The following is a 228220-nucleotide window of genomic DNA, read 5'->3' on the forward strand; positions in this document are numbered from 1 at the left end:
GCATGCTTAACTCGTCGAGACCGATGCGTTCACCGCTCAATGCTCGCCGGTCGATCACACCATCACGCACCAGCACGATGGGCCGGCCCAAGGTGAATTTTCCGACCTTTGGCCAGCGCATATTCGCGTAGGACAAGATGACGGCCAGGACAATCATGGTGAGCACGGCCAACAGGCTTCCGGTCAGCGACCGGTCCTCCATGGTAATGCCCTGCTGCGCCAGGTCACCGAGGACGACGAACAGAATCAACTCGAACGAGCTCAACTCGCCCAGGGTTGAACGGCCCGCGGCACGGGTCACCAGCCAGAGAACCACGAAAGCGATGGCGGCGCGAATGACAATTTCCATTAGGGAACCCTCCAAGTGGTGAACGGAACGGTGACGGCGGAAGCACCGACCTCGACCTCGAGGTTCCCGTCGGTGCGCAAGTCCCACTGGTCCGAGGCCCGGCCGGTGATGCGAACGAGCATCTGCGTGGCCCCGGGTTGGGTGGCAACCTCGAATTCCACTGCGCCCGTCCCATCGGAGCTTTGCGACTCCGTGTCCGGAAAGACCGCAAGATCTTCGAAAAACAGCAGGTAGTCTTCCGTGAGGCGCAGCTTGAAAGTCTCGGGTAACGGCTGCTCCGAGCCGACAAGTACTTCCAGCTCGACCTCGTTGCCGGCTCGGGCCACCAAAGAATGATGCACTTGCACCCTCAAACCCTCGTGGGACCGCACGGTACTGGATTCCCTGTCGAATATTCCGAAGGTGGCGGCCAAGACGATTGCCGCAGCGGCAATGATGGTGATTCGTCCCAAGATCCGGCGTTTGCGGTGAGCAGCCTCGTTAATGACATCGTCCAAGGTGGAATCAGAGACCTTGGCGTTGTGAATATCAATCATCAGAACTCCTCGTGCCCATATCGGCTGACATTAGTCACGACCACAGCAGGTCTCCATGGATCCAGGATGTTCACAGGCCTTTTCCAGTACACGGCTTTGGCCCAGAATGGGCAGTCTGGCGTTTTTGCTGTCAGTCTGCGCATTGCCATTGAACTTCGCCTCGACGAATGGGAAGGTTGCCGGAGAAAGGAGAACCGCATGTCTGCAAATGATGTGATCGCCCAGGAAGAACTCAACGAGTACCTCAATGGAATGCCGCATTGGCGTAAAATTCCCGGTGCCATTGCCGCTGTATTCGAAACCAAGACCTCGGCCGCCGCGATTGAGCTCTTCAGCGATATTGCGGGGGCAGCAGAAATGGACAACCACCACCCCAACGTGGACTGGCGCTACAACCGCGTGTTCGTCACGTCGACCTCCCATGACGCCGGCGGGCAGGTCACCACACGCGACATCGCGCTGGCCAGCAAGATCTCCGAACGGGCCGAGGCCCTTGGCGCCAAGCCCCGCGTCGACTTGATCGGCGCCGTGGAGATTGCCATCGACACCGACAACCCGGAAGCTATCGCGGCGCAGTGGGCTGCGGGACTTGGCTATAAAACACTGGAGGACGGCAGCCTTGCCGATCCGCATGGACGCGGTCCGGCGATCTGGTTCCAGAAAACCGACACTCCCAACACGAACCGCCTGCATCTAGACATCTGGGTTCCGCATTCGGAAAGCGAACCGGTACTCAAGAAATTGGAAGCGTCGGGGACGCACGTCGACGCGGCGGAAGCGCCGTCCTTCACGGTGATCACCGACGCCCAGGGGAACCGATTCTGCATCTGCACCGAGGCCGACCGATAACCCGGAGCCGACCATGGGATAAGAGGGGATTTCTCCACTAGAATCGGCTGCGATCCGGTGCCCGTACTTGCAAAGGCATGGGCGCCGGATCGGCCGTGTTTGGAACCCGGCTCCATAATGTCGGTGGCCTCGGGATATGCTTTATTCCAAGTTCAAGAGCTGCGACGGGAAGTACCTGGCTGGTCGCACGGCAACCCTCCTCATCGAGCGGGGTGCCCCAGGGGAAGAACTGACTCGGACAAAAGTTTCGGGTAAGTCGGTGGATTCTTCCGGCGCTGCGCGCGTTGGGAATCCTCCACAAAAGGGGGAGAAGCAATGACCCAGAACAGCAAGTATTCGGTGGATCGTCTCGAAGGCACCGTGTTGGAGCGAATGTGGCGCAGCGTCATCATGAGCTACCCCAATTTTGGCGGCCAGAAGCAATTCCAATCGGCCGGGTACCAGGCATATGAGGCTTCTAAATTTGCCGCCGGTTTGCTGGGCAACAATTTCGATCACGTGGATGAGTACATTGCCCGGTGGATCGCCGCCGGTTTCACTCCGGAACTGTACTGGGCGCTCAACGAGTCGCTTGGCGAAGCGGTGAAAAGTGCCCGCCGGCGCTGTGTGGGAACAGCTGGCGAGCATGTGCTGGAGCAGCGGTTGCGGCGGCTGGGCGTTCTTGCGCCCAACCCGCGACGGGGGCAAAGCTATATCGAGCTGCAGAAAGCCGAAAGCGTGGGCGGCGTCTTCAAGCGCATTGAGCGGCGGTATCCGGAGCATATCGTCCAGTTGGTGCCCGAAGAATGGGAAGCATTTCCGCCGCTCATGCTTTTTGCCCGTCCCAGCGTAGCCCTGGCGCAGTTCATCAGCGCAGCCCCGGTGCCGCAAATGAGCTGAGAATGCTGGCGGGGCCATGGGCCCGGTGCATAGCGTTGGTCCTATGTCTTCTCGGTTTCGCTGGAATCGGCGTCGGTGTCCATCTCGAAGCCGCTGGGTACACCCTCGTGGTCGGCAAAGCCCGACACCCAGCCGAAGGAGGAGACGCTACCGTTATCCTCGATGCAATCAACTTCGGGATCGTTGGTCCCGTCCAAGAAATTTCGGGTGAGCGTGGCAGTATCGCTTATGAGTTCTTCAGCGAGGTTTGCCAGCTGGTTGAAAGATGCCATGTAGGCACTTAACTCTGCATCGATAAGCCGATCCTTGAAGTGAAAATCCCCTAGTGGATATGAAAATCGCAGGGTTTTATCCTGACTGTTCGGTGCACTCAACCAAGGCGGGAGCTTGTGTCTAATGCACCGAGTCTCGACGAATCGTCGTAGCGTAGTCATCCAGAATCCGCAGGATCTGGTCGTGTTGCCAGACACGGTTTCTTCGCAAACCCGATTTCTCTTTCAGGACCCCGCGATTGCCCAAGGTAGCGATGGCACGATGCGCGACAGCGTCTGTAATGTCCAGGGCGGCCTTCAAATAGCCGGCGTTGATGACTGGCTGAGCTATGAGCAGCGGTAGCACCTTGAACGCAGTCGAATTCGACCGGAGACCATCCAGCAGTTTGCGTGAATCTTCCAGCGCGTCCGCCAAAGCCTGCAACAGCACTTGCCCCGTCGTCGCTGCGTAGATCGAAGCATCGATGAAGATCTTGATGATTGGATACGCGTTGCCCCGTCGATAGGCGGTCAACGCATCGAAATAGCCAGCGGTGTCCCTCAGGATGCCTGCTGAAATTGGCGCAGTCGAATGGGTGGTCACCTTGCGGTGGCGAAGCATGGCGTGGGCCAAGGCGCGTCCGGTTCTGCCGTTCCCGTCGACAAACGGATGGATGCTCTCAAAATGGGCGTGCGCGACGGCAACCTGGACGAGGGAGGGTAGATCTTGACGGTGAATGAACGTTTCAAGATCAGCCAACGCCCCTGAAATCAGTTCATGCTGGGGCGCAATGTAACTGGCGCCGCGGGGCCCGGCAGAATCCTTGCCTCCAATCCATACAAGTTCTTGTCGGAACCTTCCCGCTTCGTCCGCAAGATCGTCTTGATGCCGCAACAATTCGTGATGCATGGACAAAATGCTGCTGACGTTGAGTTCTTCAGAGAGCAGCAACGCGGCTTCCATAGCCCGCACATTGCCGATGACTGTGCGGGCATTGGATTTCTCACTTTCGTCGATCTCCCAGAGCGCTAGCTGCCGGGCGGAGGTGGAAAGCTGTTCGATTTGGCTGCTTGAGGCACTTTCTGTACGCAGGAGAATGCTCGACATAGGGCCGAGTGCCGGGTTCTCTTGCCCTAGCAAAAGGAACGCATAGGCATCAAATAGGCGCAAGGCATCGTTTGCTTCTTCGAGTTCGGACATTAGCGATGCTGAAAAATCGGGTGACCAGTTGGCGATCGACGGAATAATCGCTGATTGGTATTCGCCGGTCTGCCTGGAAACTTGTGCATTGGAGAAAATCTGGGGGTGTTGCGGGCGCCAGCGGTGCGTTTCCGAGGCATGGGCAGGAATCTCCACGAAGCTGTTGATCTGCTCGAACTCCATGGCTTTTGCACTTCCTCAAGTGATAGTTACCAACCCATCTTACTATCACTTGAGCGCTAAGTGATAGTAAGGAAAATTCTTACTATCACTTAGCGCCATACGTTGGTGAATGCTGGCTACTTCTTCAGCGAGACCTGGTCGATGGTCCAGAACGCCGAATTGGTGCCGGTGTAGCGGAAGGAGACCTGGGCTTTCTTGGCCTTCTTCGGAACATCGATCTGGATGCTCTCGACGCCGTTGTAGTTCTCGTCGTAGGACTTCACCAAGACCGGCTCGCCGCCGTCGAAGCTGACGAAGACCTCGCCGGACTGCGGGCCGTCAATCTTGTAGTTCGAGGCGAAGCCCAGGGTGGCGCGCTGCCCGCCCTTGACCTTGTATTCCGGGCTGATCAGAGTGGAGTCGAACTGGCCTGGGTCATGGGCCTTGTCGTCCCATTCGTCCGAATCGGCGACGGCGAAGACGTTGCGGTTGTGGACGCTGGTTTCGCGGCCCTGGTTCAAATCCGTGTTGGTCCAGAACTCATCGGTGGTGAAGGACCAGCCGCGCCATTCGCGCACTCCGCCCTTCGGCATGGCCGAATTGTCGATGGTCCAGCCGCTGGGGGCGGTGGTGGTCCAGCCCTTGGTCTTGGCGCTGAGCTTGGACTCGTCCTTGGCCTTCTTCAGGTGCGGACGCAGGGTGTCGAAATCATCGGCCTTCAGGGTATTGATGTTCTGGCCGTCCAGGTTCCACTCGTCCTCGATGCGCACGCCCTGGTGCTTCAGCACGGTGGGAGCGATGTCGGAGATCTTGACGTCGTGGCGTTCGGTGCCGGCCTTGAACTGCTTGCCGTTGGCAATCACGAAGGTCGCGCGCTCGCGGATGCTGCTGCCTCCGTGGCCGCCGCCCGAGGTGTGGCCATGGTCGGAAGTGGCCATGACGACCCAGTCTTCCTTGTGGTAGGTCTTGCGCTGCTCGATGGCCTGCAGCATTTGGCCGATCTGCTGGTCGGCGGTCTTGTGGCCGCGGGTGTAGGCGATCGAGTCGCTGCCGTTGCTGTGCCCGGCGCCGTCGATCTCGTCCAGGTGCACGAAGGTGCTGTCCGGGTTGCCGTGCAACAGGTAGTCCACGACCTTGGCGGTGGTGCCGGCGTCGTTGCCGCCGCGCAGTTTCAGGTCGGCTCCCTGGGCGAAGACCATGTCGGGGATCGGGGACCAGGTGCCGACCACCAGGGTGGAGCTCTGCGCGCGGGCGGTCTCCAAACGGGTCAGGTAGTCCGGGTACTGGTCGTAGTTCGGATTGGAGAAGGAATTGTCCGGTACCCCGTGCTTGTCCGGCCAGACACCGGTGGCGATGCTGGACCAGCCGGCACCGGAGACGGTTGGGGCCATCGGGTTGGCGTACAGGTTCGATTCGGACACCAGGCCGCCGCTGATCAGCTTCGCCATGTTCGGGGTGTTCTTCTTGTTGATCTGCGCCAGTGCGGCGCCGTCCAGGCCGATGACCAGGGTCTTCTTCTTGTTGACGCCCGAAGGCAGGCCTTCGTACACGGGGGTCGACTTCTTGGCGGACACGGGTGCAGGTTCGGGAGCGGGGGCCGGTGATGCGGTGGCCGCGGTCGGCGCGACAACGGCCAAAGCGAGAACGGAGGCTGCAATTGAAGCGCGGAGGCGCGAGGATGACTTCACTGTATGGTCTCCAGATTTTGTGAAAATGGGGGATGCGGCCGTCGGAATCCCGGCGAGCCAAAACCATAGTGAAGCCACTTCAGGCCCGGTGACAACGTGAAAATGGGCTTGTTCGAACAAGTTCCATTGAAGTTAAGTTCTTGTCCATTCAAGCGCTGGTGAATCTACCTCTCGTTTCCCGAAAGGCCTTGTGAACCGGCGGTGGCCTTGTGTGAACAGGCGGGCTACCAGCAGCCTTGGAGCAGCGCACGGAGGTAGGGGGTGGAGATCGCCAGCCATGCGGCGCCGAGCAACGCGAAGCTGAGCGTCAGTGCAAGCGCAGGCCTGAAATTCACCTTCCCGCCGTGCGCGCCGACTAGCTGCTGGATGCGTCCGGATCCTGCGGCGTTGAGCACTGCCACGCCTTGCCGTTCAGCGGACATGGAGGGAGCGGAACCGCCACCCATTTTCAACAGTGCCGAAGCCAAGGCGACGGTGCCGACCTCACGCTGTGCGGCGTTGTCAGCAGCGATCTCCTGCAGTTCCGCAATACTTTGAAGCGTGGCTGAAACCAGCGGGATGCGACGTATCAGCGGCGGCAATGCCTCGAGGATCTGGCTGGTGAGATGGTGCCGCTGGGACAGGTGCGCTTTTTCATGGGCAAGCACCCCGGCTAGTTCGTTGTCGTCGAGCCGCTGCAAAGTCTGCGTGGAGAGGACAATTCCACCCTTGCGTGCAGGAAAGGTGAAGGCCAGCGGTCGGGAATCCGAGACGACGAGTACCTTGGCTCCGGCAATGGTTCGGGACTCTCCCTGGGCGTGAAGATCCCGGGACAGCTGTTCGGTGCTGCGCTCGGTGCGGACCAAACGCACTAGACCGATGGCGAGCAATCCGGCCAAGGCCAGTAGCGAGAACGAAATGGTCAGCAACGCCGGAGGGGCCCAGGGCAGCTGGGCGGATGCGAACGGGTTGGTCGCCTGCAGGCAGCTGACGCAGATCTGTGAAGCGCGGTCCGGGAGGATCTGCGGGCCGGTGCCTGCCCAGACCAGCAGCGGGGCCAGCGACAAGGCAGCGGCAATCCAGAGGAATATGCCGGTTCCCAGCAGCCCGACGGCCATCCGGGGTCGGCGCCTGAACGACGGTCCAGCGGCATGAATGAGCTTCGGTCCCCATGCGCCCAGCGCCATCAGGCCGGCGGCCAAGACCAGCGCGATGACCAGCGCCGTCATGCGTCGGTCCCGGGCTGGGGCGAGTCGAGGAATCCCCGGAGCAGCTCGATTTCCTCGGCGGACATCGACTGAACGAAAAAGCGCATGGAGGCTGCACGATCCCCGCTGGTCTCCAGCGCATGGGACATCACGCTCGCCGCATGCTCTTCACGGCCGACAACGGCCCGGAAGCTGACGGATTTGCCCTGGCCGCGCAGCGGTACGACCAGTTCCTTGCGTTCAAGGTTTCCCAGCACGGTGGCGATGGTGGTGTACGCCAAGTCGCGTTCAAGGTGATTGATGATCTGCCGAATGGTGCACGAGCCGGCCTGCCACAGCACGTCGAGAACTTGGGATTCAAGTGGTCCCAGCCGCTGGGGCTCGCTAGTCATTGCGCTCCGATCCAAGAGAATTTCACGTTGTCCTGTGGGTTGGCGATAGCACCCATTGATCGGTGCGACCGGACGCCGTTTATTTACTATGACACATAGTCGACTATGCTTCATAGTAAATTATGGCAGGCGCGGGATCCGCGGAGCCTGGATATCAAGGAGGGCTCATGAAAAATCAGACTGAGGCTAAGCCGAAACGCCGGTGGGTCGGCCTGGTCCTGGCCTTGGTGGCCATCGCCGCACTGGTCTTCGTGGCCCTGAATCTGGGAAATATCAAGCCCGATGGACAAGCCGCACCGAATGACCAGCCGGCCATCCAACAGCCGGGGGAGCAGACCGGCGCAACGGAGGAAATGCCGGATCTGACCCAGTTCGAGCTGCGCGCATCTGACGATTTGCTGGCTGCCGGGCCGGTCGACGCTCCAGTGGGGATCGTGGTCTTCTCCGATTACCAGTGCAAGTTCTGCGCAAAGTGGTCGACTGAAACCCTCCCGCAGGTCCTGGATTACGCCAAGGACGGCAAGGTTCGCGTCGAATGGCGCGACGTCAACATCTTCGGCGAGGATTCAGAGCGGGCATCGCTGGCTTCCTATGCGGCTGCCAAACAGGGCAAGTTCTGGGAATACCACGACGAACTGTTTGCCGGAAGCGCCATTCGCCAGGGCGCGGAGCTGAGCGAAAAGTCGCTGACCGAGCTCGCGGTCGAGCTCGGACTGGACGCCGAACAATTCGCCAAGGACCTGAAATCGGAACAAGCCGCAACCGTGATCGAAAGCAATGCGCAGCTCGGACTTCAGCTGGGCGTCTACTCGACCCCTGCATTCCTGATTGACGGCGAGCCGGTCATGGGAGCGCAGCCCAAGGACGTGTTCATCGACAAGATCGAGTCCGCGCTGGCTGCCCAGGACGCCAACTAATGGATATCGGCCTGCTTTCGGCGTTCCTCGGGGGAATGCTGGCGCTGCTCAGCCCATGCAGTGCGCTGCTGCTGCCGGCATTCTTCGCCTCCACCGTTGGCAGCGGGCCGCGCCTGTATATCCACGGGCTGGTTTTCTACTTCGGCCTCGCGTTGGTGCTGGTTCCCGCAGGCCTGGGCATGGGCGCGGTGGGCTTGTTCCTCGCGACCCAACGGGATCTGATTGTCCTCATTGCCGCGTTGATGCTCATCATCATGGGTGTCCTGTACTTTCTCGGCGTCGGCTTCGACCTGGCCCGCTGGATTCCGGGAATGGCCAAGCTCCAGCATCGGGCCAGCGGGGGCAAGGGCTTGCTGAAGACACTGGCCTTGGGTGCCGTCGGCGGCGTCTCCGGCTTCTGTGCGGGTCCGATCCTCGGGGCAATGCTCACCCTCGCCGCGGTCCAGGGCGATGCGGTTTCCGGTGGAGTGCTTCTGGCCGTCTATGCCGCGGGCATGGTGGTGCCGATGTTCATCCTGGCGCGGATCTGGAACCGCCTTGGCGCGAGCGGCCGAAGCAAGTTGCGCGGGCGCACCGTGAAGCTCTTCGGGCGTGAACTGCACATGATCTCCATGGCCACCGGCATCCTGCTGATTGTGGTCGGGGTGGTCTTCTGGCTGACCAATGGCCTGGTTTCTGCTCCCCAGCTGGTGCCGCTCGAGGTGCAGGACTGGTTGCAGCAAAACAGCGCCGCGCTGTCGAACCCGCTGGTGGATGTCGCGGCATTGGCGGTACTGGCCGCCGTCGTGTTTTGGCTGTGGTTTCGACGTGGCAGGAACCCTGACGGGGTCACTGTCGAGCAGGCGGATTCCGCGCTCGACGAAGCCGAACGGGAAGGTCGCCAGGGGTAATTCCCATTGCCCACGTCACAGTAAATTCAGGCGTTATTCTCCCCGGAATTCCGGGGGATTTAACTAATTGGTGAAAATCAATCGCAGGGATGACTTCACATGTCGATAGGTGAGGTTAGACTAGCAATCGCTCTTATTTCGTCGTGCCCTTATCCCGGAGGGACATGGCGGCTGGGAGCCCGATGCTAGCGAGGACAAACCCGATGCTTCTAAAGCTCATCCTGAAACACTCAAAACCCTATGCGGGATGGATTACCGCGGTCGTAATCCTGCAGCTGGCCACCACGATGGCCACGCTGTATCTGCCAAGCCTGAACGCCAAGATCATCGATGTCGGCGTGGTCAACGCGGACATCGACTACATCTGGCGCACCGGTGGCCTGATGCTGATCGTGGCCCTGGTCCAGGTGGCCACCGCGGTCGCCGCCGTGTACTTCGGCGCCAAGACGTCAATGAGTGTCGGACGCGATATTCGCCAGGCAGTGTTCGAGAAGGTGTCCACCTTCTCCGCCCAGGACGTCAACAAGTTCGGCGCCGCAACCCTGATCACCCGCGGCACCAACGATGTCCAGCAGATCCAGATGCTGACCTTGATGGCATTGAATTTCATGATCAATGCCCCGATCATGTCGGTGGGCGGCGTGATCATGGCTATTCGCGAGGATCCGGGGTTGTCCTGGCTCGTCTGGGTCTCGGTGCCGATCGTGCTGATCGTCGTCGGCCTGCTCGTCATCAAGCTCATGCCGCTGTTCCGCGAGATGCAGGTGCGCATCGACGGGATCAACGGCGTGCTGCGCGAGCAGATCACCGGCATCCGCGTGGTGCGCGCCTTCGTCCGCGAGAAGCACGAAACCGAACGCTACGCGGACGCCAACCAGAAGCTGACTGACCTCGGCGTCAAGGTCGGCAACCTCTTCGTGCTGATGTTCCCTGCGATCACCATGATCCTGCACCTGTCCACCGCCGCGGTGCTGTGGTTCGGCGGACACCGCGTCAACAACGGCGACGTGGAAATCGGCGCACTGACCGCATTCCTGCAGTACCTGCTGCAGATCCTGATGGCCGTCATGATGGGCACCTTCATGGCCATGATGGTGCCGCGCGCCATGGTCTCCGCGGACCGCATCAGCGAAGTCTTGGACACCGATCCGAGCATGCGCGACGCCCGGGAGCACGACACCCCGCTCCCCGAGCCTGGCACCGTCGAATTCCGGAACGTGACCTTCGGCTATCCGGGCGCGGAAGCGCCGGTGCTGTCGAACATCTCCTTCACCGCGAAGCCGGGGCAGACCACCGCGATCATCGGGTCCACCGGCTCTGGCAAAACCACCTTGCTGAATTTGATCCCGCGGCTGTACGACACCACCGAGGGGGAGATCCTGGTGGGCGGCATGCCGCTAAAGCAGCTGGGCCGCGAGACCATTTCCAGGAACATTTCCGCGGTGCCGCAGCGTCCGTACCTGTTCTCCGGAACCATCGCCAGCAACCTGCGCTTCGGGGCCCAGGACGCCAGCGAGGAGGAATTGTGGGAGGCGCTGCGTGTCGCCCAGGCCGAGGACTTCGTGCTCGACCGCGACGGCCAGCTGGAATCCGGCGTGTCCCAGGGCGGCACGAACGTGTCCGGCGGCCAGCGCCAGCGGCTGTGCATCGCCCGCGCCTTGGCGGCCAAGCCGAAGACCTACCTCTTCGACGACTCGTTCTCCGCGCTGGACGTCAACACCGATGCCAAGCTGCGTGCTGCACTGGTTGAACCGACCCGGGACGCGGCGGTCATCATCGTTGCCCAGCGCGTCTCCACCATTACCAATGCCGACCAGATCCTGGTGCTCGACCACGGCGAGATCGTGGCCAGGGGAACCCACGAGGAACTGCTCGAATCCTCGGAAACCTACCAGGAAATCGTGACGTCCCAGCTCAGCGTGGAGGAGGTGGCCTAATTGGCGAAAAAGCACTCGAAGAACAATGCGCCGGCACCGAACACCGGCGTGGAAGCCGAACTGGATGCCGAGCTGGCGGCCGTGGATGAGTTCGACGCGGCGGCCGGTGCGGATGACTGGAGCGGCGGCGCCCCGGTCCGCAAGGCGCAGCATTTCTGGCCTTCGGCCAAACGCCTGATCGGGCTGATGTCTCCGTACAAGCTCGGCATGGTGATCGTGTTCGCGCTGATCGCCGTGTATGTCGTGCTGTCAGTGATTGCGCCGAGAATCCTCGGCAAGGCCATGGACGTGATCTTCGCCGGCATGATCGGCAAGAACATTCCAGCGGGCACGCCAGCCGACGTGATCATCCAGCAGCTGCGCGATTCCGGCCAGGGAACGCAGGCGGACATGTTGTCGAAGGTGGACTTCGTGCCCGGCCAGGGCATCGACTTCACGCAGCTGTCGCAGTACATCCTGATCGTGCTGTCCATGTACTTCATCGCCTCGGTCTTCTCCTGGGCTTCGGGCTGGCTGCTGAACCGACTGGTGATGCGTGTGGTCTACAAGCTGCGCAAGGATGTCGAGGACAAGCTCAACCGCCTGCCGTTGAACTACTTCGATACCCGCCAGCGCGGCGACCTGCTCTCCCGCGTCACCAACGACGTGGACAACATCCAGAACGCCTTGCAGCAGGCGCTGAGCCAGTTGGTGCAGTCGGTCATGACGGTGATCGGCATCGTGGTCATGATGTTCGTGGTCTCCTGGCAGATGGCGCTGATCGCACTGGTGGCGCTGCCGTTGTCCGCGGCGGCCGCCGGCATCATCGGCACCCGGGCGCAGAAGCTGTTCACCGCGCAGTGGAAGAACACCGGTGCGCTGAACGGCCAGATCGAGGAGTCCTTCTCCGGCCACGAGCTGATGAAGGTCTTCGGCCGCGAAGACGACATGGTGGAGCGCTTCACCGCGCGCAACGAGGAACTGTACAAGGCAAGCTTCGGCGCCCAGTTCGTCTCCGGAATGATCATGCCGGTCATGAACTTCGTGTCCTACCTGGCCTACGTCGGCATTGCCGTGGTGGGCGGCTTGCGGGTGGCATCGGGCACCATGAGCCTGGGTGACGCCACCGCGTTCATCCAGTACTCGCGCGAGTTCACCCAGCCGCTGGGCCAGATCGCCGGCGTAGCGAACATGCTGCAGTCCGGCGTCGCCTCGGCCGAGCGCACCTTCGAACTGCTCGATGCAGAGGAGCAGGATCCCGACGAAGCCACAACCGCCCTGCCCGAGCGCACCGACGGCCATGTGGCGTTCGAGAACGTGACCTTCTCCTACAGCCCGGAGAAGCCGCTGATCGAGAACCTGTCCTTCGAGGCCGACCCGGGGCATACGGTGGCCATCGTGGGGCCGACCGGCGCGGGCAAGACCACGCTGGTGAACCTGGTGATGCGCTTCTACGAGCTGAACTCCGGGCGCATCCTGCTGGACGACATCGACGTGACCGACCTGTCCCGGGCGGACCTGCGCTCAAAGGTCGGCATGGTGCTCCAAGACGCGTGGCTGTTCGGTGGGTCCATCATGGAGAACATCCGCTACGGCCGGCTGGACGCCACGGACGAGGAAGTCGTCGAAGCCGCCAAGGCGACCTTCGTCGACCGCTTTGTGCGGGCGCTGCCCGAGGGGTATGACACCGTCATCGACGAGGAAGGCACCAATGTCTCGGCCGGCGAGAAGCAGTTGATCACGATCGCCCGCGCGTTCGTGGCCAACCCGTCGCTGCTGATCCTGGACGAGGCGACCTCGTCGGTGGATACGCGTACCGAGCTGCTGGTGCAGCAGGCCATGGCCGCGCTGCGCAGCGACCGCACCAGCTTCGTGATCGCGCACCGCCTGTCCACGATTCGCGATGCCGACACCATCCTGGTGATGGAAGCCGGCCGCATCGTGGAGCAGGGCAACCACGAGCAGCTGCTGGCCGCCAAGGGCGCGTACTACAACCTGTACCAGTCGCAGTTCTCCGGTCCGGCCGAGGACGTCGACGCCACTGAGGATACCTCGATGATTCCCGCCACCGGTGGGGTCCCGGTGGTCGGCGCACCTGAGCCGGAGACAGGACGGGCGCTCGACTCGTAGAGTTCCGGGTGTGAACCACGGCCGCGGCTGCGGAGGATTTTCCTTCCGCGACCGCGGCCGTTGTTTTGTTTGAACCAGTGGTTGGAACGCAGCAGATTGCAAGGAGGCCAGATGGGCGGAAAAACAGGTATTGATACTCGAAATATACGTAGCAATATTTCTGATTCCTGACGCTGTGCTAGCAAATCGCCACATAAACTAAAAAACGCTTGCACAGACGCTGACATCACTGGGACCGACAGGTCTTTTGAATAGTGTCGATGTATCTCACAAGCTTCACTCATTGCACCGATACACAATTAAAGAGGGTAATTTGCGCAGCCTTCCTGCAGTTTCCCGGCGTTCGCGCGCCTTGGCTCTGGTCTTACTTATTCCGCTTGGGCTTTCTGCTTGTTCAACGCCGCAGGCAGCTGCGGCCCAGTCATTTGCTGCATGCATAGACACGGAAACGTTGAAATTCACCGAAATCCAGCTGGTGGACGGCTCTAGTGACTTGCAGTGTGGCAATAACCAACTTGCCGTTTCGTGGGCGGCCGAAGGCGTTCCCAGCAGTGGACTGACGGCAGTTGAAGATGCAGGCTCGGCTGGTCAAGGACTAGCTGCCGAACAGGGGGAACCAGGCGAGAAGGGCGACAAAGGCGAAACCGGGGCGACTGGTGATACCGGGACTGCCGGTGAGAAGGGCGAGGCTGGCGCTACCGGGGCAACCGGTGAGAAGGGCTCTACCGGCGCTACCGGTGAGAAGGGTGAAACCGGCGCTACCGGTGCTACCGGTGAGAAGGGTGAAACCGGCGCTACCGGGGCAATCGGTGAGAAGGGCGAGAAGGGCTCTACCGGCGCTGCCGGTGAGAAGGGTGAAACCGGTGCTACCGGTGCTACCGGTGCTACCGGTGCTACCGGTGAGAAGGGTGAAACCGGCGCTACCGGGGCAATCGGTGAGAAGGGCGAGAAGGGCTCTACCGGCGCTGCCGGTGAGAAGGGTGAAACCGGCGCTACCGGTGCTACCGGTGAGAAGGGTGAAACCGGCGCTACCGGGGCAATCGGTGAGAAGGGCGAGAAGGGCTCTACCGGCGCTGCCGGTGAGAAGGGTGAAACCGGCGCTACCGGTGAGAAGGGCGAAACTGGGGCTACTGGTGCTGCCGGTGAGAAGGGCGAGAAGGGTGAAACCGGCGCTACCGGCGCTACCGGCGCTACCGGGGCAACCGGTGAGAAGGGCGAAACCGGAGCCACCGGGTTGCCTGGCGCTGATGGAAACAGCATTCTGAATTCCACGGGAATGCCGACAGGGGGCGTTGGCAGGGATGGCGACTTCTATATGGATACTCAGACTTTTCAGATCTACGGTCCGAAAGCCGAAGGCCAGTGGCCAACTGCATCTCAGAGCTTGATCGGACCGCAGGGCCCCATCGGTCCGGAAGGCCCCCGAGGCCAGCAGGGAATCCAGGGTGAAACTGGCCAACGCGGGGAAACCGGGCAGACCGGAGCCGCTGGACAAGGCGGTGCTGCAGGCGAACGAGGCATGCAGGGCGCGCAAGGCCAACAAGGAGCGCAAGGTGATCGCGGCGTTGCGGGCGCGCCACCGATTCAGTTCGGATTCGTCGACTTTATTGATGCGCAAGACTCCAAGGGCTACCTGGGCCTATCGGGAACCAAGGTTGTTGCCCGTGAGCTGAGCGCACAGATCAGCGTTCCCAGGGACACCACGTTGAGCGGCCTAAGCGTCACCGCGGACCTGGGATCAGCTTCATCTGCTGAGTTGAGCTTGCTGGTGGATGGAGAGCCCACATCGCTGACATGCAAGATCACCAGTGCGGATCCGGAATGCGAACTTGGCGGGGAAGCTGTCGAAGTGCAGAGCGGCCAGCCGATCGTTTTCGCCTATGAGGCCAGCGGGGGCCAGGCAGTGAAGAATCTGCGCTTCGCCTTGGGATTCGAGAACACGCCATGAACCTGAAGTCACCGCGGATATCCCGCCGGGCCATGCTCGGACTTGGCGGGGCTGTCGGGGCAACCATCGCATTCGGAATGCCGACGCAGGCGACCTCGCACGCCGATGCCTATTCCATCACCACCTGGCGCTCCCTGACAGGCGAATACCTACAGATTGACGGTACGCCTCGCCTCGTGCGTTCGGTAGACGCTGGCTATGGGAGCGCGTTCCACGTCATGGTCGAGGCTTCCGGACTTTCGGAACGGCTGAGGCAGGTTTCCCATCAAAAGATCGGCACAGTGAATCTTTTTGGAACTGTCCACGGAAATACGGCAATCTTCACTTTCAATTCATCCACCGAAGGAAAATAATGGACCCGATACTAGGTCAGATCATGCTCGTTGGCTTCACATTTGTTCCTCGGGGATGGGCTGCCTGCGACGGGCAGCTGCTCCCCATCGCGCAAAATCAGGCACTCTTCGCCTTGCTCGGTACGACGTATGGCGGCGACGGAAGGACTACCTTCGCCTTGCCGGATCTGCGTGGCCGGGCACCGATCCATGTTGGGTACGGCCCTGGGCTCAGTAGCTATACTCTTGGCGAATCTGGCGGTTCAGAGAGCGTGGCACTTACTTCGGGTAATCTGCCACAGCATGTGCATGGAACCAAATACGCTAAAGAGCAAACTACCGACCGGCCGGGCCCTGATGTATATCCTGCACCCGGAGGCTCCTATGGGCCTGCTTCTGGCGAGGGGTCTCCGACCTCGGCTATCGGAGGAGGGCAGCCTGCCGAGAACAGGTCGCCATTTCTTGCGATGAGGTACGTCATTGCGCTCGAAGGGATCTTCCCGAGTAGGGATTAGTTGTTGACGCTGTTTCGGGGAAGGGCAGCGAAACCGCTGGAAATCAGTTCCAGGGTTTCGCTGCCCTTTGCCGTATCCACCCCCGGTGCTGGGAATCCCCTCGGGAGGGAGAACTCCGATAACCAGGGATCCACTGGCCCGGGGGTGTTCGGGCCCTGCTAACTCCGCCACTTGCAGCGTCTCGCTGCGCACCGCGGGAACCCGTATAGGCAGCGAATTCGCCAAGCTCCGGTTCGACGATTGTTCCGAAAATCGCTGGCATATGCAGGCCGTGCTAGCGTACCGTCGCGGCGAATGAACTAGTGAAGACGGCCCTGCCAGGTCCCCGCGATTCCGCTCAATTGTCAAGCAATTTTTTATTCGAAAAGGTGTTGCCTAGGTAACAAACGTAAACTAGAGTCTAGTTTCAGTTATTAGCATTAGGTAATCCCGATCACACCGACTCAGGGGTTGCGTAGTTCCCTGATTGGAGCACCGGACATGGCCTTATCGTTGACCGAGGAACAGATTGATCTCGCGTCGGCAGTGGTTGAATTTACCCGCCGCAGCGTAGACACGATGAGCACTCGGGATGAGCATGCGAAGCTGGCCACCGGTGCACTTCCAAGTTTCTGGACCGATATGCTGGAGACCGGCCTGCACGCCCTGCACATCCCGGAGGAGCTCGGCGGCCAGGGCGGAACGCTGGTGGAAACCGCCATCGTCATCGAGGAATTCGGCCACCGCTACGTCTCCGGCCCCTTCCTGCCCACCGTGCTGGCCAGTGCGGCCGTCACCTTGGCCGAGCCGAACTCCTGCAACCAGCCGATCCTGGAAGACTTCGCCGAGGGTTCCACCGGCACCCTGGTACTGGCCTCCGAACAGCTCAAGGTCGTCCAGATCGCCGAAGGCTGGGCCGTCGCCGGCCAGATCCAGGTCATCGGCGCACTCGCCGCCAAGTACCTGGTACTTGGATTCACCGCTGCGGACACCGTGCGCTATGCGGTCATCGAAGCGCAGGCCGCCGGGGTCTCCCTGGTGCCGGCCGAAGGCACCGACTTGGGCCGCGACGCCGCCACCCTGATCCTGGACAAAGTCGTCATTCCCGCCGACGCGGTGCTGGGCAACGTCACCGAGAGCCAGATCGCCGCGCTGCATGCAGGATTCACCGGTTCGGAAGCCGCCGGCATCATGCGCTGGGCCAGCGAGGAAAGCACCGGCTACGCCAAGATCCGCGAACAGTTCTCCGTGCCGATCGGCTCCTTCCAGGCCATCAAGCACAAGTGCGCCAATCTGGCGATTGCCGCCGAAATGGCCACCTCCGCGGCCTGGTCCGCGGTCGTATCGGTCGGGCAGGACGAAGCCCAGCAGCACCTGGCCGCCGCCGGCGCGCTGGAAGCAGCGATTGCCCCATCCATTGAAGCAGTCACCGAGGCCATCACGATCCTCGGCGGCATCGGCTTCACCTGGGAGCACGACGCCCACCTCTACTGGCGCCGCGCCATCAGCCTGAACGCGCTGAACGCCCCGCTGTCTGGCGAGCTGGCCGCAGCCGGCGAAGCCGCGCTGCACACCGAACGCAAGATCGAGGTGGAGCTGGACGAGCAGGACCCTGAATTCCGCACCCGCATCGCCGCCCTGCTGGACACCGCGGCAGGGCTGCGCAACGAGCACGAAGCCGGACGCTGGTACTCCCGCGGCTCGCGGCGCAGCTTCCTGGCAGAGAACGGCCTGGCCGCGCCGCACTGGCCGGCCCCCTACGGGCTGGGCGCCAGCCCGGCCGAACAGGTCATCATCTCCCAGGAATACGCCCGCCGCGACATGCTGCAGCCCTCCTCGGTCATCGGCGAGTGGGCCATGCCCACGATCCTGGCGTTCGGCTCCGAAGAGATCAAGGAGAAGTTCGCGCTGCCCACGCTGAAGGGCGAACTGATCTGGTGCCAGCTGTTCTCCGAACCCGGAGCCGGCAGCGACCTGGCAGGCCTGTCCACCCGGGCCGTCAAGGTCGACGGCGGCTGGAAGCTGACCGGCCAGAAGGTCTGGACCTCCGGGGCCCACGAAGCCCACTGGGGCATCTGTCTGGCCCGCACCGACTCCGAGGTCGCCAAGCACAAGGGCCTGAGCTACTTCCTGGTGGACATGTCCGCTCCCGGCCTGGACGTGCGCCCGCTGCGCCAGTCCAACGGCGAAGCCGAATTCAATGAGGTCTTCCTGGATGACGTGTTCGTCGCTGACGACTACCTGCTGGGGGAGCCGGGCCAGGGCTGGCGCATCACCGCCACCACCTTGCAGAACGAGCGCACCCAGATTTCCTCCGGGGTCTCGGTCGGCACCGAGGACGGGCTGCGCGAACTGATCACCGGCGAGAACTTCGTCGGAACGCGCGAGCACGCGCTGGAAGTGCTCGGCCGCGCCGCCGCCATCAGCACCGCCATCGGGGCGATGAACCTGCGCGAAACGCTGCGCCAGGTCAACGGGCTGCAGCCGGGCTCCGGCTCCTCGCTGGCCAAGGTGGCCCACGGCCGCCTGGCCCGGCAAACCGCCGGCGACCTGCTGAAGCTCGCCGGCCCCGCCGCGCTCTTCGCCCACGCACCGGCCGCCGCCGTCAACTCCCAGCTCTCCGTTCCGGCGGCGCTGATCGGCGGAGGCACCATTGAAATCCAGCTCAACGTGATTGCCGAGCGGATCCTGGGGCTGCCGCGCAGCTAGGCGCGGCCCGCCCACGTACCACTTCCAGAGCTCGACCCTCCAGTATTCCTCCGGGCCCAGGGCCCGGACCGCGCCCGCCAATGGCGGCGGGCGCGCCGTGAAAGGACAACTTAGGCATGACCGCTGTGACCAATGAATTCCGCACCGAAAGCTCCGTCGGCACCGAGCGCCTGCGCGAACTGCTCGAACCCCGCTCCATCGTGATCATCGGGGCGAACAGCAAGTCCACCTGGTCCCACTTCGCCCACTCGAATCTCCTGGCTGCCGGCTTCACCGGCGAGCTGTACCTGGTCAACCGCCGGGCCGAGGAATGCCACGGACAGGCATCCTACTCGAGCATCGCCGAGCTTCCCGAAGCCCCTGAGCTGGCCATCGTGCTCACCGGCACCAACTCGCTGCCGCAGATCCAGGAGCAGTGCATCGCCAAGGGCATCCGCAACCTGATCGTGCTGGCCTCCGGGCTGGGCGAGGCAGGGGAGGAAGGCCAGGCCCTGCAGCAGCAGCTGGTGGACCGCGCCCGCGAGGCCGACCAGCTGATCCTGGGCCCGAACAACCTGGGCTTCATCAACTTCCACTCAAAGGTCGCCGCCTTCGCCCACATGACGCAGCTGCCGCTGGTGGCCGGCGGGGTGGGCATCGCCAGCCAGTCCGGCGCCCTGACCATCTACCTGCTGCCGTACATGGCCAGCCGCGGGGTGGGCGCCTCGCTCTGCGTGACCGTGGGCAACGAGGCCATGATCTCCGCCATCGACGTCATGTCGCTGCTGGTGGAGGATGAGGACACCAAGGTCATCGCCGCCTACCTGGAACAGGTCACCGACACCGCGCAGTTCCTGGACGTGGCCCGCCGGGCCCGCGAAGCAGGCAAGCCGATCGTCGTATTCAAGGCCGGCGCCTCCGAGGCCTCGGCCAAGGCCGCCGCCGCGCACACCGGCTCGCTGGCCGGCGACGACAAGATCTTCGACGCGGTCTGCAAGCAGTTCGGCGTGATCCGCGTGGCGAACATCGAGGACCTGGTCGCCACCGCCGGCATCCTGGAATCCTACGGAGCGCTGCCCGGCCCGCGCTTCGGCGTGGTCACCGCTTCCGGCGCCATGTGCGCGCTGGTCGCAGACAAGGCCGAGGCTTCCGGCCTGCAGCTGCCGAGCCCCGCCGAGGCCACCGTGCGCCAGCTGCGCGAGGACGGCCTGCCGGAATTCGCGGCGGTGAACAACCCTATGGACACCACCGGCTACATCTCCGTGGATCCCTCGATCCTCACCAAGGCCGGGGACGCGTTCATCAATGACGAGAACTTCGACTTCGTGGTGCTGAACACCTCCTGGCCGACCAACCAGTTCATGGTGGATCTGGGCAAGCCGACCCAGGAGGGGCTGCACCGCCAGCTGAGGGATTCGGCCAAACCCGTGGTGGCCATGAGCTTCCTGCCCACCGAAGTCAATGAATTCGCCCGCAACTTCGCCGCCGAGCATTCCCTGCCGCACGCCTCGGATTCCTTCGACCGCGGCATCGCGGCCGCCGGGCACAGCGTCTGGTGGGGGCAGCGCAGCGCGCAGCTGGCCGCCGAGCCGCAGCTTGGCGCGCCGGCCCGGATTGCCAAGCCCGAAGGCGCCGAAGGCTGGACCGAGATCGAAACCGGCGACTTCCTGCGCGAGCACGGGATTCCCTACGTGCCGGGACGGGTGGTCGCTTCCGCCGCCCAAGCCGTCGCCACCGCACAGGAAATCGGCTACCCGGTGGTGCTGAAGGTCGCCAGCGAGGACATCGCCCACAAGACCGAGGTCGGCGGCGTGCGCCTGATGCTCAAGGACGCCGTCGAGGTGTCCGAAGCCCATGAATTCATCGTCGATTCCGTGGCCAAGCTGGCTCCTGAAGCGCGCGTCCAGGGCGTGGCGGTCTCGCCGATGCGCCCGGCCGGCAACGAGCTGCTGGTCGGCATCATCACCGACCCGCAGTGGGGCAAGGTGCTGGCCGTCGGCTTCGGCGGGGTGCTGGTGGAGATCCTGAAGGACTCCGCGCTGCGCCTGCTGCCGGTCAGCCCGCAGGAGATTCGCCGCATGCTGGACTCGCTGCGCGGCATCGACCTGCTGACAGGTTTCCGCGGCAGCGAAGCCACGGACCTGGACGAGCTGGCCCAGGTGATCTTCCAGATCACGCAGGTGGCCCTGGGACTGGGGGAGGACCTTGAAGAACTTGAAATCAATCCGCTGCGGGTTGCCGGAAACCAGATCGAGGCGCTGGACGCCCTGATCCGCTGGAAGGACCGGTAAATGCATACCGGTGATAGGCAACTCGCCCAAAACTTGGTGATACCGTGGGAATTCACGGAACACACCACTTACGAGGCAGATCATGGCAGGAACCATTTCCACGGAGCAGGTAGAGCTTCCGGCCTACCAGGTCGTCAGGCGCCAGCGCATCATCGACGCGGGCAAGGACCTGTTGCGGACGCAGGACTACGACTCGATCCAGATCCGCGACGTGGCCTCGGAAGCGAACGTCGCGCTGGGCACGCTGTACCGGTACTTCAACTCCAAGGAACACCTGTACGCGAACGTCGTCTACGACTGGGCGCTGCCCTTCGCCCAGCGGACCATGGCACCGGAGGCCGGGCTGAGCACCACGGAAGTGATTTCCCGCAGGCTGCGCAACGCCTTGAGCAGCTTCGAGAAGCACCCGTACTTCTACAAGGCGATCCTGCAGCTGCGCAGCAGCACCGCGGAGGACGTCGCCCCGGTCATGGCGAGGCTCGGCGAGGTGCTGGAAGCCCCGATCCGCGAGGAAATGAGCGTGCTGGACGACGCGGAAGCCGCGGACATCACCGTGATGGTGTGGGCGCTGCTGCTGGATGTCGTCTCGCGGGTGATCCTGCAGAACATGACCATGGAACAGGCCTACGGGGTGCTGGACCGCTTCGTGGCGTTGATCCAGCACCGTCTGGAGCAGGCCGAAGCCTAGGCCTCAGCCCTTACCCTTCCCTTACCGCCTCCGGCTTCGGGGGTGCCCCATGAGCGCCCACGAACTGGACCATGTGGCCTTCGCCGTGCCTTCCTGGCGTTCCGCCGGGGACAGCGTGCACCGCACGCTCGGCGCCCGCTGGGTCTCGGGATTCCACCAGGGCTCCTTCAGCCCCTGCCAGCTGGAGCTGGCCGAGGGCATGCGCCTGGAACTGCTGGCGCCTCCGGCCCAGGGCGTCGGATTCATCGCCGAGCATCTGGAGCGCAGCAATGACGGGGCCAACCCGCACCACATCACCTTCAAGGTGGCGGACATCCATGCCTCGATGACCCTTGCCCGCGCCGCCGGGGTGCGCACCATCCTGGAAAACCTCGACAACCAGTGGTGGAAGGAGCTGTTCCTGCACCCCAAGGACACCGGACTGGGTTTCCTGGTGCAGCTGGTGCAGACCGAGCTGACACTGGACGGGCAGGACGAGATCACTGCGCCTGGCGCGGTCGACTGTCCCTGGCACGAACAGCCGCAGGCGGAGAATCCGCCGCAGCGGCTGGACTTCATCGCCGGCCGCATCCGATCCGCGGCCCAGGCCCGGCTGGTGCTGGGCACGGTGCTCGGCGGGCAGTCCATGAGCCTGGAAGACGACCCGCGGACCCTCGTGTTCTCCTGGCCGCTGGGTTCCAGCCTGGTGCTGCAAACCGACGAGCACGCCGAGCCCGGCCTGCAGGCGCTGTCCTTCACCGACCCGTCCCTGCCCGCGCCGATCATGGACGGCGGGTATCTGAAGGCGCTGCGCGGCTCCGGGCGCAGATTCGAGGCACTGGGCCTGGACATCCTCACCGGACACCCGGCTCACGTCGGCTGATACACGAACTTCAACTACGCAAGAATTAGCACTAAGGAGTCACCCCATGGGACTGAGAGGCGAAGCAGCCATCCTCGGCTACTGCGAACTTCCACCGCAGCGAAAGCTCACCCGCGAACCGTCGTTCAACCTTGAGCAGTGGGCCCGGCTGTCCAAGGCCGCGCTGGACGACGCCGGACTGTCCGCCACCGACGTCAACGGCGTCATCACCCCGCTGATCGGCGAGGCGGACATGTTCGTTCCGTCCACCGTCACCGAATACCTGGGCATCGACGCGAACTTCGCGGAGATCGTTGACCTGGGCGGCGCGGGATCCGCCGCCGGCATCTGGCGCGCCGCGGCCGCCGTGGAGCTGGGCCTGTGCGACGCGGTGCTGGTGACCTTCCCGGGCACCCACCACTTCCCGATGGACGACCGCAAGCCGTTCGTCATGGACGACAAGATGCACTTCGGCGCCTCCTCCAACGCCTTCGGCTCCCCGCAGGCCGAGTTCGAGATCCCCTACGGCAACCTGGGTCAGAACGGCCCCTACGGGCAGATCGCCAAACGCTACGGCTACGAGTTCGGCTACGACGAACGCGCCATGGCCAAGATCGCGGTGGACCAGCGCACCAACGCCTGCGCCACCCCGGAGGCGGTGTTCCACGGCCAGCCGATCACCGTGGCCGACGTGCTGAACTCGCCGATGATCGCCGATCCGCTGCACATGCTGGAAATCGTCATGCCCTGCCAGGGCGGCGCCGCGGTGGTCGTGGGCAATGCGGATCTGGCCCGCAAGTCCAAGAACCGCCCGGTGTGGATCACCGGCTTCGGCGAACGCGTGCCGTACAAGACCCCGACCTATGCCCGCGACCTGATGACCTCTCCGATGGTGCACGCCGCCGAGCAGGCGTTCTCCATGGCAGGGATCACCCGCTCAGAGGTGGACATGGTCTCCATCTACGACTGCTACTCCATCACCGTGCTGATGAGTCTGGAAGACGCGGGCTTTGCGGAAAAGGGCAAGGGCATGGACTTCGTGGCCAACCACGATCTGACCTTCCGCGGGGACTTCCCGATGAACACCGCCGGCGGCCAGCTGTCCTTCGGGCAGGCGGGAGTTGCCGGAGGCATGCACCACGTCATCGACGGGGCCCGGCAGATCATGGGCCGCGCCGACGCCGCCCAGGTGGCCGACTGCCACCGCGCGTTCGTCAGCGGCAACGGCGGCATCATGAGCGAGCAGACCGCGCTGATCCTGCAGGGCGACTAGAAAGGGAAGAAGAGAAAATGACTACCTACACCCCCGAAACGCTGACCCGGCCGCTGCCGGTTCCGACCCCGCTGACCCGCCCCTTCTGGGACGCGCTCGCCGAACGCAAGATCCGCATCCAGTACTCGCCCTCGCTGGGGGAGTACGTCTTCTACCCGCGGCCGCTGGCCCCCCGCACCCTGGCCGACGACCTGGAATGGCGGGAGATCTCCGGTGCCGGCACGCTCTACACCTACACCGTTGCCACCCGCCCGCCGGCGGCGCACTTCGCCTCGGCCGGGGAAATGATTCTGGCCATCGTCCAGTGGGACGAAGGACCGAAGTTCTCCACCGAAATCATCAACGCCGACCCGGAACAGCTGAAGATCGGCATGCGGGTCCGCCCGGTCTTCTGCGACCACCCCGAGGGAGACATCACCATGCTGCGCTACGAACCGGAGACCAACTCATGAGCATCGAAACTGGAATTCAGCTGCCTGCCCCGTCCCTGCGCATCGGTGCGCAGGAACTCCTGGACGGCGAAAGCACCCACGAGCACATCGATCCCGCCACCGGGAAGGTCAACGGCCTGGTGCCGATGGCCTCAACCGCGCAGGTCGACCAGGCCGTGCAGGCGGCCCACGAGGCCTTCCTGGCCTGGCGCGCGCTGCCCGCCGGGCAGCGCGCCCGCAAGCTGATGAAGCTGGCCGAGCTCATGGAAGAGAACACCGAGCTGCTGGCCGCCGCCGGCATGGCGGACAACGGCGCCCCGCGCATCACCGCCGGCAACATGGTCGGCGCCGCGGTGGAATGGACCCGCTACTACGCCGGCTGGGCGGACAAGCTGCCGCTGGGCCGCATCACCAGCAACGGCGGAGCCGGCGGTTCCTTCGGCCACACGCTGCGCCAGCCCTACGGCGTCATCGGCGCGATCATCACCTGGAACGCGCCGCTGATGTCCCTGGCCATGAAGGTCCCGGCCGCGCTGGCCGCGGGCAACACCGTGGTCATCAAGCCCAGCGAGCTGACCCCCTTCACCCCGACCGTCTTCGCGGACCTGGCCCGCGAGGCCGGGATCCCGGACGGCGTGATCAACATCGTGCCCGGCGGCCCGGCCGCGGGCGCGGCGCTGGTGGAGCACCGCCTGGTCAAGAAGGTCACCTTCACCGGCGGGCCTGCCACCGCGCAGGCGATCGCCGCCTCCTGCGCCAAGACCTTCAAGCCGATGATCCTGGAACTAGGCGGCAAGTCCGCCAACTTGGTCTTCGAGGACGCCGACCTGGACAAGGCCGCAGGCCACGCAGCATTCTTCTCCTTCGGCATGATGAGCGGCCAGGCCTGCGCGCTGCCGACCCGCCTGCTGGTGCAGGAATCGGTGTACGAGCAGTTCATTGAGAAGGTCGCTGCGGCCGCGGCGCAGTTCCCCATCGGCGACCCGGCCGGCGAATACACCATGTGCGGACCGGTCATCAACCAGGCCGCCATCGACCGCATCGACTCGATGCTCGGTGCCGCGCTGGAAGAAGGCGGACGACTGGTCACCGGCGGCCAGCGCCTTGGCGGGGAACTCGCCGAGGGCTTCTACTATCCGCCGACCATCGTGGCGGATGTGGATCCGAACGGGTCGCTGGCGCAGAACGAGGTATTCGGCCCGGTGCTGGCGGTGATCCCGTTCCGCGACGAAGCGCATGCGCTTCAGATCGCCAACGGCACGGACTACGGACTTTCGGGGTACATCTGGACCTCGGATCTGGGAAGGGGGCTGCGCCTGGCCGAGTCAATGGAGACCGGCGAGATCGCAGTCAACGGCGCCTTCAATGCCACGGCCGAACGCCCCTTCGGCGGCATCGGCCACTCCGGCATCGGCAACGAAGGAGGACTTGAAGGTCTGGAAGAGTTCTTCTGGACCAAGTCGGTGGGTATCGCAACCCGCTAAACAGCTGCCCGCTCGGGCAAGAACATCACCGCATGGCCTTGCCCGGGCGTCCTGTCCGGAGGGTGCCTAGGTGACCCCTCAAAGCGCCCATCCGGCGCGGATAAGGCAGGACAAAGATGTCTCAGGCTAGACCCCCAAAGCTGAGTGCGATGCGTGCATCGGCTCCGGGATTCGTGGCGGTAGTCGCGGTCTTGGTGCTCACAGAGATTGTTGCAGCGTTCGAGCTTTCAATGATGTACGTAACCCTCCCAACGCTCATGGCCGACTTCCAGGTGGATGCGAACGCCGTGGCCTGGGTCGTCACCATTTACCTGCTTGTCTCCGCCTCGGCGGCGCTGCTGGGCGGCCGCTTCGGCGACCTGTACGGACGACGCCGGGTCATGGTGGTCGTGCTGACGCTGGCGGCCGCCGGCTCGCTGATCTCGCTGGTCGGCAACAGCCTTGAAATGATCATCCTGGGTCGCGGCATCCAGGGGGCCGCCGGCGCGGTCATGGGCCTGGCCTTCGGCCTGGCTCGGGAACACCTCGAGGAAAAGCGCCTGCCCGTGGGCGTCTCGATGATCGGCGCCTCCGCGCTGATCGCAGGCGCCGGCGGCGCACTGATCGCCGGGCTGATGATCGACTCCTTCTCCTGGCACGGAATCTTCCTGTTCGCCGGCGTGCTGGCGGTACTGGCGGTGATTGCGGTGCTCGTGGTGCTTCCGAAGGACAAGCCGCACGGGACCTCGATGGGCCGCATGGATATCGCCGGCGCACTGCTGCTGCCGTTGGGAGCCTCCGGCATCCTGTTGGGCCTGTCCAACAGCGCGAAGGCCGGTTGGGGTTCGCTTGCCGGTGGCGGGCTGCTCCTCGCAGGCCTGGTGATCGTTGCGGTGTGGGTCTGGTGGGAGCTGCATTCCCAGCGCCCGATCGTGAACCTGAAGATGTTCAAGAACCGCCAGATCGCCCTGGTCATGACCGCGACCTTCCTTGCGGCCGTGGGACCCATCGGCGGCATGTCGGTGCCAAGCCAGTACGTGCTGCAGTACCCGGTGGAAATGGGCTTCGGGCTCGGTTTCTCCGCGTCGGCCGCAGGCCTGTTCAGCGGCGGAACCGCGCTGCTGGGCTACTTCTTCTCCCCGCTGGGCGGCAGGCTGGCCCAGAAATTCAACGCACGCTTCGTCTTCATCATCGGCCTGCTGCTGATGGTCCTCGCGGTCGCCACGATCATGTTCACCCTGGGCAACATGATGGTCTTCCTGGTGGCCATGTCGGTCAATGCGGTGGGTATTGCACTGACTTTCGGCGCCTTGCCGAACGTGCTGATCGAGGCGGTCCCCGAATCGCATACCTCGGAAAGCGCCGGCACCAACACCATGGTGCGCAATATCGGCCAGTCCGTGGCCACCGCAATCGGAGCTTACCTGCTGGCCCGCCACCAGGATCCGGTCACCACCGCCGTGGGGGAGCAGGGCGTCTTCGAGGCCTTCGCCTTCGTGGCGGTCTTCGGTGCGGCCGCGCTGATCACCGCGTTCCTGCTCAGCCGCACCCCGAAGGTCTGGGTGCCGCAGGACGCCGCGATGAAGCTGCCAGTGCAGGCGGAACCAGCAGGCGACCTGGTTTAGGTGTAGCTCGACAGTGCACATTGCACCCAGTCCAATTCCGCGGGGGCTAAAGGGGATTCCGGCAAATTCAGGATCCGTAGTCCCAGCCTCCAATAGGTGAAGAGCACTACCAACAAGGAAGCATCCCCGTAGGCGGGGATGCTTCCTTATATAAGAGGTTCGGCAGCCATATGACTACACGATGGCCAGAGATGACGGTGTCCTACGGCTGGGTATCGCGGTTGCTGAGACCTCAAAAACCTGTCGTATTAAGATTTCCGCCGCACGAAGCGCTGAGGATCCCATAGAGCCAATCAGTTCACCACGGTGTCCCCGGTGGGGTGACAGCGGAGATGAGCCGCCATGTTTTGGGCATCGCAGTCCCGATTTTTGCTTGGCCTGGCGTCACTGGCGGGTTGATCTTGGCTTTGCAGGAGCTCGAGGGGCCACGTTAATGCGTGCTGAACAGACGCGCCCCTCGTGCAGTACCAACGCGTCCAGAAAATTTCCGCGAACCGGCTGCGGCACCCGGAAACCGGGACACCCTCTTGGCTGAGCTCAGCGGAGATGAGAGCATTCCGGCATTTTTCCGTTTTATCCTCGATCGACACTCTCATAGCCGGCAAATGCCGGCAGGGTTCTGGGAGTGGTTGCCGGAATGTGCCTGGCAAGGCGGCCAGACCCGAGCTAGGGTACTCAAGGAAGGTTTGAAATCGCAGGGTTTTTTGAAGATCTAACTGAACGAAGGCCAAATCGCCGAGCTGACTGCTGCGCTCGGCGCCTCTCACGATCACTGTATTGAATTGACTGAGTCAAATGACAGGCAGATGGCATTCTGGACTCGTGAAAACAAGCATACCGACGCCTGAAAACAGCAAAGCTTCAAGATCTCATTGGCCAGATGAATCGCGCATCATATGGAATCCAGTCTCGTGCTCAGAGTGCATCAGCTCGGCCATGCCAGTTTCGCCTATGACGCCGGCGCCTCGGTTGGAACTCTTCCCCGCAACAGGTCAGGGCCGGCAGCCCGAGGGATGCCGGCCCTGACGCAAACCAGATCTAGCTACGCTTGATCCTTATAATCCTGCACGCTGTTCTTGGCTTCCTGCTGTAGATGCTCGGACTCGCTCACGGCCTCCGATTTCACCCGATCCACGGACTGTTGCGCAGTGTCCCGCAAATCATCGACCACGGCCGAAACCGGCTCTTTCAAATCCTCGGCAACCTGTTTCGCCGCATCTGTCAGCTCAGTGGTCAAAGGCTCGGCCTTGTCCTTCAAACGCTGAACCATCTCTTCCTCCTGGCGGCTTCCCGGAATCAACGACGAGGCCAGCAACCCCGCGCCGAAGGCGATGAGCCCTGCGGCCAGGGGATTGCCGCGGGTCTGCTGCGCTACCTTCTGGGGTGCCTCATGCACCGCTTCGTTGGCATCATGCGCTAGATGCTGGGTGCGTTCGCTCATGTCTTCGCTCCTTCCCATGACAGATTCCTTGACCTTGGTGACAGAGTCCTTGATTCTGGCGGTTTGCCGGTGTGCGATGTGGCTGGGGCTGACCTTGTCCACGATCGCATCGACATCGCTGCGCAGCTCATCGCGGGTCTGCGCGATGTCTGCTCGAAGTTCATGTGAATCCTTGCTCATCGGGTTTCCTCTTTCGGATTGAAAGCTGACGGGATCTTCTTCACTGTTTGCGCGGTGTTCGGCATGCCCTTAACCGATTGAAGCTTCTTGCGCGCCACCACCGCGAGAATCGCGGCGACAACCGCCCAAAGCGCCGCGACAATCACCGCGGACCAGCCGTAGCCGGTCCACTGGCTCAGACCTGCCCACGCGGCCAGGGACAGGAAAAGCAGGACGAAGTGCGCTGCGATTCCTGCGCCGGCGTACATTCCTGCGCCCTTGCCAGCGTTGGTTGCGGACTCCTTCAGCTCGGTCTTAGCCAGCTCCACTTCCTGCCTCACCAGAACCGACACATTTTGTGTCAAGTCACTGAAGAGGGTGCCCAGGGTGTTGGATTCTTCTGCCTTGGGATCGTGGCCGCGGGCCTCGGGGTGCTCTGGATGGGGTTCGAAGCCTGGAGCAGAATGACTCATCGGTGCCTCCTACCTGTAGTCTTCGGGCCGAGGATTTAGCCCGGGGTATTTCTGGAGTGGATTATCGTCGAGTACGTCCCTGGCCGCCCCGGTGCGAAGCGTTGAAGGATCGGCTTGTCCCACCGGTGGCGCGGTGACCCGCGGTGCAGTCTTCAAGGGCTCAGCGTGCGGCCGATCGGAGAGATCGCTGGGACTGCCCGGAGTGCTGGCTGTTGCTCCCGGCGATTGCTGCTGATCCGGGTGCTTCGAGGCGCTGGCGTTGCGCGTGATTCGACCGGCCAGCAGGCCAGCGCCCAGGGCGATGCCCAGGAACGCTCCGGGACGTTTGCGGGCGAAATCCTTGACTTCGTCCACCAGATCTCCGGGTTCGCGTTGGTCCAACCAGTCTGCGACACGGCCACTGTGGTGGGATGCCTGATCCACCAGCGTTGCCGCGGTGCCAGAAGCCTGCGATTGGTCGAGCATGGTGCGGAACTCGTTGCTGATGTCTCTGAGGTTTTCGGCCACCTTGCGCTGCTGCAGTGAAGTTTGTTCGCGCAGGTCTGCACTGAGCTCTTCGAAGAGATGGGAAGCTTGCTCCTTGGCTTGGTCGGCTACCAGGGTGGCTTCATGCTTCGCGGTGTCCATGATTTCCGACGCTGAATGCCGGCCCTCGGCAGCAAGGTCCCTGGCCATCTCGCCGGGCTTGTCCTGAGCGGAGTCCTGTCCAGTGCCTACAGTGTCGAAGTCATGGAGTGTTGCCGTATCCACTTCTTCCGGCAAGAACTGGTCGTTGGCCGGAGGCACTGGTAGCCGTGGTGGAAGTCCAGTCTCCTTTGCCGATTCGGGCAGATTGGGAGACGGGCTGGAGCTGGGAAAATTCTCGTTGTTCATGTCGTGCCTTTCTCTAGGTCCGTACGTGAAGTCGGATGCGCATCCCGACGATCGGTTGCCATGGATCTGTACACAGCGGCCCGCATGTTCATGAGCTTAGGAGCCGCACCTTGGATAAGAAGTCGTGCTCCGGAATCAAGAGGTTTCTTTCAGGTTCGGTAAATACTGAGCACCAACTATTCCAATGGCGGTTCCATAGCCGGTTGCGGCTGGCGACGTCGGGTCCTGCGCCGAGAGATCTCTTGCACAAGACGTTTCAGCACCTCTTGCGCCGCGGCACCGTGGACGAAAACTAGAATCTAGTTATATTCTTGGTGGGAATAGGTGATGCTCGTCATATGTCAATCGCCGGGAGGGCAAGAACATGGCAATTTTTACGGAGAACATCGGCAAAGTCATTGTGGGCCAGGCGGTCTCTTGGGATCGTGATGCGGCGCTGCTCTACGCGCTGAGCATCGGCGCCGGACGCACCGACCCGACAGAGGGCATCGAATACACCACCGAGAACTCCTTTGGGATCCGCCAGAAGGTCTTCCCGACCTTCCCCGTGGTTCTCGGCGGCAGCGGTGGATCCATGGACCATCTGGGCGACTTCGCGCTGCACCAGATCCTGCATGGCGGCCAGTCGCTCACTTTGCACCGGGAGCTGAACCCGCAGGGGACCGTGACCCCGCGCAGTTACATGAGCGCGGTCTACGACCAGGGCAAGAATGCGATCATCGAGCTGACCACCGAGCTGGTGGATCCCGAGGGCGAACTTGTCGCCACGACCTTGATCTCCATGATCATCCGCGGCGAAACCGGTTATGGCCCGCGCCCGGACGGCGCCGGCGGCTGGAGCGACCCGGCCAGCGAGCCCGACGTCGTCTTCGAGCAAGCGACCAGCGTCGACCAGGCGCTGCTGTACCGCCTGAACGGCGACCGCAACCCGCTGCATTCGGACCCGGTGATGGCCAGCAAGGTCGGTTTCCCGCGCCCGGTGCTGCACGGCCTGTGCACCTACGGCATGGCGGCCCTCGCGCTGGTGCGCAATTCCCAGCTGCTGGCCGAACGCGGCCTGGGCTCGATCAACGCCCGTTTCGCCGCTCCCGTCTTCCCGGGGCAGGTGCTGGAAACCCGCATCTGGAACACCGCAGACGGCGCGCTGTTCCAGGTGCTCGCCGACGGGAAGATCGTGCTGGACCGCGGAGTCGCCACGGCCGCCGCCGTTGCGGAAGACGCCGCCGAGCTCCAGGACGCTGCCGCGAAGTAGCCGGCAGCCGATCGCACCATGCGCCGCACCCGGCCGCCTTTGAGGGCAAGCCGGGTGCGGCGAATTATTTTGCAAGCAAATGATGAATCAGTGACATTCCCCTGCACCGGTTATGATCGGGTTCAGAGTCCACAGCATAGGAATCATGAACGTGAAGACTGAGCAACGCACCATCAGGCAGGCCGGCGACAAGCAGAGCAGCCGCGAAAAAATCCTCGATGTCGCCACCGACCTGTTCGTCGAGCACGGCTATACGGGAACCCCGCTCAGTGCGATTGCCGCCCAGCTGGATTTCACCAAGGCCGCGCTGTACTACCACTTCAAGAGCAAGGCCGATATCCTCTCCGGGATCCTCTCGCCCCTGCTGGACACCATTGACGAGCTGCTGGAGCAGGCTCCCGAGCGTTTCCCGGACGCGCAGCAGCGCTGGGAATTCCTCTACAACTACTCCCAGGTCCTGCTCTCGCATTCACGGGCCGTCGAGGTGCTGGCGATCAACAGCAGCAATTCGTGGCTGCCGGACGAGATCAAGGAACGGATCGAGTACCACCGCCGCCGCACCATGGAACTGGCCATGCTGCCGGACATGAGCGATGAGGACCAGGTGAAAGCCATCGTGATCATGGACATGCTGCACCGCGAGATCGTCTTCACCGATGACCGCATGGTGGTCCCCGGGATGAAGCCCGAGCGCCGCCGTGAAATCGTCTATGACTTCATCCGCGAGGCCCTGGAGGCCACCGCTGCCGGTCGCTGAGCAATGGACCACGGCGCTTGGCCGAGCGCAAACGAAACTGCCGAACCGCTGGCCGGTGCGCGCGAACGAGTAGTCCAGGGCACCGCGCTTGACGGCCAGCGGGAGCCGCCGGAATGCGTACGCCCGAGGAGCAACACGGACCACCTTCCGAAAGCTCGAATCGACGGGTTTGTTACGAGGAGAACGCCGTCGATTGTTTTGGTTTCGGCAGTTTTCTGCCACCGATCTTCCCCCGGAAAAATTTCCGGGGGATTTTTCGTCCCGGTGGTCGGGACTGCGGCGCTCCGGCCCGTGCTCCCCGCAGGGCTGCGCGGGATATTTGCGCCGTGGGGCCGCTGAAAGATCGTCAATTCTTTGTTCCCGCGGCACCCCGGCGGCCATGGTTCGGGCCTGTCGGGAGAGCGGCACTTGCGGGCGCGGGATTCGTTCGGCGCTCGGGGGCGTATCCACGGCGCAGGGGCCGTATTTTCGCGTCTGAACTGCAATGGGAATCTAGTTTTTGTTTCATTGACGCCATTGCGCGGACCCTCCGGAAGCGCCGGATCGGAGGCCGCGCGGGATTCCGCGCCCATGGCCCAGTCGGGGGGCGCATGGAAAGAACTGCAATTCTTCTTCGCCAATCAGTGATTATCTGTGCGCGTGTTCCGTTCCGGGAAGAAATTTTTCCGCCGCTGCGGCGGGTCCGGGTAGCCGAAGAAGAGTCGCAAAACAAGGCGTTGACTACTTGCCGGCCGGTAAGTAATCTGAATCACACTCCACCGTTTCCAACGGTAAACGCCTAGTCAAAGACGAAAGGCAACGTAATGCATTTACGTTCTTCCTCGGAGATCCAGTCTCTCCGCGAGGAGCTTCGCTCCTATTTCGCAGCGCTTCTCACCGATGAGGTGCGCGCGGGTTTGAAGCAAGAAGGTGAGGCCGGCGGTCCGGTCCACTCCGCAGTGCAACGACAGATGGGCCAGGACGGATGGCTCGGCATCGGATGGCCCGTCGAGTACGGCGGCCAGGGCCGCGGCCCGGCCGCGCAGTTCGTCTTCTACGACGAGGCCTACCGCGCCGACGCACCCATCCCGATGATCACCATGACCACCGTGGGTCCGACCCTGATGAGCCACGGCAGCCAGGAACAGAAGGACTACTTCCTTCCCAAGATCCTCGCCGGCGAACTAGTCGTGTCCATCGGCTACACCGAAGCCGAGGCCGGCACCGACCTGGCCTCGCTGACCACCCGCGCGGTGCGCGACGGCGACGAGTACGTCATCAACGGCTCCAAGGTCTTCACCTCCGGCGGCGACGGCGCCGACTGGATCTGGCTGGCCGCCCGCACCGATCCGGATGCCCCGAAGCACAAGGGCATCTCGCTGATCCTGGTGCCGACCACCGACCCGGGCTTCTCCGCCACCCCGATCCACACCGTGGGCGGCTTCAGCACCACCGCCACCTACTACGACAACATCCGCGTGCCGGTCACCAATGTCGTGGGCAAGGAAAACGAGGGCTGGAAGCTGATCACCACCCAGCTGAACCATGAGCGTGTGGGCCTGGCGGCCTTCAGCGGCATCTGCGAAGGCCAGCTGGACGACGTGCGCGAATGGCTCAAGGACCAGGTCACCGCCGACGGCACCCCGCTGGCCGACGAGGCCTGGGTCCGCTCGCTGCTGGCCACCTCCACCGCCCGGCTGCGCGCCATGCGGTTGATGAACTGGAAGCTCGTGGAGACCACCGCCCAGGGATCGCTGGATCCGGGGTCGGCCTCAGCGGCCAAGGTCTTCGCCACCGAAACCGTGATCGACGTGTACCGCTCGCTGCTGGAGATCGTGGGCGGCAACGCCACCCGGATCTCGGACGCCCCGTGGAACTTCGACACCGGCCGCCTGGCGCTGATGAACCTGGGCGCCCAGATCAATACCTTCGGCGGGGGAGTCGCCGAAATCCAGCGCGAAATCGTCGCCTGGACCACCCTCGGCATGGCAAGGAGCGCACGTTGAGCACCGTGAGCATTAATAACACCATCGAGGCTCCAAGCATGGAGTTCTCCCTCGACGAGGAGCAGGCGGGCCTGACCGACCTGGCCGCGCAGATCTTCTCCTCGCTGAGCACCGACGAGCTGTACGCCGCCGGGGAAAAGGCCGGCGCCGCCTACGACGAAGCCCTCTGGGGCCAGGTCGTGGAATCGGGGCTGATCGACGCGCTGCTGCCGATGGACGAGGACGCGCCGGGGCTGGGCATGGCCGGGCTGGCGCTCGTAGCCCGCGAACAGGGCCGGACACTGGGCCGCATCCCGTTCATCACCACCGCCGTCGCCGCCCTGGCCATCGCCGAATTCGGCGGCCACGAGCAGCTGCTCGAAGGCATCTCCGCCGGCTCGGTGCGCATCGCCGCGCTGCAGCCGGAGGTCCGCCGCCGCGTCAACGGCACCGCCAACGGCTCCGGCTGGGCGCTGGACGGCGCCATCGAGCTGGGCTACCTGGTCCCTTCGGCCACCCACCTGATGGTGCAGTTCCACACCGAATCCGGCCAGCTGACCGCGCTCATCGAGGCGGACCGCGCAGGCATCGCGCTGGAGGAATACCGCGGCCTGTCGCGCCAGCAGCACGCCGAGCTGGGATTCAGCGGCGTCCAGGTCGCCGCGGCTGACCTGATCGGCGCGGACCAGCCGGCCGGCGCGGTCTCCGCCTGGATCCGTCCCCGCCTGCTCACCGCGGCCGCCGCGCTGATGTCCGGCGTGGGCGCCGAGGCGCTGCGCCGCACCGCCGCCTACACCAACGAGCGCAAGCAGTTCGGACGCGCCATCGCCACCAACCAGGGTGTGGCCCTGCGTGCGGCGGACGCGTTCATCGACACCGAGACCACCTGGCTGTCCACCATCGACGCCGCCTGGCAGCTGGACCACGACGGCGACGGGGCGGAAGCCGCGTTCGGCGCCTCCTGGCTGGCCCGCGAGGCCGGCTTCCGCGTGGTGCACACGACCCAGCATCTGCACGGCGGCATGGGCGCCGACCTGGACAACCACATCCACCGCTTCTTCGTGTGGATGCGCGAACTTGACGTACTCTGGGGCACCGCGGGCCAGGTCTCCGAAGAACTCGCAGCAGTCATCCTGGACGGAGACAAGGCATGAGCGCACCAGCCGTTGCGGGCAAGGCCCGCACCCACGCCGGACAGAGCGTGGCCGCCGTGCTGGCGATCCTGGTGGTCGCGGAGGTCGTCGCGGCCTTCGAAACCTCCATGGCGGTGCAGCTGCTGTACACGCCGGGCGAGTTCTTCACCTCCGACCTCTCCCAGCTGGTCTGGGTAGTCACCTCCTACTCGCTGGTCGCGGCACTGGCCACCAGCTTCGTCGGACGCCTGGGCGACCAGTTCGGCCGGCGCAAGATCCTGGTCTGGGTGCTGCTGCTCTCCGCCCTGGGCTCGGTCATCAGCGCCGTGGCCCCGAGCTTCGGCATCCTGGTTGCCGGCCGCGCCTTGCAGGGCGTGTCCGGCGCGGTGCTGCCGCTGGCCATCGGCATCGTCCGTTCCACCTTCCCCGAGCGCAAGATCGGCACCGGCATCGCGGTGGTCTCCACCTCCGCGCTGATCGCCGGCGCGGGCGGCATGCTCGGCGGCGGGCTTTTCCTCGACTACGCCACCTGGCACTGGATCTTCTGGACCGCCGCGATCTTCGCCTGCGTGGCCGCGCTGCTGGTGCACTTCGGCATTGCCCGCGAGCCGAAGGCCTCGCTGGCCTCCGCGGTGCACGTGGACTGGGTCGGCGGCCTGATGTTCGGCATCGGCATCGCCGGCGCCCTGTACGGCCTGACCCTGAGCAAGGGCCTGGGCTTCACCAGCCCGAAGGTGCTGCTCTTCCTGATCGGCGGACTGGTGCTGCTGGCGCTGTGGGTCCGCTGGGAGCTGCGCACCCGCGAGCCGATGATCGACGTGCGTATGTTCACCCAGCGCAAGTTCGCCCTGGGCATGCTGGCCACCGCGCTGATCGCTATCGGCCCGATCGGCACCACGAATATCCTCACCGTGACCCTGTACCGCAATCCGAACAGCATCCCGCTGGCGGACGGCAGCATCATGGAGCTGCCGGTGGGCCTGGGGCTGAGCGCCACCATGACCGGCCTGCTGGGATTCATCACCGCCGCCGCGGCCTTCGCGATCTCCCCGCTGATCGGCCGGATCTCCAGCCGCTTCGGGGCCCGCATGGGCCTGATGATCGGCTCGCTGCTGACCATCATCGGCCTGCTGGTCATCTGCATCGACCCGACCAGCATCGCGGTGGTCATCACCGGCATGGTCGTGGTGATCTTCGGAACCGGCTTCCTCTACTCGGGAATGCCGACCGTGATCGTCGAATGCGTGCTGCCCGAGCAGACCAGCACCGCCACGGGCGTCAATGCAGTGACCCGTACGGCCTTCCAGGCGGTTGCCGCCTCGGTCGTGGGCCTGTTGCTCGTGTTCTCGCCCGTTGCAGCAGGCGAGAACACGTTCGTCTCGATGACCGGCTTCCTGCTGGTCGTGGGCGTACTCATCGCCACCTGCCTGCTGACCATCGTCGTGGTCCTTTTCATTCCAGCGACGAAGCAGCCAGGCGCAGTCGGCGGCAAGCCACAGGTCTCCAACCTCACCCTTAAGGATTAGCAATGAACACCGTTCTCGAAACGAAACTTCAAACTACCAGAGATCTACTTGACCTGCGAGCCGAGGACCACCACCCCGGCCTGCTCTTCGAAGGGCGCATCTGGACCTGGGCGGAAGTCGTGGCAGAATGCAAGGTCCGCGCCCACCTGATGCTCTCGCTGCACGAAGAAGGCAAGCCCTTCCACGTGGGCGTGATGCTGGAAAACGACCCGGAGTACATCTTCGCCATCGGCGGCGCGGCCTACGCCGGCGCCACCGTGGTGGGCATCAACCTCACCCGCCGCGGCGAGGAGCTGGCCCGCGACATCGCGTACACCGACGTGGAGATCCTGCTGACCACCCGCGAGCTGGAAGGCTACTTCAACTCGGTGGACTCGGGGGTGCCGGCCGCGCAGACCCGCTACATCGAGACCGCGGAATACGCCCGCGAGCTGGACTCGCTGCGCCACCTGCCGCGCCCGGACGCCGAGGCCGCCGGGGACCCGAACACCACGCTGCTGCTGCTGTTCACCTCCGGCTCCACCGGGGATCCCAAAGCGGTCATCTGCACCACCGGTCGGCTGTACCGCACCGCGGAATTCCAGCACATGGGCCTGGGCCGCCAGGACGTCAGCTACAACTCCATGCCGCTGTTCCACGGCAACGGCATCTTCGCCTGCTGGGCCAACCCGCTGTACACCGGCGGCACCTTCGCCCTGGCCCGCAAGTTCTCCGCCTCCGGGTTCCTGCCGGATTTGATGCGCTACAAGGCCACCTACTTCAACTACGTGGGCCGTTCGCTGTCCTATGTGCTGGCCCAGCCGGAGAAGGCCGTCGAGGCCGACACCTACCTGCGCTCCTGCTTCGGCACCGAGGCCAGCGAGTTCGACCTGGCCGAGTTCCACCGCCGCTTCGGCGTGTGGCCGACCGAAAGCTACGGCGCCTCCGAGGGCGGGCTGACCCTGAAGCGCACCGACGACAGCCCGGCCGGCGCGCTGGGCACGGCCCCCGCCGGCATGGACGCCGCGGTGGTCAACCCGGACACCATGGAGCAGTGCCCGCCGGCGGTCTTCTCCGAGAACGGGCGCATCCTGAACGCGGACGAGGCCATCGGCGAGCTGGTGAACCTCACCGGCGCGGCCCTGTTCGAGGGCTACTACAAGAACCCCGAAGCAGTGGCCGAGCGCGTGCGCGGCACCGCGTTCCTCACCGGGGACCTGGCCTACCGCGACGAGGCGGGATACTTCTACTTCGCCGGGCGCACCTCGGACAGGCTGCGCGTGGACAGCGAGAACTTCTCCGCCGCCCCGGTGGAGCGCGTGCTCTCCCGCTACCCGGGCGTCACCCTGGCCGCCGTCTACCCGGTGCCGGACGCCCGCACCGGCGACCAGGTGATGGCCACGCTGCAGTTCGAGGACCCGGATTCCTTCGACCCGCAGGACTTCGCCGCCTTCCTGGAATCCCAGCCGGATTTGGGCACCAAGTGGGCCCCGCGCTTCCTGGCGGTGGTTTCCGATGTGCCGGTGACCGCCACCCAGAAGATCAACAAGCCCAGCCTGCGCCGCGAGGCCTGGCTGCTGAACGAGAACGTGTTCCACCGCCCCGGACGGGAGATCGCCTTCGAGGTGCTGGACGACAACGCCTTGGCGCACCTGGAGGCCCTGTTCGAGCAGAACGGGCGCGCCCACCTGCTGCCGCTGAAGCCAGCCGAAACCCCCATTAAGGAGACAGTATGAGCCAGGATCCCAATGTCCTGATCGGCGAGATGATCGCCGCCGGCAACGAGAGGATCAGCGTCGCCCGCGACGAGGTCAACCGGCCCATGATCCACCACCTGTGCGATGCGATGGAGGAAACCAACCCGATCTACCTGGATCCGGAAGCCGCCCGCGCCGCCGGGCACCCGGATGTCGTGGCCCCGCCCTCGGCGCTGCAGGTCTGGAACATGATCAACCCCTCCGACCCGGTGATCGAGTCCGACGTGGACCGCGCCTACGCCCACCTGGCCGACTGCGGCTACCCGAAGGTGGTGGCAGTGAACTGCGACCAGGAATACGACCGCTACCTGGTCCCCGGCGACCTGCTGACCGCCAGCGAGAAGGTCGAGTCCTTCGTCGGCCCGAAGCAGACGGGCCTGGGCGAGGGCTACTTCATCACCACCCTGACCACCTACACCGACCAGCAGGGCGAACGCGTGGGCACCATGCGCTTCCGCACCCTGTGGTACAACCCTGAAAAGAGGAACTCGTAATGAGCGAAACGCTGACCGAGACCCAGGCCACGGCCAAGAGCCAGGCCCTGCGTCCCCGCCCGGCCATCAACCTGGACAACGCCTTCTTCTTCGAGTCCCTGAACGAACGCGGCGAACTGAGCATCCAGAACTGCGACGACTGCAACGAACTGCGCCACCCGCCGGTGCCGATGTGCCCGGAATGCCACTCGCTGCACTGGTCCCCGAAGACCATGTCCGGCCGCGGCATCCTGCACAGCTACGTGGTCATGTACCACCCGATCGTCCCGCCGTTCGAGCCGGGCTATATCGTGGCAGTGGTGGAATTGGAGGAGGGTGCCCGCGTGGTCATGAACCTGGAGGGCGTCGCCCGCGAGGACGTGCAGATCGGCATGCCGCTGCACGTCACCGCCGAGCGCATGGACGCCGACCTGGTCCTCCCGGTGGCCCGTCCGGCAGGGGGCGCGGCATGAGCACCGTCGACACCGCCGCCCGCACCGGCATCGCCGCCGGGACCCAGCTGCCCGAGCTGCGCATCCCGATCACCGCGACGCTGATCGTCACCGGGGCCATCGCCACCCGCGACTTCCAGAAGGTCCACCACGACAAGGACGTCGCCCAGGCCGCCGGCACCCCGAACGTCTTCATGAACATCCTGACCACCAACGCGCTGGTCAACCGCTACGTGGGCGAATGGGCAGGCCCGGCCGCCCGCGTGGGCCGCATCAACATCCGCCTGGGCGCCACCAACTTCCCGGGCGACGAAATGGTCTTCACCGGCACCGTCGATTCCGTGGACGGCCAGAACGTCGTGGTGAAGGTCGTCGGCACCAACTCCCTGGGCCCGCACGTGACGGGCACCGTAGACCTCGTGATCCCATCGAAAGGGGAATCGGCATGAGCAACCTGCTGAACAAGGCAGTCATCGTAGGCATCGGCGCCACCGAGTTCTCCAAGAACTCCGGCCGCTCCGAGCTGCAGCTGGCCCAGGAGGCCTCGCTGGCCGCCTGCCGCGACGCCGGGGTGAACCCGCATGACGTGGACGGCATGGTCACCTACTCCATGGACACCAACCCGGCCATCGAGGTGGCCCGCGGCTTGGGCTGCAAGGAGCTGAACTTCTTCAGCCACGTGGACTACGGGGGAGGCGCCGCCGCCGGCACCATCCTGCACGCGGCGATGGCCGTGGCCACCGGCGTGGCCAAGACCGTGGTCTGCTACCGCGCCTTCAACGAGCGCTCCGGCGCCCGCTTCGGGCAGGCGATGAGCACCGCGGGCATGGCCCCGGACGCCCGCGCCGCCGCCTACGCCTGGACCCTGCCCTTCGGACTGATGACCCCTGCCTCCTGGGTCGGCATGTTCGCCCAGCGCTACATGCACCTGACCGGCGCCACGTCCGAGGACTTCGGCCGCGTGGCAGTGGCCGACCGCAAGCACGCTGCCACCAACCCGAAGGCCTGGTTCTACGAGAAGCCGATCACCCTGGAAGACCACCAGAACTCGCGCTGGATCGCCGATCCGCTGCACCTGCTGGACTGCTGCCAGGAGTCGGACGGCGGCCAGGCGTTCGTCATCACCACCCCGGAGCGCGCCAAGGACCTGCCGGGCAAGGCAGTGACCATCCGCGCCGCCGCCCAGGGCGCTGCCTACGACCAGCACACCATGGTCAGCTACTACCGCAAGGACGGCGACCGCGCGCTGCCGGAGATGGGCAACGTGGCCCGCCAGCTGTGGAACGACACCGGGCTGCGCCCGGAGGACATCGACACCGCGGTGCTCTACGACCACTTCACCCCGTTCGTGCTGGCCCAGCTGGAGGAATTCGGCTTCTGCGGCCGCGGCGAGGCGAAGGACTTCATCAAGAACGGCGCCATCGAGCTGGGCGGCCGCCTGCCGATCAACACCAACGGCGGCCAGCTGGGCGAGGCCTACATCCACGGCATGAACGGCATCGCCGAGGGTGTGCGCCAGCTGCGCGGCACCGCGGTGAACCAGGTGGCGAACGCGCGCAACGTGCTGGTCACCGCCGGCACCGGCGTCCCGACCAGCGCATTGATCCTGGGCAATGACTAGGCAGGTGGCCCTGCCGGACGGCGGGGCGAAGGTCCGCGAGGCCGGCGGGGAGCAGCTGCTGCAGGCCGCCGGCCAGGTGCGCGAGCTGCTGGACGCCATGGTCCGGCTGCCGGTGCGCACCGAGGCGGCCGCCGAGCTGACCCAGCGCCTGGACGGGGTGCTGGAACTGCTGCGCGGGGAGATCGTCGACGAGCGCGCGATGGTCGCGGATCCGTTCGGAGACCGTTCCGGCGACTACCTCGACCGCTCGCCGGTCTCCGGGGTGCTGAACCCGATGGCCCCTCCGGTGGTGCTGCGCATGGACGGGCAGAACGGCGTGCGCACCACCACCCGGCTGGGCCTGCCGTACCAGGGCCCTCCGGGCCGGGTGCACGGCGGGTGGGTGGCCACGCTGCTGGACCACCTGATGGGTTTCGCCGCCGGAACCGTGGACCAGTGGATCTTCACCCGGTCACTGACCGTGGACTACGACCACGCGGTTCCGCTGTTCGAAGAGCTGGAGCTGAGCGCCTGGGTCGAGGAAATCGACGGACGCAAGATCTGGGTCAGGGGCCGGATCGAGGCCGGCGGCCAGGTGGTCGCCCAGGCCCGCGGGCTGTGGCTGCCGCCGCGCCAGCGCCCGGCCCCGCAGGACTGACGCAAGGGACGGGGCGGGGCGCGGAAGCAGGGCACCCTCCTTCCGCGCCCCGCCCCTAGACAAAAACTAGAATCTAGTTATAGTATTTCAGAAACGTGACCCGCGCCACGCACAAGGGCATTGGCGCACGGGCAGAGCCCGCGGCCACACCGTGAACGCACCCCACCCGGCAGAGGAGCCGGACGGTGCGGAACCGAACCGAGAAAAGAGCAAACCATGAAGATTGCAGTGCTGATCAAGCAGGTGCCGGACACCGAAGAAGGCCGCCACCTCACCTCCGACGGACGCGCGGACCGCGACGCCAGCGACCGGGTGATCGACGAGATCACCGAGCGCGCGCTGGAAGCCGCGTTGAAGCAGAAGGACGCGGACAAGTCGGTGGAGATCACCGTGGTGACCATGGGCCCGGCCGCCGCCAACGAAGCGCTGCGCAAGGCACTGAGCATGGGCGCCGACAAGGCCGTGCACGTGCAGGACGACGCGCTGGCCGGATCCGACGCCCTGGCCACCGCCCGGGCGCTGGCCCAGGCGCTGTCCGGTCTCCAGGCCGATCTGATCGTGGCCGGCAACGAGTCCACGGACGGCCGCGGCGGCGTGGTCCCGGCGATGATCGCCGAACTGCTGAATCTTCCGTTCCTCGGCCCGCTGGGCACGCTGGAGGTCTCCGGCGGCATCGTGCGCGGCTCGCGCGCCGACGCCTCGGGCACCACCGCGCTGCGCGCGTCCACCCCGGCCGTCATCTCCGTGGCCGAGGCCATGGGCGAGGCCCGCTTCCCGAAGTTCAAGGGCATCCTGGCCGCCAAGCGCAAGCCGGTCGCCGTGCAGGGCGCCGCCGAGCTGGGCCTGGGCGCAGCTGACCACGCCGCGGGCAACCTGGTGCTGGCCTCCGCCGCCCGACCTGCCCGCACCGCGGGCGTGAAAATCATCGACGAGGGACAGGCCGCACAGGAACTTGCCGCCTACCTGGCCGCCGAGAAGCTGATCTAAGGAACGAACGACATGACGAACATCCTGGTACACATCGAACTGACCGAGCACGGCATCCCGACCGCCGGCGGCGCGCACCTGCTGGCCCTGGCCGCGCAGCTGGGCACCCCGGTGGCCGTCGCGGCCGCCGCAGACCCTGACCAGGCCGCCGCCGCCATCGGCGCGCAGGGCGCCGAACGGGTCTTCATCGGCGAAACCGCCCAGGCCGCCGCCCACCCGGCAGCCAGCGCCGTCGCGGCCCTGCAGGCGGCTATCGAGGCCCATGCCCCGGCCGCCGTGCTCGCTTCCAACAGCGCCGTGGGCCGCGAGGTCATCGGCCGGCTGTCGGCGCGCACCGGCAACCCGGTCGTGCTCGAAGCCGTGGAGCTGGAACAGCGCGAGGGCCGGATCATCGCCTCGCACTCGGTCTTCGGCGGCACCTACGTCACCGAATCCACCGCGGGCTCCGGCATCCCGCTGGTCACCGTGGCCTCCAGCGGCGCCGAGCCGCTGCCGGCCGCCGCCGCACAGCTGCAGTCAGCTGCCATCGAGGTGGCCGCCGCCGCCTCCGCCGAAATCGAATCCGTGACTCCGCTGGCCGCCGCATCCTCCCGCCCGGAGCTGCGCGCCGCCAAGATCGTGGTCTCCGGCGGCCGCGGCCTGGCCTCCAAGGAGAACTTCGCCCTGGTCGAGGCGCTGGCCGACTCGCTGGGTGCTGGCCTAGGCGCCTCGCGCGCCGCGGTGGACTCCGGCTACATCCCGCAGAGCCACCAGGTCGGGCAGACCGGCGTGAGCGTCTCACCGGACCTGTACCTGGCCGTGGGCATCTCCGGCGCCATCCAGCACCTGGCCGGCATGCAGACCGCCAAGCGCATCGTGGCCATCAACAAGGACGAGGACGCGCCGATCTTCGACATCGCCGACTTCGGCATCGTCGGGGACCTGTTCGAGATCCTCCCGCAGCTCACCGAGCTGCTGGGGGCCAAGCAGCCGGTCAACGCCGGCTAGATCAGGGGGTCGTTTCCATGTCGCTGACAACCAAGGACGGCGCCCGCGGCGCCGCCAAGACCGCGGCCAACCCGGCGCTGAAGAAGATCTGGATCACCGCCGGCGTGGTGGTTGTCCTGGCCCTGCTGGTGCTGGCCGCCCGCTGGTGGCGTGGAACCGCGGCGGGGGAGCAGTTCATCACCGCCTACCCGGGGCATTCGGACCTGCCGGAGCACGCGCCCACCGGCATCCCGGCCTGGCTGGGCTGGCAGCACTTCCTGAACGCGTTTTTCATGGTGCTGATCATCCGCTCCGGCTGGCTGATCCGCACCACCGCGCGGCCGAAGGCCTACTGGACCCGGAACAACACCGGGCTGTTCAAGACCAAAACCAAGCCGAAGAAGATCAGCCTGGAAATCTGGCTGCACCTGAGCCTGGACGTGCTGTGGATCGTGAACGGCGTGGTGTTCATGGTGCTGCTGTTCGCCACCGGGGCGTGGATGCGCATCGTGCCGACCAGCTGGGACATCGTTCCGAACGCGTTCAGCGCCGGCGTGCAGTACCTGTCGCTGGACTGGCCGAGCGAGAACGGCTGGCTGAACTACAACGCGCTGCAGGTCCTGGCCTACTTCGCGATCGTGTTCCTGGCCGCGCCGGTCTCCGCCATCACCGGGCTGCGCATGTCCCCGGCCTGGCCGGCCAAGCTGGACAAGGCGCTGCCCATGGAAGCGGCCCGCAAGGTGCACTTCCCGGCCATGCTGTTCTTCGTCGGGTTCTTGGTGATGCACGTGATGCTGGTGCTGCTCACCGGTGCACGGGCGAACCTGAACCACATGTTCGCCGCCCGCAGCGACGACGGCTGGATGGGTGTCATCCTGTTCGCCGTGGCCGTGGCCGCCACCGCCGGAGCCTGGTTCGCCTGCAAGCCGGTGGTCATCCGGGCGCTGGCCGGAATGTCGGGCAAGATCTCGAAATAGGACTTCGCTCAGGACGGAGAACTCGATAGCCGAAGCCGGCGCACCGCAGGATTACGCACCTGCGGTGCGCCGGCTTCGGCATGCCCGGCTCCGGTTCAGGGGCGCTGGGCGGGTGCCCGTGGTGCAATGGACTGGTGATGATAAGGCAGTTGGAATACTTCGTGGCGCTGGCCAGGGAACGGCATTTCGCGCGGGCCGCCCAGGAATGCCGCATTTCCCAGCCGGCGCTGTCCGAATCCATCCGGAAGCTGGAGGCCGGGCTCGGGGTGTCGCTGGTGCGCCGCGGCCACGCGTTCCAGGGGCTGACCCCGGAAGGCGAAGCGGTGCTGCGCTGGGCGCAGCGCCTGCTGGCGGACCGCGATGCGCTGGCCCAGGAAGTGGCGGCGCTGCAGGCCGGTCTGACCGGGACGCTGCGCCTGGGTGTGGTACCCGCCGCCTCCTCCACGGTGGCGCGACTGTCCGATGCCTTCGCCCGCGCCAACCCGAAGGCCGGCGTCCAGATCCAGGGCAGCCTGCGCTCCACGGACATCATTGCCCGGGTGCGCTCCTTCGAGCTCGATGCCGGGCTGGTCTACGCGGACCCTGCGGAGCTGGGCGGGCTGCTCGCGGTGCCGCTATATCGCGAGGAACATGTGCTCGTCACCAAGGAGGGCATGTTCGAGGGCGCCGGGCAGCCGACCGCGGTGGACGAGGTGCTCTCGCTGCCGCTGTGCCTGCTGGATTCGTCCATGCGCGGCCGCCAGCTGCTGGACGATGTCCTGGCCTCCCACGGGCGCACCGCCGAGCCGCGCATCGAATGCGACTCCATGACCACGCTGCTGGCCCAGGTCGCCACCGGCCGGTGGGCGAGCGTGGTTCCGGCGCAGTGGCTCGCGCCCTTGGGCGAGCTGGCCGGACTGGTCCAAACACCATTGGTCAACCCGGTGATCACCAGCCAGATCAGCCTGGTGATCACCGAGCACCAGCCGCTGCCGCTGATGTTACGCGCATTACTCTCTGCGACAGGGGACGTCTATCCCTCCGTCACAAAGGACTTTGACTTGGTTTGATAGGTTTCTTCGATTGAACCATCAGAAATAATTCTTGGACATGATCAAGGCATTGATGCAACTCTGAACAGGCAGACCCGTTCCTTGCCGCAGGAAGCTGCGCGATGCCACAGGAGCGATCATGAGCAACCATCCACAGATGCCAACCGAGCAGGCGGGCACCCCGAAGGCCGATCTTCCCGCCCTGCCGCCGGCCGTCGCCGTCTGGCGGCGCCTCGTGCTGTCCCACAGTCCCGAGATCCGGCCCGCCCTGCGCGTCGGCTTCGGCCTGGCGATCCCCGGTGCCGCGTTGATCCTCCTGGGGCACGTGGATCTCATGGTGTACGCAGTTTTCGGGTCGGTGGTCGGGATGTACGGCCGCAGCCCGCACCGAATGCAGCGGCTCAAGGACCAGGTGCTCGCCGGCGCCATGATGCTGTGCGCCGGGGTCAGCGGCATCGTCATCGCCCCCTGGGGCCCTGAAGGGTGGGCGCTGCTCGCCGGTGGCATCTTCTGGGCCTGCGCCAGCTCGCTGACCGCAGACCGCTACGGGCTGAAACCGGGTGGCTCGTTCTTCCCGGTATTCGCCTTCGGCGCGCTGGCCTGCCTGCCCGTCGGGCAGTCGCCGTCCACGGCGGGACTGGCGGCCTTCGTGCTGACCGCGCTGTTCTGCATCGTTTTGGGGCAGACCGCACGCTTCGGCACCGCAACCCGGGGGTTTCCCGGGCACGACCCGGTCAGCTGGCCCGACGCGCTGCGCCGCGCCGCCTGCTACGCCAGCGTGGTGCTGCTGGCCGGGGCGCTGGCCATCGGGTTGCAGCTGGAGCACCTGCAATGGGTCATGGCCGGCTCCGTCGTTCCGCTTGCGGCGGGCAACGCCCGCGGCAGGCTGAGCAGGGGAGCGCACCGCGTGGCCGGCACCGTCGCGGGGCTGGTCGTGCTGTTGGGCATCTACTACCTGCAGCTGCCTGAACTGGCGTTGGGCCTGGTGATCATCGCGCTGATGTTCCCCACCGAGGGCTACATGACGCGCAACTACGGGCTGGCACTGAGCTTCTTCACCCCGCTGATCATGCTGATGCTGGAGCTCGCCGACCCGAGCGTGAACGCGGACGTGCTCTGGGAACGGGCCGCGGGAAACCTCCTGGGGGTGCTGGCCGGCATCCTCGGCGCGCTGCTCTTCGACCGAAGACCTCGCTGACGATACCCGGAATTCGGCGTGGACGTAGCATCATTAACTACGTCAGGCGTTGAATCGGAAATCTCGCTCGCACCGGGAACGGCTTTGCGCAGGACAACAGTCAAGCCCCGCGCCTCTTGGAAGAATCCACTGCCGTGAAAACACCTTTAAGTTCAACTCGACGTTTCGCCGTTTCAACCGCCGGCGTGCTGCTGGCCGGTTCGCTGGCCATCGGAAGCCTGGCCCCTGCCGTCGCTGCGCAGGCGCTTCCGTCCGCTGCGTTGGCCGCGTCCGCCGCGGTACCGGGAACCCTGGCGCCGGCCGCCGCCAAGCGGGTCACGCAGGTCAAGACCACCAGCAACCTGAACATGCGTTCCGGTTCCAGCACCAAGTCCCGCGTCATCCTGACCATCCCGAAAAACAAGACCGTACCGGTCAAATCCCAGGCTTCCAACGGCTGGTACCAGGTCACGTACAACAAGAAGACCGGGTGGATTTCCAACAAATACACCAAGGTCGCCAAGACCGCCACCACAGGGGGCGCCTCGAACAGCGCGAAAAGCGTGAAACTGTGGGTCACCCCGAAGTCGACGATGAACATCCGCAAGGGTGCCGGAACCGGGCACGCAGTTGTTGGGAAGATCAACAAGGGACAGCCTGCCTACGCCACGTCCAAGGCCGCCAACGGCTGGTACAAGATCTCCACGCAAGGCAAGACCGGGTGGGTCTCCGGTGCCTACGTCACCACCTGCTCCAAGGGCTGCGCCATCGACGCGGGCCCGTACACGACCAACCGCGCCGGCCTGTCCGACCGCTACTTCACCAAGTCCGCCAGCGCCGACCTGCATGCTTCGGTCAACGGCAAGAAGCGTATCGGCGACATTCCGCGGAACTCGATCGTCTATCGGGACGCCGCGTGGGAAAAGAAGGCCGGCCCGGTTGCCGGCTGGTACTACGTCCGCACCCAGGGGGCGGACGGCTGGATGAAGGCTTCGGCATTGAAGCGCAGCACCAGCGCCAAGACCAGCAACACGTCCAAGACCACCCGCAGCAAGGTGCAGAAGCAGGCCAACGGGAAGCTGCCCGAGTCGATGCTGGTGGCCCTGAGCTGGGACAAGGAAAAGACGCTCATCGCCGCGCCGGCCGCGGCGGACCTGGGCCGGTTGAACGCGGCCTTCAGGAAGAAGTTCGGGAAGAACCTGGAGATCGATCTGGCCTACCGGACCCTGGACACGCAGAAATTCCTCTACCAGGAGCTCGGCTCCTATATCGCGGCCAAGCCGGGGACCTCGAACCACGGCTGGGGCCTGGCGATCGACGTGCCCGAGAGCTACAACTACTCGTTCAAGGGCAAGTACTACAAATGGCTGAAGGCGAACTCGAAAAAATACAACTGGATCCATCGGAAAAACCTGGAAGAATTCCGCGCTGACGGAAGCCGAAACCCCTACGCCGAAGCATGGCACTTCGAATATGTCGGCAAATAATTCCCATGTCATGAACCGCAATGAAACATTCGTCCAAATGAATGTCAGATATCTTTTCATTCGAGAGTTCTCCCAGTAGCCTTGGGGCACGGCTCATACTGTCGTGCAACTCGCTTCATCTTTTGAGAAACGGAACAAGACATGTCAGATACGTCTGCGCCGAGTACCGGCGCCAAGATTACCGCCGAATTCCTGGGGACTTTCGTTCTCGTCTTCGGCGGCTGTGGCTCGGCGATTTTCGCGGCCAAGGTGATTTCCGATGGAACGGTCAACATGGGCATCGGCTTCCTGGGCGTAGCCCTCGCCTTCGGCCTGACCGTGCTGGTGATGGCGTACGCCGTGGGCCACATCTCCGGCGGACACTTCAACCCGGCCGTCACCGTGGGCACCGCGGTTGCGGGCCGCACGGCTTGGAAAGACGTTCCGACCTACATCATCACCCAGATTGTCGCGGCTTCGGCCGCCGGTGCGGTGCTGTATTGGATCGCCAGCGGCAAGGACGGATTCAACGCCGTTGAATCCGGCTTTGCCAGCAACGGCTACGGCGAGCGTTCCCCGGACGGATACTCGATGGCCGCCGCGCTGGTCGCCGAGATCGTGCTGACCGCCATCTTCCTGTACGTGATCCTGGGGTCCACCGACCGCCGCGCTCCGAAGGGCTTCGCACCGCTGGCCATCGGCCTCTCGCTGACCCTGATCCACCTGGTGGCCATCCCGATCACCAACACCTCGGTCAACCCGGCCCGCTCGCTGGGCGTGGCATGGTTCGCCGGAGGCGAGGCGCTGGGCCAGGTCTGGCTGTTCCTCGTGGCTCCGGTCATCGGCGCCATCATCGCCGGCGCCACCTACAAGCTGCTTGAGCCTTCGGTGAAGGCCGCAACCCGCGAGGGCTACGACCCGAAGTAGGCCGGCAGACCCGCAGGCGGTTCGACAGGGCCTTGGAATGTTCCACGATAGTGGAACATTCCAAGGCCCTTTGCCTTGTCCGCTTCAGGGCGCAAACACTGCGGATCCCCAGCGCCGCCAGATAGGCTAAGCAGTATGCACCAGCTGCCTGAGTACCCGAGCTATCCTGTTGTTCCACGACGCAGACAGCGTGTTTTCGACGCCGGACGGTTCACCCGCGGCGATCTGTTCACCGTTTTGGCCTACATCGTGTTCTTCGTGCTCGGCGGAGCCGGGCTCATCGGGTTGATCCCGGGCTACGTCGGTGCCTTCGAGACCGAGCAGCAAGCGCTCTTCGGCATCAACCTGATCCTCTACGTTTCATTCTTCGTGCTGGCGATGATCCAGTGCGGGCCGCAGTTCTTCGACTCGTTCAAAACCATGAGGTACTACCCCTGGGCCAAATGGCTGATGCTGCCCGGCGGGTGGCTCGTCACCATCATCTCCACCGCAGTGATCTCGATGCTTGTCGGGCAGGTGGCCACGAGCGAAAACCAGGCCATGCTCGAAGAGATGTCCAACGCGGTGCCGCTGCCGGTCATGCTGGCGGTGACGGCCCTCTTCGGGCCCTTCGTGGAGGAATATCTCTTCAGGCACCTGCTGATCGGCAAGCTCTCGCGCAAGCTCAACGTCTGGGTGTGCGCGGCCATCTCCGTGCTGGCCTTCGCCAGCATCCACTTCATCGGCTCCGGCATCGGGAACTGGACCGAAATCCTTCCCTATCTCATGCTGGGCGTGATGATGTCCGTGGCCTACATCCTCTCCGGAAAATCGATGGCCTACGCCTACATGCTCCACGTCATCAACAACGCCATCGCGCTGCTGATGGTTTACCTGGTCTACCCCCTGCTGCCACAGGGGATCTAGCTTTTGGTTTTCAGCGGCCACGAACCGGGCACCCCGGCCGATCGGGGGATGCTGCTGGCGCTCTTCGCCGGCGGCGTCGCCACCTTCTCCCAGCTGTACGCGGTGCAGGGGCTGCTTCCGGCCATCGCCGGATACTTCGAGGTGTCCTCCTCGGATGCGGCGCTGACCGTTTCGGCCGCGACCCTGGGCCTCGCGCTGGCCGTCACGCCCTGGGCGATCATTTCCGACGGGATCGGCCGGCGCAAGGTCATTGCCATCGCGCTGGTCGTCTCGGTGGTCCTGGGACTGCTCAGCTCCGCGGCGCCGAGCTTCGAATGGCTGGTCGCCATCCGCTTCCTCGAAGGCCTCGCGCTGGCCGGGGTGCCCGGCAGCGCCTTGGCCTACCTTGTCGACGAGGTGAGTGCGACCACGGTGGCGATGGCCAGCGGCACCTATATCTCCGGCACCACGCTCGGCGGGCTGGCCGGGCGCCTGTTGGCCGGCTTCGTGGGCGAACACGCCGGCTGGCGGTGGGGCGTCGCGGCGGTCAGCCTCATGGCGGCACTGGCAACCCTGTTTTTCCTCGCCAAGGCCCCCGCGGCGCAGGGCTTCACGCCGATCCGCAACCAGAACCTGCGTTCCATCGGTGCCAAGTTCGGACAAGCGCTGCGCGGGAGGATGCTGCTGGTCTACGCGCAGGGTTTCCTGCTCATGGGCGGCTTCGTCGCCGTGTACAACTACCTGGCCTTCCGGTTGGAAGCACCGCCGTTCCTGATCCCGACCTCGTTGGCCGCACTGGTTTTCCTGGCCTATCTCTCAGGCACCTACACCTCGGTCGCCAGCGGGAAGCTCGTTCTCAGATTCGGCCGGAAAAACACCTTGCTGGGCAGCACGCTTACCAGCACGCTCGGGCTGGCCATCACGCTGAGCGAAAACCTGCTCCTGATCATCGCCGGGCTTCTGATCTTCACAGCGGGCTTCTTCGCCGCCCACGCGGTAGCCAGCGGATGGGTTCCGGTCTTGGCCTCGCAGGCCCGCGCGCAAGCCGCCAGCTTGTACAACCTCTTCTACTACATCGGCTCCTCGCTGCTGGGGTGGCTGATCGGCATCCCGTTCATGGGCTACGGCTGGCCGGTGGTGGTGCTGTGCGTCGGCGGCCTGCAGGTGGCAGCAATGCTCTTGGCGTGGTTCCTGAGACCAGCGAAAATCAGCTGACCAGCAGTAAAGCATTATATTCCGAACAGGGAATATTGAATTTCCGTCCTCGGTTCAGGTCAGGTGGTCCAAGTCCCCGGAGACCCAGCGGGCATAGCGTTCGGCTGAAAACTGGACGATCCGGTGGGCATCGCCGGGCACCACGCTGGCGAAATTGTTGTAGAGCCGGTCGAATTCCAGTGCGCCGACCCGGGCGGCCATGCGACGCACCACCGCGGCGGAGAGCGGGATTCGATTGGGATAGCTGCGCAGGAACGTCACGTTGCCGTCGGCTACGGGGAAGATTGCATCTCCAGCCAGCAGCACGCCTCGGCCTTCGGCTCCGGCCGTCCACAGGGCCACGGTGCTTCCGGGGAAGTGTCCGCCGACCTGGTGCAGCCAGACGCCCGGAAGCACCTCGAAAGACTCGTCCCATTCGATCACCGCAGCCGAGGAATACTGGACCCACGAGGCGTCCTTGCGGGCCACGTAGATCGGCGGGCCGCCCAGGGCCCGGCTGTACTGCTGCTGCACCCCGTACATGTGCGGGTGGCTGGCAACAATGGCGCGCAGCGGGCCGTGCTCCCGGATCCGCCGGACCGCCTCGTCCGTGATGATGCCCGGGATATCGAACAGCAGCGATCCGGCGTCGGTCTCAAGCAGCAGGCCGCTCTGCCCGATGCCCACACCCGGCGCGGTCAACGCGGTCAGGCCCGGTTCCAGGGTGGCGAATTCCAGTTCGCGGCCCGCCGCGACGAGCTGCTCGGTGCTCACCCAGCGCTGGGTTCCGCCGGGGACGTACTGGCGTTCGTCCATGCAGATGGGGCAATCCCCGCACGGGGCGGGGCCGGGCGGGTACTCGACGGCGCATCCGGCGCATTGCCAATGCGCCGCGGAACCCATCGAAGCAGCGGGAGCTGGACTGTCGCCGATCACCGTGGAGCCTTTCGCAAGGGAGCAGTGTGTTTCCTGCTCCCCAGTATGCCCAGCGGTGCGCGGCGGCGGAAGAGCATCGCCGCAGCCTTCCCGCAGGCCGCAGGCCCGCCGTCCGCGGCCGGAACCGCGGAGGCGTGGTGCCAAATGGCGATTGGGGGTGGGGCTTCGTAGAGTTGAGACCGTGAGCTCACCTATGCCCGTTGAATCCAACCGCAGCATTTCCCGCCAGATCCTGGCGCTGGCGGTGCCTGCCCTTGGCGCGCTGATTGCCGAACCGCTGTTCCTGATTGCCGACTCGGCCATCGTCGGGCACCTCGGCGTGGCAGAGCTGGCTGGCGCCGCATTGGGAACCACGGTGCTGCAAACGGCGGTGGGCCTGATGATCTTCCTGGCCTATGCCACCACCCCCGCGGTGGCGCGGGCGCTCGGGGCCGGGCAGCCGGCCCGCGCCATGGCCGCCGGGCGCGACGGCTTGTGGTTTGCGATAGCGCTGGGTGTGCTGCTCACAGCCGCCGGGTATTTCGGCGCCGATGCGGTGGTGCGGGGCATGGGCGCCGAGGGGGCGGTCGCGCAGTTCGCCGTCGACTACATCCTCTTTTCGCTGCCGGGGCTGACCGCCATGCTGCTGGTCTTCGCGGCCACCGGCATCCTGCGCGGCATGCAGGACACCAAAACACCGCTCGTGGTGGCCACTGCTGGCTTCGGCCTGAATATCCTGCTGAATTTCGCGCTGGTCTACGGCGCGGGGATGTCGGTGGCCGGGGCCGCGCTGGGCACCTCCATCGCGCAGTGGATCATGGCGCTGGTATACCTGTGGATGATCCTGCCGCGCATCCGCCGGGAAAAGGTGTCGCTGGCCCCGAGCTGGTCCGGGTTCATCTCCACCGGGCAGGTCGGCTCCTGGCTGATGCTGCGCAACCTGACCATGCGCGCGGCCCTGTTGCTCACCGTGGTGGTGGCGACCAGCTCCGGGGAGCAGACCCTGGCAGCCCACCAGCTGGTGTTCACGGTCTTCTCCTTCCTGGCCTTCGCGCTGGACGCGCTGGCCATTGCCGCCCAGGCGATGATCGGCAAGGAACTGGGCCGCGGCGATGCGCAGCAGGTGCGCCAGCTGACCGGGATCATGAGCCGGTGGGGGATCTACTTCGGCCTCGCCACCGGGGCTTTCCTGATGGCCACCTCGTGGGTGTTCCCGATGGTCTTCACCACCGATGAGCAGATCCGCTCGCTGACCACCATCGGGCTGTGGGTCCTGGCGCTGGCGCAGCCGTTGTGCGGGCTGGTCTTCGTGCTGGACGGCGTGCTGATCGGCGCGGGGGACGCCCGCTACCTGGGGCTGGTGGGCGCGCTGAACCTTGCGGTCTACGCCCCGATGCTCTGGGCGGTGCACCGCTTCGCGCAGGATCCGCAGAGCGCCCTGGTCTGGATCTGGGTCGCCTTCTCGCTGGGCTACATGGCCTCGCGCGGCGTCACGCTGTTCGTGCGTTCGCGCGGCACGGCGTGGATGCGCCTGGGCGCCTGATCCTGCGGGACTAGAGCTGGGCCGGCCCCAGCATGGCGGAGCGGATCGAGGCCAGATGGGAGCGCATGGCCTGCGCGGCCCCGTCGGCATCGGCCCGGGCCAGCGCGTCGAGGATCGCGCGGTGCTCGGCGAGTTCATCCGACTGCGACATGTAGGGCTGCATGGCCGGGAGCACGTAGTGGGCGCGGGCGGTCTGCGCGAAGCAGCTGTCCAGCGCCGCCACGATCCGCGAGTTGCGCGCCGCGTGGCTCAGTTCGGTGTGGAAGAGCCGGGCTGCATGCATCGAGGCGATCGGATCGCTGGCCGCGAGCCGTTCCTGGTCCTCCAGATGGCCTTGCAGGGTCTGGATCAGCTGCGCGCTGTGCATCCGGGCCACCTGGCTGCACACGTATGGTTCCAGCAACAGGCGCATTTCCAGCACCTCGTAGACGTCGTTCATGGAGATGGCACGCACCAGATAGCCCTTCTTGGGCAGGATCTGCAGCAGTCCCTCGCTGGTCAGCTGGCGCAGCGACTCGCGCACCGGGGTCTTGGAGACATTGAATTCCTGGGCCAGCGCCGGTTCGACGAGCATGGATCCGGGGGCCAGCACGCCGCTGTTGATGCGGTCGCGCAAGGCGACGGTCAGTCGCTCGGAGATAGAACCGGCCATGAGTCCCCGTTTTCTCGGTGCTCTTCGCGACCGGAACTTTTTGTAATGTTCGGGATCCAGTTCACTTCTGCTCCCGAGAACACCTTAGTCTGGATTGAAATATATTTCAGGAATCTCACATCTGAAATCCGGACGAAGGAGACCACTTCCGTGACCACACTTCAGCAAGCTGGCAGCGCCCAAGCGCAGCGCAACCGCCGCAGGGCGCTTGTCGCGTCGGTCTTCGGAACCGCCATCGAGTGGTACGACTATGCGCTGTACGGCGCCGCCGCCTCCGTGGTGATCGGCCCCCTCTTCTTCTCCGGCGCGGGGGACTCCGCCGCGTCCATCGCGGCCTTCGCCACCTTCGCCGTGGGCTTCGTCGCCAGGCCGCTGGGCGGCGTCGTGATCGGGCACCTGGGCGACCGCTACGGGCGACGCCCGGCGATGCTGCTGTCGATCATCCTGATGGGGATTGCGACCGTGGGCATCGGGCTGCTGCCCACCGCGCAGTCCTGGGGCGCCTGGTCGGTGGGGCTTCTGGTGCTCTTCCGCCTGGTCCAGGGCTTCGGTGCCGGTGCCGAGCTGACCGGCGCCATGACGCTGGTCGCCGAGTACTCCGAACCCAAGAAGCGCGGCTTCTACACTTCGCTGGTGCTCTCGACCCCGCCGCTGGGCATCGCGCTGGCCACCATCTGCTTCTTCCTGGTCTCGCTTCCCGGTGAAGAGGTGCTGCTGGGCTGGGCCTGGCGCATCCCGTTCCTGATCTCCGCCCTGCTGTTCGTCGTGGCCATCTACATCCGCAACAAGCTGGAGGAAACCCCGGAATACGCCAAGACCATGGCAGCGGCCAAGGCCAACGCCGACAGCGCCAAGCTGCCGGTGCGCGAGGTCTTCGAATCCCACACCCCGCGGGTCATCCTCGGATTCTTCGCCATCACCGGGCACAACGCGGTCAACTACATCATCGCCGTCTTCTCCATCGGCCTGATGGTCTCCTCCGGAATGGACCGCTCCGCGGCGCTGCTGGCGGTCACCCTCGGCTCACTGGTCTCGGTGCTGCTGACCCCGCTGGGCGGCTGGCTGGCCGACCGCTACGGGGCGTCCAGGGTGCTGGCCGCAGGCAATGTCTCCGGCGTGCTGCTGGCCTTTCCGATCTTCTGGATGCTCGCCACGGACCAATTCCTGTTCGGCCTGCTGGCCGTGGCCGCCGGCTACGCCTTGATCATCCCGTGCACCTCCGGGGCGCAGGGCGCGTTCTTGACCGAGCTATTCCCGGTCAAGGTGCGATTCTCCGGTATCGCCATCGCCCGGGAGCTCAACGGCGCACTGGTCGCCGGGCTTTCCCCGCTGATCGCCGCCGCGCTGCTGGAACTGGGCAACGGGTCGATCACCCTGCCCGCCACCTACCTGGCCGCCTGCTGCCTGTCCTCGGTGATCGCCATCTACCTGGGAACCCGCGCAACCAAGCGCCAGCTGTACTAGGCTTGCCGCGCCCGCCGCACCGGCCGCGTCATCACCAACAACCACGAATACCTAAGGAACAACGACATGGGAAACCTCAAGCGTCAACTGCCGGATCTGGGTGAACTGGTGAGCCTGATGAGGTTCAAGGTTCCATCCACCGACCGCCGCGCGGTCCGCCTGGCCGCGGCTGCCGACCTCTGGGACCTGCGCAAGATCGCCAAGCGCCGGACGCCCACCGCCGCCTTCGACTACGTGGACGGCGCCGCCGGCCGCGAGATCACCGCGGACCGGGCCCGCCGGGTCTTCGACTCGGTGGAGCTGCTGCCGCGCATCCTGCACGGCACCGCCCACTCGGACCTGTCCACCACCATCGCCGGCGGGCACTCGGCCCTGCCCTTCGGCATTGCCCCGACCGGCTTCACCCGCTTCATGCACTCGGAAGGCGAAATCGGCGGCTCGCGCGCGGCGATGAAGGCCGGCATCCCCTTCAGCCTCTCCACCATGGGCACCCGCTCCATCGAGGAGGTCGCGCAGGCGGCTCCCGAGGGGCGCAAATGGTTCCAGCTCTACCTGTGGAAGGACCGCGAGAAGTCCAAGGCGCTGGTTGAGCGTGCCGCGGCCGAAGGATTCGACACCCTGCTGGTCACCGTGGACACCCCGGTGGCGGGACAGCGATTCCGCGACACCCGCAACGGCATGAAGATCCCGCCCGAGCTGACGCTGAAGACCGTGCTGGACGCCTCCTACCGGCCGGAGTGGTGGTTCAACTTCCTGACCACCGATTCGCTGAAATTCGCGTCGCTGTCCGATACCTCGGCGGACCTGCCGACCATCATCAACTCGATGTTCGACTCCTCCCTGGACTTCGAGGACCTGAAATGGATCCGCGAGCTGTGGAAGGGCAAGCTCTTCGTCAAGGGGGTACTCACCGCCGAAGACGCGGCCAAGGCGAAGGCCGCCGGCACGGACGGCCTGGTCGTCTCGAACCACGGCGGACGCCAGCTGGACCGCGCGCCGATCGCCTTCGAGGCCGTGAGCGAGGTGCGTGCCGAAGTCGGCGAGGAGATGGAAATCATCATGGATTCCGGCATCATGTCCGGCGCCGACATCGTGGCCAGCCTGTGCGCCGGGGCGGATTTTGTGCTCATCGGACGCGCCTACCTGTACGGCCTGATGGCCGGCGGCGAGCAGGGCGTCACCCGCGCCATCGAGTTGCTGGCCAAGGAAGTTGAGGTCAACATGCAGTTGATGGGGGCAGCCAGTATCAAGGAGTTGTCTCCCGAGCTGATTCGCCGGCGCAACGTCGTGCTCTAGCAGGCATCGCCGCCGCGGCACCGGCCCGCGGACCTCCCCCGCGGGATGGTCCGCGGGCCGGTGTGATTAAGCCCGGCCAAAGTGGCGGATAGTTCTATCGGCGGTAGAATGGAAAGCGTGCCAGCACCAAAAACCACCCCAGTTCAAGCCCAAGATGTCTTCCGCCCCGTATTGCTGCGTGGCCTGACCGCGGCGATCTACGCGTTGCTGTCCATCTTCTGGGTGGGCGCCGACGAGAAGGTCCTGTCCTACTCCACCGCGGCGTTCCTCGTGGTCACCGGCGTGTTCATGTGGCAATACGTGACCGTGGACAGCGCTCCCGAGAAGTCGCGCGGCCCGTACGCGCTGGGCGCCGGACTGATGCTGATTGCCGGCATCGCCACCATCTTCGCCACCACCACCATGTGGATCGGCATCCTGGCGGCCTTCGCCTTCCTGGTCACCGGCCTGGTCGAGCTGTATGTCTTCTTCACCCTGCGCACGCAGTTCCCACCATTCCGCAACCAGCTGGTCACCGGCGTTGTCGGACTGATCCTGGCCGCTGCGACGCTCTTCGGATTTAATATGGACGCCCACGCAATGTTCGGCGTCATTGGCGGCGGCGCCATCGTGCTCGCCGTGTTCGTTCTGATTGCCGGTTTCGGCCATCGACATGAAATGAAGGCCACCGCGGCCGCTGACGGTCTCGAAGCCGGCGGCACCTCGAATCCCGGCACCGACGGGACCAATTAGCCTTGACGACCTCAGCAAAAGTAGAAACGGAGTTCCCGGTGGGAAACAACCCGAAGAAGAAGCAGCCGTGGAGCCAGTCCATCAAGGGCCCACTGAGCTTCTCCTTGATTTTGGCCCTCGTCGCAGGCGGCATCGGCATGATCACCTCGACCGGCGGATCGCAGAACGAGATCCGGCTGGATGTCGGATTTGCCTGCTTTGGCATCGCGTTCGTCGCCAGCTTGCTGGTGATTTCCGTCTTGACCATGGCGTCAAAGGAAAATGACCCGGAATTGGGCAAAGGCACCGGAGTGAACCGCTCTTCGGCCAACCCGGACAAGAAGTTCAAAAAAGACTGATAATAAAACTTGGCCAAGCGTCGCGACGCGCTGGGACTCTCCGTCTATGGAAGTCCCGGCGCTTTGTCGTTTGGTGGAGCCGAACGTGCCCCAGCGCACATTCCGTGCACTAACTAAGGATTCAAGTGAGCAGTACCAGCAAGAGTACGTCCGTAGACGGAACCCCGCTCGGTCGCCAGCTAATGCGGCGGAAGTCTATTGCCGCAATGGCCAGAGACTCGGCGGACAACGCCGGCATGGGCCAGCTCAAACGCACCTTCGGAGTCTTCCAGCTGGTCATGCTCTCCGTGGGCGCAACCCTCGGCACCGGCATCCTGGTGATCCTGGGCGATGCAGTGCCCAAGGCAGGCCCGGCCGTCTGGATTGCGTTCGTCATCGCCGGCATCACCGCGCTGCTCTCGGCGGTGTCCTACGCCGAAATGGCCGGCATGGTTCCCGTCGCGGGATCCAGCTACTCCTATTCCTACGTGACACTCGGCGAGGGCATCGCCTGGATCTGCGGTTGGTGCCTGGTGCTCGAATACGCGGTCTCGGCCGCGGCGGTCGCCGTCGGCGCCGGAGCCTACGTCAACCAGACATTGGAAATCTTCGGGCTGTCCCTGCCCGACTACCTTTCCAGCGGCGCGGCCGACGGCGGGCTGGTCAACCTGCCGGCCCTGCTGGTCGTCATTCTCGCCACCTTCCTGCTGGTGCGCGGCGCCCGTGAATCGGCAGTAGCCAACACCGTCATGGTGATTATCAAGATCGCCATCCTGGTCTTCTTCGTGATCGTCGCCTTCACCGCCTTCGACTCGGGCAACTTCGAGCCGCTGCTGCCCATGGGCATCGCCGGCGTCAGCGGCGCAGCTTCGATGGTGTTCTTCTCCTACATCGGCTTCGACGCCGCCTCCACCGCAGGCGAGGAAGCCAAGAACCCGCAGCGCGACCTGCCGCGCGCCATCCTGATCGCCATGGCCCTGGTGACCGCGATTTACGTGCTGGTGGCCGTGGCCGCCGTGGGCGCCCGCAACTGGGAATGGTTCGGCGAGTCCGAGGCCGCCCTGGTGCAGATCGTTTCCGAGATCACCGGCCAGCCATGGCTTGCGTTCTTCTTCGCGCTCGCCTCGGTGGTCGCGATCGTCTCGGTGGTGTTGACAGTGCTCTACGGCCAGACCCGCATCCTGCTGTCCATGGCCCGCGACGGGTTGATTCCCCGCTTCTTCGGCAAGGTTTCCAGCGAAACCCACACCCCGGTGGTCGGCACCCTGGTGACCGGTTCGGTGGTCGCGGTGACCGCGGCGCTGATCCCGCTGGGCCAGCTGGCCGAAGCCACCAGCATCGGCACCCTGTTCGCCTTCGCGCTGGTGGGCGTCTCGGTCATCTACCTGCGCCGCACCCAGCCCGACGCCCCGCGCACCTTCCGCGTGCCGCTGTATCCGGCCGTGCCGCTGCTGGGCATCGCCGCCTGCCTCTACCTCATGTTCAACCTGGCCGGCGTCACCTGGGTGGTCTTCGGCATCTGGATGCTGATCGGTGCGCTGGTTTACCTGGCCTACGGCCGCCGCCATTCACGGCTCGGCGGACTGGCCGAGGTCGACTACAAGGCCGAGCACAGCCTGAAGTAACACTCAGCGGATGCCTCAGGGGTTCTCCGCATCTCCAGCTAGGCTGTGTGGTGTCGGAAACCAACGATTCCTTGACCGGGAGGACCCCATGCACCAAGACCCAATCAGCACCGCCGACCTCTACGACGAGCACGGGGATGACCTGCAGTCGATCTCGGTCCAGTTCCAGGACTTCGGTGGCCGGCTGTCATTCCACGGCCCGGCCCGCACCATTAAATGCCATGAGGACAACGGGCTCATCAAGGAAACCTTGAGCTTCCCGGGCAACGGCGCGGTGCTCGTGGTGGACGGCGGAGGGTCGCTGCGCTTTGCGCTGCTGGGCGACATGATTGCCAAGAACGCCGAGACGAACGGCTGGGCGGGCATCATCATCCATGGGGCGGTGCGCGACCGTGCGGAACTGGCCAGCTTGCAGCTTGGCATCAAGGCGATCGGGAGCAACCCGCGCAAGACCGTGAAGCGCGGGCACGGCACCGTGGATGAAGTCATCAGCATCGGGGACGTGAAAATCCGTCCCGGAGCCATGGTCTACGCCGACATCGACGGAATCCTCGTCCAGCACTAAAACGAGGCGGGTGCGATCAGCGGTCGTCGTTGGCCGGGAGCCACTCGTTCTTGAATTCCTCGACGGTCATCGAGTCCAGGTCCTCGCGGATCTGGACAATCAGCCGTTCGGCCTCTTCGAGGCTTGAGGTGTGCAGGCTGAGCAGTACCGAATCATCCAGGCGGGAATGCACCACGACCTGTGGTTCGTTGGCTTCGAATTCGGCGTCGCCCAAGGTCGCGGATGCCAGGGCCACAACCCAGCGTCCGGCAGCACGCAAAGGGCCTGTCTTGACGGCTTCCAAACGTGCCTCGTAACCGGAGGATGCATGTGTTTCTTCGGTCATGACCTGTCCTTTCGAGATGGTACTCGGCGTGCCGGGTATGTCTTCATCTTAGGGTTCGGCATCGTCAAAGGCGAATAGGTGCGCCCCCAATATTTCAAAGTTACCTGCCGCCGGAGGCCTTGCGGGCGCGGTAGGCCCGCACGTGCTCCCGGTTGGCGCAGTTGCCCGCGTCGCAGTACAGCTTGGAACGGTTCCGCGAGAGATCCAGCAAGGCGTTGCTGCAGTCGGTGGAAGCGCAGATGCGCAGGCGATCCAGCCCTCCGGACAGCACGACCTCGGCCAGGGCCATGGCGGCGTTCACCGCGAACCGGTCGTAAAGCGGGCTGCTCGTGGTGGTCGCATGCAGCTTGTAGCCGTGCTTCGCGGACTTGATCAGCTGCGGCTGGGCGTTGGCGGTACGCAGGATCTGGTTGACGCGGAACACCGCGTCCTCCTCCGAAGCGGTCCAGATGCTCTTGAGCTGCGAGCGCAGCTGGCGGATGGATCGCAGCTCGGCCTGGTTGTGGGCCCGGTCTGCGGTGAAGTGCTGGGAATCTAGGAATTCGTCCAGATCCGCCACGGTGGAGAGCATATCGACGATCTGCACCTCGGTGTTCAAAAGGTTCACGATGACCTTCAACGAGGCTTCGATATCTGGCGCAAAAGTCATAATTCAGTCCTGAACGAGCTAGCGGATTGACTGTGCTTCAAGCCTAACCGTATCGTCTGGATCAGATGTTCCATCTCCGCCGGGTCGCCGTTGACCCGGCGGAAGCTCTTTGAAGGTATCGCATACTTTATGACGCACACCCCGGATCCGCTGGATTCACCTGCCCAGACCGCCGCTGCGCCGCGCATGTCCAACTCCGCCCGAGGAGTATGGATCGCGCTGGCGTCCTCGGCGGCCTTCGGTATTTCCGGCACCTTCGCCCGAGGGCTCTTCGAGGCCGGGTGGTCCCCAGTCGCCGCAGTGACCGCGCGGATGGCGGGCGCGGCCCTGGTGCTGGCAATCCCGGCCATGCTCGCCATGCGCGGGCGCTGGACGCTGCTGCGCACCAACTGGGTGTCGATCCTACTGTTCGGCCTTTTCGGGGTCGGCGCCTGCCAGCTGTGCTACTTCCTGGCGGTGCAGCGGTTGGATGTGGGTGTGGCGCTGCTGCTGGAGTACCTGGCACCGGTGCTGATCGTGCTGGTGCTATGGGTGCGGCACAAGAAACGCCCGTCGGTGGCCACGATCGCCGGCACGCTGCTGGCCCTGGGCGGCCTCGTGGCGGTGCTGGACTTGACCGGCGCCTCGGACATCGACCCGATCGGCGTCCTGTGGGGGCTGGGAGCCGCCATCGGCCTGACCGTGTACTTCTTCATCAGCGCCCGCGTGGACGGTGCGCTGCCGCCGATCATGCTCTCCGCCGGTGGCATGGCGATCGGCGCCCTGTCGATGGTGGCGGTGGCCGCCTTCGGCATCCTGCCCATGGAGTTCTCCACCGGTTCCGGTTCCTTCGCAGGTTATGAAACCCCGTGGTGGCTCGCGCTCATCGGGCTGATCCTGATCTCCACGGTCTTCTCCTACACCACCGGCGTGATGGCCGCACGGGCCCTGGGCTCGAAGGTCGCCAGCTTCATCTCGCTGACCGAGGTGCTCTTCGCGGTGCTGTGGGCCTGGCTGCTGCTCTCCGAGCTTCCCGGCCCGGTGCAGCTGCTCGGCGGTTTGCTGATTGTCGGCGGAGTGGTGCTGGTCCGCATCGACGAACTGCGCAGCACCCGCCTGTAAGCCAGAGCCTCAGCGCGGGTCACCCTCTACTGCCAGCCCTTCGAGCTTCGCAGCTTCCTCCGAAATCCGCGCGGCCAATTCGAAGTCCCGCGCCGCGATCCCGTGGACGCTGCGCAGCGAGATCCCCACGTGGACCGACTCGTAGCGCCAGTCAACGGTCGGATGGTGGTTGAGCTGTTCGGCGGCCAGCCCGATCACCGCGATGAATTCAAGCGCAGTGGCCGTCGTATCGAACCGATAACTGGCGCTCAGCAAGCGCTCGCCCAATTCCCAATCCTGCAACTCGTCCATCAGCTGCCACACCTGCACGCGCGGCAACGGCCCGGTTTCCGTCATAGTTCCCCTCCGGAAAACAATGCCGCTGCTCACCACGAGCGGCGGCGCCCCCTTTTCGTGGCCATCGTTGCATGGGGCGGCGACGTCTGCCAACGGGTGTCAGAGATTGCACAGGACGACGCGAACCCGCGGCGCGGCGGTCCTGGGGAATGGACTCGGCCTGCCATGGTTCAGGCTCCCGCACGGCATCCCAAGCAGGTTGAGTACAAATGAGTGACGAATATTCTCTCATGAGATCGGCGACGGGCAAATTCCGGTGTCGTTCCGTGGCCGATAACTTCGCCCGTTCACCGATTCATGGCTACCGCTCGACGCATGGCCGTCAATTATCCGTGACTTTGGCCGATTGGGTTGTGCCAGTCACGGGATGATTCTTGGCGGTGTTCCAACGCCACAACATGCTTAAGTGAAAGGGCCGATGTTGTCCACAACACGTACTAATAAGGATCCAGGGCAGGTATCCCTGGCCAAGACCCTGGGCAACTGGGATGCCCTGGCCCTTGGCTTCGGTGCCATGATCGGGTTCGGCTGGGTCGTCCTCACCGGCGGCTGGCTGTCGAGTGCCGGAACCATGGGAACCATCGTCGCGGTTCTGGTCGGCGGCGGCATCATGGCCGTGGTCGGCCTGACCTATGCCGAGTTGACCGCTTCCATGCCCAAGGCCGGCGGCGAGCACAACTTCATTCTGCGCGCACTCGGCCCGCGTCCTTCGTTCATCGGATCCTGGGCGATCACCGGCGGCTATGTCACGATCGTGGCCTTCGAAGCCGTGGCCTTCCCGCGTACCGTTGAGTACATCTTCCCCGGCATGAGCAAGATCCCGCTGTGGACCATCGCCGGCTTCGAGGTCCACCTGACCTGGGCGCTGGTCGGCGTCCTGGCCGGCATCCTGATCACCTGGATCAACATCCGCGGCGTGAAGCAGGCCGGCGTGGTGCAGACCTTCACCGTGATCTTCCTGCTGGCCATCGGCCTGCTCATGATCTTCGGTTCGGTCACCGGCGGCGAGGCTTCGAACATGGAGCCGTGGTTCACCCCGGGCATGAAGGGCTTCTTCACGGTGCTGATGGCCGTGCCGTTCCTGTTCATCGGCTTCGACGTGATCCCGCAGTCCGCCGAAGAGGTCAAGATCCCTTCGCGCCAGATCGGCAAGCTCGTGGTCATCGCCGTCATCATGGCGACCCTGTGGTACGTCATGGTGGTGCTGACCACCGCCTCGGCCATGCCGGCCTCGGAGCTGGCGAATGCCAACATCGCTACCGCCGACGCCTTCGGCGCGCTGTTCAACTCCGACCTGATGGCCAAGATCCTGATTGCCGGCGGCATCGCGGGCATCCTGACTTCCTGGAACTCCCTGCTGCTGGGCGCGTCCCGCTTGGTGTTCTCGCTGGCCCGTTCCGGCATGCTTCCGGAGTGGTTCGCCCGCCTGCACCCGAAGTACAAGACCCCGCACAACGCGCTGCTCTTCATCGGCGGCATCTCGCTGATCGCTCCGTTCTTCGGCGAACGCATGCTGGGCTGGCTCGTGGACTCGGGTGCCCCGAGCATCATCATCGCCTACTTCCTGGTTTCCGTGACCTTCCTGCTGCTGCGCCGCCGCGAGCCGCAGATGGACCGCCCGCTGCGCATCGGCGGCGAAGGACGCTTCGGCGAAGTCATCGGCTGGGCCTCGGTCGTGCTGACCTTCGGCCTGTTCAGCCTCTACATGCCTGGCATGCCAGCGCAGCTGACCTGGCAGCCGTGGCTGATCTTCGCGATCTGGTGGGCCATGGGCGCGCTGTTCTTCTTCAAGGTGCCCCGCGGCATCCCCGCCGGCGTCGACGCCGAGGAAAAGGTGCTTGAAGTCGTCAGGGCACGACGCAAGAAGTAGCCTCATGCGGTAGTAACGCAGGCAGGGTGCGTCCGTTCGCGGACGCACCCTGACCGCATTTAAGCGACAGGTCTCCAGCGTGGGGTTTCCGGTGTGCTAGCGCTTGACCCCGTAGCACAGGCGCATGACCCCGCCGCTGAACTCGTGCGCGGAGCGCAGCTCCAGATTCGTGCGGGCGATGCCGGGGGCAAAGTAGGGGGTCCCGCCGCCCACCACCACGGGGAACAGGTTGATCCGGTACTCGTCGATCAGCCCCAGCCGCGCGGCCTGCGCGGCCAGGTCTGCGCCGCCGACGGCGATCTCCCCGTCGCCGTCCTGCGCCCGCAGGGCCTCGATCTCTTCGGCCAGCGGTCGGGTGGCCAGCCGGGCGTTGCCCTGCACTGCGCTGAGCGTGCGCGAGAAGACGATTTTGGGCAGCGGGTTCCACAGCGCAATCCAGTCCAGGTCCAGCGCAGTGCTTTCCGGGTTGTCCGCGGCGGTCTCCCAATAGAGCATGATGTCGTAGAGCTTGCGCCCCATGAGATGGACGCTCAGGTCCTTGGCCTCGTCGATGGACGCCTGGTAGATGTCGTCGCCCGGCACGCTCCAGTCGATTCCCCCATCCGGGCCGGTGATGAATCCGTCCATGGTCATGGACATGGAATAGATAACCTTGCGCATTGCCGCCGCCTCTCGGAAGTTGTTTCCACGGTACGCATCAATCGGCCTGCTGGAAAGGGCTGGCGGCGCACTGCCAGCCGGGTTCCCTCTGCGCTGGAAGCCAACCTGCGTGCGCTGCAGGCCAATCCATACATCGCGAATCCGTAGCAGACTGGGTTCGATATGTGTGACACGGCCTACACCTGGAGTCGACGTCGACCCTGGCCTGCACCGGAGAAAAGGGAGCCCATGGAGAACAAGACCGTTATTGTCGTCGGTGCAGGATCGGCGGGATCGGTGGTCGCGCGCCGGCTGGTCGACGCCGGAGCCAGCGTCACCCTGTTCGAGGCCGGCAACGAGGACACCAACCCGGCCATCCACGACCTCTCGCGCATGGGGGAGCTGTGGCACAGCCCGGACGACTGGGACTACTACACAACGCCCATGCAGGGCACCGCGAACAAGCCGATGCACCTGCCCCGAGGCAAGGTCATGGGCGGCTCCCATGCGCTGAACGCCACCATCTGGGTGCGCTGCGCGCCGCAGGACTTCGACCACTGGGCCAGCGTCAGCAGCCCGGACTGGGCTTGGGAGAACGTCCTGCCGGTCTACAAGGCCATCGAGAACTTCTCCGGCGGGGCCAGCGCGCTGCGCGGCGGCGCGGGCCTGCTTTCCGTGGTCGACCAGTACCCCCTGGATGAGATCCACCGCTCGATCATCGACGCCGCGGTGCAGTCCGGCGTCGAGCACAATCCGGATTACAACGGCGAATCCCTGGAAGGCGTCTCCCAGGAGCAGGTGAACATCGTTGACGGCGAACGCATCAACACCTGGAAGGCCTACCTGAAGCCGGTGCGCGAGTCGCTGGACATCGTCACCGGCGCCGAGGTGCACTCGCTGCTGATCGAGGATGGCGCGGTGGCGGGTGTGCGCTACCGCAGCGGCGGGCAGATGCACGAGCTGCGCGCGGACGAGGTGGTGCTCAGCGCCGGGGCGCTGGGGTCCCCGCAGATCCTGCTGCGTTCGGGCATCGGCCCCTCCGCCGAGCTGGAAGCCGCCGGCGTCGCTCCGCTGCTGGACGCCCCGCAGGTCGGCAAGAACCTGCACGACCACCTGCTGGCCCCGGTGATCGGGCAGACCACCGCCAAGGACATCCCGGCGCCGCGCCCCGGCGTCTCGGTGTCGCAGACCCACCTGTTCGCCAAGTCCCGGGAGGACTTGGCGGTGCCCGACACCCAGCCGATCTTCTTCTCCGTGCCGATGTACTCCCCGGGCATGGAGCCGGTGGACGGCACGGCATTCACCCTGCACTCGGGCATCGTGGCCCCGCACAGCCGCGGAGAGCTGACGCTGTCCGGGCCGTCGCTGGACGACCCGGTGCGCATCGACCTCAACGCGCTGGACGACCGCCGGGACATGGACGCATTCCTGTTTTCCATCAAGCAGTGCCGCGGCATCATGGCGCAGCCGGCGCTGGCAGGGGACTGGGGAGCGGTGGAGGTCTATCCGGGCGCCGCGGTGCAGGACGACGCGGCGCTGGAGGACTACATCCGCAACAACGTGGTGACCTACCACCACCAGGTGGGCACCTGCCGCATGGGCGTCGACGCACAGGCCGTGGTGGATCCGCGGCTGAAGCTCAACGGGCTGGAGGGCCTGCGGGTCATTGACGCGTCCATCATGCCGCGCATCACCACCGGCAACACCAACGCCCCGGCGGTGCTGATCGGCGAGCTCGGAGCGAAGTTCCTGCTGGAGGACCTGGCCGCGGGCCGGTAGCCGCGGGCTACCGGGCGGGAATGCGCCAGGGGCCTCGCACCGTCATCCCGTGACGGTGCGAGGCCCCTGGCGCAGGTCCGGAAGCGGCGGGGTCAGCTGTCGATGCTCTCCTTGGCCTTCTGGGCCGGGAGGCCGGCGGCGTTGACGGTGTTGCGGTACGCGGCGGCTGCGCGGCGCTCGTGGGCGACCTTGCCGGCGTGGGCCAGCCGCAGCGCCTCGTGCTTCGGATCGCGGCGGACCACCAGGTAGCCGATGCCCAGCCCGATGAACCAGAGCGGGGTGGCGATCAGCGCGGCCAGGGTGTCGGCCTGGGTGGTCAGCGCCCACAGGATGAAAACGAAGAACGCCAGTACGACGTACGGCATGAACCGTCCGCCGGGCATCTTGAAGGCGCTGGCGTCATGCAGCTGCGGGCGGCGGGCCCGGAAAGCCAGGTAGCTGAGCAGGATGATCGACCACACGAACATGAAGCACAGCGCGGAAATGGTGGTCACCAGCGTGAATACTGCCATGACCGAATCGCCGCTGTAGAGCAGCGCGACGCCGGCCAGCAGGAACATGCAGGAGAACATCAGTGCGTTGCGCGGCACCTTGCGGGAGGATAGCCGCTCGAACCGCTTCGGGGCGTCGCCTTCCAGCGCCAGGCCGCGCAGCATGCGCGAGGTCGAATAGATGCCCGAGTTGGCGCTGGAGGTGGCGGAGGTGAGCACCACGAAGTTAATGACGCCCGCGGCGCCGGCCAGCCCTGCCAGCGTGAACATGCCGACGAACGGGGACTGCTCGGCGGAGAACAGCGTCCAGGGCTCGACCATCATCAGGACGAGCAGGGCGCCGACGTAGAAGAACAGGATGCGCAGCGGGATCGAGTTGATCGCCTTGGGCAGGGTCTTCTCCGGGTCCTTGGTTTCGGCCGCCGTGGTGCCGACCAGTTCGATGCCCACGAAGGCGAACACGGCGATCTGGAAGCCCGCCACGAAGCCCATGGCGCCGTGGGGGAACATGCCGCCATGCGCCCAGAGGTTGGAGAAGGAGGAGCTGATGCCGTTGTGCTGGAAGCCGGTGATGACCATGGCCAGGCCCACCACGATCAGCGCGCCGATGGCGACGATCTTGATCAGGGCGAACCAGAATTCGGTTTCGCCGAAGGCCTTTACCGTGGTCAGGTTCAGTACCAGCAGCAGGGCGATGCTCGCCAGGCCCGGGATCCACAAGGGCATCTCGCCCCACCAGAAGGCGACGTAGTGGGCGATGGCCACGACATCGGCGATGCCGGTGACCACCCAGCAAAACCAGTAGGTCCAGCCGGTGAAGAAGGCGGCCCAAGGGCCCAGCAGGTCGCCGGCGAAGTCAGCGAAGGTCTTGTAGTTGAGGTTGCTCAGCAGCAGCTCGCCCATGGCGCGCATGACGAAGAAGAGCATGAAGCCGATGATCATGTACACAAAGATGACCGAGGGGCCGGCGACGGCGATGGTTTTGCCGGAGCCCATGAACAGGCCGGTGCCGATGGCGCCGCCGATGGCGATGAGCTGGATATGGCGATTGGAGAGTCCGCGTTCGAGCTTGGGGGCAGAGCTGGGTGAGCTCATTCTTGCGCCTTCCGGGAGTGGGGGATCCCGCACCCGAAGCGATCCGGGACAAGCCGGTAGGCCTGCCCGCGGACAACGCTTTCTTCGAACACGCTCAACGTGGTGTTCTCCTGTTTTCGGCCGCATCAGGCTCAAGCGCTCAAAGCAAGTGCCTGCCGCGACCACGGGGGAGCATCATGGGGCGTGCTCGCGAGTGCGGCACTGTTCTGATGTTCCTCCCCAATCTGTTTGCGTACCTGAGAGTTTTCACTTCACGCCGAATACTGGGTGAAGCCTGCTCCTTCGGTGAGCACGGCCTTCGCCGCGCTACTTTCCAGATGTGCCTGTTCGTGGCGGTACGGGGGCCTGAGAGTTTCCCGGGGAGGAATTGCTCCTACGGCGCCCGCCCTTGGTTCAGGACGGGACTCTCCCGCCACGTATCAATGGCTGTGTGGTGACTGCCATCACAGTATGCCCTGAAAACGTGAAGCGGTGCAAATCGAATCCGTCGGAAAGTGGGCGAGTGGCACTTGTTGGGTCGCAGGTGAACCCGGCGCGACAAGGCCTTTTCATGTTCTGACCATAGGCTAAATCTTGAAATGCCGCGACGCCCGATCCGGGCCGGCGCGCCGGCCCGTTCGGCACCGTCGCGCTCAGTCATTAGTTCCGCAGCGAAATCATTTCGAGATGAAATGATATTCTCGTTCGGTGACTGATCAGAAACTGCCCCGCTTCCAGTGGAATTCCCTGAGCTACCTGGCAACCCGTGTCGGACGGGTGGGAACCATGGCCCTGGGTGCGCTGATGGAGGCCGAAGGGTTGACACGCCACCACTTCACGATCATCAGCGCGCTGCAGGAGTCCGGGGCGATGTATCAGAACGACCTGGCCGACCGGGCCAACATCAACCGAGGCCACATGGTTGCCTACCTCGACCAGCTCGAAGCGCACGGCACGGTGCAGCGCACCGTGGACCCGGTGGACCGCCGCCGAAGGCTCATCGAACTAACCTCCGACGGGCTGCGCTTTGCGGCCCGAGCGGTCGAGGCGGCGCGCGAAGGCGAGGAGAAGATCTACGGGGTGCTGGATCCGGCGCAGCGCGAGCAGCTGCGCGCACTGCTGCAGCTGGTCATTGCGGGCCAAGGGGAAACCCGCGCATGATCGCCCATGCGAAACAGGTCTGGAAGCACAGTGTCGCCGTGGCCCCGCCCATGCCGGCGCTGCGGCCCGCGGCCCGGGCCACCTTCTGCCTGGCGGTGCCGCTGCTCGTCCTCGCCGGACTGGGGCGGATGGACTGGGCGATGTACGCCGGGTTCGGTGCTTTCTGCGCGGTCTTCGGCCGATACGACAATTACACGGTGCGATTCTGGCAGCAGCTGAGTTGCGGCGCGGTGCAGGTGGCCTCGATGCTGCTGGGCACGCTGGTTTCCTTCCTCCAGGCGCCGTTCATCGTTGATGTGCTCGTTCTGGCAGTGATCGCCGTCGGCTCCAATCTGGTGTCCCGCGGGGTGCATTGGCTTCCGCCCGGGCCGATCTTCGCGGTGTTCGCCGGCGGCGCCTGCCTCTCGGTGCCGGCGACCGCCGAAAGCTTCATCGGGGTGCTGCTGGTCGGCGCGGGGACCGTGCTCTTCAGCCTGCTGGTCATGCTCGGGCTGGCGGCCCGCCGGGGCCGGCTCGCCTCCGCGCTGAAGGCGGACTTCACCTGGGCACCGACCCCAAAGTCGGTCCATGAATCCCTGCGCATGGGTGCCGCCGTGCTGCTGGCCGGAATCGTGGCCTATCTCCTTGGGGGAGACCACTGGTACTGGGCGAGCCTGGGCGCGATTGCCGGGGTGATGGGGGCGACCGTGCACAGCCGGGTTGCCCGGGCCCTGCAACGCTGCGTCGGAACCTGCATCGGCGTGCTGCTGACCTGGGCTGTGTTCGTCCTCGAACCCAATCTCTGGGTGCTGCTGGCCGTGGCGCTAGCCAGCCAGTTCTGCATCGAGGTGGTCATCCTGCGCAACTACGCGGTGGGCATGGTCTTCATGACCATGGTTGCGCTGCTCATGGTGCATCTGGCCAGCCCCGAGGACCCCATGGTGCTGCTGGTCGACCGGGTCACCATGACGGTGCTCGGGGCGGCGGTCGGCGCCGTGCTGAGCGTGGTGAGCAGTAGTGTTGTAGGACAGTGGAAACACGTTGAGTCCTAGCAGCGCAGGTACTGGGCTCGGAGCCCTATCCGCGTTGGCACCCTAAAAAACTAGTCTTAGGGTGCCAAACTCAGCCGCCAAACATGATCTACTGCGACCGTCCGCTGGCAGTGGTAAGGAGCTCATTCGCTGGAACGAACTGGCCCTGTACAACGCGATGAAGTACCTCGGCAAGAAGGTCCAGTCCAGCTAGCATGTCCTTGTCATGTGTCAGCTCGCGTTCGTTGTGGCTGATACCTTCCACACTGGGAACGAACAACATGATGGTCGGGACAATATCTTTCATATTCGTTGAATCGTGTCCGGCCAATGTTCGGACTACGCCATGACGAAGACCTAGAGATTGGGCTGCGTCGGCAGCCAGTTTCAGCCCCGCTTGATCGTAAGCTTTCGCATCCCAGATATGCTCGGCACCACGTTCGATGCTGACATTTGCTAGCTTTTCAATTAGCTTCACTCGAGAACGCAGATCCACATCTGCTGCAGCAAGTACCTCGGCATCGGTTGATCGAAGATCTACCAGAAGATTCACGCGGCTTGCTACAACCACGGGCGAGTTAGGAAACACCGTGAATTCACCGCACGAAGTGATTACCATGTGCTCTTCGGTGGAATGTTCTAAGGCGACTTCTCGCGCAGCGACGACTAGCGCGCTGGCACCAAGCAATGCATCTTGTCGGTCTGCAATGATGGTGGCGCCGGTATGCGCTTGTTCTCCATGAACTATGAATTCGTACTTGTTTGCGCCCCAAGTAGATTCGACAAGCCCGATTTCCAGTCCCTGATCTTCCATCGACCGACCCTGCTCAATGTGGATCTCTACATATGCGGCCACCTCGATCTTAAAGTCACCTATAGTTCCAATGGATTCGAGAGCTTCGCGAACGCTTACCCCGTGAGAATCAGTTGTTTCCAGAACTTGTGATGCTGGAAGCTTGCCCGTATAAACAGCGCTACCCATCATGGAAGGCTTAAAACGACAGCCTTCTTCGTTGAACCAATTGACGACAACAATATTGAATTTCGCCGGATCGTTGTCCTGCATGGTTTCGCGTACGCGCAAGGCTGCGTGAGCTCCTGCCAAGACGCCATATGCTCCGTCGAAACGCCCTGCCAATGGTTGGGAATCAAGGTGTGATCCCACTGCGATCCATGGTGCGCCGGGCGATAGTTCTAAGAGGGAAAACTGGTTGCCGACGTTATCATAGTGGACGGAGAACCCGTAGCCCTCAGCGAGCCCACGAAACCAGTTTCGATTTTGTCCGTCTGCCGCTGTGGCTGCCTGACGGTCAACGCCACCACCAGGCGTAGCACCGTTGCGGCTCATCGAAGCGAAGTCTGTCAAGAATGATTCGTGATGAATTTTCATCTTCTCTCCTGAGTTTTTAGTGTATTGATCTGCACACTGTGGAGTTACACGTGGGCGGGAATTTCTGATTTTGTAAAGGTAGATCGACCACCGACGTAAGTCCCGAGCACCTCAATGTCTACGATTTCGTCAGCCTCCAACGGTGATTCCGAGAGCACCACGAAGTCGGCGAGTTTGCCCCGGGAAAGTGATCCTCGATCTTCGAACTGTCCAGTGCCTTTCGCAGCGTTGACGGTATACAAGCGCAAAGCTTCCAGAGGTGATAGACATTCGCCGGAACCACCGAGGACCATCCCCTTGTCGGTTCGCCGAGTTACTGCGGAGCCCATTGCTCGAAGGACATTGTTATCTGCGACTGGGAGATCTGAACTGCCCGCAACCAGCACGCCAGCGTCCAACAACGATTGACCCCGGTATAGCCAATTCTCTCGATCCGGTCCGACTAATGCTGCGAATTGATCGCCCAACGGACCAATGAATGAAGCTTGTGGTGTCACCACGATTCCGTGGCGGGCTACAGCAGAGACTTGATCGGGCCTAGCAATGCCGAAGTGTTCGATCCGATTCGGTAATGAGTTAAGTCCGTAGCGTTCCTGTAGTTCCGCAATGATTTCTATGCCTAGATCGATGGCTGCATCACCAATTGCATGAAGTGCAACAGGCCAGCCGGCCCGATATGCCGCGGAGACGCTTTCACGGTATTCTTCGGGAGTATTCAACAGGTAACCCATGTTGTGCGAATGTCCGCAGTAGTCCTCCGTCACCGCGGCCGTAGCGCCAAGTAACGAACCATCCATGAACACTTTAACTGGCCCGAAGGAAATGGACTCGTTGCCGAATCCAGCTAATACGCCCAAGTCCAGACCTCGCCCTCGGCCGGTGCCACGAGCATCCGAGTCATGCGAAACTTGCTCACGCAGAGCATCCAGTGCGGGCATCAGCTGGGCCCGGGCATGAAGACGCTTTTCTGCGAGTGCTCGCTGATATGCGGCGACTTCAATAGGGGAATGACCAATCCATCCTCCTCCAACACCTGCTTCAGTGAATGAAGTAATACCGCAGGCAGCGTAGCGGGAGGTTGCTTCGTCAATAGCCGCCGTCAGCTGCTCGATCGAATAGGGCAGGACTAATCGCTGCACCAACGATTGTGCTGATTCCTCCACTAATCCAGTGAACTGTCCGGAATCATCCCGGACGATGGCACCACCGACAGGATTCCGAAAATCCGAAGCAAAAGCACCTGCGAGTGCCAAAGTGGCACTATTGGTAATGGACGCATGTCCGGAAACATGTCGCAGGTACATTGGCCGATCGCCCGTGATCTCGTCTAAGCGGCGGAGGTCGGGGAACTGACCGTCATGGTCTTTCTGATTGAAACCAGTACCGTTGAGCCAGACGCCAGGCTGATCTTCTAACTCGTGCATCTGCGCTTCTAATAGGGCATAAAGTTCCTCCAAACCACGGGTGCCGGATAGATCCACGGCAGATAGTCCCAACCCCCACCATGCGGTGTGGCAATGTGCATCAATAAATCCGGGAGTAATGACGGAAGAACCAAAATCAATAGTTTGTTCGGCTGAGAGGCCCTGAAGCTCCTCGTCGAATCCTAAAATGCGCCCAGCGAAAATGCCCATGCATTGTGCCCTGGGACGGCCTTCATCCATCGTTAGTATTGTCTCGGCCCGCACTAGAAGATCGAGCATCATGCCGAGATCTCCTGGCTGTGCGCAGCGGTTCCTGGCCCCATAGTTTCGGGATCAGTTTTCAAGTGCAACAGTGCAGGACCACCATGGGCCAAGGCACGGCGCAAAGCTGGAGCGAAATCCTCTGTTTGATCCACATACTCACCATGTCCGGAAAATGCCTCGATCCACCGTGCGAAGTTCGGGTTCACCATGCCTGTTCCAGACGGCCGGCCTGGGTAGTTCAGTTCTTGATGTTGCACAATCGTTCCGTAGACCCCATTGTCAACAACGATGACTATTGGCGAAGCGCCTTGGGCAAAAGCGACAGCAAGCTCCTGAGCATTCATGAAGAAATCGCCATCGCCGCATATAGCCACCACCTGGCGTCCTGGATTGCTGATGCTAGCGGCTACCGCCGCCGGTACTGCCAAGCCCATTGCCCCGTTGCGGGGTCCAACCAAAGTTCCTGGACCGTGGTGGCTGAGATACCGATGGCCCCAAAGAGTCGCGTTTCCTGCACCATAAGAGATGATCCGGTTGCTGTCTAAAACCTCTTCAAGGGTCTCGAATGCTGCAGCCAAATCAACACCAACTCCACCATCACGGCCAGGTCTGGCGAAGGCCACCTGTTCCGTACGAAGCCTTTGCATCCACGTAGCTTCGCGTTTTCCGCGGACGGAATCGGCAGAGGGCAGGGCCGAGATGAAAGACATAGGCGAAACTCCTACATGTATGTCTAGACGACCTGCATGCCCTTCCAACGAAGCATCCGGAGTCACGACAACTGTTGGGGTATTCATCGCAGAGGTGTAGCCCTCAGATAGAACATCGGTTCGGCTGCATCCCAAGAAAACTAACAGGTCGGCTTCGCCAAGTGCCACAGCTGCATGGTCAGACCTGCCGTACCCAAGCCATCCGGCGTAGGCGTCGCAGTCGTGATCGACTGCATCGTAGGCTCGCCAATCAGCAAACAACGGGATCCTGGCAGCCACAGCAAACTCACCGAGCGTCGCAGAGGAGTTCGCATCCCACCCGTCACCACCGACGACGATGGCAGGCCGGTCTGCGCCTGCAATCAAGCTCATGATGATAGATAGCGACTCAGAATCAGGCGCCGCAGTCGGTAGGGGTTGTGGTGTTGGCACCGGAGACGATGTGAGTCGAACCAGTACATCTTCTGGAAGACCCACGATCACCGGTCCCGGCCGTCCAGACGATGCCAGCCGCAGAGCTCTGGCCACGACTTGGCCAGCCTGATTCTCATCGTCCAACTGGTAGACGGCCTTGGAAGTAGTGGAAAACCAACCCTCCAAGCTGAATTCTTGGAATGCACCACGACCTCGGTCAGACAACGGAATTAGGCCTACGAACAAGACAAGGGCCGTGGCATCTTGCCAAGCCGTGTGAATTGCGATCATCGCATTCGCGGCTCCGGGGCCACGGGTCACCATGGCGATTCCTGGTGTACTGCTTAGCCTTCCTTCGGTCAAAGCCATGAATCCGGCTCCGCCTTCGTGACGGGTGACTACTGTTTTGATAGGGGAGTCATGCAATCCGTCCAATACGTCTAGGTAGCTTTCGCCGGGAACTGCGAATACGCGTTCCACTCCATGTGCTTCGAGAGTTTTTACGATCAGATGTCCGGCAGACATAGTCATGGTTCGGTTGGTCCTTTGCGGTGAGAAATCGGATCAGCGATGAAACTAGTGCTTGAAGCCGGGGAGGCTGACGCTCATCCTAGGGGCCAGAATGCCAGCTACTGCGGTGAACAATGACAAGAAGACCAACATGGCTGCTGCTGGCCACCAGTGATTTGCTGCGGAAGCGACCAGTGCAGTGGCAACCAGCGGGATAAAACCGGAAATCATTCCGGCAGCGTTCTGAGCAAATCCGACTCCGGTGTAGCGAGTTGCCGCAGGGAATAATCCGGTAAGCACAGTGCCCGAGGCCGCGTAAGGCAAAGACAGGGTGCACACAGCCAAAGACATACCGAGAATTACGACTACAGGGTCTCCTGATTCAACGAGCAGGAATGCTGGCCATGCGACTGCTGCAGATAGCAGGCCACCGTAGGTAATCACCTTTGACGCTCCGAAGCGCTCGCCAAGACGGCCACCGAGAATCAAAGTTGGAATCTCCAGGACCGCTGCAACGATCCCACCAAGTAGCATCAGTGAGGGCTCGTAATTAAGAACGTTTACTCCGTACCAAACCATGAATGCGGTCACCAGGTAGAAGCCGCCTACACCGAGTAGACCTGCCGCCATGCCGATAATGATGTGTTTCCACGACTGGATCAGCGTAGTGCGGATCGGAGTTTTCTCGGTTTCTCCGTTTTCGACCAGCTCCTTGAACACCGGTGATTCATCCAAGCGGCTTCGAATGTAAAGAGCGATCAGAAGCATTGGAATTGCTGCAAGGAACGGGACGCGCCAGCCCCAGGCATCGAAGCTTTCCTGTGAAACGAACACGGTCATCAAGAAGAATCCACCTGATGAAAGGATAGTGCCGATAGGGGAGCCGATCTGCGGTAGCGCAGCGTAGCGAGCCCGTCGATGCAGTGGCGCATTTTCTACGACAATAGTCATTGCGCCGGACCATTCACCACCCACGAAGAGCCCCTGAGCTACACGGAGAAGTACCAGAAGAATTGGTGCCGCGATACCGATGGCTGCGTAAGTTGGCAGCATTCCGATGAGTCCTGTGATCAGACCGATGCCGACGATGGTGATCATCAATGTCTTGCGTCGGCCGATCTTGTCACCCATGACTCCGAAGATCATGCCACCGACAGGGCGGGCGACTAAGCCCACGCCAAATGTCGCGAAGGCAGCCATGGCGGCAGCTGTCGCATTCTGGCTATCAAAATACTGGACATTAAATACAAGCGCAGCGGCAGCACTGAAAAGGAAGAAATCGTACCATTCCATGGCGGTGCCGATTAGTGCGCCGATTGCTACCTTGTTTGCTTCCTTATCGGAAAGCTGATGGGTAGCACCGGCTTCTTGGGTTGCGGTGTGTGTCATGGGAAACATCATCCTGATCGGAAAGGGATGAGCCGGTTATGAGTAAGGCTCATTCGGTTGTCATGATGTAGTCCATCTTTTCAATAAAGCGGAGTTTGGTGACCAACGATTTGCAACGCGTTCCAGATCACAAACAGTGCAAAAGCACATAAAATGTACGAGTTGGCTGAAAAAACTGGATAGGAACCTAATGAATTCTCAGGATGTTGATTCACGCCGTTGGAATGAGTTGCTGGATCAACTAGATACGTTGGAACTGACTGAAAAGTTCTTGAAACGTCTCGAATCGATTCCTATCTATGCTGAGTCGCCACTTCCAAACAGTGAAATTAGGCGCACTGGTCAGGCGTCATTTGAAGCGTTGATTCTTGCTATGAGAACAGATGATGATGACCCGGGCTATCTTCGTGAACGAGACGCAATTGCTTTGGAAGTTGGGGTTTCGAGGGCGAGAGCGCAAGTTCCCGTCGAAGCCTTGATGACTGCGATACGTTTGGACTTCTCGATAATCTGGCAGGCGATTGCCGAAATTGCTAAACCTGAGGACGCTCAACTTATCGTGCAACGCACGGCTCGAGTCTGGGAAGTCGTGGATGGGTATGCCGGCGCGACGGAAAGTATCTACGTCGAAGAGCTAGCGCGCGTGCAAGCCGAAACTGCAGGTTTGCGCCAAAGCCACCTCGCGACCTTATTCAGCGGGCGCAATTTGACCCCGGCTGCTCTAGAGGGAATTTCTGTTGTTCTTGGGCATCGTCCAGACACTGAATTCGTAGTGGCAGTAGCACTTTGGGAACATATACCTTCCTTGAGGCTCATCTTGGCCAATTTTCACGAAGCTACCGGAGTGGTTACGTTTGCGACTGCTGATGCCTTAGTAGTTTTTTATCCACTGGACGCTTCGCCTGGTTCTAATTTTCAAAAGCTCACCGTTCGGCTCGGAAATCTCAACTGCGGCTTGCTCGCCGAAGGCTGCACATTGGAGCATGTTCCACATAGTGCTGATGTCGCAACTATTTTGGCGGAGCTTCTGGTTGACGGGGAACAAGGTGCCATGACATGGGCTCGAGGGTGGGCTCGCATGGCTAGGCGAGAAATGAGCAAGGTGGGTGCTCCTGGCATTGAAGAAGTTGATCGAGCCTTGAGTACCTGTGCGGCTGCGGAACAGCGTCGGTTACGAGAGGCTGTGCAGTCCTACATGCGGACCGGTAGCATAGCGCGATCTGCCGATGAACTTTATTGTCACCGAAATACCTTGATGAACAGATTAAAGCGATTCGCGCAATTGACTGGTGTGGATCCAACGATCCCGGTACAGGCCGCTAGATTGGTTGTCGGCTGGTCCTAAACGAGATCGCCTCGTTTTTGGAAAGAAATGAGGCCGCCGGGCGGGAATCCAGTTTATGGGTTCCCGCCCGGCGGCCGTTTGCCTTGTTATTGCTTGTTACTTCTTGCCGAAGCTTCGAAGACGCAGCGAGTTCAGCACCACCAGCACCGAGCTGGCGGCCATGGCGCCGCCGGCGATCATCGGGTTCAGCAGGCCCAGCGCCGCAATCGGGATGCCCGCGGTGTTGTAGGCGAAGGCCCAGAACAGGTTCATCTTGATCGTGGACAGGGTCTTCTCCGACAGCGCGATGGCCTGGGCGACCTGGTGCAGGTCGTTGCCCATCAGCGTGATGTCCGCGGCCTCGATGGCCACGTCGGTGCCCGAGCCCATGGCGATGCCCAGATCCGCCTGAGCCAGCGCCGGGGCGTCGTTCACGCCGTCGCCCACCATGGCCACGACCTTGCCTTCGGCCTGCAACGCGGAGATCGCCTTGGCCTTGTCCGCCGGGAAAACCCCGGCGAAGACGTCCTCGGGCTTGATGCCCACCTGCGCGGCGACCTTCGCGGCGACCGACTGGTTGTCGCCGGTCAGCAGCACCACGCGCAGCCCGCGCTGCTGCAGCTCGGAAATGGCCCGGGCGCTGGTTTCCTTGACCTTGTCGGCCACGGAGATCACTGCCTGGAACTCTCGGTCCACGGAAACCAGGATGGCGGTGGCTCCGGCGGCCTCGGCCTCGTCCAGCATGTCCAGTGCGGCCTTGTCCAGCACGGTGCCCTGGGCCTGCAGCCAGCTGTAGCGGCCCACGACCACGGTACGGCCGTCGATGACGCCCTTGACGCCGCCGCCGGGATCGGAGTCGAAGTTCGAGACCCGGGCCAGCGGGCCGAGCTCGGCGGCCGCCGCGGCGATCGCCTGGGCGATCGGGTGCTCGGAGTGGTGCTCCACTGCGCCGGCCAGGGCCAGCGCCTCGTCCGGGTGCACGTCGTCAATGGCCTTGGTGCCGAGGTGGGTCATCACGCCGGTGGTGACGGTGCCGGTTTTGTCCAGCACGATGGTGTCCAGCTTGCGGGTGTCTTCCAGGACCTGCGGCCCGCGGATCAGGATGCCCAGCTGGGCGCCGCGGCCGGTGCCGACCAGCAGGCCGATCGGGGTGGCCAGGCCCAGCGCGCACGGGCAGGCGATGACCAGCACGGCCACCGAGGCGGTGAAGGCCGCGTAGGTGTCGCCGGTGGCCAGCCACCAGGCCAGGAAGGTGAGTACCGCGATGCCCAGCACGATCGGCACGAAGACCGAGGAGATGCGGTCCGCCAGCCGGGCGATGGGAGCCTTGCCGGACTGCGCCTCGGAGACCAGCCGGCCCATCTGGGCCAGGGTGGTGTCCGCTCCCACACGGGTGGCGCGGATGACCAGCCGTCCGGAGGTGTTCAGCGTCGCGCCGGTGACCTCGTCGCCGGCGGCCGCCTTCTGCGGCACGGATTCCCCGGTGAGCAGCGAGGTGTCGACGGCGCTGGCGCCGTCGACGACCACGCCGTCGGTGGCGATCTTCTCGCCGGGGCGGACCACGAACTGGTCGCCCACCTGGACCTGCTCGGCGGGGATCTTCACCTCGGCGCCGCCGCGCAGCACCACGGCTTCCTTGGCGCCCAGGTTCAGCAGGGATTTGAGCGCATCACTGGCCGAGGACTTGGCCCGGTGCTCCAGGTAGCGCCCCAGCAGCAGCAGCGTGGCGACCACTCCGGCGGTCTCGAAGTACAGCGCGTGCTCGCTCATCGACATGCCCACGTGGGCTGTCATCATCGGGTCGAGGATCAGCTGGACGGCGGAGAACAGGTAGGCGGCCAGCACGCCCAGGGACACCAGGGTGTCCATGGTGGAGGCCAAGTGCCGGGCGTTGACGGCGGCGGCCTTGTGGAACGGCCAGGCGCCGTAGAACACCACGGGGGTGGCCAGCGCGAACGCTGCCCAGCCCCAGTGCGGGAATTGCGCGCCGGGGATCATGGAGATGACAAACAGCGGGATCGTGAAGATCGCGGAAATGACGAGCCGGCGCAGCAGATGGCTGGGGACCAGGTGCTCATGCCCGCCGCCGGATGCGGCCTCGTGGGCTGCATGCTCGTCGCCGTGCCCGGGGGAGCGGGGCGCGGGGTGCAGCGGGGCCTTGAGGTTCGCCGAGTAGCCCGCGGCCTTGACCGTGTCGATCAGCTGGTCGTCGGTGACGCCGGCCGGGACGCGGACCGTGGCGCTTTCCAGGGGGAGGTTGACCGCGGCGCTCACGCCGGGGAGTTTGCCGAGCTTGCGTTCTACGCGGTTCACGCAGGAGGCGCACGTCATGCCCTGGATCTCAAGGTCGACGGTGCGCAGGTCGAGGGACTCGGTGGGGTCTGTTTCGGAAGTCATGGGGATTGCCCTGCACTTTCCTGCCCGGGGGCGGGCAGTTAGGCGTTGATCGCCTCGACGGTGTATCCGGCTTCGTCGATGGCGTTCTTGATGGTTTCTTCGTTCAGCGCCGCGGAGGAGCTGACCGTGGCGGTGGAGATGCCCGAGGCGTTCAGGATGACCTCGACGTCGTTCACGCCGTCGATTTCCTTGAGTTCTTCGGTTACCGAGGCCACGCAGTGGCCGCAGGTCATGCCGGAAATCTGGATTTCGGTGCGGGAGACGGACGGCGCGGCATCGGGGCGGGGCACGATCTGCAGCAGGTTGTTGCCGTTCTCGGCATTGTTCGAGGAGCATCCGCAGTTGCAGTTGTGGCTCATGATCTTGCTCTCTTTCGGGTATCCGGGGAACGCGCCCCGGGAGTGGGAAATTCTGTTGAACTAGCGCACCAACCGCGCAATGGCCGCAGAGGCTTCTGCGACCTTGCCGTTGACGTGGCTTTCATCCCCGGTCTGCAGGGAGGTCTTGGCCGCGTCCACTACGCAGTGGCCGATATGGTCTTCGACCAATTGCACACTGACCTTGTGCAATGCCGCGTTGATCGCGGAAACCTGGGTGAGGATGTCGATGCAGTACTTGTCCTCGTCGATCATCTTTGCCACGCCGCGCACCTGTCCCTCGATGCGCTTCATGCGCCGGGCCAGGGCGGCTTTGTCCGCGTGGTAACCGTGATGCTGTGCGTCCGCAGCAGGAGCTGGTGTCGTGTCCATAAGTCGATAATACCCCCGAGGGGTATAAAGTCAAATACCCTCCGGGGGTATGGTTGGTCACGTAATTCCCAGCTTGGTCGCGATAGGATTTCAACCGTGAGCCACAACGAACTTCACGTGCGTCCTATTTCCAGCACCGAGCATTCCTCTTTCCTTGCGACCGCCCGCGACGTCAGCTTCCTGCAACGTCCCGAATGGGCCCGGGTCAAGGGCGGCTGGCGCGGCGAATCGCTGGGCTGGTTCGACAACGACGTGCTGGTCGGCGCCGCCCTGGTGTTGCACCGCAGCGCCCCGGTGATCAAGAAGACCCTGGCGTATGTTCCGGACGGGCCGGTGATCGACTTCGCGGCCTACCGGGCTGACGCCGTGCTGAAACCGCTGGCCTCGTACCTGAAGGATCGCGGCTCCTTCCAGCTGAAAATGGGACCCGGCCTGGCCGTGCGCACCTGGGGCGCCGCCGCGGTGCGCAAGAACCTGGGCAAGGACGGCTTCGCACAGCTCTCAGACCTCGAGGTGCAGTCGCAGTCCGACAGCGCGCTGGCGCTGAACGACGCGCTGGCCTCCCTGGGCTTCACCAAGGAAGACGTCGGCCTGGACTTCGCCGCCGGCCAGCCAGAGTACGTGGCCCGCGTGGCACTGCAGGATGCCGAAGGCAACCAGCTGGATACCGAGCAGGTCATGGCGTCCTATTCCTCCACGACCCGCAACGAAACCCGCAAGGCGCTGAAAAGCACGCTGGAGGTCGAAGTGGGCGAGTGCAAGGACATGGCGCGCTTCCATGCCCTGTACAACCACACCGCAGACCGCCAGGAGTTCACCGGCCGCCCGCTGAGCTACTTCGAGAAGATGCACACCGTGCTCAACGAAGCCGTGCCCGGATCCTGCACCCTGTACATCGCCAGCAACGAGGGAGTCGATCTGGCCGCGTCCATCGTGATCCGCTCCTCCAACCTCGCCTGGTACCTCTACGGCGCCTCGTCCTCCGAACAGCGCAAGCTGTTCGCGCCGAAGGCCATCATGCACCGCATGATCAGCGACTCCACCGAGGCGGGATGCCGCTACCTGGACCAGGGCGGCGTGAGCGCGACCCTGGACAAGGACCACCACCTTTCGGGCCTGACCAAGTTCAAGACCAACACCGGCTGCGACATCGTGCAGACCAATGGCGAATGGGACCTTGCGTTGAACAAGCCGTTGGCGTGGGCCTTTGAAAAATACATGAACTGGCGCAAGAAGTAGGGACCAGCAATACCCATGGCAATCGAAGCAACCCAGCGATTCGTCCCGGTCATCTTGGGCGGAGACATCGGCACCTACACGCTCGCGCGCGAATTCTACGAGGCCTATCAGGTCCGTTCCGTGGTGCTGCCGGCCGCGGGCAACGGAGTCATCGAGCATTCGGTGGCCATCGACCTGCGGCCCATCGGCTCCATGGCCGACGAGGAGCGCGTCGTCGAGTCGCTGCTGGCGCTCGCCGACGAGCTGAAGACCGCCGGGGACCGCCCGCTGATGCTCTTCGGCTCGCTCGATTTCCACATCATGCTCATCGCCAAGCACCGGGCACGGCTCGAAGAGCACTTCGTGATCCCGTACCCGGAGCTCGACATCATCGAGGCCGCGGCGTTGAAGGAGAACTTCTACGCGCTCGCCGACCGGCTGGGCATCGCCCACCCCCGCACCGCGGTTTACCGCCCGGGCGCGGACCTCGAAGCGTTGGCCGGCGGCCTGACCTTCCCGCTGATCGGCAAGCCGTCCAGTTCCGCAAACTGGATCGCCGCGAAATTCGAGGGAAAGCAAAAGATCCACACGCTGGAAACCTTCGCCCAGCTGCGCGAGCTCACCGCCAAGATCGATGCCAGCGGCTACGACTCGGGCTACATCCTGCAGGAATACGTTCCCGGCGGCGATGACGCGATGCGCCTGTGCACCTACTTCGCCACGAACGAATCCAAGGTCATCTTCGCCGGCTACGGCGAGGTGGTCATCGAGGAGCACGCGCCGCTGGTGCTGGGCAACTCGGCGGCCATCGTCACCGGCCGCAACGACCAAATGGCCGCGGACGGGGCCCGCATGCTCGAAGAGCTGGGCTGGCGCGGCATCGCCATGATCGACGCAAAGTACGACCACCGCGACGGGCAGATCAAGTTCTTCGAGATCAATCCGCGCCTGGGCCGCAACCACTTCTACCTGACCGCGGCGGGCGTTAACCCCGCCCGCTTCTACGTCACCGAGTTCCTGGGGGCCGAATTCGATACGGACAGCGTGGAGACGACCGCGGTGGTCCAGACCGCCGCCGGGGTCCTGCAGCTGAGCCGCGAGCAGCTTTTCACCGTGCTGCCGCACCACCTGCTGCGCCGCTTCCTGGACAGCGGCACCGGTCGCAAGGCCGCCGTGCTGCTGAAGGCCGGCAAGGTCTCCAACCCGCTGAAGTTCGCTCCGGAAAAGCACCCGCGCCGCCGGATCTACCTGGTGCTGAACGCGGTCAACCACTATGTGAAGTACAAGAAGTTCCCTCCGCGCAGCATCTAGGGCGCAAGGCTGCCGGGGCGGTCGCCCGCGCCGGTTGATTCCCCGGGTTTCGCCCTGCCCTCGGCAGCCTGCATCCACGGGCTGAGATCGACCCGTGCCCCGTCGAGGATATCCAGGGAGGCCGGGACTTGCTGGTGCATCGGTGTCAAGGCGACGGGTTCCAGGCCGGGCAGCACGGCCACTCCCAGCGCAGTGGTCTCATCGGGGTCCTGGCTGGTGGACATGGCCTTCCAGTCCAGGGTTGAGATGGCGTATTCCCCGACGGGAACCACGATCCTTTCGGCGCTCACATGGGTTGCGGGTCGGGTGTCCGCGTCGTCCTGGGGTTCGCCGTCGGCATTCAGGAAAGTGATCTGCGGGTAGCCCTGCAGGGAGCAGGCACGCCCGGAGACATTGCGCGCGTAGAGAGACAGGTAGCGTGAACCCGCCGCCGCGTCCGGTTCGCTCAATGAGAGCTGGATGCCGTCCCGGGTGCAGGCCGGGGCCTTCTCATCTGACGGCCAGGCGGTGACGCCGTCGGGCAGCACCGGCGGCTTGGCAATGAGGTACTCGGGCAGCTCGCCGCCGATCCAGCCTTCGAGGATCGTTGCGAAGCCCGGGGTGGACAGGGAATATGCGGTGGGCTCCGACAGGGGTTCGTGCTCGTCGAGCCATCGCTTGATTTCTCCGGTCTGCTCCGAGCCGTCCGGGGAGCTCGAATGCACGGACAGTGACCCCGAGCCGAAAATGGCGGTGTCAACGTTCGGCTGCGCCTTGGCCGCGACGGCAATGCTCAGCTGCTCCAGCTTGAAATCACCGTTGGGGGTATAGCGAATCCTCCCGTCGGGGAGCTCCAGCGTTGGCGTGTAGCCCCGGTCATGCGCGAACCGCGCCAATTCCAGCAGCGCTTCGGTGTTCGGGGCGGCGGCCCCGGCGTTGTCCACCCGGGACGCTCCGTGTTGCCAGAGGCTGAAAGCCTGGAGCACCTCGGTCCTCGGCTGGTCTCCCAGCAACAGGTGCAGCGGGTAGAGGTCCAGACCGGGAACCTGTGATGCCTGCGGTGCACCGGCGACAATGCCGACCGCATGCTCCAGCTCGACGCCGTCCACCACCACGGCCCTGGTGCGTGCGGAGACCTCGTCTGCGATATCTGCCGCTTGCTGCGGGCTGAGCGTATCGAGCAGGCGGATTTCCCATACGACCAGTACCGGAGCCGAACCGGTGGAAACCCCAGAAGCCGTGTCGTAGTCCGCCTCGGCGGCCACGACGTTCTCCAGCTCCCCGATCTCGCCCAACGCAGTGCATACCGGTTCCGGGGCATCGCAGCGATCCCATGGACTCCACAGCAGTACTGCCGCCACGATGCCGAGGAGTGCAAGCACGGCGATCAGCAATCTGCGTTTCATAAGGCTCAAGCTACCAAAAGCCGATCCCAGCTCGCGGCCGCCGTGCCGCAAGCGAGTAAAGTCGGGGGTGGATGAAAAGACGCACAACAAAGGAGAGTCCCATGAGTTTGAAAGAGCGCCTGCACGAGGACAGCATCACCCACCTGAAGGCGGGCAACGAGATGGAAAAGACCACGCTGCGCAATATCATCAGCACCATCGGGACCCGAGAGAAGTCCGGGAAGAATCCCACCGAACTGACCGACCAGGACGTGGAGAACCTGCTGCGCAAGGAGGTCGCCAACCGCGAGGAAACCGCCGCACTCGCCGCCAAGGACGGGCGCACCGATCTGGCCGAGCGGGAGCTGGCCGAAGCCGCGTTCATCTCCACCTACCTGCCGAAGATGCTCGACGAGGCCGAAGCCAAGGGCATCGTGGACCGGATCATGGAGGAGCTCGCGGCAGACCACGAGCTGAGCATGAAAGACATGGGCAACGCCATGAAGCTGGTGGGTGCGCAGATCGCCGGCCGTTTTGACGGCAAGGCCGTTTCGCAGATGGTGCGCGCGAAACTCGGCTAGCCACCGGGGTTGCCGGAAGGGCGGCGCGCGGGACGGGTCAAGGTCCGAGGGGCCGGGACTGCCCGGCCAGATAGTCTGTGCGTACTATGTCTGATTTTTCCCCGCTCCGCCCGGCACTGCCCAAGGGCTTCGGCGTCCTGCTGGTCCTTGCGATCATCCTCGCGTCGATCAATTTGCGTCCCGCCGTCACCTCGCTCGGGGCGCTGCTGGATCCGGCCATCGAGGACCTGCAGATGAACGGGTTCATCGCGGGGATGATCACCGGCGTCCCTCCATTGTGCTTTGCGCTGCTGGGCCCGCTCGCTCCGCGTTTGGCGGGCAAGCGCGGGCCGGAACTGGTAGTCATTGCGGCCATGGGCGCCATCCTCGCCGGAATCCTGCTTCGTTCGGCCGCGCCGGAAACCTGGACATTCCTGCTGTGCACGGCCCTGGCCCTGGCCGGCATCGCGGTGGGCAACATCCTGATGCCGGTGCTGGTCAAACGGTGGTTCCCGCACAAGATCGGCATCGTCACCGGGGCCTATACCACCGCGGTCGCCTTGGGCGCCTCAGCCGTCGCGGGGATCGCCGTACCGGTCAATGACATGCTCGGCGGCACCTGGCGCATCGGATTGGCCGTCTGGGCGGTGCCTGCGCTGCTGGCCCTGGCCGTCTGGATTGTGGTCTATTTCGGGCTGCGCCCCCAGATCGCGCAGCATCAAATCGAGTTCAGCCAGAACCACGCGCAGGCCGCACCGCTGGGCCCCATGTACAAGAACCCGATGGCCTGGTGGATTGCCCTGTTCTTCGCCGGGCAGTCGGCCGTGGCCTACATCTTCATGGGTTGGGCTCCCAAGATCTTCACTGACTTGGGGATGGACCCAGCCGAAGCCGGCGCGCTGCTGGCGATCCTGCTGGGTGTGGGCGTCCCGTTGTCCTTCGTGATGCCAGCGCTGGCCGCGCGGTTCACCCACCAGGGACCGCTGGTGGTCATCAACGGCGTGGCCGGGCTGATTGCGGTGGCCGGCATGCTCACCTTTCCGCTGGAAGGCGCCTATCTCTGGGTGCTCCTGCTGGGTATCTGCGGATCGAATTTTCCGCTGGCCCTGACCATGATCGGGCTGAAAGCGCATAGCGCCGCCGGCGTTGCCAAGCTTTCGTCCTTCGGCCAGTCGGTCGGCTACCTGATCGCATTCCCGGGCCCGTTCGCCGTGGGGGCGCTGTATGAGGTCACCGGGTCGTGGACCTCGCCCATCTGGCTCATCGCGGCGTTGATCGTGTTCCAGACCTACACCGGCATCATGGCCGGGCGTCCGCGCTACATCGAAGACCAGCAACGTACCCAGGTGCGCTAGCTACCCGGCAATCGCTTCCGGGGACTGCTCAGCCCCGTCGACATGTCTGCCCAGGCCCAGATCGGCCCGTCGCCCGGCGGCTTGCCCGGCGAGTACGGCTCCCATGCTGCCCCTGCTCGCACGGTTTCTGGAAGCGCGCAGGTACGGGTACTTGTCGCTGACAAACTCGTCGACCTGGTGTTTGCGGTCCACCAGAACCAGATCCGTTCCCGTTCCGGCCTGGGAGCTTTCCTCCTCGTAGAGCCCCTGGATCCTCATGGCGACCTGTACGTAGAAGCTACGTTGGAATTCCCGCCGCTCGATCTGCTTTTCCGAATCGGTCCACAGCGCTGACTGGACCTTCCCCTCGGCATCCCACCAATGGGTCATGGCAAGAGTCGCCTGGATGACTAGTGAAGAAAAAAGCGTCTTGACGGTGGCCACGTCGGATTCGTGCCCGATGATGTAGAGCCTGCATGAATTAGAGAAGTTGGTCTGGAGGATCGTGACGGTGCGGAACGCTCGACCAACATGCGACAGGCCGTCGCGCTGGCCCAGCCGGTACACGCCGTGCATCTCGAAGTGCTCCTCGACGATGGCTTCCTGCTTCTTGCCTTGGTGCGCGGATTGCGCATCAAGTTCAGCCCTGCCGATGCCGTAGCGCACCATCAATCGCTCGGCATGCTCCTGGAAGGCTTGGGCCTCGTGCGGATAGCTGGTGTTCTCCGCCTTGTTCAGCAGGAGCGTGATGCGCTCCTTCAGGCGCTGGAGCTTGTGTTCTGAATTCTTCATGATGCTTTCCTTGGCGGTGGCGAGCCGGCTTCGGGCGAAGCCTGCGGGGCGTGCTCAAGCCCAGTGTGGCACGACCGAGGAAAGTCGGCTGACGGGGATGTGGATAACTAATTTGTACCAGTTGAAACGGACATCATTCAGCCCCGGCATTCAGCCCTAGCCGGTTTGCGGAACCGCGCGTAGAGTGAAGGCACCCAACCGGTCCTGTGGTTTTGGTTCAGGGACCCCAATTGAATTCCGAGAGGTTGTCATGGGAGATTTTCGGACATACACCATGGAGGAACGCGCCACCTACCTCGCCCCATCCTGTGAACGTTGCGGACAGCACCGCCATGTGGTCTGGGAAAAGGTCGAAGGTATCGACGGCTACAAACCCCGCGATGCCGGTTGCTCGAACGAGGCCTGCACCGCATAACGAATGACTGCCATGGCAAGAGCTTGGAATAGTGCTTACACGGCTTTTCCGGCTCTTGCCATTGGCGTGGAAACGGCCTAGATCCGCAGACCCAGTGTGGAAGAGATGCGGCTGGACGCGTCGGCGAGCACCGAGGCGATATGCTGCTCGTCCAGATCGCTCGGGGGGTAAATGACCGCGATGGCCGCCGGCTTGCCCTGCGGCAACAGCAGCGGCACCGCGATCGAGGTCAGCCCCGGGATCACTTCATCGTGGCTGAACTCGTAGTCCTTGGCCGGGTACTGCTCGGGATGCAGCTGGGAGCGGATGACGCGTCCCGGAGCTCCATTGTCGATGGGATGGCGGGTGCCCGGGCGCTGGGCGACGGTGGCATCGGCCAGTCGTGGTTCGGCGGTGCTCAGCGTGACCGCGGCTTCGCCGTCGAAAACTACCAGCAGGGCGGTCATCTGCAGCTGGTCCGACACCGTGGCCAGGTGCGGGGCGGCCGCGGACTGCAGGGACTTGGCGACGTTGCGGGCCAACGCGCCGAGCCGTGCGCCAAGCTCCAGATCGCCGGAGGGCATGCGTTCGACGAACCCGTACTGCTCGAAGGTCTTCACCAGCCGGTAGGCCATCGAGCGGTGGATGCCCAGTGCCGAGGCGAGTTCCGGAACGCTGAGCGGCCGCGTGGATTCGCCGATCAGGGTCAGTGCTTCCAAACCGCGGCCCAGCGTCTGGGATCCGCCTTCAACGCTGCCCTTGGAGATTTTGGTCATTGAACAATCTTTTCATCGCGGGCGTGGAACACCGGGTTTTCACGTGTCGGAAGTGACGCAGGTCGACAACGCTTGTGACCTACGTCTTGAAGACAGCGTACTTGAAAGCTATTCTTGTATCTATAGTTACAACCGTGTCGCAAATATAGAGACAAAGATGTTTGTGCGACACCTCAAGGGAGCCAAATAATGCAGATTCACCACAGGGGCTACGTCTCCGGAGATCCACGCGTCAAGCCTGCCGAAGGCTATGGCATTGACCGTTCCACCGAAATCCCTGATGAGATGGATGTGCTGATTGTCGGCACCGGTCCGGCCGCCGCAGTGGTCACCGCACAGCTTTCCCGTTTCCCGAGCATCAACGCCCGCGCCATCGAGTTGCGTCCGGGCCGCCTGGACGTCGGCCAGGCCGACGGCATCCAGGCCCGTTCGGTGGAGACCTTCCAGGCCTTCGGATTCGCCAACGAGGTTGTCGAAGAGGCCTACCGCAACGTCGAGATGTGCTTCTGGACCCCGGATCCGGAGAACCCCGCCAATATCAAGCGCCACTCCCGCGCCGCCGATGACTCCACCGGCATGAGCGAGTTCCCGCACATCTACGTGAACCAGTCGCGCATCCTGGACTACTTCCTGCGCGACGCCGAGCGTGCCCCGGGCAAGATCGTCCCGGATTACGGCGTAGAATTCCTCGACTGCGAAATCGACCCGGACGCCGAATACCCGGTGTCCGCCCGCATCAAGTACTGCGCCGGCGAGCGTTCCGGCGAGGAGCGCACCGTCAAGGCCAAGTACCTGGTCGGCGGCGACGGCGCCCGCAGCTCGGTGCGCCGCTCCCTGGGCCACAAGCTGCACGGCGATGCCTCCATGCACGCCTGGGGCGTCATGGACGTTATGGTCAACACCGACTTCCCGGACATCCAGGTCAAGTGCTCCATCCAGTCCCACGACGCCGGCAACATCCTGCTCATTCCTCGCGAGGGCGGCTACCTGGTGCGCTTCTACGTGGATCTGGGCGAGCTGACCGCAGAGGACGCCGGCGCCATCCGCAAGACCCCGGTGGAAGAGATCGTCGCGACTGCGAACCGCATCATCCACCCGTACACCATGGACGTGAAGAACGTCGCCTGGTTCTCCGTGTATGAAGTAGCGCACCGCATCACCGACGGCTTCGACGATGTGTCCGAGGCCGAACGCGGCTCCCGCAGCCCGCATGCCTTCATCATGGGCGACGCCTGCCACACCCACTCGGCCAAGGCCGGCCAGGGCATGAACGTGTCCATCCAGGACGGTTTCAACCTCGGTTGGAAGCTGGCAGCGGTGCTCGAAGGCCGCGCCCCGGAATCGCTGCTGGACTCCTACGCCGAAGAGCGCAAGGTCATCGCCCAGAACCTGATCGACTTCGACAAGGAATGGTCCACCCTGATGGCCAAGTCCGTGGACGACTGGGAAGACCCGGACGAGCTGGAGAAGTACTACACCAAAACCATGGAGTTCCCTGCCGGCTTCATGACCCAGTACACGCAGTCCGCCATCACCACCGGCCTGGAGCACCAGGAACTGGCCCCGGGCTTCCCGGTGGGCAAGCGCTTCAAGTCCGCTGAGGTCATCCGCCGCTCGGACAACCGCTGGCGCCACCTGGGCCACCTGCACGAGGCCGACGGCCGCTGGCGCGTCTACGCCTTCGCCGATGCGGCCGCCCCGGCGCTGGAAGGTACCGCCATGGCGGACTTCGCCGCCTGGTGGAGCCAGGACAAGGCCTCGCCGCGCAACCTGTACACCCCGGCCGGCGGTGACGAGGACGCGGTCTTCGACCTCAAGGCCATCTACCAGCAGGACTACACCGAGGTGGAGCTGTATGACGTGCCCAAGGCCTTCCAGCCGGTGAAGGTTCCGTTCGACCTGCATGACATCAACCAGGTGTTCGCCGCGGGCCACGGCCGCGACATCTTCCGCGACCGCGGGATCAGCACCGAGGGCGCCATCGTGGTGGTCCGTCCGGACCAGTACGTGGCAGGCATCTTCCCGCTGTCCGCCCGCGAGGAAATCGCGGACTTCTTCGCCGGGAACATGGTTCCGGTCAAGAACAGCATCAAGGCCTAGCCCGACCGCGTGAACGCGGCCCGGCGGCGGCCGGCGGTCCTCCGGGGCCGCCGGCCGCCGCCGTGCTGCGTACGGGAGCGGAAGCCTGTCCGGGGGTCGGATTTGGTAGCGTCGGGACATGAACGGATTCCTTGACTTCCAACCGGTGCGACGCGTGGCCGAGCATTTCCTGGCCCCGATGCCGCGCAGTGAATGGCCGGCCACCATCCCGGCCGTGGCGCAGCTGCTCGACGACGGCCTGGAGCTGGCCGAGCTGACTGTGCTGGTGGGGGAGAACGGCTCGGGGAAATCCACCATCGTGGAAGCCATCGCCGCCGCCTACGGGCTGAACGCGGAGGGCGGCACCATCAACGCGCGCCACCAGACCCAGCCCACCGAATCGCGGCTTTCAGGGCACCTGCAGCTGGTGCGCAGCGCCGGGGCTTCGCGGGCAGGGGTGTTCCTGCGCGCCGAAACCATGCACGGGCACTTCGCCTACCTGGATTCCATCGGCTCCGCCGGGATGCATAACTTCCAGAGCCACGGCGAATCCTTCATCGAGTTCTTCACCGACCGCTCGCGGATCAACGGGCTGTGGATCTTCGACGAAGCGGAATCGGCCCTGTCCTTCAACGGCTGCCTGATGCTGCTCTCGCACATCAGCGACCTTCTCAGGGCCGGATCCCAGGTCATCATGTCCACCCACTCGCCGATCCTCGCCTCCCTGCCGCAGGCAAGGCTCTACGAGGTCGGCGAATGGGGACTGCGCGAAAGCACCTACGACGACCTGGAGATGGTGCGCAACTGGCGGCTGTTCCTCGATGCGCCGGGGCGCTACCTGCGGCACTTCGAGAACTGAGTCATTCCGACTCTGCCTCAACCGCCGCCCCGCCCAGGACCAGATCCTCCCAGGCCATGCCAGAGCTCTTGAAGACCACCGGCCCGTGCCCGCGCAGCAGCTGTGGATCCCGGACCGCGCGGGCCATCGGCACCAGGTCCTGCGCGGACAGCTCGCCCTCGGCGATGGCCATGACGACATCGCCGCATTCGCGCAGCGCGGTGGCGATGTCCTCGACCACCACGGTGGAGCGTCCCAACAGCGCGGCGGGCAGCTCGCGGGCATCCGGCTCGTGGGATCCCACCGCCACCACCACGGCGGCGGGACCGACCAGCTGCGCGTCGAACAACGGCTCGCGGGATGTGGTGGTGCAGAGCACCAGGCCGGCGGCCGCCGTCGCCTCATCGGCCCGGCTGCTGCCTGCGGCCACCACCTCGATGTCCTCCAAGTGCGCGTAGTTCTGGGCGGAACGCACCACGGCGGTCACCGATTCGATCTCGCGGCGGCCCTGGAGCACCGCCCGCAGGGTCAACAGGTGGGACATGCCCTGCTGCCCGGCGCCGTAGAGCACCACGCGCAGCGGGCCATCGCCAGCCAGCAGCGCATCCTCGATGGCGGCCAGCGACACCGCGGCGGTGCGCACATTGGTCAGCGCCACCCCGTCGATCAACTGGCGCGGGGTCAGCGTTTCGGAATCGAAGAGGATGTAGGTTCCCTGGATGCGCGGCAGGTTGCGCGCGGGATTGCCCGGGGCGACAGAAAGCACCTTGATGCCGGCGATCTTTCCGGCCTCCGAAGGCATGAGCAGGAACTCGCCGGAACTCAACCGGCTGCTGATCCGCTGGTGGTCCTCGGCGGGATCGAAGCCCGCGCGCAGGGTATCGCGCAGCGCGCGCACGGCGCGGACCGGGCTGACGCGGTCGTAGAATTCGCCGGCGGTCAGAAAGGGGATCGAGGTGCTCATCGCAGCACGAATCCCGGAGTCAGCTCATCGCGCGGATCCACGATGAAGGTATGCTCGCCGGTCTGGTAGGCGGTGCCGGTGACCTGCGGGATGACCGCGGAATACCCGTCGACCTGCCGGTGCTCCAGCACCACGGCCTGGAACCGCGATCCGACAATTGAACCATGCTGCAGCAGCTGGCCCGCGGCGAGGATGCCGCGGTCGGTGAGCGTGGCGACGCGGGCGCTGGTACCCGAGCCGCAGGGGGAGCGGTCCACTTCTCCGTCGGCGAAGACCGTGGCGTTGCGCTGGATCACCTCGCCCCCGGTTGAGAGATCCTCGAACACAATCGTCCCGTAGATGCCGCTGAGCCGTGCGTCGACCGGGTGCTGGGCATGGAGTGAATCGTTCAGGGCCCACTTGATTTCGCGGCCGATCGCGATGATCTCCCCGTAGTTCTCGGGCGTGACGCTCAGCCCGACCGAGGCTGCATCAAGCTGGGCGTAGATGGCGCCGCCGAAGCTGACGTCCACGGTCACTTCCCCGCGCGCGGTCTGCACTGCGACGTCCTTGGAGATGACGTAGCTGGCCACGTTGATGAAATCCACGTGGGTGACCGCACCGTGGGCATCGGTGTGGACGCGGGAGATGACCCGGCCGGATGGCACGTCGATGACCACATCGGTCACGCCGGATGGATCCGGTGTCACGATGCCGTGTTCCAGAGCCCAGATGCCCAGGGCGATGGTGCCGTGGCCGCAGGCGGTGGAGAACCCGTCCTTGTGCCAGAACAGCACACCGAAGTGCGCGCCGGCGTCGTTCGGCTCGGTGACGAAGCCGCCGTACATGTCTGCATGCCCGCGCGGCTCGAAGCACAGGATCTGGCGGATCCGCTCCACCTGTGGTGAATTCATGGCGAAGACGCGCTTGGAAGGAACGTCGGGACCTTCGAGGGCCACGGGCAAGTCGGTCACGATGCGGAACGGCTCGCCCGCGGTGTGGTAGTCGATGCTGGTGTACTTTTCGGGTGGCATTCAGGCTCTCCGTCGGGGTCTGGATGATGCGGGAAGGCGGGTGGTCAATGATTCGAACACAGAATCCTCAGTGCTATGTAATATATTACTTGCTTCTTGGCGCCTGGAGAGCTTCCGGGGCTATGCGCACGGCAGGCTCTAGGCATAGAATTATTCGCCAGATTCGGGAACCATCCATGCTTCCCCTAAGGTTAAAGATGCAGACGAAGGGATGGCACGTGGCCAAGAAACAATCAATTTGGGCTCGAATTTTCGGTATCGGCAAGGCGAACGCCAATGCGGCAATCGACGCGCTGGAAGACCCCAAGAAGATGCTGGACCAGACCGTCCGCGACTACACGAACAACATTGCCGAAGCCGAGCAGGCGGTGGCCCAGACCATCGGCAACCTGCGTATGGCCGAGGAGGACCTGGCCAAGGCGCAGAACGAAGCGAATGAATGGGGCTCCAAGGCGCTGGCCGCCTCGAACAAGGCCGAGGAATTCGCCGCTTCGGGCGATGCCGCCAACCAGCAGAAGTTCAACCAGCTGGCGACCGTCGCGATCCAGCGCCAGATGGCCGCGGAGAAGAAGGCCGGTGCGCTGGCATCCACCGTGGGAACCCAGCGCGAGGTCGTGGACAAGCTCAAGACCGGCCTGAACACCATGCAGACCAAACGCCAGGAACTGGTGTCCAAGCGTGACGAGCTGGTGGCCCGCGCCCGCAACGCCAAGACCCAGAACCAGATGATGGACACCATCAAGGCCCTGGACATCAACGATCCGAGCAGCGAGATCAGCCGCTTCGAGCAGAAGATCCGCCAGGACGAGGCGAAGGTCCGGGGAGCGGCCGAACTCGCGGCATCTTCCCTCGACTCGCAGTTCGCGCAGCTCGAAGACCTGGGCGCCGCCACCGAGGTCGAAGCGCGCCTGGCGGCGCTGAAGGCGGCCAACGCTCCAGCGGCAGAGATCCTGGAAGAGTCCGACGGCGCAGCGCAGCTGGAGGCCGCCGCCCCGGAAATGTCGGAAATCGAGGCGCGCCTGGCTGCCATGAAGAAGAACCAGGCCTAGGGCATCACCAGCGGCATGCACGCCCGGGCGGTGTGGGACTTGCAGTTCCACGCCGCCCGGTTTTCCGTTTTCGGTCGAGGAACCTCAACGTCGAGCGGTTCTCCCGAAGGCCGCAGCATCGCGCAAGACCAGCCAGCGGATCCGAGGGGAGCGCAACAGGGCGGGATTCCGCGGCGCATGCCAGCGGAAGCAGCGGCCGGCATGCTCCGGTGCAGATTCCGGCAAGTGCGCAGGTCAATGACGTGTCGCTGTTGCGGATGCGGCAAGTTCTGGCAGCGACAAGCTGGGCCCGGCTCGTTCGCGCAAGATTTCTTTTCACTTCCCATTGACATATGCAGGCAATAACCTGCATGATGTTTGCATGAAGGACATGGAAGCCGATCTGGGACTCGCCTTCAAGGCCTTGGCAGATCCCACCCGGCGACTATTGCTGGACCAGTTGCGCCGCCGCGACGGCCAGACGCTGGGCGAGTTGTGCGGCAATATCAGTATGGCTCGACAGTCCGTCACCCAGCACCTGGATGTGCTGGCCTCCGCCCATCTGGTCACCGTTATTCGTCGCGGACGGGAACGTCTGCATTTCCTTAATCCCGTGCCAATCCACGCGATTGGCGAGCGTTGGATCTCCGCCTATGAAGTTCCGCGCTTGGAAACACTTTCTGCGATCAAGCATCAAGCTGAGGACTCAGCCATGACAAACAGCTCATTGAACATCCCCTCCTACGTGTACGTGACCTATATCCAAGCCAGCGCGGAAGATGTGTGGAACGCGCTCACCGATGCGGACATCTCGGCCCGGTACTGGGGCCATGCGAACATTTCCGACTGGCAGCCCGGTTCTCCCTGGGAACATCGACGCGTCGACGGGTCCGGCGTCAGCGACGTCTACGGGCAGGTGCTTTCCGCAGACCCGCCCAATGAACTAGTGATCACCTTCGAAGATTCGGATGAACCTCGCGAGCACGGCTCGTCCGTGGTGCGCTTCCGGATTGAACCCCACGAGGGCATTGTGCGATTGACTGTCCGCCATGAGAATCTGCCGAACCTGGATATGCGCAACGGCATCGCCCAGGGGTGGCCTGCGGTGCTGGCCAACCTGAAATCGCTGTTGGAAACCGGGGCGGTGCTGCCGACCGAGCCGTGGAACATGCCGGTGGGGGAACACTCGTGAGCGAAGCCGAATTCTACGCAGCAGGCCGCTACCTGCAAAACCAGATGGCACGCCTGGGCCCGGAAAACCTCGGCCGGCAAAGCGGCTGCGAACACTGGGATGAACAGCAGCTGGTCAATCATGTGGCCCAGGTGGCCACCGCCATCGGCGATACCGCTGGCGGCCAGCGCTTCTCGGTTTCCGAGCACGCCGAGACGATCGCCAGTACACCCGCCGAAGCATCCGCCGCCGTGCAGCGCGCGCTGGAGCTGCTCGATAGCGGACCCCTGCGTGCAATGTCGTCGATCGAGTTCACCGCACATGCCTGGGACATCGGGATCGGACTGGACCCGGACCATCGGATCCCCGGCGAGCTGGCCGAGTCGATTCTGGTCCTGGATCGAAAGATGCTCACCGACGATTCGCGCGGTTCGCATTTCGCACCCCGGCAGCAGGCGCGCCACGGAGCCAACGCCTCGGAGCAGCTCATCGCCTTCCTGGGGCGTCTTCCGAAGACGACGGCCGCCAACCCGTGAGACGAGTTTGGCAGTATCCTGCCAACGGGATCAGCCTCGCCGTCCACAGCCGGGCGACGGGGCCGGCCCGTTTCAGGCCGGTTCTCCTGCTCCCCGGCACCGGGGTGACCGCACGCGACTGGGACTCCGTCGCCGGGGACCTGGCCCGCGACCGCGTGGTGCATGCAGTGAATCTGCGCGGGCATGGGCTCAGCAGCTGGCCCGGTGACTACAGCATCGAGGCCATGGGCAGGGATGTGCTGGGGCTGCTGCCGGTACTGGGCGGGTCCCTTGACCTCGTGGGGCATTCGCTGGGAGGACTGGTAGCCGCTCGCGTCGCCCGGGAGAGCCGGCAAGTATCCCGCTTGGTGCTCGAAGACGTGGGTTTGCCGCACCCCAGGGTTCCGTCCTTCCCCGCCCGGCCGGACGGTCCCCTGGATTTCGATTGGGCCGTGGTTGAACAGATTCGTCCGCAGATTGACCGGCCGGATCCGCAGTGGCCGCAAATCTTTGCGGGGGTTTCCATCCCCACCATGGTCATTGGGGGAGGGACCCAAAGCTTTGTTCGCGCCGACCACGTTGAGCAGCTCGGCCGCCTCGTGGCGGATTGCCGCGTGCACCATCTGCAGACCGGCCACCTGGTGCATGCCACCGACCCGGAAGGGTTTGTGCGGCTCGTTCGCGAGCACCTCGACTACCCCTGGCCTCGGGCCGAACGGCGCTAGGCGCCGCATCGGGGAAAACAGACAGGCAGTGCGCCGGTCGATGGCCGACCGGCGCACTGTCTGGTGCTGGCTGTTGAACTGCTGTTACTTGCTGTTGGCTTCAGCTCCCGGGAGCAGCACCGCCGAGCCGGCGGAGACATCCACGGTGACCTTGTTCGGGGAGCTGCTGGAAGTATCCAGCTTGTTTTCCACCGACCCGGCCGAAACATCCGAGGCCACGTTGTAGCTGGTGTCAGGCAGGGTCAGATTCAGCATGCCGGCGCTGACCTGGGCCGTGACCGTGCCTGGTGCGCTGCCGGTCAACTTGGCGTCCATGCGCCCGGCGGAGACATCCAGTTTCGCCGACTCCACCGCATCCAAGGTGAGGTCCGCCCGCCCGGCGCCCAGCGTCGCATCGAGGGTGCTGGCCGCGCCGTTGACCGTCAGGTCGCCGGCGCCGACATCCAGGCCGAGATCCTTGAAGTTGCCGTCGGCCCGGAATTCTCCGGCGCCGAGGTCGAATTTTGCATCCAGCTGCCCGTTGTTCAGCTCCCGGGGCAGGGCCAGCGTGACCTGATTGTCCCATTTGGTGCAGCTGAAGAAGCAGAAGTTGTTCCAGCCGGCCGGCGGCCGCACCACCAGCTCGTCGCCCGAGCGGCGCAGGGTCCATCCGCTGGCCGAGGAGGTCTGCACGTCTAGGACCGCTTCGGTGGTGTCGGAGAATTCCAAGGTGAACGTTCCGGAGCTCGCCTCGACGTCGAGCGACGCGAGGCCCCGGGCATCGGCGGTCTGCACCACGTGGCTGCTGCTCAGCGAGGCAGCGGCGTCCCGCGCCGCGCCGATCGCCATGGTCAACAACGCCAGTACGCCGATCACCGCCAGGATGATGTTCAGGGTCTTGGCCGAACCACGGGGTGCGGGGTCCTGCGGAGGCAGCGGATTCAGTGTCTGGGTACTCATGGCTTCGTCCTGTCTGTGCGGTTGGCGCCCAACGTTTCAATGTGGGCCAGGGTGGCCAGCACGCGCCGGTTGCCCATTCCATCGGCTTCCAGTCCGAGCTTCTGGAAGATGGAGGTGATGTATTTTTCGACGCTGGCCTCGGAGAGGAACAGCAATGCGGCGATGGCCTGGTTGGACTTGCCCTCGGCCAGGGCTGCGAGCACGGTGCGTTCGCGGTCGGTCAGTTGCTGCATCTTTGAATCATGGTTTCGCCGGGTCAATAGCTGTGCCACCACTTCTTGATCCAGTACGGTGCCGCCGGAGGCGATCTGCTCCAGCGAGGCGATGAAGTCCGCGACATCCGCCACCCGGTCCTTGAGCAGGTAGCCCAAGGCGCCGGACTGCGTGGCGATCAGGTCCGAGGCGTAGCGCTCCTCCACGTATTGGGAGAGCACCAGCAGCGGGAGGCTGGGATAGCGGCTGCGGACAGCCAGCGCCGCGCGGATGCCCTCGTCGGTGTAGGACGGCGGCAGCCGGACATCCAGGATGCAGATCTGCGGAAAGTCCTCCGGCGGGGCAGTCTCCAGGAAGCCCATGATTCCGGTGGTGTCCGGCAGGTCGGCCACGACTTCGTGGCCAGAGTGGGCCAGCAGGCGGACCAGTCCTTCGCGCAGCAGGACCGAATCTTCACAGATCAAGACGCGCATGGCACGTTCACCTCCAGTGCGGTGGGGCCGCCCTGCGGGCTGTCCAGGGTGATGGTTCCCCCGGCTGCGAGCACACGGTTTGAAATGCCGTCCAGCCCGCCGCCGGGGACGATGCGGGCGCCTCCGGTGCCGTTGTCCTCGATGCGCGCCCACAGCATCGGCTGCGCCTGGCCGTTGGCGCGCTCGCGCACCGTGACCCGGCAGTTCGAGGCCCGCGAGTGCTTGGCCGCGTTGGTCAGGGCCTCGGCGATCGCGAAATACACCGCCGCCTCAGCATGCCGGGCATAGCGTCCGGTGAGCTGCACGTCGAGCTGGACCGGGATGTGGGAGCGTCCGGCGATGGCCGACAGCGCCGCATCCAGCCCGCGGTCATCCAGTACTGAGGCATAGATGCCCCGGGTCAGCTGCCGCAGTTCGGTGATGGCCGACTTGGTGGAGGCATGCGCCTCGGCCACCAGGGCCTTGGCCTGCTCAGGGTCGCTGTCGATCTGCTGGTGCGCCAGGCCGAGGGTCATGGCCACGGATACCAACCGGGGCTGGACCCCGTCGTGCAGGTCGCGTTCGATACGGGTGCGTTCAAGCTCCGCGGCGCGCATGGCGCCTTCGCGCTGCACCGCGGTGGTGCGCACGCGTTCGGTCAGTTCGGTCTCGCGGGCGGTGGATCCGATGATGCCCACGGTGACCGCCCGATGCATGAAGATCATGGCCACGGCCAGCGCCGCGCCGAGCAACGCGAGCACCAGCATCCAGGGAGCCTGGCTGGCGGGGAGATCCATGCCGAAGGGGCCGATGACGGTTTCCGCCTGGGTGAGCGGGGCGAAAGCGGTAATGCACAGCCGGATCATCCATTCCAGTCCGCTGAGCATGGTGGCGCCGGCGAAGCAGGAAATGGCGAAGCTTCCGAAGGCCGCCCACATGCGGCCGTTGGCCAGATTGCGTCCCAGCGAGCGGACGTAGGCTCCGAACCCCGGCTGCTGGCTGGGGCGCCAGGACAACGGGGCGACACGGAGGCCGTAGAGATCCGAGACCCGCCGAATCTCGAAACGCGCCAGGCCGAAGATCGCGTAGAGCAATCCGGTCAGCATCAGAAGCCCGAAGCCCAGCAGGAAGGTCAGTCCGACGCCTGCAGCAAACCAGGCAATGACCAGCGGGAGGACGACCACCCCGAGGGTTCCAAGAGCTGCCAGATGCAACAGCGTTAAGCCGAGCCGCAACGGGGGACGGGCAGGAAGCGCGCCCGGTTGGGCCTGCAGTGTTGAAGTCATGCCTCAATACTATTTTGGAGCGTTTTTCGGCGACACCGAGGGAACCGGAGAACATAGGTAGGGAAAACCCGAATTCCGCATCGAGGGGAGATGGCAGACTGATGCCATGCACAATCTGGTAGCAGCGGTATTCGTCGAACCGGTGGCACGCGAGCAGTACTTCCTGCGCGAAGACTGGCCGCTGCACATCACCCTGCTGCGCTTTGACCTGCCCGAGACGCCCCGGATGCTGGAGCGCTGTGCCGAACAATTGGCCGAAGCCGCGCGTCCCGCGCTGGGGGCGCGGTTGGAAATCGCCGAGCACGCCTGGTTCGGACGGCAGGAAAACCTGCTGGTGTCGCTGGTGAAACCCGATCCGGCGTTGCAACTGCTGCATGAGCGGTTGTGCGGGGTCGTGCTGGAGAACCAGGGGCGCATCGCCTCCGTCCGGTTCACCGGGCCCGGCTACCGTCCGCACATCACCCACCACCACGGCCGCAGCCGCACGCAGGGAGACGCCGTTGCCCTGGACCAAGTCGCGCTGGTGGACATGGCCCCGGGCGGAGACCACGCGTGGCGCCGGGTACTTCATGTGGTGCGGCAACGAAGCAGCTGAGCGCCCCGCGGCCAGGGAATTAATCTGGAGTTGGCATTGCTTTCGCCGACCGGACAACAGACGGCCCTAGATTGGCCATTATGGGCAGGCTATTTGTTGCGGTGGGCGACTCCTTCACCGAAGGAGTCGGAGACTGGGATCGGAGGCTGCCCAATGGGGTGCGCGGCTGGGCGGACCGCGTGGCCAAGCAGCTCTCCAAGGCAGATCCCAGTTGGCGATACGCCAATCTCGCGATCCGAAGCCGACGGCTGGACCGGATCATGGACGAGCAGATCGACGCCGCCATCGCGCTGAACCCGGACATCATCAGCTTCTATGCCGGCGGCAACGACATCCTGGAAGTGCGGCAGGACATGGACCGCTTTCTCGACCGCTACGAAGCGGCGGTGGACCGCTTGGCCGCTTCCGGGGCGCAGATCCTGCTGTTCACCGGATTCGACATCCCGGTGCACCCTGCCCTGGTCCCGTTCAAACGCCGGAATTGGAAGTTCAATGACAGGGTCCGGGAGCTGGCCCGCAAACATCCGGACACCGTGACTTTGGTCGACTACTGGGCCTGGGACATCTACCATGACCAGCGCCTGTGGGACATCGACAAGCTGCACATGAACCGCGCAGGCCATCGCTACATGGCCATTAGGATCCTGGAGCTCCTCGGAGCCCAGCACCAGCTGGAGTTCCGACCGCTGGAAGACGCGCAGCGCTTGGGGCCGTTGCAGCTTGTCCAGCGGGATATCGAATGGATGCGCCAGTGGGTGCTGCCGATGTTCGGGAGACGGCTGCGCGGAATCACCTTGGGAGATAGCCTCAAACCACGTTGGGAAACGCCGATCTATCCGGCGAAAGGCATGAAAAAACAGTTCCGCAGACGCCTGCGGGCGGCTGCGGAACTGCAGAACGGCGATGTCGAAGGGTATCTGAGTTAGCTACGTGCCGGAATTCTCCATGGCTTCCTGGCTCATCCATGCGATTTCCCAGACATGGCCATCGGGATCCTGCACTGCGGCCTGGTACATTCCGGGGAAAGGCTCATCGGCCGGCCGGTAGATCGCTCCGCCTCCGGCTTGGGCACTGGCGACAAACTCGTCGACTTCTTCGCGGGTATCTGCCGACAACGCATTGAGGCATTCGCGGTGGCCCGGGCCCACGGCCGGCTTGTCCTCGCCCACGAGGAAGCTCGAATAGAACTTTTCCTGCAGCACCATCACCAGAATGTTCTCTGCGATGATCCATGAGGTCGCATTCTCATCCGAGAAGGTGTCGTTCTTGGTGAAGCCCAAGGCTGAATAGAACTTGTCGGCCCGCGCCAAGTCCGAGGTTGGAAGGTTGACGAATATCATCCGGCTCATGGGAGACTCTCTTCGATATTGGATGGGGTGAAGGCAATTCAGTCTCAGTACTCTTCCGCATGGCAGGCCCGTGCGCAATGGTTTTGTCGAATTTCGCGGACAAGCGAGAAAACCGTGAATGAGGCATGTCGGTGCCGGCTGCCGGCGGGGCCGCAACGGAAACTGGCCATATGTGGAAAACCAGCATTTCTCCTGTGGCGGCATTGACTGTTGCGGTGCTCTTCGCCGGCATCGGAATCTGGCGTGCCAGCGAGGCAGAGCCTTGGCAGGGCGGTGCAATGTTTGCACTGGCCGCGTTCTGGGTCGCGGTGGCTATGCGCCAAGCCCGAAAAGGCGAGCGCTAGCAGCTTGCCGATCGATAGCGCGGCGCAAAGTAAAACGCCGCAGTTCCCGCGCTGATCAAGCGCGGAAACTGCGGCGACGTCACTGACCGACAACCGGGGGTATGGCTGCGGGTATCGTGCTGAAACCTAGATGAGGGCCTTGGTGATTTCCAGCGGGATACGATCGCGGGTGTAGGTGATCTGGTCGTAGCCGTGAGGCTCCGGCTTGCCATCCGGGCCCATGTTGACGAACACCAGCTTTTCGATGGTCAGGATTGATTGCTGGGTGAAGATATTGCGGACCTCTGCACGCAAGGTGATCGAGGTGCGTCCGAAATCGATGGCGGTCAAGCCCATCTCGATCAGGTCGCCTTCCTTGGCGGAGGCGATGAAGTTGATCTCGGACATGAATTTGGTGACCACGTGCTTGTTGCCGAGCTGGATGATTGAGTAGATCGCGGCTTCCTCGTCGATCCAGCGCAGCAAGCTGCCGCCGAACAGCGTGCCGTTTGCGTTCAAATCTTCTGGGCGAACCCACTTGCGCGTATGAAAAGTAATACCCTTAGCCATACTCAAAATGCTAGGTCAGGTAAGGGGCAGTCCGCTGTAAGTTGCTGCACAATGTAGGTGAAAACACATGGCTTTGCGACATACGGCAATCTTGCGTCGGCTCTTGGCTTTGGCGGGAAGACCGCGGCGACATGGCCGGCATGCGACAGCGCCGTGCATTCTGTGGCTGGATGGCAGCAGGGCGCTGCGTGCCAATGACCTGTGCTATTGATAGTCTCGGAATCTGGCCAGATTTAGATTTCTCCGACGAAGAGCAAGGTGATCATGACCTATACCTCGGACGGGAATGAGAGCATTCCTACCGATTTTGATGATGTTGTCCAGCAGGTATCCACCGGTACCCTCGCCCATCAACGCATCGATGAGCTTCTGCTCGAAGCACATGAACGCTACTCGGATGTTGACGAGGGCCTGCTTGCCCACTACATACCTATCCTGGGGCAGGTCGAGCCGGAGACCTTCGCCATTTCCATGTCGCACGTCGGCGGCACCGTGCACGGGGCGGGCGACTGCCACCACCAGTTCTCCATCCAGTCCATCTCCAAGATGTTTGTCTACGCCCTGGTGCTCCAGGAGCACGGACACGAAGCCGTCCATGAAAAGATCGGCGTCAACAACACGGGCATGCCGTTCAATTCCGTGATGGCAGTCGAGCTGAACAACGGGCACCCGATGAATCCGATGGTCAATGCCGGAGCCATTGCGACGACCGAAATGATCGCAGGCAAGAGCGCCGCCAAGAAGTGGGAGAACGTCCGCGAAGGACTATCGGCTTTTGCCGGCCGTCCGCTGACGCTGGACGACGAAGTCTACGAATCCGAATCCGAAGCGAACGAACGCAACAAGGCACTTGGCCGACTGCTCAAGAGCTATGGGCGGCTGGACGGGGATCCGAACAATGCGGTGGACACTTACACCAAGCAGTGTTCGCTGAACGTCACCGCACACGATCTGGCAGTCATGGGAGCGACCCTGGCCGATGGTGGCATCAACCCGGTGACGGGCCAACAGGTGGTCAGCGCGGACGTCTGCCGTGACACCCTGGCCGCCGTCGCCACCAACGGACTATATGAACGTTCCGGGGACTGGCTGTTCGAGATCGGGATCCCAGCCAAGTCCGGGGTTTCCGGGGGCATCGTTGCGGTCGCCCCGGGTAAGGGCGCCATCGGCGCGTTTTCTCCGCGCTTGGACATGGCGGGGAACTCCGTGCGCGGGCAGCTGGCCATCGGCCACCTTTCGCGCGCGCTGGGCCTGAACCTGTTCGCCTCGGCTCCGGATTCCGGCAGATAGCCGGCAAAATTCCGCGTGGCCGACCGGCTATTTCACTGGACCGGTCAGCCAGTCTTTGTTGCCTGTCCGGAGTCCCCGGCTGGCCAGCTGGACGGCGGATCCGGCCAAGCCTGCGGAATTTTTCCTGCGGTTTTCATATGGTCTGGTCACGATATGATTTCCCGCTCCGGATGAAGGCCTGGAAATAACCGATCGGCGAGAGGTTGCGCCGGCGGGAGTATGGTGCGTTGAAAGTGTCTGAGCGCATGTTGTGCCCGGGTGGGAATCCGGATTCACTCGAAAGTAAGTGCGCGGGGAGCGCTCGGAACTCTTGAGGATTTGAATCATGAAGAAGATAACCAAGGCAACCATCGCTGCGGCCGCCGCCGGAGTCCTGCTGGTGACCGGCGCCGGAACCGTCGCGCTGTGGCAGCAACTGGAAACCGTTGAAGCGGGAACCGTGGACACCGGCCACCTGAAACTCACCGTGGACGACAACGGCGTTTGGACCGATGTCAGCAGCGGCGGCGACGGCGTGCCCTTCGACCCTGCCACCGAGCAAATCGTCCCGGGCGACGTGGTGGCCTACACGCAGACAGTGCGAATCGATGCCGAAGGCAAGAACATCCAGGGCGCCCTGTCGGTGGGAACCCTGAAGGCGCTGCCGGAAGCGCTCCAGGACGAGGTAGAGCTCGGCTTGGAAATCGACGGAACTGCTGCAGGCCTGAGCCAGTCCGGCAACGTGATTTCCTTTGCAGAAGAGGGTGTCTACCAGGTGCCGGTGAAAATCACGGTGACCTTCCCAGCCGGAACTGTCGCCTCCACGCCCAACGACACCATGAACCAGCCGATCGATCTGAACGCGTTGACGCTGACCCTGGACCAGGTCCGCAGCTAGCCCTTGGCGGATTCTCTGACCGTCATGCCAAAACCCTTGAAGTTCGCCTTCGCAGCGGCCGTGGTCCTGGTGCTGGGACTCAGCGCCCAGAACACGGTCGCCGCTTGGCGTGCCGAAGGACAGGTTGACGCCGGTTCGATCAAGACCGGCTCACTGAGCCTGTTGGCTGGCAACGGGACAGAGTCGGGGAAAGACTACGTATTCCGGGAGCTGCAAACCCAGAACTTGCTGCCGGGGTCGTTCGTACAGGCGCCGTTGACCATTTCCAACGCCGGGACGACGCCGCTGGCCTACGGGCTGACGGGAATCACCACCGGAACCGACTCCGCCAGCGCCAAGGACAAGGCGTTGGCGGCGGCTGCGAGGGTTGGCATCTATGCGGACGTGCCGCCTGGAAGCTGCACGGGAACACAGCAGATCACCGGGCAGCTGCTCTACTCGGGCTCCCTGGCTGCGGGGGCATCCTTCGCCAGCCCGCGTGGGCTTGCCCCTGCGGGGACCGCAGGGGCCTCAGACATCCTCTGCGTCAGGCTCAGCCTGCCGTCCGGCACCGCGCAGAGTGCCGCCGGTGGCCGGATGACGCCCACCCTCAGCTTCACGGGGCAGCAAAAATGACGGTGACGACGCGGGCGCAACGCCGCCGGGAAGAACAGAAAACCGGGCCGTTCTGGTGGGCTGGCCAGATCGTGTCCTGGCTGGCGCTGTTCACCGTGCTCTGCCTGCTCGCCGTCATGGTGGTCATACCCCATCTCGGCGGGGGCACGGCCTACACCGTGCTCACCGGATCCATGCGGCCGGACTACCCTCCGGGCCAACTGATCGTGGTCAAGCCGGTGCCGGTAGAGGACATCCAAGTAGGCGACGTGCTCACCTACCAGCTGGAATCCGGGAAACCCGGGGTGGTGACCCACCGCGTGGCCTCGGTAAACTCATCGCTTTCGGGCGAACAGCAGTTCGTGCTGCGCGGGGACGCCAACAATACCGACGATGCGCCGATCGTTGCAGAACAGGTTCGCGGCAAGCTCTGGTATTCGCTGCCTTGGCTCGGCTATCTCAATTCAGCGCTCAGCGCCTCGCAGCGGACCTGGCTGGCCTGGCTGGCCATCGGGGGACTGCTGGCCTATTCGCTGGTGATGTTCGCCGGGGCATGGCGGGATCACCGTGGAAAGAAGACGTCATGAAGATCGCGGCGTCAACGAAAACCGTGCTGTCAGTGCTGCTCGCCGTCGGCCTGCTGGGCGCCGGGATCCCCGGTGCGCACGGCACCGGGAAAGACCCCCGCGGCCTGAGCTACAGCGTGGACGGCGGCGAGTTCCGCGCGACGCCGGAAGAGCTGTTCGGCGGGGAAATCCAGCTTGTTCCGGGCGACCGGCTCAGCGCAGATCTCGCCATCCGCAACGACCGGCCGCACCCCATCGAAGTCACGGTGAAGCCGGTGGTGCCGGCCCCCGCTGACGGGCTGAAGTTCGGTGTGGCAGGGAACCCCACGGTGCGGCTGGAACCTCGGGAACATGCCAACTTTGCGTTGGAGGCGCGCCTGCCTACTTCTGCCGGAAATTCCTCGCAGGACCGGGCGCGAGCGCTGAGCCTGGCTATCAGCGCGATCGAGGTCACCAGCGGAATTTCGCAGGAACCTGAATTGCCGGACAGCCCGCAGTCTCCGGACCGCCCCGAGCCGCCGGACGCGAACGGGGAACATCCGCCCGATGAACTGGGCTCCACCGGTTTTAGCGGCTGGGCGGTCCCGCTCGCGCTGGGCATGGCCGCTGCCGGCGCGGCACTGTATTTGCGTTCGAAGCGACACCTCGCCCAAGCATCGACACCCCAAGGAGAATCTCAATGAGCAGGCGATCGGTACAGGTCAAAGCGATCCTGTCGATGGGAATCCTGGTGGGCTTGGGCGCGGTGTCCACCTTGGCGGCCTGGACCGGAACCGCCACGGCGACCACCAGCATCACCGCCGCAAAGGTATCGCTCGGGGTCGGCGCAACGGCCTCCAGCGCGACCTCCGAAAGCTACACCGTGCCGGTCTCCTCGGTGAACTGGTACCCGGGAGCCAGCGCCGCAGCGGTAGTTGTCGTGAAGAACACCAGCACGGTCGAGCTGCCGTATTCCATCAGGGGCAGCATCACCGACAGCGGCGGCGTCGAATTGGGCAAGGCCATGCAGGTACAGGTGAAGACCGGATCCACGGTCAGCGGCACCGCACCGAGCGCGACTTGTTCCGGCACAGCGGCCATCGTAGATAAGAAAGCTGGATCAGCTTTCGGCGGGTCAGTTGAAGTATCGACACTGGCCGCAGGCGCTTCGGAAACACTCTGCGTGCAGTACTCGCTGCCCGTGACCGCGGCCAACAACCTGCAAGGCGCCACCACGAAGCTGGACCTGGTCTTCACCGGAACGGTGGGGTCATAAGGTGGGATACCAGGAACGGATCAAATCCGATGCACGCAACGGCAACCCGCTCCAGCGCCTTGCGCTGAATGCCGGGGCGATCCTCGGATCCTTGTGCCTGCTCATGACGCTTGCGGCTGTGCTGTTTGGGGTGAAACCGCTGGTTTTTGCCAGCGGCTCGATGGGACCCGGCATCCCCACCGGATCGTTGGGACTGGCTGTTCCCACCCCGATTGAGGAAGTTGCCATAGGCGACGTGGTTTCGGTGGTCACCAGCAACGAAGTTCGGGTGACGCACCGGGTAGCCGACAAGACCGAAGCAGGCCTGATCCTCAAGGGGGATGCCAATCCCGTCGCGGACCTGCAACCGTATGCGGTGGACAGCGCCGACAAGCTTCTGGTCAGCTTTCCGGGCTTGGGGTACCTGGTGACGTGGCTGTCCCAGCCATGGGCGTATTTCCTAGGCGGGTTGTTGTGCGCCTACCTGCTCTATCTCGCATTCTCGCGTAGCCCGCAGCCAGCAGTTGGTGAATCCGTCCCGAGAAGTTCTACCCAGAAACGCAATTCGGAGACTGATGCCGATGCTTGTGCAGGATCCCCTGGGCGGGGGGACTTGCCTCGCGCTGGCATATCCCGCCTTTTGTGCATGGTGCTTGTTCTTTCGACGGCGGTCGCTTCGTTGCAACTTCGCCCTGCGGTCGAATCGACGCAGGCTGCTTTCACTTCCACGGCGAAAGCCGGGGGTACGTTGCACGGCGCCGTTATGCAACCGGCCAAGAATCTTTCATGCAAAGATAAATCCTCGCTATCCGGTAACAATGTCATCAACTTCGCATGGCAAGCTCCAGCAGCCCAGGGTGTGAAATTAACGGGATACAAGGTATCTGTCCAAGTCAACGACAGTGAAGAGAAATTCACCGACCCCCTGCCTGTGTCTACCACCACATACTCTGTCGATATTTCCCCTTCGGGCGGGTTGCTGTCGCTCCTGATAGACCTTCTGGGCAACCTCTTTGGATCGAAATTTGACGTGAACTTCCGCGTGTATGCGATGTATGACAACGGATGGACCGCCGCTCCCATCGTCCATTCGAAAGCGAAGGGCTCTATCGGATTACTTGGAGTGGTCAGATCGCTGCACTGCTCGTGAGTACTATCGAGCACGATGCAACGATCCGTGCCGGCAGGCTAACTGGAACGAATATTGCCTAAGCCGAGGAGAATCAGCTCAAGTCCCTTGTGAAAGGTCAGTCGCGCTCGCTGTTCCAGCTGGAGACCGGCGTCCAGCGCCTCCTTGAATTCATGCCCCGAAGAATCATTAGCTTCCCAGACAATTTCCGGCGCCGCCGCATCAAGCGCCGAGCCGAGCACGAATGAATCGATGATGGTGATCGCTTGCAATCGGTCTGCCGGCGGGAACCCCGCCTGCGCGAGAGTTTCCGCCAACGCATCGTAGACCCGCAAGGTGGTGCGGTCCCGCACGGTATGGCTGGTGAGCAGGGGGATCAGCCGCGGGTGCTTCGAATACGACTCCCAATAGGATGTGGCAATCTGCCGTACGGTCTGCTGCCAGTCGCCTGAAGCACCGCCCTCGAGGCTGATCGCGGACATGGCGCGGCCGCGCATCAGCTCGATGATTTCATCCTTGCCCGAGACGTGGTTGTAGATCGAGGACGCCGTCACGGACAGGGCCTTGGCCAATTGCGGGAGCGTAAACTCGCCGTGCTTGTCGACCAAAGCCAACGCCGCAGCGGCGATGGCATCCGGGCTGAGTTTGGGCTTCGAGGGTCGCGCCATGGGATCCGCTGCTTTCTGCTAGGGGTCTTCCACCTGAGCCTATCCGAATTAAACGAAAATCATTCGTTTAGCTCTTGCGTGTGACACAAGGCACTGCCTATCCTATAAACGAATCACATTCGTTTTAGCGATGGAGCATAGCCATGAAAGAAATACTCGCCCTCACACCGCCGGCATCTCCGGCCCGCGTGGATGCCGCCGAGCGCGGGGAACTGACGGTCGCGCTGGTTCAGCACCGCTGGCATGAAAACCCGCAGGCGCTGCGCGGCGAACTGGAAGACGGCATCCGCCGTGCCGCCGCCCAGGGGGCCAAGATCGTGTACCTGCCGGAGCTGACGCTGAGCAAGTACCCGGCCTTCGCGGTGCCGACCCCGGACGCCGCGGATGAGTCCGCCGAGGACCTGGACAACGGCCCCACCGTGGCCTTCGCCCGCGACATGGCCGCTCGCTATTTGATCCACGTGCACATCTCGCTGTTCCGCAAGGCTCCGGCCGCGGACGGGCTGGGGCTGAACACCGCCGTGGTCGTGTCCCCGGAAGGCGAGATCGTCGCGCTGACCAACAAGCTGCACATTCCGCGCACCGCCGGATACTACGAGGACAAGTATTTCCGTGAGGGACCGAATGACGATCCCTACCCGGTGCATCGCATCGAGGCGCTGAACGGGCTGGCCATGGGCCTGCCCACCTGCTGGGACGAGTGGTTCAGCGAACCACCGCGCATCTACTCGCTGGCCGGTGCGGACCTGGTGGCCTACCCGACGGCCATCGGCTCCGAACCGGACCACCCGGACTTCGACACCGAGCCGCTGTGGCGCCAGACCATCATCGGCAACGGCATCGCTAACGGGCTGTTCATGGTCGTCCCCAACCGCTGGGGCGACGAAGGCGCGCTGACCTTCTACGGATCCTCCTTCATCTCTGACCCGTACGGCCGCGTCCTGGCCCGGGCGCCGCGCGACGAATCCGCCGTCCTGGTGGCAACCCTGGACCTGGACGCCCGCCGCGACTGGCTGACGCTCTTCCCGTTCCTGCGCACCCGCCGCCCGGAAACCTACGGCGCGCTGACCGAAGCCCGCGCCGAGTCCGGCCTGGGAGAAATGGGGCGCTCCCATGTCTGAGTTCCTGATGCCCGCCGAAACCGACCCGCAGGAACGCATCTACATGGCCTTCCCCTCCGGCGGCTACACCCTGGGCGACACCGCCGAGGAAGCCGAGGCCGCACGCGGCACCTGGGCCGCGGTCGCCAAGGCGGTCGCCCGCTTCACCCCGGTGACCATGCTCGTCGACCCGCAGGCCGAATCCGACGCCCGCCGCCACCTGGGCCAGGACGTCAGCTACGAGCTGCGCGAGCTGGACGACGCCTGGATGCGGGACATCGGCCCGACCTTCGTGCGCGATGCCTCCGGCGGGCTATGCGCCATCGACTGGAACTTCAACGGCTGGGGCGCCCAGTCCTGGGCCTCCTGGGGCAAGGACTCGAAGATCGCCGCCCAGGTGGCGCAGCTGGAAAACGCCACCCGGGTCCGGTCCTCGATCACCAACGAGGGCGGCGGAATCCACGTGGACGGCGAGGGCACCATGCTGGCCACCCGCAGCGTCCAGCTGGACCCGGGGCGCAACCCCGGGGCCACCGAATCGCAGATCGAAGCCGAATTCGCCCGGCAATTGGGAGTCTCCAAGGTCATTTGGCTGGAGCGCGGGCTGACCCGCGACAATAAGGAATTCGGCACCCGCGGCCACGTGGACATCGTTGCCTGCTTCGCGGCGCCCGGCGTGGTGCTCTACCACGACCAGCAGGACCCGACCCATCCGGATCATGCAGTTTCCGCGGAGGTGCGCGGCATCCTGGAGCAGGCGGTCGATGCCAAGGGGCGCCGCCTGCGACTGGTCCCCGTCCCGGCGCCTACGACGCTGGAGGACGAGGAAGGCTGGGTGGACTACTCCTACATCAACCACCTGGTCACCAACGGGGGAGTCATCGCCTGCTCCTTCAACGACCCGAACGATGCGCAGGCAGCCCGGATCCTCGCCCGGGCCTACCCGGGGCGTGACGTCGTCCCGGTGGATGCCACCGAACTCTACGCCCGCGGCGGAGGAATCCACTGCATCACCCAGCAGGTTCCGAAGCGATAGAACCTCCCCTCCGAAGAAGGACCCAGTGCGATGAAAGACAATGCCAAACCCAGCCGGCTGAGCACCAGCCCGGTCACCGAAACCGGCAAGGGCCTGGCCGCAGGCCAGATCGGCTTGTTCACGGCCATCGTGATCGGCGTATCCACCATTGCGCCCAGCTACGTCGTGGCCAGCACGCTCGGCCCCACCGCCGAGGCGGTGGGCACGCACCTGCCGGCGATCTTCATCATCGGGTTCATCCCGATGTTCCTGGTGGCCCTGGGCTACCGCGAATTGAACCGGGCTATGCCGGACAACGGCACCACCTTCACCTGGGTGTGGAAGGCCTTCGGCCCGCGCGCCGGATGGATGGGCGGCTGGGGCATGCTCGCGGCGAATATCATCGTCCTCTCCAACCTGGCCGGCGTCGCGGTGGACTTCTTCTACCTCTTCCTGGCCCAGGCCACCGGGCAGGAGCAGTTGGCCGATCTGGCCTCCAACCCGTGGATCAACGTGGCCACCTGCCTGGTATTCATGCTGGGCGCCACCTGGATCTCGGTGCGCGGACTGCACGCCGCCTCGCTGGTGCAGTACCTGCTGGTCGGATTCCAGGTGCTGGTGCTGCTGTGGTTCACCATCGCGGCCCTGGACAAGGCGGCCCCGGCGGTGCAGTTCTCGCCCGAGTGGTTCAACCCGCTGGGCATTGATTCCTTCTCCGCCATGGCGGTGGGCCTGAGCCTGTCGATTTTCGCCTTCTGGGGCTGGGACGTCTGCCTGTCGATGAACGAGGAAACCAAGAACGGCGAGCGCACCTCGGGTCTGGCCGCCGGGTTCACCGCGGTGATCGTGCTGGCCGTGTACCTGCTGACCTCCGTGTCCGCCACGGTGTTCGCCGGGGTGGGGGATTCCGGCCTGGGCCTGGCGAATCCGGAGAACATCGGCAACGTGTTCGCCGCACTGGCCGGACCGGTGATGGGTCCTGCCGCGATCCTGCTCTCGCTGGCCACCCTAGCTTCCTGCGCGGCCTCGCTGCAGTCAACCATGATTTCCCCGGCACGCTCCATGCTGGCCATGGGACACCACGGGGCGTTGCCTCCGGTCTTCACCCGGATCCACCCGAAGTTCGGCACCCCGGCCTTTGCCACCATCGTGGCGGCGGTGGTCTCCACCGCCTTCTACGCGATGATGCGGTTTGTCTCCACCAACGTCCTGAACGACACCATCCTGGCGCTGGGCATGATGATCTGCTTCTACTACGGGATCACCGCGTTCGCCTGCGTCTGGTTCTTCCGCTACACGCTGCTCGCCTCGGCGCGCAACTTCTTCATCCGCGCGGTGGCCCCGCTGCTGGGTGGACTGGCGCTGGTTGCGGTCTTCCTGCAGACCACCGTCGACTCCCTGGACCCCGAGTACGGTTCGGGAACACACGTGGCGGGCCTGGGCCTGGTTTTCGTGGTCGGCGTAGGCATCCTGGTGCTCGGCGCCGTGTTCCTGGCCGGCGCCCGCAAGCGCCGTGCGGGGTTCTACGAATCCCGGCCGGAAACCCGGTACATCAAGCAGGAAAACTCCTAGCCGCGGGAAAGGCCGGCCCGCATCCGGCGTTCGAGGAATACCGGATTGCTGATGGCGCGGTCGGCCGCGAACCGTGGGATCACCCCGGCCTCCCCGGAGGCCAGCTGGGCCAGATGCTCGCCGATGGCGGGAACGAATTTGAAGCCGTGGCCGCTGAAGCCGGCGCCGATGGTCACCGGTCCCAGCCGGTCGAGGATGAAATGCTCGTCCTCCGTATTGGCGTAGGTGCAGGACACCGGCTCGAAGCTGTCCGGATCGGTGCCCGGAAGCCAGCGGCGGGCATAGGCCTGCAGCGCGCAGAGCTGGTCGGCGACCAGCTGGTGCGGGCGGTGCTCAGGGTCGACCACACGGCCCGAGCCGTGCCAGCCGACCTTGATGCCTTCGCCGGGGGTGCGCATGCCGTAGACCGGCGCGAAGATCCTCAGGCCGCCATGCTCTCCCGGCGGCAGGGTGTGGTTGAAGCCCGGCCACTGCGCGGAGGTCCCGCGCTGGGCGAAGTGCACCGGGTGCTCCTCGGTGACGTGGATGCGGGGCAGGGTCCAGCGCTCGCCGAGCAGCGTGCGGGTCCACGCGCCGGCGGCGAGGATGACCCGGCGTGCGGACACCGTGGCCGCGCGTTCGCCATCGTCCACCACGATTTTTGCCATGTCCTCGGAGACAACCTCCAGCTGGAGCACCCGGTGCCCGTGGCGAATCTCGGCTCCGGCGGCCGCGGCCAGCCGCTGCAGGGTTGCCACGGCGAGGTCGGCGTTCAGCTGCCCGCCGCTGGGGATATGCAATGCCTGCGTCTCGAATCTCATGCCGGCGAAGCGCGCGCCGGCTTCGTCGGCGTCCAGCAGCTCGCTGTCGATGCCGGCGGCCGTGAGCGCTGCATGGATGGCCTGCTGGCCGGCTTCATCGCCGTGGTTGACCAGGCCGGTCCGGTTCAGCAGCTGCACGCCGCCGGCTAGGGAGATGTCCTCCCACAGCTGGTCGGCGCGCCGCAGCAGCCCCACGTACGCAGGATCCGCATAGGCGGGGTTGAAATTGCGGGTGGCGCCGTGGGAGGCCCCCTCGTGGTGTCCGGGGGCGAAGCGCTCCAGCAGCAGTACCTGGTGTCCCCGGCTGGCGAGGGAGAAGGCGGCGGCCGAGCCCATGGCTCCGCCCCCGATGATCAGGAAGTCAACGTCGGTGCTCATGGTTTCAGCCTAGGCTCGGCGCCCCGGCTGGCTGGCTCCGGCGCCGTAATATTGCGGGCCGAATGGCGCCGCCGCCGGATCGGTGCGGCCGCCCGGAGAAGGGTTTCAAGGCGTGCCGCGTTGCCGTGTATGGTCGACTGCAGAGGCCGGGCATGACTGGCACGGCGGCTGGACTGCCTGCGCAGGCCCGGTCGTCTTGTGCCTCGGCGCCCCATGGCAAGCAAACAGGAATCGGAGTCCGCGTGGAGCAAACGGTGCAACTCGGTGCGTTGATCGGCCTGGCCGCGGCGGTGTTCGTCGGGGCGTCCACCCAGCGCATCTCCGGCATGGGCTTCGCGCTGGTGGCCTCCCCCTTCCTGGTGATGGTGCTCGGACCGTTCGAAGGCATCATGCTGGTGAACTTCCTCGGGGCATGCAGCAGCCTGCTGATCTTCGCGCAGGTCTTCCGGCAGGTCGAGTACAAGAAGATCGCGTTGCTGCTGGTTCCCGCGGTGATCATGACCTTTCCCGGGGCCTGGGTGGCCAAACTGCTCGGCGGCCCCTGGCTGTCCATCGGCATTTCGATCATGGTGATCCTCGCCCTGGGCGCCAGTTTCCTGGTCCGCAATCTGCCGGCGGGACAGAGCAAGGGGCTGGCCATCGGCGCCGGCGCCATTTCCGGCTTCATGTCGGTCACCGCCGGCGTCTCCGGCCCCGCCATCGCCGGGTATGCGGTGGCCAGCCGCTGGCCGCAGGCAAAGTTCGCGATTTCCGTGCAGCTGTACTTCCTGGTGCTCGCAGTGTCCTCGCTGCTCGCCAAGGGCGGCATGCCACAGCTGGACTGGATCCAGTGGATCACCTGCCTGGCAGCCATGGTGCTGGGCATCGTGCTGGGCAATGTCCTCGCGCCGAAGATCCCGGCGAAAGTCAGCCGCGCCTTCGTGGTGCTCGTCGCGCTCGCCGGCGCGGTCGGCCTGCTGGTCAACGGGATCACGGCGCTGGCCTAGCAGCCCGCCTGTCACGGCATTAATTGTTCATGGAACAATGGATCCCGTGCCTCTCCACTTCCCTGAGCCGTCGAACCCCAGGCGCGTGACCGAACTCGAAATCGAGCGGAACGCGCTGTGGTCGGGGCTGTTCTGCGCGCTGTTCGGGCTGGCCACCGCCCTGATCATTTTTGCCGGAGAACGCCCCGCGTTGTTCGGCGGACTCTCCGTGGGTTCCGTGGCCTCGGTGACCGGCGGCGTGTCGGCGGGACTGTCCAGCGCCTACGCGTTCCGGAGCCTGCTGCGCCAGCGGGAACCGTGGCTGCGCCGCATTCCTGCCTGGCGCCAGTACGTGGCCGCCATCGGCTTGGTGCTGGTCCACGTGGCCAGCACCGTGATGATGATCCTGGTGGCCACGCACCTGTTCCAGCAGGCGTTCATCGGTCTGCACTTGGATGTGCTGGCCGGTTCGCTGGCCGTCAGCGGCATCACCGGGCTGAGCGCCTATCTGGCGCTGGTGGCCACGGCGCGCACCAGCGCAGAGAACTTGTCCGTGGTCCTGGGCATCTACATGGCCGCCGGAGTGCTGATCAGCATGCTGCTGGCCGAGGACCAGGGCTGGTGGCAGGGAATGTTCTCCCGGCTGGGAACCGCGCAATCCGGCATGGGCTCCTTCTGGACTTTCAATACGACAATGATCATTTCGGGCCTGGTGCTGATCTCGTTCACCGAGTTCCTCACCCGCGACCTAGTGGTGCTGTCCCAGACCTACCGCTGCCGGCCCAACCTGGAACGCTATCCGGTGATCCGCCGGCTGAGGCCCCGTCCGCGCGTCGTGCGGTGGTGCCTGATCGCCGTGTCAGCGGGCATCATCGGCGTGGGAAGCGTTCCGATGAACCTGTCCCTTGACGTGCATTCGGCCTTCGTCCAGCTGGCCTCCGTCGCCATGATCATCCTGCTCATGGGAACGCTGGTTCTGCTGCCCGGCTACCCGGCGGTCTTCCACATGATGTCCCTGTCTGCAGTCGGCGCGATCTGGGTCGCATACCTTCTCTGGGATGCCTGGTCCTACTACAACCTCACTGGGTTCGAACTGTCGGCCGTGGCGATCCTGTTCACCTGGATCTCGGTCTTCATCCGCACCACCGCCGCGATGATCCGCGACCGGCAGGAACCGCGCAGTACGCATGGCCCGGGGGCACGCAGCATCCTCCGCGATCCGGCACCAAGCGCTGAAAAACCTTCCCGCTGAGAACCGAGCAGTCGAACGGCCGGCACCTGCGTGTGTGCGCTCCCCAGAGTGCTCGCCCCAGGTCGGTATTCCCGCCGTCCTTTGAAATGGAATCTTGACGTTTCCTTGGAGTTATCCAGCAGTGAAACCATTGGCCAAGGATTTCTGTAGCGTGAGGGGTGTCGTTTCAACCGAATAACTGAGGAGGGCAAGATGGGTCTCGGAGACAAGATTCAGAACAAGTCAGAAGAAGTTGTCGGCAAGGCTAAGGAAGCCACGGGCAAGGCGACGAACGACGGGTCGTTGCAGGCCGAAGGCGTCAAGGAGCAGGCTGCTGCAAATGCCAAGCAGGCTGGCGAAAAGGCCAAGGACGCGTTCAAGGACGCAACCGACGACAAATAGATATCGATCACGCCAGTGGCCCCGTCGCACCGACGGGGCCACTGGCCTGTTCAAGGGAGGTTTATTCGGTTTCCCGCTGGCACTCGTCCGATTCGGCTCGCTCTTTTTCCGAGAGGTTCATCCCGGTCAGATGCAAGCGAACTGGCCCACGGACGGTGTGCAGATCGACGTCTTGTCCGTGCTGGGTCACCCGAAGTGTGCCGTCTGCGGCCAATGAAGCGGCGATCTGCCGGACGCTTTCCATCAGGGTCCGCCAGCGTTCGCCCTCTCCGCCGACGACGCGTGCAACGTCGCTGGGGCAGATCGAGGAACCCTGCCTTTTGCGTAACAGGGTGAAGATCGTGGCGCGGATGCGCTCATCCAGCTTGTCCTCGCGGGGTTCCTCCCACCAGGGCTGTCCACGCTCGCCCAGAGCCAGTTTGGCATCATGGACCCTGCTCCGGGCTTCCTCGTTGCCCCGCCCTATCTCGCGGCGGGCGCTCATCAATTCATCAACGAGTTCCTGTCGCAGCTTCGGCGGGATCCCTGGATCACTCGCACGCCACTTCCTCCCGGAAATGACCAGATATCGACCGTCTTCCGTCAGCTCCGCTGCTTGGTCCTTGTCCATCGTTGCGATTCGGCCCCCTCCGCCATCTTCCGTTCCTGCTATGCCCATCGCATGTACACGACGGGATTCTAGGGTAGGGCATCTTCTGCGGTCGATGGGACGGGTGCCAGGCAGCTGCCAGCCGGCGCGGCAAGGTGCAGCGAAGGGTGGAAAGCGGCCGCAAGGTCCCGAAGCTACAGGGGCCGATCCCAGTTTCCTGGCAGTTGCGGGCGATGGTTTACACCGGTCATGCGAAGGTCCTAGGCTCGGGGCATGCCAGTGATGATCAGAACGATCCAGACCGCGGTACCTTCGACAGTGTTGAAGCAGGAGGAAGTCAGAGAGGTCTTCGCCACCCAGCCCGAGCTGAGTCGGCTGGGGCAGCGGCTGGTCGCCACCTCCTTCAATTCGGCGGACATCGATACCCGCTACAGCTGTGTTTCGGAATTCAACACCGAACTTCCCGAACCGGCGAAACCGATGTTCTGTGGTGGAGAAACGAAGACCCTTTCACTTACGTTCTCTTGCCCGGCGAATCGAAACTGCGTGGAGATTGAAGCTGGCACCGTTATAAGCACGACGGTGCCAGCTTCAATCTCACCACTCGCCTTAGCCTGAAGCTTTTATGAATGTACACCCGTCGCTCGTGCTAGCGACATGCGTGAATCTGGCTCAGACTAGAACTGAGGGTTGCTCGGTGCTCGGCAAATCGGTGAACGCGGTTGCGACGCCTGGGTAGACGATGTACCCGTCCTTCGTATTGATGCCTTGGGCCAACGCAGAGTTGGATTTCAGCGCCAGCTCAATGCCATTGTTCGCCAACTGCAATATATACGGCAGGGTGGCGTTGGTCAGGGCTTTGGTAGAGGTCTGGGGTACGCCGCCTGGCATATTGGCCACACAGTAGTGGCGGACACCATCGACTTCGAAGATCGGATCCTGGTAGGTCGTGGCATGCGATGTTTCGAAAGCTCCACCTTGGTCGATGGCCACATCGACTAGTAGCGATCCGGGCTTGAGCAGACCGAGTTGTTCGTGAGTGACGACCTTTGGGGCGGCGCGTCCAGGAATGAGCACGGCGCCGATAACCACATCTGACTGAGTCAATTCGTTTTCCAAGGTCAGTGGATCGTTCATCAGTACGCGGGCGCGGTTGCCCAACAGATCGTTGAGCTGGCGGATCCGCGTCGGCGACATTTCGAGGATGGTGACCTCAGCCTGCATGCCGAGAGCTAGCTGTGCTGCCTGAGTTCCTACCACTCCGCCACCGATGACCAGTACACGGCTCGGTGCGACTCCCGGTGAACCGCCCAGAAGCTTCCCTGGACCGCCTTCCGGGCCGGTGAGGTACGTGGCTGCTGCGTGGGCAGCTAGCCGCCCGGCAATTTCACTCATCGGGGTCAGGAGCGGTAATCCAGTGTGGTCCTGGACGGTTTCGTAGGCGATGGACAGGGTCCGAGACCGCAGCAGGGCTTCAGTCAGCGGACGGTCTGCCGCCAGATGCAGGTAGGTGAACAGTGCCAAGTCTTCGCGGAGGAACTGGTATTCGCTAGCGACGGGCTCCTTGACCTTGACCAGCAGCTCGGCGCTGGACCATGCTTCGGCCTGGTTTACGAGGATCGCTCCGGCTGTGGCGTACTGTTCGTCGCTAAAGCCTGCATTGGCTCCGGCTGCGAATTCGACGTGGACCTTGTGGCCTTCGGCTGTTAGTGCGGCAACCCCGGCTGGTGTGACGGCAACGCGCTGTTCTGCGGGCTTGATTTCCTTGACAACGGAGATGTGCATCGGCGGATTCTCTTCTCTGGAAGTGTTGAGGACGTGAATGTCCATGGATTAGCAGGTGGAACGGCGTGAAATGTTGTAGAAGCGGATGGATTGGTATTCTTCAAGGCCTTCACTTGCCCCTTCACGGCCCAGCCCGGACTGTTTGACTCCTCCGAAAGGCGCGGCGGCGTTGGAAGGCACGCCCTGATTGATGCCCACGATGCCGGTCTGTAATCGGTCGGCAACGTTCAAGGCGCGGTCCATGTCTTGGGTGAATACGTATCCGGCCAGGCCGAATTCGGTGTCATTGGCCCAGTCCAGCACCTGATGTTCGTTGTCGAAACGGCGGATAGCGGCAATCGGCCCGAAGATCTCCTCACTGGAGACTCGTGCCAAGGGATCGACATGGTCCAGAACTGTCGGAGCGAAGAAGTGCCCGGCCTCTGAATAACCGTGCCCGCCGGCGAGTAACTGTGCGCCGCTGCCGAGGGCATCCTGGACCAGCTCCTGCATCTGTCCGGCTGCCCGCTGATCGATCAACGGGCCGAGCTTTGCGCTGTCGCTAAGCCCCGCGCCGACCTCGATCTCGGCAAAGCGGCGGGCCAGTTCGGAAGCGAACTCGTCGGCGATGCCAGACTGCACATAAATCCGGTTGGCTCCGATGCAGGATTGGCCGCCATTGCGTAACTTGGCAGCAATGGTGCCCTCGATTGCCCGCTCGAAATCGGCATCGTCGAATACTAACAGTGGAGCATTACCACCCAATTCCATGGAGCTTCGCAGCACATTCTTCGAAGCGCGCTCCAGCAAAGTGCGGCCAACTGGCGTGGACCCGGTGAATGAAATTTTTCGCACACGTGGATCGGCGAGTACCGCTCGACTGAATGCAGCCGAGTCAGAGGTTGAGACCACCTGAATCAAGTCTTGGGGAACGCCCGCTTCGACGGCCAACTGCACAGCGTAATATGTGGTCAGCGGTGTTGCGGTCGCCGGCTTGATGACGACGGGGCAGCCTGCGGCCAGCGCGGGGGCGATCTTGCGGGTGGCCATGGCCAGCGGGAAATTCCATGGCGTGATCAGCACCGCGAGACCCACCGGAGCACGACGGGTGAGGATATCCGCTCCGCCGTCGGGAGCTGTCTGGAAATGACCGCCTGGTCGGACCGCTTCCTCTGCATACCAGCGCACGAAGTCAGTTCCGTACTTCACCTCGCCACGGGCTTCGGCCAGCGGCTTGCCCATCTCCCGGGAGATCAGTTTGGCGAGCTGCTCGCCGTGCTCGATGAGCAGTTCGTACCAATGATGCAAGATGCTGGCGCGGTGCCGGGGGCTTTGTTCGGCCCAGCTGGCCCCGAAAGCGTGGGCGCGGCCCACTGCGGCAATGGCTTCCTCCGGCGTCGAATCGGGCACGCAGGCGATCTTCTCGCCGGTGGACGGGTCGTAAACTGCGATGCCTGTGGCAGGACCGTGCAGGGCGGCGATGGTGGCATCGGACTCGGCGACATACTGCGGGTTCGCGGTCAGCAGCTTGGTATCGTGCTGTGCTGTCGTGTTCATTTGCCGCTCCTGGCATCGATGGCTTCGCCGATGGCGTTGATGAAGTCGGACAGTTCATCTTCGGACACGATGAACGGCGGGCTGATCTGGATGGTGTTGCCGCGCAGGGGCCGGCCTATGAAGCCCAGCTCAACCAGGTCGTCGCAGATCTGCTCAGCGGACAGCGATTCGTGCAGCGTCACGCCGCCGAGCAAACCAGCGCTGCGCACCTCGGTGATCGTCTCGCGGCCGGTGGCCAAGGCATCGAGCTCGCGGCGCAGCACTGGGGCGAGCCGCGCAACCCTTGCCACGAGCTGTTCGCGCTCCAAGAGCTCCAGGTGCTTCAGCGCCACCGCGCTGGCTGTAGCATGTCCGGCATAGGTGGCACCATGCCGGAAGATCGGGGTGTCGGGGGAATCAACGTAGAACGGCTTCCAAATTCGAGGTGCGACCATCACGCCGCCCAGCGGCGCGTAGCCACTGGTCACGCCCTTGGCGAAGGTGATCATGTCCGGTTGCAGGCCGTAGTATTCGGCCGCGAACATCGTGCCCATGCGGCCAAAGCCGGTGATGACCTCGTCGAGGATGAACAAGATGTCGTTCTCGCGACAGATTTGTTCGATGGCCTCCAAATAGCCAGGAGCCGGGGGATTCACACCGCCGGTGCCCTGTACGGCTTCGGTGACGAACGCAGCGATATTTTCGGCACCGATACGCTCGATGACCTGCTCGACCTCGGTCGCGTCGTTGAAGGATACGCGTGCGGTTTCCGGGACCAGCGAGTCGCTGCCGTAGCCTTCGCGATTGAATTCAAGACCAGCGATGGAAGTGCCGTAGGCGTGCAAGCCGTGGTATGCGAACTCGCGGGAGAGGATGATCTTCTTGGTGTCGCGGCCTTCGCGCTGCCAGTGCCTGCGAGCGAGTTTGCAGGCTACGTCGATGGCGTCAGAACCGCCGGAGTTCAAGATGATCTTGGCGCGTTCGATGGGGCTGAGCTCGGCCAGCTTCTCGCCCAGCGCTATGGCCTTGTCGTTCGAATAGCGAGCGAAGATGTGGTAAGTCTCCAGCTGCAGCATTTGCTCGTATGCGGCCTGTGCCAGCTCCGCGTTGCCATGCCCGATATTCGCGTGCCATAGCCCGGCGGTGCCGTCGAAGAGCTTGCGGCCATCTGAGGTGTAGAGCCAAGATCCCTCGCCGCGCTCGACGACCAGCTGGCGTCCGTTCACGGTAGGGGTGTGGGCCTGAGCCGGCCACAGGGAAGGCGCGTCCAGGATGTTGTTGGTGGGGGAGTCCGACAGTGCCAGGTCGTTGACGGTCATGTGGATCCGCTCCTTTCAGATACTCGATCAGTGGTGCTGAGTACCAATCTAGGAAGTAGAACCAGTTATGAAAAGCGATAGATCTATACAGTTATATGTCAGTTTTACTTACAGTTTGTCGACATGCCGAAGTTCGTCTTCCAGGGCCAGCCGCACTGCCGTTAACGCCAGGTTGTCCTCCGATCCCTTGCGGGCGATGAGCAGTAGGGTGCGACGCTGGTCGGCAGGCAACCAGTGGCTTGGCTGCAGCCGACTGCCCGTTTCGACAATGAGCATGTCCGGCAGGAAGGCCGCTGCCAGTCCGCGCTCGACCATGCGCAGGTGGAACAGTACGTCCGAGGAGACATGGAGAACCCGTGGCTCGAATCCACGTTCCCGGCACATCCGCAGTGCCCATTGCGCGGCGGCGGTTTCGGCCGGTTCCATGACCCAAGGGATGTTCGCCGCCGCCTGCGCATCTGAGATTTCCAGCCCAGCCGGCAGGTAACCACGGATCGGGTCCTGCCCGAGAATCGTGGTGTGCAGGCCGTTGGCACTACCCGAAGAAGTGCCGGGAAAAGAATCGGTGATGATCGCGTCGACCTGTCGAGAGGCCAAGCGCACGATGGCGTCTTCGGGTTCGTAGCGCTGAATTCGTACTTCGAGGTCGGGATGAGCTTGGGCGATGCGCACTAGCGCAGCGGGGAGGACCGCGCGGCTGATGCTTGCGAACGCCGCGACGGTGAACGCACCTTGCGCCCGTCCGTGCGAGGCGGCCAGATCTGATTCAGCCTTTTCCATGGCGGCGAGCACCGTTTCGGTATTGCGTACCAATTCGCGGCCGGCTGCTGTCAGCTGCACATTGCGTCCGGCGCGCTCCAACAGCTTGACGCCGGTTTCTCGTTCCAGCAGGGAAAGCTGCTGGGAGATAGCTGAATGGCTATAGGACAGGCTTCGTGCTGCAGCACTCATACTGCCGTGCAGGCTGACTTCGCGCAGCAGGCGAATGCGATTTAGATCGAGCATGGTTCTCCTTTGGGGCATGCACTTAGCGGGCAACGTCCTGCAAGACGTGCAGAAAGCTCCTAGCGGCCGGGCGGAGGTTGCTGCTGCGCCGGCCTACGGCGTGGATTTCGCGGAACATCGGTGGTGGATTCAGTCCTGCTGGTGGCTCAAAACGGGTGATGCCCGGGTGTGGGTCGAAGTTGTTAGTGACCATCTGCGGCAGGAAAGCCGCGGCCACTCCTGCTGCAACCAGTTCGCAGTGCAGCCGGGGATCGGGGGAATCAAAAAGAACCAGTGGCTCAAAGCCCAGAGCGCGGCAGTAGTTGCGCGAAAACACATAGGCATCGGTGCCACGCGGTTCGAAGGCCCAATTCAGTTTGGCCAATTCAGTCACCGAGGAAACCGGATGCGGTACGTAGATGCCTAATTGGTCGGTGGTGATCAACGTGCGGACTAGTCCGGAATCGGCGCGGCGCGGCACGTGGGTGAATTCGTCGACAATGGCGATGTCCGCCCGGCGGCTGGTTACCGCATCCAGTGCTTCGCTGGGTTCGAGTTGGGTGAATTCAACTGCCACATCAGGGTGGATCGCTGCCATGCTCCGCAGTGTCTTGGGTAGATATGTTCGCGCGAAAGTACTGAAGGCTGCGAAGCGGATGACACCCTGGATCCGGCTGCGCCGGTTTTCCAATTCGGCGCTGGCCATTTCTAGCAGCGACACGGCTTCATCCACGCGGGCAATCAGTTGCTGCGCTGCAGGAGTGAGTCGGATGCTGCGCCCCACCTGTTCCAGTAATGGCAGCCCGGCTTCCGCTTCCAATTTGGCCAGCTGCTGGGATACCGCAGAAGGGCTGACACCTAGCATCCGCGCCGTGCTGGCGATGCTTCCGCGCAAGTGCAATTCCCGCAGTAGCGTCAGTCTCTTGAAGTCGAGCATGCAGTTCTCCTTGCTGGGCAGGGCTTGCGGCATTAACCGTAAGTTCTGCTTAACGATACGAACAAGATTCACCTACTTTATCTGCTTGAACCTCGGTCATATGGTTTAGATCACACGAAAAAATCGATTGATCCGCAAGGAGCATGAAAACTGAAATGGTGCAGCCGTCAGCAGGTCCCGACAGCCTGGAAATCGCCGAGTTCGCAATCCGCCAGCAACGAGTCAAGGAACGCATGGCTGAGCAGGGCTTTGAGCTGTTACTAATCACCGATCCTGCGAATCTGCACTACCTGACTGGTTATAACGCTTGGTCGTTCTATACAGCGCAGATGCTGGTGCTGCCGCTCGAAGGACAGCCACTGCTTTATATGCGCCACATGGATGCTCGAGGCGCACACCGGACAGCGATCGGAATCGACCCGCAACGGATCTTCGGATATCCCGAGGGCCTGGTCCATCAACCCCAAGTTCATCCAGGTGACTGGGTGGCTAAACATCTGCGGGACTGCGGTTACGGGCGAAAACTTGCGGTTGGCTACGAAGGCGACTCACACTTTTTCTCCGTCCGCATGTACCAAGCCCTGTCGGCGACGTTGGGCGAATGGGATCTGCGCGAATCCAGCGAACTGGTCAATTGGGTGCGGCTGATCAAGTCTCCCTACGAGATCGAACTAATGCGCGTTGCCGGAAAGGTCGCTTCGAAGTCCATGCGTACCGCGCTCGGAGCGCTGGCTCCGGGCCGACCGCAGAACCACGTAGCCGCCGAGATCATGGCGGCGCAGGCCCGGGGTGTAACCGGCTACGCCGGGGACTACCCTGCGATCGTACCGATGCTACCAACCGGGGCAGGAGCCGACACACCGCATCTGACCTGGAATGAGGACCCGATGCCAGTCGATGCCCCGATCTCCATTGAGCTCGCCGGGGTTCATCGACGTTACCACGCGCCGATCGCCCGAACTGCGGTGCTGGGCAAGCCGAGCTCCACGCTGCAACGGGTGGCCGCGGCGACCATCGAGGGTATCGAGGAAGCCTTCGAGCTAGTTCGACCGGGAGTGACGCCCGACGAGGTTACTCGTGCTTTCACACGGGTGATCAACGCGCGCGGTTTTGAAAAGGAGTCTCGGCTAGGTTACTCGATCGGTGTCGGCTTCCCACCGGACTGGGGCGAGCGAACGATCAGCTTCCGCAGCGGCGAATACAACTTGCTGCAAGAGAACATGACCTTCCACCTGATCGCGGGCATGTGGCTCGACGGGTTTGGCTTCGAGGTATCCGAACCGATCCGAGTGGCGGCCAACGGAATTGAATTCCTGGCCGACCTTCCTCGCGAACTGACCATCATCAATCAAAGGAGCACTACCAGTGACCACGCAATCTTTTCAGACACCGATTTCCACGCGGCTTGCCGCCCGAGCCAGCCAGCTTAAAGGTTCTGTGATTGATTCCTCGACGTCTCTACTGGCCAGTCAGACCCACGACATCGTACGTTTCGCTATGGGTGCGCCGAACGCCGAACTGATTCCAGAAGCAGAGCTTGCGGAACTCTACGGGCAGCCGGCCGAGGGACGTTACGACTATGCAGCCACCGAAGGCAACCCGCAACTGATCGATCAGATCGTGGCCTACCAAGCCAGGCTCTCCAGGCATATCGACCCGGAAAGAGTTCTGGTCACCACCGGCGGAATGCAGGGACTGGATATCGCCTTCAAGCTCATGGTTGATCCCGGCGATTTGGTCATCGTCGAATCACCGACCTATACCAACGGCATCGCCACTGCCCTGAGCTACCAAGGACAGATCCTCGAAGCACCGGTAGATGACGATGGCCTGGTGGTCGAGGCATTGCCCGGACTCGTTGAAGCTGCCGGGAAGATCCCCAAGGTCATCTATGTGATCCCGAACTTCCAGAACCCCTCCGGAAGGACCATGAGCGAGGCTCGTCGGCTGAAGCTGATCGAGCTAGCCGAGCACTGGGACGCCTTCATCATTGACGACGACCCCTATGGGGCACTACGTTTCGCCGGCGAGAATGTACCTGGCTTTGATGAGCTGAGTCCGGAGAACCATCGCATCGTATCGGTGCGGACCTTCTCGAAGGTGCTTGCCCCGGGTCTGCGCGTGGGCTGGATTGAACTGGATCCAGCGCTACGCACCTTGGCGATTAGCGCCAAGCAGTCCATGGATACCTGCACCAACGCCCCGCTGCAGCAACTGGTGGCCGACTACCTAGCCCAGGGGCGCCTGGAGAGCCACCTCGAGACGCTGCGCAGCGTCTACGCTGAACGCAAACAGGCTATGGTGCAGGCGCTGCAACGAACCTTCGATGACCAGGTGGAAACCACGGACCCGGAAGGCGGGTTCTTCCTCTGGCTTACGCTGCGCGGCCGATACGCGAAGATCAATACCGAAGAACTCTTTCCACTTGCCCTTGAATTCGGGGTCGCCTACATTCCGGGCCCAGCTTTCGCCGATTCGGGCGCTTTCACCGATGCGCTCCGCTTGTGCTTCGCGACCTCTACTCCGGCCCGGATCGAGCTAGGCGTGCAACGCCTGCACGATGCCTTGGAAGCCATGCTCAAGCGTGGTGCCGCGGTATGAGCTCAGTGATAGCGCACGTGAACGAACTGGAGCGTTCGGTGCTGGCGAAGATCGACCAGGAGCAGCTTGCACGGCTATGCAGGCAATTAATTCAAGCACCCAGCGAGAATCCCGGAGGCAACGAAGAATCCACCGTATTGCTCTTGCAAAGCTTGCTGCAAGACTTGGGATCCACGGTGCACCTGCAGTATGCGGCCCCGGGTCGACCGAACCTCATCGCCCACCTAGGTGGGGGCAATGCCGGAGGCGGTCTGCTTTTTCTGGGACACAGCGATGTGGTGCCCGCCGGCAGCGGCTGGGACGCCGATCCTTTCACCGCCCGCCGCGAAGGGAACCGCCTGATCGGCCGCGGCGCCACGGACATGAAAGGCGGCCTGTCTGCAGTCATCGCAGCCATGGCCTCCGTCAACCAGCACGCGCCGCACATTCCGCTGACCCTCATCTGCACCGTGGATGAGGAAGCCAACGCACTCGGGATCGAGCATTACATCAGTACTGCCGAAGCCGCGCAGTATTTAGCGTGCATCGTTGCGGAGCCGACCGATCTGATTACGATTATCGGGTGTCGTGCGGCGGCGAATCTCCAAGTGCAGATCAGCGGTGCTAGCGCGCATGCGGGGCGCCCCTCGGACGGGGCCAGTGCCATCGAGGCCGCCGCGGAGCTGGTTGCTCTGATCGGAGAAAACAAACAGAAGCTGGCGGCCGCACCCCACCCAGTGCTGGGCCCGGCCACCTGGAATGTGGGGACCCTAAAGGCGGGGCATGGGACCTCCATCGTCCCTGATGAAGCATGGTTGGGCATTGACCGCAGGCTTCTGCCCGGCGAGGATCCACAGCAAGTCCTCGACGCCTTACTTGCAGCAGCCCGGAACCGAATAGAAGCCGCCGAAAACCTCGATGCTCTCAAGCTTCAGATTCGCGGATCAGTACAGATGTTCATGCCTGGTTTCTTGACCGATCCTGAGGCGCCCCTAGTGCGGCAGGTTTGCACGACGCTGCAGGACCTCGGCGCAGCAGGCAAGCACGGAATCTGGACGGCTTCCTGCGAAGGAGGCTTCATTGCCGAGCACCACAATGTGCCAACCGTGGTGCTGGGGCCCGGAGAAATCAACACGCAGGCGCATCAGCCTAATGAGAGTGTTTCCGTCAGTGATCTTCACACCGCGGCGTGCGCCTATGCGCTGATCGCCTTGCGCCAGTATGAAACGTCCCAAAACTAAGGACCAGACAATGACCACCCACGCACAGTTGCCCGAGATCCGCTATGAAGCGGACTTCACCGCCGCAGAGAAGAAACAGGCTCGCAAATCCGTGGCCGGCTCGGCTATCGGGAATGCCATCGAGTGGTTCGACTACGGAATCTACGGCTACTTGATCGTTTACATCTCCCAGCTGTTTTTCACCTTCGGTGAAAACGACGGGGCGATACCGAGGATTCTGGCCTTTTCCACCTTCGCAATCTCGTTCATCGTGCGTCCGTTGGGGGGCATGGTGCTTGGGCCTTTAGGCGACAGGATCGGGCGTCGCACGATCTTGATCTTCACCATCGTGATGATCAGCGTATCCACGGCATGCATAGCCGTGCTGCCGACCTTCGAATCGGCTGGTTACCTAGCTCCCGTCTTGTTGGTGCTGCTGCGCATGATTCAGGGATTCTCCGCCGGCGGCGAATATGCCGGGGCGGCAGTTTTCATGAGCGAGCATGCGCCGGACAACAAGCGCGGCAAGTATGGGTCCTTCCTGGAATTCGGTACATTGGCCGGATTCAGCGCGGCGGCGATATTGTGCACCGTGCTGACCATGGTGGTCGGCGAGGACGGGATGATGGCCGGATGGTGGCGTCTGCCCTTTGCCCTGACTCTTGTGCTGGGCGGTATCGCGTTGTGGATGCGGCGGCATCTTGAAGAACCCGAGACGTTCACCGACGACGCTGGGAAGAACAACGCAGTTCATTCGGCGCCACAGGCCCTGCGCTCACTGCTGTTAAAGCACCCAGGGCAGCTACTCAAGCTCTTCGGATTCATAGTGTTGGTGAATGTGGCCTTCTACCTCGTTCTCACCTACATGCCCAGCTACTTGACCGCTACGCTGGGCCATGACGCAACGCAGGCGAACTTAACCTTGGTGCTCATTCAGCTGATCATGATGGCGCTGATCGTCCCGCTCGGAGCCTTGAGCGATAGGATCGGCCGTAGGCCCTTGCTACTCACGGCAAGCATAGGGTTCGTGGTGCTGTCTATTCCTGCAGTGAAGGTGTTGCAAACAGGCGGGCTCTGGGGCCAGATCGTCGGTATCGGCACCCTGGGGTTGCTGCTGGTGGTCCTGCTCTCCACAATTTCCTCCACGTTGCCCGCATTGTTCCCCACGTCGGTGCGCTACTCGGGATTCGCGATCGGCTATAACCTTTCCACTGCGATTTTTGGCGGCACCGCTGCAGTGGCCAACGAAGCGATCATCGGGGCCACCGGCAATGAACTGGTTCCCGGCTGGTACCTGATGGGTGCAGGCATCATTGGGCTGGTCTCGGTATTGACCTTTCAGGAAACCGCCGGGCGGTCACTGCGCGGCAATGTGATCCCGGGCAGCGACGACCAGTTGCGACTTGACCGCGGGCAATCCCTAATCGGTCGGATCAATCGCTAACTCCGCTGGACCACGAACTACACCGCAGACTCAAAGGAGAGAAATCTATGGAATCCAAACCTGTTGCTTTGGTAACTGGATCGACCTCGGGAATCGGTGTCGCCATTGCCCAGCGCCTGATCAGGGAGGGATTCTTCGTCGTGATCAGTGGAAGAAACACTGAGCGCGGCGAGACGGTGGCCGCGGAACTCGGCGAACGTGGCTGCTTCATCCAAGCGGACCTCACACGGTCCGGAGCCCCCCAGCGACTCATTGATGAGGTTGTAGAGCGCACCGGGAAACTTGATGTGTTGATCAATAACGCGGCCATTGACCATGTCAATTGGATTCTGGAAACGCCCGAAAACGAAATCCGCGAGACCTTTGAAATCAACACGTTTGCCGCTATCTACTGCCTGCAGGCCGCGGCCCGGACTATGTCCGAAGCCGGCGGCGGGGCCATCATCAACATTACTTCTCGCCTAGCCAGCATCGGTGTTCCTACCATGAGCCTATACAGTGCGAGTAAAGGGGCGATTCTCGCACTGACCAAGGCTGCAGCAGTAGAACTGGCGGAGCACAATATCCGGGTAAATGCCGTCGCTCCGGGCATGACCAGGACTCAGATGTTCAAGGACTGGCTGGCCTCACAGGAGAACCCCGAGGCCACCGAACGCGATGTCTCAGCGGCCATTCCTCTGGGTAGAGTTGCTCTGCCCGAAGATGTGGCCGGAGCTGTAGCGTATTTCGCTGATCCGCGGAACAGCTATGTCACCGGAACTTCACTGCCTGTAGACGGAGGATATTTGGCCAAGTAAGTCAGCGGTGGCGTAGAACAACGGTGGCATGGCTGAATCTCCACTCCGAAAGTTGGATTGTTGAACTAACCTGTGAATTGCCCGGATACAGAATGCAAGGGTAGGCCCCCAAATTCCAGCGGTGCTATTCCCTTGCATTCGTACCTGACGGCTCGTCGCATCGTATTAACGGATAACAAGCACAGGGTAAATACCCCTGCCGATCGCATTTATCGATGAATATGTCGGCCAGATCTGCAACCGTTGCTCCTGCGGCCAAAGTAACTGGCAATTCACCGTAGCTATTCCCGTCGTGGGGAACACGCCGTAGGCTCGGGGCATGCCAGTGATGATCAGAACGATCCAGACCGCGGTACCTTCGACAGTGTTGAAGCAGGAGGAAGTCAGAGAGGTCTTTGCCACCCAGCCCGAGCTGAGTCGGCTGGGGCAGCGGCTGGTCGCCACCTCCTTCAACTCGGCGGACATCGATACCCGCTACAGCTGTGTTTCGGAATTCAACACCGAACTTCCCGAACCGGCCGAACCGATGTTCTATGACCGTTCCTCCGGCCTGCTCCGGTCGCCGAGCACCGCCGAACGCAACAGGGTCTACGTGGAGCACGCAGGGGACCTGTTCGTCGAGGCCGCCCGGCGCGCGCTGGATGCCTGCCCGGGGCTCGAACCGGCGGACGTCACCCACGTGATCACGGTGTCCTGCACCGGCTTCTACAACCCCGGCCCGGACTACCAGATCGTGCGGAGCCTCGGGCTGGACCCGTCCACCGTGCGCCACCATCTGGGGTTCATGGGCTGTTATGCCGCCTTCCCGGCGCTGCGCGCGGCCCGGGATTTCTGCCTGGCCGATGAGAACGCCACCGTGCTGGTGGTCTGCGTGGAACTGTGCACGCTGCATGTCCACAGCTCCAACGACCCCGATACCATCATGGGCTCGGCCATCTTCGCCGACGGCGCCGCCGCCGCGGTGGTGGCCCGGGGCGGCGAGGGGCTGCAGATCGATGATCTCAAAACCACCTTGACCCCGGTGGGCGAGGAATCGATGGCCTGGAACATCGGCGACCACGGATTCGAGATGGTGCTGGGAACCTACGTTCCGCACATCATCGACGACCACATCACCGACGCGCTTACGCCGCTGCTGGAGGCCGACGCGGAGGCCCCGCTGGAGATCGGGCAGATCGCGCACTGGGGAATCCACCCGGGCGGGCGTGCCATCCTCGACCGAATCCAGAAAAAACTGCAGCTCTCCGAGACGCAGTTGCTGCCGGCACGCCGGATCCTGCGCGACTTCGGGAACATGTCCAGCTCCACGGTGCTGTTTGTGCTCAAGGAAATCCTCGAAGCGGAGAACACCCGAGCCGGGGAACGGGTCTGCGCCATGGCCTTCGGCCCCGGACTCACGGTGGAAACGGGTTTGTTCACGGTGAAGCCGACCTCCGGAACCAGCTGATGCGGCGGCACCCCGAGGAACTGGAAGCCATGGACCGCCCGGACTGCGACCCGGTGCTGCTGAACCGGACCTACGCCCAGTTCCCGCTGGTGAACAGGGCGGTCGGCGGATGGAAGCGGATCTACGAGCGGCAGATCGCCCCGGTGCTGGCCCGCGGCGAACCGGCCCGGCTGCTGGACATCGGCTGCGGCGGGGGAGACATCGCCCTGCAGCTGGCGCGCTGGGCCCTGCGCGACGGCTACGAACTGGATGTCTGGGGCATCGACCCGGATGAGCGGGCCATCGCCTTCGCCCGGCGGGCCGCGATGAAAAGTCCCCTGCCGGCCGGGAAGATCGAGTTCGCCCGCTGCACCAGCGCGGATTTGGTGCGGCAGGGCGAAGTGTTCGACGTGGTCATTTCCAACCACCTGCTGCATCATCTGGGCGAGACCCAGCTGCGCGGGATCCTGGCCGACACCGAAGCCCTGGCCACCGGGCTGGGGCTGCATGCGGACATCCGGCGCTCCCGAAGAGCTTCGCTGCTGTTCGGGGCGGCGACGCTGCCGCTGGCGGGGACCTCGTTGATCCGCCGCGACGGGCTGGCCTCCATCCGCCGCAGCTACATCCCGATGGAACTCGTCCGGCGCGTGCCGGCCGGATGGCAGGTGCACACCGCCCGGCCGTTCAGGAACTTGCTGGTCTACCGGCCGGTCCGGGCATGAGAACCCGGAACCGGGGAGGCGCTGCCCATGGATGACGCGGCGATCATCGGCGGCGGGCCGGTGGGGTTGGGCCTCGCGGTGCTCCTGGCCCAGCAGGGATGGACGGTGCGGGTCTTCGAGCGCCGCCACGGGATTTCCGGGCATTCCAGGGCCATCGGCCTGCACCCGCCGGCCCAGCAGGTGCTGGCCCGAGCCGGGCTGGCGGCGCAGCTCGCCGAGCAGGGCACCGCAATCCGCCGGGGGCTGGGCATCAGCAACGGCCGCCAGATCGCCGCGCTGGACTTCGCCTCGCTGCCCGGCCCCTACCCCTACGTGCTGGCGCTGCCGGAGCACCAGACCGTGGCGCTGCTGCGGGAGAGGCTGCGCGCGCTGGATCCGCTGGCCCTCAGCGAGGGCCGTGAATTCCAGGGCATCGAAGGACAGTCGGCGGAAGCCATCCGCTTCACCGTGGCCGGGCCCGGTGGCCTGCAGGCCACGGAAGCCTCCTGGCTCATCGGCGCGGACGGGGTGCAGTCAGCGGTGCGCGCCGAGCTCGGGGTGGCGTTCCACGGACGAGGGCTGCCGGACCGCTACCTCATGGGCGACTTCCCGGAGACCACCGTCTGGCCGCACAGCGCCGCCTTGTTCATCGAGGCGCAGGGCATCGTCGAATCCTTCCCGCTGCCGCACGGTCTGCGCCGCTGGGTGGCTAGGCTCGGGCACGGGCAGCCCCCGGACGCGGATTTGCCGGAGCTGATCCGGGAACGCACCGGCTACCGGGTGGACGCGGAGGCCTGCACCATGCGCAGCTGCTTCTCCACCGCCAACCGCAGGGCGGCCAGCATGATGCAGGGCCGGGCCGTGCTGCTGGGTGATGCCGCCCACCAGATCAGCCCCATCGGCGGGCAGGGCATGTGCCTGGGCCTGATCGGGGCGGCGAGGCTCGCGGATCTGCTGGCTTCCGGCGCCGTGCCGGGTGGCGGGCAGCTGCTGCAATTCCAGGCGCGGCAGCTGAAGGCCGCCCGGCAGGCGGGCCTGAAGGCGCACCTGAACATGGCGTTGGGCAGGCCGGTGGCGCCATGGCTGCTGCCCGCGCGCAACCTGCTGTTCAGCGCGGCGGCGTCGAACCGCACGGTGCACGATGCGGTGGCCCGCAGCTTCACCATGACCTGAAGGCCGCGCGTGCCCAAACTCACCGCCTGCGCCCAGCCAATACGTGAAACAATGGATGGTGATGACTTCGAGCAACCCCACCACACTTTCCGCTGACGAGCGCAAGGCCCTGCGCCTGGAGCAGGCCGCCGCCCAGCGTGCCCAGCAGCTGCGTATTTCCACCTCCCGCGCCCAGGCCGAAGGCCGCGCGCAGGTCATTCCGACCGCCGAGGGCTGGAAGCAGGAGATGGGCGCCGACGGCCGCCCCGAACTGCAGTTCGCCACCAAGCGACGCGTCTCCCAGCCGCCGACCCACCTGGCGGACCTCACCCTGGCCGAGCGCCAGGAGAAGCTGAAAGAACTGGGGCTGCCGGGATTCCGCGCCAAGCAGCTCTCGGTGCACTACTTCCAGCACTACACCACCGACCCGGCCAAGATGAGCGACCTGCCCAAGGAGCGCCGCGGGGAACTGGTCGACGCCATGTTTCCGAAGCTGCTGACCGAGGTCAAGCGGCTGACCACCGATGACGGCAGGACCGTCAAGTTCCTGTGGCGCCTGTTCGACGGCTCGCTGGTCGAGTCCGTACTGATGCGCTACCCGAACCGCATCACCCTGTGCATCTCCTCGCAGTGCGGCTGCGGCATGAACTGCCCGTTTTGCGCCACCGGACAGGCGGGCCTGACCCGCAACATGTCCACCGCGGAGATCCTGGACCAGATCGTCCAGGCCAACCGCGTCATCGCCGAGGGCGGCCTGGGCGGCCAGAAGCACCCGGACGAGCGCGTAGGCAACATCGTGTTCATGGGCATGGGCGAACCGCTGGCCAACTACAAGCGCGTCATGAACGCCGTGCACCGCATGGTCGCCGAGGCCCCGGAGGGCCTGGGCATGAGCGCCCGCGGCATCACCGTCTCCACCGTGGGCCTGGTGCCGGCCATCCGCAAGCTCGCCAACGAGAACGTGCCGGTCACCTTCGCGCTGAGCCTGCACGCCCCGGATGACGAGCTGCGCGACGAGCTGATCCCGGTGAACTCGCGCTGGAAGGTCGACGAGGCGCTGGATGCGGCCTACGACTACTACGTTAGGACCGGACGCCGCGTCTCCATCGAGTACGCGCTGATCAAGGACATGAACGACCACGAGTGGCGCGCGGAAATGCTGGCGAAGAAGCTCAACGCCCGCGGCCGCGGCTGGGTTCACGTGAACCCGATCCCGTTGAACCCGGTGCCGGGCTCCATCTGGACCCGCAGCGAACCGGACATCACCAGCAAGTTCGTGCGCCGGCTGGACGAGCTGGGTGTGCCGACCACGCTGCGCGACACCCGCGGCAAGGAAATCGACGGCGCCTGCGGCCAGCTGGCCGCCGACGGCGACAAGTAGCCTCCGCCGCCCCGGGCAGGGAAGCCTATACTTTGGTAAGACCTAAGTACAGGGGGACTGCTCATGAGCACGATTCGACTTCCGAGGATCGCCGTCTCCCGGGACCTGGCCAAGGACCTGGTCTGGGCCGACGAGGTGAAGGCCGACGAACCGGTGGTGCTCGACGGCCGCTGGATGGTCGTGAACAACGAGGACTTCGCCAGCCAGCTCGCCACCGAGCTGCGCAAGCGGAACATCGTGCACTTCGAGGTGCTCGGCGGCAGCCCCGAATGGCAGGACGCCATTCGGGCCGCCGGGGCCACCTACGACGTGCAGATTAACGTGCAGTCGCTGGACTAGGCGTCGATCCAGCGGATGTTCTTCCCGGACCGTTCCAGCACGCCGTCCCACAGCTTCTGCTCCGCATAACCCTGCTGCCTGCCCGAGTTGTTGAAGAACAGCTCGGCGTACTTCTCCCAGCGGACATAGTCCTCGCGCAGCTCGTTGTTCTCGATGCGGCTGGCGGCGGTGCGGAACTGGCCCTGCAACGCGGCCTGGGCCAGCGCCGGAAAGGGGTCGGGCCCCGCGGAACCCGACTGCAGGTAGTCCAGATGCTCCGTCCACCGGCTGCGCAGTTTCAATGCCACATCCTGGACCGCGATCAGCGCGGCCAGCTGCGCGGTGTTGCGGCGTTCGGCGCGCTGCGCCCTGCGGTTTCCCAGCACCGTCACCCAGGTGATGGCCAGGCCCGTGAGCAGGCCGAGGAACGCGGTGGTCCACGGGGTCAGGCTCAGCGATGAAATGTCCTCCCGCACGAAATCGCACAGCTGGATCAGGTCCTTCGAATCCAGCTGCCCGCACGTTTGAATCTGCATCACGCCCCCTCGCCGCCGCCCATCCAGGCCATGCCGGTATTCTATGCGCGAATCCGGCGGGCCAATAGGGCCAGCGGGAACCAGCGCCGGCCCGGGCGTGGTTAGGCAGGAGCATGCTTGGCGGCCCGCACCGCGCGGATCATGGCCCAGGCCAGCGCAAGGGCGAACGCGGGGAGCTCGACCAGCAGGAAGACCGGCCCGAGCAGCAGCGTGCAGGCGGCGGCCGCGGCGGTGCAGGCAAACCCTGTCCATGAAGGCGCCAGCGCGGCGGCGTGGCCCGCGCGCCAGGCCTCATCGGAGGCGAAGAGCGCAGGCAACCGGTAGCCGGCCCAGTGGTTGCGGGTGATCCTGCCGGCAGCGCAGGCCCTGCAGGTCAGCGCAGAGGCGAGCATGAGCAGCGGCAGGATGAACGTCATGGGCAGATATCCCTGATGCATCGTCATGTGACCCACCTGTTTCCCGGTTCCTGATTCCGAGGATAAACCCGCCGCGAGCGCCTGGCGCCATGAATATGCCATGCGCTGGCTGAGCACCCGAAGCGAACTAGGAGCTTGCCTGCGGCGGACGGTATGGTTCAGATATGGCTGTCTCAGATCCTCTTTTCCTTGATAAATCCAATCCGGAGTTGTGGAACTCGATTGGGAAGTTCGCCAATCAGCTGGCCAAGTCCTACCAGGCGGCAGGCATCAGCGACCGGCTGGCCGAACTGGTGAACCTGCGCGTCTCGCAGATCAACGGCTGCGCCTACTGCCTGGATCTGCATGCCCGCAAGGCCATCGACGCCGGGGAGAGCCTGCAGCGCATCAACTTGCTGTCCACCTGGAATGAATGCGGCGGACTGTTCGACGAGGAAGAGTGCGCGGCGCTGGCCATCGCCGAGGCCGCAACCACCCTGCCCACCCCCGAGGAGCGCATCGCGGCGGTAGCTTCGGCACGGCTGGTGTTCACCGACGAGCAGGTGGCCGCCATCCAATGGATCGCCGTGGCGATGAACGCCTTCAACCGGATCTCGGTGCTCTCCCGGCATCCGGTCAAGGACCGCACCCTAACCGAAAGCGCACAGCAGTGAAGGTATCCAAGCGCGGAGAAGTCCCGCCGTTCGAGGTCATGCAGATCGTCGAGGAAGTCGCGCACCTGCGCGCCGCCGGCCGCGACGTGATTTCCTTGTGCGTCGGGGAACCCGGCGGGGGAGCACCCGTCGCGGTCAACGAGCTCGCCGCACAGCTGCATGCGCGGAACGCGGATTTCGGCTACACCCCGACCGCCGGCTTGGCCGAGACCCGCGAGGCCTTGGCCGCGCACTATCTGGCCCGCTACGGGGTCCAGATCCCGGCGCGGAACTTCATCATGACCACAGGATCCTCCGGCGCCTTCCAGCTGGCGTTCCTCGCCGCCTTCGACGCCGGGGACGTGGTGGCGTTGGCCCGTCCCGGGTACCCGGCCTACGCCAACATCCTCGGTGCCTTGGGCCTCACGGTGCTGGATCTTCCCACCGGTGAAGCCGAACGCTTCCAGCCGACCGTGCAGCTGCTGGAACAGGCCCTGGCCGAGCACGGGCGGCTCGACGGCCTGGTCATCGCCTCGCCGAACAACCCGACCGGCACCATGTTCAGCGCAGACGAGCTCGACGAGCTGTGCAGCTGGTGCGAAGACCACGGTGTGAGGCTTGTCAGCGACGAAATCTACCACGGCATCGAATTCGTTCCCGAACGCCAGGGGCGCACCTCCTGGGAGTTCTCCCGCTCCTCGATCGTGGTTTCGTCCTTCTCCAAATACTGGGGCATGACCGGCTGGCGCCTGGGCTGGATGATCGTCCCGGACGACATGCTGGCCGCGGTGGATGCACTGGCCTCGAACCTCGCCTTGTGCGCGCCGGCCCCGGCCCAGCGTGCGGTCATCGCCGCCTTCGACCCATCGAGCCTGGCGGAGGCTGAACAGCGGGTCGCGGAGTTCGCGAAAACCCGCGAGCTGGTGCTGGCCAACTACGGAAAACTGGGCATCGAGCAGGCCGCGCCGGCCGACGGCGCGTTCTACCTCTACGGGAGGCTCAGCGAGCGTGTGCTCGACCGCTTCGGCACCGCCGGAGAGTACTGCCGGCAGGTGCTGGAACATGCCCAGGTGGCGCTGACCCCGGGCGGCGACTTCGACCCGTTCGAGGGGCACCTGTTCATCAGGCTGTCGTTCGCCGCCGGTTACGAACGGGTGGCCGAGGCGCTGGAACGGGTGGAAGCGTTTTTGCGCCAGACGCTGTCCGGGGTATAGGACTCGTGGATCGGTGGTGAGAAACCTGGGTGACCTGCACCGCCAGTTCCGCACGAACCTTGTGGTCAATTTTGATGTTGAGCTTCTTGAAACCCACCATCCTGCGACAGTCGTGACGCCAAGCGGCCGATGACATATTAGGTGCTTTCAGGACCGCCGCGTCCTAATCCGCCTGCCTTTGGGCATCCACTATGGCGATGCGTGTGCACGACGTCGGAGTTCGGGCCGGGGAACGCCTGCTGTTCCACATAATGGCGGCCAGCAAAGGAATGGAGCGCCGTGGCGGCTTCGGTGAATCGGAAAGGCCAATAATCCGAACCCCTGATTCAAGCTTCTGAATCATTGCGCATGATCCCAAATTCGTTCTTGCAGGTTCGAACTGCTGAGGACTGGAACTCGCGGTATGCGAAGAAGCGGGCACGGAATGATCCGTGCCCGCTGTTCCGGCATAGCGATCCCTGCGGATCCTCGAAGCCTTATTCAGCCAGCGGACCGCCGACCTCGTCCACCATGGCGAAGAGCCTGCGCAGCACCGCTGGGTCGTTGATCCCGTCGTGCTCGTGCTCATTGGTGACCCATGCCTGCAATCCGCCGACCTGCTTCGCGGTGTCCAGCGACAGCCCGGCATCCACGTACATGTCGTCGTAGTAGACGGCGGCGGCCATCGGAACCCGGTTCGCCGCGATCTTCTCCAGGTCGTAGATCTTCCGGTGGGTGCCGCGCGCGGCCAGCACCTCGACGGCCGGGATGAACGGACGCAGCAGCCGGGTTTCCTCGAAGGTCCAGCGGAACATCATTTCGCCGGCGAACAGCAGGGTGGGCGCATCCGTGGCGAACTCCGGGTGCCGCTCCAGCTCCGCCTGGGCGGCGAAGGCGCTGGGGCCGTTGGCTCCGTTGCCCTAGATGTCCTCCTGCAGCACCGCGAACAGCGGGTTGCCGGCGAAGCTGGTGCGTGCCTGAACTTCCTGCAGCAGCGCATCGCTGATGCCGGTGCCGTCGCCGGAGAGCTCCAGCAGCCAGTGCAGGCGCTCGATGCCCGGGCCCATGCCGAAGTCGATGCCCAGCGACTGCAGCCGGCGGACCGTGAAGCGGTCGCCGTCGGGCAGCAGCACCTCGCGTTCGGACAGAGTGCGGGCCAGATTGGCGGCGCGGGCACGGTCCTGCGGGTACATCCGGTAGAACTGCTCGTTCTTGGCGCGCACCCGGTGGATGGTGCGGGCGTAGACCCCGGCGGCGCTGGGCTGAAGGCTGGGCAGCCCGCCGGTGATGAAGCAGGCGCTCAGCGCGTTATCGAAGCAGCTCAGGTAGCTCAGCGTCAGGAACCCTCCGTAGCTCTGGCCCAGCGTGGCCCACTTGCGGCCCTGGTAGCCGTGGCGGCGGATCGCCTCCGCGTCGGCCACGATGGAGTCCGCACGGAAGTTCTCCAGGTACGCCGCGCCGCTGCCGCCATCCGGGAACCCGGAGATCACCTGGGCGGTGACCGGGGTGGAGCGGCCGGTGCCGCGCTGGTCCATGAGGATCACGCGGTAGCGTTCCAGCGCCACGTCCAGCCGGTCCGAACCGCCCACCGGTCGCGGGCCCTGCCCTCCGGGGCCGCCCTGCAGGTAGACCATCAGCGGCAGCTGCTGCCCGTCCAGGTGCGCGAGCACCATTTCGCGGTAGAACAGCTCGATGGTGGCGCCGCCCGGATCGTTCCAGTCCAGCGGCACCTGAAGCACGTAGTCGCGGTAGCGGCGGCCTGCGGCCACGTAGGTTTCCAGCAGCCGCGGGGCTGCCTCCAAGTTCTGCACGGCCTGTGCCAGCGCGGTCATTTGGCGCCCTCCAGCAGTCCCAGCGAATCGAAGACCGGGGTTCCGGCCTGGATGACGGTGCGGCCCATGGCCTCGGACACCAGGAAGTCCAGATCCCGGCGGGGATCCCCGTCCAGGACCAGCAGGTCCGCGGCCTTGCCGGCGGCCAGCGAGCCGATCGACTCGTTGCCGATCAGTTCAGCGTTCACGCTGGTGGCCGAGCGCAGCAGGTCCTGAACGGAGGATGCCGCCGCCTGCAGCGCCAGGCCGTTGAGCTGCTCGTCGCCCAGCTCGCCCATCAGGTCGCTGCCGAAGCCGACCTTGACCCCGGCATCCAGCGCATGGCGCACCGCCTGCTGCCCGCGCTCGAGCACGATCCGGTTCTTCTCCTGGGAGACCTCGGCCAGGCCCAGCTCCTCGCCGCGCGCATCCATGGCCGCATAGGCGGCCAGGGTGGGGACCAGGAAGGCGTCGTGTTCAGCCATGAGCTTGGCGGTGTCGGCATCCAGCAGGTTGCCGTGCTCGATGCTGCGCACCCCGTTGTCCACCGAGTGCCGGATCGCCGGCACCGAGTAGGCATGCGCGCAGACATAGGAGCCGCGGCGGGCGGCCTCGGAGGTGATGGTGCGGATTTCCTCCGGGGAATACTGCGGGATTTCCAGCGGATCGGTCAGCGAGATGACCCCGCCGCTGGTCATGATCTTGATGGCGTGCGCCCCGGTGCGGAACGCGTCGCGCACCGCCACGCGCAGGTTCTCCGGCCCGTCCACGATCCGGCACATGTGCCCGTGGCTGAAGCAGGTATCCAGATGCGCCTCGCGCGGGTCGCCGTGCCCGCCGGTCTGGCTGAAGGCCGGGCCGGTGAAGTAGTAGCGAGGGGAGGGAAACAGCTTCTCCTCGATGGCGCGGGCCAGGCCCAGATCTCCGCCGGCCACGTCGCGCACGGTGGTGAAGCCGCGGCGCAGCGCGGCGGACAGGCGGTGGGAGCCGGCCAGCGCGGAGTAGGACAGCGGGCCCAGCTCGTTCTCCAGCCCCTGCAGTGCCACCGCGTAGGCGTGGAAGTGCGCGTCGATCAGCCCGGGCAGCACGGTGCGCCCGGCGGCGTCGATGCAGGTGCCTTCGCATTGGGAACCGACGGCGGTGATGGTCCCGCCGGCCAGCGTGATGTTGGCGGGCTCTTCCAGGAAGCGCTGGCCGTCGAAGACCGTGGCATTGCACAGGGTCAGGGTGCTCATGCGCGCACCGCCAGGTTCATCGCCCGGGTCATCCACTGCTCCAGCCCCGAGGCATCCAGCGGGAGCTCTCCGGAGAGGTTCTCATAGCCGGTGGCGGTGATCAGCAGATCGTCCTCGATGCGCACGCCCAGGCCGCGCAGCTCCGGCGGGACCATGGCGTCATGGGCGTGGAAGTAGAGGCCGGGCTCCACGGTGAGCACCATGTTCTCCTGAAGCAGCGCGCCCTGGTAGTCCTCGTAGTGCGAGTGCGAGCAGTCGTGCACGTCCAGGCCCAGATGGTGGCCCACGCCGCAGACCAGCCAGCGGCGGTGCTGCTGGCCGGCGGGGGACAGCGCCTCGTCCACGGAGACCGGCAGCAGGTCCCAGTCGTGCAGGCCCTTGGCGATTTCCTCCATGCAGGCGAAGTGGAAGTCGCTGAACGGCTTGCCCGGGGCCAGCGCGGCCAGGCCTGCGCGGTGGGACTTCTCCACCAGGTCGTGGACCTGGCGCTGGGCGTCGGTGAAGGAGCCGGCCACCGGGAAGGTACGGGTGACGTCAGCGGTGTAGCAGGAGCGTTCCTCCACACCCATGTCCAGCAGCAGCAGCTGGTCTTCGCGCACCGGCCCGTCGCAGCGGGTCCAGTGCAGGGTGGGCGCATGGATGCCGGCGCCGATGATGGTCGCGTAGCCCGGGCCGTTGCCGTAGGTGCGGGCCGCGCGGTCGAAGGTGCCCTGCAGCCAGCGTTCGCCGCCGGAGGCGATGGCCTGCGGGATCTCGGCCAGCACCTGACGGAAACCGTCGATGGTGTGGTCCACCGAGGCGCGCAGCTGCCCGATTTCCCAGTCGTCCTTGACCATGCGCAGACGGGAAAGGACCCGCTTCAGGGCGGGGGAGTCCTGGGCATTCAGCCGGGCCAGCTCGTTGGAGTCCACTGCGCCGGCGGCCTGGAATCGGCCGGCGCGCACGGCGGAGTCGAGTTCCTGGATCGAGCGCACCGGGATGCCCAGCGCACGCTGCCAATCGGCGGGCTTGTGGCTGGGGCCGACCCAGAGCTCGCCGTGGATGGCATTGGAGAAGAAGTCCGCGGTGCCCGGTGCGTAGGGGACCGGGAGGAACAGCTCGAAGTCGTGGCCGCCGCTTCGCGGGTGGCCCAGCAGCACGGCGGCCTCGACCTGGGCATTTACCAGATACATGAAATCGGAGTGGGCGCGGAACTCGTGGAAGTTGTCGTTGGCGCGTACCGGTGCGTGGCCGGCGAACACCATGATTCCCTGCCCGGCGAAGGCCGCCGAGAGGTTCTGGCGGTGCAGTGCGGCGGCTTGCGAGGCAGCGGCATCGACAGGGGCAGGCAATTCCGGGGATTCCCAGCCTTTGGCCATGAAGTCTATGAAGGGCTGGCTATTCGCCAGCCGGGGAATGGCGTTCTCCCCGTTCCGTGGGGTCGGCATTGACTTGGGGAGTTTATCACTCATCGACGTGGCGCTCCTGTGAAACGAGAACTATTGGGATGGCAGGGCCTCGGAACCCCGTCCTTCAAGCTTTTCACGGATCCAGCGTGCCCGCGGCATGAAACGGTGTCGTAAAACCGCCACGTCGTTAATCAGTCTCTGCTGATTCAGTCTCCGGCTTCGCGGCCCACGATCAGGTGCCTGGCGCTGATGGCGCCGAGCTGGAACCGGCTGGCCGCGCCGAAGCTGCGCTGCAGGGCTTGGATCTTGCGCTGTACCGTGCGCACGCTGACACCGAGTGCACGGGCCACCGATTCGTCTTTCTGCCCGGCGGCCAACAGCCGCAGGATCTGGGTCTCGTCGTCCTCCAGCAGCGTCCCGGACTCGAACTTCCGGTTGCTGACCTGCAGGGCGGTTTCCCAGACCTTGGTGAAGGAATCGTTGATGAAATCGGCCAGCACCGGCGAGGTGAGCTGTATGGCCAGATGCGATGCGGTGGAGTGCTCTGAAGCATGGATGATGAACTCCTCGCGGTCGCGGATCAGCAGCCGGGTCGAGACATTGGTGGATACCCGTGCTTCCTCGCCCTGGCGCACCGAGTCGAGCATGGCCAAGGTGAGGTCCCCGCGTTCAAAGACTGATGGATCGTAGACCACCCGGAAGCGCACCCCGCGGGCCAGCGCCGCAGGCTGGGACTTCGACTGGGATTCCGCATCGGCGGACCTGCCTCCGCGGTCCAGCGCATCGATCGAATGCACCGCCCGGTCCTGGAAGTCGTTGAAGGTGTCGACCAGATCCTGGCGCGTGTAGATCAAGCGCATCGACAGGCCATCTTGATGCACGTGGGTGCCGTCCGTCGGAACCCCAGTGCGGCGCATGTCATCAGCCAGCGAGGCCAGCTGCTGAGAAATCGACGTGAGAGTATCGGCATCCATGCGGGAACGACCTTAGAAACATGTGACGGGGCGGTGGTCCATGCACCGGGCAAGCGACACGGGTCCAGTTGAATCATGGCACATTTCAGCGGGCAGGCGCCCGGTTGCGATGGGCAGGATGCAGTTTCTCCACAGTTCGCCGAGAATCGGCGAAGCACTGCGGGCAAGGGTTGAAAGTGGGAGCAGGCCGTCGCAACCGGCCGCCGGAACTGCATCCCAGAGCTGAGGAGGAAACCATGCCGTCACTGCCGGATCCTGTCGACCGCGAATGTCTGCCGTGCTATCTCTATCGAGTCGCCGGCACCGAACCTTGCGCCGCGAACCTGCGCGCACTCATGCATTACCGCGATTATTCCGCCCCGCGGGCCACCGCTCTGGAACGGAAGATCAAGCTGCTGGGGGGCTTCTGCGATTGCGAGGTGCTGCTGAATGTCTTTCGTCCCATCACCGATGAAGCGGCGCGCGCCATGGACGAGGGGATGGACATGGTCTGTAAAGGAATACGCCGCGGCAGCATTCAACCCTGCGAACAGTGGATGATGCGCCGCGGCGTGCAGTGGGGCGGAGGCCAGTTCCGCTCCCGAAGTGCTTAGATTCTCTAGTCTTCCAAGCTCCCGTTGGAGTTGGTCCGGTTCTTCTTTCCGGACATGAAAGCCTTGAGCAGTTCCACGCCGATCGGGATCACGGAGATGAAAACGATCAGGATGAAGATGAGGTCGATGTTGTCCTCGATCCAGGCGAACTGCCCGAGCCAGTAGCCCAGCATGGTAACGCCGACGCCCCACAACATCGCGCCGATGAGGTTGAAGAGGATGAAGGTCTTGTGGTTCATCTTGGCAACGCCGGCAACCACGGGAACGAAGGTTCGGACTACCGGAACGAAACGGGCCAGGATGACTGCGCGGCCGCCGAAACGCTCGAAGAAGTTGTGGGCGTGCTCGACATTCTTCTGCGAGAAGAAGCGCGAATCCGGCTTCTTGAAAATCGCGGGTCCGGACTTTTGCCCGATGATGTAACCTGTCTGGTCACCGGCGAAGGCACAGACGAAAATGCACAGCGCGAACAACCACAGCGGCACATGGATGGTGCCGGTAGCGATGAGCATGCCCACGGTGAAGAGCATCGAGTCACCGGGAAGGAAGAACCCGACCAGCAAACCCGTTTCCGCGAAAACGATGCCGCAAACGATCAGGACGACCCACGGCGCCAAAGCGGGGTCGTTCAGGAAGACCGCGGGATTCAGCCAGTCTGGCAGGAAAGCCGCACCCAAGGTGGGCGATCCAAGTTCGGTCACTATCGAAAGAAATGAAGAATGATCTAGCACGAGAAAAGCCTACGGGATTTCGCTGTGAGTTTGCCCGTGCATAGACGCAGATCACTGCGGTAAAACGACTCGGGAAGGGCGTCTTGGCCAGGCTGACCGGTAAATTCTCCGCTGTCGGGAACACACTGGACTTTGAGCCCGCAGCGACGGACGAACCGGTCGAAGTAGCCAAGCTCACACCCGTTGGCCCTGAGTGCAAGAGCAAGTTGGGAAGGGGGAGCCAGATGGCGTTTGCCGACCCATGACAACGGTCATGCACAAGTCGTGACATTCCGCTCTTCGCGCGCGGCCCTTTACCGCGAAGACTTGGAGCATGGAAACGCTGAACCGTACCGAAGCAGTAACGCTGACGGGTCTGAGAAAGACCTTCACGACTCCACGCACCAAGGTCGAGGCCGTGTGCGGAGTCGACCTGAGCATCCATGCCGGCCAAATTGTTGCCCTGCTCGGACCTAACGGCGCGGGCAAGACCACTACCGTGGATATGATCCTGGGGTTGACCCAGCCAAGCGCCGGCACGGTGGAGGTCCTGGGCCTGAGCCCGCATCGGGCTGTCACCTCAGGCAGGGTCTCGGCAGTGCTCCAGACCGGAGGGCTGCTGCGCGACATGACCGTTCGCGAAACCGTCACGGTGATTGCCACCATGCACGGGCAGGCAGGCCGCGTCGCACAAGTCATGGACCGCACCGGGCTGACAGCCATTGCCAAGCGCAAAGTCGGCAAATGCTCGGGAGGCGAACAGCAGCGCATCAAATTCGCGCTGGCCCTGCTCCCGGACCCCGATGTGCTGATCCTCGACGAACCCACCGCCGGCATGGACGTGATGGCCCGCCGCGACTTCTGGGAGAACATGCGCTCCGAGGCATCTAACGGGCGCACCATCATTTTCGCCACCCACTATCTGGAAGAAGCACAGAATTTCGCGGAGCGCACCGTGCTGATGAGCCACGGGCGCATCGTGGCGGACGGGGCGACAGAAGAACTGCGCAAGCTGATTTCCGGACGGACGGTCAGCGCCACGCTGCCCACCGAGCAGGCAATCGCACGGGCACAGGCCTTCGACGCCTCGGTGAGCATTGCCGAACGCAGTGGACAGCGCATCTCCTTCAAATGTGCCGACTCCGACAGCTTCGCCCAAACCCTGTTGACCGACCTGGGCGCTTGGGACCTTGAAATCTCTGCGCCAAGCCTGGAAGACGCATTCATCCAACTGACCGAGGACGCACAATGATTGCCACCTACATCCGCGTTGAATTCGCCCGGCACTTCCGCGACGGCTACAACCTGGTCTTCGCGCTGCTGCTGCCAGCGGCCATGTACTTCCTATTCGGCAATATCCCCAGCTACACGGATGCCGAGGTGGGCAGCGGCAACGTCAAGTTCTACCTGATGGTCTCCATGGCAGCCTACGGAGCGGCCGTCAGCACCGTGGCCATTGCCGGCACGGTGGCCACCGAAACCATGCAGGGCTGGGGCCGGCAGATCGCACTGACCAGGATGACACCGGCGTCCTTCGTCGCCAGCAAGATGATTGTCGCTGCCACGGTGGCCGCGGCCTCGGCGGCGCTGGTCTTCTCGCTGGGCGCAGGCACCGGAGCGCGGGTCACCGACGGCTGGATGTGGGTGGTTAGCTACCTGATCATCTTGAGCGGTGCCATGATCTTCGCCTGCTATGGCATCGGCGTGGGAATGCTGTTCAAATCGGAATCCGCGCTGGGTTTGGCCTCGGGCCTGATGGTGTTCTTCGCCTTCTTCGGCAACGTATTCATGCCTTTGGAAGGCGGAATGCTCGATGCAGCCCGGTTCACTCCGATGTTCGGCTACGTCGCACTGGCCCGCTATCCGATGCTCCATGAAATTCCGGCAGGAACCGACATGGCTCCGGATCCATTGTGGATTCCAGTGACTAGTGTGGTGGCATGGGCACTCATCTTCGCGCTCTTCGCGGTTTTCGCAACCCGAAAGGCCAAGGCACGCCAGTGAACACTGAGGGAACCGGTCCCACGGCAATGAACCAGGCCCGGTGCGAGGTCGACGATGGCATCGCCTTCTGGGACAAATGGGGCTGGCTGGTTGCCGGGGTCTGGATCATCTTCCTGATTTTCCCGATCATGGACCTGCTGTTCGAGGACTACTCGCTGTCCACCAGGATCATCGGGTTGGTCCTGGTGGTGGTCTTCGCGGCGGTCTATATCAGGGCCTACGCAGAGTTCAGCCGCGTGGTGGGCGAAGGCGGCACCAGGCATCCGCGAGCCCATATCTACTTCGCGATCCTGTGGGTGATCGTGCTGGCGGGGCTTCCGGTGATCGGGCTGACCGTCATGGGCATGTTCCCGTTCCTGACCTCGTATTCGGCTTTCTTGCTGACCAAGCGCTACACGATTGCCAGCTACACCGCGGTCGCCGTCTTGTGTTTCGCCCTGCCGATCATCTACGGCGAGTTCGTTGACCTGCTATTCCTGATCGGCCTGAACCTGGTGCTGATGGTGGTATATGCGATTACCGTCGCCGCGATCACGCGCTCGGTGGCATCGGAGCAGATCCGCGCCGACTACCTGGTGGTGGCCGAACAGGAACGCATGGCCCGCGACGTGCATGACGGCATCGGCCATTCGCTGACCGCATTGAACCTCAAAGCCCAGCTGGCGTTGCGCCTCATGGACGCCGGCAGCTACCAGGAGGCGCGCGGCGAGCTGGAACAGCTCAGCGAGCTGGCGGTCGCGGCGCTGGATTCGGTCCGCACCACGGTGCACGGACTGAATCGGCAGAACCTCGAAGCCGAACTGCAGGAACTCCACCAGGCCTGCACGGACAATGGCCTGGAATTCACGGTGCTGGGCACGGTGGAGGACATCCCCGTGGCCTGGCGGTCGCACATTGCGTGGATCCTGCGCGAGGCGGTCACCAATGTGCTGCGCCACGCCCACGCCGGATCCGTCGCGGTGCGGCTGGCAACCGCAGGGGTCAGCGTGGACGACGACGGAGACGGCATCCAGGGCGGCGAGAGCGGCCACGGCATCCGGGGCATGCAGGAACGCGCCCGGCTGTTCGGCGCCAGTTGTACAGTGGGATCATCCAGGCTGGGCGGAACCAGCGTGCAGGTCGCATTCGGTGCGGGAAACGGGGATACATGATCAAGGTGCTGATCGCCGACGACCAGCACCTGGTGCGCGGCGCACTGGCCGCCCTGCTCAATCTGGAGGACGACATCCAGGTGGTCGCCGAATGCGCCGACGGAGACGAGGTCGCGCAGGCGCTGGACGACAGCGGCGCGCAGGTCGCGCTGCTGGACGTGCAGATGCCCCGGATGGACGGGCTGCGCGCCGCGCAGCTGCTGCGCGACAGCCACCCCGAGGTCAAGATCCTGATCGTGACCACCTTCGACCGCCCAGGATACTTCCGCCAGGCCTTCGAAGCAGGAGCCAGCGGATTCCTGGTCAAGGATTCCCCTCCGGCGGAGCTGGTTGCCGCCATTCGCCGCGTGCATTCGGGTGGCAAGGTCGTGGACCCGCAGCGCGCCATGCTCAGCGTGGAAACCCGGGCCAACCCGTTGACCGAACGGGAACGGGAAATCCTCGCGCTGGCCGCCGGCGGGGGACCGGTGTCGCAGATCGCCGCCGCCTTGAACCTGTCGGCCGGAACGGTGCGCAACCACCTGTCCAACGCCATCGGCAAAACCAATACCTCGAACCGGATCGAGGCGGCCCGCACCGCGCGGGAAATGGGCTGGATCTAGCGGGTGGCGAAGTGGGTGATGACCCCGATCATCCATACCGAGGAGGCCAGCAGCACGCAGCCCAACTCGATGACGATCCCCAGCCCCATGGCCTTCAATGCCGCCCAGGATGAGGCCAAGGCTCCCGAGGTTTCGCCACGGCGGATCGCTTCGCCGACGAACAAACCCACCGCGAAGCCCAGGAACAGCCCGGCCACCGGGATCAGGAAGGCCCCGGCAATCGCGCCGATCAGGGCCGCGAGGATGGACCCCTTCGGAATGGCATGCTGCTTGAGCTTGCGGCCGGTGAGCACCGCGGACGCTGACCAACCGAGGAAGGCGATGGCGATGCCCAGCCCTGCGGCCCACCAGGAAGCGCCGCTGCCCAGCAGCCAGCACCAGGCCAGCAGCGTGCCCATGGCCAGCAACGATCCGGGAAGGATGGGGAAGATGGTTCCCAGCGCGGAAACCACCAGCAGCAGGCCGGCAAGAATCGTGTAAACAATTTGTAGATCCACATGCCCAGTGTGGCACGGTGAGCATGAAGGCAACGCACACCGGATAACGGGAGGTCCTCATGTCCGAGGAAAACAAGGCACGGGTCAGCGTGCAAATCCAGGGTTCCACGGCCGTGGTGCTGCTGGAGAACCAACGCCAGTTCAACGCCCTGACCAAGGACATGTGCCTGCAGCTGCTGGGCGCCCTTGCCGTGCTGTCCGCCGATCCGGCGGTGTCCGCGATCGTGATCCGCGGCGCCGGCGGCAACTTCTGCGCCGGGATCGCCATCGACCAAATGGACCAGGTGCTCTTCGATGAGGATGCCGACGGGCAGCTGCTGAACCACTTCGATCTGGTGGACCGGGCCATCGCCGGCTGCGCCAAGACCACCATCGCGGTGGTGGAAGGCAACTGCTTCGGCGGGGCCTGGCAGCTGGCCTCGGCCTGCGAGATCCAGCTGGCGGCCGATGACGTGAAAATCGCGATCACCCCGGCGAAGATCGGGCTGGTGTTCCCGCGTCCGGGCATCGAACGGCTGGTGCGCACGGTGGGCGAAAGCCGGGCCAAGTACCTGCTGTATTCGGGATCGCGCATCCCGGCGGCCGAAGCGCTGGACTGGGGCATGTTCACCCGGATGCACCCGGCCGCGCAGCTGGAGAAGGAACTGCACCGGCTGCTGGACGCGCTGCAGGGCAACTCCCCGTACTCCATCGCGCGGACCCGCGAGGCAATCGCCGCCTATGGGCAGGAGCCGGCGGCCGCCGACTACGAATCCTGGTGGTCGCGGCTCTGGGAGGAGAACGGGGAGAATCCCGAGCTCGCCGAGGGGCGCCGGGCGTTCCTCGAACGCCGGGCGCCGCGCTACGGGGAAGCCTAGGAGGGCTGTCCGGCCTGTTCGGCGTACTGCGCCACCAGCTCGCGCTTGAGGATCTTCCCGCTGGGGCCCAGCGGAAATTCCTTCACGATCTCGATGAGACGAGGGAACTTGTAGGCCGCCATCTGCTCGCTGGCCCAGACTCCGATGGCCTCCGCAGTCAGCGCCGATCCGGCCTCCAGGGTGATGGCGGCGGCGATCTCCTGGCCATGGGTTTCGTGCGGCACCCCGTACACCGCCGCATTGGAAATCTCCGGATGGCTGATGAGCACTTCCTCGACCTCGCGCGGGTAGACGTTGTAGCCGTTGCGCAGGATCATGTCCTTGGTCCGGTCCAGGATGCGCACATAGTCCTCCTCGTCCTTGGTGCCCAGATCCCCGGTGCGGAACCAGCCGTCGACCATCGCCTCGGCCGTGGCCTCGGGGCGGTTCAGGTAGCCGGCGAACAAGTTGTGCCCGCGGACCACCAGCTCGCCGATTTCCCCGCGCGGCAGCAGCCTGATCTGGTCCGGGTATGCCGGGTCAGCGATCTCCACCTCGACGCCCCACACCGGGGTGCCGATGGTGCCCGGACGCGGGGTGCGTCCCACATGGTTGAAGCAGGCCACCGGCGAGGTCTCGGTCAAGCCGTAACCCTCATGGATGGGCGCGCCGAAGCGCTCTTCAAAAGCAGTCAGCACCGACACCGGCAGGGAGGCGCCACCCGAGACTCCGAAACGCAGGCGGGAGGGCTTGCCCTCGCGCTGCTTGCCAGCCTCCAGCATGGCGACATACATCGTGGGCACCCCGAAGAACAGGTCGATGTCTTCATCCAGCACCAGGTCCAGCGCGCCGGCGGCGGTGAACTTGGGCAGCAGCATGATCTGGGCGCCAACGCGCAGCCCGGTGTTCAGCACCGTGGTCTGCCCGAAGGTATGGAACAGCGGCAGGCCGCCGAAGATCTTGTCGCCGCGGCGCATGTCGATGGTGTCCAGCAGCAGCGTGTTCGCTTGCTCCAGCAGCGCCACATGGGTGCCGAGCGCACCCTTGGGCTTGCCCGTGGTGCCGGAGGTGTAGAGGATCGTGGCGATGTCCTCGGGGCGGCGCGGGAGGTAGGTGTCTATGGGGGTGGCCTCCGCGGCAAGGTCCTCCAGCCTGGTACCGCCCAGGTCCCCAGGGGCCAGCACGCTGATCGTCTCGATGCCGCAGAGCTCTGCGCCTGCGGCGCCCTCGCCTAGCAGCGGTGCCGCGCATACCAGCAGGCGCGCCCCGGAATCTTCCAGCATATAGGCGATCTCGCGGCGCTTGAGCAGCGCGTGAATCGGCACCGCGACCGCGCCGAGGGACAGCACCGCGTAGTAGACGCGGGCGAAGTCCGTGACGTTCGGGATCAGCACAGCCACCCGGTCGCCTTCGCCGACGCCGCGAGCCCGCAGGGCCCCGGCATACGCGCGGGTCTCGTCCCAGAGCTGCCGGTAGCTGGTGCTCTGCCCGTTGACGGTGATGGCCTTCAGATCTCCATGGCGGGCGGCGCCTTCGGCGGGGATTGCGGCCACGGACATGGTGACGTTTGACGAGGAAGAAAGCATGGATTGGCTCCCGGGGATCAACGCGAAAAGCAGGTGTGTGCTGTGTCACAACCTAGCATAAGCGGGGCGAAAGCCGGAGGTGGGCACCCGGTGTCGGGCTCGATGGACCTGCAGGTCATATCGTTGCCGCGAGGCGGCCTGAAGTTTAGACTCAGCCCTAGCAACTGGATCATGTATGAAATGGGGAAATGATGCAGGAACTTGGGCAGCCCGGCGCGGAACCGTGCCGGGTGGATTTATTGACTGGTGACATGAAACGAAGCATCGACTTCTACGGCCAGCTTTTCGGATGGACAACGCGCGGCGGGGATTCCGGCGCAGAAGACTCGCTCGACATGTACTTGGGGGACGAACTCGTAGCGGGATTCCTGGACAATGATTCAGACTCCGGCTGCAGTGACGCATGGGTTACCTATCTGAATGTGGCTGACGCCCATGCGGCCAGCTACTCGGCAGGGATGTATGGTGGCTTCGTTTTCCTGCAGCCGCTGGAAATTCAGGGGCAGGGCACCATCGCCATGATCGGCGACCCTACCGGCATCGGTGTGGGACTCTGGCAGTCCGCCACTGTCAGGGAACTGACCAGGGCCTCGGGACGCCATGGAACCCGGGTCTGGAACGAACTGCACACCACGAAGTTCGAGAAGGTCACCCACTTCTACCGCGATGCGCTGGAATGGGAGCTGCTCAGCCTTTCGGATACCGACGAATTCCGCTACCAGAGCTACGGGCAGGGACCGGACGCCAAAGCCGGGATCTACGACATTTCCGGACAGCCGGATCCGAAACCCGGGTGGCGGACCTACTTCGCGGTGACGGACACGGACAAGGCGCTCGCGCTCGCGAAAAAGCTGGGGGCCAAGGTTCTCCAGCAGGCGAAGGATTCGCCCTTCGGGAGGATGGCGGTGCTCGCCGATCCCACCGGGGCGGAGTTCTCCATCATCCAAACCGTCCCGGCCTGATTCTCAGGAACGACTCCATCGGTAAGGGGTCGTGGTTGTCACCTTGACCATGCCCTGGCGCTCCAGGATGGGGCGGGAGTACTCGGTGGAATCGCTGTGCGCAAAACTGTGTCCGGAAGCCATTGCGGACCGGGCACGGGCGTCGGTCAGCGCCCGGTAGATTCCGCGGCCGCGGTAGGCGGGGAGCACTCCTCCGCCCCACAGCCCGGCCACTTCGGTGCCGGTCACGGGCTCCATCCTGCCCGCACCAACCATGCGGCTCCCGGCCCAGGCGGCCCACAGTTCGGTCCCGCCGTCGATTTCTACGCGCGCGGCCAGTTCCCGGGCCATGCCCGGGGAGTAGGGCTCGCCGAACGCCTCGGCGGACATGGCGCACATCTGCTCCACCTCGGAACGCGTGGTGATCCGGCGGACCTGCACACCCTGCGGAGGTGGCTGGTTGCTGACCAGGTTCTCAAGCCGGCCGAGCATCACGGACTCCGGCGCCCCGGCGGCGAATCCATGAAACAGCAACGCCTCGTGCAGCCCCGGGGCGTAGTCGTGGCCGCGGGTCTTGAATTCCACCTCGCTGATGCCGGTGCGCGCCGTGAAGTACTCCAGCGCCGGACCCACCAGCTCGGCCAGCGGCGTCGATTCGCCGCCGGAGCACCGCGCCGAGGTGATGAAGCCCTGGCCGCCGGGGAAAACCGCCAGGTACAGCGGGCCGAGCCGGTCCACCTGCAGGGCGCCCTGCATTTCCGCATCGGTGCGCAGCAGGGAATCGTAGACATCCAGGAGCCTGGCGGAGGATTCTGTCATGGGAAAATTCTAGGGCCGGCCAGCCCGACGCGCAGCGCTTTGCCCTGGGCCGCGGGTCGGTGGCACACTCAAACGAGGCAGCCAAAGAACAAAGCAGGGAGCACCATGGGACGCAAGATCATCCGGCGCCGCGTCATCCGGGCCATGTCGGATGGAACCACCCGGGTGCGCGAAGAGAAGCTGGCCGGCGAAGAGCCGCTGGAAATCCGTTTCGGGCACACTTCCTTCACCACCTCGATGCGCACTCCCGGGGATGATTTCGACCTCGTCGCCGGTTTCCTGCTGGCCGAAGGGATCGTCACCAAGGCCGAGCACCTGGCCGCGATGCGCTACTGCCTGGGCACCGACGAGGACGGAAACCAGACGTACAACGTCATAGAAGTGCAGCTGGGGTTCGGTGCCGTGCCGCCGGACCTGAGCGCCGCGCGCAACGTCGTGACCAGCTCCGCCTGCGGCATCTGCGGCACCAACTCGATCGACGAGGTGCGCAAGAAATCCACGTTCGAGCTGCGCGAGGACTGCGGCCGGGTGGACCTGGGGGTGCTGCTGTCCATGCCCGACACGCTGCGCGAGTCGCAGAAGCTGTTCTCCTCCACCGGCGGCGTGCACGCGGCCGGCCTGTTCTCCACCGGCGGGGAGCTGCTGATCCTGCGCGAGGACGTGGGCCGCCACAACGCGGTGGACAAGGTGATCGGCGCGGCCCTGCGCGAGGGGCGCATGCCGCTGTCCGACACCGTGCTGCAGGTCTCCGGCCGTGCGTCCTTCGAACTGGTGCAAAAGGCCGCCATGGCCGGAATTCCGGTGCTCACGGCGGTCAGTGCGCCGTCCTCCCTGGCCGTGGACCTGGCCCAGGATGCGGGGCTGACGCTCGCGGCCTTTTCGCGGGGCCACAGCGTAAATCTCTATACGCATGCGCATCGCGTCGTGAACGCGTAGCGTAGTAGGTGTGTGGCTGGCGCCACAGCGTTTTGGCAGGAATTCAGACGGAGGAATGACATGCATCGCCCGGCCCCCAAGAAAGACATCAACGAGGACGAGCTGAAGGTCAGCGAGCCCGAGCACGCGGCCGCGGGACTCAAGGCCGTCATGGTGTCCATGGAACGCGGCTTCTCCGAGGCCGGTCCGTCGCGGACCCTGCGTTCCATGCTGCGCATCAACCAGCGCGGCGGCTTCGACTGCCCGGGCTGCGCCTGGCCGGAATCGATCACCGGCGCGCGCAAGCCCGCCGAGTTCTGCGAGAACGGCGCCAAGGCCATTGCCGAGGAGGCCAGCGCCCGCACCGTGACCCCCGAGTGGTTCGCCGAGCACCCGATCTCCGTGCTGCAGGACAAAACCGAGTACTGGCTCGGGTCCCAGGGCCGCATCACCAACCCGATGATCATCCACGCGGGGGAGACCCACTACCGCCCGATCAGCTGGCCCGAAGCGTTCGCCACGATCGCCGAGCACGTCAACGCCACCACCCCGGACCGCTGCGTGTTCTACACCTCCGGGCGCACCGCGAACGAAACCGCGTTCATGTACCAGCTGCTGGCCCGTTCGCTGGGCACCAACAACCTGCCGGACTGCTCCAACATGTGCCACGAATCCTCGGGCACCGCGCTGAACCCGACCATCGGCATCGGCAAGGGCACCGTCTCGCTGGAGGACTTCGAGCACGCCGAGGCGATCTTCGTGGTCGGACAGAACCCCGGCACCAACCACCCGCGCATGCTCTCCGCGCTGGCCGACGCGCGCAAGCGCGGGGCGCGCATCGTGGCGGTCAACCCGCTGCCGGAAGCCGGATTCTTCGGGCTGAAGGACCCGCAGTCGGTCAAGGGCATGCTGGGCAAGGCGGACCCGATCTGCACCGACTTCCTGCAGATCAAGGTCGGCGGCGACCTAGCCCTGTTCCAGGCCTTCGGCCATCTGCTGCTGAAGTTCGAACAGGAGACCCCGGGCTCCGTGGTGGACCACGAGTTCATCGCCGCGGCGACCGACGGCTTCGAGGCCTACCGGCAGGCCCGGTCCACCATCGACTGGGACGCCACCGAGCAGGCCACCGGCCTGACCCGCGCCGAAATCACGGATGTCGCCCGGCTGCTGGCCAAGTCCAAGGCGACCATCATCTGCTGGGCGCTGGGCCTGACCCAGCAGCCGCATTCGGTGCCGACGCTGAAGGAAATCATCAACCTGCTGCTGTTGCAGGGCAACTTCGGCAAACCCGGCGCCGGGGCCTGCCCGGTGCGCGGCCACTCCAATGTGCAGGGCGACCGCACCATGGGCATCTGGGAGAAGCCCACCGAGAAGCTGCTGGCCGCGCTGGACGCCGAGTTCGGCATCGATTCCCCGCGCGAGCACGGCTACGACTCCACCGAGGCGCTGCACGCCTTCGAGAAGGACGAGATCGACGTGTTCGTCTCCATGGGAGGCAACTTCGCCCTGGCCAATTCGGAGACCGAAGCGCTGGAAGCGGGCATGCAGCGCGCCAAGCTGACCGTGCACATCTCCACCAAGCCCAACCGCTCGCACGTGGTGCACGGGCAGACTTCGCTGATCCTGCCGACCCTGGGCCGCACCGACAAGGACGACAAGCACCCCGGCGGCGCCCAGTTCCTGTCCGTGGAGGACTCCATGTCGGTGATCCACTCCACCCAGGGGCGGCTGACTCCGGTGTCCAACCACCTGCTGGCCGAACCGGTGATCGTGGCGCGCATGGCCCAGGCCATCCTGGGCGACGACCACGCGGTGGACTGGCGCGCCATGGCCGAGGACTACGACGTGGTGCGCGACCACATCTCCCGGGTGCTGCCCGGATTCGAGGACTTCAACCGCCGCGTGCGGGAGAAGAACGGCTTCGTGCTGCCCAACCCGCCGCGCGATACCCGTTCCTTCGCCACCGACATCGGCAAGGGCCGCTTCACGGTCTCCGAGTTCGAGGCGCTTCAAGCCCCCGAGGGCCACCTGATCCTGCAGACCATGCGTTCCCACGACCAGTACAACACCACGTTCTACGGACTGGATGACCGCTACCGCGGCATCAAGGACGGGCGCCGCGTGATCCTGATCCATCCGGAAGACCTGGAAGCAGCCGGCTTCAAGGACCGCGACCTGGTGGATGTCATCTCCACCTTCCGCGGCACCGAACGCCGGGCCAACCGCTTCCGGCTGGTGTCCTACCCGACCGCCAAGGGCTGCGTCGCCGCCTACTTCCCGGAGGCCAACGCGCTGGTGCACCGCGAGCTGGTAGCCCGCGAGTCCAACACCCCGGGGTTCAAGGCCATGATGGTGCGCTTCGTAGAGCACACCGAGGATCCGGGTCCGACGCTGGACAGCTAGGTTCTAAAACAACAGCCCACAGGTGGAATTCGAACAGAATCCGCCGGTGGGCCGTGCTCGTTCCTGCTGAAAAACCACCGTGAGGACAAAGCCTGGCTGGTGCAAAGTGCATCACGTCAAGCGCTTGCCACCTGAAGGGGCGGTATTGTTGCAGGAGAATGGTAAGGGTCCGGCTCCCGGGTCTGCAGGGAGCCTCAGCAGTCCATCAATGAGGATTCACCTATGAGCGCGGCGCGCAGCAAGGCATCTACCAGCACCAGGCCCGAAGACGAACGCCTGCCCGCAGGGCGCACCATCGCCTACGGTTTCCAGCACGTTTTGACCATGTACGGCGGAATTATCGCGCCGCCGCTGGTGATGGGCGGAGCCGCCGGCATGGACACCGCGGAAATGGGCGTCCTAGTGGCCAGCTGCCTGTTCATCGGCGGCCTGGCAACAATCCTGCAGACCCTGGGCATCCCGTTCTTCGGAGCCCAGCTGCCGCTGGTGCAGGGCACCTCCTTCTCCGGCGTGGCCACCATGATCGCCATCCTCAACGGCGGCGGGGGCATGCCAGCGGTGTTCGGCGCGGTGCTGGCCGCCGGCGCCATCGGCATCGTCATTGCCCCGTTCTTCGCCAAGCTGCTCAGGTTCTTCCCGCCGGTGGTCACCGGCGTGGTCATCACCATCATCGGCATGTCGCTGTTCCCGGTCACCGCCGACTGGGCGATGGGCGGCGCCGCCGCGGGCGAGGACCACGGGTCGCTGCAGAACATCGCGCTGGCCGCCATCACCTTGGTGATCCTGCTGGCCCTGTCGAAGTCCGGAGTTCCGGCACTGTCCCGCCTGTCGATCCTGCTGTCCATCGTGCTGGGCACCGTTGTGGCCGCGTTCATGGGCCTGGCAGACTTCTCCACCGTGCTGGACGGGGACATCTTCGCCTTCCCGACGCCGTTCGCCTTCGGGTTGCCGGTCTTCGAGCTCGGCGCGATCATCTCCATGATGATCGTGATCCTGGTGACCTACACCGAAACCACCGCGGACATGCTTGCGGTCGCCGAGGTCACCGGTTCCAAGGTCGATGCCAAGCGCATCGCCAACGGCCTGCGCGCCGACATGCTTTCCTCCACCGTCGCCCCGGTGTTCAACACCTTCACCCAGTCCGCCTTCGCGCAGAACGTGGGCCTGGTGGCGATTACCGGCGTGAAGAGCCGCTTCGTGGTGGCCGCCGGCGGCGGCATCCTGGTGGTCCTGGGCCTGCTGCCCGTCCTCGGGCGCGTGGTCGCCTCGATCCCGACCCCGGTGCTCGGCGGCGCCGGCATCGTGCTGTTCGGGTCCGTGGCCGCGGCGGGCATCCGCACCCTGGCCAAGGCCAAGGACGACAACATGAACATGCTGATCATCGCCACCTCCCTGGCCTTCGGCTGCATCCCGATGGTCAAGCCGGACTTCTACGGGCAGTTCCCGACCTGGGTTGGCACCATCTTCCAGTCCAGCATCTCCTCGGCCACCATCATGGCGGTGCTGCTGAACATCATCTTCAACGAGCTGACCTGGCGCAAGAAGGAAGATTCGGGCCGCACCGTCTACAAGCACCAGCTGGCGGGGCTGCAGGACGGCGACCGGTTGATCGACGGCAAGCTCTTCGACAACAAGGGCCTTGAAATCAAGGTGATCGCCGAGGAGCAGGGCGAAGCGGGCGACCGGCCCATGCCGCTCTGACTCGGGAAGAACTCCACAGATCGCGCGAACCGCATTCGGTTCGCGCGATTTTTCTTTTCAGCGCAGTTAAGCGGAAGCCCGCTCGGCCTGAGCCCGGTCCGTCCGGGCGCCGAAGAACTCGCCGCGAACTACGGTGAGGGACCATGCGATTCCGGCGAATGTGACCTGTAGCACACATAATGTGGTAGGTTCAATATTTGAATGAAGTCGGTGCGAAATCCACGGGAGGCGCGTCATGGGCGGGTCCTTGGCTTGGGGGAAGGGCCAGATCGCCCACGGGTATTAACCGCGGGCCGCGGTCGCGCTGTGCCCAGTTCTGCTCCGGGCGGGAATTGCTCCCGCCCCGCGGCTGGGCACGCCAGCTCCCGCTCCACCATGCACGAATCGTTCAAATTCTTTCACTATGCGCCCGCACAGGGCGTAGGAGGTGAGGCGCTGTGGCTTCGGAGGCTGCGGGAACGCCCGGGTGCACCGTCACCGTCAATCATCAAGCCCGAGAATTCACCGGGCCGCCGCATGCCAACGCACTGGACTTCCTGCGCGGCCTCGGGCTGACCTCGTGCAAGGAAGGCTGCGCCGAAGGCGAATGCGGCGCCTGCGCCATTCTGGTGGCGCGCCCCGACGGCGAGCGCTCGCGCTGGACCGCGGTCAACGCGTGCCTGCTGCCGGCCGCCGCGCTGGAGGGGCAGCACGTGCTGACCGCCGAAGGCCTGGGCACCGCAGACGAACCGCACCCGGTGCAACGTGAAATGGCCGAGCGCGGCGGATCCCAATGCGGCTACTGCACGCCCGGATTCATCTGCGCCATGGCCGCGGAATACTACCGTCCCGAACGCGCCGAGGAACAGGTCGCCGAGGCGCCCGTCCACCACGCCGACGGGCCCAACGGCTTCGACCTGCACGCGCTGTCGGGCAACCTCTGCCGCTGCACCGGCTACCGGCCGATCAGGGACGCCGCCTTCGCGCTCGGGGTGCCCGAGCCCGAGGACCAGCTGGCCCAGCCGCCGACGGCCGGTCCCGCGGCCACCGACTACCGCAGGGCGGATACCCCGGCCGGGCAGCCCGGCCGCTACCGCCGGCCCGCCACGCTGTCCGAAGCGCTGCGGATCCTGGCGGAGGAACCCGGAACCCGGGTGGTGGCCGGGGCGACCGACTGGGGAGTCGAGGTGAACATGAAGTTCGCCCGCGCGCAGTCGGTGCTGGCCGTCGACCGGCTGGAGGAGCTGCGCCGGGTGGTGCAGACCGATGACCATGTGGAGTTGGGCGCCGCCTGCACCCTGAGCGAGCTTGAACGCGCGCTGGCCGGGCGGATTCCGCTGCTCTCCCTGCTCTGGCCGAACTTCGCCTCCCGGCTGATCCGCAACTCGGCGACCCTCGGAGGGAACCTCGGCACCGGATCTCCCATCGGGGATTCGCCGCCGGTGCTGCTGGCCCTGGACACGCAGCTGGTGCTGGCCTGCAGTGCCGGGGAACGGGTGGTGCCGCTTCACGACTACTTCACCGGATACCGGCAGACGGTGCGCCGGCCCGATGAACTGATCACCGCGGTCCGCATCCCGCTGCCCCTGGCCCCGCTGGTGTCCTTCCAGAAGGTCGCCAAGCGCCGCTTCGACGATATATCCAGCACCGCCGTCGCCCTGGCCTTCGACGTCGAGGCCGGGCTGATCACCCGCGCGCGGATCGGGCTGGGCGGGGTCGCCGCGACCCCGCTGCGCGCCACCGCCACCGAACAGGTGCTGATCGGACAGGCCTGGAGCGGGGAAACCCTGAGGGGAGCCGGCGGGATCCTGGCCGCCGAGGGAACACCCATGGACGACCATCGCGCCAGCGCCGCCTATCGGCAGGCCATGCTGGGCTCCGCGCTGGAGCGGTTCTTCGCGGAGCAGGACAGCGGAACGGGGGCAGGGGCATGAGCATCACGCACAACCAGCGACCGGAGGGCGCGGCAGTGGGCCGGTCCATCCCGCATGAATCGGCCTATGCCCACGTCACCGGTGCGGCGAAGTACACCGAGGATTTGGCCGGAGCCCTGTCCGGGGTGCTGCACGCCTATCCAGTGCAGTCGGCGCACGCCCATGCCAGGCTGCTGCGGCTGGACGCCTCCGCCGCGCTGCAGGTTCCGGGGGTGCGGTTGGTGCTGACCGCCAAGGACATCCCCGGGGTCAACGACCAGGGCGCCAAGCACGATGAACCGATGCTCCCGGTGGACGAGGTCATGTTCCACGGCCAGCCGGTGGCCTGGGTGCTGGGCGAGGATCTGGAAGCGGCCAAGGCCGGGGCGGCCGCGGTGGCAGTGGACTACGAGCCGCTGGACGCGCTCGTCACGCTGGGCGAGGCCATCGCCGCGAACAGCTTCCACGGCATCCAGCCGGTCATCGACAAGGGCGAACCGGCCGCGGCCCTGGCCGCCGCGCCCCACGCGTTCTCCGGGGAATTCGAATTCGCCGGACAGGAGCACTTCTACCTGGAAACCCAGAGTTCGCTGGCGCACGTCGAATCCGACGGGCAGATCATGGTGCATGCATCCACCCAGCACCCCAGCGAAACCCAGGACATCGTGGCCCACGTGCTGGGGGTCGACGCCCACCGGGTCACGGTGCAGGCGCTGCGCATGGGCGGGGCTTTCGGCGGCAAGGAAATGCAGCCGCACGGGTATGCCGCGGTCGCCGCCCTCGGCGCGGTGCTCACCGGCCGGCCGGTGCGCGTGAGGCTTGAACGCGCCCGGGACCTGAGCATGACGGGCAAGCGGCACGGCTTCCACGCCTCCTGGAAGATCGGCTTCGACGAGCACGGGAAGATCATGGCCTTGGCCGCGCAGCTGACCAGCGACGGCGGGTGGAGCCTGGACCTGTCCGAGCCGGTGCTGACCCGCGCCATGTGCCATATCGACAACGCCTACTGGATCCCCAATATCCAGGTGCGCGGCCGGGTGGCCAAATGCCATAAGACCTCGCAGACCGCCTTCCGCGGCTTCGGCGGGCCGCAGGGCATGCTGGTGATCGAGAACATCCTCGGCGAGGTGGCCCCGAAGCTGGGGCTCAGCGCGCAGGAGCTGCGCCGCCGCAACTTCTACGTCCCCGGCCAGGACACCCCCTACTACCAGCCGGTGCGCCATGCCGAACGGCTGCACCGGGTCTGGGAGAAGGTACTGGAATCCTCGCAGTTCGCGACCCGCCGGGAACAGATCGAGGCCTTCAACGCCGCGCATCCGAACTCCAAGCGGGGCTTGGCCATCACCCCGGTGAAGTTCGGCATCTCATTCAACTTCACTGCCTTCAACCAGGCCGGCGCGCTGGTGCTGGTCTACAAGGACGGGTCGGTGCTGCTCACCCACGGCGGCACGGAAATGGGCCAGGGAGTGCACACCAAGGTGCTGCAGGTGGCGGCCACCGCGCTGGGCGTTCCGCTGTCCTACCTGCGTCTGGCCCCGACCCGCACGGACAAGGTGCCGAACACCTCCGCCACTGCGGCGAGCACCGGCAGCGACCTGAACGGCGCCGCCGTGAAGGACGCCTGCGAGCAGATCCTGGCCAGGCTGTCCGTGCTGGCCGCCGGGGAACTGGAGGCCGAAGCTTCGGAGGTGGTCTTCGCCGACGGGGCGGCCCATGCCTGCGGGCGGTCCGTGGACTGGAAAACACTGGTGTCCAAGGCCTACTTCAGCAGGATCCAGCTCTCGGCCGCGGGATACTACAGCACGCCGGGACTGCACTGGGACCTGTCAGCCATGCGCGGGGAGCCGTTCAAGTACTTCGCCTACGGGGCGGCCGTCTCGGAGGTGCAGGTCAGCCGTTTCGACGGGTCCTACCAGCTGCGCCGCGTGGACATCGTGCACGACGTGGGTGATTCGCTTTCGCCGCTGGTGGACCGCGGGCAGATCGAGGGCGGTTTCATCCAGGGCGCCGGCTGGCTCACCTTGGAGGACCTGCGCTGGGAAACCAAGGGCCCGCATCGCGGCCGGCTGGCCACCGCCAGCGCCAGCACCTACAAGCTGCCCAGTTTCTCCGAGATGCCGCCGGTGTTCAACGTCGAGTTCCTGCAGGACGCGCACGAGGACGGCGTGGTCTACGGCTCCAAAGCGGTCGGCGAGCCGCCGCTGATGCTGGCCTTCAGCGTGCGCGAGGCGCTGCGCCAAGCGGTGGCCGCCTTCGGCCCGGCTGGGCACAGCGTGAAGCTGGCGTCCCCGGCCACACCGGAAGCGGTGTTCTGGGCGGTGCAGGAAGCCCAGGAAGCCAGGGAAGGCACCGGCCATGTGGATTGAGGAGCTGGCCCGGTTGCGCGAGCAGCGCACCGCGGCGGTGCTGGTCACCGTGGTGTCGGTGCGCGGCCACGCCCCGCGGGAAGCCGGGGCCAAATTCGTGGTCACCGACCGCGAGCTGCTGGGCACCATCGGCGGCGGGAACATGGAGATGCTGGTGGCCGCCCGCGCCAGGCAGATGCTCGCCTCCTCAACCAGGTCCCCGGAGCAGCTGGTGCTGCGGCTGAACGACAAGGCGCCGGCGGCCTACGGTAAGCAATGCTGCGGGGGAGAAGCGGTGGTGCTGCTCGAACCGGTGCCGGTGCGGCCGGTGATCGCGGTCTTCGGCATCGGCCACGTGGGCCTGGAACTTGCGCACATCCTGTCCCGCCACGACGTGGAGCTGGTGCTGTGCGATTCCCGCCCCGAGCAGCTTGCACAGTTGGACGCGGTGGAAGCCGGCAAGCCGCCGGCCGTGATCCGCCGGCAGCACGCGGTGCTCGGCGAGCAGGTGATGGCCGAGCTGCCCGACGGGGCCATGGTGCTGATCATGACCCACGACCACGCGGAGGACTTCCACCTGTGCGACGCTGCGCTGCGCCGCCCGGGCCTGGGCTACGTGGGGCTGATTGGGTCGGCCGCCAAATACGCCCGCTTCACCATGAAACTGGCCGAATCCGGCCACGAGCGGCAGGATATCGCGCGGATCACCTGCCCCATCGGGCTGCCGGGGATTCCGGGCAAGCAGCCTGCGGCCATTGCGGTGTCCGTGGCCGCGGACCTGCTGGCCCGGCTCGCCCTAGATGCCGCGCCCCGAAGCGCGTGCCTGAATATCTGCAGGACCAGATCTTAGGCGTCAACAAGCTGCCGCCGTATGTGCGGTTGGCATTTTTGCCTGCCGCCAAGCGGATGAAGAGGGTAGACACCTACGGCCTCGTCCCGGCCAGCCGTGCACCGCAGTTCACCTCGTTGCCGGGGTATGCCTGGCATGAGGAGTGCTCGATCCTCGGCCATGCCGGGGTCCAGGAACCGCTGGCACATGTGGCGCGGTTCTGCGCCGGAATGTCGGATGACGAGCCAGTGGATCCCGCAAGCCCGGTCGAATAATCTTAGCCGAAAAACGCTTCCCATAGGTACTGTCCCATAGGTACACTACTAATATGGATACAGAAAACATGCCGCAGGCACAAGTCAACTCTCGTTCCCTGCTCCTGCCATATGCCATGGGACTCATTGCGGCGATGGCCGCAATTCAGCTCGTTGTGGCCATCACCGGGAGTGAGTCCGCTTTGATCGCAGGATTGCTCACCGCCGTTGTTGCCGTGGGCATCGCGGTGTGGGGGTGGCGCAACCACCGCAAACTGGCACAGGTGCGGTTCGGATTCGCTATCGCCCACACGATCGCCTACATGGCGGTGATGACCTCATTCAATCTGCACGCAATGATCCGTGCCCTATCCCAGTCGACCCAAGGGAATGATGCGGGGCAGATTTTGGCAGGCTGGTGGTTTGGAGCCACGCTGGTCATGGGGTCACTGTGGGGAATTGGACTGCTATTTCACCTTGTGGGCTCGGTGCTTGCGCGAGGATGGGAGGACTAGTTGTGGTCCGACCGACTGAAGAGCAGGAATGGGCGCTGGCCAAGATCGACTCATGGGTCGAAACCTACAAAAAGTCCATGCTCACTCCCGTCATCATGATGCTCGTCGCGACGAACCAGCCGACGACTGTGGCGGTGGTCGCCCAGCTCATTACCGAGAAAACCGGATGGCACATAACCGAGCGGGGTTTGTACAGGACCATCAAGCGGCTTCAGGACAGCGGGATCCTCCAAAGCCTGGATGTAGACGCGCCGAGAACCGGAGCCAAGAAGAAGGAGCTGTCGCTGACGGAGGCGGGCCGTCAGCTGCTTGAAGGCATGCGCGCGAATATGGTCGAGTCCAAATTCTCCGCTGGAGACATCGGGATACACGACGAAACGGCGGAGCGGGCATTCGGGGCAGCCGGTTCCTAGCGCCGTATCTTGAATGCGCATTGAACCGGCTCGGCTGTGAAATGGTCTGCAGGCTCGGTGCGTCATGCGGAGCGCCGAATGGACCGGGAACATGCAAGCCGATTGGTGCTCCCCGCGCGCTTGTCCCCCTCAGGGAGTCAGCCTGGTGGGGAAGTGGCCATCCCCGGCAGGTGAACCGCAACCAACTGGAGAAACTGCATTACCAGCGACTCCGCCGGCACCGCGAACGGTGCCGGCGACTGACCGAACGATTCGCGCCGTGGACACTTCGATATGCCTGAAAACCGAGTGACCGGCCGGGCGGCACGGTGCAGGTGGCCCACGGTGAGCAGGGCGTCGCGCGGATCCGTTGTCCCATCGGGTTGTCGGGCATCCCCGGCCAGCAGCCCGCGGCCATCGCGGTGTCCGTGGCAGCGGACCTGCTGGCCCGGCTCGCCCTAGATGCCGCGCCCCGGAGTCAGGATGTTCTTCCGATCTAGCGCGTACTTGATCATCTGCTGCGCGTGCAGGGTGGCCTCGTCCAGCTGCCACGGCAGCTCGGCCTGCTTGACCAGGCCGATGCCGTGCTCGCCGCTAATGGTTCCGCCCAGCTTGAGGGCCAGCCTGGTGATGTCGCCGATGACAACCTCGGCGGCCGCATGGCCCTGCGGGGTGTCTTCGGCCTCGACCGTCGGGTGCAGGTTGCCGTCGCCGGCGTGGGCCACCACGGAGATGGTGCGCCCGTGCTGCTCGGCAATCCGCTCGATGCCGCGGAACACCGCCGCCAGTTCCCCGACGGGCACAGCGACGTCGCAGGAGACCCGCAGCCCCTGGGCATTCAACGCGGGATTGGCCAGGCGGCGTGCTTCCAGCAGGCTCTCGCCCTCGGCGATCACCACCTCCCGGGCACCGTGCTCGCGGCACAGCTGCGCGGTGTCGCCGGCCGCTTGTTCGGCCTGCAGCCCGGTGAACTGTCCGATCAGCAGGGCGCAGCCGTCCGCCGGCAGGCCGGAGGGCTTGTAGGTCTCGATGATCTGCACGCTGCGCGCGTCCAGCAGCTCCAGCACCTCCGGGGTCTGCGCGCCGTTCACGATCGCGGTCACCGCGCGCCCGGCGTCCTCGACGGTGGGGAAGCTGGCGCGGAAGGTGCGCGGGATGCCCGGGGCGATCGGCTTGAGCCGCACCGTTGCGGAGGTGATGACCCCGAGCGTTCCCTCGGATCCGACAAACAGGCTGGTCAGATCCAGACCCACGACGTTCTTGCGGGTGCGCGCGCCGGTGCGCAGGATGCTGCCGTCGGCCAGCACCACCTCTAGGGCTGCCACGGAGTCGCGGGTGACCCCATGGCTGATGCAGCGCAGCCCGCCCGCATTCGTGGCGATGTTCCCGCCGATGGTGGAAATCTCGGCGCTCGCCGGGTCCGGGGCGAAGGACAGCCCGTGGTCCTCCGCCGCCCGGTCCAGCTCCGCGTTGATGACGCCGGCCTGGACCTCGGCCAGCCGGTTGACCGGATCAATCAGCATGATCCGGTTCATCCGCTCCAGCGACACCACCAGCCCGCCGGCGTAGGCCAGCGCCCCGCCGCTCACACCGGTTCCGGTACCGCGCACCGACACCTTCACCCCGTGGCGATTGGCCCAGCCCAGCGCCGCCGAGACTTCCTCGGTGCTTTCGGGAAACACTGCGGCCAGTGCCGCACCCTCGGGCATGGCGCGTGACTCGTCCCGGGAAACCCGGTCCAGTTCGGCGCCGCCGGTGACCATGCGGTCGCCGAAGAGGTCTTGCAATTCATTGGTCGGAGGGGCGGTCGGGGTGGTTGCGTGCATGGGACCCTTCGATCTGGGACTGGTGCGAGTGAGCTACGCAACATACTTTATATTATAAAATCTGAAGCGCAAGGAAGGATCCGGCGACTGCGGATGCGATATTCTCATGAAGCGGGAACGAGCGGCTTCCCGGTCGAGGAATTTCGGCGACCAGGAGCAGAAAGCGGGGGACGGTGCCTACATCGGAGCAGCGGCGCGGCGCACTCAGCAAGGCTGATATCGCGTACACCCATATCAAAAACCAGCTTGAACAGGGTGCGCTGGAACCCTACCAGCGGGTGCTGGCCGCTCCCATCGCGGCCGAGCTCGGGGTGAGCGGGGTGCCGGTGCGCGAAGCCATCCAGCGCCTGGCCGCCGAGGGGCTGCTGCAGATCGTGCACAACGTCGGGGCCCGCGTCGCGGTCATCGACGACCACGCCTACCGGGCCGGCATGGAAGCGCTCGCTGTCATGGATGGCACCGCCACCTCGCTGGCCGCCGGGCAACTGGGCGCAGCCGACCTCGAGCGGGCCGAAGCAATCAACCGCAGCATCCTGTCCATGCTCGAGAACTTCGATCCCGCGCTCTTCGAAGAGCTCAACACGCAATTCCACGAGGTGCTGTATTCGGCCTGCCCCAACGAGAGGATCCTGGAACTCGCCCGGTCCGAATGGAAGAAGTTCTCCAGCATCCGCGGGCCCGGCGCCGCCGTGGACCGGGACCGCGCGCGCGAATCCGTTGAAGAGCACGGGGAACTGCTGGATCTCATCCGGGGCTCGGCGCCCAGCGCGCAGATCGAGCAGGCCGCCCGCCGGCATGTGCTGAAATCCCTCGAAGCCAGGACCGGGCACCGCAGCCGGCTGCTGTAGCCGGTGCGCCGGATCGCCGGTGGGAGCGCGGGCTGGCCCCCGGGCCCGGAATAGACTCGGATCATGGAACATCGTGAACTAGGAAGAACACAGCGCAGCGTCTCCGTGATCGGGCTGGGCACCTGGCAGCTCGGCGCCGACTGGGGCTCGGTGGACGCGAACGACGCGCTGGCTGTGCTGGACGCCGCCCACGCAGGGGGCGTGGACTTCTTCGACACCGCCGACGTCTACGGGGACGGACGCAGCGAGCAGCTGATCGGCCGCTGGCTCAAGGCCAACCCGGAAGCGGGCGTCACCGTCGCCACCAAGATGGGCCGCCGGGTGGAGCAGGTACCCGAGGCCTACACGCTTGAAGCATTCCGCGCCTGGAGCGACCGCTCCCGCGCGAACCTCGGAATGGACACCCTGGACCTGGTGCAGCTGCACTGCCCGCCCACCGCCGTCTACTCCAGCGACGCCGTCTACGACGCGTTGGACACCCTGGTCGATCAGGGGCGTATCGCCAACTACGGCGTGTCCGTGGAAACCGTGGGCGAAGCGCTGACCGCCATCGCCCGGCCGAACGTGGCCACGGTGCAGATCATCGTCAACGCCTTCCGCCACAAGCCGATCGAGCAGGTGCTGCCCGCCGCGCGCGAGGCCGGCGTGGGCGTCATCGCCCGCGTCCCGCTGGCCAGCGGCCTGCTGTCCAACCGCTACACCGTGGACACCCGGTTCGCCGCCGACGACCACCGCAACTTCAACCGCGACGGGTCAGCCTTCGACGTGGGCGAGACCTTCTCCGGGGTCGACTACGCCACCGGGCTGCAGGCAGCACGCGAATTCGCGGAACTGGCCGCCGCCGAGGCGCCCGGCGCCTCCAGCGCCCAGGTCGCCCTGGCCTGGCTGGCCGCGCAGGACGGGATCAGCACCGTCATTCCCGGAGCCCGCTCCACGGCGCAGGCGCAGGCCAACGCCGCCGCGGGCTCTCTGCGGATTTCCGCGGAGTTCTCCGCTTCCGTGCGCAGTCTCTACGACCGGAAGCTGCGCGCCCAGATCCACCCGCGCTGGTGAATGTTCAGCCAATTGCCCGTTTCCGTGCAGTACGGAGACAGGTAATTAGCTGAACAATTTACGGAACCGGCAGGGACCGCGAAGACCACTCAGGCGATGCGGTAGCCGCGCTTGATGACCGTGGTGATCAGCTGCGGATCGGGCAGGCTCTTGCGTAGCCGGCTGAGCGTCATGTCCAGCGCATGGCGCGAAGGCAGCGTGCTGAGCGAGGTGGCCAGCTCGTCCCGGGAGACCACATTGCCGCCGGCCTGGAGCAGGCAGCGCAGGATCTCGGCGTGCAGCGGGGTGAGCGTGCAGTCCTCATCGTTCAGCGACAGCGTGCGCCCGCGCAGCTGGCACAGGCCGCGGGAGGTGTCCACGCTCAGCGTGCCCTGGTCTGCCAGGGCGGTCACCAACTGCAGCACCATGGCACCCATGCGGTGGCGCTGCGGAACCAGCGGGCTGCGCACCCCGGCCTGGATCAGCGGTTCGGCGGTCACCGGCCCCACGGTCGCGGCCAGCACCCGTTCGTTGAACGAGCGGATCAGCGTGGGCAGCATGCCGCGGGAGGCCGCGGCGGCCAGCAGGGTGTGCACGCTGGGGGCGCTGGTGAATGTCACCGCGTCGAATCGGCCGGCGCAGATCCCTTCCAGCAGGGTGAGGATGTGCGGGTCGCCGCTGTTCTCCATCCATCGGTAGGGTTCGATCTTCAGTACGTGCGCGGCGCCGAGCGCCCTGATGTCGCGGGCCAGCGGGCGGTCGTTGTCCGCGTGCATCTGCACCGCCACGGCGGCCCCCTGTACCTCGCCGTGCAGCAGCTGCAGCAGCGCTTGACTGGTCCCGGCCGCGGCGCTGCCGGCCACCGGCAGGCCCAGGGCCCGCACCGCGCCGAGCGCCTTGGCCCCGCGGGTGAAGATCCGGCAGTCCTCCAACGCCCGTCCCAGCTGGTCGCCCAGGCCGGCGGCCTCCGCGGTGTCGAACCAGCGGCGCAGCCCGTAGGCGGTGGTCACCACCAGCACCGAGGGGCGTTCGGCGATGACCCTGCGCGTTTGGCCGAGCAGGAACTGTTCGTCCTCCAGCGGAGCGAGCCTCAGCAACGGGGTGTGGGCGGTTTCGGCCCCGCGGCGTTCCAGGGCCTCGATGAGTTCGTTGGAGCGCCGGTCGCTGGTCACCGCGATGCGGAATCCTGCCAGCTGTTGCGCGCTGTTCATGCGGTGGCTCCCAGACTCAGCGGCTGCATCGTATCCAGGGCCAGCGGCAGCGCCGCGACCTGGCCGATGACGATCACTGCGGGGTTCGCGCAGCCGGCCGCCCGGGACGCCGCGGCCAGCGTGGACAAGGTGGCGTGGGTGGTGCGCTGGGTGCCGGTGGTTCCCGACTCGACCACTGCGCAGGGCGTGTTGGCCGCCAGCCCGCAGCGGCGCAGCCCCGCCGCGGTATGCTCTAGGGTAACCATGCCCATCAGCACCACGATGGTTCCGCCCAGACCTGCCAGTTGGCGCAGCTGGTGCTCTTCCAACGGGTCGTGACCCGAGATCACGGTGAAGGCGCGGGTGACCCCGCGGGCGGTGACCGGGATGCCGGCCGCGGCCGGCACCGTGATGCAGGAGGACAGCCCGGGAACCACCTCGACCGGGATCCCGGCGGCGGTGGCGGTGCGCAGTTCCTCGAATCCGCGGCCGAACACGTAGGGATCCCCGCCCTTGAGCCGCACCACGTGGTGGCCGCGCAGCGCCTCCTGCAGCATCAGCTCCTCGATGCGATCCTGGGTGACCTTGTGGTGCCCGGGCTGCTTGCCCACGTCGATGATGCGGGCCTGCGGCGCGAGCCGATCCAGGAATTCACCGGGTCCCAGCCGGTCGCAGAAGACCACGTCCGCGCTGGCCAGCGCGGCGGCCGCGCGCAGCGTCAGCAGGTCCAGGGCGCCGGGCCCTCCGCCCACCAGGGTGATGCGGCCGCCGGCTGCTCCGGGGTCCAGCTCGACCACCGGAATGCCCTGGGCCAGGGCCTGCCGGCGCAGCGCGGCGAATTTCAGCGACTGCCCGGAACACAGGGCCAGGACGTCGGCCTGCCCGAGCAGGGCCACGGCCCCCAACGGTGTGCTGGCCTGCAGCAGGGTGTCGACGAACTGCGCCTGCAGGTACCGGGCGGCGCGGGCGGAGGTTCCCGGATCCGCCGCCAGCAGGACCGTGCAGCCGGCCAGCTCGATGTGCGCCCCGATCATTTTTCACTCTCCCGGGCCAGCAGGGCGTTGCGGCCCTCGCCGTGGAGGCACACGGTGCCCAGGACTGCTGCAAGACTGTGTGGATGATGCTGTGACATGGGGATACGCTCCAGGGTGCTCGCTGTTTCGGGTTGTCTCACATGCTATCCAGGTCTTTTTGCCTGGAAATTTCGCAATTGTTTCACCGGCAATAACTTGTTCCGGGCCGGCGGAGCTCAGCTGCCCGCCGGGCGCACGGGGATGCTCGCGCCCAGGTCCACCGGGCGGCGCTGGCCGCGTTCGCTGGCGTATTCCAGCTCGGTGTCCGAGACCTGCGGCGCATTCACGAAGGAACGGAAGCGCTTGAGCTTCTGCGGATCAGCCAGCGTGGCCGCCCATTCGTCCTGGTAGCTGGAGATATGGCGTTCCATGGCCTGTTCGAGCTCCGCTCCCAGCCCGAGCGAGTCCTCGACCACCACGCTGCGCACGGTGTCCATGCCGCCGGGCAGCTCCTGGATCCAGTGGGCGGTGCGCTGCAGGCGTTCGGCGCTGCGGATGTAGTACATCAGGAAGCGGTCGATGTACCGCAGCAGCGTGCTGTCATCCACCCCGCCGGCCAGCAGCTGGGCGTGGGCCGGGTTGGCCCCGCCGTTGCCGCCCACGTACAGATTCCAGCCTTCCGCGGTGGCGATGACCCCCACGTCCTTGGCGCGGGCCTCCGCGCATTCGCGGGCGCAGCCGGAGACACCCATCTTGAACTTGTGCGGGGCGCGCAGCCCGCGGTAGCGCAGCTCGATGTCGATGCCCATGCCCACCGAATCCAGCATGCCGTAGCGGCACCAGGTGGAACCGACGCAGGTTTTCACGTTGCGCAGGGACTTGCCGTAGGCCTGGCCGGATTCGAACCCGGCGTCGACCAGTTCGCGCCAGATCTGGGGCAGCTGCTCCAGCCGGGCGCCGAACATGTCGATGCGCAGCCCACCGGTCAGCTTGGTGTACAGCCCGTATTTCTGCGCCACCCGGGCGATGACCCCCAGCTTTTCAGGGGTGATCTCCCCGCCGGGGATGCGCGGCACCACCGAGTAGGTGCCGTCCTTCTGCATGTTGGCCATGACGCGGTCGTTGGTGTCCTGCGCCCCGGCCAGCCCGGCGTCCATCGGGTGCACGTTGGTTTGGCTGGCAAGGATGGAGGCAATGGTCGGTTTGCAGATGTCGCAGCCGGTGCCGGTGCCGAAGCGTGCCATGATCTGCGGGTAGGTGCCCAGCCCTGCCAAGCGCACGGCCTCGAAGAGCTGCGGGCGGGAGAGGCTGAAGTGCTCGCACAGGGCAGTGGAGACTTCCATGCCGTTCTTCGCCATTTCAGTTTCCAGCAGCTTCTTGAGCATCGGCACGCAGGAACCGCACTGGGTGCCGGCCTTGGTGCAGGACTTCAGCCCGGACACCGTGGAAGCCGGGCCGCAGCCGGCGCAGGCTCCGCCCACCGCGCCGCGGATCGCCCCGGCATCCACGTTGTTGCAGGAGCACACCACCGCGTCATCGGGCAGCTCGGTGTCCGGGGCCTGTCCGCCGGCGGCGCTGAGGTAGGCGCCGGGCTCAGCCGGAAGCTCGCGGCCCAGCAGCGGACGCAGCGACTGGTAGGGGCTCGCGTCGCCCACAAAGATGCCGCCGAGCAGGGTGGCGGCATCCTCGGAGACCACCAGCTTCTGGTACAGCCCGCGGGCGGCATCCGCGTAGACCACCTCCAGGGCGCCCTCGGTGCGGCCGAAAGCGTCACCGAAGGAGGCGACGTCCACCCCGGAGAGCTTGAGCTTGGTGGCGGTGTCGAATCCGCTGAATTCCCCCTCGCCGCCGGTCAGCCGGTCGGCGGCGACCTCCGCCATCGTGTTGGCCGGGGCGACCAGCCCGACGCACAACCCGCCGTAGTTGGCGACCTCGCCGATGGCCCAGACATGTTCCACCTCGGTGGCGCAACCGCCGTCGATGACGATGCCGCCGCGCGGGCCCAGCCCGAAGAGCGCGCCGCCCTCGGACTGGGCTTCGTTGTGGGTGCGGGCCAGTTCGTCGCGCGGGCGCACGCCGATGGACACGATCACCATGTCCGCGTCGATGACCTTGCCGTCGGCCATGGGCACGCCGGTGACCTGCCCGTTCTCGGAGAGGATCTTTTCCGGGAACACCCCGCCGTGCACCGTGAAGTCCTTCTGGGCGATCAGCCGCCCCAGCGCCTGCCCGGCGCCCTGGTCCAGCTGGGTGCCCATGAGCCAGTGCCCGCCGTCGATGATCAGCGCTTGCGCACCCAGAGCCTGCACCCCGGCGGCGGCCTCCAGCCCGAGCAGGCCGCCGCCGATGGTGGCAACCACCGGGGTGCGTCCCAGCGTTGCGGCCAGGAGGCGTACCTGCTCGGCGATGCCCCGCACGTCCTCCAGGGTGCGGTAGACATGGGTCAGTTCGGCGCCGGGGATCGGCAGGGTTGCGGCGTTGGAGCCGGTGGCCAGCACCAGCTCGTCGTAGCCGAATTCGCGCCCGTCCTCGGTGCGCACCACGCGGGCGGCGCTGTCCAGAGCCACCGCGCGGGCCCCGGTTTCTAGGGTGAGGTGTTCCTGCTCCCACAGTTCCGCCTCGCCCAGGGTCAGGTCCACGCCGGGATCGGTCAGCGCCTTGGACAGCGCCACCCGGTCGTAGGGGAGGTGGGCCTCTTCGGTGAGCACGGTCAGGTGGGTGCCTGCCGGCCTGCGGGTGGCCATGGCTTCGGCAAAGCGGTGCGCGGCCGGACCGCCGCCGATCACGAGGATGTGTCGCTGTTCGCTGGAGGTATTCATGATGCCCTTTCGCTGGCGGACCCACGGGGTGTGGAGCGTCTGGCACCAGCCTAGGAACCTGTTTTTGCCCCGCAGTTACCCCGATGTTTCACCGGGCGCAAATTTCTCCAGCAGGCACGAACACCCGCGGTGAGGACATCGAAACATGTTCGTAGCACGGGTTCGCCCCGGGGCTGTGAATCGGGCTTTACCGACCGGCAACCGCGCGGGGCGGCGGCTGAAATATAACGCTTCTAGGCTCGAAGCATCGGAACACCATCGAAAGGACCCACCGATGAACACGCAACTGATTGATGCACCCGCCGCACTGGCCGAGCTCTGCTTCGCGGACGACCTGGAAACGGGCTGGGGCGAGGCAGCCTGGATGGAAGGACGGCAGATCGCGGTGTACCGCACGGAGCACTTCGGTTTCTACGCCAGCTCCCACCGCTGCCCGTCCACCGGCGCCAAGGTCATGGCCCGCGGCATCCTGGGTGATGCCACGGTGGACGGACGACGCGTGGCCACCATCGCCTGCCCGCTGCACAAGGAGATCTACCGACTGGACACCGGCGACTGCCTGAGCTCCGAAGGCGCCGCACTGCCGGTGTTCGGCGTGAAGGAACTCGGCGGCCGGTTGTGGATGGAGGCCTCGAAATGAGCAGGCACGCCGCCTTCCAGGGCGAGGACGGGGCCTACCTTGAACACTGCGCATGGTTCGGCTGGTACGAGGTCAGCACGGAACCAGCATCCTGCAACCGTTCATGAGCAGCCACGCTTCAACATTTCCAGTTTCACAAGAACACGCAAACCAGCACACACCGCCAGGATTTCCTGGCGGCGTGTGCTGGCTTAAGCAACCGGTCGGAACGGGGCGGGAGCAGGCTGGCTCCCGCCTCCGCGCTAGGCCTGGGCCGGGAGCCTGAGCAGTTCCTCAATACGTTCCTTGCAGCCGCCGCATCCGGTGCCGGCACGGCAGTTCGCGCCAACCTCTTCGACGGTGGAACATCCAGCTTGGACCGCATGGGCCACCTGTCCGTAGGTCGCGCCAGAGCAGCGGCACAGCTGGTCATCGGCCCCGGCTGCGGGTGCCTGCGCATCCTCGAAAGGCGCGTCCAGCCGCAACAACAGGGACGGGTCAACCGGCAATGCGGTGCCGCGCTCGAAACCCAGGGCAAGCTCCGCCCCGGTGCGCGGCAGGCCCAAGGCCATAAAGCCGGTGGGGAGCCCATCGCGCGCCATGATCTTCAGGTAGCGTCCGGAAGCTGGATCCGCATACACGGTGACCTGCTGCTTTGGGTCGTCGAAGAGTCCGGCCTGCACCGTGCCGGCAGCGGTGAGTTCCAGTCCCTGCCCCTTGAGCATCAGGATCTCGCCGCCCTGGGCTTGGGGACCCGGCAGGCACCCCAGATCCGGGGCGGGCGCGGAAGGATGCGGGGCCGGATGGCTGAGCAGGAAGTCGGCCAGCCAACCGGCCTGCGCCCAGCCCGGGGCGAGCAGCCCCGCAGGACGGCGCCCGGCCACCTCGGCGCAGTCTCCCACGGCGAAGAGTCGCCCGCTGGAATCCGCCATCAGCTGCTCATTGACCGGGATTCCGCTGCCTGCCGCCAATCCGCAGCCTTCAGCCAATTCGGTGCGCGGACGCACCCCGGTGGACACCAGCAAGGCGTCGGCGTGGATCAGTCCGTGGGTATCGGTGGCCAGCGCATGGAATCGGCCGTCCTTTTTCTGCACGCCGGTGGCGCGCACCCCGGAGAGCACCTGCACCCCGGCGGCTTCCAACTGGCGGATGAGCAGGGTGCCGCCGTCCGCATCCACCACACGCCCCAGCGGTGCCGGTCCGTGGTGCACCAGCACCGGCTCGAAGCCGGCGCTGGCCATGGCCAATGCGGCCTCCAGACCCAGGATGCCGCCACCGAGCACCAGCACCTTTCCGCCGCCGCGCAGCACCGAGTGCAGCTGCAGCGCATCATCGAGGGTGCGCAGCGCCAGCACACCGGCGGGCAGCGTGGAATCCGCGTGCGGATCGAAGTTCAGCCCTGCCAACGAGGGGATGACCGGGCGGGCTCCGGTGGCGAAAACCAGCCGGTCGTAGGGGACCGCCCCTCCGCTGGTGTGTACCACGCGCCGGGCCCGGTCCACCCCTGTCGCGGTGGTGCCCAGCCGCAGATCCACGCCCGCGGCGCGCAGCCGGGATTCGTCGGCCATGCCCAGGTGCTCGGGCTTGGCCGCGCCGATGGCGACCTCGGCCAGCAGCACCCGGTTGTAGGCGGCGCGCTCTTCCGCGCCCAACACCGTCAGGTGGAGGTCTTTTGAACGCACCGCGGGAAGCAGCCCCTCGACCAGGCTTGCGGCCACCGGCCCGAAGCCGATGATAACCAGTCGTTCACTCATGTCGCTCCAATCGGGACAGCAGCACCGGCGCATGCTTGAACTCGGGCATGGAACTGTCCGGGTCCACCGCATCGCCGGTGAGCAGGTTGGCGTTCTGGGTTTCGGGGAAGTGGAAGGGCAGGAACACGGTGTCCAGGCGGATGCCCGCATCCAGGCAGGCCGTCGCTTCGACGCGCCCGTGCGAATTTTCCAGCACCACTTCCTGCCCGTCGCTGATGCCGCGGGCCAGCGCGGTGTCCGGATGGATTTGTGCTAGCGCCGCAGGCGCGGCCTGTTGCAGCTCGGCTACCCGGCGGGTCTGCGTCCCGGACTGGTAGTGTTCCAGCAACCGCCCGGTGACCAGCGAGATGGTCCCGGGCCTCAGGTCGGCATCATCGACGGCCGCCGGCTGCGGGTAGACCGGTTCCAGCCGCGCCCTGCCGTCGGGGTGGGCGAATCGTTCCAGGAACAGGCGCGGGGTGCCCGAGCGCTCGCCGGGAGCCGTACTGATCGGCGTGCCGGCGGGGCAGGGCCAGTAGACCGCCGCCCCCGCATCGAGGCTGGTGTAGTCCACCCCCGAATAGTCCGCGATGCCTCCGGCCGAGGCCCTGCCGAGTTCGGCGAAAACCTCCCGCGGGTCGGCGTTGAAGACGGTCGGGGCCTGCAGGCGTGCGGCCAGTTCGGCCAGCAGCCACAGCTCGCTGCGCACCCCCGGCGGCGGGGCCAGCGCGGCGCGGCGGCGCAGCACCCTGCCTTCAAGGTTCGTCATGGTGCCTTCCTCCTCGGCCCACTGCAGCACCGGCAGCACCAGGTCTGCCTGCGCGGCGGTCTCCGAGAGGAAGAAATCGGACACGACCAAGTAGTCCAGCCGGCGCAGCGCGGCGGCGGTGCGGTTGGCGTTGGGGGAGGAGATGACCGGGTTGGAACCGTGCATCAGCAGCATCCGGGCTCCGCCTGGTTCGCCCAGGGTTGCCAGCAGCTGCGCCGCCGGGATGCCCGGCCCGGGAATGATGTCAGGGTCCACACCCCACACGCCCGCCACATGCCTGCGGGCTGCCGGGTCGGTGATCTTGCGGTAGCCGGGCAGCTGGTCGGCCTTCTGCCCGTGCTCGCGCCCGCCCTGCCCGTTGCCCTGTCCGGTGATGGTTCCGAAGCCTCCGGCCAGGGTTCCGGGCAATCCCAGCAGCAGGGCCAGGTTGATCGCGGCGGACACCGTGGCGGTGCCGTTTGCATGCTGTTCCACCCCGCGCCCGGTGAGGATGTACACGGGTTTGCCGCCGCTCCGAGCTGCCTGGGCCGCGGAAGCCAGGGTGCGCGCGGTCTGTCGGATCACGCTGGCCGGAACGCCGGTGAGCGACTGCACCCGTTCGGGCCACCAGGATGCCAGCGAAATGCGCAGCGATTCCAAGCCCCAGGTTCGGGCGTCCAGGTACTCCGTGTCGGCCAGGTCCTCGGCCAGCAGCACGTGGGCCAGGCCGAGCAGCAGCTGCAGGTCAGTGCCGGGTGCCGGCTGCACATGGGTGTCTGCCAATTCCGCGGTGGCCGAGCGGCGCGGGTCGGATACGATCAGCCCGCCGTTCTCCCGCGCGGATTCAAGGTGCCTGACGAAGGGCGGCATGGTGTCGGCGACATTGGAACCGAGCAGCAGGATGGTGCCTGCCCGATCCAGGTCCGCCAACGGAAATGGCAGCCCGCGGTCCAGCCCGAAAGCCTTGTTGCCGGCCGCCGCGGCCGAGGACATGCAGAACCGCCCGTTGTAGTCGATGCGCGAGGTGCCCAGTGCCAGCCTGGCGAACTTGCCCAGCTGGTAGGCCTTTTCATTGGTCAACGACCCGGAGCCGAATACCGCCACCGCGTCCTTCCCGTGGGCCTGCTGCACCGCGCGCACCTGGTGCACCACCAGGTCCAGCGCCCGCTCCCAGCTCACCGGGTGCAGCACGCCGTCGGCTCCGCGTTCCAGCGGGGAATGCAGCCGTTCGGGATGCTCCAGCAGCTGCGCGGCGCTGTAGCCCTTGCGGCACAGCGCCCCGCCGTTGGTTTCGAAGTTCCGTCCGCTCAAGCCCACCGGAGTGGTGCCTGCGTCAAGGGTGATCCCGCACTGCAGTGCGCAGTAGGGGCAGTGCGTCGCGACCGCCATCTCAGGCCTTCCCCGCGAAACCCGAACCGCGGCGCACGTAGCAGAACCAGGTCACTGCCAGCAGCAGCACGTAGAGTCCCACGAACACTCCGAAGGCTGGCACGTAGGAACCCAGCTTCGACAGGGACAGGCCCAGTACCTGCGGAATCAGGAATCCGCCGTATGCGCCGATGGCCGAAATCAGGCCCAGGGCCGCGGCGGCGCTGCGCGCCTGCTCGGCCGGGGTACGGCCGCTGCGCCGCCCCGAGAGGGCGAAGACTGCCGGGATCATGCGGTAGGTGGAGCCGTTGCCGAGGCCTGCCGCGGTGAACAAGGCGAGGAACAATCCCAGGAAGACCGGGAAGTCCACCTGTCCCAGGCTCAGCATCAGCGCGAGGGTCAGTACGGCCATTACCGAGAAGGCTGCCAGGGTGATGCGGGCCCCGCCGAAACGGTCGGCCAGCTGTCCTCCGTAGGGACGTGCCAGCGACCCGACCAGCGGTCCGAGGAATGCCAGGGAGATCACTGCGGTGCCCAACTCCAGCGAGGAGTACTCGGTGAAGGTATCGGCCAGCAGCTTGGGGAATACCGCGCAGAAACCGATGAACGAGCCGAAGGTGCCGATGTAGAGCCCGGCGATGATCCACAGGTGCTTCTCGCGCAGGCAGGCCAGCGCGCCGCGCACGTCGCTGCGCGCGTTGGACAGGTTGTGCATGTACTTCGCGGCTCCTGCCGCGGCCGCCAGGATCAACGGGATCCAGATCAGGCCGGCCATGGGAAGCTGCAGTGTCCCGGCGGCGAAGATGGTGATGGCGATCGGCACGAGCAGCTGGGCGATGGCTGCGCCCAGGTTGCCTCCGGCCGCGTTCAACCCGAGGGCCCAGCCTTTCTGGGCGGCCGGGTAGAAGTAGGTGATGTTGGCCATCGAGGAAGCGAAGTTGCCGCCGCCGAATCCGGAAAGCCCGGCCAGAACCAGCATGACCCAGAACGGCGTCTGCGGGTTCGCCGTGGCCAGGGCCAACCCGGTTACCGGGATCAGGAGCAACAGCGCGGAGATGATGGTCCAGTTCCGTCCACCGAACCTGGCGACCATGAAGGTATAGGGGATGCGCAGGGTGGCGCCGACCAAGCTGGGCATGGAGATCAGCCAGAACAGCTCGCTGGTGCTGTAGTCGAATCCGGCGGCCGGCAGGTACACCGCGAGGATCGCGCACAACTGCCAGACGGCGAACCCCAGGAACTCCGCGAAGATCGACCAGCGCAAGTTGGTCCAGGCGGTGCGCCGGCCCACGGCCTGCCAGAAATCCGGGTTCTCCGCGTCCCAGTTGTGGACCCACCGGCCGCGGGTAATCTCCAGCTGGTCAACGGCGGGGCTCAGCTGGCGGGATTGCGTGCTCATGCGAATCGATGCCTTTCACTCGTGGATGCTGTTGAGCATTCCAGAGCGACATTTCATCGGCGTGCGTTTGTTGTTGCCTCGGCGGCAATTCTGGGTAACGACTGCCGGGGTCCGCTGAGAGGAGCCGGTAATCTGCCGGAAATGAACAAATTTTTTGATCAGTTTTCGTGCAGCGAGTTCCGGATCGATGACTGCCAGCCCTGCGCCTGGTAGCTCGACGTCTCAGAGGCGCGGGCACAAAAACTGGTCCCGTCGCTTTTCGGCGACGGGACCAGTTGTTGTTCGATGCAGGCTACTTCTTCAGGTGGTCAACCAGCTGCGAAGCAATGCCGTTGTAGGTGCCCGGGGTCAGCGACTGCAGGCGCTGCTCGGCCTCGGCCGACAGGCCCAGCTCGCCGACGAATTCCTTCAGGCGGGCTGCGTCCACGCGGTGGCCGCGGGTCAGGTCCTTCAGGCGCTCGTATGGGTTGTCCATGCCCTCGACACCGGCGATGGCCTCGGCGCGCATGACCATCTGGATGGCCTCGGCGAGGACCTCCCAGTTGTGGTCCAGGTCGTCGGCCAGCACAGCCTCGGCAACGTCCAGGCGGTCAAGGCCCTTGGCGACGTTGGAGATGGCCAGCACCGAGTGGCCGATGGCCGAACCGATGTTGCGCTGCGAGGAGGAGTCAGTCAGGTCGCGCTGCCAGCGGCTGGTGACCAGGGTTGCGCCCAGGGTGTCCAGCAGGCCGTTGGAGATCTCCAGGTTCGCTTCGGCGTTCTCGAAGCGGATCGGGTTGACCTTGTGCGGCATGGTCGAGGAGCCGGTGGCGCCGGCCACCGGGATCTGCGCGAAGTAGCCGATGGAGATGTAGCTCCACACATCGGTGCACAGGTTGTGCAGGATGCGGTTGAAGCGGGCGATGTCCGCGTATACCTCGGCCTGCCAGTCGTGCGACTCGATCTGGGTGGTCAGCGGGTTCCATGTCAGGCCCAGGTGCTCGACGAAGCCCTGGGAGATCTGCTGCCAGTCGGCGTTTGGAACCGAAGCGTAGTGGGCGGCGTAGGTGCCGGTGGCGCCGTTGATCTTGCCCAGGTACTCGGTCTTCTCGACGCGGTCCAGCTGGCGGGTCAGGCGCCAGGCAAGCACGGCCAGTTCCTTGCCCAAGGTGGTCGGGGTGGCTGGCTGTCCGTGGGTGCGCGACAGCATCGGCACGTCGCGGGAGTCCTCGGCCATCTTGGTCAGCTGCGCCACCAGGTCGCGGGCCGCCGGCAGCCAGACCTGCTGCACGCCGCCCTGCACGCCCAGCGCGTAGGACAGGTTGTTGATGTCTTCGGAGGTGCAGCCGAAGTGCACCAGCGGCTTGAGCTGGGCAATGCCGATGCCTTCAAGGCGGTTGGCGATGTAGTACTCGACGGCCTTCACATCGTGGACGGTCACGGCCTCGATCTCGGCCAGTTCCTGCACGGAATCGGCGTTGAAATCGGTGACGATCTTTCGCAGCGCGGCCTTCTGCTCGGCGGTGAGCGGGGAGGTGCCCGGAAGGACGGAGTTGTCGGTCAGGTGGATCAGCCATTCAACTTCAACGTGAATGCGATCGCGGTTCAAGGCCGCCTCGGACAGGTAGTCCACCAGCGGGGCGACGGCCGCGCGGTAGCGTCCGTCGAGGGCGGTCAACGCCAGGGATTCATTAGCAAGGGAAGTGCGCGCAATCTCAACCATGCCCTTATTCTTTCATCCCTTGGCACCGGGTCATACTTTTACGCCCGGGCTCAATCCACAATCCGCCGGCCAGCGCCGGTCCGCGGCGGCGGTCCCCGGCATCCTGAAGGCTCACGGGCCTGCCGTGCAGAGGGCGGCCCATGACGCGGGAGTAGCGCAATGATGTTTCAGGCAACGCTTGATTCGGTGGCTTTCCAGCTTTCCGATGCCAAGGACACCACCCGGTTCGCCATCGGCCAATTGGCCCAGATCAGCGGGCTGACTTGGAGATCTGAAGCAGGAAGGGCTTTTGCCGCCCAGGTCGTCGAGTTGAGCGGCAGGCTGCAAGTGCTGGCCGGAGTGCTGGTGGATGCCGAAGCCTACCTGGCGGTGGCCACGAACGAAATCCATGCACTGGAAGCCCGGATCAACGAGCAGCGGATGGCATCCTGAGCATGGGATATGACGTCAATTACAACGCCGTGGATTACGCGGATTCCCGCGCCATCTGCGTCGAGGTCTATGCCCGGTTGCAGCAACTGGAATTGGAGCTGCTGCGAGCGGCACAGCAGGCCGCGCAGTGCCAGGACGACGTCGATCTGCAGTGCGGCATCGCCGGCGTGGCGGCCCGAGGCTACCAGCTCGCCCTGCTCGCGGAATACCTGCGCCTTGGCTACGCGCACGCAACCGAGGCCGTCATTGCCGGAAGGCGCCTGGCTGAACGGGTGAGTGCGGCGATGGAGAACTATGAATCGGCCGAAGCCGTCACCGAGAAGATGATGCTCTCCGCCAATTGGATCCAGCTGGCGCTCGACTTTTTCCGGGACACTGCGGAAAACGGCAACAGGCCGCCGACGCGGCAGATGGAAGGCATGCTGCGGCTGCTGATGCTCGCCAACCCGTGGAACCTCGTGCGGCCCGATGCCGGCGCTGAACAGCTGGTTACCGATACCACCACGCAGCTGGGCAACTTGATCGACGCGGTGGGCCCGGGCAGCCGGTTGGAACTCGCCGGCAGCCAGCCGCCCGAGCAACTGCGGGTGAGCGGAACACTGGACGACTACGCCAAACTGCACCGCCTGCTGTACGACGGCGGGGTCGAAGAACAAGGCAAGTTCGTGATCGCGCAGCTGGATCCGAAGACCTACGTTCTGGTCATGCCGGGAACGCAGGACGGCTTCGGGGGAACCAACCCCTTTGACTCGATGGGCATCGTCGACGGCTTCGGGCGGGAATCGGACAACTTTGCGGAGCCGATTGCGCAGGCTCTGGAGTTCTCCGGGGCCGGGCCCGGTGATGAAGTCATCCTGACCGGCTATTCGCAGGGCGGTATCCACGTCGCCAACCTGTTGAAGAACAAGTTGATGCGCAAGAAATTCAAGATGACCCGCGCACTGACCCTGGGCTCTCCGATCGGGGGCATCGAGGCGCCTGCCGATGCGAAAACCCTGTCGGTGGAAGACTCCAGGGACATGGTTCCCGGAACCGACGGCCGCCCCAATCGGACATCGCCCTGGCAGATGACGGTGACCTTCGACGGGCCGCGCCGGGAAATCGAGGACAGGCTTCCCCACGGCGGTGTTTTCGGCCCTCCGCACTCGCTGCAGAATTACGAAGACCACCTGCGGGAACTGCAGCGGAATCCGGCACCCGAAGTGCGCAAGCAGTTGGAGGCATTCATGCTGCCGCCCGGGCTGGTGCTGTTTCGCCGCTTCACGTTGGAACGGAACGCTGTGCCGAAAAAGAAACCGCGCGGCGAAGAGCCGCGCGGCAGTGGCAAGCAGCGCAAGCCGCTGGGCCACCAGATCGCCCCGCCGCACTAGGCGACGGGACGCGGGGAGTGGAGCGCTACCGGCGGTCGCTGCTGACGAACAGGCCGAGCACCGCGGAGACGATGGAGATGATGATGGTGCCGATGATCGCATCCCACCAGAAGTGGTCGATGATCAGCTCCGCCGGGATGAACCGGGTCAGCCAGCCGGTCAAGGCCAGCATCAGCGCATTCACCACGATGGTGAACAGCCCCAGGGTCAGGCAGGTGATGGGCAATGACAGCAGGCTGACGATCGGGCGGACCAGCGCATTGACCAAACCGAAGATCAGGCCGACCACCAGATAGGAGACCACCAGCCCCAGGGTGTCATCTCCAACGGCGTCGATATGGATTCCGGGCACAATCCAGACGGCAACGGCAAGTGCCAGCGCATTTACGATGACTCGAATCAGGAAACTCATGAGAAAACCTTCGCACACAAAGCTGGGTCGTAGATGAAAACTAAATCACCTTTCCGCACATCCGGGGGCTACGCTGGGATTCATGACTGAGAATTCTGTGCCCCAAGACCAGGTGCAGCCGCGATCGATCGTTGCCCGCCTGCCCAAGTACGCCGCCGGAAAACCGCCGGTACAGATTCAGGGGCTGAGCTCCTTCAAACTCTCTTCCAACGAGATTCCCTTCGGCCCGCTGCCGCAGGTGCGCCAGGCGGTCCTCGACCAGGATGCGCTGAACCGCTATCCGGATCCGCTGAGCACCACGTTGCGCGAGGCCCTGGCGGACTACCTGGATGTTCCGGCCGACGACATCGTCACCGGTGCGGGCTCGCTCGGCGCCCTGGTGCAGATCCTGAACACCTTCGCCGGACAGAACGAGGACGGCATCCAGGACGAGGTCATTTTCGCTTGGCGTTCCTTCGAGGCTTATCCGATCCTCGTGCAGACCGCTGGCGCGCTGCCCGTGCCGGTTCCGGTACTCGATGACGGACGACATGACCTGGAAGCCATGATCGATGCCATCAACGAGAACACCTCGGTGATCCTGCTGTGCACTCCGAACAATCCGACCGGCCCGATCCTCACCCAGGCCGAGGTGGACGACTTCATTTCCCGCGTGCCGCGCAACGTGCTGATCGTGCTGGACGAGGCCTATATCGAGTTCGTGCGCGACCCGCAGTCCGTGGATGGCGTGAAGACCTACAAGGCCAATCCGAACGTGGTCCTGCTGCGCACCTTCTCCAAGGCCCACGGCCTGGCGAACCTGCGGGTGGGCTATTCGGTAGCCCATCCCGAAATCACCAACAATCTGCGGGTCATCGCCACCCCGTTCGCCGTCTCCTCGGTGGCCCAGGATGCGGCGATCGCCTCGCTGAAGCACATCGATGCGGTCTACGAGCGCGTGGACTCGCTGGTTGCCGAGCGCGAACGCGTGGTGGCCGCGCTGGTGGAGCAGGGATGGAAGTTCCCGGCCACCCAGGCTAATTTCGTCTGGCTGCCGTTGGGCGAGAAGACCGCGCAGTTCGTAGAACGGGCCGAAGCCAAGGCGCTGTCGGTGCGCGGCTTCGCCGGCGAAGGCGTGCGCATCTCGATCGCGGAGTCGGAAGCCAACGACCGTTTCATCGAACTTTGTGCGCAGTCCCTCGATTTGGCGCAGAGCTGAGCGGCGCTGTTTTCTCGCGTTTTTACAGGCAAACGCTATAGGCTTGGAAATTAGACAAGCCGCTATATGTCCCATGCGGAATGTATTCCGTGTGGGGCATATTTATGACCGGAGGAAGATTTATGACGCCTGCTGCGACCGAGGTCGGGCCGAAGGATCCGGTGCAGATCCTGACCCCCGATGGCCAGCGCCTGCCCCACGAAATCTATGACGCCTATCTGGGCGATGTGGACGAGGACATGCTGCGCGGCTTCTACCGCGACATGGCGCTGACTCGCCGGTTCGACCAGGAAGCCACCGCCCTGCAGCGTCAGGGCCAGCTGTGCCTCTGGGTTCCGCTGCGCGGCCAGGAAGCGGCGCAGATCGGTTCGGGCCGGGCCACCCGCCCCAGCGACTACATCTTCCCGACCTACCGCGAGCACGGTGTCGCGCTGACCCGCGACGTCTCCTTCTCCGAAATGCTGCGCCTGTTCCGCGGCATCTCCGGCGGCGGATGGGACCCGCGGGAAAACAACTTCCACATGTACACCATGGTGCTCGCGGCCCAGCTGCCGCATGCGGCCGGCTACGGCATGGCGTTGGCCATGGAGCAGCGCGGCTGGGACGAGGAAAAGCTCGCCGCCGAGGGCAACGCCGTGGTCGCCTACTTCGGCGACGGCTCCTCCACCGAGGGCGAGACCCATGAGTCCATGGTCTTCGCCAACTCCTTCAACGCCCCGGTGGTCTACTTCTGCCAGAACAACCAGTGGGCCATCTCGGTGCCCTTCGAAGTTCAGTCCAAGGTGCCGCTGGTCGAGCGTGCCGCAGGCTACGGCATGCCGGGGATCCGCGTGGACGGCAACGACGTGCTGGCCGTCCTGGCCGTGACGCGCTGGGCCCTGGAGCATGCACGCAGCGGCAAGGGACCGGTGTTCATCGAGGCTGACACCTACCGCCTGGGCGCGCACACCACCGCCGACGACCCCACCAAGTACCGCATGACCGAGGAAGAAGCCGCCTGGGCTCCGCGCGATCCGCTGATCCGCCTGGAAACCTACCTGCGCGAGAACAACATCGTGGACGACGACTTCTTCGAGCAGCTGGCCAAGGACGCAGACCAGATGGCCGCCACCGTCCGGAAGGACGCCATGGCCTTCCCGGTGCCGCCGCTGGCCAAGTCCTTCGAGCAGGTGTATGCCGAGGCGCACCCGCTGATCCAAGAAGAACTGGCCTGGCACCTGCAGTACGAGGCGGGATTCGCAGATTCGGGAGACAACGCATGAGCACCATGACACTGGCCAAGGCCATCACCTCCGGACTGGACAAGGTGCTGGAGTCCAACGACAAGGCGCTGCTGATGGGCGAAGACATCGGCAAGCTCGGCGGCGTGTACCGCGTGACCGACGGGCTGCAGGAGAAGTACGGCGCGCACCGCGTGATCGACTCGCCGCTGGGCGAGGCCGGCATCGTGGGCAGCGCGGTGGGCATGGCCCTGCGCGGCTTCTCCCCGCTGGTGGAGATCCAGTTCGACGGCTTCGTGTTCCCCGCCTACAGCCAGATCACCACCCAGCTGGCCAAGATGCACGCCCGTTCCGAGGGCCGTTTGACCGTCCCGGTGGTCATCCGCATCCCCTACGGCGGCGGCATCGGCTCGATCGAGCACCATTCCGAATCGCCCGAAGCCCTGTTCGCGCACACCGCTGGCCTGCGCATCATCACCCCGTCCAACGCGAACGACGCCTACTGGATGATCCAGCAGGCCGCACAGTGCCAGGACCCGGTGATCTACTTCGAACCCAAGCGCCGCTACTGGCTCAAGGGCGAGGTGGATACCGAGACCCCGGCGCTGGACGCCTTCAAGGCCCAGGTGGTGCGCGGCGGCGAGGACGCCACCATCGTCGCCTACGGCCCGCTGGTTCCCGTGGCGCTGGCCGCCGCGGAGGCCGCCCGCGAGGAAGGCCGTTCCATCGAGGTGATCGACCTGCGTTCGCTTTCGCCGATCGATTTCGACACCATTACCGAATCGGTGCAGAAGACCGGTCGGCTGATCGTCACCCATGAGGCTCCGACCTTCGGCGGGCTGGGCGGGGAGATTGCCGCGCGCATCTCCGAGCGCGCCTTCCTGTCATTGGAAGCCCCGGTGCTGCGCGTGGGCGGATTCCACATGCCGTACCCGATCTCCAAGGTCGAATCGCAGTACCTGCCGGACATCGACAAGCTGCTCGAAGCCCTCGACCGTTCCTTCGCCTACTAGGAGCCGAAACATGACCGTCTTTAACCTGCCCGACGTGGGCGAAGGCCTGACCGAAGCCGACATCGCCTCGTGGAAGGTCGCCGTGGGCGACACCGTCGAGGTCAACCAGGTCTTCGTGGAGATCGAAACCGCCAAGTCCCTGGTGGAGCTGCCCAGCCCGTTCGCCGGGGTGGTCACCGCCCTGCACGCCGCCGAGGGCGAGACCGTGCTGGTGGACAACCCGCTGATCACCATCGACCAGGAGGGCAACAAGCCCGCCCCGACCGGAACCCCGGAACCGGCCGAGGCCCTGGCCACCGCGGCCCCGGTGGCCAGCGAGGAACCCGGTCCGCTGGTGGGCTCGGGCCCCACCGCCGACTCCTCGGTGCGCCGTGCGCGCACCAACCGTCCGGCGCCGTCCGCTGCGCCGACTGCCCGCCCGGCAGTGCGCGCCTCGGCCATTGCCGACACGATCTCCCGCCGCGCTGCCTCGCTGGGCAGCGCGGTGACCCGCGAAGTTGACCGCGCCAAGCCGGCCATGGCCAGCTTCATGGACCGCGTGCTGGCCAAGCCGCCGGTGCGCCGCCTGGCCAAGGACCTGGGCATCGACATCAACGACGTGGTGGGCACCGGCACCCAAGGTGAAATCACCCGCGAGGACGTCAACAGCTACCAGGCCCAGCGCGAGGCCGAGCACGCGGCGGCCCCGACCTACTGGGCCCACGGCCAGCTGGCCGACGCCCGCGTGGACCGCACCGCGGTGCGCGGTGTGCGCAAGGCCACTGCCAAGGCCATGGTGGACTCGGCCTTCAGCGCCCCGCACGTCTCGATCTTCGTTGACGTGGACGCCAGTCGCACCATGGAATACGTGGCCCGGCTGAAGAAGTCCCGCGACTTCGAGGGCATCAAGGTCTCTCCGCTGCTGGTGCTGGCCCGCGCCGTCATCTGGGCCGCGGCCCGCAACCCGAGCGTGAATGCCAGCTGGGTGGAAACCCCCGACGGTGCCGAGATCCACCAGAAGCGCTTCATGAACCTTGGCATCGCGGCCGCCACCCCGCGCGGCCTGCTGGTGCCGAACATCAAGGACGCCCAGAACCTGAACATGAAGGAGCTGGCGATCGCGCTGAACGAGCTGGCCAGCACCGCCCGCGCCGGCAAGACCTCCCCGGAGGACATGCGCGGCGGCACCCTGTCGATCACGAACATCGGCGTGTTGGGCATCGATACCGGCACCCCGATCATCAACCCGGGAGAAGTCGCGATCGTCGCCTTCGGCACGATCCGCCAGAAGCCGTGGGTGGTGGACGGCGAGGTCGTCCCACGCTGGATCACCACGCTGGGCGGTTCCTTCGACCACCGTGTGGTGGATGGAGACTTGTCGGCCCGCTTCATGGCCGACGTCGCCTCGATCCTGCAGGAACCTGCCATGCTGCTGGACTAGTTTCCAGACGTTGGCCAAAGCCCCTTTCGAATCCCCTGATTCTAAAGGGGCTTTGGTATTTAAGAAAGCAGCTGTTGATATAATCGTTGGATTATGAGTTATCTCCTTTCGACCGCACGGCGGACCGCGACGGCCCTGCTGGTGCTTCTTCCACTGGTGCTCGGGGGATTTCTTGCGGTGCCAGCGGTGGCGGACGAACAGATTTACGAGCCGATCTACCCGGTGGGTCCCAGCGACGCACCGTTGAATGGCCAGGACGAAGACAAGGAGAAAGGCACGATCCGCGTCCCCGGCTTGGTCGCCGAAGAAGGGGACTTCCACCTGGCGGTCATCGACTCGGTGCAGGCCCAGATCGACAACCAGGAAGTCCTGGACACGGTCCGCGAGACCATGGGGCAGACCAACGCCAAAATCGTGGTGGGTGTCGATACGGCCGACAATACGATGGAAGGCGGGGCGGCCCAATTCATCCGCGCCCTGACCTTGTTCGGTCCCACCTCGTACCTGCTCCTGCACGACGACTGGCCCGACAGCACCGATACCAAGGGCTATATCCAAGACGGCTGGATTGTCGTTGGCCTGATGCTTCCGGACAAGGACGGCCAAGGCGCGGAGATCGCGATCGACAAGGCTTGGAACGTGACCGGGGACCGTTCGGCGGCCCTGTCCAACAGCGTTGCCGCGCTACGGCCGATGATGGACAAGGAAGACTACACCCAGGCGGTTATCGAAGCGGTGCGCATCACCACCGAGGAATTGAAAGCGCCCAAGAACATCCTGGGCGTATTGCTGCCTGCCAGTTCAGACGGCAAGCGGACTCTGCTTTTTGTGTTCCTGGGCGTTCTGGGCACATTGCTCACCACCTACGTTGTTCTCCGCGGCGCCCGCAAGCGCCAGCGCCAGGCAACTACGGAGCGCAGCGCACGAGCGGCACAGCTCACCCGGCTGCTGCCGCAACAACTGCGCGAACTTGAATCCTGCAAGCTGCCAGCCATCAGCGTTGATGCCGGGGGTGTCATCCAGCAGCGTGCCGAACTGCTGGAACGGGCCATCTCACCGCTCGCGAAGGCCGGGCAGGAAGCGGTGCGCCGGGTTTCGGCGGCAACCCCGGTCAGCAGCGCGGAACTTGACCGGCTGGAACGGACCATCCGGTGCCAGGAAGAACTGGTTTCGGCATGCACCGCGTTCACCGGGCTGCTTGGCAACTCGAATCCCAGCCGCCAGCGGTGGGGATCGATCATCTCCGCACACCGCCGGCTGCTGGATGATTGCGCGCAGTTCCTCGACCGCGCGGACACCGCGTCCTTAGACGCAGCCGCGCGCGTGCGTGCGCATTTGGTAACCGATACGGATGCCTTGGATGAAGCCCAGCAGTGGCTGGACAAGCCGATGTCCAGAAACGTCGCACCGATTGCCATGCTGGGACGTCTTTGGGAACTGCGCCTCGCGCTGGCCTCGGATCTGGAGCGGCTGCTGGAGCAGGCGGGGAGAAAGCGGATCAAGGTCCCCCACGAGCTTGCTGCCCACCGCGCCGACCGCCCAGCGGACGGCAGGCGGAGGCTTGACGACCTGGCCACCCTGGATCAGGCTTCGCGAGAGGTACAGCGCTGGATGGATGGCGACCCGGGGGACAGGGCATGAGCCGGTTCGCGGCCTTCGACTCGAGCGGGCGCAAGCTGCGTCGTCCGCACTCGCTGGCGCTGATCCCGGCCGTGCTCATGGCCCTGGCCACAACCGTGATTGCCGGGATGGGGCTGTCCGCCTACATCGCGTACGGGCAGCAGGACGCTCTCCGGCACGAGGTGAAGATCGTGGTGGAGGGCAGACACGATTGGAACATCAGCCAGGAAACCGTGGATGCCGCGGCCGACGGCCCGATCCTCGCACACCGTCCGTTCACCTTGACCGTCACTGATCGCTACCTGACCGGCGATGAGCTGCTGGATGGCATCGTTCCCGACCATGACATCCTGCTCAGCACCCAGCTGGCGAATCTGGAATCCGACGACCACAAGATCCAGCAGCGCTTCCACGGCACCGCGGTGCGCTCCGACCTGGTGGACGGGCGGGACCGCAAGGCCTATGACGAAACGGATATCCGTTTCGAGATCGACAACGCGTTCCGCGACAACCTGGGTTTGGGCCACGGCCCGAAATCCGTTGTCGCCGCCGCCCAGCGCGCGGCCGTGGTGCTCTACGACCCGCCCAACACGAACCCGGTTTTCTGGATCTCGCTGATCGCCCTGGCCGCCACGGCGACCACGGTTTTCCTGCTGATGGCCCTGCGCTACAACCTGCGGTGGGAAGCAAAACACCGCCGCCTCGTCGCGGCGCAGCGCAAGCTGGCCCGCGTCGTGCTGGACCTCGAGGCGCTCGAAGCGACCTACCACGCGGCGCCGGAGGCCGAGCGCCCCGAGGGCTTCCGGAAATCCTGGCTCCAGCTGCAGAAGCTGTCCCTGGACTTGGCCCGAACCGAAAGCTCGCTGACCGAGCGGGTTTATTCGCGCAAAACCGCCTTCGGGGCGCAAACCGCCCAGCAGCTCACCGAATTCGAGGCCTCCGCCCGCAAGCTGACGAATTTGTCCGACGCGTTGATGGGCGCAGGCTCCGTGCACGCGCGCCTGACCGGGACCGGGACGACTCTCGACCGGCTCAGTGCCCCGATCAACGAAGCCATGACGAGGCTGCTGATCCGATTGGAGCAGGCGCCGGGGCGGATGATCGCCAACGGTGACATCGAGCAGCTGCGTGCTGCCCTTGGCCAGTTGCTGGATGCGGCCGCCGGGGACTCGAAGAACCTGCAGGCCGTGGAGCAGTGGGAGCAGGCCGAGCGGCAGCTGGTCGCGCTCCTGGTCAAGCAGAAAAAGAAGATCTCCAGATATCCTCACGGCAAGGTCGCCGCTCCTGCAGGAGCGCCCGAGCAATACCGGGAACTGAAAACCTCGCTGGGGATGGACGCATCAACCGCCAAGGACGGCTACGCGAACGCGGCCTATCTGGACGCGCTGGTGAAATCCATCGTGGGTGGAACGCTTGAGTCGGACAGGATGACGACGGCAAAGCAGCGCACGGAGTCCAGCTACCGGCCCAGCGGACCGCGGCTGGCCGTGATGCTCACGGCCCTGCTTCTGGTCGGCATGATTCCGGCCGGCATCACGGCCGCCAATCTGGTTGATGACCCGTTTTCCGAGCGTGAAGGCACGGGGCGCGGTGCGCAGCTGGAGATCGACGATCCCCGCGGCGAGCTGTCCGATACCGAAATCATCCGCTACTTGGACGCCGACTTCCCGGTGCCAACCAGCATGGTGATCGCCGTCCGCGACGCCGAAGCCTACCTGGACCTGAGGACCGACCCTCCGGGATCTGCATACCGTTCGGCGGAGCCCCTGAGCCTGCTGAAGTCCCTGCACCGCATCAAGCAGGAATTTCCGGAACTGCTTGACCCGGTGACGAAGGAATTGAAGAACGGCAAGGCCATTATTCCCGTGTTCTCAACGGACGAAGGGACAAGCATCGCGCCCGGCCTGATCAGCCCCGAAGTCAGCACGGGCCGATACACCCTCGGCGGGACGTCGAACTGGGAACACGGGAGCATCCACGAAAGCAAGTATCCGGATATCACCATCGCCGGAGTGGTGGACGACTATGCCGAGGGCATTCAACGCAACGGCTTCGAAGAAGATACCTCGATTAGCTTCGGGGGTCTGTTCTGGTTGCTGACTTTGTTGTTCTTCTTCACCGTTGTGAACATCGTGCTGACCATCAGATTCCTGCTCACCGCCACCGGGAGCCTGGGACGTTTCGGGCGCGGGACCGCCAAGCTGCGCGCGGCCAAGAAGAAATTGGAGCGCCTGCTCCTGGGCCTGGACGACTCCCAGATCAATGCCGTCGCGGTTCTTGGTGCCAGCGGCCGCGGCCGCGCCGACGACGCAGGCCAGAGGCTTTTTGAACGTGCCTTGGCCATGGCGCTGCGGGAAGAACGGGAACTGGATGCCACGCCGGTGAATGAGCGCCTGCGCCGCGAGTTCAGCGCCCGCGTCGCGCACCTGGAGCATTTGGCCGATGTGCTGTCCGAGCGCGACGCTGATGTCGCTCGCCGTGCCCAGACGCTGGTGTCCGCAACCCGCGGTGCGGGTGGAGACCCGACTGCCGAGGTGACGTTGCCGGGCCGGCGCTAGATGAAAGCCTATCCCTGGAGGCTCAGCCTGCTCGGAAGGACCGAAGGTTTTTTGAATGTCGCGGCCCTGTTTTCCGGCGGCAACGATTGCTACGGCTTGCGAGGCGAAAAATCCTGGACTCGGGACAACAAATAGCCTGATGCTGCCCATTGATCCTTCCGAAATCCGGGAGGAGAATGATCTACCGCCAAGTTCCGATGCGATCTGTCCAAAGGAGCGCGCATCATGAACCATCAAACAATCTCAAGGGCCGATCTCGGGTCGCTGGGTGCTTCCATTGCAGGAAACCTGGTCACGGAAGCGGACCATGGGTACGACGATGCCCGCTCGCTGTGGAACGCCATGATCGACCGCCGACCCGAGTTGATTATCAGGGCCGGGGAACTCACGGATATCCCGCGCGCGCTCGACTTCGCGCGCAGCCATCGCCTGCCGCTCGCAGTCCGCGGAGGCGGGCACAACGTGGCGGGGTACGGCACCGTCGACCGAGGCATCGTCCTGGACCTGCGTGCTTGCAACAAGATCCTGGTTGAGCCGTCGCTGCGACAGGTGAATACCGGACCGGGAACCCTGCTTGGAGAACTCGACCAAGCCACAAGCGCCCATGGACTGGCCGTTCCCGTCGGGTGATCTCGCGGACAGGAATTGCAGGACTGTGTTTGGTCGCAGGTTTCGGCTGGCTGACACGCGCCTACGGCCTGACCGTCGACAACCTCCTTGCCGCGCAGATGTACACGCCGAGTGGCGAAAAAGTCCGCGCCGATGCCCAGGAAAACCCCGAACTGCTGTGGGGATTGCGCGGCGGTGGCGGCAACTTCGGGATCGTGACCGACTTTACCTTCAACGCGCGTCCGCTTCCGGAGACGGTGCTCGCCGGAAACCTGATCTACCGGGCGCCGCATTGGCCCGGAGCATTGCATGCTCTGCGGGACTGGGCCGAGGACCTGCCGGAGGCGATGACGGTCATTGCAACAGTGCTGGTTCCACCCCAAGAGTGGGAACTAGGCACCGACACGATCCTCGCCGTGGGCTTCGTGTGGGCAGATCAGGATCACCAAGCCGGAACGGCGTGCATGGAGCGCTTCACGGAACTCGCACCGCCGGATGTCCAGGATGTCGCCGCGACCCCGTGGCCGGAATGGCAATCATCCTTGGAGGATGTCTTCCCGAAGGGGGTGCGCGCGTATTGGAAGAACACCGGGTTCGATGCCCTGAATGAGGACACCATCTCCATGCTGGTGCGCAAAGCCGAGGAACTTACGTGGCCGGGGACGGCATTCGATATCCATGTCATGGCAGGCGCCATGGCCAGGACTGCGCAAGACGCTACGGCATTTCCCGACCGCTCGTCGGAATTTTGGATCAATGTTTATGGGTTCTGGAAGGACCGGGCACAGGACGCACACCATGTCGAGTTCATCCGCGGTTTCTATCGGGATATGCGGACGGTGACCCACGGAGGCGAGTACCTCAACTTCTCCAGCATCGATGCCCCGTCCGCTGCTGGATTCGATGCCCTGGCCGTGTATGGACCGGAGAAATACGCGCGGCTAGCCGCACTGAAACGACGCTACGATCCACGCAATGAGCTTCGGCTGAACCACAACATCAACGTCTCGAGTTGAGCAGCGCAGGATGTTCGGCGGACCGGTCACCGGTTCTCCACGCACCACCGGGCGGCTGCCACCTCGGTGAGGCTTTAGCGCCTTGCCGCACCGCCGAAGCAGTGCGGCAAGGCAACGGCCGCCGGGTTCAGTACCTTCTTCGCTCGGCCTGCCATGGGCTGCAGGCAGCCAATCAGCCCAGCAGCTCGGGCAGGTCGCCGGGCTCCTGTCCCAGGACGTTCTCGGCCAGGAATCCGGTGACCACCTGGTACCAGATCTTCGCGTGCTGCGGGGCGAGCACCCAGTGGTTCTCGTCCGGGAAGTACAAGAAGCGGTGGGCGGTGGTGCCGTCCGCCTGCTGCGGCAGACCGGAGGAGGACAGCAGCTCGTACCAGAGGCGCAGTCCTTCGCCGATCGGCACCCGGTAGTCCTTGTCGCCGTGGATGACCAGCATCGGTGTGACGATCTTGTCCACCGAATGGTGCGGCGAATTCGCCTCGATCATCTCCGGGCTCATCTCGCGGGTCCAGTAGAACGAGGCGTCGGTGGTCTTTCCGAAGCCGTCCAGCGCCCAGAGGCTCGCGTGGGTGACGATCGCCTTGAAGCGGTCGGTATGCCCGGCCACCCAGTTGGCCATGTAGCCGCCGAAGGATCCGCCCATCGCGGCGGTGCGGGTTTCGTCGATGTCCTCGCGGGCCTCGGCCGCGTCGGTGATCGCCATCAGGTCCGTGTAGGGCGCCTGGCCCCAATTGCCCCAGCCGCGCTGGATGAAGTCCTGCCCGTAGCCGGTGGACAGGGCTGGATCAGGCAGCAGCACCGCATAGCCCTGCGCCACCAGCAGCCACGGGTTCCAGCGCCAGCTCCACGCATTCCAGGAATTCAGCGGTCCGCCGTGGATCCACAGCAGCAGCGGCGCCCGGTTCTGCGCGCCGGCTCCCTCAGGCAACGCCAGCCAGGCGCGGACGGTTGCCCCGTCGACCTCGGTGCTGATCTCTTCCAAGGTGCCGGGCAGCTGCGGGCGCGGTGCGGGGGAGAGCAGCTCGGTGACCTGGACGTAGTCGCCGGCTTCAAGATCTCCGATGTGTGTCAGGTCCAAGGCCACCGGCTCGGCGGGGTGCTCGTAGCTTGCACGCAGCGCGTAGGCGGCGCGGGAATCCGGGCTGACCAGGACGTTGGTGAAGGCGCCGGTGTCGGTAAGCCGGGTGATGCGGTCGTTTTCCAGACGCAGGTGGAAGACCGGGCCGTGCCCGTCTTCGTCGGCGACCAGCAGCAATGACATGCTGTTGGGCACCCAGACGATCTCGGTGGCCCAGCGGTCCCAGCCCACCGCGATCTGGTAGGACTCGCCGCTGGCCAGGTGCATGACGAACAGCTCGCAGACCGGGGCGGATTCCGGGGTGGAACGGCGCCAGCGCGCGTAGGCGAGCTTCGCCGAGTTCGGGCTGATCCTGCCCATGGCATATTCGTAGGTCTCGTCCGGGGCCAGCAGCATTTCCTGGGCGCCGGTGTGCATGTCGATGCGCATCAGGCCGACGGCTTGGTCTCCGCGGCCCTCGGGAACGATCCACTCGGTGATCAGGAAGTCGCCATTGGGTGCGACGTCGGAGGAAGCCTCCACCAAGTTTGCGCCGATCCCCGGGGTCAGGTCGGTCAGCTCGCTGTGCTCCTGGCCGGTAGGCAGGCTAATGGCATACAGGTGCGGGGTGGCCGGGCCCAGATCGTGGTCCCAATAGCGCACCGGGTAGCCGGTGTGCAGGATGGCGGAGACTTTCTTCTCCTTGCGGGCCGCGCGCAGCTTGGCCTCGTGTTCAAGGTCCGTGGCCCTGCTGAGCGCCGAGGAACGGACCAGCACGGTGTGCGGGGATTTGGCGCAGGTGGCCAGGGATTCGACCCCTGCCGGATGGGTGATGACCGAACGGGCCTCGCCGCCGGCGGCCGGCAGCAACCAGCCTTCGGTCACCGCATCGTCCTTGGTGGAGCGCTTGGCGCTGAATAGCAGGTCGCCGTCGGCGGTGAAGACGGGGCTTGACTCCCCGTGCTCCGAGTAGGTCAGCCGGCGGGCCGGGTTCTTGCCAGTCGGGTCGACCTCCCACAGGGCGTTGGTGTATTTGGTTGCGTCCTCGCTCAAGGTGCTCAGCGTGGTAACCAGTCGGCGCCCGTCGGGGGAGAGCGCCAGGCTGCCGATACGCGGCATGGCGACGTAGGAGTCCAATTCCTGAAATGAATGCTTAGAGTGTTTCACCTCACATATCATGCCACTATCGGTGCCCATTTCACTACAGGATGCCGAGTTCCTGTCGGAAACAGTCAACCGGGATCTGCCGCGGCCTGTGTCCAGGGACAACCGGTGGCCCGGGAAGATTCCCGGGCCACCGGCGGTGGAATAGCGGTGAAGCGGCTAGACCTTGTCGGACTGCGCCTCGGCGTTCAGCCGGGCGGTAGCCAGCTGGCTGATGCGGCCGCGGCACAGGTACCAGCCGCCGACCAGCATCGGAATGATGACGGCCAGCGACGCGATGGTCCAAGTGCCCACCGGGGTGTCGAAGGCCATCATGACCAGCACCGCGGCCAGGAACGCCAAGGTCACCCAGCCGGAGACCGGAGCGAATGGCATGCGGAAGCTCGGCCGCTGCATTTCGCCGGCGCGGACCTTTTTCACCAGCGCCATCTGGCACAGCACGATCATGCCCCACGAGGCGATGATGCCGACGGCCGCGAAGTTCAGCACGATCTCGAACGCCGAGGCCGGAACCACCGCGTTCAGCACCACCCCGAGCACCGCCACCGCGGCGGTGATCACGATGCCGCCGTACGGGACGCCGGAACGGTTCATGCGTCCGGCGAAGCGCGGAGCCGAGCCGTTCAGAGACATCGACCGCATGATGCGGCCGGTGGAATACAGGCCGGCGTTCAGCGAGGACAGCGCCGCGGTGAGCACCACCAGGTTCATCACCACGTCCATGCCCTGCACCCCGATGGAACCGAAGAACGTCACAAAGGGCGATTCCCCGGCCGAGTAGGCGGTGTACGGCAGCAGCAGCGAGAGCAGCACCAGCGAACCGACGTAGAACACGGCGATGCGGATGATCACGGTATTGATCGCCTTGGGCATGACCTTCTCCGGGTTGGCGGTTTCGCCCGCCGCGGTGCCGATCAGCTCAATGGACGCGTAGGAGAAAACCACACCCTGCATCAGCACCAGCACCGGCAGCAGCCCGTTGGGCAGCAGCCCTCCGTTGCCGGAGATGATCGAGAAGCCGACCTCGTGGCCGTCGACCGGGGTGCCGAAGAAAACGAAATAGCAGCCGATGACCAGGAAGGAGACCAGCGCGACCACCTTGATCAGGGCGAACCTGAACTCCATCTCGCCAAAGACCTTGACCGAGATCAGGTTCATGGCCAGTACCAGGGCCAAGGCCGCCTGCGCCCACAGCCACTGCGGGACCGAGCCGATCCATTCCACATACTTGCCGAAGAACGCCATGTACAGCGCGACCGCGGTGATGTCCACGATGGCGGTCATGACCCAGTTCAGCCAGTACAGCCAGCCGGTGGCGAAGGCCGCCTTCTCGCCGTAGAACTCGCGGGCGTAGGACACGAATGATCCGGTGGAGGGCCGGTGCATGACCAGCTCGCCCAGCGCACGCAGGATCAGGAAGGCGAAGAAGCCGCAGACCGCGTAGCTGATGACGATGCCGGGACCGGCCTGGGCCAGTCGCCCTCCGGCGCCCATGAACAGGCCGGTGCCGATGGCGCCGCCAATGGCGATCATCTGCATCTGCCGCGGGGACAAGCCCTTGTGGTAGTCGGCGTCGCCGGCGGTCAGCGCCGCCTCGGGGTGGTTTTCTCCATAGGGTTCCTTTTTAGTCGGAGAGGTTGGCCAAACGCTCTGGGGAGAGCAGCTCGTTCAGTTCTTCGGCGGACAGCAAGCCGCGTTCCAACACCAGCTCGGCGACGCCGCGGCCGGTGTGCAGCGCCTCCATGGCGATGGCGGTGGACGCGGAATAGCCCAGGCGCGGGTTCAGCGCGGTGACCAGGCCGATGGAATTCTCCACCGCGCGGCGCAGCGCGTCCTCGTCCACGGTGATGCCGTCGATGCAGCGGGTGGCCAGGGTCAGGCAGCCGTTGGTCAGGTGCTTGAGCGACAGGCCGATCGAATGCGCGATGACCGGTTCGAAGGCATTCAGCTGCAGCTGGCCGCCCTCGGCCGCCATGGTCACGGTTAGGTCGTGGCCCACCACCTGGTAGGCGATCTGGTTCACGACCTCCGGGATCACCGGGTTGACCTTGCCGGGCATGATTGAGGAGCCGGACTGCACGGCCGGCAGGTGCAGGTCGTTCAGACCCGCGCGCGGGCCGGAGGAGAGCAGGCGCAGGTCGTTGCAGATCTTGGAGATCTTCAGCGCCACGCGCTTGAGCACGCCGGACAGGTGCACGAACGCGCCCACATCGGAAGTGGCCTCAATCAAATCCGGGCTGGTGGTCAGCGGCAGCCCGGTCAGCTCGCGCAGGTGGCGGCAGGCTGAGGCGGCGTAACCGGCCGGGGCGTTCAGCCCGGTGCCGATCGCGGTGGCGCCCAGGTTGATCTCGGTGACCAGCGACAGCGATTCGGCCAGGCGTGCCCGGTCCTCGCCCAGGGTGACGGCCCAGCCGCCGAACTCCTGGCCCACGGTCATCGGCACGGCGTCCTGCAGCTGGGTGCGGCCCATCTTGACCACCGTGCGGAATTCCTCGGCCTTGGCCAGGCAGGAATCCTGCAGCACCTCCATGGCTTCCAACAGCGGCTGGGTGGCGAAGTGGGTGGCGATGTTCACCGCGGTCGGGTACGCGTCGTTGGTGGACTGCGACAGGTTCACGTGGTCGTTCGGATGCAGGTACTGGTACTCGCCCTTGGCATGGCCCATGATTTCCAGCGCCAGGTTGGCGATGACCTCGTTGGCGTTCATGTTGGTGCTGGTGCCGGCACCGCCCTGGATCGGGTCGATGATGAACTGCTCGTGCAGCTCTCCGGCCACGATGCGTTCGCAGGCGGCGTCGATGGCCGCGGCGCGCTCGGCGGAGAGCAGCCCCAGTTCGTAGTTGGCGCGGGCCGCGGCCTGCTTCACGCGCGCCAGTGCGCGGATCAGGTACGGGTTGCCGGAGAGCTGGGTCCCGGTGATATCGAAGTTGTGCTTGGCGCGCAGGGTGTGCACGCCCCAATAGGCCTCGGCTGGGATGTCGAGGTCGCCGATCAGATCATGCTCTACGCGGGTGGCGGCGAGCTGAGACTGGATCATGGGGATATTTCTCCTGTAATGGATGGGGTGTTTCTAAAGTGCGGCCAGGCGGCCGACGGGCTTTCCCCCGCCCAAGGCGGGGCTGGAAAGCAGATTTTCGGGCACGCGAACGTGCGTTGCGAGCAGGGCCGCGGTGATCGGCATGCGGGCGCGGTCCCCGCCATCGGCGATCTTCACGGCCAGCGCGGTGCCGTCGGACAGGGCGACGGTCTGGATGCCCTCGAAGCCGTCCTTGGCGATGGCGCCGGGAATCGAGCGCATCAGCGCCGTGACATCGCGGCCTTCGCCTGCCACCAGCTCCGGGTAGGCGCGCATGGCGGCGGCGACGCGCGCCTCTGCGGTGCCTTCCGGGGCGGAAGCCAGCTTGGCGAAGCCGCGGGCCAGCGCGGGCAGGGACAGCAGGTAGACCGGGGTGCCGCAGCCGTCGGTGCTCACGCCGCCGATCCGCTCGCCGGTCAGCTCCTCGACGGTTTCGCGCAGCAGCTGGAGCAGCGGGTGGCCCTCGCCGAGGTAGCCTGCCAGGTTCCAGCCCTTGAGCTTGCACAGCGCCAGCAGCGCCGCGTGTTTGCCGGAGCAGTTCTGCGCCAGCTGGGTGGAAGCGTGTCCGGCAGCCAGCCAGGCGGCTTGCTCTGCGGTGCCGTAGGGCAGGTCAGTGGAGTTGCCCAAGTCCTGGACGGCCAGCCCGGCCGCTTCGAGGGTGGAGAGGGCGACGTTCTGGTGGCGCTGCGAGCCCGAGTGGCTGGCGGCGGCCAGGGCGATCTGCTCGTCGCTCAGCTCCAGGCCGGCGCGCAGCAGGCCCACGGCGAACAGCGGCTTGAGCGCCGAGCGCGGATAGTACAGTGCCTGGGTGTCGCCGCGGCTTTCAAGCACCGAGCCGTCGGTGCCCAGCACCACGGCCGAGCCGTAGTGGATGGATTCGATGGCGTCCCCGCGGGTGGCAGCTACCAGGGGGACGTGCTGCGGCAGGCCGTGGGCGGCCAGCGCATGCAGGTCCGGCAGTTGGGTTTCGGTGCGGGTCACTTGCTGCTCCTGACGATGGTGGTGATGGCGTGGTGCACGGCGCTGAGGTGTCCGTTCATGGCTTGCGCGGCGGCGTCCGGATCCTGGTCGGCGATGGCCTGGACGATGAGGCGGTGCTCCTCGTTGGACGGGCCGGTACGGCCGGCGACCAGGTTGACGGTCTCGGACTGGCGCGACATGGCTTCGCGGATGTCGCTGACGATTTTGGTGAACACCGAGTTGTCGCTGGCCAGGGCGATGGCGGCGTGGAACGCCGCGTCCAGCTCGACCCAGGCTGTCGGATCGTCTTCGTGCTCCATCTGGTCCAGCAGCTTGCGCAGCCGTTCGAGATCTTCAGCGGTGCGTCGGGTGGCGGCCAGCGATGCGGCAGGGATCTCAATATGCGGGCGGGCCTCATGCAGGTCATCCGAGGAAAAGGTGCCCAGCTTCAGGTCGCGGGTGGGGCGGTGGGAGATGACGAAGGTGCCGCGCCCGGTTTCGGTGCGGGTCAGTCCCAGCGTGGCGCAGGAACGCAGCGCTTCGCGGATGACCGAGCGGCTGACGCCGTAGTCCGACGCGAGGTTCGCCTCCGAGCCCAGCTTGGCGCCGAGGGGAATTTCCTTTGCCTCGATGGCAGAGCGCAGGGAGAGGAATACGGCTTCCGCGGCGGAGCGGCGTTCGATGGGTTGCTGTCCGGGTGTCCAGCTGTCTGACAGGTTCACGAGTACGAGTCTTGCAGTGTGCAGGTCTTGAGTCAAGGAATGTCGCGCTTTATGTGCAGCTGAACCTCTTATGCGTCGCTGCTGAGCACCCAGGGGAGGATGTTGCGCTTGGGGAAGGCAGCATCGCCGGAGCGGAACGGTACTTGAGGGACACCGCTCCGCGGCTCCCGTCAATTTGGGACGCATGGGAATGTCCAGCTTGGTATGTTCGATCGATTTTTGGGCTTCCACAGGGGTGTTCTGGTCGGCAGTATCGAATCCGTCCCCGACCTGTAATTTGTCGCATAAGTGTAGATTACTGTCCTGCTATTCCGCCGTGGCCAGTACTGCTATGGCGTGAACATGTGTTGTCTAGGTTTCGCGGGCGATGTCGCAGTTACCTGCGGAGACAAAGACGCAAGCCAGCAATGCGGAAAATGCATAAGCCAAGTGGTTCGCGCCGGCTGCGGAGCAACCGCGAGTACGAACTACGAACTTTGGTTGATGGTTAAGGATAAAGCAAGCGAAGAACGCGATTGGGGCCGCGCCTGAAGACTTCCTGAGCGCTCCTTGTGCCGCCTGTTGCGGGGGCGCAGTGTTGGCATAGTCGACCAAACAGAAAGGAAAAGCCGATGGCTGATTTGTCCAATAAAAAAGTGCTCGTGCTGGCTTCCAATCGCGGGGTTGAGCAAGACGAGCTGGTAAGCCCTGTCGAGTCGCTCCGGTCTGCGGGAGCAAAGGTCGAGATCGCTGCTCCTCAGCAGGACAAGATTCAGACCCTTGTAGGGGATTGGGATTCGGGCAAGATTCTCGAAGCAGACCTCGCCTTCGAGACCGTGGACGACGAAAAATTCGATCTGTTGCTGGTCCCCGGGGGAACACTCAATGCGGATAATCTGCGTGTTGACGATGAAGCACAGCGCATTATCAAGTCCTTCGCTGCAACCGGACGACCGGTGGCTTCGATTTGCCATGGTCCGTGGTTGCTTGTGGAAACTGGGCTTGTGCGGGGCAAGACCCTGACCTCCTACCAGTCAATCAAGACGGATGTGGTGAACGCTGGCGGCCAGTGGGTAGACGAGGAGGTTTTCCGTTGCCCTGCAGGAAAATTTGTGCTGATCACTTCGCGCAACCCGGGGGATTTGGATGCCTTCAATGCCGCTATCATCGAGGAACTTGGCGCGTAAGCACTAGCTGACCAAAACAGCTAACTGCATGCAGGCCGTAAAAATCCCCCAAGGAGCTTTCCAATGACGAACATCAATTCCGACAAGCTAGACAAAAAAACAGCGAAAAACGCCGCCGGTGATGAAGCAAGCCAAGAACAGGCCGCATCCTCCAACCCTGACCCGCTAGATCAGAAAATCACTGGCTTGGAACCAGGCGGCGGAGTGCCGCCAGGGGAGACACCGCCAGCAGAAGGATCGATGAGCCGGGACCAGGGGCACGAAGAGTAGGCGCTACAGGGATCGTGGCGTACCGGGCGGACCGTGACGTTCCGGCAACACCCGATATCGTACGGTCCGGTCATCAAGGACGACTGTGATCCCGCTAGCAGGGCGGCGCGTCCCGCGGAAAACGGTCAAGCCTCTCGCGCAGGCATTAGACATCCACGCATTTGTGGATGCGTACTGCACCTCGGGCAAGCCATTTCTTGCCCGAGGTGCAGTCTGTCGAGCGTGCCGCATTCGAACCCTCCAAGCTCGCTGCGACTCCGCGGAGCGCCGCTTCAGAGGCTTTCGATGGCCTCCTTCGACTTGGCGATGGCAAACCCCCAAGCGTCTGACGCAGTCGTCTTCGGCGGCAAGGAGATCTCCTGTGGATTGGTACGGATATCAAGCAGATACGCTCCATCACTGGCGAGCGCTGCGTCAATGGCAGCAGCGAGGTCCTCGGGCTTAGTGACCAGCTGGGAATTGATGCCCATGGCACGCGCTACCTGGGAGAGATCGGGATTGTCCAGTTCCGTCCCGAATTCTTCAAGACCGCCTTGTTCCTGTTCCAGCTTGACCATGCCCAGACGCCCGTTGTTATAGACGATGAACTTCACCGGGAGTTTGTACGTCACGGCTGTCCGCAAATCCCCGAGCAGCATCATAAGTCCGCCGTCGCCGCAGTTGGCGATGACCTGTCGTGAGCGATCCAATGCCTGAGCTCCAAGGGCCTGAGGCATGGCATTGGCCATGGAACCCAAATTGAAGGATCCGAGCAGGCGACGTTCACCCCGCATCTCTATGAACCGCGACAGCCATACGGTGGACATGCCCGTGTCTACGGTGAAGATCGCATCTCGAGCTGCTTTCTGGTCAAGTTCCGCCGCGACTGCTTCCGGACGGATGAATACTTCCGGGTTGTTCACAAGGCTTCGGACTTTTCCCACCAGGCCGCGGTCATGATCCGGGTCGCTGACCTTGCTTTGGCGTTCCTGCCAGCGTTCGTATTGCTTGCGGATCGATGCCAGGTGCTTGTCCGTGCGGCCGGTACGTAGTTTCGGCAACAACTGTTCCAATGACGGCCCAGCATGCCCGACCATCGCGTGCGAAACCTGGGTGCGGCGGCCGATGTGCTCGGCGCGCGTATCCAACTGGATGACCGTCTTTCCGTTGGGGTACCAGTCCCTATAAGGGAAATCGGTACCGATCATGAAGACTACCTCTGCTTCATCCAATGCAGCGGCCGCTGCGGGGTTGCCGATCAGACCAGTCTGACCGACCTGGTACAGGTTGTCGGCTTCCAAGCTTTCCTTGGCCTTGAGCGTCAGCACCATGGGAGCTTGCAAGCGTTCGGCGAGTTCGAGGATCTCGGGTCGTGCCTCGCGGGCACCCATCCCGACCAGCAAGGTGACCTTCTGTGCATCATCCAATACCCTGGCGGCGGCATCGATCTGGCTCAGTGGCGCCGCAGCTGGCGCGGCCGGTGGAACAAACCCAGCCGGGCGGATGTTCTTTTCCAGCTTCATGCCGCCTACGTTCCCCGGCACAGTGAGCACCGCGACGCCGCGTCGCGAGATCGCCGCATTCACCGCTTGCTCCAGCAGCTGGGGCATCTGGTCGGCCGAGGTGACGGTGTGCGCGAAGACCGCGACGTCGCTGAATAGAAGATCATTGTCGACCTCCTGGAAGAAGCTGCTGCCAATTTCCGAGGTGGGCACCTGGCCGCAGATGGCCAGGACCGGAGCATGGGACTTTTTGGCATCATAGAGCCCGTTGAGCAGGTGGATGGATCCGGGTCCGACAGTTCCCATGCACAGGCCCAGGCCTCCGGTGAGTTGCGCCTGGGCGCCGGCGGCGAAAGCGGCCACCTCTTCATGGCGGACGCCGATCCATTCCATCCGTGGTTCCGCGCGGATGGCTTCGGTGAGCGGATTCAGTGCATCTCCCACTACGCCCCACGCATGGGTGACTCCGTAGTCTGCGAGCGACTCGATGATGACCTTGCTGACGGTATTCATGGCTTTTCCTTCCGTTGCGGTGAGCGACGATGGATGGAGTGGCGGGCTTGCCGGGGACAGGTTTTTGGAAAACCAGGTTCACCGGGCCGCTTGTGACCCTCATCGTGGCACAAGATTCCACTGGTTGCAGGCGCATCCAGCGTTCCCACATGCTGCGCCCTGTTCGCCCCGCACTGCCTAGCCGCGGTGAGGTCGCTGCCAGTCTGCGGGGACGGAACACGGGCTTCAGACGCACGAAAGCCTGCCGCCACGAGGGCGACAGGCTTTCGGGGAAATCAGGAGACTACGGAATGGTGATGACTTGGCCCGCGTAGGACAGGCCGCCGCCGAAGGCGAACAACAGTGCCTTGGAGCCCGACGGCAGCGGATCATCGGAGGCCATCAGCTTGGACAATGCCAGCGGCATCGACGCGGCGGAGGTGTTGCCGGAGTGGACGATATCGGTGGCAATGCGGGCGTTCGGCGCGCCGATCTTCTCCGCCAGCGGCTCGATGATGCGCAGGTTTGCCTGGTGCAGGATGATGCCATCAATTTCCTCTGGCTTCAGCCCGGCGCGCTCGATGATCTTCGAGGCGATCTTCGGCAGCTGGGTGACGGTCCAGCGGTAGACGCTCTGGCCGCTCTGGGCGAACTTCGAGTTGTTCTCGGCTTCGATGCGCACGGCATCGGACAGCGACGGCACCGAACCCCAGACCACAGGGGAGATTTCCGCGGTCTCGGAGTCCGTCACCACGAAGGCGCCGGCGCCGTCGGCGGTCAGCACGCAGGTAGTGCGGTCGGTGAAATCGGTGAAGTCGGTCAGCATTTCGGAACCGATGACCAGCGCCTTGGTAGCGCTGCCCGAGGCGATGGCACCCTGGACCAGTGCCAGCGAGTGGGCGAAGCCGGAGCAAGCGGTATTCACGTCGATGGTTGCCGGACCCTGGTCCATGCCCAGTGCGTTGGCCACGCGGGCGGCCATGTTCGGCGAACGGTCGGTGGCGGTGCACGTGGCTACGACGACCATGTCGATGTCGCCGGCGTCGATGCCTTCGGCGTTGTCAAGCGCCATCTTGGCCGCCTTGATGGCCATGGAATCTACGGTTTCGACCCCGGTGCCCCAACGGCGTTCTTCAATGCCAACGCGGCGCACAATCCATTCGTCGCTGGTCTCCACGAGCTTTTCCAGCTCGGTGTTTGGCACGATGCGCTCTGGCTGGAAGTGGCCAAAAGCGACGACTTTACTGCCGGTCATGGATGTTGCTCCTTGGTGGATTAAATACTGCCTCTATTAAGGTTAGTCGCTTTGCCCGCTACTTGCCGTTCACATACACCAGATGGCATATATTTCGCGGGAATCGCCGGAAAATCGGCCGTTCCCGTTCGCTATGCGAAACTCCAAGCATTCCCGGCGACTTCATACATGGTCGGCATGCTGTTCACCCGGATGTCAGTCGAGGCCGGTCCAATGGAGGGAAAGCAGTACGGAGGGAGGGGAGAAAATGGACCAACTGACAATTGTGCATCTGAGCGACACCCATCTCACGGGGGACACCCGGTTGCTGTACGGGAAAATCGACCCGTGGCGCCGACTGGCCCGCGCGCTGAGCGCAGCGGAGCAGTTGAAACCGGACGCGCTGGTGCTGACCGGGGACGTGGCAGACCGCGGGGCCGCGATCCACGCGGATGCGGCCGCCATTCTCGCGGAGGCGCAGTACCTGCTGGGCTGCCCGATTATCACGATTCCCGGGAACCACGATCCTGCCGGATCGATCGGTCCGGTTTTCAATACAACGAGGCTTTCCACAGGACCGCATCCGGCCAACACCGTGCACGATATCGATGGTCTGCGCATCATCGGGTTGGACAGCGGGGGATTCCAACTGGCCCGGGGTCGGATCGACACCGCCCAGCGGGCGTGGCTGGATCGGCTGTTATCAGTCTCTGCGCCCAAGGGAACGCTTCTGCTGCTCCATCATCCTCCGCTCGAATCTTTTTCGCTCGCGCTTTCTGGACGCGGACTGGAGAACCCGGAAGAACTGGCATCGCTGGTCGCCGGCAGCGACGTGAGGGCTATCCTGTGCGGGCACTATCACCAGACGGGAACGAGCCAACTGCTGAACACCCCCGTGTTCATGACACCGGCAACGTCCTACAACATGAGCCCGTTCGCCCCGACCGAGGTGGTCAAGGAAGACTGCGCCTGGTTCTCGGTGCTGCGTATCAGCACGGAACAAGTGGTGTCGGTCCCGGTGTCCACCGGCCGAATGCTTCCGCAACAGGAGCGGACTGAAAACTATCTCTCGCTGCGCCGCGGCTGAGCAACGAATATGAGACCACGCCCGGTGGGGCGTCTACGAAGGACGAGAATGACTGCAGCAAAAATTATCTTGATCCGCCATGGCCAGACCGAATGGAACCGGGCGGAGCGGCTGCATGGGCGCAGTGATCTGCCGTTGAACGCCACAGGGATCGCCCAAGCCCATCGCCTGGCCGCCGAGCTGTCTGCGGACGGACCGTGGGATGCCGTCTACTCATCGCCGCTGTTCAGGGCATGCCAGAGTGCGCAGATCCTGGCCGATGCGCTGGGAATTGCCAAGGTCCGGGAGAACCCGGAATTGATGGAACGTGACTTCGGGGAGTCCGAGGGCCGCTTGGTGAAAGGCCTGGACCAGGAACAGCGACGTCTGCTCATGGATCTGGGTGAAACCGAGGAACATCTGGTGCAGCGCGGCGTGAACGCGTTGTTCAAGATTTCTGCTCAGCATCCGCGGCAGAAGGTGCTGGTGGTCAGCCACGCCGCCTTGATCAGTTCGGTGCTGACTGCATTGAGCGGAGAAGAGCAATCGCAACTGGCCAACGCGCAGATGATCGCGTTGGAGCCGGCGCTGCTGAGCAATTTCGTGGCGCGCGAGCCGCTGTGGCATTAACCAAGCAGCGCCCCTATCGCCGATGAAGGAATAGGGGCGCTGCTTTCGAGCTAGTCACTGGCTAGTGAGCTTGTCTCACCACCAGGACGAGTCGGTGACCTGGACGGTGGGCTTGTCGCCCTCCCACGTGATTGAGCCGGACAGGTACTGCGACGTTTCTTGAGTGTCGGAGTCGCTGCCGGTGTGCTTGTACTTGAAGGTAGCTTTTGAGCTTTTGAATGAAGTCAGACCGTCAAGTTCGACGCTGTCAGCGTGCGACTTCACCGAGAACGATGCCAGATCCGTGCTCTGGAGCTCGGTGGGGCATGCTTCATTCAGGTTGGTTGATACCTTGACGCAGGCTGACGAGAAGTTTTGAACTTCCTTGAGCACCAAGTCATTGAGTGCCTGAGTGGTTGCAGTCTCGATCGAAGCGCTGGGCATTTCATCGCTGGTGCCGTTGACCCTGAGCTCCTGAACCTCGCTGGAGAGGTAGTCAGTTTTCGGAGCGCTCACCTGGTAGATGCCGGGGTATGCATAGAAACTTCCCGAGAACGAGCTTGGCTCGCCAAAGTAGGAGACTTCCGGCGACAGTTCCACCGATGTCTTGCCCACCATGAGCGTTGGTGACGTGTCGGAAGTCAGTTTTACCGGGACAATCAGCGGATCGTTGAACACCCAGGTATCCAGCAGGCCGTATTCCTTTTCTCCTCGGTCGACGGAGAAAGTGTGGTTGTGGCGCTCACCATTGATCGAGTACGAAGCGCTGACGATGGCGAAGTTGTCATCCTTTGACTGCAGCTGCACATTTTCTACAACCAGCCGCTGGCTGTCGTTGGCGAGTGCCTCGTCTGTGAGCAGTGCACGAGCATTGTTGTCGACACCCGGATTGACGAACTTGCTGGCTTCGGTCACCTGACCTTCTTCCAGGAGCGTCAAGTATTTTTTGACCTCCGCTTCAGGTTTTCGCTGCGAGTTGAGATAGGCCACTGCTCCGAAGCCCAAACCGACGATTACCGCAGCGCCAAGCAAGCTGAAGCCAAGCGCCTTAGCGCGCTTTTTTGAAGCCGCTGAGGCCGGGGCAAGCAAGGGTGCTGGCTCAGCCGGCGGCGTTGCAGCCGGGGCAACGGTGGTCGGTTCGCCCGATGATGCCGATGGGGCTGCCGGTGCCTGCATAACAATCGTGTCATCGGTCGAAGGAGCAGCGGGTTGTGTCGTCTCTGGCTGTGGATCCGCAGTGGCGTCCGTCCCGGAAATCCACCGCGTAGTAGCTTGCCTGCCACCGATGACGCTCAACAGCCCGGGAGCGAAACGATAGACCTGGAGCGGAAGTACTTCGGCAAGCACCGAAATCAGGGCCGCACCAAGAGCAAGGAAAATAACCGAATACCACGTGATGCCGAAGGACAAGCTTCCGCGCATTGCCCTGATGGACTCAACGGTGACTTCACCCTTGACGGAGTAGTTGCTCAACCAGGAAAGAACCATCCACAAAGCAAGCGAAATCAGGGGCAACTGCCAGACTCGTGAGCTATTGAAACTGGCCGCTGTTCGGGCGCGGCGCACTCCAAGGAACAGTGCCGAGAAGATGATCATGACTGCGGTGGCCGCAAAGATCCAAGCAGCGCGGCCATCGTTCATTTCAGTAATCCGCACAACTGAGTTCGGTACGAAATCGTCGAGATCTCCGGTGGCGAATGACGCCGCACCGCTCACGTTGGGTGCGAGCGAGCCGAAGAATCCCAGGGCTCCGAGGTAGAGGCCCAAGGTACCGAGCATGGGCTGGAGGATGAGGGCAACGCTGGCCGGGATGTCTTCGTCCATGCCGATGATTCCCAAAAGAAGTCCGATGGCGGCGAAGAGCACGACTACGAGCACAAGGACCGTGATGCTTTCACGCAGTCCGATTGCCCACGGAGATGATCCATTCATGCGCCTCGGAGTGAGAGCGAAGAACTGGGTGCAGAAGACGAGCAACAGAATCGTGAAGAAGACCCCGGAAGCACGAGGAGCAATAGTCAGCGACATGGAGTCGCCGGAAAGTACGTCAATCTTGCCGAATAGGGTGATCAGCAAGAAGACCAGCGCAAGGGCCAACGCGTTCAGGCCGGAGATGAGTGCTGCTCGCTTCCAAGTTTTCTCCCGCTTGCCATGTGAAAGCCTGCGGACGATGAAGTAGTTTACCGCCGCGATCGCAAGCATCGTCGTGATGGAAACTATCGAGAGGGACATGCTGATTTCGCCGTACTCACCGCCGTCCATGCCGGAACCGGCCACATGAAGCCCACAGCCCAGAGCAACGCCAACGAGCAAAATAAATGATTCGAAGGAGTGGAGCTGGGACGAGAAATCGAAGTATCCAAGCGATGATGAAGTGCTCTCGGAAAGTGCATTTAGGGGAAGCAAGTAGCAAAGGGCCATGATGACGCCGATGACTGCGATAGCAGCTCCCTGAAAGCCCAATACTTTGAGACTGGCTGGGTTTTTCATGTCCTTGACCGAGTCGATGATCTTATTGATCTGCTGGTTCGAACTGGCGCCAGAAGGCGCCGGTAAGGGCGGAACCTCAGGGCGTGGGGGATTAGGGGTATCCAACGATATTCCTTAGTGCGTTTTGAGATGATCGTGTCGGAAACACAACGGGAAGACGAATTCAACGATTCAAATCGATGAACGATTTCCTAGCGAATAATTTCCGTCTGTCCAAATCGTGTCCTTTGTCAGAGTATCAGCAATGAACTATGACATTCGACAGTCTTGACATGGGGAAAATTAGTCAGGATTTCGACATGTTATCGATTATTTTAATCCGCTGAACTTTCGTTGGGGCATATGGTGAATAGTTCTGCATGGAACAGGTAAATACCCTCGAATCGATGAAATGCAGATCAAGATGCGTAAATGAGCGGCTAAGGCAGAATTCAGGGTCGGCTGACCTGTACCCATTACCGTGCGGGCTGGCTTTGTTCCAAGAGTTCCACCAAGCGTTCGGTGTCCGCATCGGTCCACTGGCCAGAGGGCAGGATCTGCGCCCATGCCCGGACAGGAACCTGCCCGAATTCGTGTCCCTGGCCATCGGGAATTCCGGAGGCCACCTGGTCCAGCAATAGCTGGAGACCGGTCACCACGGGAATCCATGCCATTGCCGAAGGAATATTTCCTGGCCGCTGGCCAGCGCGCAGCCAGTCCGGCTTGGAAAGGAAGACTTCGGCGTCGCCCCAGCTGATGGGGTCGTTGGAATGCTGGAGATAGCCGATTCTGCTGTCGGCCCAGGTTCCAGACCCGGGCCAGTGAATCCCGTCGGCGGAGAACCTGACAATGTTTCCGTCTTCGTAGACCGGGAGGACAGCGGGGCTGCCTGGATCGCGTTCAGCGGTGAATCGCTGCCAGAGCCGGTTGCCGGCGGCCGGGCCGACAAAGAGCGCGCCATCAGTGCGCGTCGCGAAATCCTGGGCGCCGCTGAAAGCGGCCTCCGCACCGAAAGACCCCAGTGATTCCCCGCTGACCACCAGTTTTGGTCGTTCCTTGGGAGGCAGCTGCACCCAGTGCCGATACACGGCGTCAAACAGCAGGCGTCCGGCGTCTTGTGCGCGGGAGGAATCCACGAGGAACGACATCCAGCTGGGAAGGTAGGAATACTGCATGCTGACCGTCGCCGTATCGCCGCCCCACATGTATTCCAGCGCCTGGATCTGGTTCTCATTCACCCAGCCGCGCCCCGTGCCGGTAGCCACATTGAGCACCGATCGGTTGAATGCTCCGGTACGCTGCAGCTCCTCAATCGCCAGTTCAGCCTGGGTTGCGAGCTCCGTGTTGCCGTCTCTCCCGGCCCCGGCGTAGACGCGGATGGGCTGCTTGGCATCCCGTCCGGAGAACTCCGCTACCGACGTGCTGCTGGGAGTGTTGGAAATGAACAGGCGCCCCTGGCGGCCCAAATCAGCCCAGCTGGCCGAAGAGCCGGGCCCTGCGGACAGTTCGGGATGCTGCGGCGGTTGCAGGTCCGAGAGGAATTCATCATTGATCGACAGGAACAGGTTGTCCAATGATCCGGCGACGCGCTGCACCACTGCCCGATTGCCGATCATCGCCAACCCCAGCACCATAGCCGCCACGACGATGACGGCCGCAACGCGCCGGGGCAAAACCTTGTCCACGATTTCAATGAGCGCGAGCGAAATCCTGCGAATGAATCGGCAGATGACCAGCAGCAGGGCCAGGAGAGCCGTGCCCACCAGGACGACGTAGACCAGCGACCAGGCGGATTGGCGAGGCATCGCCAACATCTCTCGCTGGTCGTTTTGCCAGAGATGGTAGAACAACAGACCCGCGACCAGCAGCACCATGCCGAGCGCTGCGGCTACTTTTCCGGAGGTCCGCTGGGAAGGAATCGCCTTCGGTACTTCGGGCGGCTGCTCCTGCGCGGCTGCATCCCGCTCCTGCGCTGAGGCTCTGCGTTCCTGCGAAGCGCTCTTCGAAGAGACAAAGAGCCACCGGAGCAGCGATCCCGCCGCATATCCCAGCAGCGCGGCCAGCGCGCAGAGCACTCCCTGGAATACCGCGGTGCGCGGAAGCATGGACGGCGTCAGCGAGAGCAGCGCCAGCGCCAGCGCGCCCAGCGCCGGGACACAGTACATGCGCCAAGGTTTGAGAACCGGCAGCCGCCCAGCCATAGTGCCTCCATTGGTCCGGGCTGGCCTGCTAAATTGCCTTCCAGCTCCCCACTTCGAATTCTAGGTGGCAACTGCGCGATTCAGGCCTGCAAGTCCAATGAAGTACGAATGCCGGCGGACGGGTCTCATCTCCCTCCACCGGCATTCGTCGGATTGTGCTGTGCTACAGCGAGCGCAGCAGCACCGCAGTGCCCTGGCCGCCGCCGCCGCAGATGCCTACGGCACCCAGCGAACCGGCCGGCAATTCTTGCAGCTGGCGCGCCAGGGTGCCCACGATGCGGGCGCCCGAGGCGCCGATCGGGTGGCCCAGGGCGATCGCTCCGCCGTGCGGGTTCACGATCTCGGGATCGATGCCCAGCGCGGCGGTGGACTGCACGGCGACCGCGGCGAAGGCCTCGTTGATTTCCACGACCTTCAGGTCCTCGGCCTTGGCGCCGGCGCGCTGCAGAGCGGTGCGGATCGCGTTGGACGGCTGCTCGTGCAGGGTGCGGTCCGGTCCGGCCACAAACGCGTGGGACACGATCTCGGCGATCGGGGTCAGGCCCAGACGATCGATGGCGGCATCGCTGGCAAGCACCACGGCCGCCGCGCCGTCGGTGATCTGCGAGGAGTTGCCCGCGGTGATGGTGCCGTCCTTCGCGAAGGCCGGACGCAGTGCACCCAGGGACTCGACGGTGGTGGAGTCGCGCACGCCGTCATCTTCCGAATACACGGTGTCGCCCTTGCGGGTGGAGATGGTGAACGGGGCGATCTCCCCGGCCAGGAACTCGCGGGAGGCGGCGGCACGTTGATGCGATGCCGCGGCCACGGCGTCCTGGGACTCACGGGTCATGGACAGCTTGGCGTTGTGCTCCTCGGTGGAGGCGCCCATGGAGCGCTGCTCGGCGGCATCGGTCAGGCCGTCGTACTCCAGGGTGTCGATCATCTCGATCGCACCGTACTTGGCGCCGGCGCGGGCGCGCTGCACGTGCGGTGCCAGGGACATGGATTCCTGGCCGATGGCCAGCACCACGTCGACCTCGCCGCTGGCGATCAGGCGCTCGCCGGCCACCACGGCCTCGGCTCCGGAGAGGCACACCGCGTTGACGGCGATGGCCGGGACGTTCAGCGGGACGCCTGCGCCGACGGCCGACTGGCGGGCCGGGTTCTGGCCGGCGCCGCCCTGCAGCACCTGGCCGGCGACCACGCGCTGGATTTCCGAGGGATCAATGCCAGCGCGCTCCATCGCTGCCTTGGCGGCGTGGGCTCCCAGCGCGGTTCCCGGCACGGAAGCCAGGGCCCCGTTGAATTTCATGAACGGGGTGCGGGCGTAGCCTACGATCTTGACGGTCATTCTTACTGGTCCTCCTGGATGTCCACGGCGAAGGGCGCCGCGGTGATTTCTTGAATGCTTGCTGGGGTCTCACCCGGGGCGCAGGCCCGCAGGATGAGTGTCCCGTCTTCGACATCGAAGACGGCGCGGTCGGTGATGATGCGGTTGACGACGCCGACGCCGGTCAGCGGCAGGTCGCACTTTTCAACGATCTTGCTGGTGCCGTCCTTGGCCACGTGGTCGGTGAGCACCAGGACGCGCGGGGTGCCCGCGACCAGGTCCATGGCGCCGCCCATGCCCTTGACGAGTTTGCCCGGAATGGTCCAGTTGGCCAGGTCGCCGTTGGCGGCGACCTGCAGGGCGCCGAGGATCGCGGTGGCCACATGGCCGCCGCGGATCATGCCGAAGCTGGTGGCCGAGTCGAAGAAGCTGCCTCCGGGCAGGATCGTCACGGTCTGCTTGCCGGCATTGATCAGGTCGGCGTCCTCGTCTCCCTCATAGGGGAAGGGGCCCATGCCCAGCAGGCCGTTCTCGCTTTGCAGCTTGACCGAGACACCCTCGGGCAGGTGGTTGGCCACCAGGGTCGGGATGCCGATGCCCAGGTTCACGTACTGGCCGTCGGTCAGCTCGCTGGCGGCGATGGCCGCCATTTCATCTCGCGTCCACATGCCTAGCCCTCCTGCCTGCTGCGCACGGTGCGCTGTTCGATGTCCTTGGTTTCATCCGCCTGGACAAGCGTCTGCACGAAAATGCCCGGGGTTTCCACCAGCGACGGGTCGAGGAAGTCTTCCCGGATATGCTCGGCTTCGGCGAAGGTATGGCGGCCGGACATGGCTGCCAGCGGATTGAAGTTCTTCGAGGTCATGCGGTAGCGCAGGTTGCCTTCGGCATCTGCCTCATAGGCCTTGACCAGGGCGATGTCGGCGAAGATGCCGCGTTCCAGGATGGCCGGCTTGCCGTTGAACTCCATGACTTCCTTGCCCTCGGCGACCGGCGTGCCGACGCCGGTGGGGGTGAAGAAGGCCGGGATGCCAACTCCGCCGGCGCGCAGGCGCTCGGCCAGCGTGCCCTGGGGGCAGAACTCGACATCGAGATCCCCGTTGAGGAACTGCTGGGCGAAGAGCTTGTTCTCACCGACATAGGAGGCCAGCACCTTGGAGACCTGCTTGTTCTCCAGCAGCAGCCCAAGGCCCTTGCCGTCGACTCCCATGTTGTTGGAGACGATGGTCAGGTTCGTCGCGCCCGAGTCCCGCAGTGCCTTGATGAGCCGGGTGGGATTCCCGCTCAGGCCAAAGCCTCCCACGGCGATGGTCATGCCGTCCTTGACGACTTCGGCCAGCGCGGCCGCCGCGTCGTCGCGATACTTCGTTGTCATCGTTTCCTCCATGCCGTCCACGATGTGGAGTGCAGTCTTGATTACCTTCAAACCTACGTAGTCGCAGGTAGGCATTCAATAGGTAGCGAGCCATTGGATCACTATTGCTCAGATGATGAGGAATCGCGGACAGTGCGTCCATATTATGGACGATTGTTGCCGGAGATTAAACAACGTCGAATTCGTTGCCTTCCGGATCCTGCATGGCGATCGCATAGTGTCCCATGGCCGGTTCGTTGTGGATAGCGAGGATGAGCGCTCCGCGCGCCGTCAGACGCTCGGCGGCGGCGCCCACACGCGCGACGCGGGTTGCCATGGGGACGCCTCGTCCGCCGCCGACCTTCAGGTCGAAATGCCAGCGGTTCTTCAAGGTCTTGGATTCGGGAACCTGCTGGAACCAGATGCGCGGTCCGCGGCCGTCGGGGTCGATGATCGACTCGGGCAGGTCGCCGGCGCCCGGCGGCAATTCTTCCTCGGGCACTCCCATGTCCTGCCAATAGCCGCGCCAGCTGACGTGGCCGGCCGGAGGGGGCTCGGGGACATAACCCAGCGCCTCGCCCCAGAAATCCACCATGAGCTGCGGGTTTGCGCAGTCAATGGTCAACTGGATGGTCATGTTCGTTGCCATATCCATGCCAGCAGTATGGCAGAGACGCAAGGCGAGACCGCCGGCCCCGGGCAAATACCCATGAGGCGTTCAACGGCGTGACGAGAACTGCGCGCGGGGGGTCCTGAGCTCTCCAGCAACAGAAGGAGCTTTCCACCCATCAGGTCGAGGCGGGCGCGTTGCTGTCCCGTCTCATTGAGTGCGGCCGAGGCAGCGGTGCAGCGCCCGGGCTGGCCGGTTCCCAGCTGTCACAAGTTCCGGCGGTGAACGCCAATCGTCCATAATGTGGGCATGAGTACTTCTCCCGCAGGAGCGCAGGTTGTCGGACGTCTGGCGGCTGTATTGCGCACCGTGAGCACCTCCATGCCGCAGGGCATCACGACCACGGAGGCCGCGCGGCAGGCGGGATTGCCGCGGCCCACCGTGCACCGGCTGCTGACCGCATTGGTGGCGGAAGGCTTCTGCGACCACGACAACGCTACGGGCCACTGGCTGCTGGGCCCGGAGCTCTACCTCATGGGAGCGGTCGCCGCCGAACGATACGACATCAGCGAGCTGGCCCGGGTGCATGTCGCGGCGCTGGCGGAGGCGACCGGCGAGAGCGCGTTCCTCTCTGCCCGGCGCGGAGACGAGACCGTCTGCCTGCTGCGCCAGGACGGGGCATTTCCCATCCGCTCGTTCGTCCTCTATGAAGGGCGGCGCTTCCCCCTGGGTGTGGCCTCGGCCGGCATCGCAATCCTCGCATTCCTCCCCGAAGACAGCGTGGAAAAGTACTTGCAATCCCACGACCTGGTGCCAGAATACGGCCAGGCCCATTCGGCGCCGGCCCTGCGCGAGAAAGTCGCCGAAACCAGGATGCTGGGATATTCGGTGAATCCCGGGCTGATCGTCGAGGGGAGCTGGGGGATGGGCGCTGCAGTATTCGACGCCACGGGCCAGCCGGCCTGGGCGCTGAGCCTGACCGGCATCCAGAGCCGTTTCGAGGAGGCCCGCCGCAAGGAGCTGGGCCAGCTGCTGCTGCACCACGCGCATGAACTGTCCACGCAGCTGCGCCGCAGCCCCGGAGCAATCACCCGGTAGCCCTCCGGTTCCCGGCATCCGGCGACTCACATGATCACAACTTCCTGCGGTAGTCTGTGCTCCGGACGTGTTCGCGGCGAAGACGTCGACTCGAGCTCTGGAAGGTATTTGTGGGCAATATTCCGTCAGGCATCAACACGCCTGAGATCTTGGTGGACGTGGAAAAGCTGGAGCGGAATATCGCCCGGGTGGCCCAGCGGGTATCCAGCCAGGGGCTGAAGCTGCGCCCCCACGCCAAGACCCACAAGATGCTGGAGGTCGCCGACCGCCAGCTCACCGCGGGGGCCGCGGGCCTGACCGTCGCCACCGTCGGCGAGGCGCTGAACTTCGCCTTGCACGGGGTGCCGAAGCTGTTCATCGCCTACCCGCTGTGGATCAACGAATCCCAGGCCGAGCGCATCCTTGAACTGATGAAGCGGGCCAAGCTGAGCATCGGCACCGACTCGGTCGCCGCCGTGCAGCAGATGGCGAAAATGCTGGGGGAGAAGGCCTGCAAGGTCAAGCTCATGATCGAGATCGACAGCGGCCACCACCGCAGCGGCGTCGCCCCGGCCCAGGCCGTGGAAATCGCCGACGCCGCCCGCGACGCCGGACTGCGCGTGCACGGCGTGTTCACTTTCCCCGGCCACAGCTACGCCCCGAACGCCATCGACGAGGCAGTCAACCAGGAGCACAAGGCGCTCGCCGAGGCAGCCTGCCTGCTGCGCAAGGCCGGACACCAGGTCAAGCGGATCAGCGGAGGCTCCACTCCCACCGCAGAACTGAGCGACAACTCGGTGCTGACCGAGGTCCGCCCCGGGGTCTACGTCTTCGGCGACGCCCAGCAGTTCGAGCTGGGGCGCACCGGATGGAACGACATCGCGCTGAGCGTGGCCTCCACCGTCATCAGCCGCCACGAGGGCTCCGCGGACATCCCGCGGCGCATCGTGGTGGACGCCGGCAGCAAGGTGCTCGGCGCGGACCGCCCGGCCTGGGCCAGCGGCTACGGCCGGGTCATGGAATGCCCCGAAGCGTCGATCACCGCGCTGTCCGAGCACCATGCAACCATCGCCTGGCCCGATGACCGGGAACTGCCCGGCTACGGCGAGCAGCTGCGTATCATCCCGAACCACGTCTGCGTGGCGGTGAACCTGGTGGACTCCGTGCTGGCGATCCACCCGGATGGCGCCGTCGAGCGCTGGGACGTCAACGCCCGCGGGCTGAACTACTAAGGGCCCAAGGCTGACGGCCCAAGGCTGGCGGCTTAAGGCCAGCGGCTCAGGGCGCCGGCTCCAGCTGCTGGGTGGCGTGCGGGTCCCACAGCTGCGCCTTGGACAGCGCCTGCGGCAGTTCGTGGCCGCAGGCCTCGTCGAGCAGGTCGGGGTCGCCGACCACCACCAGCAGGCTGCGGGCGCGGGAGAAGCCGACGTAGAGCATCTCCGCGGCGCGGCCCATGTCCTTGAAGCCGTTCACGCACAGGATCACCACGCTGCGCTCCAGGCCCTTGAAGCCGAGCACGTGCCCGTAGAACTCGCCGTCGCGCTGGTGGAACTCGGGCCAGTATTCGCTGTCCACGGTGCCGTTCTCGAAGTGCCCCTGGTGGATGGGGTGGCGTTTGCTGGTGGTCAGCAGCGCGATCTGGTTGTTCGCCCAGCCCTCGTTAAGCAGCGCGTCCACGCAGTCCGAGGCCGTGTCGATGCTGTCCTCGGTGCTGCTTGCCACGAAGCGCACCGGGATCCCGTCGCCGCCGCGCAGCTTGCTGGCCTGGTCGATGAATCCCTTGAAGGTCTGCGCGATGCTGCGCGTGTTGCGCAGGTTGTCGTCGACATGGATGGGAACCAGCGCGGCGGCCGGGCCGAAGCTCTCGCCCACTGCCTCGCCGTCCCAGCGGCGGTAGACATCCTGCCGGCTGTCCATGAAGGCGTAGACCCGGCCGCCGGTGGGATCCACCGTGCAGGAAAGCAGTGCCTCCCACCAGTCCGGGGCGAAGTCCTGGGCTTCGTCCACGATCACCGCATCCAGCTTCAGCCCGGCGTCCAGCCCCGGGCCGATCTCGCGCAGCATCGCGGGCATGGCCACGTCGAAGTATTCCTGTCCGCTGCCGTCGGGCACCCCCAGGCTGCGCGCGTATTCGTGGAATTCGCCGGTGTGCACCGGCTTGTTCTGCCGCCAAGTGCCGACCTCGGATTTCAGGTAGTGGCCCAGGCCCTTGTTGTAGCAGAACAGGCCAACCCGCAGCCCCTGCTTGGACAGCTCGCGCGCCTTAGCCAGGGCCATCCAGGTCTTGCCGCTGCCGGCGCCGCCGATGAAGCGCACCCGCGGCAGCGAGCGGGTGGCCGAGAGCAGGATCTGCTGGCGGGCGGTCAGGGTCTCCTGGACCTGCTCGTTGCCCAGCGCCTGGGCGTAGTCGACCTCGGCCTGGTCCCCGCCCAGCGGGCCGGTGGAGGAGGTCAGGTGCTTGACCATGCGTTCGGCGAAGTCCAGGGTCAGCCCGGCCAGGCCTCCGCCCTGGTTCTCGATGGCGCTGCGCACGTGCTGGGCGATCTGCGGCATCTGGCCGCGGTCGATGATCAGCTCGCGGGGGAATCCCACCGAGGTGTAGTCAGCAGGCCACGGGGTATAGGGCAGGACCACGATGTGCGCCATGCGGCTGGTGACGCGGGTTCCCATCAGCGGGTAGAGCACGTCCTTCAAGGCGTGGGCGGAGCTTTGCACCTGCGCCATGGGGCTCTGCTTGAGCCGGTGTTTTCCCTTGGCATCCGACTGGTACCAGCAGCCCTCCGAGCTGGAGACCAGGCCGCCCTTGACCTCAATGGCGGCGATGCCCACCTCGGGCCAGAGCACCAGCAGGTCGATCTCGTGCTCGGCGCTGCCATCGCGCAGCTGCACCGAGTGGAAGAGCAGGGCATCCTCGGGCAGCGCGTCGCGCAGCGCCTCGAACACCGCCTTCTCCGCTCCGCCCTTGTCCGTGAACTCCGGATCCTGCGGATAACACCGTGCCATTGATTCCCCCGTGTGATGTTCTGCGGCGCGAAGACGGCCGTCCTACGGGAAGTTTAGGCAGATCAGTGGAGATTTGTCATTCAGATGTCGCCGCGGCGGGCTCCGGGTCCGCTTCGGGCTTCGGCAGCGGCAGCAGCGTGATGGCCACCCAGCCGATCCCGACCCCGATGAACACCGCCAGGATCGGCGCGCCGGTGACGAAGAGGATGATGACCAGGAACGCCGCGACCGGCTCGCCCCAGCCAGCGACCACAGCGGCCGCCATGCCCGTCCCCGTGGCCCGCAGCAACGCTATGAAGCTAGGCGAGGTCGACGACGGCTGGGTGGTTCCGGCCAACGCAATCGATGGGCTGCATTCCTCGGACAAGGCGCTGCTGATGGCCATTGATCGCGAAGGTGTGGTGCTGGCGGCTGTCCGGGCTATGGCAAGCCAAACGATTCATTCACCATCGAGTCGGCGTGGGGCCGGACGGCGAGACCACCTGCAGAGACGCCTCCGCGAACCTGCCGGCCTACCCGTACGCCTTGGAAGCGATGACCAAACTTATCGAAGAGCAGAGCATGAAGCGCGAGGAAATCGCCGTCACCACCGCGCCGATGAGAAACGAATTCGCGTTGATCTCAGGCAACTGCAGCGGCGGCCGAATAGATTGGGCTGAAGACCAAGACCAACACCGCCACCCCGGGGCGCCTTACCCGCGCTGATCTCCGACCCGGGTGCCCGCAAGGGAAGCAATCTGTTCTACACCAGCTGGTACGTGTCGGGTGGGAACCCGATGGGGACGTTCTCGATCCTGCGCACCGATAACCTCTCGAACTACGGCAACCGGTCGGTCCCTGAATTAGATGGCATCGTCAACAAGCCGCTGGGCGCGATGGATTCTTGGAGCGTTTCATTAGGGCAGTAGAAGCGCAGAAAACCACCTACGCGCACATTCCCTGGCTGCTGCGGTAGTCGTCGCCAAGCAGCATCGGGCACCGATAGGAATTGGATTAGCAGCAGCCTCCGGATCCACACGAATCCGGCAGGCTGCTGCTTTCGATGAGAGTCGGATTGCGGGTCACTGCCAGTAGCGGACGGTGATAGAGGGCCCGACTTCGCGTTGAACGTCTTTGGCCAGTCGAAAGCCGGTCTGTGTCCACCGCCGAACGTCGAATCCCATGCGCCAGCCGTGATCCCAATGCATGTGCTCCTGGAATTGGGTATTCCACTGCGAAAGCCGGGCGCAGAGGGTGTCGGACAGGCCGTAGTCCTCCGGGACCTGCATGCCGCATTCCCACAGCGGCCATTCGGCACCGTAATCGCAAAAGATCCGGAGGAGCCTTTGGTCCTCGCAGGGTATTTGGTTACTCATCTCCAAAGCCTACGCTGGCCGACAGTGACTAGGAGTGACAGAATGCTCCCGGTCAGGGGGATGCTGAGGCAAGATGCTTGGCGCTCTCGACGATCAACCTTGCGCCGGCCACGCCCTGACCGAAAAGCAGCGCGAGGCTATCGGCTGGGATATGCTGCACAAGCCGACCGAGTTGACCGTCCTGGAAATGGCCAAGAAGAAGCCGCTGCCGTTCCCTCCGGAACCGGCGGCTTGGCTAGGGGTTAAGATGATGACTTCGGCCATGGCGCGCGCTGATCGCCGCGAAGGCAAGCGGGGACTGTTCCTGCGAACTATGGATGCTATTAAAATGGGATTTGATTCATGAGCGAAAACACCACCGTCTTCGAGATCGGGGCGAACACCCGCAGCGTCGACGCGCTGTCCGTTGAGCTGGCCCACGAGCCCGTGCCTGCGGATCAGTCGTTGGCCGGGGACCCGACTACCGCCGCCGAATCGCTGGGCGAGATCTTCGGCGCAGAGTTCGGCCTGTGGGAGATGAGCGCCGGCACGATGAGCGATGTCGAGGCCGAAGAATTGTTCATCGTGCTGTCGGGCACCGCGACCGTCACGATCCATCCGGTCAATGGCTTCGAGGAACAGACCGTGAACCTGGTTCCGGGCAGCATCTGCCACCTGCGCGAGGGCATGAACACCACATGGGTGCTTGAGGCACCGCTGCGCAAGATGTACCTGGCGAAGTAACCTCCGCCAGACCCGCAGCAGGCGGTGAAATGAACAAAAATTTTGTTCATTTCACCGCCTGCTGCTTTCGGCATTCCCAAACGCGGCCGACGGATCTAGCCTGAAATCCCTGCCGGCGTTGAGGAGCGGGAAAATGTCAGTGAACAAGGAAACGGTCGAAAAATACATCGACGGATTCAACAAGAACGACCATACCCAGATCCTGGCCTGTCTGACCGAGGACATCGTCTGGACCGTCTTCGGGAATTTCCGCCTCACCGGCAAACAAGCCGATGACGCCGCCATAGAGAACGAGGACTTCACCGGATATCCGGTGCTGCGCATCGTGCGCATGGTCGAGGAGGACGACACAGCCATGGCGGAGATTCACGGTGAAACCCACCGAGCCACCGGAGAACAGTTGCGCATGGCCATGGGAGAGGTCTTCGTCATGCGCGATGGGCTGATCTGCGAGCGCCGTGCGTTCGTGATCAACATTGAGGAGAACGACTACAAATGGCTCTTGAAATGCTGTGCAGAAGTAGGACGCGCACTTCATTCGCTGCGGACTACTGCGGACAATGAGATGCCCGGGCCGTCGGAGGAGACAACAGCCCGGTCAGACTCATGAGGTGCTCTAGGCGTTAGCCGCCACCACCTGCGGCCACCATGAAGGCTGGGTCCACAAATCAAGCTCGGCTTCCAGTGCGAGGCCCCGGGTGAAGACCATGACTCATGGTAGGTGCGTCCCCCGATCTGCACGCCGGTGGACACTTCTTCGGGCACGACACCGGAATTGCGCAGGGCGTTTGCCGCCGCACGGGTATTCGCCCAGATTGATGGTCGGCTCGACCTCGACGGTGCGCTGCACCACGGCATCCAGCAGTTCAACAGGGGACAGTTCCTTGATGCGGAACGGCTCGGCGGCCATGGTTGCGGTCAGATGGTGCAGTCGCATTCGCGGGGAAAAGCGGAGAATCAAGTCCTTCTTGCCTGAGGCTAGGCTCCCATCGACTTCCAGGACAGCGATATTTTCAATCCTGTTGAATTGTTGCTGAAACATGCCGGGAGTGGGGCGACCAAAAAGTGCCCCACCACGGCAGTTGGGGGTCTGCGATGGTGGGGCACATGCGGGGAGGATCAGGCGCGGGGCTTGCGCTCCCGACGTTCCTGGAGCAGCGCCTGGCGCAGCTCGGTATTGGCAGCCACGTTCGCTGCCGTGCCTGCCAGCGCGACCGCGGCGTCAAGCACCGCCTGGTCAGCGCCCGCCGAGCAGGTTTCCGCGGCGAACGCGGCGGTGTGCGGCATGCCGACCGCGTCCAGCACGGCAATCACCGGGTGGATTGCCGGCAGGTACTGGGACACGTTGCCCATGTCGGTGGAGCCTCCGCCGGTGCTGCCTGCCGGAAGCTGCAGCAGGTTCCTGCCGGTGGCACGAAGGGAGTTGTTCCAGAGGGAAAGGATGCGCTCGTCCTGCAGCACCGGAAGGTAAGCGGGGCAGGACTGCTCCCAGTCCATCTCGCAGCCGCTGGCCAGCGCCGCGCCGTGGCAGGCGCGCAGCACCTTGTCCTTGACCTCCTGCTGCAGCGCGGCGTCGTGGGCGCGGACCTCGATCTCCAGGCTGGCCTGCGCCTGGATCACGTTGGTCACGGCCTTGGTGGGCAGTACCACCGCGTTGATTCGGATGCCGTCGGGCAGCTGCTGGCGCAGCAGGCCGATGGCCACCTGGGCGATGGTCGCGGCGTTGGAGGCGTTGACCCCGTGCGAGGGGGCGGCCGCTGCATGGGAGGCGGCGCCGGTGAAGTGCACCTTGAAGCGGTCGCAGCCCTGCGAGGAGGTGCCGGTGCAGTCGATGTCCATGCCCGGGGTCGGGTGCACCATGATGGCGAAGTCCACGTCGTCGAAGGCCCCGGCGCGCAGCATCAGTTCCTTGCCGCCGCCGTCTTCCTCGGCCGGGGTGCCCAGCAGCACCACACGCAGATCCAGCTCCTCGGCCACCTGCGCCAGCGCCAGCGCGGCTCCGACGGCGCCGGAGGCGATGATGTTGTGCCCGCAGGCGTGCCCGATGCCAGGCAGCGCATCGTATTCCGCGCAGATGCCCACCGTCAGCGAACCGCTGCCGAATTCAGCGCGCAGGCTGGTCTCCAGATCGTATCCGCCGAGCTGCACATTGAAGCCAGCCTGTTCCAGCGGGGCAGCGACGCGGACCACGGAGCGGTGTTCGTTGAACGCGATTTCCGGGTCGGCATGCAGGGCCGCGGACAGGCCCAGCAGGGTTTGGCTGTGTGTTGCCACGGACTGCTGCAGGCGCTGTGCGGTGGATGAAGCGGTGGCCAGTTCCATGGGTTACTCTCCTTCGGCCGCTGCGGCCGCTACGGGGGTCGACTCCGCCGGGGCGCCAGCGGGCGTGGGGGTGTCGCGGAAGCGCAGGGCCAGCAGGGCCACGCCCAGAGACAGCACGGCGCAAATGATCCAGACGGCCACGTAGGTGCTGTCGGCCGATACCGTGCTCGGGGTGCCGTCCACCGTGACGGACACCAGCGCCGAGGACATCACCAGGGCGAACACGGCGCCGGAGACCGAGCCGGATGCGGTGCGGGTGGTGTTGTACAGCGCGGAGGCGATGGCCACCGAATCAGCCGGGGACTTGCGCACCACGATGGCCGGCAGCAGGCCGAGGATCAGGCCGTTGCCGAAGGCGCCGATGGCCATGGACACCATGAAGGCCGTGGCGTTGTCCGCCATGAGGATCATGCCGCCGAAGGACACCGCGGAGAGCACCGAGCCGGCGATGATCGCGGCACGCGCACCGATCTTCGAGCCAATGCGGTCGGCCTGGGTGGTGCCGATGAACGTCATCAGCGCCAGCACCAGGAACAGCAGGCCGATGGCCGAGCTGCCCAGCCCCAGGCCGAAACCGTAGGTGTTCGGGTCGGTCATGATGAACAGCGAACCGGCGGTCTGCGAACCGAACATCTGGGCGCCGAAGAACGCCGCGGCGACGATCGGCAGGCCGATGCCGGTGCCGGTGAGCACCTTCAGATCGATCAGCGGGTAGGCGACTCGGCCTTCCACGCGCACCCAGATGGCCAGCAGGAGCACGCCTGAGATGATGGTGCCCCAGGTGGCGGCGGAATCCCAGCCCCAGGTCGCGGCGTTGGAAATGCCCAGCAGGGTGGACAGCAGGCCTGCGGTCAGCAGCACGGCGCCGGCCCAGTCGATCGTTCCGGCCGTGCGGGTGCTGGATTCGGGCACCAGCCAGGCCACCACCGGAATGCACAGCACCAGGAACAGCGCCGGTGCCAGCAGCACCAGGGTCAAGTCGTCCAGGGCGGACAGCAGCACGCCTGAGAACATGGCACCCAGCGCGCCGCCCAGGGTCAAAGCGCCCACGAGCTTGCCGATGCTGCGTCCGGCTGACTCCTCGTCCCGGCTGCGCACGATCGCGAATTCCAGCGGGAGGAAGGCGCCCAGCGGGGCCTGGAGAGCACGGCCCACCAGCAGCCAGGTGAAGCTCGGCGCGAAGGCCACCAGCAACGAGCCGGCCGCGACCAGGCAGACGGTGATCAGCAGCATCTTCTTGTGCCCGTACAGGTCCCCGAGCTTGCCGATGATGGGCACGAACGCAACGGTCATCAGCAGGTAGATGACCATGACCCAGTTCAGGGCCGCGGCATCCACGCCGAAATCCGCGCCGATGCGCGAGAGCAGGGGAGGGAACCAGCCTTGCAGCAGGCCTGAACCGAATTCCATGACGACCAGGAAGCCGACGGCGCCGCCGGCCGCCTTCCTGGTGGTGCGAGTTGTTGATGACATCTGATGATCCGATACTTCAGTGAAGGCCGCGAGTTGTTCGAGCCGAGATAAAGCTATAAATACCTGCCGACTTTCTAGGCGCTATACTTGAAAGTAGACGATTTAGGAGTCATCTTGCAGGAATATTCGGTTGATGCTCTCGATCTGCGGATTATTAACGCCCTGCAAATCCGCCCGCGCGCCCCGTGGACCCAGCTGGCCCCGATTCTCGGCGCGGACGCGGCGACGCTGAACCGGCGCTGGCAGCAGCTGTCCGAGCACGGCATCGCCTGGATCACGACCTTCGACTGGAACGCCTGGAAAGCGGCGGCGCTGGTGGAGATCAACTGCCACTCCGGAGCCAACACGCAGGTCGCGCTCGCGCTGGCCGAATCCCCGGAGGCCATCGCGGTCGACCTGACCGCCGGAGGCCGCGACATCGTGGCAACCGTCGCGGCGAGTGATTCGCACGCACTGGGAAAATACCTTCTCGACGAGCTGCCCAAGGTGCCCTCCGTGGCCTCGGTGCGCAGCCACCCCATCGCCCGCACCCTCATCGACGGGCGTTCCTGGCGGGTGCGCGCGCTGGACGCCCACGAAAGCGCGCGCGTCGCGGGCCTTCCGCTACCTGCCACCAGCCGTTCCGCGATCCGCAACCCGGAGCTCGAACGGGCAATGCTGGCCCTGCTGAATCGGGACGGCCGAGCCAGCGCCACCAGGATTGCTTCCGAACTGGATCAGAACCCGCGGCATATCCGCGAGCTGCTGGCATTGATGCAGCGCAGCGGAGCGCTCATCCAGCGCACGGATCTGGCCCGGTCGCGCTCGGGATGGCCGGTCAGCGCGTGGCATTTCATGCGCGTCCCGGCCACCAAGCTGGAGGGCATCGCCGGCAGGCTGGAAAACCTCCCCGAGGTCCGGCTGGTCTCGCACACCGTGGGCCCGCACGATCTGATCATGGACGTGTGGCTCAAGGACCTGAGCCAAGTGCAGCAGCTCGAACAGGCCCTGGAGATCCGTCTGGCCGGGCTGGTCATCAGCGACCGTTCGGTGGTGCTGCGCACGGTCAAGCAAATGGGCCAGATACTGGACGACGAGGGCCGCTCGGTGGGGCGCACTCGCCTTTAGCGCGGGAGGCCGAGCAGCTGCAGATGGCTTAGGGCGCCGTGCGCAGCACCCGCAACAGGCAGCGTTCTGCAGGATTCAAGTGATGGCGGGTCTTCAGCTGCCGGTACGAGCGACGCAGCCGATCCAGCCGCTCGGGTTCCTCGCACAAGAGCAGGACCCTTGGATCGATGTAGGATTCCCGGGCGATCGTCGGGGTATTGCCGAGCTTCGCGGCGGCCGTTTCCACCGCGTGCTTGGCCAGCTGTTCCGGGCGCTGCGGGGCGGTGCCCGGGACTTCCAGCATCGCCTGCAGTGCGCAGCTCGTGCCGCCCCATGTCCTGAAGTCCTTGGCCGTAAAAGGCCCGCCCATGGCCTGGCGCAGGTAGCTGTTCACCCGATCGGCATCCATGCGGTGCGCATGGTGGTTCTCATCGAGAAATCGGAAGAGTTCGTGGCCTGGCATGTCTTTCAGCTCCTCGAGGATGCGCATCAGCTTGGGATTGCTCACACGAATGGACTGGGGCTGCCCCGATTTTCCGGTGAACTCCAACTTCAACGATGCACGGGCAGGTTTGACGTGCTTGCGGCGCAGGGTCGTGGCACCGAAGGAGACACCCGCACCGGACCGGGCTGGCGTACCGACCCGCAGCAGATGCTCGTCAATGAGCGCGATGACCGCCGCCGCGACCTTTTGCTCGTTGGCCGAACGCCGACGGAGGTCCTTGCGCACCTGGGCGCGCAGCTGCGGCAGGGCGGTACCGAACTCCAGCATCCGGGCGAATTTCGCTTCGTCTTGGCGAGCCCTGAACACCGGGTTGTAGATCGACTGGGTGCGTCCTGCCGCATCCACGCCGACAGCCTGCACTTTGGCTCGCGGACTGCGTGCAATCCGCACCTGCTTCCACGCCGGTGGAATGGCCAATCCCTTGATGCGGTCCAGCTCCTGCTGGTCCGTAATCCTCTGCGAGTCCAGCTCGTAGTAGAAGCCGCGGCCTGCACCCTTGCGGATGATCGGGAGCCGATCCTTGCGTGCCATGCGCCCCGTCCTCAATGTTGTTCCTGCTCTTGGCAATACCCTAGGAAAATCACGGATGCCGGCGGTACCCGGCTCGGCGAATTCCAAGGCGGGACGGGGACTGCGTCCGCTGCGGGAGTTTCCGGCGGATGCGGGACAAGGCATGATGGGAGCATGGAGAATTCATCCGCACCTGCCTGGACCGCCAACTACCAGCCCGGCGTTCCCGCCGAAATCAAGCTGCCCACCGAATCGCTGAGCCACATGTTCGAACGCTCGGTGCTCGAAGCCGGGTCCAGCCCGGCCACCGAGTTCTTCGGCCGGCGGATGAGCTACAAGGAACTCGGAGAGCAGGTCCAGCGGGCCGCCGAAGGGCTGCGCAAGCTCGGCGTGCGCGCCGGGGACCGGGTGGCGCTGATCCTGCCCAACTGCCCGCAGCACGTCATCGCGTTCTATGCGGTGCTCCGCCTGGGCGCCGTGGTGGTCGAGCACAACCCGCTGTACACCTCGCGCGAACTGCGCCACCAGTTCGAGGACCACCAGGCGCGCGTGGTCATCGCCTGGGACAAGGTGGTCGAGCACGTCCAGGAATTCCCGAAGGACATCCAGATCGACTCGATCGTCGCGGTGAACCTGCTGGACGCCTTCCCTGCCGTCAAGCGCCTGGCGCTGAGCCTCCCGGTCAAGAAGCTGCGCGAGACCAAGAATTCGCTGACCAGTCGCACGCGCGGCACCAGCTCGTTCAAGCAGCTGCTCAAGTCCGCGCCGCTGGATGCCGGGCATCCGTACCCGCAGGTCCAGGACCTCGCGGTCATCCAGTACACCTCGGGCACCACCGGGCGTCCCAAGGGCGCCATGCTCACCCACTTCAACCTGTACTCCAACGCCCTGCAGGGCGAAGCCTGGATGCACGGGGCGCAGGAGCGCAAGGAAATCCTCTATGCGATCCTGCCGATGTTCCATGCCTTCGGCATGACCCTGTACCTGACCTTCGGAGTGAAGAAGCAGGGCCTGCTGGTGCTTTTCCCGAAGTTCGACCCGGACATGATCCTGGACGCGTGGAAGAAGTCCCCGGCCAGCGTGTACTGCGCGGTGCCGCCGATCTACGAGCGCACCGCTCTGGCCGCCAAGGAGCGCGGCATGTCCTTGGCCAGCGCCAAGTACTGCATT

The 228220-nt window shown here is 64.6% G+C and carries 214 protein-coding genes and 3 riboswitches (2 of these 217 only partly in view); of the genes, 132 read left to right on the forward strand and 82 right to left on the reverse strand.

The genetic code is table 11. The features are described from left to right. Positions 1-349, reverse strand: partial view of a DUF421 domain-containing protein gene (locus tag IEY43_RS02645; protein ID WP_188947027.1) — the 5' portion only. The gene continues 107 nt to the left of window position 1, outside the view; the window shows 349 of its 456 coding nt (coding positions 1-349); the start codon lies at positions 347-349; the stop codon falls past the left edge of the window. Continuing rightward, positions 349-885 (reverse strand): hypothetical protein, encoded by a 537-nt coding sequence (locus tag IEY43_RS02650; protein ID WP_188947028.1) that lies wholly within the window; start codon positions 883-885, stop codon positions 349-351. The genes IEY43_RS02645 and IEY43_RS02650 overlap by 1 nt, the downstream gene beginning before the upstream one ends. A gap of 66 nt (positions 886-951) precedes the next feature. Here IEY43_RS02650 and IEY43_RS02655 point away from each other — a divergent pair, with 66 nt between their 5' ends. Both IEY43_RS02655 and IEY43_RS02660 read left to right on the forward strand, forming a co-directional pair. Further along, positions 952-1734: a 4a-hydroxytetrahydrobiopterin dehydratase gene (locus IEY43_RS02655; RefSeq protein ID WP_229777240.1), complete on the forward strand. Its 783-nt coding sequence runs from the start codon at positions 952-954 to the stop codon at positions 1732-1734. Positions 1735-1884: 150 nt separating this feature from the next. Next, positions 1885-1998: riboswitch (SAM riboswitch) on the forward strand. A gap of 51 nt (positions 1999-2049) precedes the next feature. Further along, on the forward strand, positions 2050-2613 hold the full coding sequence (locus tag IEY43_RS02660; RefSeq protein WP_188947029.1) for a hypothetical protein: 564 nt from the start codon (positions 2050-2052) through the stop codon (positions 2611-2613). A 41-nt stretch (positions 2614-2654) separates the two neighbouring features. On the opposite strand, the gene IEY43_RS02665 is transcribed toward IEY43_RS02660, so the two are convergent. From IEY43_RS02665 to IEY43_RS02685, 5 genes are all read right to left on the reverse strand, one after another. Next, positions 2655-2885 carry a hypothetical protein gene (locus IEY43_RS02665; RefSeq protein WP_188947030.1) on the reverse strand — a complete coding sequence of 77 codons (231 nt, stop codon included), beginning with the start codon at positions 2883-2885 and terminating at the stop codon, positions 2655-2657. A 121-nt stretch (positions 2886-3006) separates the two neighbouring features. Continuing rightward, complete coding sequence (locus tag IEY43_RS02670) at positions 3007-4248, reverse strand: Fic family protein (RefSeq protein ID WP_188947031.1); 1242 nt, start codon at positions 4246-4248, stop codon at positions 3007-3009. 116 nt (positions 4249-4364) lie between these two features. Next, the gene (locus tag IEY43_RS02675) at positions 4365-5801 is read right to left on the reverse strand and encodes an alkaline phosphatase family protein (protein WP_229777241.1); all 1437 of its coding nucleotides are present in this window, start codon (positions 5799-5801) and stop codon (positions 4365-4367) included. Positions 5802-6139: 338 nt separating this feature from the next. Then, a complete protein-coding gene (locus IEY43_RS02680; RefSeq protein WP_188947033.1) occupies positions 6140-7123 on the reverse strand; it encodes a M56 family metallopeptidase in 984 nt (327 codons plus the stop codon). Beyond that, positions 7120-7494, reverse strand: coding sequence for a BlaI/MecI/CopY family transcriptional regulator (locus IEY43_RS02685; RefSeq protein WP_188947034.1), 375 nt, complete (start codon positions 7492-7494; stop codon positions 7120-7122). Before IEY43_RS02685 ends, IEY43_RS02680 begins: the two co-directional genes overlap by 4 nt. Before the next feature lie 167 nt (positions 7495-7661). Here IEY43_RS02685 and IEY43_RS02690 point away from each other — a divergent pair, with 167 nt between their 5' ends. The 15 genes from IEY43_RS02690 (at position 7662) to IEY43_RS02760 (ending at position 27421) form a co-directional block, all read left to right on the forward strand. Continuing rightward, on the forward strand, positions 7662-8411 hold the full coding sequence (locus IEY43_RS02690; RefSeq protein ID WP_188947035.1) for a DsbA family protein: 750 nt from the start codon (positions 7662-7664) through the stop codon (positions 8409-8411). Beyond that, positions 8411-9301 (forward strand): cytochrome c biogenesis CcdA family protein, encoded by an 891-nt coding sequence (locus IEY43_RS02695; RefSeq protein ID WP_188947036.1) that lies wholly within the window; start codon positions 8411-8413, stop codon positions 9299-9301. Before IEY43_RS02690 ends, IEY43_RS02695 begins: the two co-directional genes overlap by 1 nt. Positions 9302-9504: 203 nt before the next feature. Then, positions 9505-11238, forward strand: a complete 1734-nt coding sequence (locus IEY43_RS02700; protein ID WP_188947037.1) for an ABC transporter ATP-binding protein — start codon at positions 9505-9507, stop codon at positions 11236-11238. Then, positions 11239-13347 (forward strand): ABC transporter ATP-binding protein, encoded by a 2109-nt coding sequence (locus IEY43_RS02705; RefSeq protein ID WP_374189839.1) that lies wholly within the window; start codon positions 11239-11241, stop codon positions 13345-13347. A gap of 313 nt (positions 13348-13660) precedes the next feature. Beyond that, positions 13661-15295 (forward strand): exosporium protein, encoded by a 1635-nt coding sequence (locus IEY43_RS02710; protein WP_209550340.1) that lies wholly within the window; start codon positions 13661-13663, stop codon positions 15293-15295. Continuing rightward, positions 15292-15648 carry a hypothetical protein gene (locus IEY43_RS02715; RefSeq protein ID WP_188947039.1) on the forward strand — a complete coding sequence of 119 codons (357 nt, stop codon included), beginning with the start codon at positions 15292-15294 and terminating at the stop codon, positions 15646-15648. Before IEY43_RS02710 ends, IEY43_RS02715 begins: the two co-directional genes overlap by 4 nt. Positions 15649-15671: 23 nt before the next feature. Beyond that, positions 15672-16142: a phage tail protein gene (locus tag IEY43_RS02720; protein ID WP_229777267.1), complete on the forward strand. Its 471-nt coding sequence runs from the start codon at positions 15672-15674 to the stop codon at positions 16140-16142. A 480-nt stretch (positions 16143-16622) separates the two neighbouring features. Next, the gene (locus IEY43_RS02725; protein WP_188947041.1) at positions 16623-18830 is read left to right on the forward strand and encodes an acyl-CoA dehydrogenase family protein; all 2208 of its coding nucleotides are present in this window, start codon (positions 16623-16625) and stop codon (positions 18828-18830) included. Between the two features lie 116 nt (positions 18831-18946). Further along, positions 18947-21100 (forward strand): acetate--CoA ligase family protein, encoded by a 2154-nt coding sequence (locus IEY43_RS02730; RefSeq protein WP_188947042.1) that lies wholly within the window; start codon positions 18947-18949, stop codon positions 21098-21100. 82 nt (positions 21101-21182) lie between these two features. Continuing rightward, positions 21183-21788, forward strand: a complete 606-nt coding sequence (locus IEY43_RS02735) for a TetR/AcrR family transcriptional regulator (RefSeq protein WP_188947043.1) — start codon at positions 21183-21185, stop codon at positions 21786-21788. 49 nt (positions 21789-21837) lie between these two features. Continuing rightward, positions 21838-22650 (forward strand): VOC family protein, encoded by an 813-nt coding sequence (locus IEY43_RS02740; RefSeq protein WP_188947044.1) that lies wholly within the window; start codon positions 21838-21840, stop codon positions 22648-22650. A gap of 46 nt (positions 22651-22696) precedes the next feature. Then, positions 22697-23902 (forward strand): thiolase family protein, encoded by a 1206-nt coding sequence (locus IEY43_RS02745; protein WP_188947045.1) that lies wholly within the window; start codon positions 22697-22699, stop codon positions 23900-23902. A gap of 17 nt (positions 23903-23919) precedes the next feature. Next, entirely contained in the window at positions 23920-24354 is a 435-nt protein-coding gene (locus tag IEY43_RS02750; RefSeq protein ID WP_188947046.1) for a Zn-ribbon domain-containing OB-fold protein, read from the forward strand. Continuing rightward, positions 24351-25817 carry an aldehyde dehydrogenase family protein gene (locus IEY43_RS02755; protein ID WP_188947047.1) on the forward strand — a complete coding sequence of 489 codons (1467 nt, stop codon included), beginning with the start codon at positions 24351-24353 and terminating at the stop codon, positions 25815-25817. The genes IEY43_RS02750 and IEY43_RS02755 overlap by 4 nt, the downstream gene beginning before the upstream one ends. 149 nt (positions 25818-25966) lie before the next feature. Next, the gene (locus IEY43_RS02760) at positions 25967-27421 is read left to right on the forward strand and encodes an MFS transporter (RefSeq protein ID WP_188947048.1); all 1455 of its coding nucleotides are present in this window, start codon (positions 25967-25969) and stop codon (positions 27419-27421) included. Positions 27422-28463: 1042 nt separating this feature from the next. Here IEY43_RS02760 and IEY43_RS02765 read toward each other — a convergent pair. Genes IEY43_RS02765 through IEY43_RS02775 form a run of 3 tightly spaced genes read right to left on the reverse strand, consistent with a single transcriptional unit; the run spans position 28464 to position 30367 of the window. Continuing rightward, positions 28464-29042 (reverse strand): DUF3618 domain-containing protein, encoded by a 579-nt coding sequence (locus IEY43_RS02765; protein WP_188947049.1) that lies wholly within the window; start codon positions 29040-29042, stop codon positions 28464-28466. Beyond that, positions 29039-29494, reverse strand: coding sequence for a phage holin family protein (locus IEY43_RS02770; RefSeq protein ID WP_188947050.1), 456 nt, complete (start codon positions 29492-29494; stop codon positions 29039-29041). The genes IEY43_RS02765 and IEY43_RS02770 overlap by 4 nt, the downstream gene beginning before the upstream one ends. 9 nt (positions 29495-29503) lie before the next feature. Then, the gene (locus tag IEY43_RS02775) at positions 29504-30367 is read right to left on the reverse strand and encodes an ATP synthase subunit B family protein (protein WP_188947051.1); all 864 of its coding nucleotides are present in this window, start codon (positions 30365-30367) and stop codon (positions 29504-29506) included. A gap of 364 nt (positions 30368-30731) precedes the next feature. Here IEY43_RS02775 and IEY43_RS02780 point away from each other — a divergent pair, with 364 nt between their 5' ends. The 20 genes from IEY43_RS02780 to IEY43_RS02875 all read left to right on the forward strand — a co-directional run bounded on the left by IEY43_RS02780 (position 30732) and on the right by IEY43_RS02875 (position 51549). Then, a complete protein-coding gene (locus IEY43_RS02780; RefSeq protein ID WP_188947052.1) occupies positions 30732-31619 on the forward strand; it encodes a MaoC family dehydratase in 888 nt (295 codons plus the stop codon). A 145-nt stretch (positions 31620-31764) separates the two neighbouring features. Then, positions 31765-32376, forward strand: coding sequence for a TetR/AcrR family transcriptional regulator (locus IEY43_RS02785; protein WP_188947053.1), 612 nt, complete (start codon positions 31765-31767; stop codon positions 32374-32376). Positions 32377-33179: 803 nt separating this feature from the next. After that, entirely contained in the window at positions 33180-34361 is a 1182-nt protein-coding gene (locus IEY43_RS02790) for an acyl-CoA dehydrogenase family protein (protein WP_188947054.1), read from the forward strand. A gap of 5 nt (positions 34362-34366) precedes the next feature. Beyond that, entirely contained in the window at positions 34367-35494 is a 1128-nt protein-coding gene (locus IEY43_RS02795; RefSeq protein ID WP_229777268.1) for an acyl-CoA dehydrogenase family protein, read from the forward strand. Continuing rightward, on the forward strand, positions 35491-36999 hold the full coding sequence (locus tag IEY43_RS02800; protein ID WP_188947056.1) for an MFS transporter: 1509 nt from the start codon (positions 35491-35493) through the stop codon (positions 36997-36999). Before IEY43_RS02795 ends, IEY43_RS02800 begins: the two co-directional genes overlap by 4 nt. Before the next feature lie 2 nt (positions 37000-37001). Beyond that, positions 37002-38714, forward strand: coding sequence for an AMP-binding protein (locus IEY43_RS02805; RefSeq protein ID WP_188947057.1), 1713 nt, complete (start codon positions 37002-37004; stop codon positions 38712-38714). Further along, entirely contained in the window at positions 38711-39229 is a 519-nt protein-coding gene (locus IEY43_RS02810) for an FAS1-like dehydratase domain-containing protein (protein WP_188947058.1), read from the forward strand. The genes IEY43_RS02805 and IEY43_RS02810 overlap by 4 nt, the downstream gene beginning before the upstream one ends. Continuing rightward, positions 39229-39681, forward strand: coding sequence for a Zn-ribbon domain-containing OB-fold protein (locus tag IEY43_RS02815; protein WP_188947059.1), 453 nt, complete (start codon positions 39229-39231; stop codon positions 39679-39681). Before IEY43_RS02810 ends, IEY43_RS02815 begins: the two co-directional genes overlap by 1 nt. After that, positions 39678-40109: a MaoC/PaaZ C-terminal domain-containing protein gene (locus IEY43_RS02820; protein WP_188947060.1), complete on the forward strand. Its 432-nt coding sequence runs from the start codon at positions 39678-39680 to the stop codon at positions 40107-40109. Before IEY43_RS02815 ends, IEY43_RS02820 begins: the two co-directional genes overlap by 4 nt. Continuing rightward, positions 40106-41281, forward strand: coding sequence for a lipid-transfer protein (locus IEY43_RS02825; protein WP_188947061.1), 1176 nt, complete (start codon positions 40106-40108; stop codon positions 41279-41281). Before IEY43_RS02820 ends, IEY43_RS02825 begins: the two co-directional genes overlap by 4 nt. After that, on the forward strand, positions 41274-41918 hold the full coding sequence (locus tag IEY43_RS02830) for a PaaI family thioesterase (RefSeq protein WP_188947062.1): 645 nt from the start codon (positions 41274-41276) through the stop codon (positions 41916-41918). Before IEY43_RS02825 ends, IEY43_RS02830 begins: the two co-directional genes overlap by 8 nt. Positions 41919-42134: 216 nt before the next feature. Next, on the forward strand, positions 42135-42905 hold the full coding sequence (locus tag IEY43_RS02835; protein ID WP_188947063.1) for an electron transfer flavoprotein subunit beta/FixA family protein: 771 nt from the start codon (positions 42135-42137) through the stop codon (positions 42903-42905). Positions 42906-42917: 12 nt separating this feature from the next. Further along, positions 42918-43892 carry an electron transfer flavoprotein subunit alpha/FixB family protein gene (locus IEY43_RS02840; RefSeq protein ID WP_188947064.1) on the forward strand — a complete coding sequence of 325 codons (975 nt, stop codon included), beginning with the start codon at positions 42918-42920 and terminating at the stop codon, positions 43890-43892. A 17-nt stretch (positions 43893-43909) separates the two neighbouring features. Continuing rightward, the gene (locus tag IEY43_RS02845; protein WP_188947065.1) at positions 43910-44848 is read left to right on the forward strand and encodes a cytochrome b/b6 domain-containing protein; all 939 of its coding nucleotides are present in this window, start codon (positions 43910-43912) and stop codon (positions 44846-44848) included. Between the two features lie 137 nt (positions 44849-44985). Then, positions 44986-45897: a LysR family transcriptional regulator gene (locus tag IEY43_RS02850; RefSeq protein WP_204675793.1), complete on the forward strand. Its 912-nt coding sequence runs from the start codon at positions 44986-44988 to the stop codon at positions 45895-45897. Positions 45898-46018: 121 nt separating this feature from the next. After that, positions 46019-47077, forward strand: a complete 1059-nt coding sequence (locus tag IEY43_RS02855; protein ID WP_188947067.1) for an FUSC family protein — start codon at positions 46019-46021, stop codon at positions 47075-47077. Positions 47078-47211: 134 nt separating this feature from the next. Then, complete coding sequence (locus IEY43_RS02860) at positions 47212-48543, forward strand: SH3 domain-containing protein (protein WP_188947068.1); 1332 nt, start codon at positions 47212-47214, stop codon at positions 48541-48543. A gap of 141 nt (positions 48544-48684) precedes the next feature. After that, positions 48685-49449: an aquaporin Z gene (aqpZ, locus tag IEY43_RS02865; RefSeq protein ID WP_188947069.1), complete on the forward strand. Its 765-nt coding sequence runs from the start codon at positions 48685-48687 to the stop codon at positions 49447-49449. Between the two features lie 135 nt (positions 49450-49584). Then, the gene (locus tag IEY43_RS02870) at positions 49585-50355 is read left to right on the forward strand and encodes a CPBP family intramembrane glutamic endopeptidase (RefSeq protein WP_188947070.1); all 771 of its coding nucleotides are present in this window, start codon (positions 49585-49587) and stop codon (positions 50353-50355) included. Positions 50356-50358: 3 nt separating this feature from the next. Further along, a complete protein-coding gene (locus IEY43_RS02875; protein WP_188947072.1) occupies positions 50359-51549 on the forward strand; it encodes an MFS transporter in 1191 nt (396 codons plus the stop codon). Between the two features lie 54 nt (positions 51550-51603). Here IEY43_RS02875 and IEY43_RS02880 read toward each other — a convergent pair whose 3' ends face one another. Then, positions 51604-52344, reverse strand: a complete 741-nt coding sequence (locus IEY43_RS02880; RefSeq protein ID WP_229777242.1) for an MBL fold metallo-hydrolase — start codon at positions 52342-52344, stop codon at positions 51604-51606. 313 nt (positions 52345-52657) lie between these two features. Between IEY43_RS02880 and IEY43_RS02885 the strand changes: the two genes are divergently transcribed. Further along, on the forward strand, positions 52658-53986 hold the full coding sequence (locus IEY43_RS02885; RefSeq protein ID WP_188947372.1) for an MATE family efflux transporter: 1329 nt from the start codon (positions 52658-52660) through the stop codon (positions 53984-53986). Positions 53987-53996: 10 nt separating this feature from the next. Here IEY43_RS02885 and IEY43_RS02890 read toward each other — a convergent pair whose 3' ends face one another. After that, positions 53997-54638 carry a GntR family transcriptional regulator gene (locus tag IEY43_RS02890; RefSeq protein WP_188947073.1) on the reverse strand — a complete coding sequence of 214 codons (642 nt, stop codon included), beginning with the start codon at positions 54636-54638 and terminating at the stop codon, positions 53997-53999. A gap of 150 nt (positions 54639-54788) precedes the next feature. On the opposite strand from IEY43_RS02890, the gene IEY43_RS02895 reads away from it, so the two are divergent. The 6 genes from IEY43_RS02895 (at position 54789) to rraA (ending at position 60637) form a co-directional block, all read left to right on the forward strand. Continuing rightward, positions 54789-56102 carry an MFS transporter gene (locus tag IEY43_RS02895; RefSeq protein ID WP_229777243.1) on the forward strand — a complete coding sequence of 438 codons (1314 nt, stop codon included), beginning with the start codon at positions 54789-54791 and terminating at the stop codon, positions 56100-56102. Between the two features lie 66 nt (positions 56103-56168). Then, positions 56169-57398 (forward strand): alpha-hydroxy acid oxidase, encoded by a 1230-nt coding sequence (locus IEY43_RS02900; RefSeq protein WP_188947076.1) that lies wholly within the window; start codon positions 56169-56171, stop codon positions 57396-57398. Positions 57399-57515: 117 nt separating this feature from the next. Continuing rightward, positions 57516-58130, forward strand: a complete 615-nt coding sequence (locus tag IEY43_RS02905; RefSeq protein WP_188947078.1) for an HdeD family acid-resistance protein — start codon at positions 57516-57518, stop codon at positions 58128-58130. A gap of 38 nt (positions 58131-58168) precedes the next feature. After that, complete coding sequence (locus IEY43_RS02910; RefSeq protein WP_229777244.1) at positions 58169-58468, forward strand: hypothetical protein; 300 nt, start codon at positions 58169-58171, stop codon at positions 58466-58468. Positions 58469-58674: 206 nt separating this feature from the next. Next, positions 58675-60072, forward strand: a complete 1398-nt coding sequence (locus tag IEY43_RS02915; protein WP_229777245.1) for an amino acid permease — start codon at positions 58675-58677, stop codon at positions 60070-60072. 88 nt (positions 60073-60160) lie between these two features. Then, positions 60161-60637, forward strand: a complete 477-nt coding sequence (gene rraA / locus IEY43_RS02920) for a ribonuclease E activity regulator RraA (protein ID WP_188947080.1) — start codon at positions 60161-60163, stop codon at positions 60635-60637. Between the two features lie 16 nt (positions 60638-60653). Here the strand turns inward: rraA and IEY43_RS02925 are convergent, their stop codons facing one another. Together IEY43_RS02925 and IEY43_RS02930 are read right to left on the reverse strand one after the other, a co-directional pair. After that, complete coding sequence (locus IEY43_RS02925; protein WP_188947082.1) at positions 60654-60962, reverse strand: hypothetical protein; 309 nt, start codon at positions 60960-60962, stop codon at positions 60654-60656. A gap of 100 nt (positions 60963-61062) precedes the next feature. Further along, positions 61063-61611: a CGNR zinc finger domain-containing protein gene (locus IEY43_RS02930; RefSeq protein ID WP_188947084.1), complete on the reverse strand. Its 549-nt coding sequence runs from the start codon at positions 61609-61611 to the stop codon at positions 61063-61065. Positions 61612-61740: 129 nt separating this feature from the next. Here IEY43_RS02930 and IEY43_RS02935 point away from each other — a divergent pair, with 129 nt between their 5' ends. Continuing rightward, positions 61741-62712 (forward strand): EamA family transporter, encoded by a 972-nt coding sequence (locus tag IEY43_RS02935; protein ID WP_188947086.1) that lies wholly within the window; start codon positions 61741-61743, stop codon positions 62710-62712. A 9-nt stretch (positions 62713-62721) separates the two neighbouring features. On the opposite strand, the gene IEY43_RS02940 is transcribed toward IEY43_RS02935, so the two are convergent. Continuing rightward, on the reverse strand, positions 62722-63048 hold the full coding sequence (locus IEY43_RS02940) for a 4a-hydroxytetrahydrobiopterin dehydratase (RefSeq protein ID WP_188947087.1): 327 nt from the start codon (positions 63046-63048) through the stop codon (positions 62722-62724). A 418-nt stretch (positions 63049-63466) separates the two neighbouring features. Here IEY43_RS02940 and IEY43_RS02945 point away from each other — a divergent pair, with 418 nt between their 5' ends. Then, complete coding sequence (locus tag IEY43_RS02945) at positions 63467-64918, forward strand: APC family permease (RefSeq protein ID WP_188947088.1); 1452 nt, start codon at positions 63467-63469, stop codon at positions 64916-64918. Between the two features lie 96 nt (positions 64919-65014). Here IEY43_RS02945 and IEY43_RS02950 read toward each other — a convergent pair whose 3' ends face one another. Then, positions 65015-65578, reverse strand: coding sequence for a dihydrofolate reductase family protein (locus IEY43_RS02950; protein ID WP_188947090.1), 564 nt, complete (start codon positions 65576-65578; stop codon positions 65015-65017). Positions 65579-65806: 228 nt separating this feature from the next. On the opposite strand from IEY43_RS02950, the gene IEY43_RS02955 reads away from it, so the two are divergent. Beyond that, a complete protein-coding gene (locus tag IEY43_RS02955; protein WP_188947091.1) occupies positions 65807-67336 on the forward strand; it encodes a GMC family oxidoreductase in 1530 nt (509 codons plus the stop codon). 92 nt (positions 67337-67428) lie between these two features. Here IEY43_RS02955 and cycA read toward each other — a convergent pair whose 3' ends face one another. After that, positions 67429-68922, reverse strand: a complete 1494-nt coding sequence (gene cycA, locus IEY43_RS02960; RefSeq protein ID WP_188947092.1) for a D-serine/D-alanine/glycine transporter — start codon at positions 68920-68922, stop codon at positions 67429-67431. A 214-nt stretch (positions 68923-69136) separates the two neighbouring features. After that, a riboswitch (glycine riboswitch) is annotated at positions 69137-69245 on the reverse strand. Beyond that, a riboswitch (glycine riboswitch) is annotated at positions 69246-69344 on the reverse strand. Between the two features lie 265 nt (positions 69345-69609). Here cycA and IEY43_RS02965 point away from each other — a divergent pair. Both IEY43_RS02965 and IEY43_RS02970 read left to right on the forward strand, forming a co-directional pair. Continuing rightward, positions 69610-70062, forward strand: coding sequence for a MarR family winged helix-turn-helix transcriptional regulator (locus IEY43_RS02965; protein WP_188947093.1), 453 nt, complete (start codon positions 69610-69612; stop codon positions 70060-70062). Then, positions 70059-71093, forward strand: a complete 1035-nt coding sequence (locus IEY43_RS02970) for an FUSC family protein (RefSeq protein ID WP_188947095.1) — start codon at positions 70059-70061, stop codon at positions 71091-71093. Before IEY43_RS02965 ends, IEY43_RS02970 begins: the two co-directional genes overlap by 4 nt. 88 nt (positions 71094-71181) lie before the next feature. Here IEY43_RS02970 and IEY43_RS02975 read toward each other — a convergent pair whose 3' ends face one another. The 4 genes from IEY43_RS02975 to IEY43_RS02990 are packed head-to-tail and all read right to left on the reverse strand — an operon-like array spanning position 71182 to position 77173. After that, the gene (locus tag IEY43_RS02975) at positions 71182-72462 is read right to left on the reverse strand and encodes a M20 family metallo-hydrolase (protein ID WP_188947097.1); all 1281 of its coding nucleotides are present in this window, start codon (positions 72460-72462) and stop codon (positions 71182-71184) included. Between the two features lie 44 nt (positions 72463-72506). Continuing rightward, positions 72507-74168 carry an amidohydrolase gene (locus IEY43_RS02980; protein ID WP_188947098.1) on the reverse strand — a complete coding sequence of 554 codons (1662 nt, stop codon included), beginning with the start codon at positions 74166-74168 and terminating at the stop codon, positions 72507-72509. Then, positions 74165-75805, reverse strand: a complete 1641-nt coding sequence (locus IEY43_RS02985; protein ID WP_188947100.1) for a thiamine pyrophosphate-dependent enzyme — start codon at positions 75803-75805, stop codon at positions 74165-74167. The genes IEY43_RS02980 and IEY43_RS02985 overlap by 4 nt, the downstream gene beginning before the upstream one ends. Before the next feature lie 45 nt (positions 75806-75850). Then, the gene (locus IEY43_RS02990; protein WP_374189840.1) at positions 75851-77173 is read right to left on the reverse strand and encodes an MFS transporter; all 1323 of its coding nucleotides are present in this window, start codon (positions 77171-77173) and stop codon (positions 75851-75853) included. 190 nt (positions 77174-77363) lie between these two features. Between IEY43_RS02990 and IEY43_RS02995 the strand changes: the two genes are divergently transcribed. Next, on the forward strand, positions 77364-78518 hold the full coding sequence (locus IEY43_RS02995; RefSeq protein WP_188947101.1) for an RsbRD N-terminal domain-containing protein: 1155 nt from the start codon (positions 77364-77366) through the stop codon (positions 78516-78518). Positions 78519-78614: 96 nt separating this feature from the next. Here the strand turns inward: IEY43_RS02995 and IEY43_RS03000 are convergent, their stop codons facing one another. The 3 genes from IEY43_RS03000 to IEY43_RS03010 are packed head-to-tail and all read right to left on the reverse strand — an operon-like array spanning position 78615 to position 81643. Then, entirely contained in the window at positions 78615-80894 is a 2280-nt protein-coding gene (locus IEY43_RS03000; RefSeq protein ID WP_188947103.1) for a heavy metal translocating P-type ATPase, read from the reverse strand. A gap of 38 nt (positions 80895-80932) precedes the next feature. Continuing rightward, positions 80933-81253, reverse strand: coding sequence for a heavy-metal-associated domain-containing protein (locus IEY43_RS03005; protein ID WP_188947105.1), 321 nt, complete (start codon positions 81251-81253; stop codon positions 80933-80935). A 60-nt stretch (positions 81254-81313) separates the two neighbouring features. Further along, a complete protein-coding gene (locus tag IEY43_RS03010; RefSeq protein WP_188947106.1) occupies positions 81314-81643 on the reverse strand; it encodes a metal-sensitive transcriptional regulator in 330 nt (109 codons plus the stop codon). A gap of 96 nt (positions 81644-81739) precedes the next feature. Here IEY43_RS03010 and IEY43_RS03015 point away from each other — a divergent pair, with 96 nt between their 5' ends. Together IEY43_RS03015 and IEY43_RS03020 are read left to right on the forward strand one after the other, a co-directional pair. Next, on the forward strand, positions 81740-82882 hold the full coding sequence (locus IEY43_RS03015) for a lipid II:glycine glycyltransferase FemX (RefSeq protein WP_188947111.1): 1143 nt from the start codon (positions 81740-81742) through the stop codon (positions 82880-82882). 15 nt (positions 82883-82897) lie between these two features. Next, positions 82898-84172, forward strand: a complete 1275-nt coding sequence (locus IEY43_RS03020) for a carboxylate--amine ligase (protein WP_188947113.1) — start codon at positions 82898-82900, stop codon at positions 84170-84172. Here the strand turns inward: IEY43_RS03020 and IEY43_RS03025 are convergent. After that, on the reverse strand, positions 84169-85557 hold the full coding sequence (locus IEY43_RS03025; protein WP_188947115.1) for a DUF4232 domain-containing protein: 1389 nt from the start codon (positions 85555-85557) through the stop codon (positions 84169-84171). The two genes, IEY43_RS03020 and IEY43_RS03025, sit on opposite strands and share 4 nt — an antisense overlap. Positions 85558-85658: 101 nt before the next feature. On the opposite strand from IEY43_RS03025, the gene IEY43_RS03030 reads away from it, so the two are divergent. Beyond that, the gene (locus IEY43_RS03030; protein WP_188947118.1) at positions 85659-86117 is read left to right on the forward strand and encodes a GatB/YqeY domain-containing protein; all 459 of its coding nucleotides are present in this window, start codon (positions 85659-85661) and stop codon (positions 86115-86117) included. An 86-nt stretch (positions 86118-86203) separates the two neighbouring features. Beyond that, on the forward strand, positions 86204-87451 hold the full coding sequence (locus tag IEY43_RS03035; RefSeq protein WP_188947120.1) for a CynX/NimT family MFS transporter: 1248 nt from the start codon (positions 86204-86206) through the stop codon (positions 87449-87451). On the opposite strand, the gene IEY43_RS03040 is transcribed toward IEY43_RS03035, so the two are convergent. Beyond that, positions 87452-88222: a DUF2786 domain-containing protein gene (locus IEY43_RS03040; RefSeq protein WP_188947121.1), complete on the reverse strand. Its 771-nt coding sequence runs from the start codon at positions 88220-88222 to the stop codon at positions 87452-87454. Positions 88223-88472: 250 nt separating this feature from the next. Between IEY43_RS03040 and IEY43_RS03045 the strand changes: the two genes are divergently transcribed. Beyond that, positions 88473-88637 carry a hypothetical protein gene (locus IEY43_RS03045; protein WP_188947123.1) on the forward strand — a complete coding sequence of 55 codons (165 nt, stop codon included), beginning with the start codon at positions 88473-88475 and terminating at the stop codon, positions 88635-88637. 77 nt (positions 88638-88714) lie between these two features. On the opposite strand, the gene IEY43_RS03050 is transcribed toward IEY43_RS03045, so the two are convergent. Further along, a complete protein-coding gene (locus tag IEY43_RS03050; protein WP_188947125.1) occupies positions 88715-89392 on the reverse strand; it encodes an IclR family transcriptional regulator in 678 nt (225 codons plus the stop codon). 189 nt (positions 89393-89581) lie between these two features. Between IEY43_RS03050 and IEY43_RS03055 the strand changes: the two genes are divergently transcribed. Continuing rightward, complete coding sequence (locus IEY43_RS03055; protein ID WP_188947127.1) at positions 89582-91492, forward strand: FAD-dependent monooxygenase; 1911 nt, start codon at positions 89582-89584, stop codon at positions 91490-91492. Between the two features lie 118 nt (positions 91493-91610). Continuing rightward, on the forward strand, positions 91611-92330 hold the full coding sequence (locus tag IEY43_RS03060; protein ID WP_188947129.1) for an AAA family ATPase: 720 nt from the start codon (positions 91611-91613) through the stop codon (positions 92328-92330). A 1-nt stretch (position 92331) separates the two neighbouring features. Here IEY43_RS03060 and IEY43_RS03065 read toward each other — a convergent pair whose 3' ends face one another. Further along, on the reverse strand, positions 92332-93273 hold the full coding sequence (locus IEY43_RS03065; protein WP_188947131.1) for an ornithine cyclodeaminase family protein: 942 nt from the start codon (positions 93271-93273) through the stop codon (positions 92332-92334). Further along, on the reverse strand, positions 93270-94286 hold the full coding sequence (locus tag IEY43_RS03070; RefSeq protein WP_188947133.1) for a proline racemase family protein: 1017 nt from the start codon (positions 94284-94286) through the stop codon (positions 93270-93272). Before IEY43_RS03070 ends, IEY43_RS03065 begins: the two co-directional genes overlap by 4 nt. A gap of 197 nt (positions 94287-94483) precedes the next feature. Between IEY43_RS03070 and IEY43_RS03075 the strand changes: the two genes are divergently transcribed. From IEY43_RS03075 to IEY43_RS03090, 4 genes are all read left to right on the forward strand, one after another. Then, a complete protein-coding gene (locus tag IEY43_RS03075) occupies positions 94484-95335 on the forward strand; it encodes a PspA/IM30 family protein (RefSeq protein ID WP_188947135.1) in 852 nt (283 codons plus the stop codon). Positions 95336-95696: 361 nt separating this feature from the next. Next, on the forward strand, positions 95697-96506 hold the full coding sequence (locus tag IEY43_RS03080; protein ID WP_188947137.1) for an ArsR/SmtB family transcription factor: 810 nt from the start codon (positions 95697-95699) through the stop codon (positions 96504-96506). Then, the gene (locus IEY43_RS03085) at positions 96503-97021 is read left to right on the forward strand and encodes a DinB family protein (RefSeq protein ID WP_188947139.1); all 519 of its coding nucleotides are present in this window, start codon (positions 96503-96505) and stop codon (positions 97019-97021) included. Before IEY43_RS03080 ends, IEY43_RS03085 begins: the two co-directional genes overlap by 4 nt. Further along, on the forward strand, positions 97018-97725 hold the full coding sequence (locus IEY43_RS03090) for an alpha/beta fold hydrolase (protein ID WP_309550516.1): 708 nt from the start codon (positions 97018-97020) through the stop codon (positions 97723-97725). Before IEY43_RS03085 ends, IEY43_RS03090 begins: the two co-directional genes overlap by 4 nt. A gap of 84 nt (positions 97726-97809) precedes the next feature. Here IEY43_RS03090 and IEY43_RS03095 read toward each other — a convergent pair whose 3' ends face one another. From IEY43_RS03095 to IEY43_RS03105, 3 genes are read right to left on the reverse strand one after another with little or no spacing between them, the layout of a single operon-like run. Continuing rightward, the gene (locus IEY43_RS03095) at positions 97810-98664 is read right to left on the reverse strand and encodes a DUF4097 family beta strand repeat-containing protein (RefSeq protein ID WP_188947141.1); all 855 of its coding nucleotides are present in this window, start codon (positions 98662-98664) and stop codon (positions 97810-97812) included. After that, on the reverse strand, positions 98661-99350 hold the full coding sequence (locus tag IEY43_RS03100) for a response regulator transcription factor (RefSeq protein WP_188947143.1): 690 nt from the start codon (positions 99348-99350) through the stop codon (positions 98661-98663). Before IEY43_RS03100 ends, IEY43_RS03095 begins: the two co-directional genes overlap by 4 nt. Continuing rightward, positions 99338-100615, reverse strand: a complete 1278-nt coding sequence (locus IEY43_RS03105; RefSeq protein WP_188947145.1) for a sensor histidine kinase — start codon at positions 100613-100615, stop codon at positions 99338-99340. The genes IEY43_RS03100 and IEY43_RS03105 overlap by 13 nt, the downstream gene beginning before the upstream one ends. Positions 100616-100721: 106 nt before the next feature. Between IEY43_RS03105 and IEY43_RS03110 the strand changes: the two genes are divergently transcribed. Together IEY43_RS03110 and IEY43_RS03115 are read left to right on the forward strand one after the other, a co-directional pair. Next, positions 100722-101210 (forward strand): 2'-5' RNA ligase family protein, encoded by a 489-nt coding sequence (locus IEY43_RS03110; RefSeq protein ID WP_188947147.1) that lies wholly within the window; start codon positions 100722-100724, stop codon positions 101208-101210. An 80-nt stretch (positions 101211-101290) separates the two neighbouring features. Then, positions 101291-102136 (forward strand): SGNH/GDSL hydrolase family protein, encoded by an 846-nt coding sequence (locus IEY43_RS03115; protein ID WP_188947148.1) that lies wholly within the window; start codon positions 101291-101293, stop codon positions 102134-102136. On the opposite strand, the gene IEY43_RS03120 is transcribed toward IEY43_RS03115, so the two are convergent. Further along, entirely contained in the window at positions 102137-102559 is a 423-nt protein-coding gene (locus tag IEY43_RS03120) for a VOC family protein (RefSeq protein ID WP_188947149.1), read from the reverse strand. Positions 102560-102729: 170 nt separating this feature from the next. On the opposite strand from IEY43_RS03120, the gene IEY43_RS03125 reads away from it, so the two are divergent. Then, a complete protein-coding gene (locus IEY43_RS03125; RefSeq protein WP_188947150.1) occupies positions 102730-102903 on the forward strand; it encodes a hypothetical protein in 174 nt (57 codons plus the stop codon). 126 nt (positions 102904-103029) lie between these two features. Here the strand turns inward: IEY43_RS03125 and IEY43_RS03130 are convergent, their stop codons facing one another. Further along, positions 103030-103452, reverse strand: coding sequence for an acyl-CoA thioesterase (locus IEY43_RS03130; protein ID WP_161448758.1), 423 nt, complete (start codon positions 103450-103452; stop codon positions 103030-103032). Between the two features lie 264 nt (positions 103453-103716). On the opposite strand from IEY43_RS03130, the gene glsA reads away from it, so the two are divergent. The 7 genes from glsA to IEY43_RS03165 all read left to right on the forward strand — a co-directional run bounded on the left by glsA (position 103717) and on the right by IEY43_RS03165 (position 109163). After that, positions 103717-104742, forward strand: coding sequence for a glutaminase A (gene glsA, locus IEY43_RS03135; RefSeq protein WP_188947151.1), 1026 nt, complete (start codon positions 103717-103719; stop codon positions 104740-104742). Positions 104743-105067: 325 nt separating this feature from the next. Then, positions 105068-105619, forward strand: coding sequence for an alternate-type signal peptide domain-containing protein (locus tag IEY43_RS03140; protein ID WP_188947152.1), 552 nt, complete (start codon positions 105068-105070; stop codon positions 105617-105619). 24 nt (positions 105620-105643) lie between these two features. After that, positions 105644-106234 carry a hypothetical protein gene (locus tag IEY43_RS03145; protein ID WP_188947153.1) on the forward strand — a complete coding sequence of 197 codons (591 nt, stop codon included), beginning with the start codon at positions 105644-105646 and terminating at the stop codon, positions 106232-106234. Next, positions 106231-106800 (forward strand): signal peptidase I, encoded by a 570-nt coding sequence (locus tag IEY43_RS03150; RefSeq protein WP_188947154.1) that lies wholly within the window; start codon positions 106231-106233, stop codon positions 106798-106800. Before IEY43_RS03145 ends, IEY43_RS03150 begins: the two co-directional genes overlap by 4 nt. Then, entirely contained in the window at positions 106797-107462 is a 666-nt protein-coding gene (locus IEY43_RS03155) for a hypothetical protein (protein WP_188947155.1), read from the forward strand. Before IEY43_RS03150 ends, IEY43_RS03155 begins: the two co-directional genes overlap by 4 nt. After that, positions 107459-108034: a SipW-dependent-type signal peptide-containing protein gene (locus tag IEY43_RS03160; protein WP_188947156.1), complete on the forward strand. Its 576-nt coding sequence runs from the start codon at positions 107459-107461 to the stop codon at positions 108032-108034. Before IEY43_RS03155 ends, IEY43_RS03160 begins: the two co-directional genes overlap by 4 nt. Before the next feature lies 1 nt (position 108035). Beyond that, positions 108036-109163, forward strand: coding sequence for a signal peptidase I (locus IEY43_RS03165; RefSeq protein ID WP_188947157.1), 1128 nt, complete (start codon positions 108036-108038; stop codon positions 109161-109163). A gap of 38 nt (positions 109164-109201) precedes the next feature. On the opposite strand, the gene IEY43_RS03170 is transcribed toward IEY43_RS03165, so the two are convergent. Continuing rightward, complete coding sequence (locus tag IEY43_RS03170) at positions 109202-109810, reverse strand: TetR/AcrR family transcriptional regulator C-terminal domain-containing protein (protein WP_188947158.1); 609 nt, start codon at positions 109808-109810, stop codon at positions 109202-109204. A gap of 143 nt (positions 109811-109953) precedes the next feature. On the opposite strand from IEY43_RS03170, the gene IEY43_RS03175 reads away from it, so the two are divergent. Genes IEY43_RS03175 through IEY43_RS03185 form a run of 3 tightly spaced genes read left to right on the forward strand, consistent with a single transcriptional unit; the run spans position 109954 to position 113497 of the window. Beyond that, positions 109954-110931, forward strand: a complete 978-nt coding sequence (locus tag IEY43_RS03175; protein WP_188947159.1) for a nitrilase-related carbon-nitrogen hydrolase — start codon at positions 109954-109956, stop codon at positions 110929-110931. Continuing rightward, on the forward strand, positions 110924-111946 hold the full coding sequence (locus tag IEY43_RS03180; protein WP_188947160.1) for an agmatine deiminase family protein: 1023 nt from the start codon (positions 110924-110926) through the stop codon (positions 111944-111946). Before IEY43_RS03175 ends, IEY43_RS03180 begins: the two co-directional genes overlap by 8 nt. A gap of 30 nt (positions 111947-111976) precedes the next feature. Beyond that, the gene (locus IEY43_RS03185; RefSeq protein ID WP_188947161.1) at positions 111977-113497 is read left to right on the forward strand and encodes an APC family permease; all 1521 of its coding nucleotides are present in this window, start codon (positions 111977-111979) and stop codon (positions 113495-113497) included. Here the strand turns inward: IEY43_RS03185 and IEY43_RS03190 are convergent. Beyond that, positions 113494-114675 (reverse strand): FAD-dependent oxidoreductase, encoded by a 1182-nt coding sequence (locus IEY43_RS03190; protein WP_188947162.1) that lies wholly within the window; start codon positions 114673-114675, stop codon positions 113494-113496. The two genes, IEY43_RS03185 and IEY43_RS03190, sit on opposite strands and share 4 nt — an antisense overlap. A 242-nt stretch (positions 114676-114917) precedes the next feature. Here IEY43_RS03190 and IEY43_RS03195 point away from each other — a divergent pair, with 242 nt between their 5' ends. The 3 genes from IEY43_RS03195 to IEY43_RS03205 all read left to right on the forward strand — a co-directional run bounded on the left by IEY43_RS03195 (position 114918) and on the right by IEY43_RS03205 (position 117273). Next, entirely contained in the window at positions 114918-115661 is a 744-nt protein-coding gene (locus IEY43_RS03195) for a sulfite exporter TauE/SafE family protein (protein ID WP_188947163.1), read from the forward strand. A gap of 85 nt (positions 115662-115746) precedes the next feature. After that, positions 115747-116892 carry a hypothetical protein gene (locus IEY43_RS03200; protein ID WP_188947164.1) on the forward strand — a complete coding sequence of 382 codons (1146 nt, stop codon included), beginning with the start codon at positions 115747-115749 and terminating at the stop codon, positions 116890-116892. 192 nt (positions 116893-117084) lie between these two features. After that, on the forward strand, positions 117085-117273 hold the full coding sequence (locus IEY43_RS03205; protein ID WP_188947165.1) for a CsbD family protein: 189 nt from the start codon (positions 117085-117087) through the stop codon (positions 117271-117273). Between the two features lie 61 nt (positions 117274-117334). On the opposite strand, the gene IEY43_RS03210 is transcribed toward IEY43_RS03205, so the two are convergent. Beyond that, positions 117335-117883 carry a DUF3253 domain-containing protein gene (locus IEY43_RS03210; protein ID WP_188947166.1) on the reverse strand — a complete coding sequence of 183 codons (549 nt, stop codon included), beginning with the start codon at positions 117881-117883 and terminating at the stop codon, positions 117335-117337. Between the two features lie 252 nt (positions 117884-118135). Here IEY43_RS03210 and IEY43_RS18395 point away from each other — a divergent pair, with 252 nt between their 5' ends. Next, positions 118136-118480 carry a hypothetical protein gene (locus IEY43_RS18395; RefSeq protein WP_188947167.1) on the forward strand — a complete coding sequence of 115 codons (345 nt, stop codon included), beginning with the start codon at positions 118136-118138 and terminating at the stop codon, positions 118478-118480. A 54-nt stretch (positions 118481-118534) separates the two neighbouring features. Here IEY43_RS18395 and ald read toward each other — a convergent pair whose 3' ends face one another. The 5 genes from ald to IEY43_RS03240 all read right to left on the reverse strand — a co-directional run bounded on the left by ald (position 118535) and on the right by IEY43_RS03240 (position 124402). Continuing rightward, complete coding sequence (gene ald, locus IEY43_RS03220; RefSeq protein WP_308425034.1) at positions 118535-119692, reverse strand: alanine dehydrogenase; 1158 nt, start codon at positions 119690-119692, stop codon at positions 118535-118537. A gap of 3 nt (positions 119693-119695) precedes the next feature. Then, positions 119696-121183: an NAD-dependent succinate-semialdehyde dehydrogenase gene (locus IEY43_RS03225; RefSeq protein WP_188947168.1), complete on the reverse strand. Its 1488-nt coding sequence runs from the start codon at positions 121181-121183 to the stop codon at positions 119696-119698. Then, entirely contained in the window at positions 121180-122481 is a 1302-nt protein-coding gene (locus tag IEY43_RS03230) for an aminotransferase family protein (protein ID WP_188947169.1), read from the reverse strand. Before IEY43_RS03230 ends, IEY43_RS03225 begins: the two co-directional genes overlap by 4 nt. A 108-nt stretch (positions 122482-122589) precedes the next feature. Beyond that, positions 122590-123486 (reverse strand): LysR family transcriptional regulator, encoded by an 897-nt coding sequence (locus IEY43_RS03235; RefSeq protein WP_188947170.1) that lies wholly within the window; start codon positions 123484-123486, stop codon positions 122590-122592. 22 nt (positions 123487-123508) lie between these two features. Further along, positions 123509-124402, reverse strand: a complete 894-nt coding sequence (locus IEY43_RS03240; protein ID WP_188947171.1) for a LysR family transcriptional regulator — start codon at positions 124400-124402, stop codon at positions 123509-123511. 143 nt (positions 124403-124545) lie between these two features. Here IEY43_RS03240 and IEY43_RS03245 point away from each other — a divergent pair, with 143 nt between their 5' ends. The 10 genes from IEY43_RS03245 to IEY43_RS03290 all read left to right on the forward strand — a co-directional run bounded on the left by IEY43_RS03245 (position 124546) and on the right by IEY43_RS03290 (position 135442). Beyond that, on the forward strand, positions 124546-125832 hold the full coding sequence (locus IEY43_RS03245; RefSeq protein WP_188947172.1) for a M24 family metallopeptidase: 1287 nt from the start codon (positions 124546-124548) through the stop codon (positions 125830-125832). Then, entirely contained in the window at positions 125768-127003 is a 1236-nt protein-coding gene (locus tag IEY43_RS03250; protein ID WP_188947173.1) for an aminotransferase-like domain-containing protein, read from the forward strand. The genes IEY43_RS03245 and IEY43_RS03250 overlap by 65 nt, the downstream gene beginning before the upstream one ends. A gap of 17 nt (positions 127004-127020) precedes the next feature. Beyond that, positions 127021-128223: a M20 family metallopeptidase gene (locus IEY43_RS03255; RefSeq protein WP_229777247.1), complete on the forward strand. Its 1203-nt coding sequence runs from the start codon at positions 127021-127023 to the stop codon at positions 128221-128223. 10 nt (positions 128224-128233) lie between these two features. Continuing rightward, on the forward strand, positions 128234-129646 hold the full coding sequence (locus IEY43_RS03260) for an MFS transporter (RefSeq protein ID WP_229777248.1): 1413 nt from the start codon (positions 128234-128236) through the stop codon (positions 129644-129646). Between the two features lie 47 nt (positions 129647-129693). Continuing rightward, positions 129694-130443, forward strand: coding sequence for an SDR family NAD(P)-dependent oxidoreductase (locus IEY43_RS03265; RefSeq protein ID WP_188947176.1), 750 nt, complete (start codon positions 129694-129696; stop codon positions 130441-130443). Positions 130444-130762: 319 nt separating this feature from the next. Continuing rightward, positions 130763-131890, forward strand: a complete 1128-nt coding sequence (locus tag IEY43_RS03270) for a type III polyketide synthase (RefSeq protein WP_188947177.1) — start codon at positions 130763-130765, stop codon at positions 131888-131890. Then, positions 131890-132591 carry a methyltransferase domain-containing protein gene (locus tag IEY43_RS03275; RefSeq protein ID WP_188947178.1) on the forward strand — a complete coding sequence of 234 codons (702 nt, stop codon included), beginning with the start codon at positions 131890-131892 and terminating at the stop codon, positions 132589-132591. The genes IEY43_RS03270 and IEY43_RS03275 overlap by 1 nt, the downstream gene beginning before the upstream one ends. A 27-nt stretch (positions 132592-132618) precedes the next feature. After that, complete coding sequence (locus IEY43_RS03280; protein ID WP_188947179.1) at positions 132619-133743, forward strand: FAD-dependent oxidoreductase; 1125 nt, start codon at positions 132619-132621, stop codon at positions 133741-133743. A 61-nt stretch (positions 133744-133804) separates the two neighbouring features. Continuing rightward, entirely contained in the window at positions 133805-135103 is a 1299-nt protein-coding gene (rlmN, locus tag IEY43_RS03285) for a dual-specificity RNA methyltransferase RlmN (RefSeq protein WP_229777249.1), read from the forward strand. A 63-nt stretch (positions 135104-135166) separates the two neighbouring features. Further along, positions 135167-135442 (forward strand): hypothetical protein, encoded by a 276-nt coding sequence (locus IEY43_RS03290; protein WP_188947180.1) that lies wholly within the window; start codon positions 135167-135169, stop codon positions 135440-135442. On the opposite strand, the gene IEY43_RS03295 is transcribed toward IEY43_RS03290, so the two are convergent. Both IEY43_RS03295 and IEY43_RS03300 read right to left on the reverse strand, forming a co-directional pair. Continuing rightward, complete coding sequence (locus tag IEY43_RS03295) at positions 135439-135957, reverse strand: hypothetical protein (RefSeq protein WP_188947181.1); 519 nt, start codon at positions 135955-135957, stop codon at positions 135439-135441. The genes IEY43_RS03290 and IEY43_RS03295 overlap by 4 nt on opposite strands. Positions 135958-136058: 101 nt before the next feature. After that, complete coding sequence (locus tag IEY43_RS03300) at positions 136059-136400, reverse strand: SdpI family protein (protein WP_188947182.1); 342 nt, start codon at positions 136398-136400, stop codon at positions 136059-136061. A gap of 137 nt (positions 136401-136537) precedes the next feature. On the opposite strand from IEY43_RS03300, the gene IEY43_RS03305 reads away from it, so the two are divergent. Together IEY43_RS03305 and IEY43_RS03310 are read left to right on the forward strand one after the other, a co-directional pair. Further along, entirely contained in the window at positions 136538-137026 is a 489-nt protein-coding gene (locus IEY43_RS03305) for a carboxymuconolactone decarboxylase family protein (protein WP_188947183.1), read from the forward strand. Further along, positions 137023-138219: a pyridoxal phosphate-dependent aminotransferase gene (locus tag IEY43_RS03310; RefSeq protein WP_229777250.1), complete on the forward strand. Its 1197-nt coding sequence runs from the start codon at positions 137023-137025 to the stop codon at positions 138217-138219. Before IEY43_RS03305 ends, IEY43_RS03310 begins: the two co-directional genes overlap by 4 nt. 476 nt (positions 138220-138695) lie before the next feature. Here the strand turns inward: IEY43_RS03310 and IEY43_RS18090 are convergent, their stop codons facing one another. The 5 genes from IEY43_RS18090 to IEY43_RS03330 form a co-directional block, all read right to left on the reverse strand. Next, complete coding sequence (locus tag IEY43_RS18090) at positions 138696-139016, reverse strand: hypothetical protein (protein WP_229777251.1); 321 nt, start codon at positions 139014-139016, stop codon at positions 138696-138698. Positions 139017-139118: 102 nt separating this feature from the next. Continuing rightward, positions 139119-140030 (reverse strand): alpha/beta fold hydrolase, encoded by a 912-nt coding sequence (locus IEY43_RS03315; protein ID WP_229777252.1) that lies wholly within the window; start codon positions 140028-140030, stop codon positions 139119-139121. Continuing rightward, the gene (locus IEY43_RS03320) at positions 140027-141244 is read right to left on the reverse strand and encodes a metal-dependent hydrolase family protein (RefSeq protein ID WP_188947185.1); all 1218 of its coding nucleotides are present in this window, start codon (positions 141242-141244) and stop codon (positions 140027-140029) included. Before IEY43_RS03320 ends, IEY43_RS03315 begins: the two co-directional genes overlap by 4 nt. Continuing rightward, positions 141241-142695, reverse strand: coding sequence for an aminopeptidase P family protein (locus IEY43_RS03325; protein WP_229777253.1), 1455 nt, complete (start codon positions 142693-142695; stop codon positions 141241-141243). The genes IEY43_RS03320 and IEY43_RS03325 overlap by 4 nt, the downstream gene beginning before the upstream one ends. Before the next feature lie 143 nt (positions 142696-142838). Further along, positions 142839-143606: a helix-turn-helix transcriptional regulator gene (locus IEY43_RS03330; RefSeq protein ID WP_188947186.1), complete on the reverse strand. Its 768-nt coding sequence runs from the start codon at positions 143604-143606 to the stop codon at positions 142839-142841. Between the two features lie 236 nt (positions 143607-143842). On the opposite strand from IEY43_RS03330, the gene IEY43_RS03335 reads away from it, so the two are divergent. Continuing rightward, positions 143843-144199, forward strand: a complete 357-nt coding sequence (locus IEY43_RS03335; protein ID WP_188947187.1) for a DUF2695 domain-containing protein — start codon at positions 143843-143845, stop codon at positions 144197-144199. Positions 144200-144204: 5 nt separating this feature from the next. On the opposite strand, the gene IEY43_RS03340 is transcribed toward IEY43_RS03335, so the two are convergent. Further along, positions 144205-144900, reverse strand: a complete 696-nt coding sequence (locus IEY43_RS03340; RefSeq protein WP_229777254.1) for a DedA family protein — start codon at positions 144898-144900, stop codon at positions 144205-144207. Between the two features lie 343 nt (positions 144901-145243). Here IEY43_RS03340 and IEY43_RS03345 point away from each other — a divergent pair, with 343 nt between their 5' ends. Genes IEY43_RS03345 through IEY43_RS03360 form a run of 4 tightly spaced genes read left to right on the forward strand, consistent with a single transcriptional unit; the run spans position 145244 to position 148666 of the window. Beyond that, on the forward strand, positions 145244-146161 hold the full coding sequence (locus tag IEY43_RS03345) for an ABC transporter ATP-binding protein (RefSeq protein ID WP_188947189.1): 918 nt from the start codon (positions 145244-145246) through the stop codon (positions 146159-146161). Further along, complete coding sequence (locus IEY43_RS03350) at positions 146158-146913, forward strand: ABC transporter permease (protein ID WP_188947190.1); 756 nt, start codon at positions 146158-146160, stop codon at positions 146911-146913. The genes IEY43_RS03345 and IEY43_RS03350 overlap by 4 nt, the downstream gene beginning before the upstream one ends. After that, on the forward strand, positions 146910-148064 hold the full coding sequence (locus IEY43_RS03355) for a sensor histidine kinase (protein ID WP_188947191.1): 1155 nt from the start codon (positions 146910-146912) through the stop codon (positions 148062-148064). Before IEY43_RS03350 ends, IEY43_RS03355 begins: the two co-directional genes overlap by 4 nt. Further along, complete coding sequence (locus IEY43_RS03360; protein ID WP_188947192.1) at positions 148061-148666, forward strand: response regulator transcription factor; 606 nt, start codon at positions 148061-148063, stop codon at positions 148664-148666. The genes IEY43_RS03355 and IEY43_RS03360 overlap by 4 nt, the downstream gene beginning before the upstream one ends. Here IEY43_RS03360 and IEY43_RS03365 read toward each other — a convergent pair. Beyond that, entirely contained in the window at positions 148663-149163 is a 501-nt protein-coding gene (locus IEY43_RS03365; protein ID WP_188947193.1) for a DUF456 domain-containing protein, read from the reverse strand. The genes IEY43_RS03360 and IEY43_RS03365 overlap by 4 nt on opposite strands. A gap of 59 nt (positions 149164-149222) precedes the next feature. Here IEY43_RS03365 and IEY43_RS03370 point away from each other — a divergent pair, with 59 nt between their 5' ends. After that, positions 149223-150020, forward strand: coding sequence for an enoyl-CoA hydratase/isomerase family protein (locus tag IEY43_RS03370; RefSeq protein ID WP_188947194.1), 798 nt, complete (start codon positions 149223-149225; stop codon positions 150018-150020). On the opposite strand, the gene IEY43_RS03375 is transcribed toward IEY43_RS03370, so the two are convergent. After that, on the reverse strand, positions 150017-151585 hold the full coding sequence (locus IEY43_RS03375; RefSeq protein ID WP_188947195.1) for a long-chain-fatty-acid--CoA ligase: 1569 nt from the start codon (positions 151583-151585) through the stop codon (positions 150017-150019). The genes IEY43_RS03370 and IEY43_RS03375 overlap by 4 nt on opposite strands. A 191-nt stretch (positions 151586-151776) precedes the next feature. On the opposite strand from IEY43_RS03375, the gene IEY43_RS03380 reads away from it, so the two are divergent. After that, positions 151777-152547 (forward strand): VOC family protein, encoded by a 771-nt coding sequence (locus IEY43_RS03380; protein ID WP_374189842.1) that lies wholly within the window; start codon positions 151777-151779, stop codon positions 152545-152547. 3 nt (positions 152548-152550) lie between these two features. On the opposite strand, the gene IEY43_RS03385 is transcribed toward IEY43_RS03380, so the two are convergent. Beyond that, complete coding sequence (locus IEY43_RS03385) at positions 152551-153345, reverse strand: GNAT family N-acetyltransferase (protein ID WP_188947197.1); 795 nt, start codon at positions 153343-153345, stop codon at positions 152551-152553. A gap of 105 nt (positions 153346-153450) precedes the next feature. Here IEY43_RS03385 and fdhD point away from each other — a divergent pair, with 105 nt between their 5' ends. The 10 genes from fdhD to IEY43_RS03435 all read left to right on the forward strand — a co-directional run bounded on the left by fdhD (position 153451) and on the right by IEY43_RS03435 (position 165091). Further along, positions 153451-154281 (forward strand): formate dehydrogenase accessory sulfurtransferase FdhD, encoded by an 831-nt coding sequence (fdhD, locus tag IEY43_RS03390; RefSeq protein ID WP_188947198.1) that lies wholly within the window; start codon positions 153451-153453, stop codon positions 154279-154281. Positions 154282-154341: 60 nt separating this feature from the next. Next, positions 154342-156663 carry an FdhF/YdeP family oxidoreductase gene (locus IEY43_RS03395; RefSeq protein ID WP_188947199.1) on the forward strand — a complete coding sequence of 774 codons (2322 nt, stop codon included), beginning with the start codon at positions 154342-154344 and terminating at the stop codon, positions 156661-156663. Positions 156664-156885: 222 nt separating this feature from the next. After that, positions 156886-158364, forward strand: coding sequence for a nucleobase:cation symporter-2 family protein (locus IEY43_RS03400; RefSeq protein ID WP_188947200.1), 1479 nt, complete (start codon positions 156886-156888; stop codon positions 158362-158364). Between the two features lie 437 nt (positions 158365-158801). Next, entirely contained in the window at positions 158802-160277 is a 1476-nt protein-coding gene (locus tag IEY43_RS03405) for a xanthine dehydrogenase small subunit (protein WP_188947201.1), read from the forward strand. Then, the gene (gene xdhB / locus IEY43_RS03410; protein ID WP_188947202.1) at positions 160274-162622 is read left to right on the forward strand and encodes a xanthine dehydrogenase molybdopterin binding subunit; all 2349 of its coding nucleotides are present in this window, start codon (positions 160274-160276) and stop codon (positions 162620-162622) included. The genes IEY43_RS03405 and xdhB overlap by 4 nt, the downstream gene beginning before the upstream one ends. Continuing rightward, a complete protein-coding gene (xdhC, locus tag IEY43_RS03415) occupies positions 162612-163451 on the forward strand; it encodes a xanthine dehydrogenase accessory protein XdhC (RefSeq protein ID WP_188947203.1) in 840 nt (279 codons plus the stop codon). The genes xdhB and xdhC overlap by 11 nt, the downstream gene beginning before the upstream one ends. After that, positions 163421-163705 carry a hypothetical protein gene (locus IEY43_RS03420; RefSeq protein ID WP_188947204.1) on the forward strand — a complete coding sequence of 95 codons (285 nt, stop codon included), beginning with the start codon at positions 163421-163423 and terminating at the stop codon, positions 163703-163705. Before xdhC ends, IEY43_RS03420 begins: the two co-directional genes overlap by 31 nt. Before the next feature lie 53 nt (positions 163706-163758). Beyond that, positions 163759-164199, forward strand: coding sequence for a hypothetical protein (locus tag IEY43_RS03425; RefSeq protein WP_188947205.1), 441 nt, complete (start codon positions 163759-163761; stop codon positions 164197-164199). 2 nt (positions 164200-164201) lie between these two features. After that, positions 164202-164612 carry a PadR family transcriptional regulator gene (locus IEY43_RS03430; RefSeq protein ID WP_188947206.1) on the forward strand — a complete coding sequence of 137 codons (411 nt, stop codon included), beginning with the start codon at positions 164202-164204 and terminating at the stop codon, positions 164610-164612. A 314-nt stretch (positions 164613-164926) separates the two neighbouring features. Then, positions 164927-165091: an XdhC family protein gene (locus IEY43_RS03435; RefSeq protein ID WP_308425037.1), complete on the forward strand. Its 165-nt coding sequence runs from the start codon at positions 164927-164929 to the stop codon at positions 165089-165091. Here IEY43_RS03435 and IEY43_RS03440 read toward each other — a convergent pair. After that, positions 165050-166417 (reverse strand): FAD-binding oxidoreductase, encoded by a 1368-nt coding sequence (locus IEY43_RS03440; protein WP_188947208.1) that lies wholly within the window; start codon positions 166415-166417, stop codon positions 165050-165052. The genes IEY43_RS03435 and IEY43_RS03440 overlap by 42 nt on opposite strands. A gap of 173 nt (positions 166418-166590) precedes the next feature. Here IEY43_RS03440 and IEY43_RS03445 point away from each other — a divergent pair, with 173 nt between their 5' ends. Together IEY43_RS03445 and IEY43_RS03450 are read left to right on the forward strand one after the other, a co-directional pair. Beyond that, positions 166591-167265, forward strand: coding sequence for a GntR family transcriptional regulator (locus tag IEY43_RS03445; protein ID WP_188947209.1), 675 nt, complete (start codon positions 166591-166593; stop codon positions 167263-167265). 63 nt (positions 167266-167328) lie between these two features. After that, positions 167329-168318, forward strand: a complete 990-nt coding sequence (locus tag IEY43_RS03450) for an aldo/keto reductase (RefSeq protein ID WP_188947210.1) — start codon at positions 167329-167331, stop codon at positions 168316-168318. An 89-nt stretch (positions 168319-168407) separates the two neighbouring features. On the opposite strand, the gene IEY43_RS03455 is transcribed toward IEY43_RS03450, so the two are convergent. From IEY43_RS03455 to nirB, 3 genes are all read right to left on the reverse strand, one after another. Beyond that, entirely contained in the window at positions 168408-169508 is a 1101-nt protein-coding gene (locus IEY43_RS03455) for a uroporphyrinogen-III synthase (protein ID WP_188947211.1), read from the reverse strand. Further along, entirely contained in the window at positions 169505-170521 is a 1017-nt protein-coding gene (cobA, locus tag IEY43_RS03460; RefSeq protein ID WP_188947212.1) for a uroporphyrinogen-III C-methyltransferase, read from the reverse strand. Before cobA ends, IEY43_RS03455 begins: the two co-directional genes overlap by 4 nt. Before the next feature lie 215 nt (positions 170522-170736). Continuing rightward, positions 170737-173319 carry a nitrite reductase large subunit NirB gene (gene nirB / locus IEY43_RS03465; RefSeq protein ID WP_188947213.1) on the reverse strand — a complete coding sequence of 861 codons (2583 nt, stop codon included), beginning with the start codon at positions 173317-173319 and terminating at the stop codon, positions 170737-170739. Positions 173320-173593: 274 nt separating this feature from the next. Between nirB and IEY43_RS03470 the strand changes: the two genes are divergently transcribed. Next, positions 173594-173959 (forward strand): nitrite reductase (NAD(P)H) small subunit, encoded by a 366-nt coding sequence (locus IEY43_RS03470; protein WP_188947214.1) that lies wholly within the window; start codon positions 173594-173596, stop codon positions 173957-173959. A 242-nt stretch (positions 173960-174201) separates the two neighbouring features. On the opposite strand, the gene IEY43_RS03475 is transcribed toward IEY43_RS03470, so the two are convergent. From IEY43_RS03475 to purB, 4 genes are all read right to left on the reverse strand, one after another. Further along, positions 174202-175692 carry an FAD-dependent oxidoreductase gene (locus tag IEY43_RS03475; RefSeq protein WP_188947215.1) on the reverse strand — a complete coding sequence of 497 codons (1491 nt, stop codon included), beginning with the start codon at positions 175690-175692 and terminating at the stop codon, positions 174202-174204. Continuing rightward, the gene (locus IEY43_RS03480) at positions 175685-177808 is read right to left on the reverse strand and encodes a molybdopterin oxidoreductase family protein (RefSeq protein ID WP_188947216.1); all 2124 of its coding nucleotides are present in this window, start codon (positions 177806-177808) and stop codon (positions 175685-175687) included. The genes IEY43_RS03475 and IEY43_RS03480 overlap by 8 nt, the downstream gene beginning before the upstream one ends. Position 177809: 1 nt before the next feature. After that, positions 177810-179186 (reverse strand): MFS transporter, encoded by a 1377-nt coding sequence (locus IEY43_RS03485; RefSeq protein ID WP_188947217.1) that lies wholly within the window; start codon positions 179184-179186, stop codon positions 177810-177812. 292 nt (positions 179187-179478) lie between these two features. Then, positions 179479-180888, reverse strand: coding sequence for an adenylosuccinate lyase (gene purB / locus IEY43_RS03490; protein ID WP_188947218.1), 1410 nt, complete (start codon positions 180886-180888; stop codon positions 179479-179481). Positions 180889-181047: 159 nt separating this feature from the next. Here purB and IEY43_RS03495 point away from each other — a divergent pair, with 159 nt between their 5' ends. Both IEY43_RS03495 and IEY43_RS03500 read left to right on the forward strand, forming a co-directional pair. Beyond that, entirely contained in the window at positions 181048-181320 is a 273-nt protein-coding gene (locus IEY43_RS03495) for a hypothetical protein (RefSeq protein ID WP_188947219.1), read from the forward strand. Positions 181321-181322: 2 nt separating this feature from the next. Then, positions 181323-182690, forward strand: a complete 1368-nt coding sequence (locus IEY43_RS03500) for a hypothetical protein (RefSeq protein ID WP_188947220.1) — start codon at positions 181323-181325, stop codon at positions 182688-182690. Positions 182691-182715: 25 nt separating this feature from the next. Here the strand turns inward: IEY43_RS03500 and IEY43_RS03505 are convergent, their stop codons facing one another. Then, a complete protein-coding gene (locus IEY43_RS03505; protein ID WP_188947221.1) occupies positions 182716-183102 on the reverse strand; it encodes a phage holin family protein in 387 nt (128 codons plus the stop codon). Between the two features lie 82 nt (positions 183103-183184). Here IEY43_RS03505 and IEY43_RS03510 point away from each other — a divergent pair, with 82 nt between their 5' ends. The 8 genes from IEY43_RS03510 to IEY43_RS03545 all read left to right on the forward strand — a co-directional run bounded on the left by IEY43_RS03510 (position 183185) and on the right by IEY43_RS03545 (position 193756). Then, on the forward strand, positions 183185-184300 hold the full coding sequence (locus IEY43_RS03510) for a histidinol-phosphate transaminase (RefSeq protein ID WP_188947222.1): 1116 nt from the start codon (positions 183185-183187) through the stop codon (positions 184298-184300). Positions 184301-184422: 122 nt separating this feature from the next. Continuing rightward, positions 184423-185562, forward strand: a complete 1140-nt coding sequence (locus tag IEY43_RS03515) for a thiamine pyrophosphate-dependent dehydrogenase E1 component subunit alpha (protein WP_188947223.1) — start codon at positions 184423-184425, stop codon at positions 185560-185562. Further along, positions 185559-186533, forward strand: a complete 975-nt coding sequence (locus IEY43_RS03520) for an alpha-ketoacid dehydrogenase subunit beta (protein ID WP_188947224.1) — start codon at positions 185559-185561, stop codon at positions 186531-186533. The genes IEY43_RS03515 and IEY43_RS03520 overlap by 4 nt, the downstream gene beginning before the upstream one ends. A 10-nt stretch (positions 186534-186543) precedes the next feature. Further along, positions 186544-187953, forward strand: a complete 1410-nt coding sequence (locus IEY43_RS03525; RefSeq protein WP_188947225.1) for a dihydrolipoamide acetyltransferase family protein — start codon at positions 186544-186546, stop codon at positions 187951-187953. Between the two features lie 93 nt (positions 187954-188046). Then, positions 188047-189594 carry a hypothetical protein gene (locus IEY43_RS03530; protein ID WP_188947226.1) on the forward strand — a complete coding sequence of 516 codons (1548 nt, stop codon included), beginning with the start codon at positions 188047-188049 and terminating at the stop codon, positions 189592-189594. After that, positions 189591-192131 carry a DUF5129 domain-containing protein gene (locus IEY43_RS03535; protein ID WP_188947227.1) on the forward strand — a complete coding sequence of 847 codons (2541 nt, stop codon included), beginning with the start codon at positions 189591-189593 and terminating at the stop codon, positions 192129-192131. The genes IEY43_RS03530 and IEY43_RS03535 overlap by 4 nt, the downstream gene beginning before the upstream one ends. A 225-nt stretch (positions 192132-192356) precedes the next feature. Continuing rightward, positions 192357-192761 carry an FAD-binding oxidoreductase gene (locus tag IEY43_RS03540; RefSeq protein ID WP_188947228.1) on the forward strand — a complete coding sequence of 135 codons (405 nt, stop codon included), beginning with the start codon at positions 192357-192359 and terminating at the stop codon, positions 192759-192761. A 29-nt stretch (positions 192762-192790) separates the two neighbouring features. Beyond that, positions 192791-193756 (forward strand): FAD-binding oxidoreductase, encoded by a 966-nt coding sequence (locus tag IEY43_RS03545; protein ID WP_188947229.1) that lies wholly within the window; start codon positions 192791-192793, stop codon positions 193754-193756. Positions 193757-193928: 172 nt separating this feature from the next. Here IEY43_RS03545 and IEY43_RS03550 read toward each other — a convergent pair whose 3' ends face one another. From IEY43_RS03550 to IEY43_RS03570, 5 genes are all read right to left on the reverse strand, one after another. Next, positions 193929-195977, reverse strand: coding sequence for a S9 family peptidase (locus tag IEY43_RS03550; RefSeq protein WP_308425035.1), 2049 nt, complete (start codon positions 195975-195977; stop codon positions 193929-193931). Positions 195978-196133: 156 nt separating this feature from the next. Then, positions 196134-197561, reverse strand: coding sequence for an amino acid permease (locus tag IEY43_RS03555; RefSeq protein ID WP_229777271.1), 1428 nt, complete (start codon positions 197559-197561; stop codon positions 196134-196136). A 37-nt stretch (positions 197562-197598) separates the two neighbouring features. Beyond that, on the reverse strand, positions 197599-199011 hold the full coding sequence (locus tag IEY43_RS03560; RefSeq protein ID WP_188947230.1) for an aspartate ammonia-lyase: 1413 nt from the start codon (positions 199009-199011) through the stop codon (positions 197599-197601). A gap of 33 nt (positions 199012-199044) precedes the next feature. Continuing rightward, on the reverse strand, positions 199045-200031 hold the full coding sequence (locus IEY43_RS03565) for an asparaginase (protein WP_229777255.1): 987 nt from the start codon (positions 200029-200031) through the stop codon (positions 199045-199047). After that, positions 200028-200732, reverse strand: a complete 705-nt coding sequence (locus IEY43_RS03570; RefSeq protein ID WP_209550339.1) for a FadR/GntR family transcriptional regulator — start codon at positions 200730-200732, stop codon at positions 200028-200030. The genes IEY43_RS03565 and IEY43_RS03570 overlap by 4 nt, the downstream gene beginning before the upstream one ends. 611 nt (positions 200733-201343) lie before the next feature. On the opposite strand from IEY43_RS03570, the gene IEY43_RS03575 reads away from it, so the two are divergent. Together IEY43_RS03575 and IEY43_RS03580 are read left to right on the forward strand one after the other, a co-directional pair. Continuing rightward, positions 201344-201898, forward strand: a complete 555-nt coding sequence (locus tag IEY43_RS03575; protein ID WP_188947232.1) for a type 1 glutamine amidotransferase domain-containing protein — start codon at positions 201344-201346, stop codon at positions 201896-201898. 63 nt (positions 201899-201961) lie between these two features. After that, positions 201962-202168, forward strand: coding sequence for a DUF6480 family protein (locus tag IEY43_RS03580; protein WP_188947388.1), 207 nt, complete (start codon positions 201962-201964; stop codon positions 202166-202168). 272 nt (positions 202169-202440) lie between these two features. On the opposite strand, the gene IEY43_RS03585 is transcribed toward IEY43_RS03580, so the two are convergent. Both IEY43_RS03585 and IEY43_RS03590 read right to left on the reverse strand, forming a co-directional pair. Next, positions 202441-204162, reverse strand: a complete 1722-nt coding sequence (locus IEY43_RS03585) for a thiamine pyrophosphate-dependent enzyme (protein ID WP_188947233.1) — start codon at positions 204160-204162, stop codon at positions 202441-202443. 283 nt (positions 204163-204445) lie between these two features. Further along, positions 204446-205396 (reverse strand): beta-ketoacyl-ACP synthase III, encoded by a 951-nt coding sequence (locus IEY43_RS03590; protein ID WP_188947234.1) that lies wholly within the window; start codon positions 205394-205396, stop codon positions 204446-204448. A gap of 247 nt (positions 205397-205643) precedes the next feature. Between IEY43_RS03590 and IEY43_RS03595 the strand changes: the two genes are divergently transcribed. Both IEY43_RS03595 and IEY43_RS03600 read left to right on the forward strand, forming a co-directional pair. Next, complete coding sequence (locus IEY43_RS03595) at positions 205644-206462, forward strand: metallophosphoesterase family protein (protein ID WP_188947235.1); 819 nt, start codon at positions 205644-205646, stop codon at positions 206460-206462. A gap of 48 nt (positions 206463-206510) precedes the next feature. Then, entirely contained in the window at positions 206511-207071 is a 561-nt protein-coding gene (locus tag IEY43_RS03600) for a histidine phosphatase family protein (RefSeq protein ID WP_188947236.1), read from the forward strand. A gap of 75 nt (positions 207072-207146) precedes the next feature. On the opposite strand, the gene IEY43_RS03605 is transcribed toward IEY43_RS03600, so the two are convergent. The 6 genes from IEY43_RS03605 to IEY43_RS03630 all read right to left on the reverse strand — a co-directional run bounded on the left by IEY43_RS03605 (position 207147) and on the right by IEY43_RS03630 (position 215041). Continuing rightward, positions 207147-209645 carry a hypothetical protein gene (locus tag IEY43_RS03605; protein WP_188947237.1) on the reverse strand — a complete coding sequence of 833 codons (2499 nt, stop codon included), beginning with the start codon at positions 209643-209645 and terminating at the stop codon, positions 207147-207149. Positions 209646-209995: 350 nt separating this feature from the next. Further along, entirely contained in the window at positions 209996-211684 is a 1689-nt protein-coding gene (locus IEY43_RS03610) for an alpha/beta-hydrolase family protein (RefSeq protein WP_188947238.1), read from the reverse strand. A gap of 199 nt (positions 211685-211883) precedes the next feature. After that, complete coding sequence (locus IEY43_RS03615; RefSeq protein WP_188947239.1) at positions 211884-213053, reverse strand: acetyl-CoA C-acyltransferase; 1170 nt, start codon at positions 213051-213053, stop codon at positions 211884-211886. Positions 213054-213055: 2 nt separating this feature from the next. Next, positions 213056-213700: a CoA transferase subunit B gene (locus IEY43_RS03620; RefSeq protein ID WP_188947240.1), complete on the reverse strand. Its 645-nt coding sequence runs from the start codon at positions 213698-213700 to the stop codon at positions 213056-213058. A gap of 2 nt (positions 213701-213702) precedes the next feature. Further along, positions 213703-214407 carry a CoA transferase subunit A gene (locus tag IEY43_RS03625; RefSeq protein ID WP_188947241.1) on the reverse strand — a complete coding sequence of 235 codons (705 nt, stop codon included), beginning with the start codon at positions 214405-214407 and terminating at the stop codon, positions 213703-213705. Positions 214408-214573: 166 nt separating this feature from the next. After that, positions 214574-215041, reverse strand: coding sequence for a VOC family protein (locus tag IEY43_RS03630; protein WP_229777256.1), 468 nt, complete (start codon positions 215039-215041; stop codon positions 214574-214576). A gap of 264 nt (positions 215042-215305) precedes the next feature. On the opposite strand from IEY43_RS03630, the gene IEY43_RS03635 reads away from it, so the two are divergent. Together IEY43_RS03635 and IEY43_RS03640 are read left to right on the forward strand one after the other, a co-directional pair. After that, positions 215306-216094 (forward strand): IclR family transcriptional regulator, encoded by a 789-nt coding sequence (locus IEY43_RS03635; RefSeq protein ID WP_188947242.1) that lies wholly within the window; start codon positions 215306-215308, stop codon positions 216092-216094. Positions 216095-216204: 110 nt separating this feature from the next. Then, positions 216205-217305 (forward strand): alanine racemase, encoded by a 1101-nt coding sequence (locus IEY43_RS03640; protein ID WP_188947243.1) that lies wholly within the window; start codon positions 216205-216207, stop codon positions 217303-217305. Positions 217306-217351: 46 nt separating this feature from the next. On the opposite strand, the gene IEY43_RS03645 is transcribed toward IEY43_RS03640, so the two are convergent. After that, positions 217352-219076, reverse strand: coding sequence for a nuclease-related domain-containing DEAD/DEAH box helicase (locus IEY43_RS03645; protein ID WP_188947244.1), 1725 nt, complete (start codon positions 219074-219076; stop codon positions 217352-217354). Positions 219077-219152: 76 nt separating this feature from the next. After that, positions 219153-219461, reverse strand: a complete 309-nt coding sequence (locus IEY43_RS03650; RefSeq protein ID WP_188947245.1) for a hypothetical protein — start codon at positions 219459-219461, stop codon at positions 219153-219155. Here IEY43_RS03650 and IEY43_RS03655 point away from each other — a divergent pair. Beyond that, positions 219461-219781 carry a hypothetical protein gene (locus IEY43_RS03655; RefSeq protein WP_188947246.1) on the forward strand — a complete coding sequence of 107 codons (321 nt, stop codon included), beginning with the start codon at positions 219461-219463 and terminating at the stop codon, positions 219779-219781. The two genes, IEY43_RS03650 and IEY43_RS03655, sit on opposite strands and share 1 nt — an antisense overlap. A gap of 356 nt (positions 219782-220137) precedes the next feature. On the opposite strand, the gene IEY43_RS03660 is transcribed toward IEY43_RS03655, so the two are convergent. Beyond that, positions 220138-220431 carry an immunity protein CdiI family protein gene (locus IEY43_RS03660; RefSeq protein ID WP_188947247.1) on the reverse strand — a complete coding sequence of 98 codons (294 nt, stop codon included), beginning with the start codon at positions 220429-220431 and terminating at the stop codon, positions 220138-220140. A gap of 73 nt (positions 220432-220504) precedes the next feature. On the opposite strand from IEY43_RS03660, the gene IEY43_RS03665 reads away from it, so the two are divergent. The 3 genes from IEY43_RS03665 (at position 220505) to IEY43_RS03675 (ending at position 221764) form a co-directional block, all read left to right on the forward strand. Continuing rightward, positions 220505-220777, forward strand: coding sequence for a hypothetical protein (locus IEY43_RS03665; RefSeq protein ID WP_188947248.1), 273 nt, complete (start codon positions 220505-220507; stop codon positions 220775-220777). Next, on the forward strand, positions 220774-221154 hold the full coding sequence (locus IEY43_RS03670; RefSeq protein WP_188947249.1) for a cupin domain-containing protein: 381 nt from the start codon (positions 220774-220776) through the stop codon (positions 221152-221154). Before IEY43_RS03665 ends, IEY43_RS03670 begins: the two co-directional genes overlap by 4 nt. 133 nt (positions 221155-221287) lie before the next feature. Continuing rightward, positions 221288-221764 carry a nuclear transport factor 2 family protein gene (locus tag IEY43_RS03675; RefSeq protein ID WP_188947250.1) on the forward strand — a complete coding sequence of 159 codons (477 nt, stop codon included), beginning with the start codon at positions 221288-221290 and terminating at the stop codon, positions 221762-221764. Positions 221765-221866: 102 nt separating this feature from the next. Here the strand turns inward: IEY43_RS03675 and IEY43_RS03680 are convergent, their stop codons facing one another. The 3 genes from IEY43_RS03680 to IEY43_RS03690 form a co-directional block, all read right to left on the reverse strand. Then, positions 221867-222091: a hypothetical protein gene (locus tag IEY43_RS03680; protein ID WP_188947251.1), complete on the reverse strand. Its 225-nt coding sequence runs from the start codon at positions 222089-222091 to the stop codon at positions 221867-221869. 182 nt (positions 222092-222273) lie between these two features. Beyond that, positions 222274-223476, reverse strand: a complete 1203-nt coding sequence (locus tag IEY43_RS03685; RefSeq protein WP_188947252.1) for an amidohydrolase — start codon at positions 223474-223476, stop codon at positions 222274-222276. A 3-nt stretch (positions 223477-223479) separates the two neighbouring features. Then, on the reverse strand, positions 223480-224949 hold the full coding sequence (locus tag IEY43_RS03690) for an MFS transporter (protein WP_188947253.1): 1470 nt from the start codon (positions 224947-224949) through the stop codon (positions 223480-223482). A 114-nt stretch (positions 224950-225063) separates the two neighbouring features. Between IEY43_RS03690 and IEY43_RS03695 the strand changes: the two genes are divergently transcribed. Further along, positions 225064-226056 (forward strand): Lrp/AsnC family transcriptional regulator, encoded by a 993-nt coding sequence (locus tag IEY43_RS03695; protein WP_188947254.1) that lies wholly within the window; start codon positions 225064-225066, stop codon positions 226054-226056. Between the two features lie 28 nt (positions 226057-226084). Here the strand turns inward: IEY43_RS03695 and IEY43_RS03700 are convergent, their stop codons facing one another. Continuing rightward, positions 226085-227071 carry a DNA topoisomerase IB gene (locus IEY43_RS03700; RefSeq protein WP_188947255.1) on the reverse strand — a complete coding sequence of 329 codons (987 nt, stop codon included), beginning with the start codon at positions 227069-227071 and terminating at the stop codon, positions 226085-226087. Between the two features lie 153 nt (positions 227072-227224). On the opposite strand from IEY43_RS03700, the gene IEY43_RS03705 reads away from it, so the two are divergent. Next, on the forward strand, positions 227225-228220 hold the 5' portion of the coding sequence (locus IEY43_RS03705; protein ID WP_188947256.1) for a long-chain-fatty-acid--CoA ligase. The gene runs 693 nt beyond the window's last position; 996 of the gene's 1689 nt are visible here — the first part of the coding sequence; the start codon lies at positions 227225-227227; its stop codon lies off the right edge, out of view.

The organism is Glutamicibacter protophormiae, from assembly GCF_014647495.1.
Classification (GTDB): domain Bacteria; phylum Actinomycetota; class Actinomycetes; order Actinomycetales; family Micrococcaceae; genus Glutamicibacter; species Glutamicibacter protophormiae.

Coding starts and splice junctions, on each gene's coding strand:
- IEY43_RS02650 (WP_188947028.1), bottom strand. CDS start 885: ATGATTGATATTCACAACGCCAAGGTCTCTGATTCCACCTTGGACGAT.
- IEY43_RS02655 (WP_229777240.1), top strand. CDS start 952: ATGTTCACAGGCCTTTTCCAGTACACGGCTTTGGCCCAGAATGGGCAG.
- IEY43_RS02660 (WP_188947029.1), top strand. CDS start 2,050: ATGACCCAGAACAGCAAGTATTCGGTGGATCGTCTCGAAGGCACCGTG.
- IEY43_RS02665 (WP_188947030.1), bottom strand. CDS start 2,885: ATGGCATCTTTCAACCAGCTGGCAAACCTCGCTGAAGAACTCATAAGC.
- IEY43_RS02670 (WP_188947031.1), bottom strand. CDS start 4,248: ATGGAGTTCGAGCAGATCAACAGCTTCGTGGAGATTCCTGCCCATGCC.
- IEY43_RS02680 (WP_188947033.1), bottom strand. CDS start 7,123: ATGACGGCGCTGGTCATCGCGCTGGTCTTGGCCGCCGGCCTGATGGCG.
- IEY43_RS02685 (WP_188947034.1), bottom strand. CDS start 7,494: ATGACTAGCGAGCCCCAGCGGCTGGGACCACTTGAATCCCAAGTTCTC.
- IEY43_RS02690 (WP_188947035.1), top strand. CDS start 7,662: ATGAAAAATCAGACTGAGGCTAAGCCGAAACGCCGGTGGGTCGGCCTG.
- IEY43_RS02695 (WP_188947036.1), top strand. CDS start 8,411: ATGGATATCGGCCTGCTTTCGGCGTTCCTCGGGGGAATGCTGGCGCTG.
- IEY43_RS02700 (WP_188947037.1), top strand. CDS start 9,505: ATGCTTCTAAAGCTCATCCTGAAACACTCAAAACCCTATGCGGGATGG.
- IEY43_RS02715 (WP_188947039.1), top strand. CDS start 15,292: ATGAACCTGAAGTCACCGCGGATATCCCGCCGGGCCATGCTCGGACTT.
- IEY43_RS02720 (WP_229777267.1), top strand. CDS start 15,672: ATGCTCGTTGGCTTCACATTTGTTCCTCGGGGATGGGCTGCCTGCGAC.
- IEY43_RS02725 (WP_188947041.1), top strand. CDS start 16,623: ATGGCCTTATCGTTGACCGAGGAACAGATTGATCTCGCGTCGGCAGTG.
- IEY43_RS02730 (WP_188947042.1), top strand. CDS start 18,947: ATGACCGCTGTGACCAATGAATTCCGCACCGAAAGCTCCGTCGGCACC.
- IEY43_RS02735 (WP_188947043.1), top strand. CDS start 21,183: ATGGCAGGAACCATTTCCACGGAGCAGGTAGAGCTTCCGGCCTACCAG.
- IEY43_RS02740 (WP_188947044.1), top strand. CDS start 21,838: ATGAGCGCCCACGAACTGGACCATGTGGCCTTCGCCGTGCCTTCCTGG.
- IEY43_RS02745 (WP_188947045.1), top strand. CDS start 22,697: ATGGGACTGAGAGGCGAAGCAGCCATCCTCGGCTACTGCGAACTTCCA.
- IEY43_RS02750 (WP_188947046.1), top strand. CDS start 23,920: ATGACTACCTACACCCCCGAAACGCTGACCCGGCCGCTGCCGGTTCCG.
- IEY43_RS02755 (WP_188947047.1), top strand. CDS start 24,351: ATGAGCATCGAAACTGGAATTCAGCTGCCTGCCCCGTCCCTGCGCATC.
- IEY43_RS02760 (WP_188947048.1), top strand. CDS start 25,967: ATGCGTGCATCGGCTCCGGGATTCGTGGCGGTAGTCGCGGTCTTGGTG.
- IEY43_RS02765 (WP_188947049.1), bottom strand. CDS start 29,042: ATGAGCAAGGATTCACATGAACTTCGAGCAGACATCGCGCAGACCCGC.
- IEY43_RS02770 (WP_188947050.1), bottom strand. CDS start 29,494: ATGAGTCATTCTGCTCCAGGCTTCGAACCCCATCCAGAGCACCCCGAG.
- IEY43_RS02775 (WP_188947051.1), bottom strand. CDS start 30,367: ATGAACAACGAGAATTTTCCCAGCTCCAGCCCGTCTCCCAATCTGCCC.
- IEY43_RS02780 (WP_188947052.1), top strand. CDS start 30,732: ATGGCAATTTTTACGGAGAACATCGGCAAAGTCATTGTGGGCCAGGCG.
- IEY43_RS02785 (WP_188947053.1), top strand. CDS start 31,765: ATGAACGTGAAGACTGAGCAACGCACCATCAGGCAGGCCGGCGACAAG.
- IEY43_RS02790 (WP_188947054.1), top strand. CDS start 33,180: ATGCATTTACGTTCTTCCTCGGAGATCCAGTCTCTCCGCGAGGAGCTT.
- IEY43_RS02800 (WP_188947056.1), top strand. CDS start 35,491: ATGAGCGCACCAGCCGTTGCGGGCAAGGCCCGCACCCACGCCGGACAG.
- IEY43_RS02805 (WP_188947057.1), top strand. CDS start 37,002: ATGAACACCGTTCTCGAAACGAAACTTCAAACTACCAGAGATCTACTT.
- IEY43_RS02810 (WP_188947058.1), top strand. CDS start 38,711: ATGAGCCAGGATCCCAATGTCCTGATCGGCGAGATGATCGCCGCCGGC.
- IEY43_RS02815 (WP_188947059.1), top strand. CDS start 39,229: ATGAGCGAAACGCTGACCGAGACCCAGGCCACGGCCAAGAGCCAGGCC.
- IEY43_RS02820 (WP_188947060.1), top strand. CDS start 39,678: ATGAGCACCGTCGACACCGCCGCCCGCACCGGCATCGCCGCCGGGACC.
- IEY43_RS02825 (WP_188947061.1), top strand. CDS start 40,106: ATGAGCAACCTGCTGAACAAGGCAGTCATCGTAGGCATCGGCGCCACC.
- IEY43_RS02830 (WP_188947062.1), top strand. CDS start 41,274: ATGACTAGGCAGGTGGCCCTGCCGGACGGCGGGGCGAAGGTCCGCGAG.
- IEY43_RS02835 (WP_188947063.1), top strand. CDS start 42,135: ATGAAGATTGCAGTGCTGATCAAGCAGGTGCCGGACACCGAAGAAGGC.
- IEY43_RS02840 (WP_188947064.1), top strand. CDS start 42,918: ATGACGAACATCCTGGTACACATCGAACTGACCGAGCACGGCATCCCG.
- IEY43_RS02845 (WP_188947065.1), top strand. CDS start 43,910: ATGTCGCTGACAACCAAGGACGGCGCCCGCGGCGCCGCCAAGACCGCG.
- IEY43_RS02850 (WP_204675793.1), top strand. CDS start 44,986: ATGATAAGGCAGTTGGAATACTTCGTGGCGCTGGCCAGGGAACGGCAT.
- IEY43_RS02855 (WP_188947067.1), top strand. CDS start 46,019: ATGAGCAACCATCCACAGATGCCAACCGAGCAGGCGGGCACCCCGAAG.
- aqpZ (WP_188947069.1), top strand. CDS start 48,685: ATGTCAGATACGTCTGCGCCGAGTACCGGCGCCAAGATTACCGCCGAA.
- IEY43_RS02870 (WP_188947070.1), top strand. CDS start 49,585: ATGCACCAGCTGCCTGAGTACCCGAGCTATCCTGTTGTTCCACGACGC.
- IEY43_RS02880 (WP_229777242.1), bottom strand. CDS start 52,344: ATGGACGAACGCCAGTACGTCCCCGGCGGAACCCAGCGCTGGGTGAGC.
- IEY43_RS02885 (WP_188947372.1), top strand. CDS start 52,658: ATGCCCGTTGAATCCAACCGCAGCATTTCCCGCCAGATCCTGGCGCTG.
- IEY43_RS02890 (WP_188947073.1), bottom strand. CDS start 54,638: ATGGCCGGTTCTATCTCCGAGCGACTGACCGTCGCCTTGCGCGACCGC.
- IEY43_RS02900 (WP_188947076.1), top strand. CDS start 56,169: ATGGGAAACCTCAAGCGTCAACTGCCGGATCTGGGTGAACTGGTGAGC.
- IEY43_RS02915 (WP_229777245.1), top strand. CDS start 58,675: ATGGCCAGAGACTCGGCGGACAACGCCGGCATGGGCCAGCTCAAACGC.
- rraA (WP_188947080.1), top strand. CDS start 60,161: ATGCACCAAGACCCAATCAGCACCGCCGACCTCTACGACGAGCACGGG.
- IEY43_RS02925 (WP_188947082.1), bottom strand. CDS start 60,962: ATGACCGAAGAAACACATGCATCCTCCGGTTACGAGGCACGTTTGGAA.
- IEY43_RS02930 (WP_188947084.1), bottom strand. CDS start 61,611: ATGACTTTTGCGCCAGATATCGAAGCCTCGTTGAAGGTCATCGTGAAC.
- IEY43_RS02935 (WP_188947086.1), top strand. CDS start 61,741: ATGACGCACACCCCGGATCCGCTGGATTCACCTGCCCAGACCGCCGCT.
- IEY43_RS02940 (WP_188947087.1), bottom strand. CDS start 63,048: ATGACGGAAACCGGGCCGTTGCCGCGCGTGCAGGTGTGGCAGCTGATG.
- IEY43_RS02945 (WP_188947088.1), top strand. CDS start 63,467: ATGTTGTCCACAACACGTACTAATAAGGATCCAGGGCAGGTATCCCTG.
- IEY43_RS02950 (WP_188947090.1), bottom strand. CDS start 65,578: ATGCGCAAGGTTATCTATTCCATGTCCATGACCATGGACGGATTCATC.
- IEY43_RS02955 (WP_188947091.1), top strand. CDS start 65,807: ATGGAGAACAAGACCGTTATTGTCGTCGGTGCAGGATCGGCGGGATCG.
- cycA (WP_188947092.1), bottom strand. CDS start 68,922: ATGAGCTCACCCAGCTCTGCCCCCAAGCTCGAACGCGGACTCTCCAAT.
- IEY43_RS02970 (WP_188947095.1), top strand. CDS start 70,059: ATGATCGCCCATGCGAAACAGGTCTGGAAGCACAGTGTCGCCGTGGCC.
- IEY43_RS02975 (WP_188947097.1), bottom strand. CDS start 72,462: ATGAAAATTCATCACGAATCATTCTTGACAGACTTCGCTTCGATGAGC.
- IEY43_RS02980 (WP_188947098.1), bottom strand. CDS start 74,168: ATGATGCTCGATCTTCTAGTGCGGGCCGAGACAATACTAACGATGGAT.
- IEY43_RS02985 (WP_188947100.1), bottom strand. CDS start 75,805: ATGACTATGTCTGCCGGACATCTGATCGTAAAAACTCTCGAAGCACAT.
- IEY43_RS02990 (WP_374189840.1), bottom strand. CDS start 77,173: ATGACACACACCGCAACCCAAGAAGCCGGTGCTACCCATCAGCTTTCC.
- IEY43_RS02995 (WP_188947101.1), top strand. CDS start 77,364: ATGAATTCTCAGGATGTTGATTCACGCCGTTGGAATGAGTTGCTGGAT.
- IEY43_RS03000 (WP_188947103.1), bottom strand. CDS start 80,894: ATGACTTCCGAAACAGACCCCACCGAGTCCCTCGACCTGCGCACCGTC.
- IEY43_RS03005 (WP_188947105.1), bottom strand. CDS start 81,253: ATGAGCCACAACTGCAACTGCGGATGCTCCTCGAACAATGCCGAGAAC.
- IEY43_RS03010 (WP_188947106.1), bottom strand. CDS start 81,643: ATGGACACGACACCAGCTCCTGCTGCGGACGCACAGCATCACGGTTAC.
- IEY43_RS03020 (WP_188947113.1), top strand. CDS start 82,898: ATGGCAATCGAAGCAACCCAGCGATTCGTCCCGGTCATCTTGGGCGGA.
- IEY43_RS03025 (WP_188947115.1), bottom strand. CDS start 85,557: ATGAAACGCAGATTGCTGATCGCCGTGCTTGCACTCCTCGGCATCGTG.
- IEY43_RS03030 (WP_188947118.1), top strand. CDS start 85,659: ATGAGTTTGAAAGAGCGCCTGCACGAGGACAGCATCACCCACCTGAAG.
- IEY43_RS03035 (WP_188947120.1), top strand. CDS start 86,204: ATGTCTGATTTTTCCCCGCTCCGCCCGGCACTGCCCAAGGGCTTCGGC.
- IEY43_RS03040 (WP_188947121.1), bottom strand. CDS start 88,222: ATGAAGAATTCAGAACACAAGCTCCAGCGCCTGAAGGAGCGCATCACG.
- IEY43_RS03045 (WP_188947123.1), top strand. CDS start 88,473: ATGGGAGATTTTCGGACATACACCATGGAGGAACGCGCCACCTACCTC.
- IEY43_RS03050 (WP_188947125.1), bottom strand. CDS start 89,392: ATGACCAAAATCTCCAAGGGCAGCGTTGAAGGCGGATCCCAGACGCTG.
- IEY43_RS03055 (WP_188947127.1), top strand. CDS start 89,582: ATGCAGATTCACCACAGGGGCTACGTCTCCGGAGATCCACGCGTCAAG.
- IEY43_RS03060 (WP_188947129.1), top strand. CDS start 91,611: ATGAACGGATTCCTTGACTTCCAACCGGTGCGACGCGTGGCCGAGCAT.
- IEY43_RS03065 (WP_188947131.1), bottom strand. CDS start 93,273: ATGAGCACCTCGATCCCCTTTCTGACCGCCGGCGAATTCTACGACCGC.
- IEY43_RS03070 (WP_188947133.1), bottom strand. CDS start 94,286: ATGCCACCCGAAAAGTACACCAGCATCGACTACCACACCGCGGGCGAG.
- IEY43_RS03075 (WP_188947135.1), top strand. CDS start 94,484: ATGCAGACGAAGGGATGGCACGTGGCCAAGAAACAATCAATTTGGGCT.
- IEY43_RS03080 (WP_188947137.1), top strand. CDS start 95,697: ATGAAGGACATGGAAGCCGATCTGGGACTCGCCTTCAAGGCCTTGGCA.
- IEY43_RS03095 (WP_188947141.1), bottom strand. CDS start 98,664: ATGAGTACCCAGACACTGAATCCGCTGCCTCCGCAGGACCCCGCACCC.
- IEY43_RS03100 (WP_188947143.1), bottom strand. CDS start 99,350: ATGCGCGTCTTGATCTGTGAAGATTCGGTCCTGCTGCGCGAAGGACTG.
- IEY43_RS03105 (WP_188947145.1), bottom strand. CDS start 100,615: ATGACTTCAACACTGCAGGCCCAACCGGGCGCGCTTCCTGCCCGTCCC.
- IEY43_RS03110 (WP_188947147.1), top strand. CDS start 100,722: ATGCACAATCTGGTAGCAGCGGTATTCGTCGAACCGGTGGCACGCGAG.
- IEY43_RS03115 (WP_188947148.1), top strand. CDS start 101,291: ATGGGCAGGCTATTTGTTGCGGTGGGCGACTCCTTCACCGAAGGAGTC.
- IEY43_RS03120 (WP_188947149.1), bottom strand. CDS start 102,559: ATGAGCCGGATGATATTCGTCAACCTTCCAACCTCGGACTTGGCGCGG.
- IEY43_RS03125 (WP_188947150.1), top strand. CDS start 102,730: ATGTGGAAAACCAGCATTTCTCCTGTGGCGGCATTGACTGTTGCGGTG.
- IEY43_RS03130 (WP_161448758.1), bottom strand. CDS start 103,452: ATGGCTAAGGGTATTACTTTTCATACGCGCAAGTGGGTTCGCCCAGAA.
- glsA (WP_188947151.1), top strand. CDS start 103,717: ATGACCTATACCTCGGACGGGAATGAGAGCATTCCTACCGATTTTGAT.
- IEY43_RS03140 (WP_188947152.1), top strand. CDS start 105,068: ATGAAGAAGATAACCAAGGCAACCATCGCTGCGGCCGCCGCCGGAGTC.
- IEY43_RS03145 (WP_188947153.1), top strand. CDS start 105,644: ATGCCAAAACCCTTGAAGTTCGCCTTCGCAGCGGCCGTGGTCCTGGTG.
- IEY43_RS03150 (WP_188947154.1), top strand. CDS start 106,231: ATGACGGTGACGACGCGGGCGCAACGCCGCCGGGAAGAACAGAAAACC.
- IEY43_RS03155 (WP_188947155.1), top strand. CDS start 106,797: ATGAAGATCGCGGCGTCAACGAAAACCGTGCTGTCAGTGCTGCTCGCC.
- IEY43_RS03160 (WP_188947156.1), top strand. CDS start 107,459: ATGAGCAGGCGATCGGTACAGGTCAAAGCGATCCTGTCGATGGGAATC.
- IEY43_RS03170 (WP_188947158.1), bottom strand. CDS start 109,810: ATGGCGCGACCCTCGAAGCCCAAACTCAGCCCGGATGCCATCGCCGCT.
- IEY43_RS03175 (WP_188947159.1), top strand. CDS start 109,954: ATGAAAGAAATACTCGCCCTCACACCGCCGGCATCTCCGGCCCGCGTG.
- IEY43_RS03180 (WP_188947160.1), top strand. CDS start 110,924: ATGTCTGAGTTCCTGATGCCCGCCGAAACCGACCCGCAGGAACGCATC.
- IEY43_RS03185 (WP_188947161.1), top strand. CDS start 111,977: ATGAAAGACAATGCCAAACCCAGCCGGCTGAGCACCAGCCCGGTCACC.
- IEY43_RS03190 (WP_188947162.1), bottom strand. CDS start 114,675: ATGAGCACCGACGTTGACTTCCTGATCATCGGGGGCGGAGCCATGGGC.
- IEY43_RS03205 (WP_188947165.1), top strand. CDS start 117,085: ATGGGTCTCGGAGACAAGATTCAGAACAAGTCAGAAGAAGTTGTCGGC.
- IEY43_RS03210 (WP_188947166.1), bottom strand. CDS start 117,883: ATGGACAAGGACCAAGCAGCGGAGCTGACGGAAGACGGTCGATATCTG.
- IEY43_RS18395 (WP_188947167.1), top strand. CDS start 118,136: ATGCCAGTGATGATCAGAACGATCCAGACCGCGGTACCTTCGACAGTG.
- ald (WP_308425034.1), bottom strand. CDS start 119,692: ATGGACATTCACGTCCTCAACACTTCCAGAGAAGAGAATCCGCCGATG.
- IEY43_RS03225 (WP_188947168.1), bottom strand. CDS start 121,183: ATGAACACGACAGCACAGCACGATACCAAGCTGCTGACCGCGAACCCG.
- IEY43_RS03230 (WP_188947169.1), bottom strand. CDS start 122,481: ATGACCGTCAACGACCTGGCACTGTCGGACTCCCCCACCAACAACATC.
- IEY43_RS03235 (WP_188947170.1), bottom strand. CDS start 123,486: ATGCTCGATCTAAATCGCATTCGCCTGCTGCGCGAAGTCAGCCTGCAC.
- IEY43_RS03240 (WP_188947171.1), bottom strand. CDS start 124,402: ATGCTCGACTTCAAGAGACTGACGCTACTGCGGGAATTGCACTTGCGC.
- IEY43_RS03245 (WP_188947172.1), top strand. CDS start 124,546: ATGAAAACTGAAATGGTGCAGCCGTCAGCAGGTCCCGACAGCCTGGAA.
- IEY43_RS03260 (WP_229777248.1), top strand. CDS start 128,234: ATGACCACCCACGCACAGTTGCCCGAGATCCGCTATGAAGCGGACTTC.
- IEY43_RS03265 (WP_188947176.1), top strand. CDS start 129,694: ATGGAATCCAAACCTGTTGCTTTGGTAACTGGATCGACCTCGGGAATC.
- IEY43_RS03270 (WP_188947177.1), top strand. CDS start 130,763: ATGCCAGTGATGATCAGAACGATCCAGACCGCGGTACCTTCGACAGTG.
- IEY43_RS03275 (WP_188947178.1), top strand. CDS start 131,890: ATGCGGCGGCACCCCGAGGAACTGGAAGCCATGGACCGCCCGGACTGC.
- IEY43_RS03280 (WP_188947179.1), top strand. CDS start 132,619: ATGGATGACGCGGCGATCATCGGCGGCGGGCCGGTGGGGTTGGGCCTC.
- rlmN (WP_229777249.1), top strand. CDS start 133,805: ATGACTTCGAGCAACCCCACCACACTTTCCGCTGACGAGCGCAAGGCC.
- IEY43_RS03290 (WP_188947180.1), top strand. CDS start 135,167: ATGAGCACGATTCGACTTCCGAGGATCGCCGTCTCCCGGGACCTGGCC.
- IEY43_RS03295 (WP_188947181.1), bottom strand. CDS start 135,957: ATGCAGATTCAAACGTGCGGGCAGCTGGATTCGAAGGACCTGATCCAG.
- IEY43_RS03300 (WP_188947182.1), bottom strand. CDS start 136,400: ATGACGATGCATCAGGGATATCTGCCCATGACGTTCATCCTGCCGCTG.
- IEY43_RS03305 (WP_188947183.1), top strand. CDS start 136,538: ATGGCTGTCTCAGATCCTCTTTTCCTTGATAAATCCAATCCGGAGTTG.
- IEY43_RS18090 (WP_229777251.1), bottom strand. CDS start 139,016: ATGATGTTCCGCTGGACCTTCGAGGAAACCCGGCTGCTGCGTCCGTTC.
- IEY43_RS03315 (WP_229777252.1), bottom strand. CDS start 140,030: ATGACCGCGCTGGCACAGGCCGTGCAGAACTTGGAGGCAGCCCCGCGG.
- IEY43_RS03320 (WP_188947185.1), bottom strand. CDS start 141,244: ATGAGCACCCTGACCCTGTGCAATGCCACGGTCTTCGACGGCCAGCGC.
- IEY43_RS03325 (WP_229777253.1), bottom strand. CDS start 142,695: ATGAGTGATAAACTCCCCAAGTCAATGCCGACCCCACGGAACGGGGAG.
- IEY43_RS03330 (WP_188947186.1), bottom strand. CDS start 143,606: ATGGATGCCGATACTCTCACGTCGATTTCTCAGCAGCTGGCCTCGCTG.
- IEY43_RS03335 (WP_188947187.1), top strand. CDS start 143,843: ATGCCGTCACTGCCGGATCCTGTCGACCGCGAATGTCTGCCGTGCTAT.
- IEY43_RS03345 (WP_188947189.1), top strand. CDS start 145,244: ATGGAAACGCTGAACCGTACCGAAGCAGTAACGCTGACGGGTCTGAGA.
- IEY43_RS03350 (WP_188947190.1), top strand. CDS start 146,158: ATGATTGCCACCTACATCCGCGTTGAATTCGCCCGGCACTTCCGCGAC.
- IEY43_RS03360 (WP_188947192.1), top strand. CDS start 148,061: ATGATCAAGGTGCTGATCGCCGACGACCAGCACCTGGTGCGCGGCGCA.
- IEY43_RS03370 (WP_188947194.1), top strand. CDS start 149,223: ATGTCCGAGGAAAACAAGGCACGGGTCAGCGTGCAAATCCAGGGTTCC.
- IEY43_RS03375 (WP_188947195.1), bottom strand. CDS start 151,585: ATGCTTTCTTCCTCGTCAAACGTCACCATGTCCGTGGCCGCAATCCCC.
- IEY43_RS03380 (WP_374189842.1), top strand. CDS start 151,777: ATGCAGGAACTTGGGCAGCCCGGCGCGGAACCGTGCCGGGTGGATTTA.
- IEY43_RS03385 (WP_188947197.1), bottom strand. CDS start 153,345: ATGACAGAATCCTCCGCCAGGCTCCTGGATGTCTACGATTCCCTGCTG.
- fdhD (WP_188947198.1), top strand. CDS start 153,451: ATGGGACGCAAGATCATCCGGCGCCGCGTCATCCGGGCCATGTCGGAT.
- IEY43_RS03395 (WP_188947199.1), top strand. CDS start 154,342: ATGCATCGCCCGGCCCCCAAGAAAGACATCAACGAGGACGAGCTGAAG.
- IEY43_RS03400 (WP_188947200.1), top strand. CDS start 156,886: ATGAGCGCGGCGCGCAGCAAGGCATCTACCAGCACCAGGCCCGAAGAC.
- xdhB (WP_188947202.1), top strand. CDS start 160,274: ATGAGCATCACGCACAACCAGCGACCGGAGGGCGCGGCAGTGGGCCGG.
- xdhC (WP_188947203.1), top strand. CDS start 162,612: ATGTGGATTGAGGAGCTGGCCCGGTTGCGCGAGCAGCGCACCGCGGCG.
- IEY43_RS03425 (WP_188947205.1), top strand. CDS start 163,759: ATGGATACAGAAAACATGCCGCAGGCACAAGTCAACTCTCGTTCCCTG.
- IEY43_RS03440 (WP_188947208.1), bottom strand. CDS start 166,417: ATGCACGCAACCACCCCGACCGCCCCTCCGACCAATGAATTGCAAGAC.
- IEY43_RS03450 (WP_188947210.1), top strand. CDS start 167,329: ATGGAACATCGTGAACTAGGAAGAACACAGCGCAGCGTCTCCGTGATC.
- IEY43_RS03455 (WP_188947211.1), bottom strand. CDS start 169,508: ATGAACAGCGCGCAACAGCTGGCAGGATTCCGCATCGCGGTGACCAGC.
- cobA (WP_188947212.1), bottom strand. CDS start 170,521: ATGATCGGGGCGCACATCGAGCTGGCCGGCTGCACGGTCCTGCTGGCG.
- nirB (WP_188947213.1), bottom strand. CDS start 173,319: ATGAATACCTCCAGCGAACAGCGACACATCCTCGTGATCGGCGGCGGT.
- IEY43_RS03470 (WP_188947214.1), top strand. CDS start 173,594: ATGAACACGCAACTGATTGATGCACCCGCCGCACTGGCCGAGCTCTGC.
- IEY43_RS03475 (WP_188947215.1), bottom strand. CDS start 175,692: ATGAGTGAACGACTGGTTATCATCGGCTTCGGGCCGGTGGCCGCAAGC.
- IEY43_RS03480 (WP_188947216.1), bottom strand. CDS start 177,808: ATGGCGGTCGCGACGCACTGCCCCTACTGCGCACTGCAGTGCGGGATC.
- IEY43_RS03485 (WP_188947217.1), bottom strand. CDS start 179,186: ATGAGCACGCAATCCCGCCAGCTGAGCCCCGCCGTTGACCAGCTGGAG.
- purB (WP_188947218.1), bottom strand. CDS start 180,888: ATGGTTGAGATTGCGCGCACTTCCCTTGCTAATGAATCCCTGGCGTTG.
- IEY43_RS03495 (WP_188947219.1), top strand. CDS start 181,048: ATGATGTTTCAGGCAACGCTTGATTCGGTGGCTTTCCAGCTTTCCGAT.
- IEY43_RS03500 (WP_188947220.1), top strand. CDS start 181,323: ATGGGATATGACGTCAATTACAACGCCGTGGATTACGCGGATTCCCGC.
- IEY43_RS03505 (WP_188947221.1), bottom strand. CDS start 183,102: ATGAGTTTCCTGATTCGAGTCATCGTAAATGCGCTGGCACTTGCCGTT.
- IEY43_RS03510 (WP_188947222.1), top strand. CDS start 183,185: ATGACTGAGAATTCTGTGCCCCAAGACCAGGTGCAGCCGCGATCGATC.
- IEY43_RS03515 (WP_188947223.1), top strand. CDS start 184,423: ATGACGCCTGCTGCGACCGAGGTCGGGCCGAAGGATCCGGTGCAGATC.
- IEY43_RS03520 (WP_188947224.1), top strand. CDS start 185,559: ATGAGCACCATGACACTGGCCAAGGCCATCACCTCCGGACTGGACAAG.
- IEY43_RS03525 (WP_188947225.1), top strand. CDS start 186,544: ATGACCGTCTTTAACCTGCCCGACGTGGGCGAAGGCCTGACCGAAGCC.
- IEY43_RS03530 (WP_188947226.1), top strand. CDS start 188,047: ATGAGTTATCTCCTTTCGACCGCACGGCGGACCGCGACGGCCCTGCTG.
- IEY43_RS03535 (WP_188947227.1), top strand. CDS start 189,591: ATGAGCCGGTTCGCGGCCTTCGACTCGAGCGGGCGCAAGCTGCGTCGT.
- IEY43_RS03540 (WP_188947228.1), top strand. CDS start 192,357: ATGAACCATCAAACAATCTCAAGGGCCGATCTCGGGTCGCTGGGTGCT.
- IEY43_RS03560 (WP_188947230.1), bottom strand. CDS start 199,011: ATGATCCAGTCTCAGCTCGCCGCCACCCGCGTAGAGCATGATCTGATC.
- IEY43_RS03575 (WP_188947232.1), top strand. CDS start 201,344: ATGGCTGATTTGTCCAATAAAAAAGTGCTCGTGCTGGCTTCCAATCGC.
- IEY43_RS03580 (WP_188947388.1), top strand. CDS start 201,962: ATGACGAACATCAATTCCGACAAGCTAGACAAAAAAACAGCGAAAAAC.
- IEY43_RS03585 (WP_188947233.1), bottom strand. CDS start 204,162: ATGAATACCGTCAGCAAGGTCATCATCGAGTCGCTCGCAGACTACGGA.
- IEY43_RS03590 (WP_188947234.1), bottom strand. CDS start 205,396: ATGACCGGCAGTAAAGTCGTCGCTTTTGGCCACTTCCAGCCAGAGCGC.
- IEY43_RS03595 (WP_188947235.1), top strand. CDS start 205,644: ATGGACCAACTGACAATTGTGCATCTGAGCGACACCCATCTCACGGGG.
- IEY43_RS03600 (WP_188947236.1), top strand. CDS start 206,511: ATGACTGCAGCAAAAATTATCTTGATCCGCCATGGCCAGACCGAATGG.
- IEY43_RS03610 (WP_188947238.1), bottom strand. CDS start 211,684: ATGTACTGTGTCCCGGCGCTGGGCGCGCTGGCGCTGGCGCTGCTCTCG.
- IEY43_RS03615 (WP_188947239.1), bottom strand. CDS start 213,053: ATGACCGTCAAGATCGTAGGCTACGCCCGCACCCCGTTCATGAAATTC.
- IEY43_RS03620 (WP_188947240.1), bottom strand. CDS start 213,700: ATGTGGACGCGAGATGAAATGGCGGCCATCGCCGCCAGCGAGCTGACC.
- IEY43_RS03625 (WP_188947241.1), bottom strand. CDS start 214,407: ATGACAACGAAGTATCGCGACGACGCGGCGGCCGCGCTGGCCGAAGTC.
- IEY43_RS03630 (WP_229777256.1), bottom strand. CDS start 215,041: ATGGATATGGCAACGAACATGACCATCCAGTTGACCATTGACTGCGCA.
- IEY43_RS03635 (WP_188947242.1), top strand. CDS start 215,306: ATGAGTACTTCTCCCGCAGGAGCGCAGGTTGTCGGACGTCTGGCGGCT.
- IEY43_RS03645 (WP_188947244.1), bottom strand. CDS start 219,076: ATGGCACGGTGTTATCCGCAGGATCCGGAGTTCACGGACAAGGGCGGA.
- IEY43_RS03650 (WP_188947245.1), bottom strand. CDS start 219,461: ATGGCCATCAGCAGCGCCTTGTCCGAGGAATGCAGCCCATCGATTGCG.
- IEY43_RS03660 (WP_188947247.1), bottom strand. CDS start 220,431: ATGAGTAACCAAATACCCTGCGAGGACCAAAGGCTCCTCCGGATCTTT.
- IEY43_RS03665 (WP_188947248.1), top strand. CDS start 220,505: ATGCTTGGCGCTCTCGACGATCAACCTTGCGCCGGCCACGCCCTGACC.
- IEY43_RS03670 (WP_188947249.1), top strand. CDS start 220,774: ATGAGCGAAAACACCACCGTCTTCGAGATCGGGGCGAACACCCGCAGC.
- IEY43_RS03675 (WP_188947250.1), top strand. CDS start 221,288: ATGTCAGTGAACAAGGAAACGGTCGAAAAATACATCGACGGATTCAAC.
- IEY43_RS03680 (WP_188947251.1), bottom strand. CDS start 222,091: ATGCGACTGCACCATCTGACCGCAACCATGGCCGCCGAGCCGTTCCGC.
- IEY43_RS03685 (WP_188947252.1), bottom strand. CDS start 223,476: ATGGAACTGGCCACCGCTTCATCCACCGCACAGCGCCTGCAGCAGTCC.
- IEY43_RS03690 (WP_188947253.1), bottom strand. CDS start 224,949: ATGTCATCAACAACTCGCACCACCAGGAAGGCGGCCGGCGGCGCCGTC.
- IEY43_RS03700 (WP_188947255.1), bottom strand. CDS start 227,071: ATGGCACGCAAGGATCGGCTCCCGATCATCCGCAAGGGTGCAGGCCGC.